The organism is Sphingomonas sp. TX0543, from assembly GCF_048565505.1.
Lineage (GTDB): Bacteria > Pseudomonadota > Alphaproteobacteria > Sphingomonadales > Sphingomonadaceae > Sphingomonas.
In genome coordinates, this window is sequence record NZ_JBLZUS010000002.1 from 1,201,048 (window position 1) to 1,430,599 (window position 229,552).

Annotated in this window: 212 protein-coding genes, 2 tRNA genes, 2 pseudogenes and 1 riboswitch (2 of these 217 running past the window's edge); of the genes and pseudogenes, 125 read left to right on the forward strand and 91 right to left on the reverse strand. The window is 65.6% G+C overall.

Annotation, left to right across the window (positions count from 1 at the left end; translation table 11 throughout):
* From ACM61V_RS06405 to ACM61V_RS06425, 5 genes are all read right to left on the reverse strand, one after another.
* Positions 1–266: the beginning of a universal stress protein gene (locus tag ACM61V_RS06405; protein WP_137787238.1), read on the reverse strand. The gene continues 535 nt to the left of window position 1, outside the view; 266 of the gene's 801 nt are visible here — the first part of the coding sequence; its start codon is at positions 264–266; its stop codon lies beyond the left edge, outside the window.
* A gap of 356 nt (positions 267–622) precedes the next feature.
* Entirely contained in the window at positions 623–1,825 is a 1,203-nt protein-coding gene (locus tag ACM61V_RS06410; RefSeq protein ID WP_137787237.1) for a GIY-YIG nuclease family protein, read from the reverse strand.
* Positions 1,818–3,902, reverse strand: coding sequence for a DEAD/DEAH box helicase (locus ACM61V_RS06415; protein ID WP_137787236.1), 2,085 nt, complete (start codon positions 3,900–3,902; stop codon positions 1,818–1,820). Before ACM61V_RS06415 ends, ACM61V_RS06410 begins: the two co-directional genes overlap by 8 nt.
* 100 nt (positions 3,903–4,002) lie before the next feature.
* Entirely contained in the window at positions 4,003–4,755 is a 753-nt protein-coding gene (locus ACM61V_RS06420; protein WP_419713897.1) for a DUF3800 domain-containing protein, read from the reverse strand.
* Positions 4,755–7,583 carry a class I SAM-dependent DNA methyltransferase gene (locus ACM61V_RS06425; protein ID WP_137787233.1) on the reverse strand — a complete coding sequence of 943 codons (2,829 nt, stop codon included), beginning with the start codon at positions 7,581–7,583 and terminating at the stop codon, positions 4,755–4,757. The genes ACM61V_RS06420 and ACM61V_RS06425 overlap by 1 nt, the downstream gene beginning before the upstream one ends.
* A gap of 241 nt (positions 7,584–7,824) precedes the next feature.
* Here ACM61V_RS06425 and ACM61V_RS06430 point away from each other — a divergent pair, with 241 nt between their 5' ends.
* The 11 genes from ACM61V_RS06430 (at position 7,825) to ACM61V_RS06480 (ending at position 15,980) form a co-directional block, all read left to right on the forward strand.
* Positions 7,825–8,142, forward strand: a complete 318-nt coding sequence (locus tag ACM61V_RS06430) for a hypothetical protein (RefSeq protein WP_137787232.1) — start codon at positions 7,825–7,827, stop codon at positions 8,140–8,142.
* Positions 8,133–8,206, forward strand: a tRNA-Gly gene (locus ACM61V_RS06435). The genes ACM61V_RS06430 and ACM61V_RS06435 overlap by 10 nt, the downstream gene beginning before the upstream one ends.
* Positions 8,207–8,574: 368 nt before the next feature.
* Positions 8,575–9,006 carry a DUF983 domain-containing protein gene (locus ACM61V_RS06440; protein ID WP_137787231.1) on the forward strand — a complete coding sequence of 144 codons (432 nt, stop codon included), beginning with the start codon at positions 8,575–8,577 and terminating at the stop codon, positions 9,004–9,006.
* Positions 9,007–9,059: 53 nt separating this feature from the next.
* Positions 9,060–10,445, forward strand: coding sequence for a PLP-dependent aminotransferase family protein (locus ACM61V_RS06445; RefSeq protein ID WP_137787230.1), 1,386 nt, complete (start codon positions 9,060–9,062; stop codon positions 10,443–10,445).
* Positions 10,442–10,681, forward strand: a complete 240-nt coding sequence (locus tag ACM61V_RS06450; RefSeq protein ID WP_137787229.1) for a hypothetical protein — start codon at positions 10,442–10,444, stop codon at positions 10,679–10,681. Before ACM61V_RS06445 ends, ACM61V_RS06450 begins: the two co-directional genes overlap by 4 nt.
* Before the next feature lie 9 nt (positions 10,682–10,690).
* On the forward strand, positions 10,691–12,091 hold the full coding sequence (locus ACM61V_RS06455) for a cytochrome ubiquinol oxidase subunit I (protein ID WP_137787228.1): 1,401 nt from the start codon (positions 10,691–10,693) through the stop codon (positions 12,089–12,091).
* On the forward strand, positions 12,088–13,095 hold the full coding sequence (gene cydB, locus ACM61V_RS06460; protein ID WP_171007602.1) for a cytochrome d ubiquinol oxidase subunit II: 1,008 nt from the start codon (positions 12,088–12,090) through the stop codon (positions 13,093–13,095). The genes ACM61V_RS06455 and cydB overlap by 4 nt, the downstream gene beginning before the upstream one ends.
* Positions 13,095–13,217: a DUF2474 domain-containing protein gene (locus ACM61V_RS06465; RefSeq protein ID WP_137787227.1), complete on the forward strand. Its 123-nt coding sequence runs from the start codon at positions 13,095–13,097 to the stop codon at positions 13,215–13,217. Before cydB ends, ACM61V_RS06465 begins: the two co-directional genes overlap by 1 nt.
* A 72-nt stretch (positions 13,218–13,289) precedes the next feature.
* The gene (locus ACM61V_RS06470) at positions 13,290–14,225 is read left to right on the forward strand and encodes a carbon-nitrogen hydrolase family protein (protein WP_137787226.1); all 936 of its coding nucleotides are present in this window, start codon (positions 13,290–13,292) and stop codon (positions 14,223–14,225) included.
* A gap of 478 nt (positions 14,226–14,703) precedes the next feature.
* Entirely contained in the window at positions 14,704–15,339 is a 636-nt protein-coding gene (locus ACM61V_RS06475) for a class I SAM-dependent methyltransferase (RefSeq protein ID WP_249341588.1), read from the forward strand.
* A complete protein-coding gene (locus ACM61V_RS06480) occupies positions 15,336–15,980 on the forward strand; it encodes a hypothetical protein (protein ID WP_249341587.1) in 645 nt (214 codons plus the stop codon). The genes ACM61V_RS06475 and ACM61V_RS06480 overlap by 4 nt, the downstream gene beginning before the upstream one ends.
* Positions 15,981–15,988: 8 nt before the next feature.
* On the opposite strand, the gene ACM61V_RS06485 is transcribed toward ACM61V_RS06480, so the two are convergent.
* On the reverse strand, positions 15,989–17,647 hold the full coding sequence (locus tag ACM61V_RS06485; RefSeq protein WP_249341586.1) for an aminotransferase class III-fold pyridoxal phosphate-dependent enzyme: 1,659 nt from the start codon (positions 17,645–17,647) through the stop codon (positions 15,989–15,991).
* Positions 17,648–17,682: 35 nt separating this feature from the next.
* On the opposite strand from ACM61V_RS06485, the gene asd reads away from it, so the two are divergent.
* Positions 17,683–18,546 carry an archaetidylserine decarboxylase gene (asd, locus tag ACM61V_RS06490; RefSeq protein WP_137787223.1) on the forward strand — a complete coding sequence of 288 codons (864 nt, stop codon included), beginning with the start codon at positions 17,683–17,685 and terminating at the stop codon, positions 18,544–18,546.
* Positions 18,547–18,685: 139 nt separating this feature from the next.
* Positions 18,686–21,010: a TonB-dependent receptor gene (locus ACM61V_RS06495; protein WP_137787222.1), complete on the forward strand. Its 2,325-nt coding sequence runs from the start codon at positions 18,686–18,688 to the stop codon at positions 21,008–21,010.
* Between the two features lie 138 nt (positions 21,011–21,148).
* Here ACM61V_RS06495 and ACM61V_RS06500 read toward each other — a convergent pair whose 3' ends face one another.
* The 13 genes from ACM61V_RS06500 to ACM61V_RS06560 all read right to left on the reverse strand — a co-directional run bounded on the left by ACM61V_RS06500 (position 21,149) and on the right by ACM61V_RS06560 (position 33,608).
* Positions 21,149–21,895 carry a gamma-glutamyl-gamma-aminobutyrate hydrolase family protein gene (locus ACM61V_RS06500; RefSeq protein WP_249341585.1) on the reverse strand — a complete coding sequence of 249 codons (747 nt, stop codon included), beginning with the start codon at positions 21,893–21,895 and terminating at the stop codon, positions 21,149–21,151.
* On the reverse strand, positions 21,895–22,821 hold the full coding sequence (gene epsC, locus ACM61V_RS06505; protein WP_249341584.1) for a serine O-acetyltransferase EpsC: 927 nt from the start codon (positions 22,819–22,821) through the stop codon (positions 21,895–21,897). The genes ACM61V_RS06500 and epsC overlap by 1 nt, the downstream gene beginning before the upstream one ends.
* 135 nt (positions 22,822–22,956) lie before the next feature.
* Positions 22,957–23,982, reverse strand: a complete 1,026-nt coding sequence (gene queA, locus ACM61V_RS06510) for a tRNA preQ1(34) S-adenosylmethionine ribosyltransferase-isomerase QueA (protein ID WP_137787221.1) — start codon at positions 23,980–23,982, stop codon at positions 22,957–22,959.
* A 26-nt stretch (positions 23,983–24,008) separates the two neighbouring features.
* The gene (locus tag ACM61V_RS06515) at positions 24,009–24,722 is read right to left on the reverse strand and encodes a peptidylprolyl isomerase (RefSeq protein WP_137787220.1); all 714 of its coding nucleotides are present in this window, start codon (positions 24,720–24,722) and stop codon (positions 24,009–24,011) included.
* An 87-nt stretch (positions 24,723–24,809) separates the two neighbouring features.
* On the reverse strand, positions 24,810–25,316 hold the full coding sequence (coaD, locus tag ACM61V_RS06520; RefSeq protein ID WP_137787219.1) for a pantetheine-phosphate adenylyltransferase: 507 nt from the start codon (positions 25,314–25,316) through the stop codon (positions 24,810–24,812).
* A gap of 4 nt (positions 25,317–25,320) precedes the next feature.
* Positions 25,321–26,217: a polyprenyl synthetase family protein gene (locus ACM61V_RS06525; protein WP_137787218.1), complete on the reverse strand. Its 897-nt coding sequence runs from the start codon at positions 26,215–26,217 to the stop codon at positions 25,321–25,323.
* Positions 26,214–26,465, reverse strand: coding sequence for an exodeoxyribonuclease VII small subunit (locus ACM61V_RS06530; RefSeq protein WP_137787217.1), 252 nt, complete (start codon positions 26,463–26,465; stop codon positions 26,214–26,216). The genes ACM61V_RS06525 and ACM61V_RS06530 overlap by 4 nt, the downstream gene beginning before the upstream one ends.
* A gap of 85 nt (positions 26,466–26,550) precedes the next feature.
* Positions 26,551–26,748 carry a hypothetical protein gene (locus tag ACM61V_RS06535; RefSeq protein ID WP_137787216.1) on the reverse strand — a complete coding sequence of 66 codons (198 nt, stop codon included), beginning with the start codon at positions 26,746–26,748 and terminating at the stop codon, positions 26,551–26,553.
* Between the two features lie 39 nt (positions 26,749–26,787).
* Positions 26,788–28,464 (reverse strand): diguanylate cyclase, encoded by a 1,677-nt coding sequence (locus ACM61V_RS06540; RefSeq protein ID WP_137787215.1) that lies wholly within the window; start codon positions 28,462–28,464, stop codon positions 26,788–26,790.
* Between the two features lie 55 nt (positions 28,465–28,519).
* Positions 28,520–29,518, reverse strand: a complete 999-nt coding sequence (locus ACM61V_RS06545; protein ID WP_137787214.1) for a GGDEF domain-containing protein — start codon at positions 29,516–29,518, stop codon at positions 28,520–28,522.
* An 82-nt stretch (positions 29,519–29,600) separates the two neighbouring features.
* On the reverse strand, positions 29,601–30,803 hold the full coding sequence (locus ACM61V_RS06550) for a hypothetical protein (RefSeq protein ID WP_249341581.1): 1,203 nt from the start codon (positions 30,801–30,803) through the stop codon (positions 29,601–29,603).
* 164 nt (positions 30,804–30,967) lie between these two features.
* Positions 30,968–33,283, reverse strand: coding sequence for an ATP-dependent Clp protease ATP-binding subunit ClpA (gene clpA, locus ACM61V_RS06555; RefSeq protein WP_137787213.1), 2,316 nt, complete (start codon positions 33,281–33,283; stop codon positions 30,968–30,970).
* A 127-nt stretch (positions 33,284–33,410) separates the two neighbouring features.
* Positions 33,411–33,608, reverse strand: coding sequence for a DUF1192 domain-containing protein (locus ACM61V_RS06560; RefSeq protein ID WP_137787212.1), 198 nt, complete (start codon positions 33,606–33,608; stop codon positions 33,411–33,413).
* Positions 33,609–33,678: 70 nt separating this feature from the next.
* Between ACM61V_RS06560 and ACM61V_RS06565 the strand changes: the two genes are divergently transcribed.
* Positions 33,679–34,680: an NAD(P)H-quinone oxidoreductase gene (locus tag ACM61V_RS06565; protein WP_171007600.1), complete on the forward strand. Its 1,002-nt coding sequence runs from the start codon at positions 33,679–33,681 to the stop codon at positions 34,678–34,680.
* A 14-nt stretch (positions 34,681–34,694) separates the two neighbouring features.
* Here the strand turns inward: ACM61V_RS06565 and ACM61V_RS06570 are convergent, their stop codons facing one another.
* Positions 34,695–36,299 carry a DUF6311 domain-containing protein gene (locus ACM61V_RS06570; RefSeq protein ID WP_137787211.1) on the reverse strand — a complete coding sequence of 535 codons (1,605 nt, stop codon included), beginning with the start codon at positions 36,297–36,299 and terminating at the stop codon, positions 34,695–34,697.
* A gap of 144 nt (positions 36,300–36,443) precedes the next feature.
* On the opposite strand from ACM61V_RS06570, the gene ACM61V_RS06575 reads away from it, so the two are divergent.
* The 7 genes from ACM61V_RS06575 (at position 36,444) to ACM61V_RS06605 (ending at position 43,807) form a co-directional block, all read left to right on the forward strand.
* A complete protein-coding gene (locus ACM61V_RS06575) occupies positions 36,444–37,325 on the forward strand; it encodes a UDP-2,3-diacylglucosamine diphosphatase (protein ID WP_137787210.1) in 882 nt (293 codons plus the stop codon).
* A gap of 1 nt (position 37,326) precedes the next feature.
* Positions 37,327–38,343, forward strand: a complete 1,017-nt coding sequence (locus tag ACM61V_RS06580; protein WP_137787209.1) for a glycosyltransferase family 4 protein — start codon at positions 37,327–37,329, stop codon at positions 38,341–38,343.
* Positions 38,344–38,439: 96 nt separating this feature from the next.
* Positions 38,440–39,120 (forward strand): DUF1013 domain-containing protein, encoded by a 681-nt coding sequence (locus ACM61V_RS06585; protein WP_137787208.1) that lies wholly within the window; start codon positions 38,440–38,442, stop codon positions 39,118–39,120.
* Positions 39,121–39,460: 340 nt separating this feature from the next.
* Positions 39,461–40,570 (forward strand): MBL fold metallo-hydrolase, encoded by a 1,110-nt coding sequence (locus ACM61V_RS06590; RefSeq protein ID WP_349290324.1) that lies wholly within the window; start codon positions 39,461–39,463, stop codon positions 40,568–40,570.
* A gap of 74 nt (positions 40,571–40,644) precedes the next feature.
* Positions 40,645–41,526 (forward strand): dienelactone hydrolase family protein, encoded by an 882-nt coding sequence (locus tag ACM61V_RS06595; RefSeq protein ID WP_137787207.1) that lies wholly within the window; start codon positions 40,645–40,647, stop codon positions 41,524–41,526.
* A 135-nt stretch (positions 41,527–41,661) separates the two neighbouring features.
* A complete protein-coding gene (locus ACM61V_RS06600; protein ID WP_137787206.1) occupies positions 41,662–42,786 on the forward strand; it encodes a DUF47 family protein in 1,125 nt (374 codons plus the stop codon).
* Positions 42,787–42,793: 7 nt separating this feature from the next.
* Positions 42,794–43,807, forward strand: coding sequence for an inorganic phosphate transporter (locus ACM61V_RS06605; RefSeq protein ID WP_137787205.1), 1,014 nt, complete (start codon positions 42,794–42,796; stop codon positions 43,805–43,807).
* 26 nt (positions 43,808–43,833) lie between these two features.
* Here the strand turns inward: ACM61V_RS06605 and ACM61V_RS06610 are convergent, their stop codons facing one another.
* The 3 genes from ACM61V_RS06610 to ACM61V_RS06620 all read right to left on the reverse strand — a co-directional run bounded on the left by ACM61V_RS06610 (position 43,834) and on the right by ACM61V_RS06620 (position 47,347).
* Positions 43,834–45,702, reverse strand: coding sequence for a hypothetical protein (locus ACM61V_RS06610; RefSeq protein WP_419713898.1), 1,869 nt, complete (start codon positions 45,700–45,702; stop codon positions 43,834–43,836).
* 227 nt (positions 45,703–45,929) lie between these two features.
* Positions 45,930–46,487 (reverse strand): TonB-dependent receptor plug domain-containing protein, encoded by a 558-nt coding sequence (locus ACM61V_RS06615; RefSeq protein WP_419713899.1) that lies wholly within the window; start codon positions 46,485–46,487, stop codon positions 45,930–45,932.
* A 50-nt stretch (positions 46,488–46,537) separates the two neighbouring features.
* A complete protein-coding gene (locus tag ACM61V_RS06620) occupies positions 46,538–47,347 on the reverse strand; it encodes an EF-hand domain-containing protein (protein WP_171007599.1) in 810 nt (269 codons plus the stop codon).
* Between the two features lie 158 nt (positions 47,348–47,505).
* On the opposite strand from ACM61V_RS06620, the gene ACM61V_RS06625 reads away from it, so the two are divergent.
* Both ACM61V_RS06625 and ACM61V_RS06630 read left to right on the forward strand, forming a co-directional pair.
* Complete coding sequence (locus ACM61V_RS06625; RefSeq protein WP_137787202.1) at positions 47,506–48,543, forward strand: quinone-dependent dihydroorotate dehydrogenase; 1,038 nt, start codon at positions 47,506–47,508, stop codon at positions 48,541–48,543.
* Between the two features lie 84 nt (positions 48,544–48,627).
* The gene (locus tag ACM61V_RS06630; RefSeq protein ID WP_419713900.1) at positions 48,628–49,131 is read left to right on the forward strand and encodes a DUF1993 domain-containing protein; all 504 of its coding nucleotides are present in this window, start codon (positions 48,628–48,630) and stop codon (positions 49,129–49,131) included.
* A gap of 59 nt (positions 49,132–49,190) precedes the next feature.
* Here the strand turns inward: ACM61V_RS06630 and ACM61V_RS06635 are convergent, their stop codons facing one another.
* A complete protein-coding gene (locus ACM61V_RS06635) occupies positions 49,191–50,300 on the reverse strand; it encodes a CaiB/BaiF CoA transferase family protein (RefSeq protein ID WP_137787200.1) in 1,110 nt (369 codons plus the stop codon).
* A gap of 124 nt (positions 50,301–50,424) precedes the next feature.
* Here ACM61V_RS06635 and ACM61V_RS06640 point away from each other — a divergent pair, with 124 nt between their 5' ends.
* Positions 50,425–51,138, forward strand: coding sequence for a DUF4163 domain-containing protein (locus ACM61V_RS06640; RefSeq protein ID WP_249341579.1), 714 nt, complete (start codon positions 50,425–50,427; stop codon positions 51,136–51,138).
* Positions 51,139–51,181: 43 nt separating this feature from the next.
* Positions 51,182–52,570, forward strand: coding sequence for a hypothetical protein (locus tag ACM61V_RS06645; protein ID WP_249341578.1), 1,389 nt, complete (start codon positions 51,182–51,184; stop codon positions 52,568–52,570).
* A gap of 88 nt (positions 52,571–52,658) precedes the next feature.
* Here ACM61V_RS06645 and nusG read toward each other — a convergent pair whose 3' ends face one another.
* Positions 52,659–53,195, reverse strand: coding sequence for a transcription termination/antitermination protein NusG (gene nusG, locus ACM61V_RS06650; protein ID WP_137787199.1), 537 nt, complete (start codon positions 53,193–53,195; stop codon positions 52,659–52,661).
* A gap of 20 nt (positions 53,196–53,215) precedes the next feature.
* Positions 53,216–53,413: a preprotein translocase subunit SecE gene (gene secE / locus ACM61V_RS06655; RefSeq protein ID WP_137787198.1), complete on the reverse strand. Its 198-nt coding sequence runs from the start codon at positions 53,411–53,413 to the stop codon at positions 53,216–53,218.
* A gap of 209 nt (positions 53,414–53,622) precedes the next feature.
* On the opposite strand from secE, the gene ACM61V_RS06660 reads away from it, so the two are divergent.
* The 10 genes and pseudogenes from ACM61V_RS06660 (at position 53,623) to ACM61V_RS06705 (ending at position 66,896) form a co-directional block, all read left to right on the forward strand.
* A complete protein-coding gene (locus ACM61V_RS06660; protein WP_137787197.1) occupies positions 53,623–55,212 on the forward strand; it encodes a tetratricopeptide repeat-containing sulfotransferase family protein in 1,590 nt (529 codons plus the stop codon).
* Positions 55,209–56,498 (forward strand): NRAMP family divalent metal transporter, encoded by a 1,290-nt coding sequence (locus ACM61V_RS06665; protein ID WP_137787196.1) that lies wholly within the window; start codon positions 55,209–55,211, stop codon positions 56,496–56,498. Before ACM61V_RS06660 ends, ACM61V_RS06665 begins: the two co-directional genes overlap by 4 nt.
* Before the next feature lie 135 nt (positions 56,499–56,633).
* The gene (locus ACM61V_RS06670; protein ID WP_349290323.1) at positions 56,634–59,228 is read left to right on the forward strand and encodes a TonB-dependent receptor; all 2,595 of its coding nucleotides are present in this window, start codon (positions 56,634–56,636) and stop codon (positions 59,226–59,228) included.
* 182 nt (positions 59,229–59,410) lie between these two features.
* Positions 59,411–60,657, forward strand: a pseudogene (locus tag ACM61V_RS06675) (putative DNA modification/repair radical SAM protein).
* A gap of 10 nt (positions 60,658–60,667) precedes the next feature.
* The gene (locus ACM61V_RS06680; RefSeq protein WP_137787195.1) at positions 60,668–62,068 is read left to right on the forward strand and encodes a UdgX family uracil-DNA binding protein; all 1,401 of its coding nucleotides are present in this window, start codon (positions 60,668–60,670) and stop codon (positions 62,066–62,068) included.
* A gap of 163 nt (positions 62,069–62,231) precedes the next feature.
* Positions 62,232–63,362: a DUF2252 family protein gene (locus ACM61V_RS06685; protein ID WP_419713901.1), complete on the forward strand. Its 1,131-nt coding sequence runs from the start codon at positions 62,232–62,234 to the stop codon at positions 63,360–63,362.
* Positions 63,363–63,449: 87 nt separating this feature from the next.
* Complete coding sequence (locus ACM61V_RS06690) at positions 63,450–63,947, forward strand: pyridoxamine 5'-phosphate oxidase family protein (RefSeq protein WP_137787193.1); 498 nt, start codon at positions 63,450–63,452, stop codon at positions 63,945–63,947.
* Positions 63,948–64,158: 211 nt separating this feature from the next.
* The gene (locus tag ACM61V_RS06695) at positions 64,159–64,293 is read left to right on the forward strand and encodes a hypothetical protein (protein ID WP_283214570.1); all 135 of its coding nucleotides are present in this window, start codon (positions 64,159–64,161) and stop codon (positions 64,291–64,293) included.
* A complete protein-coding gene (locus ACM61V_RS06700) occupies positions 64,277–65,287 on the forward strand; it encodes a ligase-associated DNA damage response exonuclease (RefSeq protein ID WP_137787192.1) in 1,011 nt (336 codons plus the stop codon). The genes ACM61V_RS06695 and ACM61V_RS06700 overlap by 17 nt, the downstream gene beginning before the upstream one ends.
* Before the next feature lies 1 nt (position 65,288).
* Positions 65,289–66,896: a cisplatin damage response ATP-dependent DNA ligase gene (locus tag ACM61V_RS06705; RefSeq protein ID WP_137787191.1), complete on the forward strand. Its 1,608-nt coding sequence runs from the start codon at positions 65,289–65,291 to the stop codon at positions 66,894–66,896.
* Between the two features lie 192 nt (positions 66,897–67,088).
* Here ACM61V_RS06705 and ACM61V_RS06710 read toward each other — a convergent pair.
* The 3 genes from ACM61V_RS06710 to ACM61V_RS06720 form a co-directional block, all read right to left on the reverse strand.
* Positions 67,089–67,165, reverse strand: a tRNA-Trp gene (locus tag ACM61V_RS06710).
* An 88-nt stretch (positions 67,166–67,253) separates the two neighbouring features.
* The gene (locus ACM61V_RS06715) at positions 67,254–69,614 is read right to left on the reverse strand and encodes a putative bifunctional diguanylate cyclase/phosphodiesterase (protein ID WP_249341577.1); all 2,361 of its coding nucleotides are present in this window, start codon (positions 69,612–69,614) and stop codon (positions 67,254–67,256) included.
* 60 nt (positions 69,615–69,674) lie between these two features.
* Positions 69,675–71,402 carry a fatty acyl-AMP ligase gene (locus ACM61V_RS06720; RefSeq protein ID WP_171007598.1) on the reverse strand — a complete coding sequence of 576 codons (1,728 nt, stop codon included), beginning with the start codon at positions 71,400–71,402 and terminating at the stop codon, positions 69,675–69,677.
* Positions 71,403–71,506: 104 nt separating this feature from the next.
* On the opposite strand from ACM61V_RS06720, the gene ACM61V_RS06725 reads away from it, so the two are divergent.
* The 5 genes and pseudogenes from ACM61V_RS06725 to ACM61V_RS06745 form a co-directional block, all read left to right on the forward strand.
* Complete coding sequence (locus tag ACM61V_RS06725; RefSeq protein ID WP_137787188.1) at positions 71,507–72,037, forward strand: regulatory protein RecX; 531 nt, start codon at positions 71,507–71,509, stop codon at positions 72,035–72,037.
* A gap of 80 nt (positions 72,038–72,117) precedes the next feature.
* Entirely contained in the window at positions 72,118–72,690 is a 573-nt protein-coding gene (locus ACM61V_RS06730) for a cold-shock protein (RefSeq protein ID WP_249341576.1), read from the forward strand.
* 1 nt (position 72,691) lies between these two features.
* Entirely contained in the window at positions 72,692–73,192 is a 501-nt protein-coding gene (locus ACM61V_RS06735) for a DUF192 domain-containing protein (RefSeq protein WP_137787187.1), read from the forward strand.
* Between the two features lie 62 nt (positions 73,193–73,254).
* Positions 73,255–73,647: an NADH:ubiquinone oxidoreductase subunit NDUFA12 gene (locus ACM61V_RS06740; protein ID WP_137787186.1), complete on the forward strand. Its 393-nt coding sequence runs from the start codon at positions 73,255–73,257 to the stop codon at positions 73,645–73,647.
* Positions 73,648–73,919: 272 nt separating this feature from the next.
* A pseudogene (locus ACM61V_RS06745) lies at positions 73,920–74,087 on the forward strand (DUF2155 domain-containing protein); the annotation flags it as partial.
* Between the two features lie 35 nt (positions 74,088–74,122).
* Here ACM61V_RS06745 and aat read toward each other — a convergent pair.
* The 4 genes from aat to ACM61V_RS06765 all read right to left on the reverse strand — a co-directional run bounded on the left by aat (position 74,123) and on the right by ACM61V_RS06765 (position 76,635).
* On the reverse strand, positions 74,123–74,860 hold the full coding sequence (aat, locus tag ACM61V_RS06750) for a leucyl/phenylalanyl-tRNA--protein transferase (RefSeq protein WP_137787185.1): 738 nt from the start codon (positions 74,858–74,860) through the stop codon (positions 74,123–74,125).
* Positions 74,857–75,567 carry a ParA family protein gene (locus tag ACM61V_RS06755; RefSeq protein ID WP_137787253.1) on the reverse strand — a complete coding sequence of 237 codons (711 nt, stop codon included), beginning with the start codon at positions 75,565–75,567 and terminating at the stop codon, positions 74,857–74,859. The genes aat and ACM61V_RS06755 overlap by 4 nt, the downstream gene beginning before the upstream one ends.
* Before the next feature lie 105 nt (positions 75,568–75,672).
* On the reverse strand, positions 75,673–76,059 hold the full coding sequence (locus ACM61V_RS06760; protein WP_137787184.1) for a hypothetical protein: 387 nt from the start codon (positions 76,057–76,059) through the stop codon (positions 75,673–75,675).
* Between the two features lie 87 nt (positions 76,060–76,146).
* The gene (locus tag ACM61V_RS06765; RefSeq protein ID WP_137787183.1) at positions 76,147–76,635 is read right to left on the reverse strand and encodes a DNA-deoxyinosine glycosylase; all 489 of its coding nucleotides are present in this window, start codon (positions 76,633–76,635) and stop codon (positions 76,147–76,149) included.
* A gap of 109 nt (positions 76,636–76,744) precedes the next feature.
* On the opposite strand from ACM61V_RS06765, the gene ACM61V_RS06770 reads away from it, so the two are divergent.
* From ACM61V_RS06770 to ACM61V_RS06875, 22 genes are all read left to right on the forward strand, one after another.
* Positions 76,745–77,728 carry a cysteine synthase A gene (locus ACM61V_RS06770; protein WP_137787182.1) on the forward strand — a complete coding sequence of 328 codons (984 nt, stop codon included), beginning with the start codon at positions 76,745–76,747 and terminating at the stop codon, positions 77,726–77,728.
* Positions 77,729–77,771: 43 nt separating this feature from the next.
* Positions 77,772–78,059: a hypothetical protein gene (locus ACM61V_RS06775; RefSeq protein WP_137787181.1), complete on the forward strand. Its 288-nt coding sequence runs from the start codon at positions 77,772–77,774 to the stop codon at positions 78,057–78,059.
* A 326-nt stretch (positions 78,060–78,385) separates the two neighbouring features.
* Positions 78,386–78,886 (forward strand): division/cell wall cluster transcriptional repressor MraZ, encoded by a 501-nt coding sequence (locus ACM61V_RS06780; RefSeq protein WP_137787180.1) that lies wholly within the window; start codon positions 78,386–78,388, stop codon positions 78,884–78,886.
* Complete coding sequence (gene rsmH, locus ACM61V_RS06785; protein WP_249341575.1) at positions 78,883–79,842, forward strand: 16S rRNA (cytosine(1402)-N(4))-methyltransferase RsmH; 960 nt, start codon at positions 78,883–78,885, stop codon at positions 79,840–79,842. Before ACM61V_RS06780 ends, rsmH begins: the two co-directional genes overlap by 4 nt.
* 2 nt (positions 79,843–79,844) lie before the next feature.
* Entirely contained in the window at positions 79,845–80,483 is a 639-nt protein-coding gene (locus ACM61V_RS06790; protein ID WP_137787179.1) for a hypothetical protein, read from the forward strand.
* The gene (locus ACM61V_RS06795) at positions 80,480–82,201 is read left to right on the forward strand and encodes a peptidoglycan D,D-transpeptidase FtsI family protein (RefSeq protein ID WP_137787178.1); all 1,722 of its coding nucleotides are present in this window, start codon (positions 80,480–80,482) and stop codon (positions 82,199–82,201) included. The genes ACM61V_RS06790 and ACM61V_RS06795 overlap by 4 nt, the downstream gene beginning before the upstream one ends.
* Positions 82,198–83,610, forward strand: a complete 1,413-nt coding sequence (locus tag ACM61V_RS06800; RefSeq protein ID WP_137787177.1) for a UDP-N-acetylmuramoyl-L-alanyl-D-glutamate--2,6-diaminopimelate ligase — start codon at positions 82,198–82,200, stop codon at positions 83,608–83,610. The genes ACM61V_RS06795 and ACM61V_RS06800 overlap by 4 nt, the downstream gene beginning before the upstream one ends.
* Entirely contained in the window at positions 83,607–83,738 is a 132-nt protein-coding gene (locus ACM61V_RS06805; RefSeq protein WP_283214569.1) for a hypothetical protein, read from the forward strand. Before ACM61V_RS06800 ends, ACM61V_RS06805 begins: the two co-directional genes overlap by 4 nt.
* Positions 83,739–83,765: 27 nt before the next feature.
* Positions 83,766–85,133 carry a UDP-N-acetylmuramoyl-tripeptide--D-alanyl-D-alanine ligase gene (locus ACM61V_RS06810; protein ID WP_137787176.1) on the forward strand — a complete coding sequence of 456 codons (1,368 nt, stop codon included), beginning with the start codon at positions 83,766–83,768 and terminating at the stop codon, positions 85,131–85,133.
* Complete coding sequence (gene mraY, locus ACM61V_RS06815; RefSeq protein ID WP_137787175.1) at positions 85,133–86,203, forward strand: phospho-N-acetylmuramoyl-pentapeptide-transferase; 1,071 nt, start codon at positions 85,133–85,135, stop codon at positions 86,201–86,203. The genes ACM61V_RS06810 and mraY overlap by 1 nt, the downstream gene beginning before the upstream one ends.
* Positions 86,200–87,483, forward strand: a complete 1,284-nt coding sequence (gene murD, locus ACM61V_RS06820; protein ID WP_137787174.1) for a UDP-N-acetylmuramoyl-L-alanine--D-glutamate ligase — start codon at positions 86,200–86,202, stop codon at positions 87,481–87,483. The genes mraY and murD overlap by 4 nt, the downstream gene beginning before the upstream one ends.
* Positions 87,480–88,712 (forward strand): FtsW/RodA/SpoVE family cell cycle protein, encoded by a 1,233-nt coding sequence (locus ACM61V_RS06825; protein ID WP_137787173.1) that lies wholly within the window; start codon positions 87,480–87,482, stop codon positions 88,710–88,712. Before murD ends, ACM61V_RS06825 begins: the two co-directional genes overlap by 4 nt.
* Positions 88,709–89,854 (forward strand): undecaprenyldiphospho-muramoylpentapeptide beta-N-acetylglucosaminyltransferase, encoded by a 1,146-nt coding sequence (gene murG / locus ACM61V_RS06830; protein WP_419713902.1) that lies wholly within the window; start codon positions 88,709–88,711, stop codon positions 89,852–89,854. Before ACM61V_RS06825 ends, murG begins: the two co-directional genes overlap by 4 nt.
* Positions 89,851–91,266: a UDP-N-acetylmuramate--L-alanine ligase gene (gene murC, locus ACM61V_RS06835; RefSeq protein WP_137787171.1), complete on the forward strand. Its 1,416-nt coding sequence runs from the start codon at positions 89,851–89,853 to the stop codon at positions 91,264–91,266. The genes murG and murC overlap by 4 nt, the downstream gene beginning before the upstream one ends.
* Positions 91,263–91,463, forward strand: coding sequence for a hypothetical protein (locus ACM61V_RS06840; protein ID WP_249341574.1), 201 nt, complete (start codon positions 91,263–91,265; stop codon positions 91,461–91,463). Before murC ends, ACM61V_RS06840 begins: the two co-directional genes overlap by 4 nt.
* A gap of 47 nt (positions 91,464–91,510) precedes the next feature.
* Positions 91,511–92,413, forward strand: coding sequence for a UDP-N-acetylmuramate dehydrogenase (gene murB / locus ACM61V_RS06845; protein ID WP_249341591.1), 903 nt, complete (start codon positions 91,511–91,513; stop codon positions 92,411–92,413).
* Between the two features lie 87 nt (positions 92,414–92,500).
* Positions 92,501–93,418, forward strand: coding sequence for a D-alanine--D-alanine ligase (locus tag ACM61V_RS06850; RefSeq protein ID WP_137787251.1), 918 nt, complete (start codon positions 92,501–92,503; stop codon positions 93,416–93,418).
* Complete coding sequence (locus ACM61V_RS06855) at positions 93,415–94,353, forward strand: cell division protein FtsQ/DivIB (RefSeq protein WP_137787168.1); 939 nt, start codon at positions 93,415–93,417, stop codon at positions 94,351–94,353. Before ACM61V_RS06850 ends, ACM61V_RS06855 begins: the two co-directional genes overlap by 4 nt.
* Positions 94,354–94,370: 17 nt before the next feature.
* A complete protein-coding gene (ftsA, locus tag ACM61V_RS06860; protein WP_137787167.1) occupies positions 94,371–95,633 on the forward strand; it encodes a cell division protein FtsA in 1,263 nt (420 codons plus the stop codon).
* A gap of 106 nt (positions 95,634–95,739) precedes the next feature.
* Positions 95,740–97,221, forward strand: a complete 1,482-nt coding sequence (ftsZ, locus tag ACM61V_RS06865; RefSeq protein WP_137787166.1) for a cell division protein FtsZ — start codon at positions 95,740–95,742, stop codon at positions 97,219–97,221.
* Between the two features lie 226 nt (positions 97,222–97,447).
* Positions 97,448–99,379, forward strand: a complete 1,932-nt coding sequence (locus tag ACM61V_RS06870; protein ID WP_137787165.1) for an SPOR domain-containing protein — start codon at positions 97,448–97,450, stop codon at positions 99,377–99,379.
* Positions 99,376–100,545 carry a deoxyguanosinetriphosphate triphosphohydrolase gene (locus ACM61V_RS06875; RefSeq protein ID WP_137787164.1) on the forward strand — a complete coding sequence of 390 codons (1,170 nt, stop codon included), beginning with the start codon at positions 99,376–99,378 and terminating at the stop codon, positions 100,543–100,545. The genes ACM61V_RS06870 and ACM61V_RS06875 overlap by 4 nt, the downstream gene beginning before the upstream one ends.
* Here the strand turns inward: ACM61V_RS06875 and ACM61V_RS06880 are convergent.
* Positions 100,542–100,865 carry a DUF3147 family protein gene (locus ACM61V_RS06880; protein ID WP_137787163.1) on the reverse strand — a complete coding sequence of 108 codons (324 nt, stop codon included), beginning with the start codon at positions 100,863–100,865 and terminating at the stop codon, positions 100,542–100,544. The two genes, ACM61V_RS06875 and ACM61V_RS06880, sit on opposite strands and share 4 nt — an antisense overlap.
* Before the next feature lie 3 nt (positions 100,866–100,868).
* Entirely contained in the window at positions 100,869–101,723 is an 855-nt protein-coding gene (locus tag ACM61V_RS06885; RefSeq protein ID WP_137787162.1) for an ABC transporter permease, read from the reverse strand.
* A gap of 62 nt (positions 101,724–101,785) precedes the next feature.
* Here ACM61V_RS06885 and ACM61V_RS06890 point away from each other — a divergent pair, with 62 nt between their 5' ends.
* The 10 genes from ACM61V_RS06890 (at position 101,786) to queE (ending at position 111,951) form a co-directional block, all read left to right on the forward strand.
* Entirely contained in the window at positions 101,786–102,487 is a 702-nt protein-coding gene (locus ACM61V_RS06890; RefSeq protein ID WP_137787161.1) for a GcrA family cell cycle regulator, read from the forward strand.
* Positions 102,488–102,619: 132 nt separating this feature from the next.
* Positions 102,620–103,051 (forward strand): TadE/TadG family type IV pilus assembly protein, encoded by a 432-nt coding sequence (locus ACM61V_RS06895; RefSeq protein WP_137787160.1) that lies wholly within the window; start codon positions 102,620–102,622, stop codon positions 103,049–103,051.
* Positions 103,048–104,700: a pilus assembly protein TadG-related protein gene (locus ACM61V_RS06900; RefSeq protein ID WP_137787159.1), complete on the forward strand. Its 1,653-nt coding sequence runs from the start codon at positions 103,048–103,050 to the stop codon at positions 104,698–104,700. Before ACM61V_RS06895 ends, ACM61V_RS06900 begins: the two co-directional genes overlap by 4 nt.
* A 39-nt stretch (positions 104,701–104,739) precedes the next feature.
* Positions 104,740–106,719, forward strand: a complete 1,980-nt coding sequence (parE, locus tag ACM61V_RS06905; RefSeq protein WP_419713903.1) for a DNA topoisomerase IV subunit B — start codon at positions 104,740–104,742, stop codon at positions 106,717–106,719.
* Positions 106,720–106,804: 85 nt separating this feature from the next.
* Positions 106,805–107,995: an aspartate aminotransferase family protein gene (locus ACM61V_RS06910; RefSeq protein ID WP_137787157.1), complete on the forward strand. Its 1,191-nt coding sequence runs from the start codon at positions 106,805–106,807 to the stop codon at positions 107,993–107,995.
* Positions 107,996–108,056: 61 nt separating this feature from the next.
* Entirely contained in the window at positions 108,057–108,980 is a 924-nt protein-coding gene (gene argF, locus ACM61V_RS06915) for an ornithine carbamoyltransferase (RefSeq protein WP_137787156.1), read from the forward strand.
* A gap of 114 nt (positions 108,981–109,094) precedes the next feature.
* Positions 109,095–110,003: an Hsp33 family molecular chaperone HslO gene (locus ACM61V_RS06920; protein ID WP_137787155.1), complete on the forward strand. Its 909-nt coding sequence runs from the start codon at positions 109,095–109,097 to the stop codon at positions 110,001–110,003.
* A gap of 48 nt (positions 110,004–110,051) precedes the next feature.
* Positions 110,052–110,450, forward strand: coding sequence for a hypothetical protein (locus ACM61V_RS06925; protein ID WP_137787154.1), 399 nt, complete (start codon positions 110,052–110,054; stop codon positions 110,448–110,450).
* 170 nt (positions 110,451–110,620) lie between these two features.
* Complete coding sequence (gene queC, locus ACM61V_RS06930) at positions 110,621–111,319, forward strand: 7-cyano-7-deazaguanine synthase QueC (RefSeq protein ID WP_137787153.1); 699 nt, start codon at positions 110,621–110,623, stop codon at positions 111,317–111,319.
* Entirely contained in the window at positions 111,319–111,951 is a 633-nt protein-coding gene (queE, locus tag ACM61V_RS06935) for a 7-carboxy-7-deazaguanine synthase (RefSeq protein WP_137787152.1), read from the forward strand. Before queC ends, queE begins: the two co-directional genes overlap by 1 nt.
* 6 nt (positions 111,952–111,957) lie before the next feature.
* Here queE and ACM61V_RS06940 read toward each other — a convergent pair whose 3' ends face one another.
* The 3 genes from ACM61V_RS06940 to lipB form a co-directional block, all read right to left on the reverse strand.
* On the reverse strand, positions 111,958–112,647 hold the full coding sequence (locus tag ACM61V_RS06940; protein WP_137787151.1) for a hypothetical protein: 690 nt from the start codon (positions 112,645–112,647) through the stop codon (positions 111,958–111,960).
* Between the two features lie 205 nt (positions 112,648–112,852).
* Positions 112,853–113,101 (reverse strand): hypothetical protein, encoded by a 249-nt coding sequence (locus tag ACM61V_RS06945; RefSeq protein ID WP_137787150.1) that lies wholly within the window; start codon positions 113,099–113,101, stop codon positions 112,853–112,855.
* Positions 113,102–113,189: 88 nt separating this feature from the next.
* The gene (lipB, locus tag ACM61V_RS06950) at positions 113,190–113,891 is read right to left on the reverse strand and encodes a lipoyl(octanoyl) transferase LipB (protein ID WP_249341573.1); all 702 of its coding nucleotides are present in this window, start codon (positions 113,889–113,891) and stop codon (positions 113,190–113,192) included.
* A gap of 46 nt (positions 113,892–113,937) precedes the next feature.
* Between lipB and ACM61V_RS06955 the strand changes: the two genes are divergently transcribed.
* Both ACM61V_RS06955 and ACM61V_RS06960 read left to right on the forward strand, forming a co-directional pair.
* On the forward strand, positions 113,938–114,756 hold the full coding sequence (locus ACM61V_RS06955) for a hypothetical protein (protein ID WP_171007594.1): 819 nt from the start codon (positions 113,938–113,940) through the stop codon (positions 114,754–114,756).
* Positions 114,753–115,499 (forward strand): hypothetical protein, encoded by a 747-nt coding sequence (locus tag ACM61V_RS06960; protein WP_137787148.1) that lies wholly within the window; start codon positions 114,753–114,755, stop codon positions 115,497–115,499. Before ACM61V_RS06955 ends, ACM61V_RS06960 begins: the two co-directional genes overlap by 4 nt.
* Here ACM61V_RS06960 and ACM61V_RS06965 read toward each other — a convergent pair.
* Positions 115,469–116,062, reverse strand: coding sequence for a GNAT family N-acetyltransferase (locus tag ACM61V_RS06965; protein WP_137787147.1), 594 nt, complete (start codon positions 116,060–116,062; stop codon positions 115,469–115,471). The genes ACM61V_RS06960 and ACM61V_RS06965 overlap by 31 nt on opposite strands.
* A gap of 5 nt (positions 116,063–116,067) precedes the next feature.
* On the reverse strand, positions 116,068–116,910 hold the full coding sequence (hemF, locus tag ACM61V_RS06970) for an oxygen-dependent coproporphyrinogen oxidase (RefSeq protein WP_137787249.1): 843 nt from the start codon (positions 116,908–116,910) through the stop codon (positions 116,068–116,070).
* 96 nt (positions 116,911–117,006) lie between these two features.
* Here hemF and ACM61V_RS06975 point away from each other — a divergent pair, with 96 nt between their 5' ends.
* Both ACM61V_RS06975 and ACM61V_RS06980 read left to right on the forward strand, forming a co-directional pair.
* Positions 117,007–117,345 (forward strand): hypothetical protein, encoded by a 339-nt coding sequence (locus ACM61V_RS06975; protein WP_137787146.1) that lies wholly within the window; start codon positions 117,007–117,009, stop codon positions 117,343–117,345.
* Positions 117,346–117,434: 89 nt separating this feature from the next.
* Positions 117,435–118,829: an amino acid permease gene (locus tag ACM61V_RS06980; RefSeq protein WP_137787145.1), complete on the forward strand. Its 1,395-nt coding sequence runs from the start codon at positions 117,435–117,437 to the stop codon at positions 118,827–118,829.
* A 68-nt stretch (positions 118,830–118,897) separates the two neighbouring features.
* On the opposite strand, the gene ACM61V_RS06985 is transcribed toward ACM61V_RS06980, so the two are convergent.
* The 3 genes from ACM61V_RS06985 to ACM61V_RS06995 all read right to left on the reverse strand — a co-directional run bounded on the left by ACM61V_RS06985 (position 118,898) and on the right by ACM61V_RS06995 (position 124,674).
* Positions 118,898–120,196 (reverse strand): NF038122 family metalloprotease, encoded by a 1,299-nt coding sequence (locus ACM61V_RS06985; protein WP_137787144.1) that lies wholly within the window; start codon positions 120,194–120,196, stop codon positions 118,898–118,900.
* Positions 120,197–120,432: 236 nt separating this feature from the next.
* Positions 120,433–123,120: an aconitate hydratase AcnA gene (acnA, locus tag ACM61V_RS06990; protein ID WP_137787143.1), complete on the reverse strand. Its 2,688-nt coding sequence runs from the start codon at positions 123,118–123,120 to the stop codon at positions 120,433–120,435.
* A 231-nt stretch (positions 123,121–123,351) separates the two neighbouring features.
* A complete protein-coding gene (locus tag ACM61V_RS06995) occupies positions 123,352–124,674 on the reverse strand; it encodes an MFS transporter (protein ID WP_137787142.1) in 1,323 nt (440 codons plus the stop codon).
* A 115-nt stretch (positions 124,675–124,789) separates the two neighbouring features.
* On the opposite strand from ACM61V_RS06995, the gene cyoA reads away from it, so the two are divergent.
* The 8 genes from cyoA (at position 124,790) to ACM61V_RS07035 (ending at position 132,223) form a co-directional block, all read left to right on the forward strand.
* A complete protein-coding gene (gene cyoA / locus ACM61V_RS07000) occupies positions 124,790–125,833 on the forward strand; it encodes a ubiquinol oxidase subunit II (RefSeq protein ID WP_137787141.1) in 1,044 nt (347 codons plus the stop codon).
* A 4-nt stretch (positions 125,834–125,837) separates the two neighbouring features.
* Positions 125,838–127,844 (forward strand): cytochrome o ubiquinol oxidase subunit I, encoded by a 2,007-nt coding sequence (cyoB, locus tag ACM61V_RS07005; RefSeq protein ID WP_137787140.1) that lies wholly within the window; start codon positions 125,838–125,840, stop codon positions 127,842–127,844.
* A gap of 3 nt (positions 127,845–127,847) precedes the next feature.
* Positions 127,848–128,480 carry a cytochrome o ubiquinol oxidase subunit III gene (cyoC, locus tag ACM61V_RS07010; RefSeq protein ID WP_137787139.1) on the forward strand — a complete coding sequence of 211 codons (633 nt, stop codon included), beginning with the start codon at positions 127,848–127,850 and terminating at the stop codon, positions 128,478–128,480.
* Positions 128,477–128,878: a cytochrome o ubiquinol oxidase subunit IV gene (cyoD, locus tag ACM61V_RS07015; protein WP_137787138.1), complete on the forward strand. Its 402-nt coding sequence runs from the start codon at positions 128,477–128,479 to the stop codon at positions 128,876–128,878. The genes cyoC and cyoD overlap by 4 nt, the downstream gene beginning before the upstream one ends.
* A 64-nt stretch (positions 128,879–128,942) precedes the next feature.
* The gene (locus ACM61V_RS07020; RefSeq protein ID WP_137787137.1) at positions 128,943–129,611 is read left to right on the forward strand and encodes an SURF1 family protein; all 669 of its coding nucleotides are present in this window, start codon (positions 128,943–128,945) and stop codon (positions 129,609–129,611) included.
* A complete protein-coding gene (locus ACM61V_RS07025; RefSeq protein ID WP_349290322.1) occupies positions 129,608–130,891 on the forward strand; it encodes an ATP-binding protein in 1,284 nt (427 codons plus the stop codon). The genes ACM61V_RS07020 and ACM61V_RS07025 overlap by 4 nt, the downstream gene beginning before the upstream one ends.
* A complete protein-coding gene (locus tag ACM61V_RS07030) occupies positions 130,888–131,418 on the forward strand; it encodes a response regulator transcription factor (RefSeq protein ID WP_137787136.1) in 531 nt (176 codons plus the stop codon). Before ACM61V_RS07025 ends, ACM61V_RS07030 begins: the two co-directional genes overlap by 4 nt.
* Positions 131,419–131,548: 130 nt before the next feature.
* Complete coding sequence (locus ACM61V_RS07035) at positions 131,549–132,223, forward strand: OmpW/AlkL family protein (RefSeq protein ID WP_137787135.1); 675 nt, start codon at positions 131,549–131,551, stop codon at positions 132,221–132,223.
* A 42-nt stretch (positions 132,224–132,265) separates the two neighbouring features.
* On the opposite strand, the gene ACM61V_RS07040 is transcribed toward ACM61V_RS07035, so the two are convergent.
* The 4 genes from ACM61V_RS07040 to ACM61V_RS07055 all read right to left on the reverse strand — a co-directional run bounded on the left by ACM61V_RS07040 (position 132,266) and on the right by ACM61V_RS07055 (position 135,533).
* Entirely contained in the window at positions 132,266–133,450 is a 1,185-nt protein-coding gene (locus ACM61V_RS07040; RefSeq protein ID WP_137787134.1) for an acyl-CoA dehydrogenase, read from the reverse strand.
* 122 nt (positions 133,451–133,572) lie between these two features.
* Positions 133,573–134,091, reverse strand: a complete 519-nt coding sequence (locus ACM61V_RS07045; protein WP_137787133.1) for an FxDxF family PEP-CTERM protein — start codon at positions 134,089–134,091, stop codon at positions 133,573–133,575.
* 105 nt (positions 134,092–134,196) lie between these two features.
* Positions 134,197–134,544 carry a DUF6285 domain-containing protein gene (locus ACM61V_RS07050; protein ID WP_137787132.1) on the reverse strand — a complete coding sequence of 116 codons (348 nt, stop codon included), beginning with the start codon at positions 134,542–134,544 and terminating at the stop codon, positions 134,197–134,199.
* A complete protein-coding gene (locus ACM61V_RS07055) occupies positions 134,541–135,533 on the reverse strand; it encodes a phosphotransferase family protein (protein WP_137787131.1) in 993 nt (330 codons plus the stop codon). Before ACM61V_RS07055 ends, ACM61V_RS07050 begins: the two co-directional genes overlap by 4 nt.
* Positions 135,534–135,599: 66 nt before the next feature.
* On the opposite strand from ACM61V_RS07055, the gene ACM61V_RS07060 reads away from it, so the two are divergent.
* Complete coding sequence (locus ACM61V_RS07060) at positions 135,600–136,973, forward strand: acyl-CoA dehydrogenase family protein (protein WP_137787130.1); 1,374 nt, start codon at positions 135,600–135,602, stop codon at positions 136,971–136,973.
* A 114-nt stretch (positions 136,974–137,087) separates the two neighbouring features.
* Positions 137,088–138,086, forward strand: coding sequence for an NAD(P)H-dependent flavin oxidoreductase (locus tag ACM61V_RS07065; RefSeq protein WP_137787129.1), 999 nt, complete (start codon positions 137,088–137,090; stop codon positions 138,084–138,086).
* A gap of 35 nt (positions 138,087–138,121) precedes the next feature.
* Here ACM61V_RS07065 and ACM61V_RS07070 read toward each other — a convergent pair whose 3' ends face one another.
* The gene (locus ACM61V_RS07070) at positions 138,122–138,571 is read right to left on the reverse strand and encodes a tRNA (cytidine(34)-2'-O)-methyltransferase (protein ID WP_137787128.1); all 450 of its coding nucleotides are present in this window, start codon (positions 138,569–138,571) and stop codon (positions 138,122–138,124) included.
* Positions 138,572–138,777: 206 nt separating this feature from the next.
* On the opposite strand from ACM61V_RS07070, the gene petA reads away from it, so the two are divergent.
* The 5 genes from petA to ACM61V_RS07095 all read left to right on the forward strand — a co-directional run bounded on the left by petA (position 138,778) and on the right by ACM61V_RS07095 (position 142,787).
* Positions 138,778–139,362: a ubiquinol-cytochrome c reductase iron-sulfur subunit gene (gene petA, locus ACM61V_RS07075; RefSeq protein ID WP_137787127.1), complete on the forward strand. Its 585-nt coding sequence runs from the start codon at positions 138,778–138,780 to the stop codon at positions 139,360–139,362.
* Positions 139,363–139,373: 11 nt separating this feature from the next.
* Positions 139,374–140,663, forward strand: coding sequence for a cytochrome b (locus tag ACM61V_RS07080; protein WP_137787126.1), 1,290 nt, complete (start codon positions 139,374–139,376; stop codon positions 140,661–140,663).
* 24 nt (positions 140,664–140,687) lie between these two features.
* Positions 140,688–141,530 (forward strand): cytochrome c1, encoded by an 843-nt coding sequence (locus ACM61V_RS07085; protein ID WP_137787125.1) that lies wholly within the window; start codon positions 140,688–140,690, stop codon positions 141,528–141,530.
* Between the two features lie 126 nt (positions 141,531–141,656).
* Positions 141,657–142,193, forward strand: a complete 537-nt coding sequence (locus tag ACM61V_RS07090) for an adenine phosphoribosyltransferase (RefSeq protein WP_419713904.1) — start codon at positions 141,657–141,659, stop codon at positions 142,191–142,193.
* A gap of 213 nt (positions 142,194–142,406) precedes the next feature.
* Positions 142,407–142,787, forward strand: a complete 381-nt coding sequence (locus ACM61V_RS07095) for a hypothetical protein (RefSeq protein WP_419714251.1) — start codon at positions 142,407–142,409, stop codon at positions 142,785–142,787.
* A gap of 91 nt (positions 142,788–142,878) precedes the next feature.
* Here the strand turns inward: ACM61V_RS07095 and ACM61V_RS07100 are convergent, their stop codons facing one another.
* From ACM61V_RS07100 to ACM61V_RS07135, 8 genes are all read right to left on the reverse strand, one after another.
* Positions 142,879–143,328: a MaoC family dehydratase gene (locus ACM61V_RS07100; RefSeq protein ID WP_137787122.1), complete on the reverse strand. Its 450-nt coding sequence runs from the start codon at positions 143,326–143,328 to the stop codon at positions 142,879–142,881.
* 14 nt (positions 143,329–143,342) lie between these two features.
* A complete protein-coding gene (locus ACM61V_RS07105; RefSeq protein ID WP_137787121.1) occupies positions 143,343–144,644 on the reverse strand; it encodes an ectonucleotide pyrophosphatase/phosphodiesterase in 1,302 nt (433 codons plus the stop codon).
* A gap of 122 nt (positions 144,645–144,766) precedes the next feature.
* A complete protein-coding gene (gene ychF, locus ACM61V_RS07110) occupies positions 144,767–145,867 on the reverse strand; it encodes a redox-regulated ATPase YchF (protein ID WP_137787120.1) in 1,101 nt (366 codons plus the stop codon).
* Between the two features lie 73 nt (positions 145,868–145,940).
* Positions 145,941–147,584 carry a hypothetical protein gene (locus ACM61V_RS07115; protein ID WP_137787119.1) on the reverse strand — a complete coding sequence of 548 codons (1,644 nt, stop codon included), beginning with the start codon at positions 147,582–147,584 and terminating at the stop codon, positions 145,941–145,943.
* A gap of 107 nt (positions 147,585–147,691) precedes the next feature.
* Positions 147,692–148,273 (reverse strand): TIGR02466 family protein, encoded by a 582-nt coding sequence (locus tag ACM61V_RS07120; RefSeq protein ID WP_137787118.1) that lies wholly within the window; start codon positions 148,271–148,273, stop codon positions 147,692–147,694.
* Positions 148,274–148,276: 3 nt separating this feature from the next.
* Positions 148,277–148,846: an aminoacyl-tRNA hydrolase gene (pth, locus tag ACM61V_RS07125; RefSeq protein WP_137787117.1), complete on the reverse strand. Its 570-nt coding sequence runs from the start codon at positions 148,844–148,846 to the stop codon at positions 148,277–148,279.
* 84 nt (positions 148,847–148,930) lie between these two features.
* A complete protein-coding gene (locus ACM61V_RS07130; protein ID WP_137787116.1) occupies positions 148,931–149,557 on the reverse strand; it encodes a 50S ribosomal protein L25/general stress protein Ctc in 627 nt (208 codons plus the stop codon).
* A gap of 112 nt (positions 149,558–149,669) precedes the next feature.
* Complete coding sequence (locus ACM61V_RS07135) at positions 149,670–150,566, reverse strand: TraB/GumN family protein (protein ID WP_249341572.1); 897 nt, start codon at positions 150,564–150,566, stop codon at positions 149,670–149,672.
* An 84-nt stretch (positions 150,567–150,650) separates the two neighbouring features.
* Here ACM61V_RS07135 and ACM61V_RS07140 point away from each other — a divergent pair, with 84 nt between their 5' ends.
* The 5 genes from ACM61V_RS07140 (at position 150,651) to ACM61V_RS07160 (ending at position 157,492) form a co-directional block, all read left to right on the forward strand.
* Positions 150,651–151,562 (forward strand): glycine--tRNA ligase subunit alpha, encoded by a 912-nt coding sequence (locus ACM61V_RS07140; RefSeq protein WP_249341571.1) that lies wholly within the window; start codon positions 150,651–150,653, stop codon positions 151,560–151,562.
* The gene (glyS, locus tag ACM61V_RS07145; protein WP_419713905.1) at positions 151,559–153,640 is read left to right on the forward strand and encodes a glycine--tRNA ligase subunit beta; all 2,082 of its coding nucleotides are present in this window, start codon (positions 151,559–151,561) and stop codon (positions 153,638–153,640) included. The genes ACM61V_RS07140 and glyS overlap by 4 nt, the downstream gene beginning before the upstream one ends.
* Before the next feature lie 75 nt (positions 153,641–153,715).
* On the forward strand, positions 153,716–156,388 hold the full coding sequence (ppdK, locus tag ACM61V_RS07150) for a pyruvate, phosphate dikinase (protein ID WP_137787112.1): 2,673 nt from the start codon (positions 153,716–153,718) through the stop codon (positions 156,386–156,388).
* 10 nt (positions 156,389–156,398) lie between these two features.
* Positions 156,399–156,968, forward strand: a complete 570-nt coding sequence (locus ACM61V_RS07155; RefSeq protein ID WP_137787111.1) for a DUF1214 domain-containing protein — start codon at positions 156,399–156,401, stop codon at positions 156,966–156,968.
* The gene (locus ACM61V_RS07160) at positions 156,965–157,492 is read left to right on the forward strand and encodes a DUF1254 domain-containing protein (protein WP_171007596.1); all 528 of its coding nucleotides are present in this window, start codon (positions 156,965–156,967) and stop codon (positions 157,490–157,492) included. Before ACM61V_RS07155 ends, ACM61V_RS07160 begins: the two co-directional genes overlap by 4 nt.
* A gap of 1 nt (position 157,493) precedes the next feature.
* Here the strand turns inward: ACM61V_RS07160 and ACM61V_RS07165 are convergent, their stop codons facing one another.
* Positions 157,494–158,384, reverse strand: coding sequence for a prephenate dehydratase (locus ACM61V_RS07165; RefSeq protein WP_137787109.1), 891 nt, complete (start codon positions 158,382–158,384; stop codon positions 157,494–157,496).
* Positions 158,385–158,494: 110 nt separating this feature from the next.
* Between ACM61V_RS07165 and ACM61V_RS07170 the strand changes: the two genes are divergently transcribed.
* On the forward strand, positions 158,495–159,139 hold the full coding sequence (locus tag ACM61V_RS07170) for a c-type cytochrome (RefSeq protein WP_137787247.1): 645 nt from the start codon (positions 158,495–158,497) through the stop codon (positions 159,137–159,139).
* 111 nt (positions 159,140–159,250) lie between these two features.
* Here ACM61V_RS07170 and ACM61V_RS07175 read toward each other — a convergent pair whose 3' ends face one another.
* On the reverse strand, positions 159,251–160,120 hold the full coding sequence (locus tag ACM61V_RS07175) for an LOG family protein (protein WP_137787108.1): 870 nt from the start codon (positions 160,118–160,120) through the stop codon (positions 159,251–159,253).
* Positions 160,121–160,129: 9 nt separating this feature from the next.
* Positions 160,130–160,747: an extensin family protein gene (locus ACM61V_RS07180; RefSeq protein ID WP_137787246.1), complete on the reverse strand. Its 618-nt coding sequence runs from the start codon at positions 160,745–160,747 to the stop codon at positions 160,130–160,132.
* A 229-nt stretch (positions 160,748–160,976) separates the two neighbouring features.
* Here ACM61V_RS07180 and ACM61V_RS07185 point away from each other — a divergent pair, with 229 nt between their 5' ends.
* The 4 genes from ACM61V_RS07185 (at position 160,977) to ACM61V_RS07200 (ending at position 166,403) form a co-directional block, all read left to right on the forward strand.
* The gene (locus ACM61V_RS07185) at positions 160,977–162,140 is read left to right on the forward strand and encodes a phosphoserine transaminase (protein WP_137787107.1); all 1,164 of its coding nucleotides are present in this window, start codon (positions 160,977–160,979) and stop codon (positions 162,138–162,140) included.
* A gap of 97 nt (positions 162,141–162,237) precedes the next feature.
* Positions 162,238–163,815: a phosphoglycerate dehydrogenase gene (gene serA / locus ACM61V_RS07190; RefSeq protein ID WP_137787106.1), complete on the forward strand. Its 1,578-nt coding sequence runs from the start codon at positions 162,238–162,240 to the stop codon at positions 163,813–163,815.
* 95 nt (positions 163,816–163,910) lie between these two features.
* Positions 163,911–165,005, forward strand: a complete 1,095-nt coding sequence (locus ACM61V_RS07195; RefSeq protein ID WP_137787105.1) for an ATP phosphoribosyltransferase regulatory subunit — start codon at positions 163,911–163,913, stop codon at positions 165,003–165,005.
* 108 nt (positions 165,006–165,113) lie between these two features.
* The gene (locus ACM61V_RS07200) at positions 165,114–166,403 is read left to right on the forward strand and encodes an adenylosuccinate synthase (protein WP_137787104.1); all 1,290 of its coding nucleotides are present in this window, start codon (positions 165,114–165,116) and stop codon (positions 166,401–166,403) included.
* 66 nt (positions 166,404–166,469) lie between these two features.
* Here the strand turns inward: ACM61V_RS07200 and ACM61V_RS07205 are convergent, their stop codons facing one another.
* From ACM61V_RS07205 to purD, 8 genes are all read right to left on the reverse strand, one after another.
* A complete protein-coding gene (locus ACM61V_RS07205) occupies positions 166,470–166,760 on the reverse strand; it encodes a hypothetical protein (RefSeq protein WP_171007595.1) in 291 nt (96 codons plus the stop codon).
* Positions 166,761–166,976: 216 nt separating this feature from the next.
* Positions 166,977–168,047 (reverse strand): chorismate synthase, encoded by a 1,071-nt coding sequence (gene aroC, locus ACM61V_RS07210; protein ID WP_419713906.1) that lies wholly within the window; start codon positions 168,045–168,047, stop codon positions 166,977–166,979.
* On the reverse strand, positions 168,044–168,568 hold the full coding sequence (locus ACM61V_RS07215; RefSeq protein ID WP_137787102.1) for a GNAT family N-acetyltransferase: 525 nt from the start codon (positions 168,566–168,568) through the stop codon (positions 168,044–168,046). Before ACM61V_RS07215 ends, aroC begins: the two co-directional genes overlap by 4 nt.
* A 3-nt stretch (positions 168,569–168,571) precedes the next feature.
* Positions 168,572–169,375 (reverse strand): enoyl-ACP reductase FabI, encoded by an 804-nt coding sequence (fabI, locus tag ACM61V_RS07220; protein WP_137787101.1) that lies wholly within the window; start codon positions 169,373–169,375, stop codon positions 168,572–168,574.
* The gene (locus tag ACM61V_RS07225) at positions 169,372–170,340 is read right to left on the reverse strand and encodes a YihY/virulence factor BrkB family protein (RefSeq protein ID WP_419713907.1); all 969 of its coding nucleotides are present in this window, start codon (positions 170,338–170,340) and stop codon (positions 169,372–169,374) included. Before ACM61V_RS07225 ends, fabI begins: the two co-directional genes overlap by 4 nt.
* Positions 170,341–170,370: 30 nt before the next feature.
* Positions 170,371–171,312: a DnaJ C-terminal domain-containing protein gene (locus ACM61V_RS07230; RefSeq protein WP_137787099.1), complete on the reverse strand. Its 942-nt coding sequence runs from the start codon at positions 171,310–171,312 to the stop codon at positions 170,371–170,373.
* Between the two features lie 64 nt (positions 171,313–171,376).
* Entirely contained in the window at positions 171,377–172,069 is a 693-nt protein-coding gene (locus ACM61V_RS07235) for a hypothetical protein (RefSeq protein WP_419713908.1), read from the reverse strand.
* Between the two features lie 68 nt (positions 172,070–172,137).
* On the reverse strand, positions 172,138–173,388 hold the full coding sequence (purD, locus tag ACM61V_RS07240) for a phosphoribosylamine--glycine ligase (RefSeq protein WP_419713909.1): 1,251 nt from the start codon (positions 173,386–173,388) through the stop codon (positions 172,138–172,140).
* Here purD and xseA point away from each other — a divergent pair, their 5' ends adjacent.
* The 7 genes from xseA (at position 173,389) to ACM61V_RS07275 (ending at position 179,221) form a co-directional block, all read left to right on the forward strand.
* Entirely contained in the window at positions 173,389–174,753 is a 1,365-nt protein-coding gene (gene xseA, locus ACM61V_RS07245) for an exodeoxyribonuclease VII large subunit (RefSeq protein WP_137788413.1), read from the forward strand. It abuts the gene before it with no gap.
* Between the two features lie 13 nt (positions 174,754–174,766).
* A complete protein-coding gene (locus tag ACM61V_RS07250; RefSeq protein ID WP_137788418.1) occupies positions 174,767–174,967 on the forward strand; it encodes a DUF2093 domain-containing protein in 201 nt (66 codons plus the stop codon).
* Positions 174,964–175,872, forward strand: coding sequence for a M23 family metallopeptidase (locus ACM61V_RS07255; protein ID WP_249341746.1), 909 nt, complete (start codon positions 174,964–174,966; stop codon positions 175,870–175,872). The genes ACM61V_RS07250 and ACM61V_RS07255 overlap by 4 nt, the downstream gene beginning before the upstream one ends.
* A 115-nt stretch (positions 175,873–175,987) precedes the next feature.
* Complete coding sequence (locus tag ACM61V_RS07260) at positions 175,988–176,599, forward strand: TIGR02466 family protein (RefSeq protein ID WP_137788412.1); 612 nt, start codon at positions 175,988–175,990, stop codon at positions 176,597–176,599.
* Entirely contained in the window at positions 176,596–177,243 is a 648-nt protein-coding gene (locus ACM61V_RS07265; RefSeq protein ID WP_137788411.1) for a hypothetical protein, read from the forward strand. The genes ACM61V_RS07260 and ACM61V_RS07265 overlap by 4 nt, the downstream gene beginning before the upstream one ends.
* Complete coding sequence (locus ACM61V_RS07270; RefSeq protein ID WP_249341745.1) at positions 177,240–177,959, forward strand: 2OG-Fe(II) oxygenase family protein; 720 nt, start codon at positions 177,240–177,242, stop codon at positions 177,957–177,959. The genes ACM61V_RS07265 and ACM61V_RS07270 overlap by 4 nt, the downstream gene beginning before the upstream one ends.
* A complete protein-coding gene (locus ACM61V_RS07275; protein ID WP_137788410.1) occupies positions 177,956–179,221 on the forward strand; it encodes an aspartyl/asparaginyl beta-hydroxylase domain-containing protein in 1,266 nt (421 codons plus the stop codon). Before ACM61V_RS07270 ends, ACM61V_RS07275 begins: the two co-directional genes overlap by 4 nt.
* A gap of 11 nt (positions 179,222–179,232) precedes the next feature.
* Here the strand turns inward: ACM61V_RS07275 and ACM61V_RS07280 are convergent, their stop codons facing one another.
* Positions 179,233–179,742: a hypothetical protein gene (locus ACM61V_RS07280; RefSeq protein WP_137788409.1), complete on the reverse strand. Its 510-nt coding sequence runs from the start codon at positions 179,740–179,742 to the stop codon at positions 179,233–179,235.
* Between ACM61V_RS07280 and ACM61V_RS07285 the strand changes: the two genes are divergently transcribed.
* On the forward strand, positions 179,702–182,989 hold the full coding sequence (locus ACM61V_RS07285; RefSeq protein WP_419713910.1) for a TonB-dependent receptor domain-containing protein: 3,288 nt from the start codon (positions 179,702–179,704) through the stop codon (positions 182,987–182,989). The genes ACM61V_RS07280 and ACM61V_RS07285 overlap by 41 nt on opposite strands.
* A 108-nt stretch (positions 182,990–183,097) precedes the next feature.
* On the opposite strand, the gene clpB is transcribed toward ACM61V_RS07285, so the two are convergent.
* Positions 183,098–185,680 carry an ATP-dependent chaperone ClpB gene (gene clpB, locus ACM61V_RS07290; RefSeq protein WP_137788408.1) on the reverse strand — a complete coding sequence of 861 codons (2,583 nt, stop codon included), beginning with the start codon at positions 185,678–185,680 and terminating at the stop codon, positions 183,098–183,100.
* Between the two features lie 128 nt (positions 185,681–185,808).
* On the opposite strand from clpB, the gene ACM61V_RS07295 reads away from it, so the two are divergent.
* Positions 185,809–186,582: a class II aldolase/adducin family protein gene (locus ACM61V_RS07295; RefSeq protein ID WP_137788407.1), complete on the forward strand. Its 774-nt coding sequence runs from the start codon at positions 185,809–185,811 to the stop codon at positions 186,580–186,582.
* A gap of 11 nt (positions 186,583–186,593) precedes the next feature.
* On the opposite strand, the gene ACM61V_RS07300 is transcribed toward ACM61V_RS07295, so the two are convergent.
* From ACM61V_RS07300 to rimP, 12 genes are all read right to left on the reverse strand, one after another.
* Positions 186,594–187,439: an enoyl-CoA hydratase-related protein gene (locus ACM61V_RS07300; RefSeq protein WP_137788406.1), complete on the reverse strand. Its 846-nt coding sequence runs from the start codon at positions 187,437–187,439 to the stop codon at positions 186,594–186,596.
* A 142-nt stretch (positions 187,440–187,581) separates the two neighbouring features.
* A complete protein-coding gene (gene pnp, locus ACM61V_RS07305) occupies positions 187,582–189,912 on the reverse strand; it encodes a polyribonucleotide nucleotidyltransferase (protein ID WP_137788405.1) in 2,331 nt (776 codons plus the stop codon).
* Positions 189,913–190,064: 152 nt separating this feature from the next.
* Entirely contained in the window at positions 190,065–190,334 is a 270-nt protein-coding gene (rpsO, locus tag ACM61V_RS07310) for a 30S ribosomal protein S15 (protein WP_137788404.1), read from the reverse strand.
* Positions 190,335–190,358: 24 nt separating this feature from the next.
* Complete coding sequence (gene truB, locus ACM61V_RS07315) at positions 190,359–191,249, reverse strand: tRNA pseudouridine(55) synthase TruB (protein WP_137788403.1); 891 nt, start codon at positions 191,247–191,249, stop codon at positions 190,359–190,361.
* Positions 191,246–191,938: a site-2 protease family protein gene (locus tag ACM61V_RS07320; protein WP_137788402.1), complete on the reverse strand. Its 693-nt coding sequence runs from the start codon at positions 191,936–191,938 to the stop codon at positions 191,246–191,248. Before ACM61V_RS07320 ends, truB begins: the two co-directional genes overlap by 4 nt.
* 9 nt (positions 191,939–191,947) lie before the next feature.
* Positions 191,948–192,541: a thymidine kinase gene (locus ACM61V_RS07325; protein WP_137788401.1), complete on the reverse strand. Its 594-nt coding sequence runs from the start codon at positions 192,539–192,541 to the stop codon at positions 191,948–191,950.
* Positions 192,542–192,567: 26 nt separating this feature from the next.
* Positions 192,568–192,954: a 30S ribosome-binding factor RbfA gene (rbfA, locus tag ACM61V_RS07330; RefSeq protein ID WP_419713911.1), complete on the reverse strand. Its 387-nt coding sequence runs from the start codon at positions 192,952–192,954 to the stop codon at positions 192,568–192,570.
* A gap of 39 nt (positions 192,955–192,993) precedes the next feature.
* On the reverse strand, positions 192,994–195,750 hold the full coding sequence (gene infB / locus ACM61V_RS07335) for a translation initiation factor IF-2 (RefSeq protein WP_419713912.1): 2,757 nt from the start codon (positions 195,748–195,750) through the stop codon (positions 192,994–192,996).
* Positions 195,747–196,478 (reverse strand): DUF448 domain-containing protein, encoded by a 732-nt coding sequence (locus ACM61V_RS07340; RefSeq protein ID WP_137787416.1) that lies wholly within the window; start codon positions 196,476–196,478, stop codon positions 195,747–195,749. The genes infB and ACM61V_RS07340 overlap by 4 nt, the downstream gene beginning before the upstream one ends.
* Positions 196,459–196,680, reverse strand: a complete 222-nt coding sequence (locus ACM61V_RS07345) for a tautomerase family protein (RefSeq protein WP_137787415.1) — start codon at positions 196,678–196,680, stop codon at positions 196,459–196,461. The genes ACM61V_RS07340 and ACM61V_RS07345 overlap by 20 nt, the downstream gene beginning before the upstream one ends.
* The gene (gene nusA / locus ACM61V_RS07350; RefSeq protein ID WP_137787414.1) at positions 196,680–198,290 is read right to left on the reverse strand and encodes a transcription termination factor NusA; all 1,611 of its coding nucleotides are present in this window, start codon (positions 198,288–198,290) and stop codon (positions 196,680–196,682) included. Before nusA ends, ACM61V_RS07345 begins: the two co-directional genes overlap by 1 nt.
* On the reverse strand, positions 198,290–198,823 hold the full coding sequence (gene rimP / locus ACM61V_RS07355) for a ribosome maturation protein RimP (RefSeq protein ID WP_137787413.1): 534 nt from the start codon (positions 198,821–198,823) through the stop codon (positions 198,290–198,292). The genes nusA and rimP overlap by 1 nt, the downstream gene beginning before the upstream one ends.
* A gap of 170 nt (positions 198,824–198,993) precedes the next feature.
* On the opposite strand from rimP, the gene ACM61V_RS07360 reads away from it, so the two are divergent.
* The 9 genes from ACM61V_RS07360 (at position 198,994) to ACM61V_RS07400 (ending at position 208,815) form a co-directional block, all read left to right on the forward strand.
* Positions 198,994–200,229: a PQQ-dependent sugar dehydrogenase gene (locus ACM61V_RS07360; protein WP_137787412.1), complete on the forward strand. Its 1,236-nt coding sequence runs from the start codon at positions 198,994–198,996 to the stop codon at positions 200,227–200,229.
* A 79-nt stretch (positions 200,230–200,308) separates the two neighbouring features.
* Positions 200,309–200,419, forward strand: a riboswitch (glycine riboswitch).
* Positions 200,420–200,602: 183 nt separating this feature from the next.
* A complete protein-coding gene (gcvT, locus tag ACM61V_RS07365; RefSeq protein WP_137787411.1) occupies positions 200,603–201,745 on the forward strand; it encodes a glycine cleavage system aminomethyltransferase GcvT in 1,143 nt (380 codons plus the stop codon).
* 1 nt (position 201,746) lies between these two features.
* On the forward strand, positions 201,747–202,118 hold the full coding sequence (gene gcvH / locus ACM61V_RS07370; protein WP_137787410.1) for a glycine cleavage system protein GcvH: 372 nt from the start codon (positions 201,747–201,749) through the stop codon (positions 202,116–202,118).
* Between the two features lie 8 nt (positions 202,119–202,126).
* Positions 202,127–202,894 (forward strand): class I SAM-dependent methyltransferase, encoded by a 768-nt coding sequence (locus tag ACM61V_RS07375; RefSeq protein WP_137787409.1) that lies wholly within the window; start codon positions 202,127–202,129, stop codon positions 202,892–202,894.
* Complete coding sequence (gene gcvPA / locus ACM61V_RS07380) at positions 202,894–204,252, forward strand: aminomethyl-transferring glycine dehydrogenase subunit GcvPA (protein ID WP_137787408.1); 1,359 nt, start codon at positions 202,894–202,896, stop codon at positions 204,250–204,252. Before ACM61V_RS07375 ends, gcvPA begins: the two co-directional genes overlap by 1 nt.
* Positions 204,249–205,826, forward strand: coding sequence for an aminomethyl-transferring glycine dehydrogenase subunit GcvPB (gcvPB, locus tag ACM61V_RS07385; RefSeq protein ID WP_137787407.1), 1,578 nt, complete (start codon positions 204,249–204,251; stop codon positions 205,824–205,826). Before gcvPA ends, gcvPB begins: the two co-directional genes overlap by 4 nt.
* 97 nt (positions 205,827–205,923) lie before the next feature.
* The gene (locus ACM61V_RS07390; RefSeq protein ID WP_137787406.1) at positions 205,924–206,859 is read left to right on the forward strand and encodes an NAD(P)H-dependent flavin oxidoreductase; all 936 of its coding nucleotides are present in this window, start codon (positions 205,924–205,926) and stop codon (positions 206,857–206,859) included.
* The gene (locus ACM61V_RS07395; protein ID WP_212742203.1) at positions 206,859–207,647 is read left to right on the forward strand and encodes an enoyl-CoA hydratase/isomerase family protein; all 789 of its coding nucleotides are present in this window, start codon (positions 206,859–206,861) and stop codon (positions 207,645–207,647) included. Before ACM61V_RS07390 ends, ACM61V_RS07395 begins: the two co-directional genes overlap by 1 nt.
* A 52-nt stretch (positions 207,648–207,699) precedes the next feature.
* Entirely contained in the window at positions 207,700–208,815 is a 1,116-nt protein-coding gene (locus ACM61V_RS07400; protein ID WP_137787404.1) for a dipeptidase, read from the forward strand.
* Positions 208,816–208,825: 10 nt separating this feature from the next.
* Here the strand turns inward: ACM61V_RS07400 and ACM61V_RS07405 are convergent, their stop codons facing one another.
* Positions 208,826–210,868, reverse strand: a complete 2,043-nt coding sequence (locus tag ACM61V_RS07405) for an NAD(+) synthase (RefSeq protein WP_137787403.1) — start codon at positions 210,866–210,868, stop codon at positions 208,826–208,828.
* A gap of 78 nt (positions 210,869–210,946) precedes the next feature.
* Between ACM61V_RS07405 and ACM61V_RS07410 the strand changes: the two genes are divergently transcribed.
* Positions 210,947–213,853 (forward strand): hybrid sensor histidine kinase/response regulator, encoded by a 2,907-nt coding sequence (locus tag ACM61V_RS07410; protein WP_137787402.1) that lies wholly within the window; start codon positions 210,947–210,949, stop codon positions 213,851–213,853.
* 15 nt (positions 213,854–213,868) lie between these two features.
* Here the strand turns inward: ACM61V_RS07410 and ACM61V_RS07415 are convergent, their stop codons facing one another.
* The gene (locus ACM61V_RS07415; RefSeq protein ID WP_137787401.1) at positions 213,869–215,527 is read right to left on the reverse strand and encodes an alkaline phosphatase family protein; all 1,659 of its coding nucleotides are present in this window, start codon (positions 215,525–215,527) and stop codon (positions 213,869–213,871) included.
* Positions 215,528–215,577: 50 nt separating this feature from the next.
* Here ACM61V_RS07415 and ACM61V_RS07420 point away from each other — a divergent pair, with 50 nt between their 5' ends.
* A complete protein-coding gene (locus tag ACM61V_RS07420; protein WP_137787400.1) occupies positions 215,578–217,596 on the forward strand; it encodes a protein-disulfide reductase DsbD family protein in 2,019 nt (672 codons plus the stop codon).
* Positions 217,597–217,605: 9 nt separating this feature from the next.
* Here the strand turns inward: ACM61V_RS07420 and ACM61V_RS07425 are convergent, their stop codons facing one another.
* Both ACM61V_RS07425 and ACM61V_RS07430 read right to left on the reverse strand, forming a co-directional pair.
* Positions 217,606–218,355 (reverse strand): arginyltransferase, encoded by a 750-nt coding sequence (locus ACM61V_RS07425; protein ID WP_137787399.1) that lies wholly within the window; start codon positions 218,353–218,355, stop codon positions 217,606–217,608.
* A 135-nt stretch (positions 218,356–218,490) separates the two neighbouring features.
* Complete coding sequence (locus ACM61V_RS07430; protein ID WP_419713913.1) at positions 218,491–219,732, reverse strand: threonine ammonia-lyase; 1,242 nt, start codon at positions 219,730–219,732, stop codon at positions 218,491–218,493.
* Positions 219,733–219,827: 95 nt separating this feature from the next.
* Between ACM61V_RS07430 and ACM61V_RS07435 the strand changes: the two genes are divergently transcribed.
* Genes ACM61V_RS07435 through ACM61V_RS07445 form a run of 3 tightly spaced genes read left to right on the forward strand, consistent with a single transcriptional unit; the run spans position 219,828 to position 223,495 of the window.
* A complete protein-coding gene (locus ACM61V_RS07435; protein WP_419713914.1) occupies positions 219,828–220,667 on the forward strand; it encodes an NAD(P)-dependent oxidoreductase in 840 nt (279 codons plus the stop codon).
* Positions 220,664–222,334: an amidohydrolase gene (locus tag ACM61V_RS07440; RefSeq protein WP_137787396.1), complete on the forward strand. Its 1,671-nt coding sequence runs from the start codon at positions 220,664–220,666 to the stop codon at positions 222,332–222,334. Before ACM61V_RS07435 ends, ACM61V_RS07440 begins: the two co-directional genes overlap by 4 nt.
* 42 nt (positions 222,335–222,376) lie before the next feature.
* Entirely contained in the window at positions 222,377–223,495 is a 1,119-nt protein-coding gene (locus ACM61V_RS07445; RefSeq protein ID WP_137787395.1) for an acyltransferase family protein, read from the forward strand.
* A 157-nt stretch (positions 223,496–223,652) separates the two neighbouring features.
* Here the strand turns inward: ACM61V_RS07445 and ACM61V_RS07450 are convergent, their stop codons facing one another.
* The 5 genes from ACM61V_RS07450 to aguB all read right to left on the reverse strand — a co-directional run bounded on the left by ACM61V_RS07450 (position 223,653) and on the right by aguB (position 227,804).
* The gene (locus tag ACM61V_RS07450; RefSeq protein WP_137787394.1) at positions 223,653–224,234 is read right to left on the reverse strand and encodes a TetR/AcrR family transcriptional regulator; all 582 of its coding nucleotides are present in this window, start codon (positions 224,232–224,234) and stop codon (positions 223,653–223,655) included.
* Positions 224,231–224,695 carry a DUF1348 family protein gene (locus ACM61V_RS07455; RefSeq protein ID WP_137787393.1) on the reverse strand — a complete coding sequence of 155 codons (465 nt, stop codon included), beginning with the start codon at positions 224,693–224,695 and terminating at the stop codon, positions 224,231–224,233. Before ACM61V_RS07455 ends, ACM61V_RS07450 begins: the two co-directional genes overlap by 4 nt.
* A gap of 317 nt (positions 224,696–225,012) precedes the next feature.
* Positions 225,013–225,708, reverse strand: a complete 696-nt coding sequence (gene ctrA, locus ACM61V_RS07460) for a response regulator transcription factor CtrA (RefSeq protein ID WP_137787392.1) — start codon at positions 225,706–225,708, stop codon at positions 225,013–225,015.
* 152 nt (positions 225,709–225,860) lie between these two features.
* Positions 225,861–226,901: an AI-2E family transporter gene (locus ACM61V_RS07465; RefSeq protein WP_137787391.1), complete on the reverse strand. Its 1,041-nt coding sequence runs from the start codon at positions 226,899–226,901 to the stop codon at positions 225,861–225,863.
* A gap of 54 nt (positions 226,902–226,955) precedes the next feature.
* A complete protein-coding gene (gene aguB, locus ACM61V_RS07470; RefSeq protein WP_137787390.1) occupies positions 226,956–227,804 on the reverse strand; it encodes an N-carbamoylputrescine amidase in 849 nt (282 codons plus the stop codon).
* A gap of 127 nt (positions 227,805–227,931) precedes the next feature.
* Here aguB and ACM61V_RS07475 point away from each other — a divergent pair, with 127 nt between their 5' ends.
* Complete coding sequence (locus tag ACM61V_RS07475; RefSeq protein WP_419713915.1) at positions 227,932–228,732, forward strand: hypothetical protein; 801 nt, start codon at positions 227,932–227,934, stop codon at positions 228,730–228,732.
* Positions 228,733–228,788: 56 nt separating this feature from the next.
* Here the strand turns inward: ACM61V_RS07475 and ACM61V_RS07480 are convergent, their stop codons facing one another.
* Positions 228,789–229,552 carry the 3' portion of an agmatine deiminase family protein gene (locus ACM61V_RS07480; RefSeq protein ID WP_137787389.1) on the reverse strand. Its footprint extends 202 nt past the window's final position, so only the last 764 of its 966 coding nucleotides appear in the window; the start codon falls outside the window, past its right edge; it ends in the stop codon at positions 228,789–228,791.

Below are 229,552 nucleotides of genomic sequence, written 5' to 3' on the forward strand. Positions count from 1 at the left end.
TAGCCCAGCGCCTCCACCCAGTTCCAGCTCACCCCCTCCGCCTTCAGGCGCGGCTCGAGCCGGCTCCGGTTGGCCGCCTCCTGCGCCCGTTCGGCCTCCACCAGCACTGCCACGCCTTCGCCGCCCGCCGGGCCGACGACGACGGGCATCGGCATGGCGTCAAGACAATCAAGGTGTCCGTCGAGTGCGCGGGTCAGATCGAGCGCGGCCTGAAAGCGCGCCTCCTGCCCCGCGTCGTCATGGACCAGCAACAGAATGTTCTTCATCACGTGTCTCCCTAGCGAAGCAGGGCGGCGCGGCCTGCCTGGTCGCGCGCGCCGTGATGACCGTGATATCGGCGCGCCGGGCGCGAGGCGCATTGCGCGGTATCAAACCGCGGCTTGATGCGGATCAAAACGCGGGATGGGTTTGGGCAAATTGGCCCCGCGCTGTCGGTTATGACGAAAGCGACGCTCGATCAGCGCGTGGGGGGTGTAGCTCAATGGCTGAGCGGAAGCTTCCCAGGAAGGGGCGAAAAACTGCCGTTTCTGCTGTAAACCGGCTTAGATCTCACGCGGTGAAATCAAGAACCTGGCAAGGGGCCTGCAAGCCGATTTTGGCACCCCTAGATCGGCCAGCTGCATCATTTCGCCGGGATTAGAGCGACGGACTGGGGATCATAGATCATCCCCGCCAACGTCCCGTCCGCGATGCGCGCGACGATCTCGTCGATGATCGGCAGCGGCACAAGGAACCATTCGCGCGGGCGCACCGGCTTGCCGAACCGGTCGGGGATTTCGGCTTCGAACCGGACCTTGTTCAGCACGCGATGAATAAGCGCCTCAAGGCGGGTGCGGTGAACGTCATAGAGCTTGTACGTCGCCACGACATCGACCTCGGCGAGCAGATAGGTCGCGTCATCCGCAGCACCGGCGACCCGAGCCTCGACCGATCCGCCGGTGATGCCGATCTTGTGGATCAGATCACGATGTGCGGCGATCGTCGAGTGGGTCGAGCGGCTGCGCAGGACGTAGAGCGTGCCGGTTGGCAGCATTTCGGGCTCCGCCTCGGCCGGCGCTGCCGCGTCGAATAGCGGCCCGACGGTCGGTTCGGTGATGCGGCGGCCGCCCTCGTCCTTGTAGAGTGCGCGCTGAAGCGAGCGGAGCAGCAGGTCGCTCTCGGTGCCGTTGGAATAGACGACGCGCAGGCGAGCGTCTGTCTCTCCATTGGGCGCCTCGATCGGCTCGCCCATACTCGCGACATAGGCGACCTGCCCGCCGACGATGAAGAACTCGCCCTGCTTGATGTCGGCCTTCGACATGCCGAGGTCACGCACGAACGGCCGGGTCGTCCGGACGCCTGCCTCAAGATCCGCCTGCACGTGATCGAACAGCGGCTTGAAGGTCGCGAAGTTCTCGCAGCGCTTGGCGCTGGCGACCTCCTCGGCGGCCTTCCGGTCGGCGTTCGAACGGACGTTACGAAGTTGAGTTATGTCGTTCGTCGCTTGGTCGATACCTAACTCGGCCAGCAGCGCGGTGTCGTCCAGATCGTCGATTGCGTCGGTATCGGTCGCGCCGTCCAATAGCCCGTGCGCGTCCACGGCCGCCAGCAACTCGCGGCAGTCCGCCTGCGCGCGGAGCCGGTCGAGGCGCACGGCATAGAGCCGCTCGAAGATATCGCGGCCCTCGCCATGTTGTGGGATACGCCCGTGTTCGTCACGGAAGCGGACGATATCCTCGAACCCGGCGATGATCCGTTCCTCGCGCGGCGTGCGGGCACGGACCTTCTTGGGCGTGAGGTCGACGCCGAGTTCGGCAAGGATATCGTCGTCGGTCATGTCAGCCATTGGCCGCAGCCCCCGCGGCCTGGGCTTTCGCGCGGAAGCGGGCGAAGGCGGCGACGCCCTCCGCCAGCTGGCGCTCCCACGGATCCTGCGACGTGGCCTCGGGCGCGCGGCCGCGTTCGCGCTTCCACTGGACCGCGCGGATCGCGAAGGCACGAGCCTCGTCCTCGGTCAGCGTGGTCTTGCGTGCCGAGATCGCCGCCTGCACCTGGCGCAGCGTGCCCTCGTTCATCGCCTTGGCGAGGATCGCACAGGCGGCCTCGAACGGGTTGATCCGGTCGATCAGGTCGATGTCGAGCTCGCGCACGTTCATGAACTTGCGCACGCCATCGACGAACGAGGTGTTTGCCTTCAGCTCGCCTGTACCGTCGTCGGTCGCTGTCTCGGTGACGATCTTCGCCGCCTGCTGGGTGATGTTGAGCGCGGCGATCGCGTGCTGCCGGATCGCCTCCTGGTCGGTTTCGCTGAGGTCGGGATAGCGGTCGCGGACGATCTTGCCCATTCGGACCTGGGTCAGTTCCTCCGGGACCACCTCGGGGTCGAACAGGCCGCGTTCGATCGCCTGCTTGTCCTGGATGAAGCTGGTGATGACCTCGTTGATGTCCTCGGCGCAGATGCGCCTGCCCTCGGTCGAGCTGGGCAGCAGCAGGTCCTTCAACTCGAAGTGGAACTGGCCGCGCTCCTCGTTGAAGCCGACATTGGTGCGGCCTTCCTGATAACCATCGGGACCATAGTCGAAGCCCGGCTTCTCCCCGGCGTCCTTCGGCGTGAACTCGAAGCGCGGGGCCAGCACCTGCTCCATCAGCAGGCTGGCGGCGATCGCCTTCAGCGTGTCGTTGACCGCCTCGGCCACCACGTCATCGGCGGCGGCGGGTTCGGCGATCAGGTTGGTGAAGCGCGCGACCGTCTTGCCCGGCGCGTCGCGAGTGGCGCGGCCGATGATCTGGATGATCTCGGTCAGGCTGGAGCGGTAACCGACGGTCAGGGCGTGTTCGCACCAGATCCAGTCGAACCCTTCCTTCGCCATGCCCAGCGCGATGATGACGTCGACATGGTCGCGGTCGCTGCGCGCCTCCGGGCTTTTCAAGGCCGCCGCCACGCGGTCGCGCTTGGCGGGATCGTCGTCGACCAGATCGGCGACCCTGATCGTCGCGCCCGCCGCCGTTTCGATCAGGTGGAAGCCGGTTTGCGCATCGGTGCCCTTCCACGTGCCGAGATGATCCATGATCTCCTCGACCTCGCGATGCTTGTCCTTGGTGCTCTCGCGGCTGTTGACGCTGGGGATATGAACGATCGTCTTGACGGCCGGATCGAGCAACGTGTTGATCTTGTCGACATAGCGCCCGGTGTAGAAGCTGTACGCGATGTCGAGCGTCTTCAGGTAGCGATAGCCATTGAGCTGCTCGTAATAGGTATAGGTGACGGTGGTGAACTTGGCCTCGTCCTCCGCCGACAGCACCGCGACCGCATCGCCGCGGAAATAGCTGCCGGTCATCGCGACCAGATGGGCCTTGTCGCGCGCGATCAGCTGGCCCAGCTGCGCGCCCAGCCGGTTCTCCGGGTTGGCCGAGACGTGGTGGAACTCGTCCACCGCGATCAGCCGGCCGTCGAACGCCGCGATCCCCAGTTCGTCGATCGCGAAGCGGAAGGTGGCGTGGGTGCAGACCAGCACCGTGTCATCGCTGGCCAGGAATTCGCCGACCGCCTTCACTTTCGACCTGGCCACCTTCACGTCGTCGGCGCCGGGCGTGTTGCACAGGTTCCAGTGCGGCTTCACCGTCCAGTCGGCCCAGAAGCCGTGCGCCGACAGCGGCTCGTCGGCGAAGCTGCCGCCGATCGAGCGCTCCGGCACGACGATAATCGCCTGTTTCACGCCCTGGTTGTGCAGCTTGTCGAGCGCGACGAACATCAGCGCGCGGGACTTGCCGGAGGCGGGCGGCGACTTGATCAGCAGATACTGTTCGCCCCGATGCGCATAGGCGCGTGCCTGCATCGGCCGCATGCCGAGCTCGTTGGCGCTGGACGAGGCGCCGGTCTGGCCGGTGACGAGGCGGACGGCGGGGATGGTGTTGCTGGTCATGAGATGCGTCTACCGTTGAATTGCACGGCCGACACGCCTATATCGCACTCGCGCCGTGACTGCGTCGTTCTGCAGGATTGAGGGCAACCTCGACACGGCGTCACCCCCCTCTCTTCGGAAAATCGATCAGGCCATAGCCTTGGATCTGCCCAGCTTCGGATTTGCGGAGCGTGGTCTCTATCTGCGCGAGGAAACGGTTGTCGGCCGATTTCCGGCTACGCAATACCGCCCCCGCCACCATGTCCGCAAACTGCACGCCCACGCTGAGGTGTGAGGGGGCGATGAACAGGCCCTCCACCAGATTTTTGTAATTGGAGTGGGCGTCGTGATGCCCCTCGGGCAATCGGGCATGGAGTTCCTGGAGGCGACGATCATCGTCGGGGCCGCGGTGATCGCAGACGATGATCCCGTTGATTGGCTGGCCTGCAATCCGAGTGATGTCCTGCAGATAATATTGGAAACGCTCGGTCATCGACTTGTACGCATACCAGTAGAGGTCATCAGGCCCGGTGATGTAGGGGAGCCGGTACGCTGCCTCGCTATCCACGATCACCGCCATCGTCTTGATCGACTTGTACTTGCGGATGATGGCGAACAGCCGGCTGCGCAGGGTTTCCTTGTGCGCACCGTCGAGATGGCTAATCGAATGCGCCTTTTTATGATGTGGAGCGAAGAAGCGCCATTTGATCTCCCCCCCCACACCAAAATCCCGCTTGGCTAGATCGAGATCCGCCTTCACCTGATGCCAAAACCGATCCGGGATGATAATGCCGCCAAGCACGAACAAGGGCGATCCCGCGACCTTATCGACCGGGGGCGGTGTGCCGGACTCATCGATGAACAGCATTTGCATCAGTTAGCGGCTTTCTTGCCCTTCTTCGGTTTCGGCTGGTTCGCCGTCATCTTCGTGTAGAGGTCGAACAGCTTTTCCAGCCGTTCGGTATCGTTGCGGAAGCGGCGGCCGATATAGATGCGCTCCAGCACCTCGTCATTTTCGTCATGCGCGCGACGCAGGTCGTCCGGCATCGCCTCGGGATCGTAGAGATCGGCGATGGTCGCGGGGAAATGCGCCTCGCGCGCGAGCAGGATGTTCTCGGCGGTGCGGGTGAGGTCGGCCTTGTCCTGTTCAGTGAGTTTCGGGACGGGGAAGGTGTTCCAGCCGAGGGTGTTGGAGTAGGAGAAATCGGTGCGCATGCGGACACAAACAGTGCCTATCCACACCCAATGTAAGCGAGAGGCGATTAGGGCCATGTTCCAAAGTGGTGCGTCAAACAGGCCGAAATTTTTATTTGATATGATCGCACCGTGGCCCAATAGGTCACACGGAAGGTATGGTCGATTTTCTGAAGAAACGCCAGGCACGGCAATAGTTCTGTATGTTGCAGCGCCTGCTCGCTGCACAAATCGATGAGGGGCCGAAGCGAATTTTCGTGTGGATTCGGCTTTACTTAACGCCCGCTCGCGCGACACGCTGTCCAACCGATCGCGTATAGCATCAATCGAAGCTGCCTCATCTGCTTCCCAGTCCTCAATCCACAAGCAATAACGCGCGGCACCGTCGATGAGTTCTTGCGATCCTATGTACGGCCGAACAAAGCGCTTGCCCGCTTTCGGGAGCCGCTCGACTTCGTCACGATCCAAGATGAGGTTGCCCCCATCTCGGGGCATGTTCCCAAAGACCATATTCTGAAGGCCGGAGATCGAGCTTGATTCACCAACGACTATGGCTGTCTGATTAGGAACGAGGAAGCAGCCAATCTTGGCAACATATCGAACCTGTGATCCGTCAAATAGGCGGCAATCGGCGGTCCAGTGTGAAGCCATGCCTATGACAACGACAGTAACCCCAGCGTTGTTAGCTGCAAGATTTTGCCACTTAAAGGACTGATGTGCGAAGGATATTGCAATTCCACTGGCGAACAGCGGTGCCCACATATCTCCCGCTTGCTGCCCTTGCACAACGCTATTCGTAGCCACGAACGCAGCCTGTGCGCGCCGATCTACCAGCAAATAAGCCTGCGCTTTTGCAAACCATCCTGTGACATAGTCAGTGGTTTTCGCGAGCTGCGGATAAGATGACCAGGCAGCGGCCAAATCACTCTTCTGCTGCTCATCCTGCCACTTGCTACCTTTATATGGCGGGTTTCCGCAGATGTACGTCTCCACCTCTGCTGCATCGACAAGCCCGTTACTGGCCAGCAACAACCGCCCTGTTGGCCCGCCGAGGTCATGCTCTTCCGCCAGCGTTGCCGCCACCGGCAAACAAACCTCCAGCCAATCCAACCGCAACGCATTCCCAACCGTAATCTGCCCCGTCTTGTGCAGCGGCAGCACCATCGCGCGCGCTTCCTGCTGACTAAGGTACAGGCAGTCCGCCTGGAACTCGGCGATCAGCAGCGCGAGGCGGGCGATCTCGGCGGCGAAGCCCTTGATCTCGATGCCGTAGAAGTTGCTCAGGGGGATGACGCTGCGCCGCTCGTCCAGCTTCAGGCTGGCCTCGCCGCCCAGCCGCTCGACGATCACCGCCTCGATCGCGCGCATCTCCTTGTACGCGATGACCAAGAAATTGCCCGATCCGCAGGCAGGGTCGAACACGCGGATGTTCGCCAGCCGCCGCCGCAGGTTGCGCAGCTTCTGGCGGCTGTCACCCGCCGCGTCCAGCTGCTCGCGCAAGCCGTCGAGGAACAGCGGGTTCAGCACCTTCAGGATGTTGGGCACGCTGGTATAGTGCATGCCCAGCTCGCCGCGCTCGCCATCGTCGGCGACCGCCTGGATCATCGATCCGAAGATGTCCGGGTTGATCTCCTTCCAGTCCAGCTCGCCGGCGCGCAACAGATAGGCGCGAGCGGTACGGCTGAAGCGCGGGCAGTCGGTCGCGCCGGTGAACAGGCCGCCGTTCACATAGGGAAAGACGTCGGCATAGGGCCGGATGCCCGCCGCGCGGCGATAGCGATCGTCGAGATTGCCCTCATGCGTGACCGGCGTGTCCATCGCGCGGAACAGCTCGGTCAGCACCTCGTGCGTGTTGCCCCATTGCTCGTCGCCGCTGCCGTGCCCGGCATGGCTCATCTGGGTGATGGTGGCGGTGAACTGGTTCTCGCGGAAGATGCCGGTATCCTCGGCGAAGAAGCAGAAGATCAGCCGCGCCATGAACTGGTTCAGCTCGTGGCGACGCTCCTCGGTCGCCCAGTCCGGATTGTCCTTCAGCAGCTCGACATACAGCTTGTTGAGCCGCCCGGTCGCCTTGACGTCGATGGGGTTGTTCTTGATCTCCTTGACCGTCGAGATGCCCGCCAGCGGCAGGAACGTCGCGAAGTGGCGCGGCAGATCGGCATAGGCACAGGCGATGACGTCGCCGCCGACCAGATCCTCGGCCTCCACCGTCTCGCCATCGGTGGCGAGGATGAACTTGGCCTTGGCGCTGGCGGTCTTGGGGCTGGCGCGCAAGGTGGCGAGCGTCGCGCCGACCTGCCCCGCGGGCGCGATGCCGATATGGATGTTGTTGCGCTGCAGGACGCCGCCGACATCGGACTGGTTGGTGCCGTTCTTCGTCGCGCGCAGGCGGTCGACGGTCGCCTTCCTGGCGCCGAACGCGGTGATGAACTGGAACGGGAATTCGGCGGCGTCAAACGGCTCTTGGACCAGGTCGGATACGGCTTCTTCGATTTCGACGGCGTTCATCAGGTGCGACGGGTCCGGTGCTGCATGACCCGTATCGGCGGGCCTTCGATCATCAGATCAAGGATAGGCAATCTGTGGCCCACTGTCATGGGCCTACCTCTCGCGGTTCGGAATAATGGCGCATTTTCAGGCCCTCGTTTGGCGCGGCGCCGGCTCGCGCCAAGCGTCCGTATGGCTTTCGGCGGCTTCATTCACCGGTCGGATTCGATCTACGGTGACACGCCGGCCGATCGCATCCGGCATGTTCCTCGCGCTCGTTGAGCCCGGCAGTTACCATGGGGGGCATGCTCCCCGCATCCGTAACAAGGACCGTCGCGATATTCGCGGCACCTTCACCACGCGACGGATGACCACGAGCGACCCGATCGACGAGGAGATCGCCGACATCATGGGCTGGTCGCCCGGCGAGGTCCGGCGGATCCGGACGATCTACGTTGACGACCAAGCCGGGAATGTGGCACTCGGCCGTCGGATCGCACGCGGGTCGGTAAACCGGGATTGTAGGCCGGAGCCCCGCGAGCGGTCAGATCAGCGCCAAGTCGTTGATATGCGGGTGTAGCTCAATGGTAGAGCAGAAGCTTCCCAAGCTTACGACGAGGGTTCGATTCCCTTCACCCGCTCCACCTTTGCGGTAAGTGCCTCCGGCGGCGCGCGCAGTGTTGCGCGTGCGACGATGCCGGCGGGACGGCGCTCGACTTTTCGACTCAGGCATCGACGCCGGCAGCGCGGTTCGCGGAGCGGACTTTGCGTCGTCGGCAATGGCTTGACCCGCGCGGATGGGGTTACCGCGCAATCGAACATCCGCATATCCGGCGTGACACCGGGGGGCGCCATCGCGGCGACCTGCGCGCAGCGGCGATGTCCTGGCGGTCTGGAAGATCCCTTCAGATGGAGCGGGGCCAGGAACGAAATTCTTGATCGTGCCGCAGAGACCTCTCGACATTCCATGCATATCATCCTATGTATGCCATACATAACCCGGACATAAACGATGGCATCGCAGCTCTTCTCGGAAACGTTCAGGCGGATCATCAGGCTCGGCTGGAATGGCCTGTGCCCCCGCTGTGAGCAGGGCCGAATGTTCCGGTCGTGGCTCAAGGTGGTCGATCGCTGCGAGCATTGCGGCCTGAATTACCGGTTTGCTGCCCCCGACGATGGCCCGGCATTCTTCTCGCTTTGCATCGTGGCGTTTCCGCTCGCGTTCCTCATCGTATGGATCGAGGTGCATTTCGAGCCGCCCTGGTGGGTGCACCTGTTCACGTCGGTGCCGGTCATGGTCGCGGGCTGTCTGCTCCCGCTCCGGCCGATCAAGGGCTGGCTCGTGGCGTCCCAATACATCAACCGTGCCCAGGAACATGGCACTCGCGGGCTGTGGAATCAGCTGCAGGGCCATGACAAGAATGCCGATACCTTCGATAGCTGATGTGGCATGCCGTGTCCGACAATCGGTTGCCGGTCGCTAGCCAAGGAGATCCGATGCAACAGTGGAAGCCCGACATCGCGGGGGCGGAAGGGCCCAAGTATCTCGCCATCGCCGCCGCGCTCACGCGCGACATCGACGCGGGCGTGCTGCAAGCGGGCGCGCGCCTCCCGACGCAACGTGTGCTGGCAAAGGCATTGGGCGTCGATCTGACCACCGTCACGCGGGCGTTCGGGGAGGCGCATCGGCTGGGACTGGTCGAGGGCGACGGGCGGCGCGGCAGCTTCGTGCGGGCTCCGCGATCCGACGCACCCGCGATCATCTATTCGGAACCGGCCGATGTCGGCATGAACGCACCGCCCGAGGCGCCCGGCGGCCAGCTCGCCGCCGCGTTCCGCCGCTCGGCCGAACGTCTGCTCGGCGGAGATCACGGCCCGGCTCCGTTCCAGTATCAGCCGAGCGGAGGGCTGACGCTCGCGCGCGAGGCGGGCGTAAAGGTGCTTTCCCGGCGCGGCATCCCATGTAGCGACGACACCGTCATTGTCGCGGCAGGGGGGCAGCATGCGCTGCACGCGGTCGTGAGCGCCGCTCTGCAACCCGGAGACGCCGTGGCACTCGGTAGCTATGCCTATCCGGGCATGCTGGCGCTGGCGCGACGCTACGGGTTGAAGCTCGTGCCCGTCGCGGCCGACGAGCATGGTCTTGATCCCGACGCGCTGAACGCCGCCTGCCATGTCAGCCCGATCAGGGCCGTCTATGTCGTGCCGACCAACGACAATCCCACGACCACGACGATGGACGTGGAACGGCGCCATGCCATCGCTCGTGTCGCCCGCGCGCACGACCTGGCCCTCATCGAGGACGATGCTTACGGCCTTCTGCGCGAGCAGCCGCTGGAGCCGCTGGCGGCGATCGCGCCCGAACTGACCTGGCACATCTCCAGCGTGTCCAAGATCCTGTCGCCCGGCTTGCGGGTCGCCTGGCTCGCCGCGCCGGACATCGGCAAGGCATGGCGCCTGGCAGCGGATTTATACGAGACGGCGGTCATGGCCCCTCCGCTCAATGCCGCAATTGTCGCCGATTGGGTCGCCAGCGACAGGTTCGCCGCCCTGACCGGCGCGGTCCGCGAGGAGGCGCTCGCGCGGCAGGGCATCGCCACGGAAGAGCTTCGCCCGGGCAGCTTCCGGGCCCAGCCGGAGGGTTATCACCTCTGGGTGCCGCTCGATCCAGGAATGTCTTCGGGCGACATTGCGGGTGCGCTGCGGTCGCGGGGGCTTTCCGTCGTGCCGTCAGACAGTTTCGCGGTGCAGCGTGGCGACGCGGCCCCCGCGCTGCGCGTGTCGATCGGCGGGATGATCTCTCGCGAAGACCTGCGGCGCGGGTTGGGGTTTCTCGCGGCGCTGATCGCGCCGGACGCGGTGCATAAGGTGACGCTCGTGTGAGCCGGATCGACGCCTTCATCGCCTGCCGGGCGGTCGTTGCGCCGGAAGCGGCGCCCCGGCGGCTCGCCGTGCCGGTCATGGATCCTGCGCCGAAGTCCCGTGCGATCCGGATGACCCCCGGCGCGATCGACCTGCACCCCGTCCGCCATGACGCGCTCCGCCGCGATATGCCCGCCCGCCGCTTCTGCGGCATCCCCCAAACGCTCGCCGCCCAGGCGGTTTTCCACGACCGATAGGACTATGCCATGGGAGATCAAGCGCTCCTCCTCGCCCGCATGCAGTTCGCGTTCACCGTTTCCTTCCACTTCATCTTTCCGGCCTTCTCGATCGGGCTGGCGAGCTTCCTGATGGTGCTGGAGGGCCTGTGGCTGCGGACCGGGCGCGGTGTCTACGCCAACCTCTACCGTTACTGGCTCAAGATTTTTGCGGTGGCGTTCGGGATGGGCGTCGTGTCCGGGATCGTCATGTCGTACCAGTTCGGCACCAACTGGTCGGTCTTCTCCGACAAGGCCGGGCCGGTGATCGGCCCGTTGATGGCGTACGAAGTGCTGACAGCCTTCTTCCTCGAGGCCGGCTTCCTCGGCGTAATGCTGTTCGGCATCAACAAGGTGGGGCGCGGGCTCCACTTCTTCTCGACGTGCATGGTCGCGCTCGGCACCTTCATCTCGGCCACCTGGATCGTCAGCACCAACAGCTGGATGCAGACGCCTGCCGGCTTCGCGATCAACGCGCAGGGACAGTTCGTGCCGGCAGGCTCGTGGCTGCCGATAATCTTCAACCCGAGCTTCCCGTACCGGCTGACCCATGTGGTGCTCGCGGCCTATCTCACCACCTCGCTGGTGGTAGGGGCGGTGGGCGCGTTCCACCTCCTGCGCGATCGAGCAAATCCGGGCGCGCGCAAGATGTTCTCGATGGCGATGTGGATGGTGACGATCGCAGCACCGCTGCAGATCCTCGCTGGCGACGCCCACGGGCTGAATACCCTGGAACACCAGACGCCAAAGGTGCTGGCGATGGAAGGCGATTTCGATCGCAGCCCGGCCGGTGCGCCGCTGATCCTGTTCGGTATCCCGAGCCAGGCCGAGGGCCGCATCAAATACAAGGTGGAGGTGCCGAAACTCGGCTCACTCATCCTCAAGCACGATCTGAACGCCCCGCTGCCGGGCCTGTCGGATTATCCGCGTAGCCTCTGGCCGCCGGTGCCGATCGTGTTCTGGTCCTTCCGGGTGATGGTCGCACTCGGCATGGCCATGCTCGGGCTGGGGTTGTTCAGCCTTACGGCGCGCGCGCGGGGGAGGCTCTACGATTGGCAGTGGCTGCATCGTGCCGCGATACTGCTCGGCCCGGCTGGCTTCGTTGCGGTGATCGCGGGCTGGGTGACAACGGAGGTCGGCCGGCAGCCCTTCACCGTCTATGGTCATCTTCTCACCGCTCAGTCGCATTCGCCGCTGCGGGCGGAAGCTGTGGCGACGTCGCTGCTGACCTTCGTCATCGTTTACTTCATCGTGTTCGGCGCCGGCACCTACTATCTCCTCCGCCTGATGGCGAATCCGCCCGAAGCGCATGAGAGCGAACCGGCTCCGATTCCTCAGCGCGCGAGCGGCATCACGCCCGCTCCCGCGCTCGCCACGAAGGACGCGCGATGATCTACAACGCCGATCTCACGACGGTCTGGGCGGTCATCATCGCCGCCGCCATTTTCGCCTACGTCGTCATGGACGGCTTCGATCTCGGCATCGGCATACTCTTCCCCACGCTTGCCGTCGGAGACGAGCGAGATCAGGCGATGAACTCGATCGCTCCGGTATGGGACGGAAACGAGACCTGGCTGGTGCTGGGCGGCGGGGGGCTGATGGCGGCATTTCCACTGGCCTATGCGGTGATCCTCCCGGCGACCTACCCGCTCGTTATCGCCATGCTGCTCGGCCTCGTGTTCCGCGGCGTTGCGTTCGAGTATCGCTGGCGCGATCCGCGGCACCGCGCCTTCTGGGACTTGGCTTTCTCCATCGGTTCGGTTGTGGCGACGTTGGCGCAGGGCATCATGCTCGGCGCTGTCCTGCAGGGCATCAAGGTTTCCGGGCGTGCCTATGCCGGCGGCCTTCTCGACTGGCTCTCGCCCTTCAGCCTGTTGACCGGGGCGGCGCTGCTGATCGGATACGCCCTGCTGGGCGCGACATGGCTGGTGGGCAAGTGCCACGGTTCGGCGCAGGAGCATGCGCGCCGCATGGCACTACGCTTCGCCATCGGCATGCTGACGGCGATGGCGGCGGTCAGCCTTGCCACGCCGTTCCTGTCGATCGACTATTACCAGCGATGGTTCGCGATGCCCGGGGTGCTGTTCACCGCACAGGTGCCGCTCGCAACGATCGTGTGTGGCTTTCTGCTGTTCTGGAGCCTTCGTCGCGGTCGCGAGCGCCTGCCCTTCATCGTCAGCCTGGGCTTGTTCGCGTTGGGCTTCATCGGCCTGGGGATCAGCATGTTCCCCTATATCGTCCCCCGCGCACTCACGATCTGGGACGCGGCCGCGCCCGAGAAGAGCCAGATCTTCATGCTGGTCGGCGTCGTATTCATTCTGCCGCTGATCGTCGCCTACACCGGCTGGGCCTATTACGTGTTCCGCGGCAAAAGCGGCAAGGACGGCTACCATTGATGGCGAACCCCGCCCCCGGCCCCCTGTGGCGTCGCCTAGGCTGGATGCTGGCCATCTGGCTGGCGAGCGTCCTCTCGTTGGGCGCGGTCGCCGGCGTCATCCGCTGGTGGCTGCATCACTGACCGGGCCCGCCCACGCATCCGCGCCAACCCCCGAGGCTTCTCCGGTCAGGGGCCGCCGAGTAGAAGGTTTTCATGAACAAGGTCACTGTCGCCGCCCTCCAGATCGGGTCCGATTACGCGGGCAAAGCCGCCACCCTCCGCAACATCCTCGCGTTCGAGGAGCGCATCGCCGCGGCGGGCGCGCAGCTGGTCGTGATGCCGGAAGCGTTGCTGGGCGGCTATCCCAAGGGCGAGCAGTTCGGCACGCGGCTCGGCTTCCGGATGCCGGAGGGGCGGGAGGCCTTCGCGCGCTATTACGATAATGCGGTCGACATCGATGGCCCGGAGCTGGCCGAACTGGCTGGTCTGAGCGCGCGAACCGGCGCCACGCTGGTCCTGGGCGTGATCGAGCGTGCGGGTTCATCGCTGTTCTGCACCGCCGTCTTCATCACGGCGGAGGGCGGCATCGTCGCAAAGCACCGCAAGCTGATGCCCACCGGCACCGAACGGCTGATCTGGTCTCAGGGCGACGGCTCGACCATGCCGGTGGTGGAAACCCCGGCGGGAAAGCTCGGGGCGGCGATCTGCTGGGAGAACCACATGCCGCTGTTCCGCACCGCAATGTATGCCAAGGGCGTCGAAATCTGGTGTGCGCCCACGGTGGACGAACGTGACATATGGCTCATCTCAATGCGTCACATCGCGCACGAGGGCCGCTGCTTTGTCATCAGCGCGTGCCAGGTCCAGCCATCGCCCGCCGATCTCGGCACGGCCGTCGAGCACTGGGACGCGGATCGGCCCCTGATCGGCGGCGGCAGCATGATCGTGGGTCCGCTGGGCGAGGTGCTGGCAGGCCCGTTCGAGCGCGAGACCGGGCTCGTCACCGCTGCGATCGATACCGCCGAGCTGATCCGCGCCCGCTATGATTTCGACGTCGTGGGCCACTACTCACGCCCGGATGTGTTCAGCCTCCACGTCGATGAACGAGCGCGCAGGGGAACAGTATTTGGCGGACCCTTGAGCGATTAAGCCTGCCCGGAAACGGCCCCCCCCCCGATCACGGAGAAACGGAAAAGCCGCAAGCGTCCATATTTGCTTCGGGCGGCATGGCATCTTGCCGGATCGCAACAGTCTCCGGGCGGGGAAGCTCATCCTGTCACATGGTCCATGCGCCCTCTGTCGCGATGGAAACCCGATTCCCGTCGAGATCGCGCCACCAGCTTCGGCGAGTTGCGGATCGAGGGTGATCGGGCCGATCGCGGGGCCACAGCGCGGCGACCCCGGCGATGGCGGCGTCGCGCCGGGCGCGTTGCCGGGCGGTCGTGGGCGCGCGATCGCTGGTCCCGCCCGCGACCTGCATCCGGTCGACGGTTCGCGGAACTGGGGAGTGCGCATGATGAAACCGTGCGCGCTGTCTTGGTGCTGCAATAGTTGCTTAGCATAAGCGTGGTGGAACCGGGGCCCGGGGCGGTCCCGACCAGGGGTATGCCGCAATATGACCGCTGTAATGACCACCGACGGCGTAGCGACCGCCTACGATCGCTGGGCGCCATTCTACGATCTCGTTTTCGGCGCCGTTTTTCGACAGGGGCGCCTCGCCGCGATCCGGGCGGCGGAGCATGTCGGCGCGCGCATCCTCGAGGTGGGCGTCGGCACCGGCATCTCGCTGCCGCACTATGGCGCCGGAAGCCGGATCACCGGCATCGACATTTCAGAGGACATGCTGGCGAAGGCGCGCGACCGCGTGGAGCGGTACGGCCTGCGCAATATCGAGGCGATCCGGGTCGGCGATGCCGAGGCGCTCGATATCGCCACCGCATCCTATGACGCGGTGGTGGCGCAATATGTCGTCAGCGCGGTGCCCAATCCGATGCACGCGCTGGACGAGTTCGCGCGGGTCTGCCGCCCGGGCGGCGAGATCATCATCACCACGCGGGTGAGCGCGGAGGATGGCATGCGGGGCGCGATCGAGAAGGGCCTGATGCCGATCACCAGCCGGCTCGGCTTCCGCACGCAATTCCCCTTCAGCCTCTACACGGACTGGATCGCGACGCGCCGCGATGTCGAACTGATCGAAAACCGGCCGATCCCGCCGTTCGGTCATTTTTCGCTGGTGCGGATCGCCAAACGGGAGGTTGCATGATGCCGAATATCCGCAAGCTGCGTTTCGAGGACGAACAGGGCAACGCCGGTTTCCGCGCGCAACTCGCCGAGCAGCGCTGGGACGATCATCGCTTCTATCACCACAGCCTGGTCAACCAGAGCCTGCACTTCGTTTCCGCCTGCACCTTCATGGTCGCCTATGCCATGCTGTTCGTTGATGCGGCGCTGGCCAGCCTGCTTGCCTGGGGCGTGGCGATGACGAGCCGGCAGGCGGGCCATTTCTTTTTCGAGCCGAAAGGCTTCGATCACGAGAACGGCGTGAGCCACGATTACAAGGAAGAGGTGAAGATCGGCTATAATCTCGCCCGCAAATGGGTGTTGATGACAAGCTGGCTGGCGATCCCGGTCGTGCTGTGGCTCCAGCCGTCACTGTTCGGCCTGCTGGCGACGCCGGAAAGCTTCATCGGCTTCCTGCGGCATGTCGGCTTTGGCTGGCTGTTCCTGGGCATCGGCGCGATCGTGCTGCGCGTTCTTCAGCTCTGGGTGCAGCGTGATCTGGAAACGGGCCTCGTATGGGCAACGAAGATCGTCACCGATCCTTTCAGTGACTTCCGGCTGTATCGCTCGGCACCGAAGCGTTTGCTGAAGGGCGAGCGCGGAGACCCGCACGCGGCCGCGTGAGCCATCGCTCAGCCGGCCGCGCGCCCGAGCCTCCTGGCGATCGTTTCCCGCAGCACCGCGCGCCGCAGCTCCCTGTCGGTCGCCTCGGGACCGTCCCACCAGCCATCGCCGCGCATCGCGAGCCCTGCGCGGACGACGCGCTGCACGATCTCTTCGAACAGCGCGTCGTCGATGTCGAAACTGAAGATGAGCCGCCCCGTGCCGACCCAGCTGAGCGCCAGCCCTTCGGCGCGGAGATAATATTGCAGCATCCAGTTGTAACGCGACGGCCGCGTGTAGAACATTGTCCAGATGCTGGAGAGATGAGCGACGCGCACCGGCAGGCCGGCGAAGGCGAGCGCCTCGTTCATCCTTGCCGCCCGGGCATCCCAGCGTTCGTCCAGCCCGTCGTAGAGCGCCACGATCTCCGGCGTTTCCATGCGCCGCAGAAAGGCGTTCATCGCGCTCATCACATAGGGATGCGCGTTGAACGTGCCGCGCGCGAAGCAGATGTCGACCGGGCGATCGTCGCGCCAGCGCTTCATCAGATCGGCGCGCCCGGTGAGCACCCCGACCGGCAGCCCCCCGCCGAGCGATTTGCCCCAGGTTATCATGTCCGGCTGGATCCCGAGGCGTCGCGCGAAGCTGCCGGGGGCAAGCCGGAAGCCGAGGAACACCTCGTCGAGGATCAGCACGATGCCGTTCTCGCGGCACACCGCCGCGAGCCGGCGCAGCCACGCGGCATAGGCATCGAGGTCGGTGCCCGCGCGGCGGCTGGAATCGATCAGTTGCCCGTCCGATGGCGCGGCGGCATTCGGGTGCAGCGCCTGCAACGGATTGACCAGCACACAGGCGATGTCGCGCCGCCGCGCCAGCACGCGCAGCGACTGTTCGGAGAGGTCGGCCAGCGTGAGCGTGCGATCGGCGGGGACGGGGTTGCCGATCCCCGGCTGAACCTCGCCCCACCAGCCGTGATAGGCGCCGGCGAACCGCACCAGGCGGGGCCGTCGCGTGTGATAGCGCGCCAGCCGCACCGCCTGCATCACCGCCTCGGTGCCGGACATGTGGAAGGATACCTCCTCCAGCCCCGACAGCGCGCGCAGCCGCGCGACATTGTCGGCGACCACCGGGTGATAGGAGCCGAGCACCGCGCCGAGGGGTTCGGCCAGCGCCAGCGCCTCGCGCATCATCGCCTTGTATGCATCGTTGCCGAGCAGGTTGACGCCATAGGAGCCGGTCAGATCGATCAGGCGGTTGCCATCCAGATCGATCAGCCACGGCCCCTCCGACCGCGCAAGGAATGCGCCGGATCCCAGGCTGCGCCGCACGCGCTCGCTGAACTGGAACGGTACGCGATAACGGCCGGTGAACTGGAGGTCGGAGAGGCCCTCGCGCGCCGTCGCGGTCAGCGCCAGCGTCTGGCGGAAGCGATCCGCATACAGGATCGCCAGGCGATCGAACGACGCGCGGCGCCGCGCGCCCACCTGTTCATCGGCGCCGTCCGCCGTGAAGAAACGCTGATCGCCATAGCTGTAGAACGGTATCTGCCCGGCGATGCGCTTCGCCATCCGCACATGGCCGCCGAGCGAGCGATGTTTGGCGCGCGACAGCGCCAGTCGCGCGCGCGCCTTCGGGGCGACAAATGCTCCGGCAGCGGTCGCGCCGAGCAACGCAGCGATGAACTTCACCATAAGGCCACACAGCGCAACGAGGTGACGCGGTAATGACAATGCGCGAAAAGCTGCTCGGGGTGCTGTTGCAGGAAGACCTCAATTTCCTGCTGACCAATCGCATTCCGCGCCGGTTCGCGACGCGGCTGGTGGCGCGGATCGCGCGGATCGAACATCCGGTCGTGGCACGACCGGCGCTGGCGGCGTGGCGCTTTTTCGCGAACGTCGATCTCAGCGATGCCGAGACGCAGCGCTTCCGTTCGCTGCGCGAGGGCTTCATCCGACGGCTGAAGGATGGCGCGCGCGCGCCCGATCCCGATCCGGCCGCGATCGTCAGCCCATGCGACGCGATCGTCGGCGCGCACGGGCGGATCGAGGACGACCGGCTGTTCCAGATCAAGGGCTATCCCTATCGCCTCGGCGAACTCGTCCCCGATCCAGCGCTCGTGGACAGCTATCGCGACGGATCGTTCGTCACGCTGCGGCTGACGGCCGGCATGTACCATCGCTTCCACGCGCCATGCGACATGACGGTGGAGGGCGTGACGCACCTTTCGGGCGATTGCTGGAACGTGAACCCGATCGCGCTCAAGCGGGTGGAGCGACTGTTCTGCCGGAACGAACGCGCGGTGATCGAGGGGCGGCTCCCGAATGGCGTGCCTATCCTGCTGGTGCCGGTGGCCGCCATTCTGGTCGCGAGCATCCGGCTGCCGTTTCTGGGCGATGGCGAGGCGCTCCGGGATCGGACGGGCGCCCGAATCCCCTGTACGAAGCGCTTCGCCAGGGGCGCGGAAATGGGCTGGTTCGAGCACGGCTCAACGATCGTGCTGTTCTTGCCACCCGGCATCCCGCTGGCGGCTATCGGAGAAGGCGATCCGATCCGCGCCGGGCAGCGACTGGCGCTGTTGCCAGGCTGAGTGTTGACCGATCGGCGCTGTCTCAGAACCGTCTCCGTTCTGACACCGTTATGAAAGCATATTGTCGCCGGATTGCAAGGATCGCCCGCTAGGCCGCCCGTCAAGACGGGGCCAGTTGTCCCCGCAAAAGGGGACATTCATGACGCGCAAGTCCGTGATCGCAACGCTGTTGCTCGCCTCCGTCGCATGGCCGTCGCTCGCCGCGGCCGAAGCGCCCGCCGATGCAACGGCCGCGGTTGCCGCCGCCGACACGTCGGCCAGCGACGATATCGTGGTGATCGGGCGCGGCGAGACGCGCCAGGTGCAGGAAATCAGCACGCGCGATTTCGATCTGATCGTGCCGGCGACCAGCCCGCTGAAGGCGATCAGCAAGCTGCCCGGCGTCAATTTCCAGTCGGCGGACGCGTTCGGCAACTACGAATGGTCGGAGCGTGTCTCGATCCGCGGCTTCAACCAGAACCAGCTCGGCTTCACGCTGGACGGCATCCCGCTGGGCGACGGCAGCTATGGCAACACCAACGGCCTGCACATCAGCCGCGCGATCAGCTCGGAAAACATCGCCACGGTCCGTGTCGCGCAGGGCTCCGGCGCGATCGGAACGCAGGCGACCAACAACCTCGGCGGCACGATCGAATTCATCTCCTCCGATCCGAAGCACGAATTCGGCGCCACGCTCAACGGCACCTATGGCAGCAACAACACCTGGCATGGTTTCTTCCGGCTCGACACCGGCGACCTGGGCGAGAACGGGCCGAGTGCGTATGTTTCCTACGGCCATTTCACCACCGACAAGTGGAAGGGATACGGCGTACAGCGGCAGAATCAGGTCAATGCAAAGGCGGTCGCGCCGCTCGGTGACAGCGGGCTTCGGCTGGTCGGCACCTTTGACTTCTCGGATCGGCGCGAGAACGACTATCAGGATATGTCGCTCGATATGATCCGGCGGCTGGGATATCGCTGGGACAATATCTCGAACAATTATCCGCTGGCGATCCTGGTATCGCAGGTAGGGGCGAACACCGGCTATACCGGGGTGACGCCGACCAATCCGGCGGCGGGCACGACCTATCCCGCGCCCTTCGCCAACCCCGACGACGCTTATTACGACGCCGCCGGTCTGCGGCAGGATTATCTCGCCTCGGTCGGGATCGAAACCGCCAAGGATGCGAAGATCCACGGCGAGCTGCGCGCTTATTATCATGACAATCACGGGCGCGGGATCTGGTTCACCCCCTATGTCGCCTCGCCCTCGGGCGTGCCGATGTCGGTGCGGACCACGGAATACGACATCCGCCGAAAGGGCATTTTCGGATCGCTCGGCACGTCGCTGGGCGGGTTCGGCGACATAACCGTCGGTGGCTGGTATGAACGGAACGATTTCCGGCAGGCGCGCCGCTTCTACGGGCTGGACAGCCTGACCGTGGCGACGCGCAACAGCCTCGATTTCCCGACGATGCCGTTCTTCACGCAATGGGATTATCGCTACCAGACGGATACGTTCCAATATTACGTCAGTGACAAGCTCACGTTCGGCGACCTTACCGTTGATCTGGGGTGGAAGGGCTATGACGTACGCGTCACGGCCACGCCGCTGACCGCCGGCTCGCTCGCCTCCGGCAAGATCAAGACGACCGACTGGTTCCAGCCGCGCGCGGGCCTCACCTATCGTCTCGGCGCCAACGCGGAACTGTTCGGTGGCTTCAGCCAGGTGACGCGCGCGTTCACCGGCTCCGCCACCAGCGGCCCGTTCGCGACGACACAGGCCGGTTTCAACGCGCTGGGCAATCTCAAGCCGGAACAGTCCGACACATATGAGGCGGGCGCGCGTTTCCGCAGCGGCATCTTTACCGGATCGATCGCGGGCTATTACGTCGATTTCCGCAACCGCCTGCTCGCCTATGCGGTCGGCTCGGGCATCCAGGGCAATCCGCCGGTGTTGCAGAACGTCGGCGGGGTGCGCTCCTACGGGATCGAGGCGACCGGCCAGATCAAGCTGCCCGACGGGTTCGGCGCGTTTGGCTCTTACGCGTACAACGACTCGCGTTATCGCGATAACGTCTATGTGATCGACGCGGTGACGCAGCAGAAGGTTTTGCTGGGCGGTGTCGCGATCAAGGACAAGACGGTGGTGGATGCGCCGCGCCATATCGCCTCGGGCGAAATCACCTATGACAGCGACATGTTCTTCGGCCGCATCGGCGCGAATTACATGAGCAAGCGCTATTTCACCTACAGCAACGACCAGTCCGTGCCGGGACGTGTCTTGTTCGACGCCTCCGTCGGGGTGCGCCTCGCCATCGCCGGCGATCGCAAGGTGGAACTGCAGCTTTCAGGCACCAACCTGCTCGACAAGCAGTATATCGCGACGATCGGCTCGAACGGCTTTGGCCAGAAGGGCGACAACCAGACGCTGCTGATCGGCGCGCCGCGGCAGGTGTTTGTCTCGCTCAAGACGGGCTTCTGACGCGACCGGACAGGTCAATCCGGCGCGTTACCGCTTTCGGTTCAAGGAAACGGTGACGCGCCACTTTCAACCCCGCTGGCGCGTCGCATCAGGCGAGCGTGCGCGATTTCAGCCTTCGACACCGTTGGCACGCGGCCGCTAGTGGCGAACGCTGACGGTGGCGCGTAGCGATTCGCCGAGCAGAGCGAAAAACGCCTGGCTGGCGGTGCAACGCGCGACATCCCACTCAGGATGCCATTGCACCGCGAGCAGATCCGCGCCGCAATCGGGCGCGCGGATCGCCTCGATCAGCCCGTCGTCGCACGACACCGCCTCGATCGCCAGCCCCCCGCCGAGGCGCGCGATTCCCTGCTGATGGACCGAATTGACGTTCAGCCTTTGGCACCCTGCCGCCTGAGCCAGAACGCCGCCATCGACAAGATCGACCGCATGGCGATGCTCGAACAGGCTGGCATATTCCTCGTCCCACGACCCGCGATGATGCCGGCCGGCATGGGCCGGCGGGGCGAGCGTGCCGCCGAACAGCACGTTGATTTCCTGCAGGCCCCGACAGATGCCATAGACCGGCTTGCGGCGATCGATCATGCGCCCCGCGAGCTCAAGCGCCACCGCATCGCGTTCCGCGTCGATCACCCCGGAGTCGCCGTTCTCTTCTCCGCCGTAGCGCGCCGGGGAGACATGCGAGCGGGCACCCGTCAGGAGAAGGCCGTCAAGGACTCCGGCCACCGCCTGCGCATCGACGGCGTTGCTTACAGCAGGCACCAGCAGAACCGTCGCGCCGCATAAATGCGTCACCGGCGCGATGAAGCGCGTCGCAACTGATTGAACGGGGCGTCCCGACACTTCGTTGCCGCACATGATGCCCAGCACAGGTCGCCGGCCCATCATGCCGACTCAAGCTCGTGCCGTAATGTTATGCCGGCGCTGGTGGGCAGCCGGCGGGCCTCGGGCTGCACGATCACGCTGTCTGCCGGCACATCGGTCAAGAGCCACACATTGCCGCCGATGACCGACCGCGCGCCGATCGAAATGCGTCCCAGGATCGTTGCCCCGGCATAGATCACCACGTCGTCCTCCACCACCGGATGGCGGGCGAGCGCGGTGCCCGTCCGCCGATCCGTCGCGCCGAGCGGGCTGCGCGCGCCCAGCGTGACATGCTGATAAAGCCGCACGCGATCACCGATGATCGCGGTCTCGCCGATGACGACGCCGGTGCCGTGATCGATGAAGAACTGGCGGCCGATCGTTGCGCCGGGGTGAATATCGATCCCGGTCCGTTCATTGGCCAGTTCTGAAATCAGTCGCGCGACGATCGGCGCGCCCAGTATGTGCAGTTGGTGGGCAAGCCGGTGGTGCAGGCCCGCGATCGCGCCGGGGTAGCATAACAGGATTTCGTCCACGCTCCGCGCGGCGGGATCGGCCAGAAACGCCGCTTCCACATCGCCATCCACCAATGCGCGAACCTCGCCTAACGCAGCGCCGAACAGCCGGACGATCGTGATTGCTTGATCCGCCGGGAAATCCGCACGCGCCTCTTTCTGCCAATAGCCCAGCTCGGCGGCGATCTCTCGCTCCAGCTCGGCGAAGGCCGCGATCAGTTTCGCGGCGACGAAGCCGTCCTCCTCGTCGCCCGCCACGCCCCGAAAACGGCCCAGCCGGCGCGGATACAGCGCGGCGGCCAGCATATCGACGATCGTCGCGATGGCATTGCGGGACGGGAAACTCGCGACGTCCAGCGCCTCGTCCTGCCGCGCGCGCCACGTATCGCGGGCGATGCGCAGCGCCGCTACCGTATCCGCCAACACGGTCACCGTGTTAGCGCTCCGCCGATTCCGAAAAGGTCGAATACCATGCGCGCCTCCAAGACGCACATCATATCCCACTGCATAGATCGGATATGGAATAAATGCTATCCGGGCGGCAAGCCGGGCTTGTCGAGCCCTTTGCTAGGGCAGCAGCAGCGAAGCGTCGCCATAGGAATAGAAACGATAGCCATTCGCGATCGCGTGCGCATATGCTGCCTGCATCCGATCCAGCCCCATCAGCGCCGATACCAGCATGAATAATGTCGATCGGGGCAGGTGGAAGTTGGTGACAAGCCCGTCGACCCCCCGGAAACGATAGCCCGGGGTGATAAAGATTGCGGTATCCCCCTCGAAGGGATGCACCAGGCCGGTTTCATCGGTGGCGCTTTCGATCAGCCGAAGTGGCGTCGTGCCAACGGAAATGATGCGCCCGCCCGCTGCGCGGGTGGCGTTCAGTCGATCGGCAGTGGGAGGGTCGATGCGCCCCCATTCGGCGTGCATCACATGATCCCTGGTATCCTCGGCCTTCACCGGCAGGAACGTGCCCGCGCCAACATGCAGCGTCAGTGTAGTATGGCCGATCCCGGCTGCCTCCAGCGCGGCGATAAGGGCGGGAGTGAAATGCAGCGCAGCGGTCGGCGCGGCGACGGCGCCCGCCTCGCGCGCAAACATCGTCTGGTAATCCTCGGCATCGCGCGCGTCGGTGGGCCGTTTGGCGGCGATATAGGGGGGCAGGGGCATCCGCCCGGCGCGCTCCAGCAACAGCTCGATCGGCTCTTCGCCCGCGAAATCGAGTGCGATGCTGCCGTCCGCCCCGCGCTCGGCGGCGATCGCGCTCACCCCGGCGCCGAAATCGATCGTATCGCCGTCGCGCACGCGCTTCGCGTTGCGCACGAAAGCGCGCCAGCGGCGCGGTCCCTCGCGTTTGTGCAGCGTCGCGCCGATCCGCGCGGCGCCGCGCGTACCCTCCAGTTGCGCGGGGATCACCCGCGTATCGTTGAATACGAGCAGATCGCCGGCGCGCAGTTCACCCGGAAGATCCGCAACCGTGCGATCGTGCAGCCCGTCGCTGCGCGCAACGAGCATCCGCGCCGCCTCACGCGGAACGGCGGGGCGGAGCGCGATGCGTTCCGGCGGCAGCGTGAAATCGAACAGATCGACATCCATCGGCGTGTGTCCCCGGTGCGCGGGGCTTACTGCTTCCTGGGCTTCGCAGTCGTCTGGGGAGCCTTGCTCGCGCCGGGCAGCGTGACTGGCCCGAGTATCGCGCCGGCGTTCACCTGTGTCGGCGCGGCGGCCTGATAGGCGGGCGGATTGTCGCTCGCGATATAGGCGTGAACGACGCGCGTCGGGTTCGCGGGCGGCTCGCCGCGCTCGATCGCGTCGACATATTGCATGCCGTCAATCACCCGGCCGAAAACCGTGTATTTCCGGTCGAGCGACAGCTTCGGCTGGAAGATGATATAGAATTGGCTGTTGGCGCTGTCTTCAGATTGCGACCGCGCCGCGGCGACTGCGCCGCGCACGTGCGGCAGGAAATTGAACTCCGCCTTCAGGTCCGGCAGCGAGGAGCCGCCGGTGCCGTCGCCTTTCGGATCGCCGCCCTGCGCCATGAAGCCGTCAATCACGCGGTGAAACGCGAGGCCATCATAGAAATGCTGGCGAGTCAGCGTCTTGATCCGCTCCACCGTCTGCGGTGCGGCATCCGGACGCAGCGCGATCGTCACGCGGCCGCCATCCGAAAGATCGAGAAGCCACTGATTGGTCTTGTCGTCCAGCGCCGGCGGCGTCGCGCGTACGGCGATCGTCTGGGCCTCAACGACCGTGTCCTTCTTTTCCTTCTTCTTGGCGAGGGCCGGCGTTGCCGTCAGCGCGCCAATGATCGCAACCACACAGAAGAAACGCATCAATCCGACTTTCCAGCTTTGCTTCCGCGCGCCCACGCGCAGGCATCGCGCCCTAAAGCATAGCGCGGCTTGCGCCAAACTGAACCTTCACACACCGCGCCGGCCAAGCACCTGCACCCGCCCCATCACTTCCTCGCGCACGTGCGGCGTCACGAACTTCCCGATCTCACCGCCGAAGATCGCGATTTCCTTCACCAGGCGCGACGCGATCGGTTGCAACGCGACATCGGCCATCAGGAAAACCGTCTCGATCCGATCATTGATCTGCTGGTTCATGCCGGCCATCTGATATTCGTACTCGAAATCAGCCACTGCGCGCAGCCCGCGTACGATCACGCCTGCGCCCTCGCGCTCGGCAAAATCCATGAGCAGCGAATCGAAGCTCACCACACGAATATCGGCCTCGATCGTCGCCACCTCGCGCTCGACGATCGCCATTCGCTCCGGCAGCGAGAACATCGGGGATTTGGACGGATTGGTCGTCACGCCGATTACCAGCCGGTCCACCAGCTTGGCGCCGCGACGGATGATGTCCATATGGCCGAGCGTGATCGGATCGAATGTGCCGGGATAAACGCCGATACGGGTGCTCATAGCTTCAATGATCCCTTTCCAGCACGTAGCGCGCGATGTCGCGCAGCAAATCCGCCTCGCGCCCATAATGCCTGAGATGGGCGAGCGCCTGGTCGATCAGCAGCCGGCATCGCTCACGCGCCGGCTCGATGCCGAGCAGCGACACGAAGGTCTCCTTGCCCGCCCCGGCATCCTTGCGCAGCTTCTTGCCGACGGTCGCCTCGTCGCCCTCGACGTCGATCAGGTCATCGACGATCTGAAAGGCAAGCCCGACATCGCGCGCATAGCCGCGCAACCCGATGCGACCTTCCGGCGCGACGCGACCGAGGATCGCCCCGGCCTCCACCGCGCAGGAAATGAGTGCGCCGGTCTTCATCGCCTGCAAGCGACCGACGGTAGCCAGATCGAAGCTGGAGCGTTCCGCCTCAAGGTCCATCGCCTGGCCGCCCGCCATACCGGCCGGTCCGGCCGCGCGGGCAAATTCCAGCATCAATTCGGCGCGGACGAACGGGTCGGGATGCGTGGCAGGCTCTGCCAGTATCTCGAAGGCGAGCGCGTGGAGCGAGTCGCCAGCCAGAATGGCCATTGCTTCGTCAAACGCCTTGTGGACGGTCGGCTTGCCACGCCGCATGTCGTCATCGTCCATCGCGGGCAGATCATCGTGGATCAGCGAATAGACGTGGATCGCCTCGATCGCAGTGCCGATGCGTGCGATCTGATCGCGGTCGCAACCGAATATCTGGCCGGTGGCGAGAACCAGCAAGGGCCGCAGCCGCTTGCCGCCACCGATCGCTGCGTGGCGCATCGCGCGATAAAGGTCTGCGCGGGCATCGTCGGGAACGGTCAGCAGCAGATCGAAGCGCGCGTCGATCTCGTGCGCGGTTTCGGTCAGTGCCGCCTGAAGCGCGGGGGAGGGGTTCATCCGGCGTCAAACGGCGTGGTGCTGACGCGCCCTTCCGCATCCAGACGGATAGCCTCGATCCTCGTCTGTGCCGCATCGAGCCGCTCGGCGCAGCGGGCGCGCAGTGCGCTACCGCGCTCGTAAAGATCGATCGCCTCCGCCAGCGGCGTTTCGCCGGATTCCAGCTTGTGAACGATCGCTTCAAGTTCGCGCAGCGCTGCCTCGAACGTCATGGTCGTTATTGCATTCTCGTCGGGTACGGAAGCCATGGGCGGGCTATGCGGCAGGCGTTGGCCGGGGGTCAAGGTTGCTGGTGATCGCGATGTATCCGGCACGCGGATACTGTGCGGTCTTTCAGCGGCCGCCCTGCAACCGCACGAGAACCGACAACCCGAACATGCCCAGTTCGACCGTCGCCTGAGCAGCCGAGGGCGCGGTAATCGCCGAATCACCCTGGGGGAAGCTCAACGCAAGAAGCGGCCGCCGCTCGCCTAGCGCGGCAATGAGCAGCGCGGCGGCGATGAACAAGGCGGCGCGACGACGGCGTTCCATACCCTTGTATTGCTCTATTTGCAGGCGCGTGAAAAGGGCTCAGGCGGCGAATGCAGACGGAGCGTGACGCACGCGATCGCGGCCAGCCGCCTTTGCAGCGAACAGCGCCTGATCGGCGCGCCGATAGAGCGCCTTCCATCCGGCCTCGTCGTTGATCGGGCCGGCGCTGGTGCCAAGCGAGATCGTCACGGCCATATCGAACGGCATCCGTTCCTCGCGAACGCGGGTGAGCACCTCGTTCGCCAGGTCGTGGCCGTAATCCGGCATCAGCATCGCGAACTCCTCGCCGCCAAGCCGGGCGATCAGCGTGTCGGGCGGCGCAGCGGCGCGCAGCGCCCGGGCGATTATCCGCAAAACCTCGTCGCCGCCGTCATGGCCAAGCGTTTCGTTCACTGCCTTGAAGTGATCGATGTCCGCCAGCACAAGCAGATGCGGCAGATCGCGGCCGATCGCCGCATGCAGGAAGCCGCGCCGATTGAGCAGGCCGGTCAGCGGATCGGCGTCAGCGAGCAGGCGCGCGGCAATGGCCCGTTCGCGCGCCTCATCCCGTTCCGCCGCGATCAGGCGAAAGCGATACGCGATCGCCACGCTGGAGATCAGCGCCTCCAGCGCCATCGCCATGATCGTCGAATTGTCGAGCAGGAAGTGCCACCCAAACAGATGGAAATTCTGCGCCACGCGCACCCCGGCAAATACCACCGGCGCCGCCCAGGAAATGGAAAACAGCCAAAGATAGTTGCTGCGCGTCCGCCACGCGTTCCACAGGATGAATGGCACCAGCGCGATGAGCAGCAGGAAAGTGCTGGCGTAGATTCCGTCGAACAGGCGAATGTGCCAGGGCGCGAGCAGAATGACGCCGAACGGCGCAGCTAGCAGCGCAGCGGTAACGATCGATGCGGCGCGAGCGAGCCAACCCTGAAAGACTTCGCGTTCGAAGAAGCTTCGCGCGAAGGCCAGCGCGCTGGCGGCGGATGCTGCCAGCAGAATATAGTTGATGCGAAGCCGGTCGTTGTTTTCGAACGCCGGAAATACCCATGCCACGGCGCCTGAAGATGTGAAGGTGTAGAGCAGCAGGCCCGCCACCATCGCGCAATAGGCGAGCTGGAACTGGTGCCGCAGCGCAGCCCACAGCGCGAGATTATAAACCAGCAGCGCGAGGCAAAGCCCGGCGAAAGCGCCGTAGAGGGTGCCCAGGATCAGGTCCGATCGTGCGCTGTCTTTCACCGTCGCGAGCGCCGGACTTACCACGATACCGCGCAGATTGGCCGAGCCACGAACGTGCCACAGCATGCGCGTGACAGGAGCAGCACGCGGCGGAATCGCCATTTCAAAGATCGCCCCCAGCCGAAGCGCCCGCGAGGCTGCGTGGCCATCCATGTGCCGGGTAAGGATCACGCCATCGGCGTATAAAATGTGCAGGGTCGCTTCGTCCTGCCAGACGCTTGACGTGCGGACATAGGCGGCACGGCTCGAAAGCGGGCCGGAGCGCACCCAATAGTTGCCGGAGCCGAACGATGTCTGCGCCTTCGTGCAGTCGTATCGGTCTGTTGCGCGTAGCATGGTGGCCGCCACGTCTCCGGGGCGCGCCGGCGCCACGCAAACGGCGATCGGCGTCCCGACAACGCCGCTCTGCGCCGCAGCGGGAATAGCCGCGCACAGCGTGAGCAAGGTGAGGAGCGACCCGAATATTGCCCTTAAAGCCGTGGAACCCGACATACGGCTTACCGTAGTGTGCGCATCCGAAGATATCGTAAATGCCGCTAAACTGTGTCTAAGCGCCGGCGCCCTCATCGGTGACGACGCAATCACGCCCGCGATTCTTCGCCTGATATAGGAGAGCATCGGCGCGCTCCATCGCACTGTCGATGTGCTGTTTGTCGGCCGGCAGCGCCGTCAGCCCGGCGGAGAAGGTGATTCGGCCCAGCGGCTCGTCCGTTTCGCGCAGACGGAAATGGCGCTCACCCAGCGCGCGCCGCGCATCGTCCACCGTTTCCTGCGCCGTCGCGATGTCGCTGCGAATGACGAGCAGGAACTCCTCGCCGCCCCAGCGCCCGACGAAATTTTCGCCAAGAGACTCCAGCAGGCTCGACGCGACCGTGCGAAGGACGCGATCGCCGACGGCATGGCCATAGCGATCGTTATAGGATTTGAAGCGGTCGATATCGCACATCGCGATCACATGCGGATCGTTATTGCCGCAGGTGCGCGCAAGGTGGGTCTCGATCCCGCGCCGGTTGGGCAGACCCGTGAGCGCATCACGCTCCGCGTCGCCGACCGCGATCTCCAGCTTGCTGCGCAGTTGCTCAACCTGTTCTGTCGTAGCGGCAAGCTCGCGCTCGGAGCGCTGCGACTGCGCGAGGGTTGCGATCAGTAACTCGCGCAGCGTCGGCAGATCGGCGACGGCAAAATCGCCCAGCGTGAAGGCAAGTTCACGGTTGAATTCACCCGTGGTGGCCTGCGCCGCTGCAGCGAGATCGGCGAGGCGCAGCGTCTGGTGGCGCAGCGCGTCAGGCCCCACCTCGGCGCCGCCCTCGGCCGAGACCTCCACCTGGCTCATCGCGCTTGTCACGAAACGTGAATACAGCTCGTCCGCCTGCTGCTGGGAAATGCGCACGCGTCCGTCGATGATTTCCCGAACGGCTGCATTCAGCGCCGGAAGCGTTCCTCCAAGAAAGAAGAAGCCCAGCGCATAGTTGCGCGGCGTGGGCGCAAGGAACTGCTCCTGTAGAAACGAAACAGCGCGCTCGCTAAGGGCCCTGGTAGCTTTCATGCCGGCTATTTAACGGATGATAGTTAACAGATCGGTGACGGTTCTGCCGAAATGGAGCGATCGTGGTATCGCGCCCGTAATTTCAGCAGGTCTTGCCGCCAAGCATCCCGCCAAGCATCGCGCCCAGCCCAGGCTTACAGCGCTTCTTGTTCGGCTGGCCGGGCTGGCTATCTTGCTCGCTTCTTCCTTCCATTGCGCCGCCCATGGCGGACATGCCGGGCATAAGCATCGTCATCGAACGGTATCGCACCTTCGCTGTCCAGTCCGGGTGCCATGGTGCCCGCGGATCGGCCGGGCGAGGCGGATAGGCGAAATTCTGTTCGGGGCCATACGCATAGAGGAAGCTCATCAGCATTCCGCCCGATGCTTCCTTCACCTGTTGCGGGATCGCGCAACTCGTCTGCGAGGGCGGCATCACGATCTTCTGACCGATCAGCCGGGAAACGGTAGCGGGGGAAAGCCAGTCCGAGAGGCCCCCGCCGAATTCCCTGGCGCCGGCGGAGGTCCACCACACCATGTCGGCATTGTCCTGCCCCATGGATTTTCCGCCCATCGCCCAGGCGTAATAGCCGGTCGCGCCGGCGATCGAGCCCCAGCTAACCGTGGTCGCACCGCCGGGCAGCGGGGTGGAGCGCGCCGCGAGCGCCGGCATGAAATCCTGCGTCAGCGCGAATTTGATCTCTGGCGCGTAATTGCCGGCGATACGGTGATCGCCGAGGATCGACCCAACGCGGTCGCCCGACTTGCGATCCTTCGCATTGGGCCAGTCACCATAGGTTCGGCTGTTGCCAGGCAGCGGGCCGCGTTCGTTCGGCACGGACGCGCTGAACAGGCCGGGCGGGAACTGCCCCGGCGCCACTTTGGCGAAATCGATCACCACTGGCTGGCCCGGCCCCGCCTGCGCCCCGCAGCCCCAGAAAATCAGCAGCCGTCCCTTCGGACGCCGGAATTCGCCCGGCGTTTCGTCGCCGGTTGTCCGCTCGGGTGAGACGAGCCTCACGGATGCGCCGAGATTGGCGGCCGGCGGCATGAAATGATCCACGACCGGCGCGCCGCCATCCGCCGCAAGCGTGGAACCGAGGCGCAAGCGGAGGCTATGCCGCGTGGAGCTGCCCCCGCGTCCCATCATCGCCGCCATCGGGTTGCCCATCATCCCGCCATCGGTGGAAACGTCCATCACGTAGCGCGCCTTGGGCGCGGTGGCGGACTGCGCCTCGCCGCCCTGATGAACCGCAAGCGCCGCGATACATGCAGCGCTCCCCGCAATGGCCAATATCCCCCGCATCGCACCGTTCCCCTGTCGCCGCGTTGTCCGGCATTTTCATCGCGGGGGGCGTGACGAGATAGGATAAAAGCGACATGGCGGGAAATGATGCGCAGCCGAAATAAGCAAACGGGGCGGAAAGCATCGCCTTCCGCCCCGCAGGATCCATTTCGTTACTAAGCGTATCAGGCCTTTACCTTCTCCTTTGGGCCACCCTTCTTGCGCGGCTTCTTAGGTGCGGCCGCGACGATCTCGAACGACAGCGCATTGTCCTTGAGCTTGACGGTCACCTCGCCGCCGTGGACGAGTTTGCCGAACAGCAATTCCTCTGCGAGTGGCTGCTTGATCTTCTCCTGGATCAGACGACTCATCGGCCGCGCGCCATAGAGCTTGTCGTAGCCCTTGTCGGTCAGCCACTGGCGCGCCTCATCGCTCAGCTTGATGTGCACGTCGCGATCGGCGAGCTGCAGTTCGAGCTGGAGAATGAACTTGTCCACCACCCGCGCGACCACGTCCGTCGGGAGATAGCTGAACGGCACGATCGCATCGAGCCGGTTGCGGAATTCCGGCGTGAACATGCGTTGCACTGCCTGCTCATCCTCGCCCTCGCGGGTGAGATTGCCGAAACCGACCGTCTCGCGCGCCATGTCGCTCGCGCCTGCATTCGTCGTCATGATGAGGATGATATTGCGGAAATCGACCGTCTTGCCGTGGTGATCGGTGAGCTTGCCGTTGTCCATCACCTGCAACAGGATGTTGTACAGATCCGGATGAGCCTTCTCGATCTCGTCGAGCAGCAGCACGCAATGCGGGTTTTGATCGACCGCGTCGGTCAGCAGGCCGCCCTGATCGTAACCGACATAGCCCGGGGGCGCGCCGATCAGACGGCTGACCGAGTGACGCTCCATATATTCGGACATGTCAAAACGCTGGAGCGGTATGCCCATGATCGAGGCGAGCTGCTTCGCCACCTCCGTCTTGCCGACGCCGGTGGGGCCGGTGAACAAATAGCAGCCGATCGGCTTTTCCGGATCGCGCAGGCCGGCGCGGGAAAGCTTGATCGCCGACGACAGGTTCTCGATCGCCCTGTTCTGGCCGAACACGACACGCTTCAGATCGGTGTCGAGCGTCTCCAGCACCTTCTTGTCGTCGCTGCTCACCGTTTTCGGCGGGATGCGCGCCATCGTGGCGATGACCGCCTCGATCTCCCTGGGAGTGATCGTCTTCTTGCGCTTCGACGGCGCCACCAGCATCTGCATGGCGCCGACCTCGTCGATCACGTCGATCGCCTTGTCGGGCAGCTTGCGATCATTGATGTAGCGCGCCGACAGCTCCACCGCCGACTTGATCGCGTCGGGCGTGTATTTGACGCTGTGATGGCTCTCGAACGCGGAGCGCAGCCCGGCGAGGATCTTGATCGTATCCTCGATCGTCGGCTCGTTGACGTCGATCTTCTGGAACCGGCGCAGCAGCGCGCGATCCTTTTCGAAATGGTTGCGGAATTCCTTGTAGGTCGTGGAGCCGATGCAGCGGATCGTGCCGCCGGACAGCGCCGGCTTGAGCAGATTGGACGCATCCATCGCCCCGCCGCTGGTCGCGCCGGCGCCGATGACGGTGTGGATCTCGTCGATGAAAAGCACCGCGTCGGGCAGCTTCTCCAGCTCGTTCACGACCTGCTTCAGCCGCTCCTCGAAATCGCCGCGATAGCGGGTGCCGGCGAGCAGCGCGCCCATGTCGAGCGAATAGATCACGGCCGGCTTCAGCACGTCGGGCACGTCGCCCTCCACGATCTTGCGCGCCAGCCCTTCCGCGATGGCCGTCTTGCCGACGCCGGGATCGCCCACGTAGAGCGGGTTGTTCTTGCTGCGGCGGCACAGGATCTGCACCGTGCGATCCACTTCCGGCCCGCGCCCGATCAGCGGATCGACCTTGCCGTTGCGCGCCTTTTCATTGAGATCGACGGTGAACTGCTTGAGTGCGCTTTCGCCCTTCTGCTTCGGGTCCGCCTTTTCCTTCTTCTCTTCCTCCACGCCCTTGGGCGGCGTGGCTTCGTTCGCGGCGGCGCCCTTGCCGACGCCGTGGCTGATGAAGCTTACCGCATCGAGCCGGCTCATATCCTGCTGCTGGAGGAAATAGACCGCGTAGCTCTCGCGCTCGGAGAACAGCGCCACCAGCACGTTCGCGCCGGTCACTTCGTCGCGGCCCGAGGACTGAACGTGCAGGATCGCGCGCTGGACGACGCGCTGGAAGCCGCTGGTGGGCGAGGGGTCGGTCGCGTTTTCCACCTTGAGCGCGCCCAGCTCGGTGTCGAGATAATGCGCCACGGTGGTCTTGAGTTCGCCAAGATCGACGCCGCACGCCGACATCACCTGGCTGGCGTGCTCGTCGTCGATCAGCGCGAGCAGCAGATGCTCGAGCGTCGCATATTCGTGGCGGCGGGAGGATGCGGCCTCAAGCGCCTTGTGCAGGGTGGTTTCCAGTGCGCTGGCAAAGGATGGCATTACGATACTCCTGACAGGCCGCGAGACATGCGCGGCCCCTTTTCCACTATGTCGGAAGTGAAGGGCCCCGCATCAAGCGCTGGGGCTTCCGCACCGGGAGCATTGAGCCGACCCAGTGCGCCAGCGTTCACTTTCTGAATAACGCGTCGGCGCTTGCGCGATGGTTAACGGCGTATTCGATTTTCCGCCGGCAGCGCGCGATCTCGCCATCCAGCGCGGCGACGCGCGCTTCCAGCTCGGCTACCGACAGGCGATCGAGATCCTCGCGCAGCAGCGCGTTCAACGGATCATCGGGCCGCGGGCCGAGGATGTCATCCAGATCCATGCACCAAGCGTTGACCGGCGCCGGAGCGAAGTCAATAAGCGGCGCGAGATTTGGGGTAAGGGCGCAATCGATGACCGCGATTCCGACGACGATGCTGGCGATCGATCCCGACGCGCCCGGCGGGCCGGAGGTGCTGGTGCCGGTCGGGCGGCCGGTGCCGAGCCCCGGCGCGGGCGAGGTGCTGATCCGAGTCGCCGCCGCAGGCGTGAACCGGCCGGACGTGGTGCAGCGGATGGGCGCCTATCCGCCACCGCCGGGCGCACCCTCGATCCTGGGGCTGGAGCTTTCCGGCACGGTGGTGGCCACCGGCGCGGGCGCGGACGAGGCGCTGCTGGGCCGGAAGGTCTGCGCGCTGATCGGGGGCGGGGCCTATGCCGAATATGCCGTCGCGCCGGCCGGCACCTGCCTGCCGGTGCCCGAGGTCGTGACGATGATCGAGGCGGCGGCGATCCCGGAAACCTTGTTCACCGTGTGGACCAACCTGTTCGAGCGCGCCTTCGCGGTGGAGGGCGATACCGTGCTGGTGCATGGCGGCACCAGCGGGATCGGTACGATGGCGATCGCACTCGCCAATATCTTCGGGCTGGAGATCATCGTGACTGCCGGCTCCGATGAAAAGGTGGCGGCGGCGCGGAAGCTCGGCGCGGATCACGCGATCAACTATCGCACCGAGGATTTCGTCGAGCGCGTGAGGGAAATCACCGACGGCAAGGGCGTCGCGGCGGTGCTCGACATGGTCGGCGGCGATTACGTGCCGCGCAACCTGAAGTGCCTGGGCGAGGATGGCCGCCACGTATCGATCGCGGTGCAGGGCGGGGCGAGCGCGACGATCCCGATCTTCGACATCATGCGCCGCCGCCTGACACTGACGGGATCGACGCTGCGCCCGCGCGATACCGGCTTCAAGTCGCTGGTGGCGGAAGAGCTGCAGCGCATCGTGTGGCCGCATGTCGAGGCGGGGCGGTTGCGCCCGGTGATCGATCGCACCTATCCGCTGGCCGAAGCGGCGGCGGCGCATCGCCGGATGGAGGCGGGCGACCATGTCGGGAAGATCGTGCTGACGATGGGGTGAGCGGCGATCGATGCTCAGCGCGTCATCCGCTGCGGCACGATCACCGTGACGCCGTCGAGGTGCAGGGTGCGCGCCCGCGCCTGCGCCGGGATGCGGGTCGGCCCGGTCAACACGTAAAGGCGGTCGGGCGCGAGGCGTCCTGCGTAAAAGTCCGCTGATTCCGCCGCCAGTCGTGCTTCGGTCGCGGGGGATTTGCGCGCGGCATAGACCAATCGCATCGGTCTGCCGTGATCGATCGCGCGCCACGCGACCTCCTGAAACAGCGCGAGATCCGCCTCGGCGCGCGCGGGCACGAACGTGATGTCCTGCGCCGCCGCGATCGCGCGGCCCCAGCGTGGATCGATCGTGCGCGCGTACGTCACCCGTCGCGCCGCCTCGGCGCTCGTCGATCGCGCCGCCGCGGCGATCCCGGCGGTGTCCGCCACCTGGATCGCGAGCGCCGCGCCCAGCACCAATGGCGCGCGGCCATGCGGAATACGGAAGGCGAGCAGCACCAGCGCGAATATCAGCGTATAGGTCGCCGGCCAGAACAACCTTCCCGACGCGCGAACGAGGTCGAGAGCGGGCGCGAAAACGGTCGGCAAGGCGAAACGCGCAACCGGCGACCCGGCGAAATCGGGGAAATTGCTGATCGCGACGAGCGTGAGCACCGCCAATGCCGGCAGCAGCCAGCCGAGGCGGCGCGGAACGCCGTCAACGCCGTATTTTATCGCAGCGACCGTCCCGACCGGGATGAGCAGCAATATCCCGAGGCCGAGATACTGGAATCCTTCCAGCCCGCGCCCCTCGCGTTGCGGGATTGCGGGTAGCAACGTCCCATATCCCGGGTTCGCCGGATTCCACAGCGCGTCGAGCGGCATCGCGAAATAGCCGTAGGTGCCGGTCGGAGCGAAGCGGCCCCCCGCGCCAAGCCAGAATTCGACCAGCGCCAGCATGGCCAGCGTGAGGACGGCGCCCGATGCAATCGCGAGCCGCTCGGTCGGCGCCCGCGCCTGCCAGCAGATCATCATCATCGCGCTGGCCCAGACGGCGGCGACCATCACCAGCAGGTAGCTATGGACCAGCGCGGCGACCGCTAGCAGAAGTGCCCAATGCGCCAGGGAGCGTGTGCGGCGGGGGTCTGTAAACAGCCACAGCGCCCACAGGATCAGCCAATGCGCGAAGAGATTGGCATGGATATACCGGTTCATCAGCGTGGGCGTCGCGGCAAGGAGCGCCACGCCGCACCACAGGCTGATCGCATCGGGCGCGTGCCGCCGCAGCAACAGCCATGCGAACAGGATCTGCAGGAACGCGCAAAGCAGCAGCCACGGCCCGACCAGTTGCGTATCGGCGGGCAGCAATGCCGCCAGCGGCTTTGCCGCAAGGGTGACGAGCGGGTTCGAATCCGTGAACAATATTGGCACCCCGTCGGGGGCGTTGAGTATGCCGGTGCGCCCGCTCCATCGCGCGGCGGGATCATGCAGATAGGCATGCGTGCCGAGTGCGTTTTCGCCATTGTCGCTTCCCCGGATCAGCCAGCCGACATTGCCGATCTCGAGCGTCGCGGGGTCGAACAACGCCAGGAACAGCGCGATCGGCAGCAGGAGCAGCGGCAATCGGGCGGCGAGCGCGGACATTGCCCGTCCCTAGGGCCGGATGGTTAATATCGGCCAAATCGCTGTCGGCCATCACGTGAAAGATCGAGTTTTCTTCAAACGGTAACGGCGGCGTGACGTGGGCGTAACACGCGGCGGGCATGGAAGCGGCAGGGAGGGCCGCCCATGCCGACGACCGTTCTACCGATCGCTGCGACAGCCGGCGATGTTGCCGATTTCACCGACTTCGCCAACAGCCATCCGCATCAGCCCGAGCGCGCCGAAACGGCGCGGCGGCGTTATCGCACGATCTGGATCAGCGATATCCATCTGGGCACCCGCGGCTGCAACGCCCAGATGCTGATCGATTTCCTGGATCATGTGGACAGCCAGACGATGTATCTGGTCGGTGACATCATCGACGGCTGGCAGCTTCGCAAGCGCTTCTTCTGGCCGGCCGCGCACAATGATGTGATCTGGCGGCTGATGAAACGCGCGCGGCGCGGCACGCGGATGATCTACATCCCCGGCAACCACGACGAGATGTTCCGTCAGTTCGCCGGCCTCGATTTCGGCGGCATCCAGATACGGCGCAAGGCGATCCACGAAACCGCCGACGGACGCCGCCTGCTGGTGCTGCATGGCGACGAGTTCGACGCGATCACGCTGTCGCACCGCTGGCTCGCTCATGTCGGTGACGCGGCATACAACGTGCTGATGACGCTCAACCGCTGGGTGAGCGCGGTCCGTCGCCGGTTCGGCATGCCGTATTGGTCGCTCAGCAAGCACGCCAAGGCGAAGGTGAAGAACGCGGTCGCGTTCATATCCCGCTTCGAGGAGATCGTGGCAGAGGCGGCGGGCAGCCGCGGCGTGGATGGCGTGGTGTGCGGCCATATCCACACCGCCGAGATGCGCGAGATCGCCGGGATCGCCTATTACAACGACGGCGACTGGGTGGAGGGCTGCACGGCGCTGGTCGAGCATTTCGACGGGCGGATGGAGGTGATCCACTGGGCCGACGAGATCGCCGCCCGCGCCTGCGACACCGTCGTCGCGCTGGCGGCCTGAGATGCGGATCGCGATCGTCACGGACGCCTGGGCGCCGCAGGTCAACGGCGTGGTCCGCTCGCTGGAGGCCGTGACCGGCGAACTGCGCGCGATGGGGCACCAGGTGCTGGTGATCGCGCCGGATACGTTCCGGTCGCTGCCATGCCCGACCTATCCCGAAATCCGCCTCGCGCTGGCGGGCGTGCGCGCGGTGGGCGACCGGATCGCGGCATTCGCGGCGGAAGCGGTGCATATCGCGACCGAAGGGCCGCTGGGCGTCGCCGCGCGGCGCTGGTGCGTGGCGCGCGGCCGCCCGTTCACCACCGCCTATCACACGCAATTCCCGGATTATGTGGCGGCGCGCACGGGCATGAATCCCGAATGGGTGTGGCGCTATATCCGCTGGTTCCACGCGCCGGCGCACGGCATCCTGGCCTCCACCCCGACGATCGAGGCGACGCTGGCGGCGCATGGGCTGCCGCATGCACGCCGGTGGGGGCGCGGTGTCGCCGCCGAGTTTCATGCGGACGGCGCGCTCGATGCGGCGATCGCCGCGCTGCCGCGCCCGATCATGCTGTATGTCGGGCGGGTCGCGGTGGAAAAGAACATCGCCGCGCTCCTCTCGCTCGATCGCCCGGGCAGCAAGATCGTCGTCGGCGACGGCCCGGCGCGCGCCGAGCTGGAGGCGCGGTTTCCGGAAGCGCATTTCCTCGGCGGCCGCTTCGGCGAGGCGCTGGGCGCGGCCTATCGCTCAGCGGACGTGCTGGTGTTTCCCAGCCGCACCGACACGTTTGGGCTGGTGATGATCGAGGCGCTGGCGTGCGGCACGCCTGTCGCCGCCTATCCGGTGACCGGGCCAATCGACGTGCTGACGCCGGAAAGCGGCGCGATGGACGAGGATCTGTCCGCCGCCGTCGATCGCGCGCTGCTGCTCGATCCGCGGCGCTGCGCGGAATTCGGCGCGCGGCACACGTGGCGGGCGAGCGCGGAACAGTTTCTGGCCGCGCTCGCGCCGGTCCCGGTCGCTTACGCCGCCTGACGGCTTGCCCTAATGAGCGGGGCGCACTAAGTCGTCTGGCGTGCACGGCCGCTCCGGTAAGGGGCGGCCCTATTTGTTTCCGACGGAGTTCTAGCCGTGGCCCAGCCGCTCATGCCTCATGCGACCGCCTCCTGGCTGGTCGACAATACCTCGCTCAGTTTCGAGCAGATCGCCGATTTCTGCGGTCTTCACATCCTGGAGGTCCAGGCGATCGCCGACGATACCGCCCAGACGAAGCTCACCGGCCGCGATCCGGTACGCGCGCACGAGCTGACGGTGGACGAGATCGAGAAGGGGCAGGCCAACCCCGATTATCGCCTTCAGATGATCAAGGGCCCCGAGCAGGTCCGCCGTACCAAGGGCCCGCGCTATACGCCGGTTTCCAAGCGTCAGGACAAGCCGGACGGCATCGCCTGGATCATCCGCAACCACCCGGAAATCAGCGACGGCACGATCTCCACGCTGATCGGCACGACCCGCACGACGATCGCCGCGATACGCGAGCGTAGCCATTGGAACATCGCCAATATCACCCCGAAGGATCCAGTGACGCTGGGCCTCACCTCGCAGCGCGAACTGGACGCCGCGGTGGCCAAGGCGGCCAAGGCGTCCGGTGTCGAGCAGGCGCCGACCGACCACCGGCTCGAGGGCGATCGCGAGGCGCTGATCGAGCAGCTTCGCGCCGAGCGCCTCCAGGCCGCGCGCGATGCCGCCTCGGCGGGTGAGGACGCGGCGACCCCCGGCGACGGCGGCTTCGTGGACCCGTTCCGCCGCTGAGCCGATAGGGTACGGCGGATGGATCGATCGCGCGGCGCCCTGCGTCGTCGCGGTCGGCGGGGATCGATCCGAAATGAACCGGGATTGATTGGCGCCACCCCCGTCGCTTCTGGCACTCCGCCGTCGCGGAGGGCTTATGGTCACATTGTTTCGGCGGCTCGGTGGCTGGCTGCGCAACAAGCGATCGTCGCGCACGGATTGCGAGGATTGCGGGGCAACATTGTCGCGCGACGAAGTGCAGGTATGCGGTCGCTGCCTATGGGATGCGCGGCAATGGTAGTCGCGATCCTTGCAGGCGTTGCGGGAAATTAAGCCGATCGCTTGAGAAAAGCGCCCGGTGGTGGCACCCTCGTTCGCGATGGCAACACATTTCCAGCGCACCCTAATCGGCGACGAGGGGCTGACTCCGACCAGCCACGCCGGCCTCACCTTCCCTTTTGGCGAGCGCGGGCCGCAGCCGGGCGAACTCCTGACGCTGGCAGACGGGATCCGCTGGTGGCGAGTGCCGATGAGCGGGCCGCTCAAACACGTCAACGGCCTGATCCTCGATGACGGCGCGGGCGAGGCGCTCGCGGTCGATACCGGCACCGCCTCGCCGCGCTCGACCGAGGCGTGGAACGCGATCCTTGGCGGCCCGCTGGAAGGCACGCGGATCAGCCGCGTGCTGGGCACGCATATGCATCCGGATCATATCGGGCTTGCCGGCTGGCTTTCGCGCCGCTTCGAGGATGCGCCGCTGGTGATGACGCGCACCGAGTGGCTCATGGCGCGGATGCTGGCTGCCGACGCGCGGCCCGAAGTGCCGCCCGAGCAGCTCGATTTCTGGCGGGGCGCGGGGTGGGACGAGGCGCAGATCGCGCGCGGCGCCGGCGTCGGCTGGTCCAATTTCGCGAAGATGATTTCGCGGCTGCCGATCACCTATACCCGCATCCGCGACGGCGAGGTGATGCGGATCGGCGGGGCGGACTGGCATGTCGTCACCGGGAGCGGTCACAGCCCGGAACATGCCTGTCTGATCGATTATGACCGCCGCATCCTGATCGCGGGCGATCAGGTGTTGCCCAAGATCAGCTCGAACGTCTCGATCCACGTCAGCCAGAGCAACGAGGATCCGCTCGGCGACTGGCTGGAGTCGATCGCCAGATTCCGCCAGTTGCCCGATGACCTCTTGGTGCTGCCCGGCCACGGCGACCCGTTCTACGGCCTTCACGCCCGCCTCGATGCGCTGGATCGCGAACATCGTGACCGGCTCGACGCGCTGGTCGAACTGATGACGAACGCGCCGATTTCCGCCGTCGATTGTTTTTCCACGCTGTTCCGCCGGCCGATCGGGCCGGATGTGATCGGCATGGCGACAGGCGAGGCGCTCGCCCATCTGCGGCGGCTTGAGGTCGAGGGGCGGGCCGTGCGCGAGGTGACGGACGGCGTCTGGCGGTTCCGCCGCACGTGACGCGACACCAGGCTTCCCCCGCGGCGATTGCGGGCTATGATCGCGGCACGCCGGGGGGCGAACACGAGGTTCACATGACCGATCCGTCGCTGCGCGACCGTGCCGTCCGCGTCTATGACGCTTTCACCCACGACCATCGCGACCGGCGGACGTTGCTGCGCGAGATGACCGCGCTCGCCGGATCGGTCGCGCTGGCCGAAGGGCTGATCGCGGCGATCGGCGCATCGCCCGCCCGCGCGTCGATCACCGCGCCGGGAGACGCGCGCCTGCTGACCCAGACAGTGAGCTCAACTGTCGCTGGCAAACCGGCGACCGTCTATCTCGCGCGGCCGAAGGCGGGCGGACGAAAGCTTGGCACGGTGATGGTCATCCACGAGAATCGCGGCCTCAACGACCATATCCGCGATGTGGCGCGGCGCGTCGCCCTGGCAGGGTTTCGTGCCGTCGCACCCGATTTCCTCGCGCCATGGGGCGGCACGCCGGCGGATGAGGACAAGGCGCGCGACATGATCGCCAAGGCCGATTATGACGTGATCGTCGCGCAGGGGCTGGCGATCCTCGCCGATGCGAAGCGCGGCGCTGGCACGAGCGGCAAGGTCGGCATGGTCGGTTTCTGCTGGGGCGGGGCGTTGGTGGATCGGCTCGCGGTGGCGGCCGGCGCGGCAATCGATGCCGGGGTCGCATATTACGGCCCTGCGCCCGCGCCCGAACAGGCGGTGAAGGTCGGGGCGCCGCTGATGCTCCACTACGCCGGCAAGGATGCGCGTGTCGCACAGACCGGGGAGCCGTGGGTCGCTGCGCTCAAGGCCGCGGGCAAGAAGGTCGAGGCGTTCACCTATCCCGGCGTCGATCACGCCTTCAACAACGACACGTCGGCCGAACGCTATGACAAGCCCGCCGCTGAACTCGCCTGGGGGCGGACGATCGCGTTTCTGCACAAATATCTCGACGGTTGAGACCGCGCCGGGGCGAGCGGTCCGCGATGAATACCCCGTTTCATCACCGCACGCCCACCGAGGTGGTGAAGTTACGATGACATTCCGGCCGGCACCGGATAATGGGCGGCTCGAATCAGCCAGAAGAGACAGGTCATTCGCCAGATCGCCGCGCTGCCCTATCGTATCGAAGGATCGTCGCGGGACAGCGAAGTCAAGGTTCTGCTTGTCACCTCGCGCGGGACGGGGCGCTGGGTCGTGCCCAAGGGCAATATAGCCTCCGGCGCCTCGCTTCACGCGGCGGCGGCGAAAGAGGCGGAAGAAGAGGCGGGGGTCGCGGGCGCGCTGTGCCCGGTGCCGCTCGGCGCCTATCGCTATCGCAAACGTCGCGCGAGCGGCGCCTCGCTGATGGTGGACGTGGATCTTTTCCCGCTGGCGGTGACGCGCGAACTGTCGACCTGGAAGGAACAGGCGGAGCGCGATCGCCGCTGGTTCACGCTCTCCGATGCGGCGCATGCGGTCGATGAGCCTGACCTGCGCGAACTGATCCGGTCCTTCGCCCCGTCGCAGTTCGAGGTGGCGGTGCGGCGGCGACCGTCCTTCATCGGCCAACAACCCATTTCCGGAGTTCGTTCAATGTTCGCCTGGTTCCAGCGTCTGCTGCCCAAGACCGGCAATTTCTTCGAGTTGTTCGAGGCGCATGCCGCAACGGTATTGGCCGGGGCGGAGGCCACCGCGCGCCTGCTGGAAGGAGGACCGGAATCGCGCGAGCATATCCGCGAGATCATCGAGCGCGAGCACGATGCCGACCAGATCACCCGCGAGGTGCTGACAACCGTCCGTACCACCTTCCTGACGCCGTTCGACCGTGCCGCGATCACCGCGCTGATCGGCGCGCTGGATGACACGATCGACGAGATGCAGGCCGCCGCGAACGCGATCGACCTCTACAAGGTATCGGAATTCGCCCCGGAGATGCGCGACATGGCCGGCATCATCCTGGATGCCGCGCGCGTTGCCGCCGAGGCGATGCCGCTGCTGCGCGACGTCTCCCGCAACGGGAAGCGCCTGCACGAGTTGACCGAGCGGCTGGTGCGGATCGAGGGCCATGCCGACGAAATCCATGCGGCCGGGCTCAAGCGCTCGCTGGAAGCATATGGCGCCAGCGACACGCTGCGCTTCGTGGTGGAGCGCGAACTCTACAAGCATCTGGAGCGGATCGTGGATGCGTTCGAGGATGTCGCCGACGAGATCGACGGCATCGTGATCGATCACGCCTGATCCGACGATGCACCAACTCGCCTTTCCGCTGCTCGTCGGGCTGATCCTGGTCGCGCTCGCGTTCGATTATCTCAACGGCCTTCACGATGCCGCCAATTCGATCGCCACGGTGGTGGCGACGCGGCTGCTGTCGCCGGTGAAGGCAGTGGTGTTCGCCGCCTTCTTCAATTTCGCCGCCTATTTTCTCACCATCGCCTTCCCCAGCCTCCACGCCGTCGCCGAGACGATCGGCAAGGGGCTGGTGGACAAGGATATCGTGACGCCGGCGGTCATCTTCGGTGCGCTCGGCGGGGCGATGTCATGGAACGTCATCACGTGGCTGCGCGGCATCCCCTCCTCATCGAGCCACGCGCTGGTCGGCGGCCTGATCGGCGCCGGCGTGGCGCATGGCGGGATGGCGGCGGTGAAATGGGCCGGGCTCAACAAGACCCTGCTCGCGATCGTCCTGTCTCCGTTGCTCGGGATGATGCTGGCAATGCTCATCATGCTGGTCAGCAGCTGGGCGCTGCATCGCGCGACGACATTCCAGGCCGAGCGATCGTTTCGCGTGCTGCATCTGATCTCGTCCGCCACCTATTCGCTGAGCCACGGGCTCAACGATGCGCAGAAGACGATGGGGGTCATCACCGTGCTGCTCTATTCGACCGGCTATCTCACCGGCCCGTTCGAAGTGCCGCACTGGGTGGCCGTGAGCTGCTATATTGCGATCGCGCTGGGCACGGTGACGGGCGGGTGGAAGATCATCGAGACGATGGGCTCGCGTATCACCAAGCTGTCGCAGCATCAGGGGTTCAGCGCGTCGCTCGCTGGGTCGATCGTGCTTTTCGGTGCCTCCATGCTTGGTATTCCGGTTTCGACGACGCACACCATCACCGGCGCCATCGTCGGCGCGGGGACGGCGCGGCGGGCATCCTCCGTGCGGTGGGGGGTGGCGAGCAACGTCGTGGTGGCATGGATCATCACCATCCCCGCATCCGCCGCGATCGGCGCACTATTCTATCTGGTGACGCGGATTTTCTGATGTGATGGGGTGGCGGCCCGCCGCCGTCAGAACATCTTCCGCAGCGACAGGCTGATCGTGCGGCCCAGCGGATCGAGATAACCCGGCTGATAGGCGAGCGGCGTCGCCCCTGTCGCATCCGTCACCCGCTGGCGGCTGTTGAAGATATTGTCGATGCCCAGCGACACCCGCAGCCCGCGTGCCCAGCTTTCATGCGGGACGCGGTTCTGGATATTCGCGAACAGCCGCAGGTTGAATGTCGCCAGCGACGAGAAGCGCAGATCGCCGATCGCCGGGGTGGCGGATGTTCTGGTGGTCGCCGCGCCCTTGAAGTTGCCGCTCAGCCGCAGCCCGATGCCATTATCCACAACGCCGGCGTTGAACGAGATCTGATGGCGGGGCTGCGTGATCGCACCGATCGTATCGCCCGCGAGCAGATCGAGCGGCTGGGTGCCGTCACGCAGGATCAGCGTGTCGCGGATCGACCATGTATGCCAGATCGACAGCTGTAGCCGCGCCTCGTTGCCGCCGCCGCCGCGGAAGCCGCCGCGCCCGCCGCCGAACCCGCCACGGCCACCCGGACCGCCGAAACCGCCAGGCCCATTGGGCGGCCCGAAGCCCCCGGGCGGTGGCCCACCTGGCGGCGGCCCTGCGTCTTCAGGTGGAGGCGGCGGCGGCGGGTTGCCCGCGTCGCCATTGGGGCGTTGCCCGTTGACCACCACATCGTTCGCCGCATCCGGCGGCGGCGGCGGCGCACCGTCCGCGCCGGGCTGGGGCGGCGGCCCGCCTTCGGTGCCCGGCCGCGCGAACTGACCGCCCCCCTCGCCGCGCTGGCGATTGCGGAACGCGGCCCAACCACCGGGTGGCGGGGCAGGGCGGGTGGCCGCGCGCAGCACCTTCGAGAAGACGATGCCCCAGCGCAATTGCTCCTTGTCCTCGCGCGCGAAATTCAGCGGCCGCGCATCGATGGTTTCCAGGTCGCCGGTCTCGGGATCGCGGAAGAAGCGATCCGGGAAGGCGCTCTGCGCGACCAGGCTTGCGCCGCTGAGGCTGCCGATCGGGTTGTTCACCCGGCTGCTGAGGTAATTGGCGTTGATCGTCAGATCGAGCTTCGACACCGGCTTCAGCGAGAAGCCAAGCTTGAACACGTGCCGGTCGTCGGCCTTCAGATCGGGATTGCCGCCGGTGATCTGCGATACCTGCACCGTCTGCCCGGTGGTGAAATCGAAAATGCGGACATTGGGAGTGATGAGCAACGGGCCGCGAAGCTGCTGCAGCGTGGGAGCGACGCGATCCTCGTTGACCGAAGCGATCACGGTGATCCCGGTGCGCGGCGTCCAGTTCAGCCCATAGCCGAATGTGCCGAGCGTGCCGTAATCCGAAAGCTGGTTCACCGCGCCGTTGACGTTTGCCGTAAGCGTGCCGATCGCGCTGCCGAAGCCGGTCTTGGTGCTCGTGATCGGGATGTCGAAGCTTAGCTGCGCATTGCCGGTCGATCGGGTGACCGCGTTGGCCATCGCAGCGCTCCCCAGCCGATCCGTGGTGGACGTGAGCTGGCTCGCGTTGCCGCCGATCTGGAACGAGGTGCGCACCTTGCCGCCCGGCAACGAGAACAGCGGGCCGGAGGCAAGCAGGGAAGCGCCCGCCGTGTTGCTGATCGCCACGGCATGCTGATCGCGCACGAAAGGATTCTGGAAACGGTCATTGTCGCTGCGCGTATCGCTGTGATCGTACGTGCCGGTGAAAGACAGCTTCCAGCTCGTCGACAGATCGTAGTTCAGCGTGACGCCCGCGTGCGCGGTGAAACTGTCGCTGTCCTGCCGAAGCGCGGCGATCTCGTTCGGATCGAGCGCGCCCGATAGCGGCGCGCCGCCTGTCAGCCCGCGGCTCGTCTGATAGCCGGCGGTGCCGTTCAAGGACGCGGTGAGCTTGGGCGAGATCTGATAGGCGTAGGTGCCGTTGACCGAATAATCCCGCGTCGATGGCTGGAGCGTGCGATACGCCGGATCGCTGGCGAAGGGGTTGGCCGGATCGCTCGCGGCCGGATCGGGGATGATGCCGCGCTGGCTTTCGAGCAGCGAGGCGCTGGTCTTGGCACGCGCGGTGACGTTGACGCGCTGGCTGTCGTGGATGCGGGTGATGCCTAACTCGCCGTTGGTATTGCCGCCGCCGCCATCGGTCGCCGCGCCCCCCCCGCGCTCACGGTATGCGCGCGGAAGCGCCGGCGCAGGATGATGTTCACCACCTTCTGCGTCGCGCTGTAGCCGTATTTCAGCGCCACCTCTTCCGGCAGGATATCGACGCGCGCAATCGTCTCGGTCGGCAGATCGCCGATCTCGTTGATGCCGGAGATGCGCTTGCCGTTGACCAGCACCACCGGGCCGCTGCTCCCGCGCCCCTGGATGCTGCTGGTCTGGTCCGAAATCTGATCGAGCAGATCGCTGACCGAATCGACCCCGTAAGCGGCGATATCGGCGGGGGTCAGCCGGTTCTCCGCCGGAATGTCGCCGACCACCGAGCCGGGCAGGGCCTGGCCGGTCACGACGATATCTTCCTGCTGCGTCGCATCGGTTTCGGCCGCGGGGGCGCTTGGCTGCCTCGCCTCCTGCGCCGTTGCGGCGGGTGCGTAGGTGAGCGCGCAAAGCACGAGGGCGATCGAGGAATGCAACGAACGGCGAGAGGCAAAAGATGAGGTGGACATGATTTCCCGGTGATGACCCAGCCAAGATGAATGCAGGCTTGTTGCGTGGGTTAGTTCGTTTCTCGGCCCGGCGGCGGAGCGCGGTCCTCGTCGCGGTCATCCTGCTGTTGCGGCGGCCGGTGGAACGGATGATCGCCGCGCGGGCCGCCGTATCCGCCGCGCACGTGGGTGTCGATGGCGGGAAGCTCGCTTTCGGTAATGAAGCCATCGCCGTTGCGATCGAGCAGGATGAAGCGCTGATCGGCCGCCTGCATGAATTCGCCAGGATCGATCCCGCGATTGAAATTGGTGTCCGCCGCCGTCACCGGCTCGGGCAGCGACAGGTAGCTCCAGCGTGCGGCGCCTTGCCGGTCCTCGCGCGCGGGCCGGGGCGCGGTCCCGCCGGATGCTTCCCCGCCCTCGCCGCCGAATCCACCGCCGCGGCGCCCGCCACCGCCACCGCGACCGCCGCCATGGCCGCCTCCGCTGCGCCCGCCCGCAGGGGCCGTGCCACGCGCAGCGCCGGCGTCGCGCACGCGGATTTCCGGCACCATTCGGGTTTCGTAGATATCGATTTCGTCGGGATCGATCTCGCCATCGGCGTTGCGATCCAGCACCTTGAAGAAGCGCATCGCATCGGCGCGGAATTCGGCGCGATCGATCCGCCCGTCGTGATTGGCGTCGGCCGCGTCGAACCACGCCTTTTCGGGGTGCGCGACCCGGAATGGTTCGCCCATCGGGCTGATGAAAAGATAGTGCGGCTGGCCATCTCCGTTCGGGCGGTGATGGCCGGGGCCACCGTCGTGGCGGGGAGGCGGCGGGCGATCGGTGGCGCAGGCGCCAAGCATCAACGTCGCGGTCAGAATCGAAATGCGGAACATGCGGCACCCCCGGTTGCTGTCGTCCGCGCTTGTCAGGGGCGATCGTCTCGGCGGTATTGCAGCGCTGCAATGATTGTCGTGGCGGTGCAATGCACGGCCCTTGCGCCCCGGCGAGCGAGCGCGGATAGCGCGCGGCACATTCATCCGCCGGAGCGCCCGTGCCGACCGCCTACGACCTGATCCGCCCCGCGATCTTCCGCCTCGATCCGGAGAGGGCGCACAGCCTGACGATCGCCGCGCTGCGCCTGATGCCGCGTCGCGCCTTGCCGGCCGCCGATCCGGCGCTGGCGGTGGAGGTGGCGGGGCTGCGCTTTCCCAATCCGCTCGGGATGGCAGCGGGGTTCGACAAGGATGCGCAGGTGGCGGACGCGCTGCTAGGGCTTGGTTTCGGCTTCGCGGAAGTCGGCACGATCACCCCGCTGCCCCAGCCCGGCAACCCGCGCCCGCGCCTGTTCCGGCTGGCCGAGGATCGCGCCGTCATCAACCGTTTCGGCTTCAACAGCGCGGGCGGCGAGGCGGCGGCGCAGCGGCTTGCGGCACGGGCCGGCCGGGCCGGGATCGTCGGCGTGAACATCGGCGCAAACAAGGATTCGGCCGATCGCATCGCCGACTATGTCACGATGGCGCAGCTGATGACGCCTTACGCGAGCTATCTCACGCTCAACATTTCCAGCCCGAATACGCCGGGCTTGCGCGCGTTGCAGGATGTCGGCGCGCTGCACGATCTGCTCGATCGCGTGCTCGCGGTGGTGGCGGGCGCGGTGCCCGTATTCCTGAAGGTGGCGCCCGACCTCCAGCCCGCCGATGTGGACGCGATCGCCCGCGCCGCGCTCGACCGGCGGCTCGGCGCGCTGATGGTGAGCAACACGACGATCACGCGTCCGCCGCTGCGCTCGGCCAATGCCGGGGAGGCGGGCGGTCTTTCCGGCGCGCCGCTGCGCCTGCTGGCGTTGCAACGGCTGCGTGATTTCCGCACGGCGACCGGGGCGGCACTGCCCTTGGTGGCGATCGGCGGCATCGCCACGGCGGATCACGCGTGGGAGAGCCTCCGCGCTGGCGCGAGCCTCGTCCAGCTTTATAGCGCGATGGTTTACGAGGGGCCGGGGATTGCGCGGCGGATCGTGCGCGGGCTGCGCGAGCGGATGCGGCGTGAGGGGGTGAAGTCGATCGCGGAAGTGACCGCCGCCGAGTTTTGATTGCGGGTCGACCGCGATCAGGAATAGACTGGCATCGTCACCCGGAAAGTCAGATGTAAATCAATGTCTTACGCGCGCTTCGCATTGACAACCTTTGCAAATATGCTGGGTACGCTTGATCACCTTCTCGGCAAGGCGCAGCAGGCCGGGCTGACGGACGACGTGCTCTCCGTGAAACTATCCGACGATATGTTTCCGCTCGAGCTGCAGTTCCGTGTCGCGCTCAATCAGATATTGCTGGCGATTGCGCAGGTCGGCGGCGAGGCGATCCCGCTCGAAGAAACGCCATATCGGTCGTTCGCTGAAATTCGCGAACGGATCGCGGCGGTCCTGTCGCACATCGATCGATCCGACCCGGGCGGATGGGCGGATCCCGACGCGATCGTGGACCTCACATTGCCCAATGGCGTGCGTTTCGCGATGTCGGCGGAAGATGACATTCGCGACTGGATCATGCCGAACTTCTATTTCCATGTGACGATGGTCTATGCGCTCTTTCGCCAGGCGGGGCTTTCGATCGGCAAGATGGACTATTTGCCGCATATGGCACGGCACATCGTTACGGAGGCGCGCCAGAACGCCACGTGAGGTTCGAGCGCGGCGTGGCCATGCCTCGGCTCAGGCGCTCCACCGTGCTCGTGCCCTCATTACCCCGCCCGGCGCGGTGAGGCCTTTCCCGCGACCATCCGTTCGCCATCGATCACGATCGGCCCCGCCACGCCCGGCACGCCATCGAGCGCCAGGCGCATCCCGCGCGCGATTACCTGCGGGTCGGCGAACACCTCGTCGACGTTGTTGATCGGCCCTGCCGGCACGCCCGCCGCCTCCAGCGCCTCGGCGAGCGCCGCTTTGTTCCAGTCGAGGATGGTGCGCGTCAGGATCGGGATCAGCGCATCGCGGTTTGCCAGCCGCGCCGGGTTGGTGGCGAAGCGCGGGTCATCCGCCAGCGGGAGGCCCAGCACGGAGCACAGTTTGGCGAACTGACCGTCATTGCCCACCGCGACGATCAACTCGCCATCCGCGCAGGCGAACGCCTGATAGGGGGTGAGGTTGGCATGGCCGTTGCCCATGCGGTGCGGCACCTTGCCGCTCGCCATCCAGTTGAGTGCCTGATTGGCGAGCACGGCCACCTGCGTATCGAGCAGCGCCATGTCGATATGCGCGCCATCGCCGCTCACGTCGCGGCGGCGCAGCGCGGCAAGGATCGCCACCGCCGAATAGACGCCGGTGAAGATGTCGGCATAGGCGATACCGGTCTTCTGCGGCGGACCATCCGGTTCGCCCGTGAGCGACATGATGCCGCCGATCCCCTGGATGATGAAATCATAACCGGCGCGATGCGCGTAGGGCCCCGTCTGGCCGAAGCCAGTGATCGAGCAGACGATCAGGCGCGGGTTGGCCGCGCGCAGCGTCGCGGCGTCCAGCCCGTATTTGGCGAGGCCGCCGACCTTGTAGTTCTCGATCACCACATCCGCGCCGGCGATCAGCCGCTTCACCGCCGCCTGACCCTCCGGCGTCGCGATGTCGATCGCCACGCCGGTCTTGCCGCGATTGGTGGAGTGATAATAAGCCGCGTCCAGCGATTTGCCCTCGGCATCGTGCAGGAACGGCGGCCCCCAGTGGCGCGTATCGTCGCCCGCGCCGGGGCGTTCCACCTTGGTCACGTCCGCGCCGAGATCGGCCAGCAGCTGGCCGCACCACGGCCCGGCGAGGATGCGCGCAAGCTCCACGACGCGAATGCCTTCCAGCGGCTTCATGCACCTACCTCCACCTGACTTTCCTCGCTGCCTAAGCGCGATACGGCTTGCTTTCCAGCCCGCAGGCGGAACAATCGCCATGGGCCGCGCGTCTCGCGGAGCGGCAATGGCGGGAGGAGAGCCGATGCGGATTCTGATGAGTGCGGCGATCGTGCTGACGGTGGCGACGGGCGCGGTGGCGCAGCAGCGCGCCGCCACGCAGGACTATAAATTCACCTACAGCTATCCCGCCGAAGCCGCCCGCATTCCGGCGCTGCGCGGCTGGCTGGAGGCGGACAAGGCGAAGCTGCGCGCAAGCATCGCTACCGACGCCGCGGAGGGGCGGCGCGCGGCGCGCAAGGGGGGCTATCCATTCAACGCCTATGAAGCACAGAAAACGTGGAAAGTGGTGACGGACACCCCGCGCTTCCTGAGCCTGTCCGGCGATGTCTACAGCTTTACCGGCGGCGCGCATGGCAATCCGGGATCGCTGACGCTGGTGTGGGACAAGAGCGCTGGCCGCCCCCTGGACCCCAAGGCGATATTCTTATCCTCGGCGGCGCTGCAGGCGGCGGTCTCCCAGCCCTATTGCGCGAAGCTGGATGCCGAGCGCACCGCGCGACGCGGCGCGCGCCCGGCGGGTGACGATATGTTCAGCCAGTGCCCCAAGGTCGGCGACCTGACCGTTCTGCTTGGATCGTCGAACCGCAAGCGGATCGATCGCATCGGCCTCATCGCGGATCCCTATGTCGCCGGGCCTTATGCAGAGGGCGCGTATGAGGTGACCCTGCCTGTGACCCCGGCGGTGCTGCGCGCGGTGAAGCCGGCCTATCGCGCCGCCTTCTCGATCGGGCGATAGGCGGGCAGTTTCCATTTCGCGCGCGGCGACCTACGCCTGGCGTATGGAGCGTGATTCCCCGCCGTCTGCCCTTCCCGCGATCGCGCGGGCATTGCTTCCGCTGACGATCGGGTGCGTGGGATCGCTCGCCTATTGGGCCGGCCTCGTCACATGGGATTCGCTGCGGCAATACGATCAGGCGCTGAGCGGCGAATTCGACGATTGGCACCCGCCGGCGATGGAATGGGTGTGGCGGCAGCTGTTGCCGCTCGCGCATGGCCCCGCGCCGATGCTGGCGCTGCAGCTAGGGCTGTATGCGCTTGGTTTCGTCCTGCTGATCGTCGCTACGGTGCGTGCGGGGCGGGGCAGGCGGGCGCTGGCGATCGGGTGCGTTGCGTTGCTGCCGCTGTCGGCCGCGCTGATGGCGACGATCATCAAGGACAGCCTGATGGCGGGGGCCTTGTTGTCCGCCGTCGGGCTGTGCGCGCTGGCAGACCAGCGCGCGCGCGGGCAGCGAGCGCTGCGAGTGGCGGCGTTCCTGCTGCTGCTGTTCGCCTCCATGCTCCGCTTCAACGCGGTGTTCGCCACGCTGCCGCTGGCCTTGTGGACGCTGCCGCCGGCGTGGCGGCAGCGGCCGTGGCGGCTGGTGGCGGGCGGCGCGGTGATGCTCGCGCTGCTGGCGGGGGCCATGCCGCTGGCGAATCGGCTAACCGGCGCCAAGCCGAGCGGCGTGGAACTGTCACTCATCATCTTCGATCTCGGCGGGATAACGCGCTTTTCCGGCGAGGATCAGTTCCCCCCGCTTGGCATGGCGGATGCCGTGGCGGTGAACCGGCGCTGCTATAATCCCGTCAAGTGGGACAGCTATGCCTGGTGGGTCGATACGCCATGCCCGATCGGTTTCGAGCGGGTGCGCGGCGCCTTCGCGCGCCAGCATATCGAGCCGCATATGTTCTGGCTGGCCGCGATCCTGCGTCATCCGTTCGCCTATGCCGAACACCGCCTGGCGCACTGGAATATCGAGACGCGGCTGCTGGCGCACGATTCGGTCGATCGCCCGGTGCAGGTGGTCGCGCCACCGAACGAGTGGGGTTTCGCGGTGAGGCCGAACGCGATCGTCCGTGCCGTGGACTGGCTTGCGTGCCGAAGCGGGGAAACGCCGCTCGGCTGGCCCTGCGTGTGGATCGCGCTGCTCATCGGGCTGCTGTGGGCGGGCGCCACCGGCTTTGCCGCGCGGGTGCTGGCGTGGTCCGGGTTGCTTTACGCGCTCGGCTATGCGCCGCTCGGCGTGGCGGCGGAACTGCGCTATTACCTCTGGACGACGATCGCGGCCGCGCTCGCGCTGGTGCTGGGGACGGCGGGGTGGGGCGCGGTGCGCGGCAAATGGGCACGACTGGCCGGGCCGCCGGTTATCGTGGCGGCGGCAGCGACCGGGTTTCGCTTGCTTAGTTGATAGCCAGACAAAACGCAGACGTGCCGGCGACGCGACGCGCTGGCCGGCGTTTCGCGGATAGCCCTGCTACCCGCGTGCCGCCCGCGGGTTACTTGCTGCGCTCGACCTGCTCGAAATCCAGCTCGACTGGCGTGGCGCGGCCGAAGATCGAAACGGAGACCTTGACCTTCGACTTGTCGAAATCGAGTTCCTCGACGGTGCCGTTGAAGCTCGCGAACGGGCCATCGAGCACTTTCACGGAATCGCCGATCTCGTAATCGACCTTCACCTGATGCTTGGGCGCGGCGGCGGCCTCGTCCTTCGAATTCAGCATCCGGGCGGCTTCGGCATCACTGATCGCCTGCGGCTTGCCGGAGGAGCCGAGAAAGCCCGTCACGCGCGGCGTATTCTTGACCAGATGATAGACGTCGTCGTTCATCGCCAGCTTGGCGAGGACGTAGCCGGGCATGAACTTGCGCTCGACCGCCACCTTCTTGCCGCGGCGCGCCTCGGTGACGGTTTCGGTCGGCACCTCGATCTGCTCGACGAGTTGCGAAAGGCCGAGCCGCTCCGCCTCGGTGATGATCGTATCGCGGACCTTGCCCTCGAAACCGGAATAAGCGTGGATGATGTACCAGCGCGCCATGTGCGTGAAACCCTGTCCCTTTACTTTGCGAGGTGCAACAGGCCCTTCACGACCTGATCGAAGACCGTATCAACGCCGAGAAAGAACAGCGCGAGGATCGTCGTCATGATCAGCACCATCACCGCGGTCATCACGGTTTCGCGCCGTGACGGCCAGACGACCTTGCGGGTTTCAGCCTGAACCTGACGGATGAATTCGATCGGGGACGTCTTCGCCACTGTAGCGCCTTCGCAAACGTGCCGAGCGAGGCATAGGCCCGCCACCGCTTCCCTGTCATCAGGGAAACGGTGAAGCCCGTCCTCGCTGTCGGATGGGCTGTGGAAATAGCGGCGGCGGCGCGCGAAGGCAAGGGGTGCGGGCCGAGCGAGCGGCGGGTGGCGCTCAAGCAGCTTGCGTCGGCGTGCGCTTCGCATCATCGTCGCGCTCGATGGCGACCGTTGCAGCCAATTCCTATCCGCCGATTTTGCTCGATGCCGCGCTGGCGCTGCACGATGGGCATCTTCATATCGCCGAGCCGCTGCTCAAGCGATATCTGAAGGACGATCCGTTCGATGCGCGCGCGATTCGGATGCTGGCGGAGCTGGCGGGGCGGATCGGGCGCAATCGGGATGCGGAGAGCCTGCTGCGTCGCGCGCTGGAACTGGCGCCGGCTTTCACCGCGGCGCGCGCCAATCTCGCGCTGGTGCTCTATCGCCAGAACCGCGCGCCCGAGGCGCTGATCGAGCTGGACGAACTGCTTGCGACCGAGCCGGAGCATATCGGCCACGCCAATCTGAAAGCCGCTGCGCTGGGGCGGCTCGGCGGGTTCGAGGAGGCGATCGCGCTGTACGAGCGCGTCCTCGCCGCCGCGCCGCAACAGCCGAAGGTGTGGATGAGCTATGGCCACATGCTCAAAACACTCGGGCGTCAGCGCGATGGCGTCGCTGCATATCGTCGCGCAATCGACCTGCAGCCCGCGCTGGGCGAGGCGTGGTGGAGCCTCGCCAATCTCAAGACCGTCCGCTTCAGCGATGCGGACATTGCCGCGATGACGCAGGCCCGGCAGCAAGACGGGCTGGATATCGAGGATGCCTTCCACCTCGATTTTGCGCTCGGCAAGGCGCTGGAGGATCGCGGCGAGGCCGATCGCGCGTTCGCGCATTATGCGGCCGGCAACGCCGCGCGTCGGGCGCAGCTCGGCTATGATTCCGCGGCGATCACCAGGATGGTGGATGCGCTGTCGACGATGCTTACGCCTGATTTCTTTGCGGCACGCGCAGGCTGGGGTTGCGCCTCGCCCGAGCCGATCTTCGTTCTCGGCATGCCGCGCGCCGGATCGACGCTGATCGAGCAGATATTGTCGAGCCACAGCGAAGTGGAGGGGACGACCGAACTGCCCGATATGCCGGCGATGGCGCGCTGCGTGGCGGATTATCCGCGCGGGCTCGCCACTCTCACGCGCGAGCAGGCGCACACGCTCGGCGAGGAATATCTGCGGCGTGCATCGGTGCAGCGACGGACCGGGCGGCCATTCTTCATCGACAAGCTGCCGAACAACTGGCTGCATGTGCCGTTGATCCGGTTGATCCTGCCCAATGCGCGGATCATCGACGCGCGCCGTGATCCGCTCGCCTGCTGCTTTTCCAATTTCAAACAGCATTTCGCGCGCGGGCAGGGGTTCAGCTACGGGCTGGAGGACATGGGGCGTTATTATCGCGATTATGTCCGCCTGATGGCGCGGATGGACGCGGCTCAACCGGGCGCGGTTCAGCGCGTGATCCACGAGCAATTGGTCGATGCGCCGGTGGCCGGCATCAAGGCGCTGCTCGACGCGCTCGGCCTGTCGTTCGAGCCGGCGTGCCTGTCGTTTCACGAAACCGAGCGGGCGGTGCGCACCGCCAGTTCGGAACAGGTGCGCCAGCCGATTTTCCGGGGCGGTGACAAGGCGTGGCAGCCGTTCGCCACGCATCTCGGGCAGCTGGAGGCCGCATTGGGCGACGTGATCGATCTATACCCCAGCGTCCCCAGCTTCGCGTGACGGCCGAAGCGGGCCCGCCAGCCGAGACACGGCCCGCGCGGCGCGGCCTGCTGGCGCCGCTTCGGCGGCTTGGCCCCGGGCTGATAACCGGGGTGGCGGACGACGACCCCAGCGGCATCGCGACCTACTCGCAGGCCGGCGCGCAATATGGCTTCGACATGCTGTGGACGATGCCGCTCGCCTATCCGCTCATGTCGGCGGTGCAGGTGATGTGCGCGCGGCTCGGCCGGGTGACGGGCAGGGGCCTTTCGGCGAACATCAAGCGCGCATTCTCGCCGGCGTTGCTGCGGGCGCTGGTGGCGTTGCTGTTGATCGCAAACGTGCTCAACATCGCGGCGGACGTGGCCGCGATGGGCGAGGCCGCGGAACTGGTGACGGGCGTCGCGCGGCACGTGATGACGGTGGTGTTCGTGCTCGTCACGCTGGGGCTGCAGATATTCGTGCCCTATCACCGCTACGTCAAATTCCTGAAATGGCTGACGATATCGCTACTTGCCTATGCGGCGGTGCTGTTCACCGTCCATGTACCCTGGGGTGAGGTGCTGGCGCATACGGTGTGGCCGCGCTTCAAGCTGAACGGCGATGCGGCGACGCTGGTGGTGGGCGTGTTCGGCACCACGATCAGCCCGTATCTGTTCTTCTGGCAGGCATCCGAGGAGGTGGAGGATCTGCGCGATGCGCCCGCACTGATCGACGCACCGGCTGAAGCGGCGGCGGAGCTTTCCCGCATATCGTGGGATACGTGGACCGGGATGGGATACTCCAATATCACCGCCTATTTCATCATCCTGGCGACGGCGGTGACGCTCCACGCCAGCGGGGTGACGACGATCGAGACGGCGGCGCAGGCGGCCAGCGCGCTGCGGCCGATCGCCGGGGACTTCGCGTTTCTGCTGTTCGCGATCGGCATCCTGGGTGTCGGCCTGATCGGCGTGCCGGTGCTGGCCGGATCGGCCGCCTATGCCATGGCGGAGGCGATGGGCTGGAAGACCGGGCTGGAGCGCAAGGCGGCGGATGCGCGCGGCTTCTATGCGGTGATCGCGATCAGCGTGCTGGCGGCGCTGATGATCCAGTATTCCCCGATCAACCCGATGCGCGCCTTGTTCTGGAGCGCGGTTATCAACGGGGTGGTGGCAGTGCCGCTGATGATCGTGCTGCTGCTGCTCGTCTCGCGCCGCAGCGTGATGGGCGATTTCGTCGCGCCGCGCCCGATCCGCTGGCTCGGCTGGGCGGCGACGGCGCTGATGGGCGGGGCGGCGGTGGTGATGATCGCCGCAATGCTGTGAGGCGCGGCGTCGTTTCGGCGTCGTTGTAAATCTGCCACGCTCTCCCGGCATTGTCGCGCGTGCGGAAACTCCCCGATTGACCCGAACGCAAAGCAGCAACAGTCTGGCAACAAATTAGTCATCGAGGGGCAACAGGTGGCAAGTTTCAAGAACCGCGTGCTGGTTTCGCTGCTGGTTTCGACCGGCCTGTCCGTTCCGGCCATGGCGCAGACAACCGATCCAGCCCCCGCCCGCCCTGCCTCTAACGACGCGATGAGCGACATCATCGTCACCGCGCAGAAGCGTGACGAGAATATCCAGACGGTGCCGATCTCGATCCAGGCGCTGTCGACGCGCAAGCTCGATCAGCTCAACATCTCGAACTTCAACGAATATACCCAGCTTCTCCCCTCGGTCGCGTTCCAGACCTCGCAGCCCGGCGTGACGACCGTGTACATGCGCGGCGTCGCATCGGGCGGCGACGGCAACCATTCCGGCTCGTTGCCATCGGTCGGCAGCTATCTCGACGAGCAGCCCGTCACGACGATCGGGGGCACGCTCGATATCCATATCTACGATGTCGCCCGCATCGAGAGCCTCTCCGGGCCGCAGGGTACGCTCTACGGCGCGTCGAGCGAGGCCGGCACGATCCGCATCATCACAAACAAGCCGGACACGGCCGGCTTCTACGGCCGTGTCGATGGCGAGGTGAACACCGTCAACAATGGCGGGATCGGCGGCAAGCTGGAGGGGATGATAAACGCCCCGTTCTCGGAGAACGTCGCCCTGCGCGTGGTCGGCTTCTATCAGAAGGACGCCGGCTATATCGACAATGTGGCCGGCACGCGCACCTTCTGCGGGCCGTCGACGGAAGCCAATCCGTGCGGGCCGGGCGGCATCAGCGTCAACAACAACGCCTTCGTGAAGAAGAACTATAACGATACCGAGACATGGGGCGGACGCGCGGCGCTGAAGGTCGATCTGGACAACAACTGGACGGTTACGCCGACGGTTCTCTATCAGGAGCAGCGCAGCCACGGCAGCTATGGCTATGATCCGTCGGTCGGCGACCTTCAGGTCCAGCATTTCTTCCCGGAATATCGTCGCGACCGCTTCATCCAGGGGGCGCTGACGATCGAGGGCAAGCTCGGCAACTGGGACGTCACCTATGCCGGTGCCTACCTCGACCGGCGGGACACGCAGTCGAGCGATTATACCGACTACGCCGAGGCCTATGATTCGCTCTATCAATCGCAGGGCGGCCTCGCGAATTACTTCGCGTACAAGGATGCCCTTGGCAATACGATCGATCCGCGCCAGCGCGTGATCGGCACCGATCATTTCAAGAAGACCAGCCAGGAAATCCGTGTCGCCTCACCAAGCACGGAGCGCTTCCGGCTGGTCGCAGGGGCTTTCTACCAGCGCCAGTCGAACCTGATTCATCAGGATTACCGGGTCGAAGGCCTCGCGCCTGATCTCTCGGTCAACGGCTTCCCGGGCACGTTATGGCTCACCCAGCAACATCGCGTGGACAAGGATTATGCGATGTTCGGGGAGGCAAGCTTCGACATCCTGCCCAAGCTAACCGCGACCGCCGGCGCGCGCGCGTTTATCTATGATAACTCGCTGATCGGTTTCTTTGGCTTCGGTCGCAATCCGGGCGCGGGGGACAGCGGCGTTCCATATACCGCATCTCCTTATAACGGCTCAGAAAGTTCCAAAACCGGCGTTGTTTCCTGCTATCTCACCAATGGCCAGACGCTCGGCCAGATGGTCAATGGCGATAACCCGCAAACGCCGGCGCCCTTCCTTCCCCCGGCGGTCGCCGGAGGGCCATGCACCAATCTCGCCGCCGTTTCCGGCACCGGCCTCATCCCGAAGCGAACCCAGGGGCAGGGCGTAACGTACAAATTCAACCTGACGTGGAAGCCGAGCGATCAGCTGATGCTCTACGCCACCTGGTCGCGCGGGTTCCGCCCCGGCGGCATTAACCGGCGCACCGACGTGAGCGACTATCGGCCGGACTTCCTCACCAATTACGAGCTGGGCTGGAAGACGACGCTGCTCGATGGCCGGCTGCGGATAAACGGTGCGGTCTATCAGCAGGACTGGGATAGCTTCCAGTTTGCGTTCCTGGGCGCGAACAGCTTCACCGTGATCCAGAATGGCCCGAACGCGCGCATTCGCGGCATCGAGATGGATGCAAACATCAACGCCGGTCCGCTCGCGCTGACGGTGGCCGGCGCCTACACCGATGCCAAGACGCGGCAGAACCTGTGCCTGCAAGCCGATCCGACATTCCAGTGCACCGGCACCCTCGACAGCGGCAATCCTAATATCGTATCCGCCCCAGCGGGCACTCGCCTGCCGATCACGCCGCAGTTCAAGATCAACGGCACGGCACGCTATACGGCGGCGGTTGGCACCGCATCGAAGGTCTATGTGCAGGCGCTGGTGGCATACCAAAGCTCCGCGTCGTCCGATGTCCGCACGGCTGTTTACGAAACGGGCACCAACGCGATCGTCAATCCGGCGGCACTGCTCGGGCGGCTCCAAGCCTATACCACCGGCAATCTCGCAGTCGGCGCCGAGATCGGCAGCAATTACACGATCGAATTATTTGCAACGAACCTGTGGGACGAGCGCGGCCAGATTTCCCGGTTCCTGGAATGCGGATCCTGTTATCAGCGCCCATATATCGTCCCGATCACACCGCGCACGATCGGCATCCGCGCGGGCGCGAAGTTCTAGGGGAGGAACCTGCCGCGCCTAGCCGCGCGGAGGTTTCAGGGGGAGGACGGGGTGGAGACGCCCCGTCCTTTTCCGTTGCGCTGCTATGCGATCGGATCGGGCGGGATCCGCTGCATCATGATCCGCGAACGGACCATCTCACGAATGATGACAGACGCGCGAAAAGAACATATAACGAACATATGAGTAAACTCGATACGCGTCAGAAACTAGCCATCTCGCTGATGCGGCGAAATACGATGCATAATGCGCATCGTCCGGTTCGGTGAAACGCACCTCGCGCGACGGCAAGGGGCTGGGCTCCACCGATCAGGGCATGGGCATCTGTCACAGCTATGCGCCCGACGGTCGCTGTATTTCCCTGTTAAAGATTTTGCTGACCAACAGCTGCGTTTTCGACTGCCATTATTGCATCAATCGCAAGAGCTCGAATGTCAGGCGCGCAAGGTTCACCACCAAGGAAGTGGTCGACCTGACGCTGTCCTTTTACCGGCGTAACTACATCGAGGGATTGTTCCTCTCCTCCGGGATCATACAATCGCCCGATTATACGATGGAGCAGATCGTCGAGGTGGCGCGCTCGTTGCGCGAGGATCATCAGTTTCGCGGCTATATCCATCTCAAGACGATCCCGGACGCCGATCCGGCATTGATCCATCGCGCCGGGCTTCATGCCGATCGCATATCGATCAATGTCGAGTTGCCGACCGATGCCGGATTGCGGCGCCTCGCCCCCGAAAAGCAGACGGCCCAGATCGAAGGCGCGATGGATGGCATGAAGCGTGATATCATTGATACTGGCGATGCCAGGCGACGATATCGGCACGCGCCGCGCTTTGCTCCGGCAGGGCAGTCGACACAGATGATTGTCGGCGCCGATGCGGCTACCGACCGCGATATCGTAACGCGCGCCGCCGGCCTCTACGACCGGTTCGCGCTAAAGCGTGTTTATTATTCGGCCTTTTCTCCCATCCCGGATGCCAGCGCAGTTCTACCGCTGAAGCGACCCCCGCTTGAGCGAGAGCATCGTCTCTATCAGTCCGACTGGCTGATGCGATTCTATGGATTTGGCCCGGGTGAAGTGGCCGCTGCCGCCGATGATGTCACAGGCATGATGCCGCTGGACATCGATCCCAAACTAGCCTGGGCACTGAAGTTTCGCGGAACCTTTCCGGTCGACGTGAATGGTGCGCCGCGTAATCTGTTACTGCGCGTGCCGGGGCTTGGAGCGCGGACCGTCGACCGGATTCTGACTGCGCGACGCTGGCGCCGACTTGGGCTTGCGGATATCGCGCGGCTGAAAGTGCCGATGGCGAAGGTGCGGCCGTTCCTGATCGCAAGCGACTGGCGGCCGGTGATGCTTTCGGATCGGGAAGATATAACGACGCTGGTGAAGCCTGCCCCGCGGCAGATGGAATTGTTCGGGTGAGATCACCGACATGCACCGCGTGACACTTACAAGCGAGGATGATTTTGATGGCTGGCGCGAAGCCGTGCGCAAGCTGGTCGCCGCGGACGTGCCGCCCGAACAGGTCGTGTGGGTAGTCGGCTCCGAAACCGGCGAGTTGTTTGGCGAGGAAAACGTGGTTTCGGCCGCCGAGCCGGTCAAACTGTCCGTGCCGCGTGCATTCATGGATCTTGCCCGCTTTGCCATCCTGAATGGCGATCGCGAGCGGTTCGCATTGCTCCATGCATTGTTGTGGCGGCTAGCGCGAAAGTCGATCGGCATCGGGGACCGAACCGATCCTTTGATCGGGCGGATCGAGGGTCTGGCCACCGCGGTGAGGCGAGATATCCACAAGATGCGCGCGTTTCTCCGTTTTCGCGAGGTGGAGGATCATGGCGGCGTTCGCCATGTCGCCTGGCATGAGCCGGAGCACCATATCGTTCGGGCAAATGCTGCCTTTTTCGTCGATCGATTCGCGGCGATGCGCTGGTCGATCCTTACCCCACGGCTGTCCATCCACTGGGATGGCACGAGGCTTTTCGAAGGTCCGGCCGCGCGGCGCGCCGATGCGCCCAGCGCCGATCAGGCCGAGGAGATGTGGAAAACCTATTATGCCTCAATCTTCAATCCGGCGCGGGTGAAGATCGGTGCGATGCTAAACGAAATGCCGCGCAAATACTGGAAGAACATGCCCGAAACCGCTCTGATCCCTGAGTTGATCGCCGGCGCGCAGGCGCGGGAGGCGACGATGGTGACGAACGCGCGGAGCAAGCCGGTGGCCGATCCGGCGGCTACCTGGGCAAAACTGCGTGACGAGGCGGCCGATTGCCGCCGATGTGATCTGCACCGATGCGCGAGCCGGACGGTTTTCGGCGAGGGGCCGTCGGACGCGGCGATGATGTTCGTCGGCGAGCAGCCCGGCGATCAGGAGGATCTGGCGGGCCGGCCGTTTGTCGGCCCCGCCGGTCAGATATTCGATCGCGCCCTTGCGGAGAGCGGTATCGATCGCACCGCCGCTTATGTGACCAACGCTGTGAAGCATTTCAAATTCGAATTGCGCGGGAAGCGACGGATTCACGAACGGCCCAATGCTGGAGAGATTGCCGCATGCCGCTGGTGGATCGAGCAGGAACTGGCGCTGGTTCGCCCACGCATCACCGTCGCGCTGGGGGCGACGGCAGCGCGATCGCTGTTCGGCACCGCAGTGACGGTGAGCAGCGCGCGCGGGGCGTTGCGTCAGCTGCCCGATGGCGGCGCTGCGGTCGTCACCGTGCACCCCAGCTTCCTGCTGCGCTTGCCCGACGAAGCGCGCCGGATCGAGGAATATGACAAATTCGTCGCTGATCTGCGGAACGCAGCGTGCGCAATGAAAGCGCTACCGGCTTCAACGTGACGAATTTGTAACGGAACCAGCACGACCAGGCCGGGCTTTGTCCGTCGATCGGTGCATAGGGGATGCTTGAACAAATGATCGTCATAAATCCGCGCTGGCGGCAGCGTTGAGCGTATCGCCGAACGAGCGCGCCGCTGTTCTCGAGCGCACTCGCGCGTTAAAGATGGCGCGTTCCGTGCACGCGTATGTGCGTGGGAACACGGCACAATTCTATCGCTGGTTGGAAGAATCGACCGTTGCGAAGCTGATCCCGGCAGGTCCGCCGATCTGGATTTGCGGAGATTGCCACCTCGGCAATCTCGGGCCGCTCGCGGATGCTGACGGCCGCGTCGATATCCAGATCCGTGATCTCGATCAGACGGTAATCGGCAATCCTGCCCATGATCTGATCCGTCTTGGCCTGTCATTGCAGACGGCAGCGCGCAGCTCGGATCTGCCCGGCGTCACCACCGCGCAGATGATCGAGGCGATGATAAGGGGTTACACGCGGGCGCTCGCCAAAGACGCCGGGGCCGATCCGATGGAGCCGGACGTGGTCCGCTCGGTCCGCCGCGAGGCGATCGGGCGCGGCTGGCACCGCCTCGCCAAAGAGCGGCTCAAGGACATCGAACCGGAAATTCCGCTGGGCAAACGCTTCTGGGAGCTGACTGATCGGGAGCGGGACGCGATCACGGCACTATTCGAGCAGCCGGCAATTGTGGATCGGGCGCTTGAGCTCGCCAATCTCGGCAAAGGCACGATTCGCGTTGTCGACGCGGCATATTGGCGAAAAGGGTGCAGCTCGCTGGGCAAGCTGCGCTACGCCGTGCTGCTTGGGGTTTCCCGCAAGCGCAGCAGGCGAGAACGGTTCGCCCTGGTTGATATCAAGGAAGCAGTGCCGGCCGTTGTTCCCACAGCGGCCGAATCCGAGATGCCAGGCGATGCCGCTGAGCGGGTGGTTGCTGGCGCCAAAGCGCTGGCGCCCAATCTGGGCGAGCGGATGATCCCTGCGCGGTTGATGTCAAGGCCGGTTGTGATGCGCCAGTTGGCGCCGCAGGATCTGAAGATCGAGGTCGAACAATTCTCGCGTAAGGAAGCGATCGCCGCGGCCGAATATCTGGCCTATATCGTGGGCCTGGCCCATTCACGGCAATTATCCCCGTCGCAGCGGCGCCTGTGGCGGAACAAGTTGATTCACCAGGCGCATGAGAGGCTCGCCGCGCCATCATGGTTATGGCGCAGCGTGATGGTGCTCGCGAGTGAGCACGAAGCCGGATACCTCGATCACTGCCGAAGGTTTGCGCTGACCGCTTGAGCGCACGACTAAAAACTTCGCTACATTCGGCAATGAACCAACGCCCTCGTTCCTCGTTCTTCGGATTAACCGAGAGGAGCAGAGTGCATGACTGATACCCAAAACGACGCGAAGAAGTTGAAGAGCGATCTGTGGAAGAAGCTGTCGGAAAGCCCGTTCCTGATGGTCGGCCAGGCGGATGGCAGTACGCATAGCGAGCCGCTGACGGCGCAGCTCGACGAGGATCAGGTGGACACGTTGTTCTTCTTCATCGGGCGCGACAATCGCGTTGCAGACGGCGGCGCGTTGATGCTCCAGTTCGTGTCAAAGGGGCACGATTTCTTCGCCTGCCTGCACGGCAATGCCAGGGTGGATAACGACCGGGCCCAGATTGACAAGCTGTGGAACAAGCAGGTTGAGGCATGGTTTCCGGGCGGCAAGGATGATGCGAACCTCGCGTTGTTGCGTGTGGACATCGACAATGCGGAATTGTGGGAAACCGATTTGTCCATCGCGGGCAAGGTGAAGATGCTGTTCGGCGGCACGATCCGATCGGACGAGGAAGGGCACCACGCGAAGGTCAATACGACCGCAGAATCCGCTTGATAATCATTGTTGAAACCCGGCCACGTGCGGGTGAAAGCGTTATGAGCGGTGAGATAAAGAAGGCGGCTCGCTACAGCGAGCCGCCTTTTAGTTTCTGTGGATTGGGTCCGCTGCCTGAACCACAGACATCACGAAGAGTTCCCTTTGGCGAACAATCGACTGCGCGTGCGGGGACCGGCCAATGGGCTGGTTGACGAAAAAGCGACAGACAATGACGCGCGCGACGTTTTCTTCGCGTGCGCGCTCAGCACTTAACTACGACAAGATCGAAAAGCTGATGCGGCTGCCAGCGGTGTTTTTAAGCCGCACCATGCCGCCAGAGCCTGCCGGTGCCGCGCGTGCGTAACGGTAGCTGGGTCAGGCCCGGCGAGGCGGGGTTGTACGTCGCGCCTGCGGATTGCTGGATCGATCCGGGCATGCCCGTAGCGCGGGCGCTTGTGACTCACGGACATGGCGATCATGCGCGCGGCGGCCATGCGCGCGTTTTCGCCACCCCGGAAACGCTGGCCATCATGGCGCTGCGTTATGGCGAGGCGGGTAAATCGGTGCCGGTGCCTTACGGCGAGACCGTGGAGTTGCCCGGCGGTGTGACGGCGACGTTCGTGCCGGCGGGCCACGTGCTTGGATCCGCGCAGATATTGCTGCAATGTGCGGGTGAAAGGATCGTTATCACCGGCGATTACAAGCGCCGGGCCGACCCAACCTGCGCACCATTCGTGCCGGTGCCGTGCGATGTGCTGGTCACCGAGGCGACGTTTGGTCTGCCGGTGTTCCTCCACCCGCCGATCGAGCGGGAGATCGCCCATCTGCTCGAAGCGCGTGCGCTCAATCCGGAGCGCTGCATCCTCATCGGCGCTTATGCGCTCGGCAAGGCGCAGCGCGTTATCGCCGAGCTGCGTCGCGCCGCGTATCACGATACGATCTACCTTCATGGCGCGATGGCGCAGATGTGCGCGCTTTATGAGGAACATGGCGTGGCGTTGGGGCCGCTGGCACTGGTGATGGATACGCCCAGAGAGGCGATGAAAGGCAGGATGGTGCTGTGCCCGCCTGGCGCGTTAAACGATCGCTGGGCCCGACGACTGCCCGAGCCAATGACGGCGATGGCATCCGGCTGGATGCGCGTGCGGCAACGCGCGCGGCAGCGCAATGTCGAGCTGCCGCTGGTGATCTCCGACCATGCCGACTGGAACGAATTGACGCAGACAATCGCGGAGGTGGATCCGGCGGAAACCTGGATCACGCACGGCAGGGAAGATGGGCTGCTGCGCTGGTGCGAGCTTCATCAGCGATCGGCGCGCGCGCTTTCGGTAGTCGGCCTATATGACGAGGAGGATTAATTTGGAGGCGTTCGCGGCCTTGCTCGACGCGCTCACCTATACGCGCTCGCGCAACGGAAAGCTGGCGCTGATCGCCGCTTATCTGCGCGAGACACCCGATCCCGATCGAGGCTGGGCACTGGCTGCGCTTACCAACGAATTGGAATTTCCCGCCGTAAAATCAGGTATAGTGCGCCAGCTAGTTGCGGAACGCGTCGATCCCATATTGTTCGGCCTGTCGCGCGATTATGTGGGCGATACGGCCGAAACCGTCAGTCTGCTTTGGCCGGAACCGACTGAGCATCCGCTGCCGCCCACCCTTAGCGAGGCGGTGGAACTGTTGCGCGCGATGACGCGCGCGACAGTGCGGCACGATTTGCCCGCGCTGCTCGATCGGCTCGATGCGAACGGGCGTTATGCGTTGCTCAAGCTCGCAACCGGCGCGATGCGTAACGGCGTTTCGGCGCGGCTGGCAAAAGTCGCATTCGCGCAAGCGTTTGACGTGGCGGTCGCGGACGTGGAAGAATATTGGCACGGGCAGCGCGCGCCCTATGCCGAATTGTTCGATTGGGCGGCCGGTAGTGGGCCGCCGCCTGTCACTGCCGGCGCGCCGCTGTTCCGACCATTCATGCTCGCCAACCCGCTCGGCGAAACGGTCGTCGATCTCGAACAATATGTGGTCGAATGGAAATGGGACGGTATTCGGGTGCAGATCGTGCACGGTACGGAAACCCGCATATACTCGCGTTCCGGCGACGATATCACGCAGAGTTTCCCTGAACTGCTCGGCTTACTGACGGAGCCGGTCGTTCTCGACGGCGAATTGCTGGTGCGTGGTGTTTTCCAAGGCGGCGAGCAGGGTGGTGCGGCCAGCTTCAACGCCTTGCAGCAGCGACTCAATCGCAAGGCCGTCTCGCGTAAGATGCTGGAACAATTCACCGCTTTCGTTCGCCTGTTCGACGTTTTGCTGGTGGGTGAAGAGGATCTGCGGCCGTTGTCGTGGGACAAGCGACGCATGAGGCTCGAGCGACTCGCAGCAGGACTTGATCCGATGCGATTCGATCTGAGCGCGATCGTACCCGCCACCTCGATCGAAGCGCTCGGCGCGATCCGAGATGGCGCGCGCGACCAGGCAATCGAGGGCGTGATGCTCAAGCGCCGCGACAGCCCGTACGTTGCCGGTCGCCCGACCGGCCTGTGGTATAAATGGAAACGCAACCCGCTGCTGGTCGATTGCGTGCTCATGTACGCACAGCGCGGCAATGGGCGGCGATCCTCCTATTATTCCGACTACACATTTGGTTGCTGGAACGGCGATCCCGAGGCAGGCGCTGAACTGTTGCCCGTCGGCAAATCCTATTCCGGCTTTACCGATGCCGAGCTGAAATGGCTCGACCACCATGTCCGAACGCACACCGTGAACCGTTTCGGGCCGGTCCGGGAGCTCGACCGCTCGCTGGTGCTGGAAATTGCGTTCGATTCGATCCACGAGAGCAGACGGCACAAGTCCGGGCTCGCAATGCGCTTCCCGCGCATCAATCGTATTCGCGCTGACAAGCCGGTGCGCGAAGCTGACCGGATTGAAACGCTACGGGGCCTTGTCGCACCCGAGGAGCGGATAGCCGTCTGACGTGCTGCTGATCCGTGCGATACGATTGCCCGAACGATGACCGCTCAAGTTGCCGTGGCTATGTTTCGCGATCGCTAAATAGCCGTGGCCAGCTACAAATGACGCCCTGCTTGTGCGCGGTTAGAAGGCAAGCGGGAATGTTCCCACGGGCGCGATCCCGGCAACGCCATGTTCTCGGCGATAAAGTGAAAGTGGCAGGGGAGCTCGGATTCGAACCGAGGGCCTTCGGTTTTGGAGACCGACGCTCTAACCAGCTGAGCTACACCCCTACGTGGGATCGCCCCTAACGCGACGCGGCGGCGGCGGCAATAGGGGAGACGTCGTTAGGCGAACCAGGGCCGGTGCTCCCGGATTGTCTTAAGCCGCAACGTAGGCGTCGGGGCGATGGCGCCTGGCAAGCGCGCGTGCCTCCTCCACGGGCAGTGGGCGTCCGAAATAGAAGCCCTGGATCTTGGAGCAGCCGAGTTCCCGAATCATGTTGAGTTCGGCCTCGGTTTCCACGCCCTCGGCGGTCGTTGCCATGCCAAGGCTGCGGGCGAGCGCGACCACCGCGCAGATGATTGCGAGCGCCTCCGGCACACCGCGTGACGCGCCTTGCACGAAGCTGCGATCGATCTTGATCGAGGAGAAACGAGTCCGGCTGAGATAACCAAGCGAGGAATAACCAGTGCCGAAATCGTCAAGGCTGAGCCGGACGCCCATATCGAGAATGCGCTCGAGCACCTTCACCGCGCCGGTGCCTTCGCGCATGAAGACGCTCTCGGTCACTTCCAGCTCGAGCCGGCTGGGCGCGATCCCCGATGTTGAAAGCGCCTGGGCGACGACAGTGACGAAATTGGGATTGTGCAATTGCTCCGGAGAGACGTTGACAGCGACGCGCACGTCGTCCGGCCAGCGCGCGGCCTCGGCGCATGCGGTGCGGACGACCCATTCGCCGATCGGACCGATCAGCCGGGCTTCCTCGGCGAGCGGTACGAACTTGGCTGGGCTGACGATGCCGAATTCCGGGCTATGCCAGCGCAACAGCGCCTCGAAGCCAGTGAGATGACCACTCGTGGCTTCCACAACTGGCTGATACTGGAGATGTAGCTCGCCGCGATCGAGGGCGTTGCGCAGCGCGATCTCCAGCACGCGGCGCTCCTCCGCATTGACGTGAAGTTGCGGATCGTAGGTGTGGAACGATCCGCCGCCGGCATCTTTGGAGCGGTAGAGCGCGAGGTCTGCCGAGCGGATCAGGTTTTCCGCTGTTCGTCCATCGCGTGGAGAAGTGGCGACACCCACAGACGCGCCTATCCACAAGGTGTGCTGATCCACCTCATAGGGGCGCGAGAGCGTTTCGATGATCGTATGCGCGAGTCGTTCGACCCGCTCGGTGTCGGTCGCGTCGCGCACTACCACGGCGAATTCATCGCCGCCGAGCCTGCCGACCGTCTCGTTGTCCGTGACAAGTTGCGCCAGCCGTTCCGATACGCGGCCGAGCAACCGGTCTCCGATAGGGTGGCCGAGCGTATCGTTGACCGCCTTGAAGCGATCGAGGTCGATCATCATGAAGGCACAGCGCGAACCCCATTTCTCCGCGTCGGCCAACGCCCGGCTCAGCGCCTCGTTCACCAGAAGGCGATTGGGCAGGCCAGTCAGCGCGTCATATCGGGCCATGCGGCTGATCTTGTCGGCGGTGGTGCGTTGCTCGGTCACGTCGGAGCCGACGCCGCGGAAACCGACGAAATCGCCGCGGTCATCGTAGCGCGGGCTGGCGGCGATTTCCCACCAGCGCTGGCTTCCTTCAACGGTTACCGGCAAGACGAGATCGCGGAAGCTTTCGCGGTTCTTGAGCTTTTCCGCCAGTTGGCGAAGCGCCGGTGAAAAATTGCCCGAGTCCCAAGACGGGCCGGCGAGCGCCTTGAGAAGCGGCATCCCCTCGATTGCGCTGGGGGTAAGGCCAAGGGCTACCGCGAAACGCGACGAGCCCTTGATGATGCGACGCTGGGCATCGGTTTCCCATAGCCAGTCTGCGCCGCTATCCTCGAATTCGCGCAGCAGCAGGCTGACGGTTTCGTCTCGATCGGTAAGCGTGAGTTCCGAACCGCGCAGCAGCACCAGCGCCTGCGCGCGCGAAACACATCCTACGATCAGGATCGCGGCGAACAATAGCGATCCCGCCGCGGCAATATAGATATGGCTGAAGACGAACGTGGCGGCGACGGCCAGCGCGACCCCGCCGATGAAGCCCAGCCCCGCCAGAACCAGCGGCGCGAGCGCGATCGCGGCCGCTGACATCAGAATCGACAGCACCATCCACAGCGCCAGTGCGGCCTCCGAATCGCCGTGTCGCCCGAACAGCAGTACGGGAACGCTCCACACCACCGCGAGCGCCACGCCTTCGATACCGGTTCGCCTGAGATCGGCGACGGACGCGAGCGCATCGGACTGCGGGCTCGTCTGCAGGCGCCGGATGGCGACGAAGGCGGAAACGAGCGCAACCGCGGCGCCCCATATTCCGAGCCAGGAATGCGGCACATCCCGGGCGAACAGCATCACCACCACAGCCGCGCCGACGACGTTCACGCCCAGCATGAACAATGCGAGTTGACGACCGGCGTGAAGCGTCGCGCCGCGGATGCGCGCCCATGCGGCGGCATCGTCCCCCTCGGAAAGACCGAGCAGCGGCCCGATCGGAACCTTCGAATGACGAACGGCGGGGGGCTGGTTGGTACTCACACCCCGCCGCATACGCCAACAGGGTTGACTAATCGTTTCCGCCCGGCTCCGCCGACAGCGTCAGGCGGCGATGGCGTAAGGCTTGATCTCGCCCGATAGATACAGGTTGCGTGCCTTCGCCCGACTGAGCTTGCCTGAGCTTGTGCGCGGGAGCGTGCGCGGGGGGATAAGCTCGACGACGCAATTCATGCCTGTCACGGCGCGAACCCGATCGCGAATTTCATCGCGCAGGCGGGTGCGCTCGATATCGTCGGACGTGCGGCATTGCACGAGCACCGCCGGAGTCTCCTCGCCGCCCGGCGTGGTGATGGCGAAGGCGGCGATGTCTCCCTGCTTGAAGCCGGGAAGCTGCTCGACCGCCCATTCGATATCCTGCGGCCAGTGATTGCGGCCGTTGACGATGATCATGTCCTTGGCGCGGCCGACGATGTAGACGTAGCCGTCCGACAGATAACCCATATCGCCCGTATCGAGCCATCCATCCTTCATACAGGCGGCGGTGGCATCGTCGTCTCGGAAATAGCCGACCATCACCGATGGACCGGTGCACCAGAGCTTGCCGATCGCGCGCTCGGGCAGTGGCGTTCCGTCCTCCTCGCGGATCTCGACGGTCATGTCGCGCACCGGCTTGCCGCAATTGACGATCGCGCGATACCGCTGCGGGCGATCCTCGCCGGCTTTGACGCCGGAAAGCTGCGTTTCCTCGACCAGTTCGACGCGAATGCCCTCGCCCGGCGGCATGATCGATACGGCCAGAGTTGCCTCCGCCAGGCCATAGCTGGGCAGGAATGCGCTGGCCTTGAAGCCGGCATCGGCAAAGGCATCGACGAAGCCCTGCATCACGTCCGGCCGGATCATGTCCGCGCCATTGCCCGCAAGCCGCCAGCGTGACAGATCGAAGCGATCCGAAGCGCGCGTCTGGCTGGAAATGCGGCGCGAGCAAATATCGTAGCCGAACGTAGGGGAATAGCTGATCGAGGTGCCGCCGTTGCGGCTTATCATGTCCAGCCAGGCGAGCGGCCGGCGCGCGAAATCCTCGGTCTTGAGATAATCGGTCGATACCTGATTTGCGATTGGCGACAGGAAGCAGCCAACCAGCCCCATATCGTGATACCACGGCAACCACGAAATGCAGCGATCACTGTCAACCAGTCGCATGCCATGGGAATGTGCGGCAAGATTGTTGAGCAGCGCGTGATGCGTGATCGCCACCCCATGCGGGAAACGGGTCGAGCCGCTGGAATATTGGAGATAGGCGATATCCCCGCCCTGTGCGGACGGAAGCGCGACGGGCACCGGCTCGGCCGCGAGCAGCTCGGACCAATCGACGCCGCGTACGTCGCGCGCTTCCGCCGCGGCGCCGGCCATCGCCGCCAGCTCCGGCGGGAAAATCAGCATCTTTGGATCGCAGCTCGAAAGCTGGACACTAAGCTGATCGATATAGGATTCCTTGCCGCCGAACGAGGTGGGCAGCGGCAGCGGCACCGGCCAGGCGCCGGCGTAGACCGCGCCGAAAAACAGCGCGGCGAATTCGGCCCCGGTTTCGGCAACCAGCGCGACGCGATCGCCCGGCGCAATCCCGTCGGCGATCAGCCGCCATGCCGCCGCCTGCGCGTCTTTGCGCAGTTCAGCGAACGAATAGGCGCGGGTCAGCGCGCCGCGCGCATCGTGGAAATTCAGCCCGCGCGTTCCCTGCGCCGCGTAATCAAGCGCCTCGCCCAGCGTTGCGAAATCCGCGAAGCGGCGCGGCAGCGCATCCTGCGTGGGAGTGGGATCGAGGGTAGTCATTCCGTCCATAAACCTTTCGCGCGCCCCGGCGGGTCGCAAGCTTGCTCCATGGCAGCATTTGCGCGCCCCGCGCGTTTAAATTCGTTCGTCAGTGTGGCAACAACATGGCCGTGCCTCGCCAACCACGTTCTCCGCGTCCCCTGAACGCCGCTGCGCTCGATCAACTGGCACTGAGATATGTCGAGCGTTTCGCGACGACGCGGGGGAAACTAGCCGATTATCTGCGCCGCAAAATTCGTGAGCGCGGCTGGGAAGGCGCGCCAGTTGAGCCTGCTAACGTGGCCGATCGCATGGCGGCACTGGGCTATGTCGATGATCGCGCCTTTGCCGAGATGCGCGCCGCAGTGCTGGCGCGACGCGGCTACGGCGATCGCCGCGTCGCGCAGGCATTGCGGGCGGCGCACGTGGAGGAGGCGGATGCGGCAGTCGCGCTGGAGCCAATAGCGGAGCGCCCGCTGGATGCCGCGCTGGCGTTCGCGCGCCGGCGGCGGTTCGGCCCCTGGGCGCAGGTCGCGCCCGACGATCGGCAGCGCGAGCGCCAGATCGGGGCGATGGTGCGTGCCGGTCACGCGCCGTCGCTGGCGCGGCGGATCGTTGTCTCGCCGCCCGGTGTGCCATTTGAGAGCGATGAATGATAGGAAGCTAATGGTTTCGCTGTTGTGCGCGACGACAACCATGCTAGCGTCCTGAGACACCCGGGGGGGAATTCGTAAACGTGCATAGCGAAATATCTCGCGATGCGGATGACCGCGAACGGCAAGCCGGTGCGGCCGATGCGAAGGGCGTCCACGTCGTCGGCACGCTCAAATGGTTCGACGTGACGCGCGGTTTCGGTTTTCTCGTGCCCGATTCGGGCGATTTCGGCGATATCCTGATCCATTTCAGCGTGCTCCAGTCGCTTGGCCGGCGCAGCCTGCCCGAACGATCGCGAGTGGAGGCGATCGCGGTGAAGCGCGAGCGTGGCTTTCAGGCGGTGGAGATCCTGTCGATCGACACCTCGCAGGCGGTGGAGCATGGCCCGGTGCGCGATCCCGCGCGGATCGATCCGATCGCTCTCATCGATGATGCCGGCGAATGGGAGCCGGTGCTGGTGAAGTGGTTCAACCGCCTGAAAGGCTATGGTTTCCTCGTGCGACCGGGCGGGGAGCAGGATATATTTGTGCATATGGAAACGCTGCGCCGCGCTGCGATCCACGATGTCGAGCCGGATCAGCCACTCCGCGCCCGCGTTGTCGAGGGGCGCAAAGGGCCGCTTGCGGTGGTGGTGGACGTCGTCTCGGAGGAATAAGATGTTTCGTATCCTTGCCGTCGCGATGATCGCTCTGCTTGCGCCGGGCTGTTCGCCTGGCAGTGCCGGCGCGGCGGGCGAAGGAAACGCAGCTGGTGCGGTCGATGCGGACGGCGTTAGGCAGGTCGCGCTGACTATCGCCGGGCCGAAGGGCGCGCATGGATTCCGGGTCGAGGTCGCTGCCACGGCAGCGCAGCAGGAGCGAGGCCTGATGTTCCGCACCGATATTCCCAAGGACGGCGGCATGCTGTTCGCGCCTTATCCGCCGGATGGCGGCGCGCCGAAGATCGCGAACTTCTGGATGAAGAACACGCCCAGCTCGCTCGACATATTGTTCATCCGGCCCGATCATACGATCGCCCGGATCGCCGAGAATACCGTTCCCTTCTCCGAGACGCCGATCCCGTCCGGGGAGCCAGTCGTGGCGGTGCTGGAGCTCAACGGCGGGCGCGCTGGCGAACTCGGCATCGACGAGGGCGACAAGGTGACATGGGGCCGATGAGCAGCGAGCGGGCGGGCGCGACGGCTGTTGAAGCGCGCGGCCTTCGGGGGTAAGCGCGGGACATGGGCATCAATCTGAACCCGTTCACCTGGTGGAACGGCGCGACCATCGGCACTTGGTTTGGCCTTCGCGGCAAGGCGCGGGCGGGCGAGGATTCGCTCGGCAACGTTTATTATGAGGGCGGTATAGATACCGGCGGCCGGCCACGCCGTTGGGTGATCTACCAGGGCGCGAATGACGCCAGCCGCGTCCCGCCCGAATGGTTCAGCTGGCTGCACCATCAGGTTGACCAGGTGCCAGATCGCGCGCTGCCGGCGCCGCGCCGGTGGGAGAAGCCGCCAGTGCCGAACATGACGGGGACCGCACTCGCCTACCGCCCGCCGGGCGCGCTGGAAAAAGGCGGCATGCGCGCTGCGGCGACCGGCGATTACGAGGCATGGAGCCCCGAGGCGTGAGACGCGCGCTGGCGGCGGGCGCGCTCGTCGCCGGGATCGTCGGCATTGGCCTTTGGCAAGGGCGGCACTGGCTGGCCGATGCGGCGCCAGCGCCGAAACCCGTCGCGCCCGCCGCCTCACAAACGGTGCCTGCGCCGCGCGCCGCTCCCGACGGGGTGACTGCGATTGAGGGCAGCGACCAGGCGAGTGATGCCGGAACCACCCCGATGGCAGAGCGCGTTGCGGTGGTCGGTATCCTCAACAAGCGCAATGGCGTCAGCCGGGAATTGACGATGAAGCCGGGACAGGCGCTGCGTGTCGGCGACACGATAGTGCGCCTGCGCGCCTGCGAGCGGACCGCGCCGTGGGAGCAGGAGCAGCTAACCGGCGCGTTTGTCCAGGTGGACGTGAAGGGCGTGGACAAGCTGTGGCGGCGTGTGTTTTCTGGCTGGCTCTACAAAGAGCGCCCGGCGCTCAACGTCGTGCAGCATCCAGTTTATGATGTCTGGACCAAGAGCTGCACGATGTCTTTCCCCGCAAACGGGGCTGATACCGATGTCATCGCGGCCTCCACCGCGAAGAAGTCGGCGGCAGCTGCGTCGCCCGACGATTCTAGCGACGGCACCGATGACGCGCCGGTCGCTGAAACCAATCCGGCGAGCGCATCGCCCAATAACACCATGTAGTCCGAGCGATCGATCTCCACCGCACCAAGCGAGGCGAGGTGTTCGGTCATGAACTGGCAGTCGAGCAGGGTGAAGCCACCCGCGCGCAATCGCGCCACCAGCGCCGCGAGGGCGATCTTCGAGGCGTCGGTCACGCGGCTCACCATGCTCTCGCCAAAAAAGGCGCGGCCGAGCGCGAGACCGTAGAGGCCGCCGACAAGTCGATCCTCATCCCAGCATTCGATCGAATGGGCGTGGCCGCTTTCGTGCAGCTTCAGGAACGCCTGTTCGATGGATTGATTGATCCAGGTTTCCGGCCGATCGCTCGCCATCTCCGCGCATAACTGAATGATCGCAGGGAAGGCGCGGTCGACCGTCACGCGCAGCCGATCCGCCAGCAGCGTCTTGCGCAGTGAGCGGGAGAGGTGGAAGCGATCGAGCGGTATCACGGCGCGGCGGCGCGGCTCAACCCAGTAGACGCCTGGCGCGTCGCGCCCGTCGGCCATCGGAAACACGCCGACCGAATAGGCGCCGAGCACGATTGCTGGATCCAGCGGCTCGAATTTCATGAAGCGAGACGTCGCTCGATCCTTTGCCAGACCTCCTGAAACGACTTCGCCGCCGCTGACTGCGGCGCCACATCGCCCACGGCACGATGAGTGGCGGACGATGCCTCCACTGCACTCGCCATGGGGATGACCGGCCAGTCCGGCTGCGCAGCGACCGCGTCGAGATGCATTCGGCGTCGGCGATCGACCATCACGTGTACGGGAAGCGTCGGTGTGCGGCCGCCGAGATGCCGCTCAATCTCTTCATAGGCGCGCTGCGCGAGCGGGGAGGGAACGACGGGGATGACGATCAGGTCGGCGGCGCGCGTCACCTGCTCCGCAGTCTCGGTGAGGCCGGGCGGGCAATCGAGGATCACGCGATCATAATCGCCCAGCCCGGCAATCAATTTGCTCAGCCGCTTCTTCTTGTCCATCTCGCGCAGGAGGTGGTCCAGTTCGCGCAGCGAGGCGTCGGCCGGGAGCAGGTCAAGTCGTTCGTTATCAGTGGGGCGGATCAGCTTGCGCGGATCGACATCACGCGAAAACGCCGCCTGTGCGCGATCATGCTTCGATTCGCGGCCTAGTATCCAGCTCGCCGCTGCCTGTGGATCAAGGTCCCACAGCAAGGTGCGTCGTGCGGATCGTGTCGCCGCGCACCAGGCAAGATTTACCGCGAGGGTCGTTTTCCCGACCCCGCCCTTCAGGCTATAAACCGCGATTGTCGCCATGTACGGAAGGTGGCGCGCTACGGCGCGCATGGCAAGCCACAGCACCAACTAAAATGGCCGGCGCACTTGGTGCACCGGCCCGATGATTGTGAAATTGCTGGCCCGTCAGGCCTTGCAGGTAAGCTCGCCCTTGCCCGGCTGGGTCAGCGTGATGTGCGTGGTGTCGCCCGTCAGCTTCCAGCCGCCATCGGCGACAAGCGTATCGCCGGCCTTCTCGGCCTTCAGCGTGGTGGGGGTCCCGTCTTTCTTGGACTTCACGAACACCTGCTTGTCGCCTTGGAAGAAGGTGACATAGACGAGGCTGTTGTCCTTGCAACGGAACGTCTTTTCCGCCTTGATCGCCGGTGGCAGCTCGACAGTGCCCTTGTTGGCAAGCTCGGCAGCCATCGGATCGGGGTTGATATCGAGCACTTCCGGCTTTTCAGGCTTGGAATTGCAAGCGGAAAGCACGGTCAGCGCGAGGGCGGCAGGGAGGAGAAGGGGGCTCTTCATAGCAGCGCGACGCCATACCCCCGGCCACGCCTCCGTCAAGGGCGGTATGCAATTTTATATCCTCTGCGGGCCACCTGTCGCGTGCGATCAGGCGATAAATGCGACGAGCGCATCCCATGCAGGCTGTTTTGCCGCGATCCCGATCGTGTGCAGCGCGCTTGACGAGGGCAGTGCCACCATTGCCAGCTCGTACCCGGTGAGCAGCGGCTTGCCGATACGCAAGGCCGTGGCGCCGTTGAACGCGACCGCCCGAAGTTCGGCAAGCGAGCCGACCAGCGCGGGCAGATCATTGGCGGCATAATCGCGGATCGCGCTATCGTTACTTCCCGAGCGCCGGGCCGAAGCGACGACATCCCACAAGCCGATCCGCGCCTCCAGCAGCGCGGCCAGGCGTGGCTCATACCCTAGCCCGCCGAGGTTTACGCCGATTGCGTGGCCCAGCAACGACCAGAACTGGTTCCGGGGATGGGCGTAATACTGGCCTTCGGCAAGGCTGCGTTCGCCCGGCAGGCTACCCAGAATGAGAAGCCGGGTGCGGCCGTCTGCCATGGGCGCGAAGGAGGATTTGCGACTCATGATCGTTGCCTGGGCGTAATGGGCGACGACACCGGTATCAATCGCGCTTTCGTTGATTAAAGGCCAAGCGTGGTTGTCGCGCCCGGCAAGCGGGGGCATCTAGAGCGGCATGCATACGGCCTCTGACACTCTCGCGCTTATCGGCAACACTCCGCTCGTCCGGCTCAAGGGGCCGAGCGAGGAGACGGGGTGCGATATCTATGCCAAATGCGAGTTCGCCAACCCCGGTGCCAGTATAAAGGATCGCGCGGCGCTCTTCATCGTCGAAGACGCCGAGGCGCGGGGACAATTGGAGCCGGGGGGCACGATCGTCGAGGGTACGGCGGGCAATACCGGGATCGGCCTTGCGCTCGTCGCCAATGCCAAGGGCTATCGCGCGATCATCGTAATGCCTGACACGCAGTCAAAGGAGAAGATGGATACGCTCCGCGCGCTAGGTGCTGAGTTGGTGACTGTGCCCGCAGCGGCCTATTCCAGCCAGTACCATTTCGTGCACACCTCGCGCCGTATCGCCGAGGAAACGCCTGGGGCGATCTGGGCCAATCAGTTTGACAATATCGCGAACCGCAAAGCGCATATTGCTGGCACGGCGGAGGAAATCTGGGCGCAGATGGACGGACGCGTCGACGGCTTCACCTGCGCGGTCGGGACCGGGGGGACGCTCGCCGGAGTGGCGATGGGGCTCAAGGCGAAGGATGAACGTGTGACGATCGCGCTCAGCGATCCGCACGGCGCCGCACTGTACGAATATTATGCCTGCGGAGAACTGAGAGCGGAGGGCAGCTCGGTCGCCGAAGGGATCGGACAGGGGCGGATCACCGCCAATCTCGAAGGTGCGCCGATCGATACGCAATATCGCATCGGGGATCAGGAGGGGCTCGACTGGGTCGAACGGCTATTGCGCGAGGAAGGGCTTTGCCTGGGTCTCTCATCAGGCATCAACGTTGCCGGCGCGGTGCGGTTGGCGCGCGATCTGGGGCCGGGAAAGCGCATCGCAACGATATTGTGCGATACGGGTTTCCGTTACCTGTCAACGCTCTACAATCCCGAATGGCTTGCTGCGAAGGGATTGGAACGGCGGCATAAAGTGTAAGAATTCGACATCGGTGAGATATAGCGTTATTCTCGCGCGACGGATGACTACCGAAACACCCACATCGAGCCAGACGGCACAGCGCCTGCGGGTTGGCCTTGTCGGCCTCGCTGCGGTGGTGCTGCTCATCGGCATAGCCAGCGCTATATTCAGCGCCGCCAGCCGCGAGCGGCCTGTCGCGACTGCCGACGCGCCTAAGCCGGAAGCGATCGCAAATATGACGCTCGCTAATGGCAGTGTGCCCGCCACCGCGCCAAATGAACCGCTTGCGGAGCTAGGCGTCGCGCCCGCCACCGCAAATGGCACGGCTCCGGCCGCGCCGAGACGCTGAATCTCCGCATGAGCACCATGGATCCACGGGGAAATTCGGGGATGTGGCAGTGATTCCCCGTCTCACCCCCGTTTACAGGCGAGCGTTGAGGGGAACGAAAACGGAACTCGCGCGGTCCCACCCGTCCGCAAGCGGGAAAAAGCCGCCAGCCTAGTTTCATTTCCCCGATTTTCCCCACATTTCCCTTCCCATCCCCGAATGGCGCTGGTATCTATCAGCGCTAGCAGAGGGGCGGACTCGCTGTTTTTTGTCTTCGCGATTGCCGGGGCGGCCGGAGGGGCTGTTTTCCGGGCCGGAGAGGCGCGTCCGTCGCAGGCGAGGTGGGCGTGGCTGACAGGGTGGACTATCAGGGAAAGGGGATCGCGCTTGTCGATGACAAGTCTCGCGTCGCCATTCCTAATACTCTACGCGCCATGCTCGCGAAGAACTCGCCCCGTGAAGACGGGAAGGATGGCGGCACGGTCATCGTGGCGCCCCACCCCGAGCATCGCTGCCTGATCGCCTATGACCCGCGCTTTGTCCCGTTCTGGAAAGAGCGGCTGGAGATGCTCGACGCCGCCCAGTTCGAGAAATCCGGTCGTACCGATTATAATATCCTCGATCGCGCCGGCGGTGCCGAGCCGTTGCCGTTCGATGGCAGCGGCCGTTTCATCATGCCGGCGTTCGAGCGAAAATATGCGCGGATTGGCAACGCCGCGTTCTTCCACGGCTCGTTCGACTGGATCACCATCTGGAGCCCGCAGATATTGATCGAGACGCCGGGTATCGATCCCTTCCTCAAGGAATACGTTGAGTTCACCTGCGAGGAAAAGGGGTATGCGCTGTGATCGCGCGCGTGGAACCCCATGTTCCAGTGCTGCTCGACGAAGTGCTCGCCGCGCTGACCCCCCGGCGTGGCGAGACCGTCGTGGATGGTACGTTCGGCGCCGGCGGTTACACTCGTGCGCTGCTGGCAACCGGCGCGCGCGTCTTCGCGTTCGATCGCGACCCCGACGCGATCCGTGACGGCGCGCCGCTGGTGGCGGCGCATGACAATCTCATCCTGGTCCCGGCAGAGTTTTCGGCAATGGCCGGCGAGCTGGAGGCGCGGGATGCCGTGCCCGTCGATGGCGTGGTGCTGGATATCGGCGTGTCTTCAATGCAACTCGATCAGCCGGAGCGGGGCTTTTCGTTCCAGGGCGACGGGCCGCTCGACATGCGGATGTCCAAGGCCGGTCCGTCGGCGGCGGATTTCCTGAACACTGCCGACGAAACGCTGATTGCCGACGTGCTGTGGCGCTACGGCGAGGAGCCGCGCTCGCGCCGGGTGGCAAAGGCGATCGTCGCGGCGCGCCCGCTTACTACGACAGGCCAACTGGCGCAGGTAGTGCGCCGCGCGCTGGGGCATCGACCGCACGACAAGAAGGATCCGGCGACACGCGCTTTCCAGGCGATCCGCATCCATGTGAATCGCGAACTGGAGGAGTTGGCGCAGGGCCTCGCGGCCGCCGAGCGCGTGCTTGCGCCGGGCGGTCGGCTCGCGGTTGTCACCTTTCACAGCCTGGAGGACCGGCTGGTGAAACGATTTCTGCGCGAGCGGAGCGGGTCGATGCCTGCCGGGTCGCGTCATCGCCCCGATGCGCGTGAGGCGCGCGAGCCGAGTTTCGATCCAGCGGCCAAGGCGGTGCGCCCGAGTGCTGCCGAGGTTGCGCGTAATCCGAGGGCGCGTTCGGCGACGCTGCGCACCGCGGTGCGCACCGGTGCGGCGGCCTGGGTCGGCGGCGTTGAGTTAGTGGAGGCGTGATGATGGCGGCGACGTATCGGTTGAAAGGTTTGGGCTGGTTCGGCGGCGTGGTGATCGTGTCGCTGGGCTTTTATCTTATCTCGCTTCAGGTCGCAGCCGAGCGCAAGCGGCTGGAGCAGCTTAACGGGCGCATCGGCTTGGCGCAGCGCGATATCCGTGCGCTCGAAACGGAGTTCGATGTTCGATCGAACCTGACGCAGCTCGAGCGCTGGAATGGCGACACACTGGCGCTGGCATCGCCCACCGCCGGGCAGTTTGTGCGCGATGAAGGGCAACTCGCTTCGATCAGCTTCGATCGCGGCGCGCCGATGCTAGCGCAGCAGCAGGGCGCGATTCGTACTGCCGCGCTGGTGGTGCCATCGCTGCCCTCGCCCGCCCGCGTCGCGCCAACTCCGGTGATCGACGAAGCGCCTGCGATCGCGCGGCCTGCAGCGCTGGTGAAGGTTGCGGTGCATCCTGCTGTTTCGAGCGCGCCGAAGCTCACGGCGGCGGTGGTGTTGCGCACGGCGGTCGCGGAACCGGCCCCGGCTGCGTCCCGGAAGGGCAGGGCGGTCGCGATGCTCGACAAGTCGCTGCTCAGTGACACGACGCTCGGTGATTTGGCTAGCGGAGCCCGCGTCGAGGCACGGCGGTTGCGTTGACTACCCTGGTCGCGCGCCCTGCCCGATCGATAAAGGCCACCGAGCAGCGCCATGTGCTGCTTGCGACGCAGCACATGCGTCTGATGATGCTGATGCTGCTGTTTGCCGCCGCAGTGACGGTGGTGGCCGCGCGGCTCTCGTGGCTGGCGATCGAGGGTAGGCCAGCGCGCGCCTCGATTCTCGGCGCCGCGCCGCGTGGCGATATCATCGATCGCAACGGCGAACCGCTTGCGCGCACGATCGACGCCTGGGCAATTGGCGTCCATCCCGATCGTCTATTGGGCGATCGCGGCGCGATCGCGCAGCGGCTGGCCGATCTGATGCCCGATACCGGCGATCAGCCGTGGTTCTATGCGCAACTTACGAAGAAAGTGTCGTTCACGTACCTGAACCGGCGCGCCAGCCCAGCCTTGGTTGAGGCGATAAACGCCATCGGCGAGCCGGGAATAGTGTTCGAGCGGCAGACCCAGCGGCTCTATCCACAATCGACGCTTGCTGCGCATGCGCTCGGCTACCTTTCCACCGACGGCAGGGGGATGGGCGGGATGGAGCGCGCGCTGGAGGCGCGGCTCATCGATCCGGCACAGAGCGGCGCCCCGGTGGCGCTGTCGATCGACAGTCGCGTGCAGGCCGCGATGGAAAGCGAACTCGGCCGCGCGATGGGCGAGATGCAGGCGAAAGGCGCAGCCGGCATCGTCATGGACGTGCACACCGGGGAAGTGATCGCGATGGTCTCGCTGCCGCTTTTCAATCCGAACCGTGTCGGCATGGCGGGCACCGAGGAACTGCGCAACAACGTGACGCAATCGGTGTATGAACTCGGCTCAACGTTCAAGCCGATCGCGATGGCGGCCGCGATCGATTATGGCGTGGTCACCGACATGAGCCGCCGTTTCGACGCGACGGTGCCGCTCAAGGTCGGCGGATTCACGATCCATGATGATCGCGGGCACGAACAGAAGCGCTGGCTCAACATCCCCGAAACGCTGATCTACTCCTCAAACATCGCCACCGCGCGGATCGCCGACATGGTCGGCGCGGCGCGGATGCAGGATATGTTCCGCAAGCTGGGCTTCGATCGCAAGCCGGATGTTGAACTGGTCGAGAAGGCGCGGCCGCTTTGGCCTGGTTTCTGGGCGCGCACAACCGTGATGACGACTGCTTACGGTCACGGTATCGCGGTTACGCCGCTGCACCTTGCGACTGCTTACGCCGCGATGGTCAACGGCGGAATCTGGCACCCGGCTACCCTGCTCAAGATCCCGCAAGGGGCCGAGCCGAAGGGCCGCCGCGTGCTTCAGCAATCGACCAGCGATCGGATGCGCCAGCTCCTGCGGCTTGTCGTGCTCGACGGCACCGGTCGTAAGGGCGAGGCGCCGGGCTATCGCATCGGCGGCAAAACCGGTACGGCCGAGGTCGCGCAACGCGGCGGTTATGCCAAGAACGCGAACGTCTCCACCTTCGCCTCCGCCTTTCCGATGGATGCGCCACGTTACGTGGTGATCGCGATGATGGACTCGCCAAAGCGCGTACAGGCGAATTCCTTCCAGACCACGGCGGCCTACACCGTCGCGCCGGTGGTAAGCAGGGTGGTCAGCCGCACCGGGGCGCTGCTTGGCGTGATCCCGGACGATCGCCACGATATCGATCTAAGCGATCTCAACCCGCTGCTGTGGAAAGCGCCGGGGAAGAAGGAAGACAAGGGAATCGCCGAATGAGGCTCTGCCAGCTCACCGGCGGAACCGAGGCCACACAGGTGACCGGCTTTGCGATCGATCACCGCAAGGTCGCGCCGGGCACGATATTCGGTGCGTTCGAAGGCCAGCGCGTCAACGGAGAGGATTACATCCCCGCCGCGATTGCCGCCGGTGCGATCGCGGTCGTCGCCCGGCCGGAGGCGATTGTGGCTGGCGCGGTGCATATCGCCGCCGCCAACCCGCGCCAGACCTTCGCCGAGCTGGCCGCGAGATTCTTTGCCCCGTTCCCGGAAATCGCCGTCGCGGTGACCGGGACCAACGGCAAGACCTCCACCGTGGAGATGACGCGGCAATTGTGGCGGATGGCCGGGCACCATGCGGCCTCGATCGGCACGCTCGGCGTCTCCACCGCCGACGACCGCGTGACGACCGGCCTCACTACACCCGACGTGGTGACGTTCCTTTCCAACGTCGGCGGTCTGGCGCGCGAGGGTGTGACGCATCTCGCGTTCGAGGCGTCCAGCCACGGGCTGAGCCAGTATCGTACCGAGGGCGTGCCGGTGATGGCGGCCGCCTTCACCAACCTGAGCCGCGACCACCTCGACTACCACGGCGATATGGCGGCCTATTTCACCGCCAAACTGAGGCTGTTCTCGGAAGTGCTGGGTGATGATGGCACGATGGTGGTGTGGGTCGACGATCCGCAATCGGAGCGCGTGGTGGATCTCGCCCATGCGCGCCGTACCAAGCTGATTACCGTTGGAGAACATGGCGATACATTGCGGCTCGTGTCACGCGACACGACGCTGTTGGGGCAGGGACTCGTCATCGCCGCCGACGGACGTGAGCATAATGTGACGCTGCCGCTGATCGGCGCCTATCAGGCCGCCAACGCGCTAATCGCCGCCGGGCTGGTGATCGCGGCAGGGGGCGATGTCGCTGCGACGATCGCCAATCTCGCGCGGCTCCAGCCGGTGCGTGGGCGGCTGGAGCGCGCCGTCATCACCGCCTCGGGCGCGCCGGTATATGTCGATTACGCGCATACGCCTGATGCGCTGGAGGCGGCGATCGCCGCGCTGCGTCCGCACGTAACGGGGCGGCTGATCCTGGTCTTTGGCGCAGGCGGCGATCGCGATCGCGGCAAGCGGGAACCGATGGGGCAGATTGCCGCCGCGCAGTCGGACGTGGTGATCGTCGCGGATGATAATCCGCGCAGCGAGGATGCCGCTTCAATCCGCGCCGAGATACTGAAAGGTGCACCGGACGCGATCGAGATTGGCGATCGCCGGGCGGCAATCGCCCATGCCGTCGGTATGGCTGGCGGCGATGACATCGTGTTGATCGCTGGCAAGGGGCACGAGCAAGGCCAGATCGTCGGTGATCTCGTCCTGCCGTTCGACGACGTCACTGTAGCAAGGGAGGTAGCGTGAAAAGGAAGATCAATGTTCCCGCCCGTCCGTTCGCCCACGCCGATGGCGAGAAGCGACCGCGCGAGCGACGCAAGCTCGGCGTGCGATATGAACTGGTCAGCGGCGATGCAGTCAGTGGGCTGCGTTGACTCGGCCATCCCTGTTATAGGCCTGTGATGAGCCTCTGGACCTCCGCAGAAATCGCGGCCGCAACCAGCGGAACCGCGTCCGGCGACTTTGCGGTTAATGGTGTCGCCTTCGACAGCCGGGAGATTGGCGCGGGCGATCTGTTCGTTGCGATGAAAGGCGAGGAAACGGATGGCCACCGCTTTCTGGATAGTGCATTCGCGCGTGGCGCGGCGGGTGCGCTGGTATCGGAAGCAAGCGCGCACCCTTGTGTTCGCATCGCGGACAGCTTTGCTGCGCTGGAGGATCTGGGCCGTGCCGCCCGCGCTCGGATCGACGGCAAGGTCATCGGCGTAACCGGATCGGTCGGCAAGACATCCACCAAGGAGGCGCTGTTCGCCGCGCTCGATCGCGGCGCGCCGGGTGTGGTGCACCGTTCGGTCAAGAGCTACAACAACCACACCGGCGTGCCGCTCAGCCTGGCAAGGATGCCGCGCGGGACGCGCTTCGGCGTGTTCGAGATGGGAATGAATCACGCTGGTGAACTGGCGCATCTGACCACGCTCGTCCGCCCGCACATCGCGATTGTAACCGCAATCGCACCCGCGCACACCGAGTTCTTCGCGGACGAAAGCGCGATCGCCGACGCCAAGGGCGAGATCTTTCGCGGGCTGGAGCCCGGCGGCATCGCGATCGTCCCGCATGACAGTCCGCATCGCAAGCGGCTGATCGACGCCGCATCGCCATATGCGGCGCGGATCGTGACATTCGGGCTAGACAAGGCGGCGGACGTTCACCCGATCGAGACCATGCGACTAGATATCGGCACGTTCGTGACCGCGAAAGTGGGCGAGCGCGAATTGAGCTTCACCGTATCGCAGCCCGGGCAGCATTGGGTTTCGAATGCGCTGGCGGTGGTCGCCGCGGTCGATGCGGCGGGTGGGGACCTTGGGCTGGCTGGACTTGCGCTTGGCGAACTTGGCGGGCTGACTGGGCGCGGTGATCGCTTTGCGGCGCGGGTGGCGGATGGCGAGGTGCTGGTGATCGACGAAAGCTACAACGCCAATCCCGCCTCGATGGCGGCCACACTGGAGGTGCTGTCGAACGAATCCGGGCGGCACGTCGCAGTTCTTGGCGAAATGAGAGAATTGGGCGCCGGCAGTGATGCCTATCATGCCGCGCTCGCCGGGCCGATACTGGCCGCGCGCGTTCAAGCGGCGCTGCTCGTCGGTGAAAAGATGGCTGCGTTGGCGCAGGCTCTTGAGGGGAAGGTCGATTTCGTCCATGTGCCCGATGCCGCGAGCGCGCTTGATCGCCTGAAACAGGTGATCGCGCCGGGCGACGTGGTGCTCGTAAAGGGATCGAACGGAGTCGGGCTGTCGCGGATCGTCGCGGCTCTCGCCGGGGGCGTTGCATAGTGCTGTATCTGATCGCGGAGAGCCTCGGCTTCCCGAGTGTCCTCAATCTGATCCGCTACCTGTCGTTCCGCACCGGCGGTGCGATCGCGACCGCCTTGTTCATCGGCCTCATCATCGGGCCTAAGTTCATCGGCTGGCTGCGCGTGCGCCAGGGGAAGGGCCAGCCGATCCGCGCGGACGGGCCGCAGACGCATCTCGCCAAGCGCGGCACGCCAACGATGGGCGGGCTGATGATCCTGACGAGCCTAAGCCTCGCGATCCTGATCTGGATGGACCTGCGCAATCCGTTCGTGTGGGCGAGCCTGTTCGTCACGCTGGGATTTGGCGCGATCGGCTTCATGGACGATTACGACAAGGTCACGAAGGCGACCACCGCCGGAATCCCTGGCCGGGTGCGCCTGTTGCTCGAGTTCGTGATCGCTGGCGTGGCGGCGTGGATCATCAGCCAGGAGAATGGCACCGGCCTTTTTCTGCCATTCACCAACCGTTACTATCTCGAACTGGGCTATCTCTACCCGTTATTCGCCGCCTTCACGATCGTCTCGTTCGGCAATGCTGTGAATCTGACGGACGGGCTGGATGGCTTGGCGACGATGCCGGTCATCATTGCGGCAGTGGCGTTCATGATAATCGTCTACCTCGTCGGGAACGTGAAGTTCGCGGATTATCTCGGGCTGCCGCATGTGCCGCGCGCGGGCGATCTGGCGATCTTCTGCGGGGCAATGGTCGGCGCGGGGCTTGCCTTCTTGTGGTACAACGCCCCGCCGGCGGCGGTATTCATGGGCGATACCGGAAGCCTTGCACTGGGAGGCGCGCTCGGAACTATCGCCGTCATCGCGCATCACGAGATCGTGCTGGGAATCATCGGCGGTCTGTTCGTGGTCGAGGCGCTCTCGGTTATCATCCAGGTCGCGGTTTACAAGCGCACTGGCAAGCGGGTGTTCCGCATGGCGCCCATCCACCACCATTTCGAGCAGCTCGGCTGGAGTGAGCCGACTGTTGTTATTCGCTTCTGGATAATAGCACTCGTGCTGGCACTCGCCGGCCTTTCCACGCTGAAGCTGAGGTGATCGTCTCCCCGCTCTGGCGCGGCAGACGCTACGCGGTGCTCGGGCTGGCGCGATCCGGCGCGGCGGCGGCGCGCGCGCTGATCGCGGGCGGCGCGACCGTGGTGGCATGGGACAGCGATGCCGCGCGGCGCGAGGGCATTCAAGGCGCGCAGATCGCCGACCTCGACACGATCGACCTCGCAGGCTTCGACGCATTGCTCGTCTCCCCCGGCGTGCCGCTCAACACGCACCCGCTGGCAGCGAAAGCGCGCGCCGCAGGCGTGGCGATCACGGGCGACATCGAGCTCTTCGCCGAGGCGCGCCCCGCACTGCCCGCGCACAAGGTGGTCGGCATCACCGGCACCAACGGCAAATCCACCACGACCGCCCTCGTCACGCACATCCTGAAGGCCGCAGGGATGCCCGCCCTGATGGGCGGCAATATCGGGCTACCGATCCTGGCGCAGGCGCCGCTGCCGGCCGGGGGCGTCTATGTACTGGAGCTGTCGAGCTACCAGATCGACCTGACACGCAGCCTCGATTGCGACGTGGCGGTGCTGCTCAACATCACGCCGGACCATCTCGATCGCTACGACGGGTTCGATGGCTATGTTGCGTCCAAGGCGCGGCTGTTCGCGATGCAGGCGCCGGAGCATGAGGCGGTGATCGGGATCGGCGACGCGCCATCCGCCACGATCGCCCGATCACTTTCGGCGCGCGCCGAGCATCTGACGAAGATCGCGCCCGGCGTGTGCCTCGACCAGACGCGCTGGCCGAGCCTGCAAGGTCCGCACAACGCCCAGAACGCGCTCGCCGCGATCGCGGTCGCGAGGGCGCTCGACGTGAGCGAAGCTGATATCGATCGCGGGCTTGAGACATTCGCGGGCCTGCCGCATCGCATGGAAAAGGTGCGGGAGGTCGCCGGTGTCGCCTATGTCGATGACAGCAAGGCGACCAACCCGGAAAGCACCGCGCCCGCGCTCGGCGCGTTTCCGCGCGTTCACTGGATCGTCGGCGGCCGGGCGAAGGGCGACGATCTGGACGCGTGCCGCCCCTATTTCGATCACGTCGTGCGAGCCTATACGATCGGCGAGGCGGGGCCGCGCTTCGCGGCGATCCTGCAGGACGAGATGGCGGTGGAGGAGGCGGGAACGCTCGCGGCCGCCGTGTCCAGCGCCGCAAGCCGCGCAGCGCCGGGCGATACCGTGCTGCTGTCGCCGGCGGCGGCGTCCTTCGATCAGTTCCGCGATTACGAGCATCGCGGCGAGGCATTTCGCGACGCGGTGGGGGCGCTGGCATGAGCGAAGAAAAGGTCGAGATCGTCAGCGACGCGGGGCTGCGCGCGCGCCTGAAGGGGCGGGGCGGGCGTGGTGATCGTTCGCCGCTCGGCACCTGGTTCTGGGATACCGATCGGGTGCTGCTGGTGCTCACGCTGGGCCTGATCGCGATCGGGCTGATCGCGGTCGCCGCCGCCAGCCCGGCCAGCGCGGTGCGCTATTCCGGCGAGCATCTGAAATTCCCGCCGCTTTATTATTTCTGGCGGCAGTTGATGTGGGTGGCCGTTTCGCTGCCGGTGCTGTTCATCACCTCGATGCTGCCGGTGAATACCGCGCGGCGGCTGGCGGTGGTCGGTTTCTGCGTGTTCGGCGTGCTCCTCGCGCTCACCCCGGTGGTGGGCGTGACGGTGAACGGTGCGCGTCGCTGGATCGGCTTCGGGCTGGCGCAGTTCCAGCCGTCGGAGTTCCTCAAGCCATGCTTCATCGTCACCGTCGCGTGGCTGCTCTCGCTGCGCGCACGTGACGAATCGCTGCCGGTGACGACGATCACCTTCGTGATGACGGGGCTGGTGGCGGCGATGTTGATGATGCAGCCCGATCTGGGGCAGACGATCATCTTCTGCTCGGTATGGCTGGCGCTGCTGATGATCGCCGGGACGCCATGGCGCGTGATCGCATCGTTCGTGGCGATGGCGCCGGCGGCGCTGATCGCAGCCTATGTGTTCTATGGCACGGCGCGCACCCGTATCGACGCCTTCCTGTTCCCCGATGCGGAAGGGGCTGGCGCGAGCGACCATTTCCAGACCAATGCGGCGCACGCCACGCTAACCGCCGGCGGCTGGACGGGGACCGGGCCAGGTGGCGGCCGCGTGAAATTCGGGCTTCCCGAAGCGCATACGGACTATATCTTCTCGGTCATCGGAGAGGAGTTCGGGTTGATTGCGTGCATGGTGATCGCGGTTATGTTTCTGGCGATCGTGGTGCGCGTCTTCGTCAAGCTGCTCGACGAACAGGATAATTTCAAATTGCTCGCGGCCGGTGGGCTTGCCACGCAGTTCGGCGCGCAGGCGCTGGTCTCGATGGCGGTCAATACCGGCCTCGCGCCGTCCAAGGGCATGACGTTGCCGTTCATCAGCTATGGCGGCTCATCGATGATCGCGCTGTCGATCGGGATGGGCCTGCTTCTCACCTTCACCCGCCGCAATCCTTTCCTGCTGCGCAGCCCCTATGTCACCCGCTGGGGGGCGCTGTGACGCGCCCGCGGCATTTCGTGCTCGCCGCCGGGGGAACGGGCGGCCACATGATCCCCGCCGCCGCGCTGGCGGAGGAGCTGATCCGGCGCGGGCATCGCGTGGCGCTGGTTTCGGACGAGCGCGGCGTGCGCTTTCCCGGCCTGTTCGACGGCGTGCAGACGCATGTGCTTCCGGCCGGGCGGCTGAGCGGCGGCCCGCTCGGCTGGGCAAAGGCGGCGCGCGAGATGTGGCGCGGCCGGGCGATGGCGCGGGAGCTTTACCGTACCTTTCAGCCGGCGGCGGTGATCGGCTTCGGCGGCTACCCCGCCTTCCCCGCGCTGGCGGCGGCCTTTGCCGACAAGATCCCCACCGCGATCCATGAGCAGAACGCCGTGCTCGGCCGCGTCAACCGGCTGGTCGCGCGGCGGATGGATGCGATCGCCACGTCCTATGCCGATACCGAGCGGCTCAAGCCGGCTCATCAGATGAAGGCGAATTGCGTCGGCAATCCGGTGCGCGACAGCGTGATCGCGTTGCGCGCCAAGCCCTATCCGCTGCTGGAGGAAGACGGCATATTCCGTGTGCTGGTCACCGGCGGATCGCAGGGTGCGAGCGTGCTCAGCAAGGTGGTGCCGGATGGGCTCGCGATGCTGCCCGTCGCCTTCCGTCGCCGCTTGCAGGTGACGCATCAGGCGCGGATCGAGGATATCGATGCCGCGCGCGCCAAATATGCCGAGCTGGATATCGCCGCCGATCTCGCGACCTATCTGCCCGATCTGCCCGAGCATCTGGGCTGGGCGCATGTGGTGATCGCACGCGCGGGCGCCTCGACCATCGCCGAACTGACGGTGGCGGGGCGGCCCGCGATCCTCGTTCCGCTGCCCACCGCCACCGACGACCACCAGACCGCCAACGCGCGGGAGATCACGCGTGCCGGCGGGGCGCGGACGATCCCGCAAAGCCAGTTCACGCCATCCGAACTGGCCAAGCAGATGCAGAAGCTCGGCCTCGATCCCGAGGGGCTGGAGAATGCCGCTGCCCGCGCCCGCGCCTGCGGCCGGCCCGATGCGGCGCGCGATCTCGCGGATCTGGTGGAAAGCCTGGATGCGCCGCGTTCGGCGCTGCCGGTCGGCCCGGTGATCCAGAAGGAAGCGTTTGCGTGAAGGGCGTCCCCACCAACATCGGCACGATCCATTTCGTCGGCATCGGCGGGATCGGCATGTCCGGCATCGCCGAGGTGATGCACAACCTGGGCTACAGGGTGCAGGGGTCGGACGTGGCGGAAGGCTATGTCGTCGAGGGGTTGCGCGCGCGCGGCATTCCGGTCTCGATCGGCCACAAGGCGGACAATCTGGGCGAGGCGGCGGTGGTCGTCGCTTCCACCGCGATCAAGCGCGGGAACCCGGAGGTGGAGGCCGCGCTCGAACGGCGCGTGCCGGTGGTGCGCCGCGCCGAGATGCTGGCCGAACTGATGCGCCTCAAGTCCACCGTGGCGGTGGCGGGGACGCATGGGAAGACGACGACCACCTCGATGGTCGCCGCGCTGCTCGATGCGGGCGGGGTGGATCCCACGGTCATCAACGGCGGCATCATCAACAGCTACGGCAGCAACGCCCGGCTGGGCGACAGCGACTGGATGGTCGTGGAGGCGGACGAGAGCGACGGCAGCTTCCTGCGGCTGGACGGCACGATCGCTGTCGTGACGAACATCGATCCCGAGCATCTCGATCACTACGGCGATTTCGAGCGCGCCAAGGAAGCCTATGTCGAGTTCGTCGAGAACGTACCCTTCTATGGCGCGGCGCTGCTCTGCCTGGATCACCCGGAGGTGCAGGCGCTGATCCCGCGGGTGCGCGACCGGCGGATCGTGACGTACGGTTTCGCGGCATCCGCCGATGTGCGCGGCGTGAACGTGACGCCCTATCCCGGCGGCAACCGCTTCGAGGCGATCATCCGCGCGCGCGATGGCGCGACGCGATCGATCGAGCATATCGACCTGCCGATGCCGGGCCGCCACAATGTGCAGAACGCGCTCGCGGCGATCGGCGTCGCGCTGGAGCTGGGCATCGACGATGCGACGATCCAGAAAGGCTTCGAGAAGTTTGGCGGGGTCAAGCGGCGCTTTACCAAGGTGGGCGAGGTCAGCGCGGAGGGTGGCATCGCGACCATCATCGATGATTACGGCCATCACCCGGTAGAGATACGCGCGGTGCTGTCGGCGGCGCGGGAAAGCGCGCAGGGCCGCGTGATCGCGGTCGTGCAGCCGCATCGCTATTCGCGGCTCGGCAACCTGATGGATGATTTCCAAAGCGCGTTCAACGATGCGGACATGGTTTACGTCACGCCCGTCTATGCGGCGGGCGAAACGCCCGTGGAAGGCGTCGATGCCGAGGCTTTGGTGGAGGGGCTGAAGCGGCGCGGCCATCGCGCGGCGGCGACCGTCGCGGATGCCGACACGCTCGCAACCACGCTCGCCGCAGTCGTGCGGGGTGGCGATCAGGTGGTGTGCCTTGGCGCGGGCGACATCACGAAATGGGCCGCGGGCCTGGCGGCGGCGATCGGAGCGAAGCGATGACCGACTGGCTTTCCCAATCGCTGAAGTTCCAGCAGCAGATGCTCGATGCGCAGCAACGCGTGCTCGATGTGGGCAGCCAGATGCAGGCTGCGAGCAAAGCGGTTCTTGACGCGCAACAGGCGGCAAAGCGCGCGGCGGACGCGAATCTCGCGGCGTATCAGGCATGGTTGCGTCTGTGGGGAATGGGGCCGTGGTGACGACGGTGCCACTGATCGAGCGCAGACCGGGCGCGCTCGATGTGACGCTGGCCGCCGGCTCGTTCAGCGTCAGCGACCCTGACGGGCGGCTGAGCCCGGGTGCATCGCTTGCGCCGCTCACATGGTTCAAGACCGGAGGGCCCGCGGAGCTGCTGTTCGAACCGGCTTCGGTCGCGGGGCTTTCAGCCTTCGTCGCGGATCTGCCCGGCTGGGTGCCGATCATGACGCTTGGGCTGGGATCAAACATGATCGTGCGCGATGGTGGCGTGCCCGGGGTGGTCATTCGGCTGGGCAAGCCGTTCGCCAAGGTCGAGCGGCTCGACGCTACTACGATCCGTTGTGGCGGGGGCGCGAGCGGCATATTGGTTTCATCGACTGCGCGCGATGCGGGGATCGCGGGAATAGAATTCCTCCGCTCGATCCCCGGCACGGTCGGCGGCTTCGTGCGGATGAACGGCGGGGCATATGGTCGCGAGACGGCCGACGTGCTGGTCGAATGCGAGGTGGTGCTGCGTTCCGGTGAACGCCGCGTGCTCGCAACCGCAGACCTGGGCTACAGCTATCGCCATTCCGAGCTGCCGGACGGGGCCGTCGTGGTCAGCGCGACGTTTCGGGGCGAACCGGGCGATCCGCTCGCGATCCAGGCGGAGATGGATCGAATCGCCGCCTCCCGCGAGGCCTCGCAGCCGCTGCGTTCCAGGACGGGCGGATCGACGTTCAAGAACCCGCCTGGCGAGAAGGCGTGGGCGCTGATCGACGCAGCTGGCTGTCGCGGGCTGCGCATCGGTGACGCGCAGGTGAGCGAGAAGCATACCAATTTCCTCCTCAATCTAGGCAGCGCCACCAGTGCCCAGATCGAAGCTCTGGGCGAGGAAGTGCGTGTCCGCGTGCAAGCGGCGAGCGGGGTGGCGCTCGAATGGGAAATCGAGCGCATCGGGGTGGCGAAGTGATGTATGCCCGGTTCGCCCCGAAGGTTTCGTTCGTGTCGCAAGGAGTAGCGCGTGCCTGATCGTCGTCCTCTTCACATCGCGGTGCTGATGGGCGGCTGGTCGGCGGAGCGCGAGGTCTCGCTTTCATCGGGGGCGGGGATCGCCGACGCGCTCGAGGCGCTCGGCCATCGCGTCACGCGGATCGACATGGCGCGCGACGTGGCGGCGCGGCTGGCGGCCGCGAAGCCGGATGTGGTGTTCAACGCGCTGCACGGCTCCCCCGGCGAGGACGGCACGGTGCAGGGACTGATGGACCTGCTTGGCCTGACCTACACCCATTCGGGCCTCGCGACGTCGGTGATCGCGATCGACAAGGTGCTGACCAAGAACCAGCTCGTTCCCCACGGCATTCCGATGCCGGGCGGGCGGATCGTGCGATCCGCGGAGCTGTTCGCGGGCGACCCGCTGGCGCGCCCGTACGTGCTGAAGCCGGTCAACGAAGGATCGTCAGTGGGGATCGCGATCGTCACGGAAAACGGCAATTACGGCGTGCCGATCGGTCGCGACGTGGAGGGGCCGTGGCAGCGGTTCGACGAACTGCTCGCGGAACCCTATGTACGGGGGCGCGAACTTACGACGGCGGTGCTGGGCGGCCCAGATGGCCCGCGCGCGCTGGGCGTCACCGAGCTGCGACCCAAGAGCGGCTTCTACGATTACGATGCCAAATACACCGAGGGGATGACCGATCATCTCTTCCCGGCGCCAATCCCCGACGAGATCACCGAGGCGTGCATGTCGATCGCGCTGCAGGCGCACCGGCTGCTCGGCTGCAAGGGGTGCAGCCGGGCGGACTTCCGCTGGGATGACGAGCGCGGCGTCGACGGCCTGTTCCTGCTCGAGGTGAACACCCAGCCGGGGATGACGCCGCTCAGCCTTGTTCCAGAACAGGCGCGTCACACCGGCATGAGCTATCCCGAGCTGGTGCAGGCGATCGTCGACGAAGCGCTGCGGGAGGCTGGCGCATGAGCCGACAGTCCGTTTCCGTCCGCCGCTCGCCGCCGCGCCGCCCCGGCGCGCCGAAGCGCCGCAAGGCATCGATCGGGGATCGCCTGATCGCCAAGCTGCCCGTGAGCCACGATACGTTGCGCCGTGTGGTGACGTGGACCTTCCTTGGTATCGGCGGCGCGATCGCGGTGACGGCGGCGAGCTGGCTGGGCGTGCCGGGGATGATCGGCGACGCGGTGGCCGAAGGTGCCGGGCGCGCGGGGCTGCGCGTGGAACAGGTCGACATCACCGGGCAGAAGCGCATGGATCGCGAGACGATCTATGCCATCGCGCTGGAAAACCAGTCGGCGGACCGCCCGTTGCTGGCGGTCGATCTGCAGGCGGTGCGCAAGCGGCTGCTGGCCTATGGCTGGATCGCGGATGCCTATGTATCGCGGCGTTTCCCCGACCGGTTGCTGATCCACGTGGTTGAGCGCGAGCCGGCGGCGATCTGGCAGAACGAAGGGCAGCTTACGCTGATCGACGCGACCGGCACCTTGCTCGATCCGATCGATGCGGGCCACATGCCGGCCGGCCTGCCGCTGGTGATCGGCCCTGGCGCGGCGCAACAGGAGGCGGGGTATCAGAGGCTGCTTGCCGCCGCCCCGGCGCTTCGCCCACGCGTGAAGGCGGCGACGTGGGTGGGCAATCGCCGCTGGGATCTGACGTTCGACACCGGCGAGACGCTTCTTCTGCCGCAGGAGGGCGCCGATCGCGCGCTGGTGAAATTTGCCGAGATGGAGGGCGCCCGCCCGTTGCTCGGCAAGGGATGGGTACGCTTCGACATGCGCGATCCGACCAAAATGGTCGCGCGCAAGCCGGGGCCTGAAAGCAATCGCGCGGATGCCGACAAGGGGGAAAATGGCGGCACCACCACGACCACCGAAACGCGCGTCGCGCGTGTCGGCGACGTCTGACCAAGGGGGAATGGCATATGGCGAAGGCAGCACCTGACGGCCTGATAACCGCGCTGGATATCGGCACCTCCAAGGTGTCGGCGATGATCGCGCAGAAAGGCGACGGCGGCGAACTTATCGTGCTGGGCACGGGCCAGCGCGAATCGAAAGGCGTGAAACGCGGCTATATCGCCGACATGGCCGCGACCGAAGTGGCGGTGCGCGAGGCGGTCGAGCAGGCGGAGCGGATCGCGGGGATCAATATCGAGAACGTCTGGGCCGGCTTTTCCGCCGGCGGGCTCGTCTCCGACGAGGCGTTCATCGAATCCGAGCTGAACGGCCATCGCATCGAACAGTCCGATATCGATGCCCTGTTGCAGGAGGGCCGGCAATCGATCGATCCGCAGGGCCGGATGGTGCTTCATGCGCAGCCGGCGCTGTACACGATCGACGGGCTGGAAGGCGTCAAGAAGCCGCTTGGCCTCCATGCCGACCGGCTCGGCGTGCATATCCATGTGATCGCGGCCGATGGCTCGCCGGTGCGCAACCTCGATCTGTGCGTTCGCTCGGCGCATCTGGAGGTCAAGTCGATCATCGCCTCGCCGGTCGCCACCGGCTTCGCATGTCTGTCCCAGGAGGAGCGCGATCTGGGTGTCGCGCTGGTGGAAATCGGCGCGGGCATTACGAATGTTTCGCTGTTCGCGGGCGAGATGCTGGTCGGGCTGAAATCCATCCCGATCGGATCGGCGGACATCACGGACGATATCGCCTCCGCCTTCGGCACCACGCGGGGGCAGGCCGAGCGGATGAAATGCTTCCACGGCTCCGCCAACGCCTCCCCGCGCGACAATCACGAGATGATAACGATCCGCACACCGGCGCATGAAGAGGACGGCGAGGGCCTGCAGATAACCAAGGCGGCGCTGATCGCGGTGATCCGTACACGGCTGGAGCAGTTGGTCGGCGAGGTGCAGGCGGCGCTCAAGGAGCTGAAGTTCGAGGGGCCGATCAACCGCCAGGTAGTGCTGACCGGCGGAGGCGCGGAGCTTAAGGGCATCGCCGATTATGCACAGCAGGTGCTGGGTCGTTCCGTGCGCATCGGCCGACCGCGCGGATTGACCGGATTGCCCGAGGCGCATTCCGGGCCGGGATTCGCGGCACTGGCGGGGCTGGCCTTTTTCGCGGCGAACGATCCGATCGATCTGCGTGGGCTGGCGCCGCAACAGCAGCAGCAGGTTTACCGGCCAAAGGGGATCAGCGCGCTCAAGCGCCTCTTCCAGACGGTGAAGGCCAATTATTAGGTGCTGCACGATGGTTTTCGGCTGGTGTGGCCGGGCGCTATGTTGCAGGAAGGTTAATCGACACGTCCGGTGAGGGGAACAGCCGGACAGGCGGAGTAAGTAGGCGATGGGAATCGAATTCATCACCCCGGAAACGGATGAGCTGACCCCGCGCATTGCGGTGATCGGCGTGGGCGGCGCGGGCGGCAACGCGATCGCGAACATGATGCGTGCCGACGTCCAGGGGGTGGACTTCCTGGTCGCCAATACCGACGCGCAGGCGCTGAAGCAGTCGACGGCGCCGGAGAAGATCCAGCTCGGCGCGAAGATCACGCAGGGCCTGGGCGCGGGCAGCCGGCCGGAGATCGGCCGGGCCGCCGCCGAAGAGACGATCGAGGATCTCACCAAGCGCCTCGAGGGCGCACACATGTGCTTCATCGCCGCCGGCATGGGTGGCGGCACTGGCACCGGCGCGGCGCCCGTCATCGCCAAGGCGGCGCGCGACATGGGCATCCTGACGGTGGGCGTGGTGACCAAGCCGTTCGCGTTCGAGGGCAATCGCCGTTCCAAGTCCGCGGAGAGCGGGATCGAGGAACTGCAGAAATATGTCGATACGCTGATCGTCATCCCGAACCAGAACCTGTTCCTGATCGCCAACGCCAACACCACCTTCAAGCAGGCCTTTGAAATGGCCGACGAGGTGCTCCAGCAGGGCGTGCGCGGTATCACCGACCTGATGGTGATGCCGGGCCTCATCAACCTCGATTTCGCCGACGTTCGCTCGGTGATGCAGGAAATGGGCAAGGCGATGATGGGCACCGGCGAGGCCGAGGGCGACGACCGGGCGCTCGTCGCTGCGCAGAAGGCGATCGCCAACCCGCTGCTCGACGGCGTGTCGATGCAGGGCGCAAAGGGGGTCATCATCTCGATCACCGGCGGCGAAGACATGCGCCTGCTGGAAGTGGACGAGGCGGCAAACCACATCCGCGAGCTGGTCGATCCCGACGCGAACATCATCTGGGGTTCTGCCTTCAATCCAGAACTGGAGGGCAAGATCCGGGTTTCCGTCGTGGCGACCGGCATCGAGGCGGAGCCGCGCGCCGATGCGCCTGTGGCGGAACCTGCCCGTGCGTTCAGCTTCTCCGCTCCGCGTCGCGCCGATCCTGCGCCCGCGCCCACCGCTGCTGCCGCGTCGTCGGCTCCGGATGTCGCTCCTGCGGCGGAACAGGTGGCCGCGGATCCGATCGCGCAGCAACCGGAAATCGAGCTGACCGATGCGATCGCGCCGCCCGAACCAGCGGCGCCGGCGGAGGAGGAGTTGCTGCTCGGCTCCGAAACCATCGTGCCCGAATCCCCGGCTGCGCCGGCGGAGGAGGCCGCCCCCAAGGTGTTTGATGACGAGGCGCCCGCGCCGGCCGGACGCCGCCGTTGGCTGTCCTCCGGTGCCGAAGCCGGCGAGGAAGCCGCGCCCGCGCCGCGCGTGAAGCTGGGCGGCACCCTCTTCGAGCGCATGCAGAATGCCTCGCGCGGTACACAGCGCGGCGACGAGGGCGGCGAAAAGGACGCGCTTGATATCCCGCGTTTCCTGCATCGCCAGAACAACCAGTGATCGAGCCTGCCGGTGCGGAGTTTCCGCGCCGGCACTCGGGCCTGACGGGTGGATCGGGATTCGCCGCTCCCTGACCCCGGATCGGCGCGAGACAGTTACAGACGAGGCGGCGTGGTGCCATATCGGCGCAGGGCGATTGCGAAGGGCGGGGTAAGCTGTTCCTGCCGAGCATGCCTCGTTAGTCGGGTCGGCATTCCGCCGGCCGATAAGAGATAGTTCATACGCGATGAATCGCACGTTTTCCCTTGGGCTGCTGCTGCTCGCATCGGTTGCGGCGATTCCGGCCGCCGGCGCGGCGCAGACCGTTCAGCCATTGCCGCAGGGCGGCTCCGATGCCGATCAGCTTGCGGCTGCGATGCGCACCGTCGGTGCGAATCCGCGAGACCTGGGTGCCTTGATCAACGCGGGCGAGCTCTCGCTCCGGCTCGGGGACGCCAGCGGCGCTGCGGCGCTGTTCAAGCGCGCCGATGAGATCGACCCGATGAATGGCCGCGTGAAGGCAGGTATGGCGCGCATCCTGGTGCAGCAGGAGCGCCCGGGAGAAGCATTGCGCTATTTCGATCAGGCGGCGGGCTACGGCCTTGATCCACGCAGTTTCGCGGGGGATCGCGGTCTTGCCTATGACCTGATCGGCGAGCAGGAGCGCGCGCAGCGCGATTATCGCCTGGTCCTGAAGGGCGGCGTGCAGGAAGAGGTGCAGCGGCGTTACGCGCTATCGCTCGCGATCTCGGGGCGGCAGGAAGAAGCGCTGAAGCAGATCGATCCATTATTGCGGGGCGGTGATCGTGGCGCATGGCGCGCACGCGCATTCATCCTCGCCATGGGCGGCGATGTCCCGGGGGCGGAGAAGATCGCCACCACGATGATGCCGTCGGGAATGGCCGGAGGGCTGGCGCCGTTCTTCCAACGGCTGCCGACACTCGCGCCGGTCGACAAGGCGTTTGCGGTCCATTTCGGCGAAGTGCGCGCCGGCGCCGCGCGGCTCGCCGACGCGCGGCTGGCGCCCTCGCTTCCGCCGCTGGGGCCAGACGATAGCGCCCCCGTTCGTATCGTGGCCGCGCCGCCGCCACCGACATTCGCGCCGTCGAAACAACCGGCGCGTGATCGCCGCCGCGGCAAGGCGGCTGCGCCGGTCGTGGCGGCAGCCACTCCCGCTCCCGCTTCGCAACAGACCGCCGAAAGCACCTTGCCGGCGCCACCGCGCTTTCCCGGCAACGGCGTGGTCTTTGCCGCTCCGCGGGAAGTCACGCAAAAGCTGCCGCCGCGCGCGCCGGTGCAGATCGCGCGAGCCACCCCGGCGCCGCAGCCGCCACCCGTCGCTGAAACAGTCAGCGTCCCGGCCTCCCTGCCACCGCCGGTTGCTGCGCCGCTGCGTTCAGCCCCGACCCGCGCCGTCGCGTCCACCAAGCCGGTCCCGCCGAAGATGAGCGAGGATTCGATCCTCGCGAAAATCATCGCGGGCATTTCGGTGCCCGAATCAGAACTGGCCGCGGCGGAGCCGCCTGCCCCGCGCGTGCGGCGTGAAGCGGCCCCGGCCCCGGCCCCGGCCGTCGAAGTCGCCGCGCAGGATCGGAAGGCATCGGCGAAAAACGTGGCGGGGATGGAAGTCGCCAGCGCTCCGACGAGATCGACGCGAGGACGCAGGCGGGACGCCGCCAGGGCGGAGGAGGTCGACGCCGGTGCAGACGCCGCAATCGTCAATTCCCGGCGCGGCCGTGGCAAGGCAGCCGCAAAAGCGGAGGAGCAACTTGCCGCCGCCGATGACGCGAAGCCGAAGAAGCTGACGGCCGCGCAGAAGCGGGCCGAGGAGGCGAAGAAGCTCGCCGCCGCGAAGAAAGCAGAAGAAGCCCGCGCTGCGGCCGAAGAACGCAAGGCGGAGAAGAAACAGCCGGCGCGTATCTGGGTGCAGGTGGCGGGCGGCGCCAACGAAAGCGATCTGCCCAAGGCATGGTCCGCGGTGAAGGGCAAAAGCGCGACGCTCGGCGGGAAGGCCGCTTATACAACGAAGCTGCGGGCCACCAACCGCGTCGTCACAGGGCCATTCAAGACCGAGGCGGAGGCGCGCGCGATGGTGAACAAGCTCGCGAAGGAAGGTGTGTCGGCTTTCACCTTCACCAGTAGTGCCGGCCAGAAAATGACCAAGATCGAGGGCAAGTGAGCGCAGCGCTCGCGCCGTGGGCGTCCGATCCTGCGGCGGGACGCGGCCGGCTGCATCAGGAGGGAACCGGCGCGCCACGCGGGCCACGGGACGACTATCAGCGCGATCGCGACCGTATCGTGCACTCGATCGCCTTTCGCCGGTTGCGCCACAAGACGCAGGTTTTCATCGCACCCGATGGCGATCATTTCCGCGTCCGGCTGACGCATAGCCTGGAGGTCGCGCAGATCGGGCGGACGATCGCGCGGGCGATGGGCCTGAATGAAGACCTTACCGAGGCGGTGTGCCTTGCGCACGACATAGGCCACCCACCCTTTGGCCACGCGGGGGAGGACGCGCTGAAGGCGGCGACGATCGCGGCGGGCGGATTCGATCACAATGGCCACGCGCTGCGCACGCTGATGCGGATCGAACGCTCCTATCCGCGCTTCGACGGCCTTAACCTGACCTGGGAAACGCTGGAGGGACTGGCCAAGCACAACGGCCCGGTTCGTCATCCCGGCTGGGCACTGGCGGAAGCGGATGCGGACGCGCTGCTGGAACTTGAAACCTGGCCAAGTCTGGAGGCGCAGATCGCGGCGATCGCGGACGATATCGCCTACGATAATCACGATATCGACGATGGCCTGCGGGCGGGGCTGTTGACGCCCGAGCAGTTGCAGGAGGTGCCGCTCGTCGCGCGCGGATGGGCGGCGGCCCGCACGCGGTTCCCGGATATCTCGGATCGTCGCCTGTCGCGCGAGCTGGTGCGGCAACAGATCGGGACGATGGTGCTCGATCTGATCGGTGAGACACGCCGCCGGATCGCCGAGGCTGGCGTGCGCGATGTGACGGACGTGCGCGCGGCCGGACGGGCGCTAGTGGCCTTTTCGGATGCGATGCGCGTGGAGGAACGTGATCTGAAGCGGTTCATGTACGCGAACCTCTATCACCACGAGCGTCAGCTGGAGGCGGCGGCGGCGGCGCGAGACGTGGTTGCGGGGTTGTTCGCGACGTTCCACGAGAAGCCCGCGCTGCTGCCGGAAGAATGGCGCGCGGACCTGCCAGCGGGGGAGCCTGCGCTCAGTCGTCACATCGCCGATTATATCGCCGGGATGACCGATCGGTTCGCGATCAGGGAGTATGAACGGGTGATCGGCCCGGCGAAAATGCCGGAGGGATTCTAGCTCAAAGCGACAGGCGCGAAGCGCGGGCCAAGCCAGATCGTGAGCGCGTACAGGGCAATCGTAAGGAAGCAACCGGCGACCAGCGCCGGGATCAGCAGGAACATCGGGAGCGAGGGGAGGACATACCAGAATGTCGCTCCGGCATGGGCGGCCATATTCTCGGCGTCGGGCTTGTCGTGCCACAGCCAGATCATACCAAGCAGCGATACAAGCGGCAGCGACGCGATCAGCGCGCCAAAGCCCGGGTAACGCTTTGCCATGGTGGAAGCGATCGCAATCAACACGCCCGAGACGACAGCCTTCAGCGCCAGACAAGGCATCGGTCAGTTCTTCAGTTTCCACCCGCTACGCAGCAGCATGTAACACAGCGCGCCCAGCACCACGTCGATCGCGAGGATAACGATGCTGCCGATCAGCACTGGCGAATCGGCGGTACCCAGAAAGCCGTACCTGAAGCCCGAGATGATATAGAAGAACGGGTTCGCATGGCTGAACGCACGGAAAGCGGGCGCGAGGCGATCAACCGAATAGAAAGTGCCGGACAGCAACGATAGCGGCGCGATCACGAAATTGGTGACGGCGGCGGCGTGATCGAACTTCTCCGCCCAGATCGAGGTCAGCACACCCAGGAGCGACAGGAACGCAGCGCCGAGGAAACCGAACCACAGCACCGCGATCGGGTGCACCGGTGTTACGTGGACACCCGGATACAGCGCCATCGCCAGCCAGCAGATCGTACCGACCAGGAACGCCCGCGTCATCGCGCCGCCGACGAGCGCGGCGAGCAGCTCTGCGCTGGACAACGGCGGCTGGAGATAATCGACGATCGTGCCCTGAATCTTGCCCACCAGCAGCGAGAAGCTCGCGTTGGCGAACGCGGGCCCCATCATGCCCTGGCTGATGATAAGCCCCGGCGCGATGAAATCGGCGAAAGCGACATCGATATTCCCGACGTGCACCGGCCGCTTGGCACCCGTGGCGATCGTGAAAACGATGAGAAACAACAATGTCGTGGCGGCCGGCGCCCACACAGTCTGGAGCTGCACCTTGAAGAAACGGCGCACCTCCTTCACATAGAGGGTCTTGAGGCCGCCCCAGTTGATGTTCCGGATCACCGGGACACCGGGGGCGTTTCTGATTGCCGAGGGAATTTGGCCGATTGGGGGATGGCTGCTCATTATGCCTGCGGGTAAACCCTGCGGCGAGCGCCTGCAACCCGGCCGCCAGCGAAGGAAGAAAGATGTCCTGGACCGAGGAGCGTATCCACACGCTCAAGACCATGTGGGAAGGCGGCCAGACCGCAAGCCAGATCGCCGAGGCGCTGGGCGGGGTGAGCCGCAATGCCGTGATCGGGAAGGCGCATCGCCTGGGGCTGCAGTCGCGCCCTTCCCCGGTCGTGGCCAAGGAGGCAGTCGCCAAGGCCGAAGCGAAGGTCGAAGCGATGGCGGAGACAAAGCCGCCGGCTCCCGCCGCACCTCCCCCGCCGCCAACGCCGATCGCGACGGCGCCATCCCAGCCGCCGGCATCCACGGTGGTGACGCATGTGTCGGAGCCGAAGCCGATCACGATCACCACCGATCTAACACCGCGCCAGCCGCTTGAGGGGCAGCCGGTGCTGCGCTCGGTCGGCCCTGGCGGCTTCGTCCGTCAGTCGCCCGGCGAACAGCAGCCGCCGATCACGCCTGCCCCGCCGCGCCGCCTAGTTCCCGCCCGCCCATCGCCGGAGATCGCGGGCAAGACTTCGCTGCTCGATCTCAGCGACAAGGTGTGCAAATGGCCGCTCGGTCATCCCGGCGAGCCGGATTTCCATTTCTGTGGCGACAAGGTGAATCCCGGTTTCCCTTATTGTGTCGCGCATTGCGGCCACGCCTATCAGGCGCAATTGCCGCGTCGCGATCGGCGCGCGCCCCCGATCCCGTTCGGCGGCCCGCGCGTGCGCTGATTTTACGCGGAATCGCGCCATAACGGTGCGATTCCGCGATCTTGCGGCCTACATCCACATCTGTGCTTTGCGTAATCGCGCGCGAAGCGTCGCGAGCGATCGGTAAATCCGAGCGTTCTACGCTGCGCCACCATGAAGCTGGACCAGCGCCGTATCCTTCGCCCGTTCCTGCCCGATTCGCGGGGCGCGGCGATCGTTGAATTCGCGCTGCTCGCCCCGGTGTTGATTGCGATCCTGCTGGGGATCCTCGGTTACGGCCAATATTTTCTGCTCGCCCACAGCGCGCAGCAACTCGCCAACGATTCGGCCCGCGCCACCATTGCCGGCATGAACGCGGCGGAGCGGGCCACGCTCGCCAATGCCACAATGGCACGTGAACTGGCGCGTCTGCCAGAAATCCGCCCCGGCACCGCCTCGCTCAGCGTCGATGAGGCGCCGCCGATGGTGACGGTGCGGGTGCGGGTCGACGCATCGGGTATCGCCCTGTTCGGCGTGAAGCTGCTCCCGATGCCCGATCCGCTGATCGAGCGCAGCGCGGTGATCCAGCAGGGCGGAGTGTTGTGAACCGGCTGGCGGCGGATCGACGCGGCGGTGCCGGGATGCTCGTCGCAGCGGCGATGCCGGTGCTGATCGGCCTTGCGGCCTTTGCCGTCGATGTCGGGGCGATACAGCTCGATGCGCGGCGGCTTCAGGGGATGGCGGATGCGGCTGCGCTTGCGGCGGCGTCAGGCGATCCAGGCAATGGGCAGAATGTGGCGGAGATGTCTGTCGCCGCGGCGCGCTTTCCCCGCCCGGTCATCACGCGTGTCACGGGGGGCAATTATCGCCCCGATCCTGCGCTGGCGCCCGGCGCGCGCTTCACGCCCAGCAGCGCGAGCGGCGGTGCCGACGCGGTACGGGTCGAGCTGGAATCTACCTCCCCAACCTTCCTTGCCGCGATCTTCGGCCGGCAAAGCGTGACAATCGGCCGCGGGGCGACCGCTGCGCGGCAGCGTTACGCGGGCTTTTCGATCGGCTCGCGGCTGGCGAGCCTCGATGGCGGCTTGCTGAACGCCTATCTGTCCGCGCTGACGGGCAGCAACGTTTCGTTGTCGGTCATGGACTATCGCGCGCTGGCGGGCGCGGATGTCGATCTGTTGCGGTATCTGCCGCTGCTGCGCACCACGGCGGGGTTGCAGGCCGCGACCTTCGGCGATGTCCTCAAAAGCAACGTTTCCACGCCGCAGGCGCTGGACGCACTTGCCTCGGCACTCTCCGCCGACGGGCAACCGCAGGCGTCCAACGCGATAAGGCGCCTGCTCAATATCAACGGCAGCCGTTCGATCTCGCTCGCCGCGCTGATCGATGCGGGGCCGCTGGCGTCGCAGAGCGAGGGCGGCACTGGCGTCGTCAAAGCCGATGCGCTGGCACTGGCGACCGCGTTGTTGCAGCTCGGTTCACCGCAGCGGCAGGTGTCGCTCGATCTTGGCGCCAGCGTGCCAGGCCTTGCCTCCACCCGCGTCTCGCTGGCGATCGGAGAGCGCGAGGCGCAGTCGCCGTGGATATCGATCACCGACAAGGGGACGCCGATCATCCGCACGGCGCAGGCCCGGCTCTATGTCCGCAGCCGCGTGGCGCCGGCCGCGCTGGCGGGATTGCCGGGGCTGATTTCGATCGACCTGCCGGTCTTCGTCGAACTGGCGGGAGCGCAGGCACGCCTCAACGCGATCAATTGCGCCAGCGAAGCCTCCCGCAGTGTCACGCTGGAGGCGAAGACCGATCTCGTCCGCGCGACGATCGGCACTGTCGATGAAACCCGCATGGGCGATTTCAGCACGGCGCTGACCCCGAGCCCGGCGCGGCTGGTTGATACGTTGCTGGTCGACGTGATCGGCAGCAGCACTATCTCGCTTGGCGCGGCGGAGCCTTGGCAGAAAGCGACGTTCGACTGGGCCGCGATCCAGGCAGGGACGCGCAAGACGATCCGCGCCACCGCGCCGGTGGATGGGCTGGCGACATCTCTCGCCAGCCAGGCGTCGTTGAAGGTCGAGCTGATCGGCCTGCCAATTCCGATCGATCCGCTGCTCCGCTCGGTCGGCGGATTGCTCCAGCTTGTGTCACCTGCGCTCGATACCCTGCTGATGACGACGACGGGAATGCTGGGCGTCGGGATCGGCGAGGCCGACCTTCGCGCGACCGGCATGCGATGCGGCGTGGCCGTGCTCGTCGGGTAAGGGATTTGCGGGGGCGGCGCGCCCCGATATAGCCGTGCCATGTCCGATCTGTTCGCGCCGCCCTCCGCCGCCCCGACCAATAATTATGACGCTTCATCGATCGAGGTGCTGGAGGGGCTGGAGCCGGTGCGGCGTCGCCCCGGCATGTATATCGGCGGCACGGATGAGCGTGCGCTTCACCATCTCGCCGCCGAGGTGCTCGACAATGCGATGGACGAGGCTGTCGCCGGCCATGCTACGCGGATCGAGGTGACGCTGGCGGCCGGCAACCGGCTGACCGTGGTCGATAACGGACGCGGCATCCCGGTCGATCCGCACCCGAAGTTTCCCGACAAGAGCGCGCTGGAAGTGATCCTCTCCACGCTGCATTCCGGCGGCAAGTTCACCGGCAAGGCCTATGCGACGTCCGGCGGTCTGCACGGCGTGGGCGTCTCGGTCGTCAATGCTCTTTCGTCGGACACGGTGGTGGAAGTGGCGCGCGACCGGCAGCTATATCGCCAGCGTTTCGCGCGCGGGCAGACACTGGGCCCGCTGGAGAATGCCGGCGCGGCACCCAATCGGCGCGGCACGTCCGTCACCTTTACGCCTGACGAGGAAATTTTCGGGGGCGAGCTGCATTTCAAGCCGGCGCGGCTCTATCGCCTCGCCCGCTCCAAGGCGTATCTGTTCGCCGGCGTCGAAATACGCTGGAAGTGCGCCCCCGAGCTGATCTCCGACGATACGCCGGCGGAGGCGGTGTTCCAGTTTCCGGGCGGGCTTGCCGATCACCTGCGCGAACAGATCGACGGCCGCGAATGTGCGACCGCCGATTTCTTCGCCGGCATGCAGGAATTTCCCGGCGAACAGGGGCGCGTCGAATGGGCGGTTGCGTGGCCCTTATGGTCGGATGGCAGCTATAGCTGGTACTGCAACACGATCCCGACACCCGACGGGGGCACGCATGAGCAGGGGCTGCGCCAGGCGCTGGTCCGCGGGCTGCGCGCGTTCGGCGATCTGGTGGGCAACAAGCGCGCCAAGGATCTGAACGCGGACGACGTGATGGTCGGCTCGGAACTGATGCTTTCCGTGTTCATCCGCGAGCCGCAGTTCCAGTCGCAGACGAAGGACAGGCTGACCTCGCCGGAGGCGGCAGGGCTGGTCGAGAAGGCGGTTCGCGACCATTTCGATCATTACCTCAGCCACAATATGGATCGCGGCAAGGCGCTGCTTTCCTATGTGCTGGAACGGATGGACGATCGCCTGCGCCGCAAGCAGGAGCGCGAGGTGAAGCGCAAGACGGCCACTTCCGGCCGCAAGCTGCGCCTGCCCGGCAAGCTCACGGACTGTTCCGCCGACAGCCCGGAGGGAACCGAGCTGTTCATCGTGGAAGGCGACTCGGCCGGCGGCTCCGCCAAGCAGGCGCGCGATCGCAAGACGCAGGCGATCCTGCCGATCCGGGGCAAGATCCTCAACGTCGCCTCCGCCACCTCGGCCAAGATCGTCGCCAATCAGGAGATCGCGGACCTGATCCAGGCGCTTGGCTGCGGCACGCGCAAGGATTGCCAGGCGGAGAGCCTGCGCTACGAACGCATCGTCATCATGACCGACGCCGACGTGGACGGCGCGCATATCGCGACGCTGTTGATGACGTTCTTCTTCCAGGAGATGCCGGATATCGTGCGGCGCGGGCACCTCTATCTCGCGCAGCCGCCGCTTTATCGGCTCACCGCCGGCAGCAAGTCGCTCTACGCCCGCGACGACGCGCACCGTGCCGAGATCGAGGCGGGGCCGTTCAGGGGCAAGAAGGTCGAGGTCGCCCGCTTCAAGGGCCTCGGCGAGATGAACCCGGCCCAGCTTCGCGAAACCACGATGGATCCCAGGACCCGGGGCATGATCCGCATCACCCTGCCGCAGGAATATGAGGAACGCGCTGGCGTGAAGGATCTGGTTGATCGGTTGATGGGCACAAACCCGGCGCACCGCTTCGCTTTCATCCAGGAGAACGCCGCGCGGATCGACGAGGAAGCGATCGACGCGTGATGTTGACGCTCGGCCCAAGCCGCCGGTATTAGCGTGATCCGGGCGACCGCTTTGGTCGCCCTTGCTCTTTTTCAGGAGATGCCCCGTGACCATCACCGCACTGATGCCCGTCTACCCGCGTTGCGGAGTGCGGCCGGTGCGAGGCGAGGGCGCGTATCTCTATGGCGAGCGAGGCGAGAAGTACCTCGATTTCGCCAGCGGCATCGCGGTCAACTGCCTCGGCCACGGCCATCCCAGGCTCGTGAAGGCGATCGCGGATCAGGCCGCGACGCTGATGCACGTCAGCAATCTTTACGGCAGCCCGCAGGGCGAGCATTTCGCGCAGCGGCTGATCGACGCGACATTCGCCGACACGGTGTTTTTCACCAATTCGGGCGCCGAGGCGGTGGAATGCGCGATCAAGACGGCGCGGCGCTACCATTTCGCCAACGGCCATCCCGAGCGGCATGATCTCATCACCTTCGACACCGCCTTCCACGGGCGGACGCTCGGCACGATCTCCGCCACAAATCAGCCGAAGATGCGCGATGGGTTCGAGCCGCTGCTGCCAGGCTTCAAATATGCGAAATTCAATGAGCTCGCCGGCGCGCTCGCGCTGATTGATGAGCATACGGCGGGCTTTCTGGTCGAGCCGATTCAGGGCGAGGGCGGTATCCGGCCGGCCAGCGAAGAGTTTCTCCAGGGTCTGCGCAAGGCATGCGACGAGCATGGCCTGTTGCTGGTGCTGGACGAGGTGCAGGCTGGCTATGGCCGGACCGGCAAGCTCTTTGCGCACGAGCTTTACGGCATCACCCCGGATATCATGGCGGTGGCGAAGGGCATCGGCGGCGGCTTCCCGCTCGGGGCGTGCCTCGCTACGGAAGAGGCCGCGAAGGGCATGGTGATCGGCACCCACGGCTCGACCTATGGCGGCAACCCGCTCGCGATGGCGGCGGGCGAGGCCGTGCTGGACGTGCTGCTGGAGGACGGCTTTCTCGATAATGTGGCCAAGACGGGCAATCGCCTGCGCCAGGCGCTGGAGCAGTTGATCCCCAACCACGACCACCTGTTCGACAGCGTACGCGGTCATGGGCTGATGCTCGGCCTCAAGCTCAAGAGCGACAGCCGGGCGTTTGTTGCGCACGCGCGCGATAATCATGGCCTGCTGCTGGTTTCGGCCGGCGACAACGTCGTGCGTATCCTGCCGCCGCTCAATATCGACGAGAGCCATATCGCGGAATGTGTCGAGCGGCTGAGCGAAGCGGCGCGAGCGTACACGCCCGTCAACGACGATTGATGACCCGCCGCCCGCGCCGATCCGGTCGGCGCGGGCGGCCGATCTCCGGGGGGAGATTTCCATGAGTGTCCGTCATTTCCTCAACCTAAGCGATGCGGGCGCCGACGGAGTCGCGGCGATCCTTGCTGATGCGATCGATCGGAAGGCCGCGCGCGTCGGCCTGCCAAAGGGCGCGCCGGATGCCGATGCACCGCTCGCCGGCCGCGTGCTCGCGATGGTGTTCGAGAAGAATTCCACCCGCACCCGCTTCAGCTTCGACATGGCGGTCCGCCAGCTCGGGGGAACCTCTATCGTCGCCGATGCCGGCACGATGCAGATCGGGCGCGGCGAGACCATCGCGGATACAGCGCGCGTGTTATCCGGGTATGTGGACGCGATCATGATCCGCACCGACGATCATGCCAAGATCGAGGAGATGGCGGCGCATGCCAGCGTGCCGGTCATCAACGGCCTTACCGATGCGTCCCACCCCTGCCAGATCGTTGCCGATCTCCAGACTATCCTAGAGCATGGCAAGGCGCTGCCCGGCTTGAAGGTGGCATGGCTGGGAGACGGCAACAACGTGCTCGCCTCGCTCATGGAAGCGGCCGGACTGCTGCATTTCGATGTGATCGCTGCCTGCCCGCAGGGGTTCATGCCAAGTGACGGCGATGTCGCACTCGGCAAGGGCCGCGCGCGCGTGGTGGCCAGTCCAGCGGAAGCGGCGGCAGGGGCGGATGTGATCGTCACCGATACCTGGGTGTCGATGGGGCAGGCGCATGCCGATACAAAGCTTCGCGCGATGGCCCCCTATCAGGTGGATGCCGGGCTGATGGCCAAGGCAAAGCCCGATGCCGTGTTCATGCACTGTCTGCCCGCGCATCGCGGCGAAGAAGTGACGGCCGATGTTATCGATGGCCCGCAATCGCTGATCTGGAACGAGGCGGAGAACCGGCTTCACGCGCAGAAGGCGATCCTGCGCTGGTGCTTCGGCCAGATCGGTTGATCGCCGGCCGATCGTCCCCACTTATGCTCTCGATCCGGTGAGCGCCGGCTGACGACAGACAGGGATTGCCTCGCGGCGCGAGGCCTCCGCCACGGGCGGGGTGAGGGATATATGATGGCAGACCTTCCCGGGCGTGATCTCGATCGCGCGCTTGGCTTCACGATTCCGGAATTCAACGCGCGCGGACGCGTGCTGCGGCTCGGGCCGGTAATGGATGAGATCCTTTCCGCCCATGCCTACCCGCCCGCGATCGAAGGCCTGCTCGCCGAGGCGCTCGTCATCGCGGCGCTGATCGGCTCGACGCTGAAGGATGACGCGGGTCAACTCACGCTTCAGGCGCAGACCCGGAACGGCGTGGTGCGGCTGCTGGTGGTCGATTATCGCGATGGTGAGCTGCGAGGCTATGTCGATTACGATGCGGAGCGGCTCGCCGAAGGGCCGGCCGAGCCGACGCTGTTCGCGCTATTCGGGCAGGGATATCTGGCGATCACCTTCGATCTCGCCACCACGGGCGAACGCTATCAGGGCATCGTCCCGCTCGACGGCGCGTCACTGGCGGAGGTGGCGGAGCAATATTTCATCCAGTCGGAGCAGATCCCCAGCCTGTTGCGTGTCGGCGTGCGCCGCCGCGACGGCCAGATCGTCGGCGGCGGCCTTTTCCTCCAGCATCTTCCGCCGGGCGAAGTGGGACGCGAGCGGCTGCACGTAAGTCACGACCATCCGGAGTGGGAGCATGTCGCCACGCTCGGTGCAACGATGGGTGTCGATGAGCTTGTCGATGTCGCGGTGCCGCTCGAAACGCTGATCTGGCGATTGTTCAACGAGGCGCGCGAAGTGCGTGTGCTTGGCGACACCCGGCTGACACGCGGCTGCCGCTGCAATCCGGAGCATATCCGCTCGGTCATCTCGAAGTTTCCGCCGGAGGAGCAGCGCGAGATGGCGGACGCGAATGGCGTGATCTCGGTCGATTGCAATTTCTGCTCGACCGTTTTCCCGGTTCGGATAGAGACATCAGCGGCGTGAGCGGCAGGATGGGCTTGATTTGCGGTGAATCGTGATATGATTACGGTCGTGAAAAGAGTCGCATCATTCCGTCTGGCCGCCATACTGGTCGCCGCTGTAGCCACTGGCGCGATCGCGCAGGAGGCGCGGATGGTCGCGCTCGGCGGGGTCGAGCGCGGGGCATGGTCGCTGCATGAGATCGGCAATGCCAACGCGCAGCGCGAAATCTGCGTCCGCGATCCCCGAATGCTCCTGCAACTGGTGCACGGCCCGGCGCAATGTCAGCAATTCGTCATCGAAGATCAGCCTAATCGCGTTACGGTTCAATATCGTTGTCCCGGACAGGGATATGGCCGCACCACGATCAAGGTGGAGGACCGCCATCTGATCCGTTTGCAGACGCAGGGGTTGATGAAAGGCGCACCGTTCGACTTCGATTACGAGGCACGGCACATCGGCAGATGCTGACCGCCGCGTTATCGGCGCGTTAACGTAATGGGCGTAATCGGGACGAGTGCTTTTTCTTGGGCACGCTTTCTCCCTGATCCGGCCGGAACCGGTCGATCAACTTTCGGGTCGCCTTCGGGCGGCCCTTTTTCTTGCGCCGCGCGCGGTGAGAGCCTAGCTGGTGTCAGCTTATGACAAGCCAATCTCCGCTTGCGGTCGTCCTTGTTTCGGGCGGCCTTGATTCGATGGTTTCCGCCGCCCTCGCGGCTGAAGCAGGGTTTCGCGTGCTCGCGCTCTCGGTCGATTATAACCAGCGCCACCAGGTAGAGTTGGCGGCTGCCCGCCGCATCGCGCGACTGCTGGGGGCAGAGCGCCATGTCGTGCTGCCGCTCGATCTGCGCGCGTTCGGCGGATCGGCGCTTACCGACGATATCGCGGTGCCCAAGGATGGCGTGGGCGAGGGGATACCGATCACTTATGTGCCCGCGCGCAACACGATCTTCCTGAGCCTCGCTCTCGGCTGGGCCGAGGCGAGCGGCGCGCGAGACATCTATGTCGGGGTCAACGCGCTCGATTATTCCGGCTATCCCGATTGCCGCCCCGAATTCATCGCCGGATTCGAGACTCTGGCCGAACTGGCGACCAAGGCGGGCGTCGAAGGCGCACCCTTCCGCATCCTTGCCCCGCTCCAGATGATGACCAAGGCCGATATCGTGCGCGAAGGCGCGCGTTTGGGGCTGGATATGGGTGTCAGCTGGTCATGCTACGATCCCGCGCCTGGTGGCCTGCACTGCGGGCTGTGCGATAGCTGCCGCTTGCGGCACAAGGGGTTCGAGGACGCCGGGGTGCTCGATCCGACAACATATGCGGTGAGCCCGCCGGCGCCGTGATGAGCTACGCGGTCAAGGAAATGTTCCTGACGCTCCAGGGCGAGGGCGTACAGGCCGGGCGGCGCGCGGTGTTTGTGCGGTTTGCCGGGTGCAATCTCTGGTCAGGCCGCGAGGAGGATCGCGCGACTGCGATCTGCCGCTTCTGCGACACCGATTTCGTCGGCATGGACGGGCTGGGTGGCGGCCGCTTTCCCGATGCCGCCGCACTGGCGAGCGCGGTCGTGGCGATGTGGGACGGCGATACCGCCGAGCGCTTCGTGGTGTTAACCGGCGGGGAGCCGATGCTTCAGGTGGACGACGCCATCGTCGCTGCGCTGCACGCCGAAGGATTTTTCATAGCGATCGAGAGCAACGGAACTCTTCCCGTGCACCCCGGCATCGACTGGGTGTGCATCAGTCCCAAAGCTGGCAGCGAGACGGTGCAGCGGTCAGGGGACGAGTTGAAGTTGGTCTGGCCCCAACCCGGCAGCGATATCGAAGCGATCGAGCAATGGGATTTCACCCATTTCCTGCTTCAACCGATGGACGATCCCGCCGCCGAGACAAATCGCGATGCGGCGGTGGCGCTGGTCATGCAGCGGCCGCGCTGGCGCCTGACGCTGCAGACGCACAAGCTGCTCGGGCTACGCTGACGACCGTCAGCGCTGCGCCACGCCAACACCGGCGGGCGGGAAATTCTGCGCGCCGCATTTCTTGACCTGCCAGTCGCCGTTCTTCCAGCAGATATCGTCGAGACGCGGCAGTGTGGTCTGCGGATAAATGAAGCGCGGGAAACGCTGTTCACCCCATGGCTTGAGGCTATTGCGAAGCAAGCGAATGCGCTGCAGCGCGACCGTGCCGAAACCGCCGCGCGGCGCGAATACCACCTCGCGACCCACGTCGTTGGCGGACATGCAGAAATTATATTGTGCGGCGACGGTGGTGAAGCTGGAATAGGTACGCGTGCCGAACTGATCCAGCGCGTTTTGCGCTGCTTTCGGTGCCTTGTTCATACGCGCGAAATATTTGCTGAGCGTATCCCAGGATTGCTTCAGCTCGGTCTTGTGATCCACCAGCATCGCATTGTAGTTGCTCACCGCCGTCAGCGTTGGTTCGAACTGGCATTGCAATGCCGCGACGTTGAGCGCTGCGCGCACGTTCCAGATCACGGCAGCTTTCTGTTCTTCGAGCGTGGCGCCCGGCAGGTCCGGCCCGAGACCCGGCTCGTTACCGACAACCGCAGTACCCGAAAGATCCTTGGACTGCATGAAGAATTGAGCCGCAGCGGGTGTACCGGCGAATAACGCACCTGCCCCCAGGCCTGCTATAACGATACGCCCCAACGCCATTTCAACTTCTCCCACGCGACGCGCGGGATTCTAGGGCTTTCGTGCGGTTAACCCAAGGGTATTCATCACGTTCGTGACTCAGCCCGCCGCATTGCGCTTGTAAGCGTGGAAAGCGTCACACCCGCCGGGCGTTGCGAAGTAATGAAAAAGGGGTCGCCCGTTTCCCGGACGACCCCTTTTTCGCAATGTGATTGCCGTGCGGCGATCAGTTCGCGTTGGCGGGCATCGCTGCGTTCGCGTCCATCGCGCCCGCATCGTTCGCCATCATGCCCGAATTCATCGAGCTGTCGACCGCCGTCATGTTGTCAGTCGTCGTGTCCATGCCTTCGGTGGCGTTCATGTCGGTGATGGTGGTGTTCTCGGTGGTAGTCTCGGTCTTCGAGCCGCAAGCCGAAACGGCCAGAGCCGCCGCCGCAATGGCCGTACCGGTCAGGATCTTGGAAATAGCACGCATGTAGAGCTCCCTAGACAGTAGATTTGGACGCCGTATGGCCATTTAATCCCCAAATCGCAGGGGACATTAATCGCATCGGCCTATGCTCTCAAGCCTCGTTTTCGCGAGCGTCCGATAGAGTTTCGAGGAATTGGCTGCGCGTGAACGCAAGAGCGGCGTCGAAAGTTGCAAGATCATGCGGCGCGCCCAGCGCTTTTGTACTCGTCACAGCATATTCGGCGAGACCGCACGGCACGATTCCGCCGAAATGCCCGAGATCGGGCGAGAGATTCACCGAAAAACCGTGGAACGTCACCCAGCGCCGTACCCGCACGCCGATCGCACCGATTTTTGCTTCACGCCCGTCGCGATCGATCGTCCAGATGCCGATCCGCCCGGGCGCGCGGAACCCGGCTATGCCCAGCTCTGCCAGTGCTGCGATCACCCAGCCTTCGAGCGCGTGGACGAAAAGCCGGACATCGCGTCCGCGCGGGGCAAGGTCGAGCATCAGATAGCCGACGCGCTGCCCCGGCCCGTGATAGGTGTAACGCCCACCGCGCCCGGCGTTCACCACCGGAAAGCGCGGATCGATCAGTTCGGCAGGGTCCGCGCTGGTGCCGGCAGTATAGACCGGCGGATGTTCAAGCAGCCAGATCAGCTCGCGATCGTCATGCGCCGCGATCCGCGCAGCGCGCGCTTCCATCTCGGCAAGCGAGGCGGCATAATCGGTCAGGCCGGGCGATATGCGCCATTCGATATCGGCATCATTGGTCACGGCGGTGCAGATGCGGTCGATACGTTCGATTGGCAAGCGGGGGCGCGATAGGCTAGGTCTTTCGCCGCTGACAGGAGGCCCTATGATACGGATTGGCACGGTTTGGGATCGGACGACCGAGGTGATCGCCGGCCGCGCCGGATTGCTCGCGTGGCTTGCTGGAGTTTTCCTGTTCGCCCCCGGCATGCTGCAGGCGGTGTTGCGCGTCTTTGCCATGACCACCCCCGGTGCGAGTTTCAAGCTGTTGGCGGGGCTGGTCGGGCTGGCGGTTGCGGTGCTCGCCTTGTGGGGAACGCTGGCGATGACCGCGATGGCCAGCGATCCAGCGGTCGGTCGGCATGACGCGATCGCGATCGGGCGACGCCGTCTGCCGGCGGCGATCGCGGTGCTGCTGGTGGTGATGGTGGTGACGTTCGTCGTTGTGCTTGCGCCGGTGGCGTACGTGGTCGCGGGCAGCATCGATATGGCGCAACTGGAACAAGGGATGCCGATGCCGGCATTGGACGGTGCGCGTGTCGCCGCGCTTACGCCGGCGCTGTTCGTGCTTTCGCTGGTGGCATTGTGGGCCGGGGCCCGGCTGTTGCCGCTGTTCGCGGTCGTCACCAACGAGCGTCGCGGGCTGGGCGCATTCGCACGCAGCTTCGCGCTGACACGTGGCAGCACGATGAAGCTGATCGGGCTGATGCTGCTATACGCGATCGTGGCGATTGTGCTGCTTACCGCCGTGACCTGGGTGCTGGGCAGCGTGGCGCAGCTGATCTTCGGCGATGAAGGGCAGGTGTGGACTATCCTGCTGCTCGCGACCGCGACCGGGATCGTCACCGCCGGCCTCGGCGTGTTGCAGACAACCTTCAGTGCGCAATTCTATCTCGCCGCGCGCGAACGTCTCGACCACGCATGATGCTCACCCTTGGCCGCGTCCTGGCAGACGCGTGGGCGATCCTGCGTCGCGAGGGCGATCTGGTGCTGCGTGTCGCTGGTCCGTTCATCTTCTTGCCCGCGTTTGCGGTGCAGCTGCTCGTGGCGTCTCCGCTCGCGCTGCCGCAGACGCCGCGCGATCAGCCGGCGATGCAGGCATGGCTGGAGCAGCTTTCGTTATGGGGGCAGGCGAACGCTGGCTGGTATCTGCTCGCCGATCTGGTCGGCATTTATGGCGTCGCGGTGCTGGCGATCCTGCTGGTCCACCCGGCGCGGCCGGATGTGAAGACCGCGCTGGTGACGGCTGCGCGTCGTTTCGGGCGGTTTCTGCTGGCCGATCTGCTGGTGTCGATCCCGATCGGGTTGGGGCTGTGGCTGTTCGTGCTGCCGGGGCTCTACATGCAGGCGCGCCTGATCGCGACGGTCCCTGCGCTGATCGTCGAAGCGCCAGTGGGGGCGGCGCGAGCGGTTGGGCGCAGCTGGCGGCTGACGGGGGGCAATTGGTGGGGCGTGCTGGCAGCGATCGTTACGCTGTTCCTCGCGCAATATCTCGTGCTGGCGCCGTTGATCGGGGCGGACGAGGTGTTGCGCTCCCCCGGCCGGCAGAATCCGATCATCCTTGCGCTTGCCGATGCCGGCATGGCCTTGGCCGCCTCCGCTTATCACATCGGCATTCTGGCGATCGGGCTCGCGGTCTATCGCCGGCTGGCAAGCAGGGGGATGTGAGGTGCGACGTCATCTGGCAATAGCCCGAGAACGCGTGGATCGGGAAAGGTTTCCACCGTCCGCCTGACTGGGAGGAACCCCTGCGCCCGATAGAAATTAAGCGCAGAAGGATGATCGAGCGTGCAGGTGTGGACCCAGACGCGCGATACGTTCGCCCGCCACGCGCGCGTCAGCGCTTCCGCCATCAGCCAGCGTCCGTGACCCTGCCCGGCAAGCTCCGGGACCAGCCCGAAATAGGATAGCTCACACGTGCCGGCGTGGCGGTGATCGAGTTCGAGCATCCCCACCTCGATCCCGGTGCGATCGATCGCGGCGAACACCGAAATGCCCGGATCGTGAACGATGCCCGCGAGCGTCGCATCCTCCATCGTGAGGCGGGAATACCAGAGCCACGGCCCGCCGACCCGGCGGAACAGCGCACGGTACTTGTCCAGATCGGGCCGGTCCCACTGGATAAGGCGCAGCGGCGTCGGCGGTGTCGGGCGCAGCGGGGGGCGGCGCGTCATCTCCAGCGTCGTCACGACGGTCGCGAGCTGGTCGTTCGGCACCGGCGTCAGGCCCATCGCGATCAGCTCCAGGTGGCGAGCGGGGGAAGGCTCATCAGGATCGCATCGATATTGCCGCCAGTCTTGAGCCCGAAGAGCGTGCCGCGGTCGTACACGAGGTTGAATTCCGCGTAACGGCCGCGCCATTCGCGCTGCGCCGCCACGTCGGCATCCTCGTATGGCTGGTGCATCCGACGCCGCACGATACGTGGGAACACCGCGAGAAAGGCGCGGCCAACATCCTGCGTGAACATGAAATCGCGCGCGAAATCTCCCTCGAGATGATCGTAGAAGATGCCGCCGACGCCGCGATGCACCTTGCGATGCGGAATGTAGAAATAATCGTCCGCCCATTTGCTGAAGCGCGGATAGTGGCCGGTATCATGCGCGTCGCATGCCGCTTTCAGCGTGGCGTGGAAATCGGCGGTGTCCTCTTCCACGGGAAGCGGCGGGTTGAGATCCGCGCCGCCGCCGAACCAGCGCTTCGTTGTCACCAGGAAACGCGTGTTCATGTGCACGGCGGGAACATGCGGGTTCGCCATGTGTGCAACCAGGCTGATCCCGGTCGCGAAAAAGCGCGGATCGTCATCAGCGCCATGGATCGTCTTGCCGAACTCGCCTTCGAATGTGCCGCCGACGGTGGAGACGTTGACGCCCACCTTCTCGAATACGCGCCCCTTCATCACGCCGCGCACGCCGCCGCCGCCTGGCGCGCCGGACGGGTCGGCACGCTCCCAAGCGATATAATCGAATGCGGCATCCGATCCGGCCTCGCGCTCGATCGCCTCGAACTCGGCGCAGATCAGGTCGCGCAATTGCTCGAACCAGGCGCGGGCGGCGGATTGCTGATCATCAAGCGGCTGCATCGTGGCGGCGGTAAGCAACGGTTGCCGGGCTGGCAACACCTGCGACGAATTGCGTTGCACCTGCCTGGTGCCGGGTGCATCGTTGGGGCCGCGATGATGATCCTGCTGCTTATGCTCGAAGGAACCGCCGACAGCGCGATGACGCATTATCACGCGCTTACCGCGGCAGAGAAACGCTGCGTCATGGATGCTTCCCGTACCGATGTAACGGTATGCGGCCTGCGCGGTGCCGATCGCTTCCGCGTGCCGTTCATCGCGCGCGAGCCGGGCGACCCCGCGATTCAGGACGTGCCGCAGGAACGCGGCCGGCTGATCGCCCGGCGCTCGCCGCTGGAGGATCTCAGCCCCTTTCTCGTCGGCGGCGGGATGGTCGGCGTGCATTTTACCACCCGCAGCGGGCTAGGGGTAGGCGAGGCGCGCAAGCCGGCGCCCTGAAGAGGAATACGGCGGTCGCTGCGCGTTTGCGCCAATCGTAGCATCTGTTACTTGCCACTCCTTGGGGTTTCGCCACGGAAGGGGAGTGGATGTCCAGCCTGTTACGCCGCAAGACGATTATCGAGCAGCCGCCAGAACGTGCACTGGCCCGCACCCTCTCGTGGCCGCATCTCGTCGCGCTGGGTGTCGGCGCAATCGTCGGCACCGGCATTCTCACGTTGATTGGCGTAGGCGCGGATCGCGCCGGGCCGGCCGTGATCCTGTCGTTTGTCATCGCGGGCGCGATCTGCGCCTGCGCAGCGCTGGCCTATGCCGAGATGGCGACGATGATCCCGGCTTCGGGAAGCGCCTATACCTATAGCTACGCGGTGCTGGGGGAGATCATCGCCTGGGTGATCGGCTGGTCGCTGATCCTCGAATATTCGCTTGTCGTCTCTACCGTTGCGGTCGGCTGGTCGGGCTATGCGACACCGTTGCTGACGCCATTTGGGTTTCCCGTCGCGCTGGCGAACGGCCCGGCGCTCGGCGGAATCGTCAACCTGCCGGCGGTGTTCATCATCGCGGTCGTTGCCGGGCTGCTGATGATCGGCACCCGCGAGAGCGCGACGCTCAACGCGGCACTGGTGGTGGTGAAGATGATCGCGCTGGCGGTGTTCGTCGCGATCGCGCTGCCGCATTTCAACGCCGCCAACCTCGAGCCGTTCATGCCGTTCGGCTTCGCCAAGCATGTAACAGACGCTGGCGCCGAGCGCGGGGTGATGGCGGCGGCGGCAATCATCTTCTTCGCCTTCTACGGCTTCGATGCGATCTCCACGGCGGCAGAGGAAACCCGCAATCCCGGACGCGATCTGGCGATCGGCATCGTCGGATCGATGGTGGCGTGCATCGCGATCTACATGCTGGTCGCGGTGGCGGCGGTCGGCGCGCTCTCGTTCACCCGCTTCGCCGACAGCCCGGAGCCACTGGCGCTGATCCTGCGCGAGATCGGAAAGCCGGGCTTCGCGACATTCCTTGCGGTAAGCGCGGTGGTGGCGCTGCCAACGGTGCTGCTGGGGTTTTTGTTTGGGCAGAGTCGTATCTTCTTTGTGATGGCGCGCGACGGGTTGCTGCCGGAAGCATTGGCGAAGGTGTCGCGTCGCGGCGCGCCGGTGCGGATCACCGCGCTGACGGCGGTGCTGGTGGCGATCATCGCCGGGCTGATGCCACTGGATGCGATCGCGGCGCTGGCCAATGCCGGCACGCTCGCCGCCTTTGTGGCCGTCTGCGTTTGCATGCTGGTGATGCGCCATCGCGCGCCGGATGCGCCGCGCACGTTTCGTACGCCGCTCGCGCCGGTCGTCGGTACGATCGGCGTCCTTGGCTGCATCTATCTGTTCTTCAGCCTTCCGCACCGCACGCAGGAGTATTTCCTGATGTGGAACGTGGTCGGCCTTATCGTCTATTTCGCCTACGGCCGTCGCCGCGCTAACGCCGGGATCGCCTGAACCGGGGCAAGAAAAAGGGCGGTCCGTCAAAAGACGGGCCGCCCCATTTCTGTTAGCGACGTCTTTGCTCAGGCAGCGAAGCGTACGCTCGTCTTGCGATTGCGGGTGCGCATCGCGCCACCGATAAAACCGAAGCCGAGGATCATCATCGCCCAGCTCGACGGCTCGGGCACGCTGGCGAGGCCAAGCAGGCCGAAGATGTCCGAAGAGGTGAATTCATATCCCTTGTTCTTCAGGATATCGAAGTTCAGGTTGTAACCGATCGCATCGAACGCGGCGAGATCGTTCGAGGTGACGATGCCAAGCTGGCAATAGCCCGATGTCGGATCCATGATGCCCACCTGCGCCGGCGACGGTACGAAGCAGTTGTTCTGGTCGAAATAGCCCGTGCCTTCCTTCCAGTGAGATGCCTGGTTGCCATCACCGTTGTAGCGGCCGGTTGCGAATTGCGAATAGGTGCCGTCGCCATTGAACGGGTTCACCCCGTCGATCGTGAACATCGCGCCGCGATTCGGATCGAGCTGGATGTAACGCTCGCCGGTCGCCGGATCGAATCCAGACGCGCCACCATTCGAGGAACGGCGGAACAGATCGAGGATCGACAGCACGGATTCGTCATCCCAGGTGATGCCGGGGATGCTCGCGCCGGGACCGGCGCCGCCGTAGACGTCGTAGTAATCGGCGCCGCTGACGAAGCCGAGCGCATGGCCCAGTTCATGCGCTGCGACCGCAGTGAAATCCTCGGTGCCGTTCGAGATGCCGTCCGTCGGATTGAAATCGAACGCGAAGTTCGAGTTGAACGTGATTTGCGCGTCAACCGCCGACTGGCCGATATTGTAGCCCAACGCCTTGAGATTGGCGCCGTTCGCATAGAGGTAGCGATTGTTGTAGCTATCGTTATTGTCGAAGACGCTGCCAGTCGTGATGTTCAGCCCCTCGCCGGTCAGCGAGCCGTCCAGGGCAGGTGCGCGGCGATAGCCGACGCCGCCGTTGGCGGTCAGCGGGACAAGGCTGGCTACCGCCGACGCATCGAGCGCGGTGGCGGAATTCGCGGCCAGGCGGTTGTAGACCGACGATGCGCGCACGTCATAGCGCGTGCTTGCGGCCTGACCGATCACGTTCGGATCGGCCAGCGACGCGAACGAGATGTTGATGTTGATCGTCTGCATGTTGTTGGCGCCGCTAAGCGTCTGATTCCAGTAATTAGCGGCCTTGCGGAACGCGTATAGCGCTTCAGCCCCATTCGGTGCGCTGGTGAACGTGGCGTCCGGGTGCAGCACGATATTGATCGCTTCCGCCGGCGTGCCTGCGACGGCGATCCCGGTTAGCGCGGACGCGACAAGTAGTGCGTTTTTCAACGTCTTCATTTGCTTCCCCTCGTCATTCTATCCGGCAGGTCCCCGCCCGCCGCATATGATTAATACTTCGTTAATTTTACGAGCCCGTCAATTCGTTTTGCGTCGCAATAAGCATCGTTTCAAAATGGGACATAAGTTGTTGCGACTTCGCAATTAATATTGCTGGCGTGATCGGTGCGTACGGAAAGAAAAGGGCGCCGCCGCTTTCGCGGGGCGCCCTCGTCGATGCCGGTACGGGTCGTGGATCAGGCGGCGAGCTTGCGCAGCACGTATTGCAGGATCCCGCCGTTGAGGAAATATTCCAGCTCGTTGACGGTGTCGATGCGACAGCGCGTGGAGAAGGTTTCGCTGCTGCCGTCGGCGCGGGTGACGGTGACTTCGACATCCTGACGCGGACGCAGTCCGGCAACGCTGTGGATGGTGAACGTCTCGGTGCCGTCCAGATTCAGCGACTTGCGGTCAATGCCCTCCGCGAATTGGAGCGGCAGCACACCCATGCCAACGAGGTTCGAGCGGTGGATACGCTCGAAGCTTTCCGCGATCACCGCGCGCACGCCGAGCAGGTTGGTGCCTTTCGCTGCCCAGTCACGCGACGAGCCGGTGCCATATTCCTTGCCGGCGATGACAACCAGCGGCGTGCCGTCAGCCTTGTGCCGCATCGCCGCATCGTAGATCGACATCACCTCGCCATTGTACTGCGACATGCCGCCCTCGACGCCCGGCACCATCTCGTTCTTGATGCGGATATTGGCGAAAGTGCCGCGCACCATCACCTGATCATTTCCGCGCCGCGCGCCATAGCTGTTGAAGTCGGCTTTCGACACCTGCCGCTCCTGCAACCACTTGCCCGCCGGGCTATCCGCCTTGATCGATCCGGCCGGGGAGATGTGATCGGTGGTGATCGAATCTCCCAGAATTGCCAGCGGCTTCGCCTCGATGATGTCGGTAACCGGCTTGGGCGTCATTTCCATCCCGTCGAAATAGGGTGGATTGGCGACATAGGTGGAGCCGGCCCGCCAATTGTAGGTGTCGCTGCCCTCGACTTCGATCGCGCGCCATTTGGCGTCCCCGGCATAGACATTGCCATAACGCGCACGGAACATCGCGTCGTTGATGTTGGCGTTCATCAACGAGTTCACCTCGTCGTTGCTCGGCCAGATATCCTTCAGATAGACGTCGGTGCCGTCCGATCCCTTGCCGATCGGGGTGGTGACCATATCCTCGGTCACGGTGCCCTTGAGCGCATAAGCGACGACCAGCGGCGGCGAGGCGAGGAAGTTTGCGCGCACATCCGGGCTGACGCGGCCCTCGAAGTTGCGATTGCCCGACAACACGCTCGCGGCGACCAGATCGTTGCCGTTGATCGCGGCGGAGATCGGCGCGGCCAGCGGGCCGGAATTGCCGATGCAGGTGGTGCAGCCGTAGCCGACCAGATTGAACCCGATCGCATCGAGATCCTCGGAAAGCCCGGCCTTGTCGAGATAATCGGTGACGACCTGCGATCCCGGCGCGAGCGACGTCTTCACCCACGGCTTCGGCTTCAGCCCCTTCGCGCGGGCCTTGCGCGCGACCAGACCGGCGGCAACCAGCACCGACGGATTGGAGGTGTTGGTGCAGGAGGTGATCGCGGCGATCACCACGTCACCGTCGCCGATATCGTGATCACCGCCCTCGACCGGCACGCGGACCGGGCTTTGCTTGTTGTAGAGCTTGGCCAGGTCGCCGTTGAACACATCATCGACCGAATCGAGCGCCACCTTGTCCTGCGGGCGCTTCGGGCCGGCGAGCGACGGAACGACGGTGGACATGTCCAGTTCGAGCGTGTCGGTGAACAACGGGTCCGCCGCGCCTTCGTCACGCCACATGCCCTGCGCCTTGGCATAGGCTTCGGTAAGCGCGACAGTCTCGTCCGGACGGCCGGTGAGGCGCATATATTCCAGCGTGCGGTCATCGACCGGGAAGAAGCCGCAGGTCGCGCCATATTCCGGGGCCATGTTCGCGATCGTCGCCCGGTCGGCAAGGCTCATCGAGGCGAGGCCGGGGCCGTAGAATTCCACGAAGCGGCCGACCACGCCCTTCGCGCGCAGCATTTGCGTAACGGTGAGCACCAGATCGGTTGCCGTGATGCCTTCGCGCAGCGCGCCGGTAAGCTTGAATCCGACGACCTCGGGAATCAGCATCGATACCGGCTGACCGAGCATCGCCGCTTCCGCCTCGATCCCGCCGACGCCCCAGCCGAGCACGCCCAGCCCGTTTACCATCGTGGTATGGCTGTCGGTGCCGACGAGCGTATCCGGGTAAGCGATCGTCGCGCCGCCCTTCGCGTGGTCCCCGCTTTCCGTGGACGACCACACGGCCTGGCCGATATATTCCAGATTGACCTGATGGCAGATGCCAGTGCCCGGGGGCACGACCTGGAAGTTGTCCAGCGCCTTGGATCCCCACTTTAGGAACTCGTAACGCTCGCCGTTGCGGGCGTATTCAAGATCGACGTTATCGCCGAATGCCTTTGGCGTGCCGAATTCGTCCACCATCACCGAATGATCGATGACGAGATGCACCGGCACCTGCGGATTGATCTTGGCCGCGTCACCGCCCAATTTGGTGATCGCATCGCGCATTGCGGCGAGATCGACCACGCAGGGAACCCCGGTGAAATCCTGCATCAGCACGCGCGCGGGGCGATACTGAATCTCGCGATCGGAGCGGCGCTCCTTCTGCCAGTCGACGATCGCCTGGACGTCCTCCGGCGTTACGGTCACGCCGTCCTCGAAGCGCAGCATGTTCTCCAGCAGCACCTTCATCGAGAAGGGCAGGCGCGAAATATCCCCGAATTTCTCGGCCGCCTTGGCGAGCGAGAAATAATCGTAGGCCTTGCCGCCCACGTCGAGCGTGGAGCGTGCGCCGAGCGTATCGTGGCCGATGGCGGTCATGCTGGTCCTTTCCCAGGGTTCGGCCAGCCTGTGCGCGGCGGGGAGGCGGCGGCCGCGACGGATGCCGGGCCGCCGCGCGAGCGCGCCCGGGCGGGCGTGTGAAGCGACGTAATCGCGACGGCCGATAGCAGCGGGTGCCGCAAGGGGAAAGGGCGATGCGGCACTCGCACGCGATAGTTTTCGTGTCCCGCGGGGAAGGCGCGGATCGGCCTTCCCCTTGAGGCGCCCGCCTCAGTCGAGCCGGCGGGCAAGTTCGGAGTTGAGCGCGAGTGCGACGAGTGTGCCGATCGCGCCGGACAACAAATAGCCGCCGGCGGCGAGCAGGCCGAAATCCTTCGCCAGCACCAGCGCGGCGAACGGCGCGAAACCCGCACCGAACAGCCAGGCGAGATCTGAAGTCAGCGCCGCGCCGGTATAGCGCGCGCGCTTCGGGAAGTTGTTCGTCACCGCGCCGGACGACTGCCCGAACGACAGTCCGAGCAGGATGAAGCCCAGCACCATGAAGGCCGTCTCGCCCAGGCCACCGGCATCCAGCAACTGCGGCGCAAAGCCGGAGAAGGCCGCGATGGCGGCTGCGGTATAGCCCAGCAGCGAGCGTCGCCCGATCCGATCCGCCAGCAGGCCAGAGGCCACGATAGCCACGACGCCGACCGCCGCGCCGACCATCTCGATCAGCAGAAACCGGGTGATGCTCTCTTTCGTAAAAAGTGCGACCCAGGAGAGCGGGAATACCGTGACCATGTGGAACAGCGCGAAACTGGCCAGCGGGGCGAAGGCGCCGATCACGATGTTGCGCCACTGGGCCTTCACCGTTGCGAGCACGGGGGAGGGGGTCAGTTCGCGGCTTTTGAACGATTCGGTATATTGTGGCGTCACGACCATGCGCAGCCGCGCGAACAGTGCCACCACGTTGATAGCGAAGGCGACGAAGAACGGGTATCGCCAGCCCCAGCTCAGGAAGTCATCGAAACCCAGCGTGCCGATGAAGAAGGCGAAGAGGCCGCTGGCCACGATCAGACCGAGCGGCGCGCCTAGCTGTGGCACCATCGCATACCAGCCGCGCTTGTTCGCCGGCGCGTTAAGGGCGAGCAGCGAGGCGAGCCCGTCCCACGCGCCGCCCAGAGCGATGCCCTGCCCGATGCGCAGGATCGCGAGGATGATCGCCGCGCTGATGCCGGCCGATTCGTAGCTGGGCAGAAAGCCGACCGACACGGTCGCGGTGCCGAGCAGGAACAAGGCGATCGTCAGCTTCGTTCCGCGCCCGTGGCGACGGTCGATAACCATGAATATCTGGGTGCCGATCGGCCGCGCGAGAAAGGCGAGCGGAAATAAAGCGAACGAGTATAAGGTGCCCGTCACCCGATCGACGAACGGGAAGATGAGCTGGGGAAAAACCAGCACCGACGCGATCGCGTATACGAAGAAGTCGAAGAATTCCGAGGTACGGCCGATGATGACGCCGATCGCGATCTCTCCAGGGTGGACGGTTTCCCCGGCGTGCTGCGCGCGCGCGTCTCGCTCAAGGGCTCCGGAATTCGCAGTCGCTTCGGCCATGTCTGGTAAACTCTCGAACGAAAATCACGCTCCCTTAGGCTTGCCGTCCGGGGGCGGGGATAGGACAAATTGTCCTATTTCGCAGTTGCACAATCCGATCTAGCCGGGAGCCATCATGCACACAAAGGCTCGAAACTGGAAGTGGCACCGCGCGCTGCTGGCGGCCCCGCTGGCGGCGGGGCTGAGTGGCTGCGACATGGTCGTCATGAACCCATCCGGCGACGTGGCGCGCCAGCAGGCCGATCTGATCCTCTGGTCGACCGGATTGATGCTGCTCATCGTCGTGCCGGTGATGATATTGATCGCGCTGTTCGCCTGGCGCTATCGCGCCTCCAATCCCGACAGTGAATACAAGCCGGATTGGGATCATTCCACCGGGCTGGAACTGGTGATCTGGTCGGCGCCGCTGCTCATCATCATCGCGCTGGGCGCGCTGACGTGGCTCGCGACCCACACGCTCGATCCCTATCGCCCGCTCGACCGGATCGCGCCTGGCCAAAAATTCCATGCCGCCGAGCGGGCGCTGGAAGTGCAGGTCGTGGCGCTCGACTGGAAATGGCTGTTCATCTATCCCGAACAGGGTGTTGCGACGGTGAACGAACTTGTCGTTCCGGTGAACCGCCAGGTGCGATTCCGCCTGACCTCGGCGGGCGTGATGAACACCTTCTACGTGCCCGCGATGGCGGGCATGGTCTATACCATGGCCGGGATGGAGACGAAGCTCCACGCCGTACTCAACAAGCCCGGCGACTTCGCCGGAATGTCCGCCAACTACAGCGGCGCGGGGTTCTCCGGTATGAATTTCCGCACCCATGCGGTGGACGATGCGGCGTTCGCGCGATGGGTGGCCAAGGTGAAGGCGAGCGGCGGGACGACGCTTGACGGCGCGACCTATCTCAAGCTCGAGCAGCCGAGCGAGCGCGCGCCGGTGACCTATTTCGCCAGCGTCCAGCGTGGGCTCTTCGATCGCGCGGTGAACTTGTGCGTCAAGCCCGGCACGCCGTGCATGAGCGAATCGATGCACGCCCATCCCGCGGCCGTTCCGGCGGAGGCGGTCGTGCAGCCGCAACCGGGTGCGCAGCCCGCCGCAGCGCCGCCCGCCAACTCTCGTCAATCTCACCAATCGCACGGTGCGCACGCGCCGGCGACAGGGGCCTGAGGCCATGTCTGACGCCTTGACCAAGTTCATCTTCGGCCGGCTCACGCTGGATGCGATCCCGTATCACGAGCCGATCCTGATCGGCACTTTCGCGATGGTGGCGGTGGGCGGCATCGCGCTGCTCGGCGCGCTCACCTATTTCAAGCTGTGGCGCTATCTGTGGGCGGAGTGGTTCACCACCGTGGATCACAAGCGGATCGGCATCATGTACATGGTGCTGGGGATCGTGATGCTGCTGCGCGGGTTCGCGGATGCGATCATGATGCGGTTACAGCAGGCGATGGCGTTCGGCGGCAGCGAAGGCTATCTCAACGCGCATCACTACGATCAGGTTTTCACCGCGCACGGGGTCATCATGATCTTCTTCGTGGCGATGCCGCTGGTGACCGGGCTGATGAACTATATCGTCCCGCTTCAGATCGGCGCGCGTGACGTGTCGTTCCCGTTCCTCAACAACTTCAGCTTCTGGATGACGACCGCCGGCGCGGCGCTGGTGATGGCCAGCCTGTTCATCGGCGAGTTCGCGCGTACTGGCTGGCTGGCGATGGCGCCGCTTTCAGGGCTGGATTTCTCGCCCGATGTGGGTGTCGATTATTACATCTGGGCCCTGCAGATAGCCGGCGTCGGGACATTGCTGTCCGGCGTCAATCTGATCGCGACGATCGTGAAGATGCGGGCGCCGGGCATGAGCCTCATGAAGATGCCGATCTTCACCTGGTCCGCGCTCGTCACCAACGTGCTGATCGTTGCGGCGTTTCCGGTGCTGACCGCCGTGCTCGCGCTGCTCAGTCTCGACCGCTACGTCGATACGCATTTCTTCACGAACACGCTGGGCGGCAACCCGATGATGTACGTGAACATGATCTGGATCTGGGGCCACCCGGAGGTCTATATTCTCGTGCTGCCGGCTTTCGGCGTGTTCAGCGAAGTCGTCTCGACATTCTCGGGCAAGCGAATCTTCGGCTACACCTCGATGGTCTATGCGCTGATCGTGATCTGTATCCTGTCCTATCTGGTCTGGCTGCATCACTTCTTCACGATGGGATCCGGGGCGACCGTCAACAGCTTCTTCGGGATCACGACGATGATCATCTCGATCCCGACGGGCGCGAAAATCTTCAATTGGCTGTTCACGATGTACAAGGGTCGCATTCGTTACGAACTGCCGATGATGTGGGCGGTCGCCTTCATGCTGACGTTCACGATCGGCGGGATGACCGGCGTGCTGCTCGCCGTGCCGCCAGCGGATTTCGTATTGCACAACTCGCTGTTCCTGATCGCGCACTTCCATAATGTCATCATCGGCGGGGTGGTTTTCGCGATGTTCGCCGGGATCAACTACTGGTGGCCGAAAGCGTTCGGCTTCAAGCTCGATCGCAAATGGGGGCTGGTGAGCTTCTGGAGCTGGGTGATCGGCTTCTGGGTCGCGTTCACGCCGCTCTACGTGCTGGGGCTGATGGGCGTCACCCGGCGGCTGCGCACGTTCGACGATCCGTCGTTCCAGATCTGGTTCATCATCGCCGGGATCGGCGCGGCGATCATCGCGGTGGGCATCGCGGCGTTCCTGATCCAGATCTTCGTCAGCATTCGCCATCGCGAAGCGCTGGCCGACGTGACGGGCGATCCATGGAATGGTCGCTCGCTGGAATGGTCCACCTCATCGCCCCCGCCGGACTATAATTTCGCTTTCACGCCGGTGATCCACGATCTCGACGCCTGGGCGCACATGAAGCAGCAGAAGGCGTTCGCGCCGGAGCAGGGCTGGATGGACATCCACATGCCCAGGAACACCGGCGCCGGCGTGATCCTGGCCGGCCTGTCCGCCGCCGCCGGCTTCGGCATGATCTGGCATATCTGGTGGCTGGCCGGGCTGGGTATGCTGGGGGTGATCGGCTATGCGATCTTCCACAGCTTCAATTACGACCGCGATTACTACATTCCCGCCAGCGAGGTCGCGGCGACCGAAACCGCGCGCCTGCACGTGCTGGCGGCAGCGAAGGCGGGGGCCTGAGTCATGGCGCATACCAACCTGACCGCCGCCGCAGACGGCGCGCCCGTCTATTGGGAAACCGAGCCGCATCATCACGAGAGCGGATCCAGCACGATGCTGGGTTTCTGGCTCTATCTGATGAGCGACTGCCTGATTTTCGCGATGCTGTTCGCGTCTTGGGGCGTTTACGGGCGCAACTTCGCGGGCGGCCCGACCAGCCACGAACTGTTCGACCTGAAGCTGGTGGCATTGAACACCGCGCTGCTCTTGTTTTCGTCGATCACCTACGGCTTCGCCATGATCGCGGCCCATGAGCAGCGAAAGGCAGCGGCGCTGCGCTGGCTGTTGGTCACCTTGCTGTTCGGCCTTGGGTTTCTGGGGATCGAGCTGTTCGAATTCCACCATCTGATCCACGAAGGCGCCGGGCCATCGCGTTCGGCGTTTCTCTCCAGCTTCTTCGCGCTGGTCGGCACACACGGGCTGCACGTCTTCTTCGGCTCGATCTGGCTGGTTGTGCTGATGGTGCAGGTTACACGCAAGGGCCTGATTCCGGCGAACGTGCGGCGGCTGGAATGCCTGTCGATGTTCTGGCACTTCCTCGACGTCGTGTGGATCGGCGTCTTCACCTTCGTCTATCTGCTGGGGTCGATGGCATGAGCGCGCATCATCACGAAGCCGACGAGCATGGCGCGGGCGGCGGCGCGCACGGCACAAGGCGCGACTACGTTACCGGCTTCCTCCTGTCCCTTGTGCTCACGGCCATCCCGTTTGCGCTCGTAATGAGCGGGGCGATCGCGGACAAGACGATCACGGCCGGGATCATCATGGTGTTCGCGGTGGTGCAGATCGTCGTTCACATGATCTACTTCCTCCACATGAACGCGAAGTCGGAGAACGGCTGGACGCTGATGGCGCTGATCTTCACGATCATCATCGTGGTGATCGCGCTGGCGGGCTCGCTGTGGGTGATGATAAACATGAATCACTATATGATGCCGCCGATGCCGACCGAGTCGCATGGCGCGCCGCATTCGATGGACATGAGCGGGATGTGAGAAGGGCGCGGCCCGCAGCATTCTTCCGGCCCGGGTCGCCGTTATCGCGGCGCGGGCGAGCGTCATGAAGTCGCTTCTCGTCCGGCTGCTCACGGTGGCCGCTATCCTCGGCTTTGTCGCGCTCGGCGTGTGGCAGCTCGATCGGCTGCAATGGAAGCTGGCGCTGATCCGGCAGGTGGACGCGAAGCTCGCCGCCGCGCCGGTGCCCGCGCCATCCGCCACTTATCGCGCCACTGCTGCGGATACCTATACCCGCGTCGTCGCGCAGGGTCGCTGGCTACCCGCGCGTGACAGCTATGTTCAGGCGATCACGGTGCTGGGCGCGGGGTACTGGGTGATGACCCCCCTCGAAACGGCCCGCGGCCGAATCCTGGTCAATCGCGGTTTCGTGCCAACGGATATGCGCGGCCATGCCCCGGCCGCGAGCGGCGTTGCACGCGTGACGGGGCTGCTGCGCCTCGATGAGCCAGGCGGCGGCTTCCTTCGCACCAACGATCCGGTTGCCGATCGCTGGTATTCGCGCGACGTTAACGCGATCGCCGCGGCGAAGCGGCTTGGGCCGGTGGCAGGCTGGTTCATCGACGCCGGGCGGAATGGCGAGCGCTGGCCGCGCGGCGGGCTGACCGTCATCGCCTTCCGCAACAGCCATCTAAGCTATGCGCTAACCTGGTTTGCTATGGCCGCGCTGCTCACGGTGCTGGCCGCGCGCGCCTGGCGGAGTGAGGCGCGGTGATCGGCGCCCCACGTCCGGACGAGGCCGCGCGCCGCAATCTTCTTCTGCTGATTTTGCTGCGCTGGCTGGCGGTGGGCGGTCAACTCGCGACGATCCTGTTCGTTGATTTCGGGATGGGCATCCGCCTGCCGCTGGCGCCGATGCTGACAACGCTTGCCGGGCTGGTCGCGCTCAACCTCGCTCAATTCGCGACCTCTCGATTCCTCGTCACCAACGCGGAACTGCTTGGCGCGCTGCTGATCGACGTGACTGCGCTGAGTGTCCAGCTCGCGTTTTCGGGCGGGGCCACCAATCCGTTTGTCACCCTGTTCCTGTTGCAAGTGGTGCTCGGCGCCGTGCTGCTGGAAGTATGGTCGGCGTGGCTGCTCGTCGCGGTGACGAGCGCGGCGTTCGCGCTGCTTGCGGTCGTTAACCGGCCACTGCCGCTGCCGCCCGAATATGCCAGCAGCCTGTCCGCGCCATATCTGGTCGGAAGCTGGTTCAACTTCACGCTCGCCGCGGTGCTCGCGGTGCTGTTCGTGACGCGCGGCTCGCGTAACCTGCGCCATCGCGACGCGCATCTCGCCGCGATGCGCCAGCGCGCGGCCGAACAGGAACAGATCGTGCGCATGGGGTTGCTCGCGAGCGGCGCGGCGCACGAACTCGGCACGCCGCTCTCCACCCTGTCGGTCACACTGGGGGACTGGCGCGAAGAGGCGCAGGCGCGAGGCTTCACGCGCCTGACCGGCGAGATCGCGGACCTCGAGGCGGAAGTCGCGCGGTGCAAGCAGATTCTCGCCGGTATCCTGTTCGCCGCCGGTGAAGTGACGGGGGAAGCGCCCGCGCGCACCACGCTGCGCCGCTTCATCGGCCGGATCGTCGAGGATTGGGGGCGACCGGAACTGGTGAGACTTGACGATTGCCTGTGGCGCGATCCGCCGATCGTCGCTGATCGCGCGCTGGCGCAGGCGCTTGTCAACCTGCTCGATAACGCAGTCGAGGCTGGTGCGGCGCGCATCACGCTTACGCTCGCGCTGGACGAGAATGCGGATCGCGAGGAGGAAATCGTGATCGCGGCGCACGACGACGGGCGCGGTTTCCCTACCGAATTCCTCGACAGCATCGGTCGGCCCTACCAGAGCAGCAAGGATCGGCGCGGCGCTGGACTTGGACTGTTTCTTGCCAGCAATGTGCTGCGAACCCTCGGCGGATCGCTGGCGGCGCGGAACGATGCGCGCGCTGGTGCGGTGGTGACGTTGCGGCTGCCGCTCGCGGCGTTGTCGCTGGAGAAACGGGCATGAACACCGGCCGATTGCTGATCGTGGAGGACGATGTGGTGTTCGCCCGCACGCTGGGGCGCTCGTTCGAGCGACGCGGCTATGCCGTGGAGGTGCTCAACGGCCCGGAGCGGCTGGAGGAAGTGGCGCGCCGCTTTGCCCCCGATCATGCTGTGATCGATCTCAGGCTCGGCGGCGGCGCATCGGGGCTCACATGTGTGCAGGCACTCAGCACGATCGATCCCGCGATGCGGATCGTGGTGCTGACCGGGTTCGCCAGCATCGCCACCGCGGTGGAGGCGATAAAGCTCGGCGCGACCAACTATCTCACCAAGCCCGCCAATACCGATGATATCGAGGCGGCGTTTGCGCGGGTCGAGGGCGATCCGGAAGCCGGAATCACGACGCGCACGACCAGCATCAAGACGCTGGAGTGGGAGCATATTCACCAGACCCTCGTGGATACCGATTTCAACATCTCAGAGGCCGCGCGCCGGCTCGGCCTCCATCGGCGCACGCTCGCCCGGAAACTGGAAAAGCGGCACATCTGACGCTCCCGCGATGACGCATTCCGGGCCAGTTATCACCGTTTGACCCGAGTCAAGCCGCGGCTTGATCGAGCGCAATGCCCTTCCTCCGGCCGCAACGGATAGCGGTATCGGCAAGCAACGGAGGAACAGGATGAAGGGAATGATCGGGGCGGCGCTGGTGGCCGGCATGCTACTCGCAGCACCGGCGATGGCGCAGGATCGGCAGGGGATCGCCGCCGGCGACGTGTTGGTGCGGCTGCGCGCGATCACCGTGATGCCGAACGAGAAGTCGAGTGGAATCACCCCTGCGTTCCCGAACGAGAGGGTCGCGGTGGGCAATGCGGTGATGCCGGAAATCGATCTTACGTATATGGCGACCGACCATATCGGTTTCGAGCTGATCGCTTCGACCACGAAGCACAATGTATCGGGCACTGGCGGCGCGACTGGCGCGATCGGCAAGCTTGCCTCAAGTTGGGTGTTGCCGCCAACGCTGACTGCGCAATATCATTTCGATCCGAAGGGCGCGGTGCGGCCCTATGTCGGCGCGGGGATCAATTATTCTATCTTCTGGAATTCCAGCGCATCGGATGAGTTGCAGGCGGCGGTGGGCACCACGAAGGTGCGCATGAGCGACAGCTTTGGCTGGGCTGCGCAGGTGGGCGTTGACGTGGACATTTCGAGGAAGATGTTCGTCAATCTAGATGTCAAATATATCGATATGCATACGAACGCGCGACTCGATACCACCGCGATCGGGCGGCAGAGCGTACACGCGGACATCAACCCGCTGGTGTTTGGCGCCGGCGTCGGCGTGCGCTTCTGATCCGAAAGGCGCGAAGGCGGCGCTGGCCGGCGCCGCCCTTGTTCAGAACGCCGCGATGCCGCTGATCGCGCGGCCCAGGATCAGCGCATGCACGTCATGCGCACCCTCATAGGTGTTGACCGTTTCGAGGTTCATCAGGTGGCGCATCACCTGATACTCGCCGGAAATGCCGTTTCCGCCATGCATGTCGCGCGCGGCACGGGCGATATCCAGCGCCTTGCCGACATTGTTGCGCTTGACGATCGACACCATTTCCGGGGCGAACCGCCCTTCGTCCATCAGCCGCCCGACGCGTAGCGAGGCTTGCAAGCCCAGCGCGATCTCGGTTTCCATGTCGGCCAGTTTCTTCTGGAAGAGCTGCGTTCCGGCGAGCGGGCGCCCGAACTGATGACGATCAAGGCCGTATTGGCGCGCGGCGTGGAAGCAGAATTCGGCCGCGCCCAGCGCGCCCCATGAAATGCCGTAGCGCGCGCGATTCAGGCAGCCGAACGGGCCCTTCAGCCCCTGAACCTCGGGCAGCAACGCGTCCTCGCCGACCTCCACGTCATCCATCATGATCATGCCGGTGATCGACGCGCGTAGCGATAGCTTGCCTTCGATCTTCGGAGCCGTGAGTCCCTTCATGCCCTTTTCAAGCACGAAGCCGCGAATACCGCCGCCATGCGCATCGGATTTTGCCCAGACCACGAATACATCCGCGATCGGCGCGTTGCTGATCCACGTCTTGCTGCCGGAGATACGATAGCCGTCGGCGGTCTTGACCGCGCGGGTCTTCATCCCGCCCGGATCGGAGCCTGCGTCCGGCTCGGTCAGGCCGAAACAGCCGATCCATTCGCCGCTGGCGAGCCTGGGCAGATATTTGCGCCGCTGCTCTTCCGATCCATAAGCGTTGATCGGATACATCACGAGGCTCGACTGCACGCTCATCATCGAGCGATAGCCCGAATCGATCCGCTCCACCTCACGCGCGATCAGACCATAGGCGACATAGGACGCGCCGACGCCGCCATATTCCTCCGGCACGGTCGGCCCAAGCAGCCCGAGCGCGCCCATCTCGCGGAAGATCGCCGGATCGGTATGCTCGTGCGCGAAGGCATCGATGATGCGCGGTGCGAGCTTTTCCTGAGCATAGGCGCGCGCCGTATCGCGCACCATCCGCTCGTCCTCGCTCAACTGCTCATCGAGCAGAAACGGATCGGACCAATCGAACGCGCCCATCCCGGCCATCATCGTCTCCATCTGTCGTCGCGAGCCACTTCGCGGCAAAGGACGTGAATGTCCAGAGGGCAAGAAAAAGGAGCCGCCCGCGCATGATGCGGACGGCCCGTATTCTCAGTCCGGCTGCGCGATCAGGCGAAGCGGACGGTCGCGGAAGTGCGACGGCGATAGCGCATCGCGCCGGCGACCGCGCCCATGCCCAGGATCATCATCGCCCAGGTCGCCGGTTCCGGCACCGCGCCATTTGCGGTGAAAGTGACGAAGCCGCCGTAATTGGAGAACGCCTGCGCGTTCTTGTAGCCGATCGACAGCGTCTGGAGGCCGGCGACAACCGGCAGGCTGATCGTGCGATTCTCGATGATGCCAGTGCTGTTGATGTCGAAATCGACGCCGTTCAGCGTGACCTTGGTGAAATCGAGGTTGCTGAGCGTGATGCGCAGGCCGACCGACCCGACGAAGCCGAACACATCACCTGCCGTGGGAACGGTGAAGTGATAGACGTCCGTGCCCGAGCCGCGCGGGTGCAGGTTGCCGAATGCGCCGCTGAGCGTGCCGAGAACGGGGACGAGATGAATCGTCGTCGCCGCCGACGCGGGAACCGAGACGAGCGCGGCGGCAGCGGCCGCGGTAGCGAATGCGAGCTTCTTCATGGGTTGGACCTCCTGTTTGACAGGATGGTCTGTGCGTGGCGGCCTGAGATAATAAAAGGTTAAGATCAGTAGGATGGCGTCCCGCCGCGGGACTGATGGGACAGTTCAGTCCAGCTCGTGAGCGTATTTCGGCTGGTCGATCGCGAGCGCGTCGATTGCGCACGCATGCAAGTGGGCGATGAGCCGCTCGTCCTCCGGTGCGATCCGGCCTGTGCGCAGCGCCTCCACCAGCATGCGATCGAGCGCGTCGCGGTCTGTTCCTTCCTGGTCAAGCAGCGCGCCCAGGCGCGTCGCCGCACGTGCATCCGCCGCCGGGCCCAGCGCCATATCGCGCGCGGCAATTTCCAGCGCGTTGCGCGCAACGCGTAGTGTGAACCCGCTCGCGCTGCCATCTAGGGGCAGCCAGCGGGCAACGCCCTCCACGAGCGCCTGTGCGGTGGGATGCGTAATCATGCGGCGCTCCGTTCGATGATGGCGACGATATCCGCCTCGGTTTCCGACAGGCGCCGCCCGATCACGGCGCGTTCCGGGCCGGCGGCGGGGTCGGCGGCCCAGCGCGCGTGCATCAGCGTCGTCATCACCCCCCATTTGAGGCTGCCGACCATCTGCCAGAAATCGACCCGCTCGGGCGAGATCCGGGTGCCCCCGGCGGCTTCGTACCCCGCCAGCAGATCGCCCAGATCCCCGAACCCGCCGACACGGTGCCGCGGCTGCCCGAATCGCCAGCTATTCGTGCATATCCAACCGAGATCCTCCGCCGGATCGCCGATGTGCGCCAGTTCCCAGTCCAGCACGGCGGCAAGACCACGTTCGGGGTCGACCATCAGATTGCCGTTGCGGAAATCGCCGTGCACCAGCGTCAGCTGGGTGCTTTCGGGCACGCGCCGCTCAAGCCAGCGGAAAGCCGCCTCGATCGTTGGGCGGATCAGGCCCGAGGCACGCCATGTCTCCTCATAATTGGTCAGGGTGGTGCGGCTGTCGAGCGCGGCCAGCCCCTCGATCGGCGGGGTCGCGTGGATGCGCGCGAGCGCTGCGCCGCACTGGCGCGCCAGAACCGCACGGGCGGGCGCAAAGGCAGGATCGGTCGCGATCCGCTTACCCAGTGTCTCCCCCGAGATGCGGCGCATGATATAAGCTTCACCAAGCCCGTCTGCCTGGTCGCAGATGTGAACGACTTGCGGCGCGGGCACGCCGTGGGCGATGGCGGCGGCGATCAGCTCCGCCTCGATCCTGAGCGGCGGCTTGTTGCCGGGATGACTTGCCAGCGCCGAGCTGCCGCGCCGCAGGATCAGCGGCTGCGCCGTGCCCGCCGCGTCGGAAACCGAAAAGGCCCAGGTCTCCATGCTCGCGCCGCCGGTGAGCAACGACAGATCGGCGATATGCGCGCCCGGCCCGGCCAGTTTTGCAGCCAGCGCAGTCAATCTTTCGGCAACGTCACCCATTTTTCGCTTGTCGTCCTGCCATCGTCTCGGTCACTAAAACACTAGACTTAGATCGGAGAGGATCAAATGGATTTCGCGCTTCCCCAGGAACTGGTGGACTATCTGGCCGAACTGGACGCGTTCATCGAGGCCGAAATCAAGCCGCTGGAAGAGGCAGATGACAATGTCCGCTTCTTCGATCACCGCCGTGAATGGGCGCGTACCGACTTCGAGAACGGCGGCCTGCCGCGTCACGAGTGGGAGGAGCTGCTGCGTGAGGCGAAGCGCCGCGCCGACAAGGCCGGGCATTTCCGCTTCGCGATGGAGCCGGAGTTTGGCGGGAAGGGCGGCAACAACCTGTGGATGTGTGTGATCCGCGAGTATCTGGCGGCCAAGGGGCTTGGCCTGCACAACGATCTGCAGAACGAGCATTCGATCGTCGCCAACAATCCCTATGCCAAGATGTTCAAGAAATTCGGCACCGATGCGCAGCGGGAGGAATTCATCAAGGGCACGCTGGATGGGACGCGCCGCGTCGCCTTCGGCCTGACCGAGCCGTATCACGGCTCGGATGCAACCCATATGGAGACGCGCGGCGTACCGGAGGTGCGCGATGGCGTGCCGGGCTATCGCATCAACGGTGAAAAGATGTGGATCACCGGCATGCATGTGGCGACGCATTGCGCGCTCTATGTGCGCACCAGCGGCGAGGATGGCGCGGCGCGCGGCATCACCTGTTTCCTCGTGCCAACCGACGACCCCGGTGTTGTCGTCGAGGAATATCTCTGGACGTTCAACATGCCGACCGATCATCCGCGGATGTCGATCAGGGACGTGTGGGTGCCCGAGACGGCGATCTTCGGCGAGAAGGAGAACGGCCTGCCGATCGCGCAGGCATTCGTGCACGAGAATCGCATCCGCCAGGCGGCCTCATCGCTCGGCGCCGCGACTTACTGTATCGAGGAGGCGATCCGCTACGCCCGCCAGCGCAAGCCGTTTGGCGAGGATCTCGCGAAAAACCAGGCGATCCAGTTTCCGCTGGTCGAACTGGCCACGCAGGCCGAGATGCTGCGGTTGCTGATCCGCAAGACCGCGTGGGAGATGGATCAGATGCCGCACCATGAGGTGGAAATCCGCCTTTCGGACAAGGTGAGCATGTGCAACTATTGGGGAAATCGCCTCTGCTGCGAGGCGGCCGACCGTGCGATGCAGGTGCATGGCGGCATCGGCTATTCGCGGCACAAGCCGTTCGAGCACATCTATCGCCATCACCGTCGCTACCGTATCACCGAGGGCGCGGAAGAAATCCAGATGCGCAAGGTCGCCGCGTTCCTGTTCGGCTATCTCGGCCCGCGCCGCGCAGAGTTCAAGGAACTGGGCTGGGAGGATGTTGACTATCGTAGCGAGAGCCAGATCCGTCCGCGGTCCGGCTGGCAGGCGATCGGCGCACCAAATTGGTGATGCGCGCTTGATGGCGAGTGCGCCGCAGGCTGCAAGGGGCTTGCGACCGCTCTGCGATTAAGCGTAACATATGTTACGGCAGCGCCCGCGAAGGGCGGCGATGTGGAGAGGGATATGCTGAAGACGCGGTTCACCGAGGCGTTCGGGGTCGAGTATCCGATCGCGCAGGGCGGGATGCAATGGGTGGGCAAGGCGCAGCTGGTCGCCGCTGTCGCGAACGCCGGCGCGCTCGGCTTCATCACCGCGCTGACCCAGCCGTCGCCCGAGGAACTGGCCAGGGAGATCCAGCGGACCAAGGATCTCACCGACAAGCCGTTCGGGGTGAATCTCACCGTCTTTCCGACGATCAATGCGCCTGATTACAATGCCTATGCGCAGGTCATCATCGATGCCGGGATCAAGATCGTCGAAACCGCCGGCACACCTGCGGTCGCGGAACAATGGGCGATGTTCAAGGCGGCGGGCGTCAAGATCGTGCATAAATGCACCAGCGTTCGCCACGCATTGTCGGCGGAGCGCAAGGGTGTCGATGCGATCTCGATCGATGGCTTCGAATGCGCCGGCCACCCCGGCGAGGATGATATTCCCGGCCTGATCCTGATCCCGGCGGCGGCGAGCAAGCTGAAGATCCCGATGCTGGCGAGCGGCGGCTTCGCGGACGGGCGCGGGCTGGTCGCCGCGCTTGCGCTCGGGGCGGACGGCATCAACATGGGCACGCGCTTCTGCGTGACGCAGGAGGCGCAGATCCACGACAGCTTCAAGCAGAAGATGGTCGAGAATGACGAGCGCGCGACCAACCTCATCTTCCGCACGCTTCACAATACTGCGCGTGTCATGAAGAACGCCGTCTCCGACGAGGTGGTGAAGATCGAGCGCGCGGGCGGGGCGCAGTTCAGCGACATCCAGCATCTCGTCGCCGGCAAGCGCGGGCAGGATGCGATGCAGCACGGCGACACCGATGGCGGCATCTGGTCCGCCGGGATGGTGCAGGGGCTGATCGATGATGTTCCGACGGTCAAGGAGCTGGTCGATCGGATCGTCGCCGAGGCCGAGGAGATCATCGACGGCCGGCTGGCGGCGATGGTCAGCCGCTACGCCGAGGCGGCACAATAATCAGCGGGTGCGAATCGGGCCGGCGGCCGGCGGCGTTATCCCGCCCAGCCGCCGGTCTGGCGCAGCGCCTCGCCCAGCACGATCGCGGCCGATACCGCGACGTTGAGCGAGCGGAATCCCGGCCGCATCGGCACCCGCACCCGCACGTCCGCACGATCATGGACATTGTCGGGTACGCCGGCACCCTCCGAACCGAACAGCAGCACATCCGCTGCGTCGAACCGCACCTCCGGCAGCGGTGTTGCCGCCTTCGTGGTGGCAAGCACGATCCGGGCGCTGGTCTGCGCCAGAAATGCGCTCCAGTCAGCGTGGCGTTTCACTTCGACGGCGGCGGCATAGTCCATGCCCGCCCGCGCCAGCGCGCGATCGCTCCAGGGAAAGCCCATCGGCTCGATCAGATCGACCTCTGCGCCCATGCAAGCGGCGAGCCGCAGGATCGTGCCGACGTTCCCCGCGATATCGGGCTGGTAGAGAGCGATGCGCATGGCCGGGCGATTACCGCGCGACCGTTTCTTGCGGAAGAGCGCGGCGACAAGCTTCGTGTTATTGCATAAAATGCTGTTGGCAGGCGCGGGGGGCGCGGCTATCAGGCCCCGGAACTCCGTGGGGACGGGGGTGAAGAAAGGCGGGCGTGGGGGATTTCGATCCGAAACCGTGCACCCGTCCTGAAGGAAGGGACAAGGGTTAGCGAATGGCGACGGTCGAAGACACGATTCCCCCGGGTGAGAACCCAGCCCCCTACCTCGAGGAAGGCCACGACCCCCGCCGCCGCGACTTCATCAATATCGCCGCGGTAGCCTGGGCGGGTGTCGGCGCGGGCGTGATCGTCCTGCCGCTCATCAACCAGATGAATCCCTCCGCCGACGTGCTTGCGCAGGCGACCACCGAGGTCGATCTTTCCAAGATCGCGCCGGGGCAGGCGATCAAGACGATCTTCCGCAAGCAGCCGCTGTTCGTGCGCAACCTGACGCCGAAGGAAATCGCGGAGGCGGACGCCGTGCCCGTCAGCGCTCTGCGTGATCCGCAGACGCTGGAGCAGCGCACCAAGCCGGGCAAGAAGAACTGGCTCATCACGCTCGGCGTGTGCACCCATCTCGGCTGCGTGCCGCTGGGCGCGGGCGAGGGCGAGAATCGTGGGCCGTTCGGCGGCTATTTCTGCCCGTGCCACGGCTCCGCCTACGACACCGCCGCACGCATCCGCCAGGGACCGGCGCCGCTCAACCTGCACGTTCCCGATTACACCTTCACGTCTGACACGGCCGTAACGGTCGGTTGAGGTAGCGCACGATGAGCTTTCCCTGGGCCAAACATTATGAGCCGAAGCAGCCGCTGATGCGGTGGCTCGACGAGAAGCTGCCGCTGCCGCGCCTCGTCTACAATTCGATCGGCGCCGGCTATCCTGTGCCGCGCAACCTTAATTACTGGTGGAATTTCGGCGTGCTCGCCGGAGTTGCGCTCGTGTGCCAGATCATCACCGGCGTGGTGCTGGCGATGCATTATGCGCCGAACGCCCTCGTCGCTTTCGGCTCGACCGAGCACATCATGCGTGACGTGAACGGCGGCTGGTTCCTGCGTTATGCGCATGCCAACGGCGCCTCGATGTTCCTCGCGGTGGTCTATGTCCACATCGGTCGCGGACTCTATTACGGTTCGTACAAGGCGCCGCGCGAGATGGTGTGGCTGCTCGGCGTCGTCATCTTCCTGCTGATGATGGCGACCGCGTTCATGGGCTATGTGTTGCCATGGGGTCAGATGAGCTTCTGGGGCGCCCAGGTCATCACCGGATTTTTCTCGGCGATACCGGGCGTGGGCGAGACGGTGCGTATCTGGCTGCTGGGCGGATTCGCGCCGGACAACGCTGCGCTCAACCGTTTCTTCTCGCTCCATTATCTCCTGCCGTTCGTGATCGCGGGCGTCATCATCCTGCACATCTGGGCGCTGCACATCCCGGGCTCTAACAACCCGACCGGCGTGGACGTGAAGGGCGAGCAGGATACGGTGCCGTTCCATCCCTATTATACCGCGAAGGACGGCGTCGGCGTCGGCGTGTTCTTCCTGGTTTTCGCGCTGCTGGTGTTCTTCGCGCCGAATCTGCTCGGCCACCCGGACAATTATATCGAGGCGAACCCGCTCTCGACCCCGGCGCACATTGTGCCCGAATGGTACTTCCTGCCGTTCTACGCGATCCTGAAGTCGTTCACCTTCAACTTCCTGTGGATTCCGGCGAAGCTGTGGGGCGTGCTGGCGATGTTCGGCTCGATCCTGCTGCTGTTCTTCCTGCCATGGCTGGATTCGTCGCCGGTGCGCTCGGCCAAGTATCGCCCTACGTATCGCTGGTTTCTGGCAGTGCTGCTCGTAGACGTGCTGGTGCTCGGCTATGTGGGCGGGGCGGAGCCGATCGCGCGCAACGTGATTCTCGGGCAGATCGCGTCGATCTATTACTTCGCGCACTTCCTCATTGTGTTGCCGTGGGTGTCGCGTTCTGAGCGTCCGCGCCCGCTGCCCACCTCAATCACCGCAGCCGTGCTGGGGAAGCACGGGGAAACCGACCACGCCGCACCGGCGCTGGCGCATTGAGCCGAACAGGGGACTGAAAAGACAATGGTTCGTACCATCGCACTCCTGATCGGCGCGGCATTCGTGGCGGCGCTCGGCTTCGCGCTGTTCGGCACGGTAAAGACCGCGATCACCGATCCAGCGCCGGAATCGGCCGAGCATGTGTTCCGCATTCATCCGGAAAGCGCCGGGCTGAAATCGGCCGGCGTGTTCGGCACCTTCGATCGCCAGCAGGTCCAGCGCGGGTTGCAGGTTTACAAGGAAGTCTGCTCCGCATGCCACTCGCTGAAGTATGTTCACTTCCGTGACCTCACCAAGATCGGCTATTCCGACGGGCAGGTTAAGGCGATCGCGCAGGGCTGGGCGATCGAACAGCCGACGATCAACCCCGACACCGGCGAACCCGCCACCCGCAAGAACGTGCCGGCCGATCCGTTCCCGTCGCCGTTCGCCAACGAAATCGCGGCCCGCGCTGCGAACAACAATGCCTTGCCACCCGATCTCTCGCTGATCGCCAAGGCGCGCGAGGATGGGCCGAACTATGTCCATGCGCTGCTGCTCGGCTATCGCGATCAGCCCGCGGAGCTGGTGAAGAAATTCCCTGGATCGGTGACGCCCAAGGGGCTGCATTACAATCCGGTGTTCCCGAACCTGAACATCGCGATGCCGCCGCCGCTCACGCAGGATGGCCAGGTCACCTATGCCGACGGAACCAAGGCGACGAAGGACCAGATGGCGCGCGACGTAGCCGCCTTCCTGAGCTGGACCGCCGAGCCAAATCTCGAATCGCGCCATGGCGCGGGTTTCGCGACGGTCGTGTTCCTGCTGATCTTCGTGTTCCTGGCGTGGGGCGCGTATCAGAACGTGTGGCGCGACATTAAGCATTGAGGATGACCCGTCCCTTCGCGGCGCGGAGGGCGGGCTTGGATGAAGCGGCGGTCGTGGTGCGAACCCCGGCCGCCGTCTCGCGTTAGAAAGCTTATGTGTTGATATGGCGCACACGCTTCGTTGGAGATGCAGGTGAATGACGATCTCAGGGCGCTGATCCGCACGATCCCGAATTTTCCGAAGCCGGGTATCCAGTTCCGTGACATCACCACGCTGTTGCTCTCTCCGACCGGTCTGGCCGCATGTGTTGAGCGGATGGCGGCGGCGACCGATGGCGCGGTCGATCTGGTTGCCGGAATCGAGGCGCGCTGTTTCCTGTTCGCCGCCGCCCTTGCCGTGCCGCTCAAGGCCGGCGTGCTGCTGATCCGCAAGGATGGGAAGCTGCCGGGCGCAACGATCGCGGAAGATTATGCGCTGGAATATGGCCACGATCGCATCGCAATGCATGAGGATGCGCTCGTGCCCGGGCAGCGGGTGCTGCTCGTCGACGATCTGATCGCCACCGGCGGCACCGCACGCGCCGCGATCCGCTTGCTCCGCAAGGCCGGCGCGAACGTCAGCCAAGCGCAATTCCTGATCGACCTGCCGGACCTGGGTGGCGCCGCGGCGCTCGCTGCCGACGGGGTGAAGGTTGATGCGCTGGTTGCATTTCCGGGCCACTAACTGGCTGCTGTGGCGCCGATCCTGAACGGGAGAGAACACTTCAGTTCAGCGCGGCTTCAGCGCGGCGGGAGCAAAACCCGTTCACGCGGATTGAAGCGTGTGAAAAGCTTCATACGCAGTCTGTCATTCGACCGTGAACCGGCGCTGCTTGATAGCGATTCGACCGCGGTTTGGAGAACGAAAATGGATCGGAGCAGGATCGCTTTATTGGCCGTGATCGGCGCCGCTGGCGTCGCTGTGGCCGGCTGTACCGATGGCTACGGATACTCGGGCGTCTCGATGGGGTATGGCGCGCCCTATTATGGCGCGAATTATTATGACGGCTACGGCCCGGGATACTGGGGCTGGTATGGCGACTATTATTACCCCGGCACCGGCGTCTACGTCTACGATCGCGGGCGGCGGCCGTACCGCTGGAATGACGATCAGCGGCGATATTGGCAGGGCCGCGGTGATGGATATTGGCGCGGCCGCACTGGAAACGGCCAGGGGCAAGGCGTGCGACCCAGTCCTCGCCCGAACTGGCACGACTTCCGCGGCGGTCCGCGCGGCGGAAATTCCGGCGGTCGCGGAGGGCGGGGGCCGCGAGGTTAGTTCGGGACCGTACTAAACTCCGCGCCGCTGCCGTTCGCGACTGCGACCTAGTTATGTGACAAGGCGCGCCGCCTTATGGCGGCCGTGCTTGTCATCCTTCCTGACGCGTGCGGATCAGGCCATTCGAGATCATCGTCATTACCGGCTCGTCGTGCTGATTGAACACCGTCATCCGGCTCTTGAAAATGCCCATTTCGGGGCGGCTTTGCGATTGTCGCTTTTCCAGTATTTCGGTTTCGCAGCGCAGCGTGTCGCCGGGATAAACCGGTTTCCGCCAGCGAAGTTCATCCACGCCGGGTGAGCCGAGCCCTGCCTGCTGATGATTCTTGAAGTTCTCCACAATCATCGACATCACCATGGCGCAGGTATGCCAGCCGCTGGCCGAAAGCCGCCCGAAATGCGTCTGCGCGGCGGCCTCGTCGGAAAGGTGAAAGGGCTGGGGATCGTATTTCCCGGCGAACTCGATCACTTCCTCGCGCGTTACCTGATAATTGCCGAAGCTCGCCTTCGTGCCGACTGCGATATCCTCGAAATACTGCATTCGCCGCCCTCTGCTCATCGTTTGTCGAGCACCTCATGGAATGGCGCATCGTTTCCGTCCAGCCCGGCGCCGGCTGGAAGGTGGAGCAGATCGCGCAGCAAGGGGGCAACATCGACGTTGTCGAAAGACGGCAGCTTACGGCCACGGGCGAAGGCCGGGCCATTGGCAATGAACAGCGCGCGCATGTCGGCCTGGTCGTTGTCATAGCCGTGCTCGCCTTTTGAAAAGGCCTCTTTCGGGCCCGTCTTCGCTGTCAGCCAGCCATCGTCGGCAAGGCAGAAGTACGGTGGAACGCGCACGTTTGCGCCGTAATGAAAACGCGCCGGAATATCGCTCTTGCGCCAGCACGTGAGGTGCGCATGCGGCTTGAGGAGCGCGGCTTCCACGGCGCGTTCGCGGCCCGGCACCGGCTCGAAAGTGGCGTAGGGCCCGGCTTCGACGATACGCGCATCGTCCACGCTGATGAGCTTGTCGAGCGCGATCACGCGCTCGCTGGAAGTTGGCGCCATTCCGTGGTCCGAGACGATCACTAGGTTGGCGGGCTGATCTAGCTGCACCAACCCACCGATCAGATCGCCGATCCAGCGATCCACCTCGCCCACCGCCTGGGTCACCTTGTCGCTTGCGGGGCCAAATTGGTGCCCGGCGGTATCCACCGTGTCAAAATAGAGCGTCACGAAGCCGGGGCGCGTCGCGGCGGGGCGACGCAGCCAGTCGATCACTGCCTGCACGCGGTTCTCGCCCGGCATCTGCTGGGTAAACTGCTGCCAGTCATCAGGGCGCATTCCGTTGCGCACCGTGTTTGGCCATTCGCTGTCGCGGGTGCCGCCCCAGGCGACGTTCGCGCCGGGCCAGAACATCGCGGCACTATGGATACCCGCCTTCTGCGCGGTCACCCAGATCGGCTCTGCAACATTCCACCAGAACGGATCGTCCGTCGCCATGGTGAACTTTTCGCCGGGGCGGCCCGGGTCCTCCATGTTGTTGGCGACGATGCCGTGACGATCGGGGCGCAATCCGGTGACGAGCGTCCAGTGATTTGGATATGTCTTGGACGGAAATGACGGGCGCATCGCTGCTGACACCCCTGTCGCGGCCAGACGCGACAGGGTCGGCGTCACCCCGCGATCGAGATAGTCGGGGCGGAAGCCATCGATCGAGATCAGGATAGTGACGGGCGCGCGCTGCGCGACCGCCGCGGCAGCAACGGTGCCACGCGCCGGCTGATTTGCGGGCGGCAAGGCGCGCGGCGTATTGGGATAAGCGCAGCCGGCAAGGGCGGCGAGCGCTGCGAGCACAACGGAGCGACCGATCATGCCATAGCGCTTACGCCCGCCACGTTACGGGCGGAAGGCGCAATTGCCGATGTCGGCGCGGTTTGACGCATTCCGATCAGCCGCCGCCCGATCATGCCAACCGGCAATCGTCCGTGGCAACTTCAGACGTTGAAGCGGAACAGCATCACGTCGCCATCATGGACGACATATTCCTTGCCCTCCTGCCGCAGCTTGCCCGCCTCGCGCGCGCCAGCCTCTCCGCCGAGCGCGACATAATCGTCATAGGCGATCGTTTCGGCGCGAATGAAGCCGCGTTCGAAATCGGTGTGAATCTCGCCGGCCGCGCGCGGCGCCTTCGATCCGGCCGGGACGGTCCAGGCACGAGCCTCCTTTGGCCCTACCGTAAAAAACGTGAGCAGGTGGAGCAGCTTGTAGCCGGCCTGGATCACACGGGCGAGGCCGGTTTCGGCCAAGCCCAACTCGGACAGGAACTCGCCGCGATCCTCCGGTGGCATCGTCGCGATCTCCGCCTCGATCGCGGCGGAAACGACAACGGCCTCCGCGCCCTCAGCTGCGGCCTTATCGAATACGCGCGCGGAATGGGCGTTGCCGGTCGCGGCATTCTCCTCCTCCACGTTGCAGACATAGAGGATCGGCTTTGCGGTGAGCAGTTGCGCCTGCGCGAAGACGCGTTCCTCCTCCACGTCACTCGGCGCAGTCAGGCGCGCGGGCTTGCCCTCGCGCAGCAGCGCGAGCGCCTGACCAAGCACGCTCGCGCCGATCTTCGCTTCCTTGTCGCCGGACTGGCCCTTCTTGATGAGGGCAGGCACGCGCTTTTCGAGGCTTTCCAGGTCCGCCAGCATCAGCTCGGTCTCGACGGTTTCGGCATCGGCGATCGGATCGACCTTGCCCTCGACGTGGGTCACATCGCCGTTTTCAAAACAGCGCAGGACATGGACGATCGCATCCACCTCGCGGATGTTGCCGAGGAACTGGTTGCCGAGCCCCTCGCCCTTCGATGCCCCGCGCACCAGGCCGGCAATATCGACGAAGGCCAGCTGCGTCTCGATGATCTTGGCCGATCCCGCGATTGCCGCCAGTTTAGACAGCCGCTGATCGGGGACGCCGACATTGCCGACATTTGGCTCGATCGTGCAGAACGGATAGTTCGCGGCCTGCGCAGCTGCCGTTTCGGTCAGCGCGTTGAAAAGGGTGGACTTGCCCACGTTGGGCAGGCCCACGATGCCGCAGCGGAAACCCATGTTCGTACCTCAAGATGTGGGAATGCGGGCGGCCCTACAGCGTCCGCCCGCATCGCGCCACCCCGGAGCGCGTTCAGCGGTGGTCGTGTTCCCGCTCCGGGCCGCGTTGCGGTGGTGCTGCCGGGCGTGTCGGGCGCTCCGCCTGCGCCGGTGGACGGGGCGGTTCCGGCGCCCGCGCAACCGGTTGCACACGCGTCTCGGCCGCGCGCAACTGCTGCGCCCGCATTTGCGACTGGGCACGTTGCGCTGTCTCAGCGGCGCGCATCTGCTGTTGCTGCTGCGCGCGCGCCTGCATCTGCTCGGCGCGCGCGGCGTTCGCCTGTTCGCGACGCGCATTGTCCGCAATCCGCGCCTGCTGCTGCTCGACCCGCACAGTCTGCTGTTGCTGTCGGTGCTGCGCCATCTCGGTCATGCGCAAGCGCTGATGGTGGGCCTGCATGTTCCGCTGCTGCTGTTGCTGCTGCCGCTGCGTCATCTCCGTCGCAAGCACGTGATTCTGGTCCGCGCGGATCGATTGTGGCTGACGTCGCGCCTGCAACCGCTGTTGGTTCATCTCGTTCGCCCGTGCCTGTCGCTGTTGCTCCACCCGGGCGGCCAGTTGTTGACGCTGCTGTGTCAACTGGGCGTTCCCGGCCTGCTGCTGGGCAATCATCTGCTGATGCTGTTGCTGCGCCCGCGCCTGCATCTGCTCCTCTCGGGTGCGATTTGCGTCTGCGAGTAGCGCCTGCTCGTTTCGCGCCGCCACGGCATGCTGGCGTTGGGCGATGGCCGCGCCGACCGCTACCGCACCGCCCGCGACTGCGGCTGCGGGCGCGAAACGGCTGGCATCCCGTGCCCACGGTGCCTGCTGCCAATGCGCGGGGATCGCGCGCGGCGGCGGGGCCGCGTGATAGCTGTCGGCCTGCCAATCCGCGAACCGACGGGCGTCGGCCTGTCGGCGGATCTGTTCCGCCTGCCAGTGATTTTGCGCAACGGCGTCCTGCCGAGCGTAGTTCGCCCACGCGGGCTGGCGCATCCGCACATCGCCCCATCGCTGTCGGGTTTCGAACCAGGTCGTTCTTTGGCTCGTCCAGCTTTCCGCGCTGATCGCGATGCGCTGCGCGCGCGATGCACGCCACAGATCGCGCCCGCGCGACAGATAGCGTGAGGCATAGACGAGCTGCGGCCCATAATCCGCCCACGGGACGACCGCGCCATCCGGCGCATAGACAACCGCTAGTTGCCCATCGTCATAACCGTAGGAATAATAAGGATCGCGGACGAAATACGGCTGTTCCGCGCCCGGACGGTAATAATAGGTGCGGTAGCCACCGGAGACCGGTTCGGCGAAGACGACCGAATCGTCATAGCCCTGCCATGCCCATGGCTCCACGCCCTGATAGTCGAAGCCGTAATCGGGAGGCGCATCGCCCAGCGCGTCGTTGAAGCGATACGCTGCGTCGGCATAGGCATATTCGGCGCCGCGCCCGCTATCGCGCACCCGAACGGTGCGGATCGGGCGGGCTTCGGGCAGCGCCGCCGCGCGCGGTGCGGTCGTGATTGGCGTAGCGGGTGCGTCCGTCATCGGCAGTGTCGCGGGGAGGTCTGGAAGCGGGGCCGCGGCGCTCTGGTTGGCGAGCAGCGCCTGGCTGTCGTTCGGCGTACGGTTGCAGCCGGTGAGAGCGAAAGCGAGCAGCGCCGCCGAGGCGCTGAAGCGGGAAAAGCGTGATCCTGCCATCACTAGGTAACTCCATCCATCTCCCGGAACTTCCGTTGCGTAACGCGCAACGGATGAATGGGTTCTGGGCGAGCGGTTCATATGGCAGCAGGCTTGCCCCCATCAGTTCAGCTATAGTTGAAGCTAATGCTGATCCGGTCATCCTTCGCATCGCTCGGCATGACCTCGTGGCGGAGCCAGCTTTCCCACAGAAACACGGCGCCGCGCGCGGGCTGCGCATAGACGAAGGTATCCGGCCGCAGCGGCGCGGCCATCAGCATCGGCAGGCGCGGATCTTCCAGCTTGAGCGCGCCTGCCCCGGCCGGCACCGCGATATAGCAGGTGCCGGAGACGACGCTGTGCGGATGGATGTGCCCGCTATGAGTTGCATGCCGCTTCATGACATTCACCCACAGGCTGTCGAGCCGCAGCCGGCGACCACCGAGATCGAGTTGCAAGTCGCGAGCAAAGGTGGCGACATGCTTGTCGAGCCGCCGCTTGAGCGCAGCGAAGGCGGGATCGCGCCCGGGCAGGTCATCGAGCGAGGCATAGCTGGTGTAGCCGCGATAGCCGTTCGCGCGTGACCAGGCCCGGCCGGCTCCATCCTCCTGCGCCAGGGTGAGCGCGGAATATTCAAGATCTGCTACCAGCGTCTCGTCATCGATCCGGCCTTCGTAGAACAGGGTTGGAAACAGGGTGCGGGTCGACACGGTTCAATCCCCTTGGCGCAGCGCGATATCGTTCATGAAGCGCACGTCGTCGCCCTCCGCCAGCTTCGGCGCCTCCGCCGCAAGTGCGCCGAGCAGGTCGGCCAGCGGATCGATCTCGCTCTTGGCGTAATTGCCGAGCACATATCCGGTTACGCGATCTTTGTGGCCGGGATGGCCGATGCCGATCCGCACGCGGCGGAAATCGGGGCCAAGGTGCTGGTCAACCGAGCGTAGCCCGTTATGCCCCGCCGTGCCGCCACCGTTCTTCACCTTCACCTTGAACGGCGGCAGATCGAGCTCGTCATGAAACACGGTGAGCGCATCCGGCGCGAGCTTGTAGAACCGCAGCGCCTCGCCGACGCTGCGGCCGCTTTCGTTCATGAAGGTCGCTGGTTTGAGCAGAAGGATCCTCTGGCTGCCGAGCCTTCCTTCCTGCACCCAGCCCTGAAATTTCTTCGCCACCGGGCCGAAATCGTGCACTTCTGCGATAGCGTCCAGCGCCATGAAGCCCACATTGTGCCGCTGCATCGCATATTGCGGCCCCGGATTGCCGAGCCCTACCCAAAGCTGCACGCTTCGTCCCCTTTCGAAAATGAAACGGGCGGGGGGACGTCGCCGTCACCCCGCCCGAAACGGCTTACCGGAAAACAAGTCAGATTACTCGGCCTTGTCACCTTCCTCGGCTGCGTCGCCTGCTTCAGCATCGGCCTCGTCCTCGGCCGACTTCAGCGCGGACGGCGCGACGATGGTCGCGATGGTGAAGTCGCGGTCGTCGATCGCGGACTCGGTGCCCTTCGGCAGCGTGATCGCCGAGATGTGGAGAGAATCGCCGACTTCGAGGCCCTTGAGCGAAACCAAGATCTCGCTGGGTATTTCCGCCGCGTCGCACACCAGCTCCAGCTCGTGGCGAACGATATTGAGGACGCCGCCCTTCTTCAGGCCAGGCGATTCCTCCTCGTCCTGGAACACGACCGGCACCGCGACGGTGACCTGAGCGTGCGCCGAGATGCGCAGGAAGTCGACGTGGACCGGACGGTCGGTGACCGGGTGGAAGTGCACGTCCTTCGGCAGCGTGCGCTCGCCGTTGACCATGATGACCGAATTCATGAAGTGCCCGGTGCCGAGCGCCTTCACCAGCGCCTTCTCCTCAAGGTGAATCGAGGCGGGCTTTTTGTTCTGGCCGTAGATCACGGCGGGTACGCGGCCTAGACGACGCAGATCGCGGGAGGCTCCCTTGCCAACCCGATCACGCGTCTCGGCTGCGAGCGTCAGCGTGTCGCTCATTACAGTATCTCCGAAACGATATTTGGTTCGTCTCCCGCCACGCCTCCAGGGATGACCATGACGGGAAGCCGGCGCGCCTAGCGGAAGATGCGCGAAAAGGCAATGGCGCGGCTCAGTAGCGGATTCGCACCGCCTTCAGCTTGTAGCGCAGCAATTGCTCCTGCACGCTGCCCTTGCCCGCCAGATGCCCCGCACCGACCGCGATGAATACGGTGCCCGGGGTGCGCATCCGCTCCGCGATCCACCCCGCCCACTGCTTGTTGCGATTGAGCAGCAACATCTGGGCCACCTCGGGCGAATCGTCCAGCGACGCATTCATGTCCTTGGCCAGTTCGTCGGGCCGGCCGGCCGCCCAGTCGGCGACCATCTTGTCCATATTCTCGCGCGCTTTGGGCAGTTCGTCGATCGTCGACGATAGCAGGTCGATCTGCCCTTTCTGCGAAATCCGGTCGAACACGGATAGCTGCCCCTCGAACGTTTCCAGTCCGATCACCGGCTTGTTCTGCGCCTTTGCCGCTCGCGTCAGAATGCCTTCGGGGCCGTTGGCCGGATCATAGCCGATCTTCTCAAGCGGCAGGATCGACAGGCTGATCGCGGCGAACCAAGGCCGCATCCGATCATATTGAGAGAGGGAAAATCCGTTCTCGGTCAGCGCCTTCGCCAGTGCCTCGCGCTTCCCCGCCGGAAGCTGTTCCGACAGGGTCGGGCCGGTGGGGGCAAATGCTTTCGACAGCACCACTTTCTGCTGTGTCGCCTGATCCGGCTCCACCATCTCCAGCACCAACGTGCCGGACCGGTCGAACGCCTTCTTAACCGCCTGGTCGAACCAGGAGAGGCCCGGTTGCAGCACATGGATCGTGCCGAACAGGTAGATCGTGGTGTCTTTGTCCTTCACCACCCACAAGGCAGGATCGGCATCCTTCGTCGCGACCGGGGCCGGCTGAGCGCAGGCGGGAAGGGCAAAGGCGAGACCGATGGCGACGAACGAAGCGGAAATGGAACGGTACAAGCGGCGACCTCGTGTCAGAGTGGCAGGGGCAGATTTACTCATGCCCTTGCCTGTTGGCGAGCCATCCGTCATTGCCCGCGCGCGATGAACAACAGGTCAACAGAAGCGCCACTGAGCTTCCAGGACATGATCCTGCGCCTCCACCAATATTGGAGCGAGCGTGGCTGCGTGATCCTTCAGCCGTATGACATGCGGATGGGGGCGGGCACGTTCCACCCCGCTACTACGCTGCGTGCGCTGGGGCCGGAAACGTGGAATGCCGCCTTCGTCCAGCCGTGCCGCCGCCCGACCGATGGCCGCTATGGCGAAAATCCCAACCGGCTCCAGCATTATTACCAGTATCAGGTGATCCTGAAACCCAGTCCGCCGGACCTGCAGCAGCTTTATCTCGGCAGCCTCGCCGCGATCGGGGTGGACATGAGCCTGCATGACATCCGCTTCGTCGAGGATGATTGGGAAAGCCCGACGCTGGGGGCCTGGGGCCTCGGCTGGGAAGTGTGGTGCGACGGGATGGAGGTGACGCAGTTCACCTATTTCCAGCAAATGGGCGGCTATGACTGCAAGCCCGTGGCCGGTGAGTTGACCTACGGTCTCGAGCGGCTGGCGATGTATATCCAGAACAAGGACAGCATCTACGACCTCGCGTTCAATAGCGAGGGCGTTACCTATGGCGACGTGTTCCTTGAGAACGAGCGGCAGATGTCGAAATACAATTTCGAGGTCGCCGATACGGAAACGTTGTTCGAGGGTTTCCGCAAGGCTGTGGCCGAATGCGAAAATTGCCTGGCGAACAATATCCCCGTTGCCGCGTATGAGCAGGCGATCGAGGCGAGCCACCTGTTCAATCTGTTGCAGGCGCGCGGCGTGATCTCGGTGGCGGAGCGCCAGGCCTATATCGGCCGGGTCCGCGATCTGACAAAGAATAGCTGCGCGTCGTGGATCGCGGAAAACACGCCCGCATGGCAGGCGAAATACCCCGATTGGAGCGCGGCGTGACCGATTTCCTGCTCGAACTACGCTCGGAGGAAATCCCCGCGCGCATGCAGGCGAAGGCGCGCGAGGATCTGGCCCGGCTGTTTGCCGCCGAGCTGGCGCAATCCGGCATCGCGGCGGCGGAAACAGTGACCTACGCCACGCCGCGCCGCCTCGCGCTGATCCTGCGCGGCCTGCCTGACGCGACCGAGGCGGTGCGCGAGGAAGTCAAAGGTCCGCGCAGTGCAGCGCCGCCGCAGGCGCTGGAAGGCTTCCTGCGCAAGACCGGCCTGACGCGCGAACAGCTTGAAGAGCGGGACGGCGTGTTCTTTGCCGTGACCGAGCGCCCCGGCCGCGCGACCGCCGAGGTGCTGGCCGCTGCGATCCCCGCGGTGATCCGGGCCTTTCCCTGGCCCAAATCGATGCGCTGGGGCGCCACCTCGCGCTCGACCGAAAGCCAGCGCTGGGTGCGCCCGTTGCACGGCATCGTCGCGCTGTTCGGCGGCGGGATCGTCCCCGTTACCGTCGCGGGGGTGGAGAGCGGCGCGGCGACGCTTGGCCATCGCTTCCACCATCCGGGCGCGATCACGATCGGCTCTGCGGCGGATTATGTCGAGAAGCTGCGCGCCGCGCATGTCATCGTCGATCAGGACGAGCGGATGGCGCTGATCCGCGATCGCGCCACTGCGCTGGCGCGCGAGGCCGGGTTTGAGCTGATCGAGGATGAGGGGCTGGTCGCGGAGAATGCCGGGCTCACCGAATGGCCGGTGCCGCTGCTCGGTCGCTTCGACGCCGCGTTCCTTGAGGTGCCGCCGGAGGTGATCCAGCTCACCGCGCGGGTGAACCAGAAATATTTCGTCTGCCGGGATGGCGCGGGCAAGCTCGCCAACGCGTTTGTCTGCACCGCGAACATCGCTGCGACGGATGGCGGCGCCAAGATCGTCGAGGGCAACCGCAAGGTGCTCGCCGCGCGCCTTTCGGATGCGCGCTTCTTCTACCAGACGGATCTCAGGGTGCCGCTGGAGGAGCAGGCGAAGAAGCTGGAGAAGATCGTCTTCCACGAAAAGCTCGGCACCGTCGCCGACAAGGTGGAGCGCGTCGCGAAGCTGGCGGAATGGCTGGCGAGCGAAAAGATCGTCCCGAACTGCGATCCAAAGCTGGCGCGTCGCGCGGCGGAATTATGCAAGGCCGATCTCGTCACCGGCATGGTCGGCGAGTTCCCCGAGTTACAGGGCTTGATGGGCGGATATTACGCCGCCGCACAAGGCGAACCGCGCGAAGTCGCCGAAGCGATCCGCGATCACTACAAGCCGGTCGGGCAGGGCGATGAGGTGCCGACCGCGCCGGTCACGGTGGCGGTGTCGCTGGCGGATAAGCTGGATACGTTGGCGATGTTCTTCTGGGCCAACGAGATGCCGTCGGGGTCTCGTGATCCCTTCGCTTTGCGACGCGCTGTATTAGCGATCGCGAGGCAAATTCAGCAGAATGAACTTCGCCTGCCCCTAACGCGCACGTTTGACCGTGTGATTTCATTCAGCTTCATCGACGAGTTTGATCGATTCGAAGATGATGCGTCACGTGCGTTTATTCCCGTCCTCCTCGGCTTCTTCGCCGACCGCCTCAAGGTCCAGCAACGCGAGGCGGGTGTCCGGCACGACCTGATCGATGCGGTGTTCGCGCTCGGGGGAGAGGACGATCTCGTCCGGCTGCTCGCGCGCGTCCATGCGCTGCAATCGTTCGTCGGCACCGATGACGGCGCGAACCTGCTCGCCGGATACAAGCGCGCGGCGAACATCCTCAAGAAGGAGGGTGTCGAGAGCGCCGAGTGGACGCCACTCGACTATGCGCCCGAGCCCGCCGAGGCGGCGCTGATCGCAGCGCTGGACGCCGCCGAGCCCGCCGCCGCGCGCGCCGTCGCCAACGAGGATTTCGAGGCGGCGATGGCCGCGCTCGCCACGCTCCGCGCGCCAATCGACGCATTCTTCGAGGCGGTCACGGTCAACGATGCCGATCCGGCAAAGCGCGATGCGCGGCTCGCGCTGCTTGCGCGGGTTCGTGCTGCGGTGCACAGCGTGGCCGATTTCTCGCGGATCGAGGGATAATAGTCCCGCGTTCGGCATTATCTGCATTCTCTTCTTTCGCGTTCCCCGGCGAATTCACACACTTAGGGATTGAACATGACGCAATACGTGTATCGGTTCGGCGGCGGTGTTTCGGATGGAGGCAAGGGCGACAAGTTCCTGCTCGGCGGCAAGGGCGCGAACCTGGCCGAAATGGCCTCGATTGGCCTGCCGGTGCCACCGGGTTTCACCATCTCGACCGAGATGTGCACGCGCTATTACGACGATGGCGAGCAATTCCCGGAATCGCTCCGCGCCGAAGTGGCGCAGGGTATCGCGCATATCGAGGGCGCGACGGGCAAGAAATTCGGCGATGCCTCCGCGAGCGGGGCGGGGCCGCTGCTCGTCTCGGTCCGTTCGGGCGCGCGCGTTTCGATGCCGGGCATGATGGATACGGTGCTCAACCTGGGCCTCAATGATGCGACCGTAGAGGGGCTGGCGACGGTTTCCGGCGACGAGCGCTTCGCGTGGGACAGCTATCGCCGCTTCATCCAGATGTATTCGGATGTCGTGCTGGAACTCGATCACGGCGCGTTCGAGGAAGCGCTGGAAATCGCCAAGGAGGACAAGGGCTTCACGCTCGATACCGAGATGTCGGCGGCGGACTGGAAGGCCCTGGTCGCGGAATACAAGGCGCTGGTGGAGAAGGAATGGGGCAAGCCTTTCCCGCAGGATGTGCACGATCAGCTGTGGGGCGCGGTGGGCGCGGTCTTCGGCTCATGGCAATCGGAACGCGCGAAGGTCTATCGCCGGCTCAACGACATTCCGGGTGACTGGGGCACGGCTGTGAACGTGCAGGCGATGGTATTCGGCAACATGGGCGATACGTCGGCGACCGGCGTCGCCTTCACGCGCGATCCGTCGACCGGCGAGAACGCCTATTACGGTGAGTTTCTCATCAACGCGCAGGGCGAGGATGTCGTCGCGGGCATCCGCACCCCGCAATATCTGACGAAGGCTGCGCGCGAGACGGCGGGCGCCAAGGCCGCCTCGATGGAAGAGGCGATGCCGGAGGTTTATGGTGAGCTGGCGGCGGTGTTCGATCGGCTCGAGAACCATTATCGCGACATGCAGGACATCGAATTCACCGTCGAGGCGGGGAAGCTGTGGATGCTCCAGACCCGCTCGGGCAAGCGCACTGCCAAGGCCGCGCTGAAGATCGCGGTGGAGATGGCGGACGCGGGGCTCATCACCCGCGAGGAGGCGATCTTGCGAGTCGATCCGCAGGCGCTCGATCAGCTGCTCCATCCGACGCTGGATCCAGATGCAACGCGCGACGTGCTGACCAAGGGCTTGCCCGCATCGCCGGGCGCGGCCAGCGGCGCTGCCGTGTTCGACGCTGACACGGCCGAGCGCTGGGCCGCGGATGGTCGGGCGACGATCCTGATCCGCACCGAGACCTCGCCGGAGGACATCCACGGCATGCACGCGGCCAAGGGCATTCTCACGGCGCGCGGCGGCATGACGAGCCACGCGGCGGTGGTGGCGCGCGGCATGGGTCGTCCCTGCGTGTCCGGCGCGGGCGCGCTCTCGATCGATGCGAAGGCGAAGGTCGCGCGGATCGGCGCGCGGGAGGTACGCGAGGGCGAGATCGTCACCATCGACGGCACCACCGGCGAAGTGATGGCGGGCGAGGTCGCGACCATCCAGCCGGAGCTGGCCGGTGATTTCGGCACGCTGATGGAATGGGCCGATGCGGTGCGTCGCCTGAAGGTGCGCGCCAATGCGGAAACGCCGCTCGATTGCCGCACCGCGCGCGAATTCGGCGCGGAGGGCGTTGGGCTGTGCCGCACCGAGCATATGTTCTTCGATGCAGCGCGGATCACGGCAGTGCGCCAGATGATCCTCGCCGCCGATGAGGCCGGGCGGCGTGTGGCGCTGGACAAGCTGTTGCCGGAACAGCGCCGGGATTTCGTGGAGATCCTGGAGGTGATGGCCGGCCTGCCGGTGACGATCCGTCTGCTCGATCCGCCGCTGCACGAATTCCTGCCGCATGAGGAAGCGGAGTTCGCGGAGGTCGCGGCGGCTGCCGGTGTGGACGTGGACGTGCTGAAGCGCCGCGCGGCGGAATTGCACGAATTCAACCCGATGCTCGGGCATCGCGGGTGTCGCCTCGGTGTCACCTATCCCGAGATTTACGAGATGCAGGCGCGCGCGATTTTCGAGGCGGCGCTCGATGTCGCGGACAAGTCCGGCGAGGCGCCAATCCCCGAGGTGATGATCCCGCTCGTCGCCACCAAACGCGAACTGGAACTGATGAAGGCCGTTGTTGATCGCACCGCCGAAGCGGTGTTCGCCGAGCGCGGGAAGCGCGTTGACTATCTCGTCGGCACGATGATCGAACTGCCGCGCGCCGCGCTGCGCGCCGCCGAGATTGCCGAGGCTGGCGAGTTCTTCTCCTTCGGCACCAACGATCTCACGCAGACGACGCTCGGCGTCAGCCGGGATGACGCCGCGCGCTTCCTTACATCCTATGTGGAGAAGGGAATCTACGCGAAGGATCCGTTCGTGAGCCTCGACGTGGAGGGCGTGGGCGAACTGGTGCGGATGGCGGCCGAGCGCGGTCGTTCGACGCGGCCGGATATCAAGCTCGGGATTTGCGGCGAGCATGGCGGCGATCCGGCCTCGATCGCCTTTTGCGAGGCGGTGGGTCTGGATTACGTCTCGGCCTCGCCTTATCGTGTGCCGATCGCGCGGCTGGCGGCAGCACAGGCGGCACTGAACAAATAGGAGCGCGCGCGTGAAGCCATGGGCCCGCTATCTGATCCTTGGGGTGGCGGGCGTCGTGGCCGGGTTTGGCAGCGCGATCTACACGGTGCGCGCCGGTGCGCTAGGATCTAACGTAATGATCGGGCCATGGGCGACCGGCGTGGATTTCGGCTCTGCGGATCAAAGCGCGCGCACCCGTGCGGTGGTCGCGCGGCGCGGGCTCCTCGCGTTGCCGGCACGGGAAGCGCGCTATTATTCCTCCGCCACAGACGACGCCGGCCGCCCGCTCGATGGACGCTGCAGCTATCGGATCACGGGCGGCGCGTTACCCGGCCGGTGGTGGAGTCTGACGCTGTACGATGGGGACGGCTATCTTGCGGGAGACGGCCCCTATTCGGTCGAGAGCGCGGCTATCCGAGCTGGCGAGCAAGGGCGCTGGACGATGTTGGTATCGCCTGACCGGCAGGCCGGCCACTGGTTGCCTACTGCTCGTCTCGATCATTTCGAACTCACGCTACGCACCTATTTGCCATCCGATGCCGGCACAACCAGCCCGGCGCGCGATCAATTGCCCAGCATCCGGCGGGAGGCATGCAAATGATCCGGCGGTGGGCCGGGCCGATCGGGTTGGCAGTATTATTGGCGGTCGTGACGTGGTTCGTCACGCTTTCACGCACGCCGGAAACGCTAATGGCGACGGCCGTTTCGCGGTTGGGCAAAGCAGGGATGAACAGCTTTGCGCACTCACCGCTTGCCACCAGCAAGTCGCGAGCAATCGTGCGGCCCAGCCCTGATCTCGCTTATTCTTCCTGCCCGTTCGATCTTTCGAGAGGGGCACTTGTGGTGACGGTCGAGCCAGTCCCGGCGCTCTATTGGTCGCTGTCGGTGTTTCAGGCGAACACCGATGTCGCGTTAGTGCGCAACAACGTCGAGACGCACGGCAGGCCGATCACGGTGGTGGTAGCGCAGGAAGGGCAGGTAGCGCCAGCTGGTGCTGAAGTTGTGCGGGTCAAAGGTGCCCGCGGCGTCGCGTTGATCCGCGTTCTGGTGGACGATCGCGCGCATTTTCCGGCTATCGACGCGGCGCGGCACAGATCGACCTGTCGCGTATTAGCGACAGGCTAGATCAGCCGCGTGTCCGCGCCTGTTTATAGGTGCCCAGCACGCGGACCCATTTTGAGTGAAAGCCTAGTTCCTCCATCGCGCGATCAAACGGCGCATCGCCGGGTCGCCCCTCTACATCCGCGAAGAATTCGGTCGCAGCGAAGCTGCCGGCGCGCTGATAGCTCTCCAGCTTTGTCATGTTGACGCCGTTGGTCGCGAAGCCGCCCATCGCCTTGTAAAGCGCCGCCGGAATGTTCTTCACCTCGAATATGAAGGTTGTTATCCACGGGCCCTCTCCCGCAGACGGGCGGCCGCCCCGTGCAAGCATCACGAAGCGGGTAGTGTTGTGATCAGCGTCTGCGATGTCGTTCGCCAGTAGTTTCAACCCATAGATTTCAGCGGCTGGGGGCGGCGCGAGCGCGGCCGTTTGCGTGTCACCAACCTCCGCTACCATCGCAGCGGCGCCTGCGGTGTCCGGATAGGCGACCGGCTGAATATCGTGCGCCTTCAGCCAGTGGCGGCACTGACCAAGCGCCTGCGGATGGCTCATCGCCTGGCGCACCTCGTCCCGCGTGCCTAAGCCCATCAGAGCGTATCGGATCGCGAGGAAATGCTCGCCAGTGATGACAAGGCCGGATTCGGGCAGCAGAAAATGAATATCGGCCACGCGTCCATGAAGCGAATTTTCGATTGGTATCATCGCTAGCGCGGCGCGCCCGTCCTTTACCGCATCGATCGCATCCTCGAACGAAAAGCATGGCAGCGGCAAACAATCCGGAAACGCTTCCAGCGCGGCGACATGGCTGTTAGCTCCGGGCGCGCCTTGAAACGAAACCGCTCGCTCCGGCTCGGCGGAGGCGGCGGCGACCATCTGTGCGACGATCGGTCTGGCGGGGGCGGCAAAGTTCTCCATGTCGGTATCGGCCGTTAGCCGCGATCGGCGAGCATGCAAAGCGCCGCTTGCGGTACGATCCCGGCTTTCCTATGGGGTTCGGCATAAAGTCTCAGGGGCGGTTTCTGGATATGGACGATCGGAACAACACCATTGCGGGTTGGGTGCTTGCGGCATGTGGCGCGGCGTTGGGGTTGTCGATCGCGGGCGGCATGATTTTCCACTCCGGTCACAGCGAAAAATTCGGCTACCCGGTTGAGGCCGCGGACGATGCCGGTGGCGGCGGCGCGGCGGCGGCTGTGCCGATCGCGTCGCTCCTGCCAAAGGCGGATGCGGCAAAGGGTGCCGAAGTGTTCAAGAAGTGCGCGGCCTGCCACACGATCAATCAGGGCGGTGCAAACGGGGTCGGGCCGAACCTGTACGCTACGCTTGGCGATGAAATCGCGCAGGGCAAGGGCGGTTTCGCCTTCTCCGATGGACTGAAAGCCATCGGCGGCAAGTGGGATTTCGACAAGATGAACGCGTGGCTCACCAGCCCGCGTAAATTTGCCAATGGCACCAAGATGACCTTCGCGGGCCTGTCGAACCCGCAGGATCGCGCCGATGTGATTCTCTATCTCAACCAGCAGGGGTCGAATTTGCCGCTGCCGGCCGCACCGGCCCCTGATGCCAAGCCCGAAGCGAAGGCTGAGGGCGCGACCGCCAATGCGGCCTCTCCTGCAGACGCGTCCGCGAATGGCACGGCGCCTGCCGCTGGGGCAATCGCCAAGAAGTAGGTAGCCGACCGGCATTCTTTCGAATTACGCTGGTCGAGTACTCCAGATATTTGAGCGCGCCGGTAGGTTGGTCACTACCGGCGCGTTTGTTTTGTGTGCCATGATCCAGAGTCAGCCGCCCGACTGTTCCTGATAGAAGCGCTGGACGACAGCCCAGCCCTCGGCCGCGGTTTCGACATAGGAAAAGATCTCCAGGTCGCGCTCGGAAACGACGCCCTCTTCGACCAGCGCGTCGAAATTCACCACTTTCTCCCAGAAGTCGCGGCCGAATAGCAGCACCGGGATCGGCGCGATCTTGCCCGTCTGGATCAGCGTGAGCAGTTCGAACAGCTCATCGAATGTACCGAACCCGCCTGGAAACGCTGCAAGTGCGCGCGCGTGGAGCAGGAAGTGCATCTTCCTGAGCGCGAAATAGTGGAACTGCATGCTGAATGCGGGTGTGACATAAGGGTTAGGGGCCTGTTCATGCGGCAGCACGATATTTAGGCCGATGGAATCGGCATGAACGTCATGCGCGCCGCGATTCGCCGCCTCCATGATCGAGGGACCGCCGCCGGAGCAGACGACGAAATGGCGCTTGCCCTGCTCGTCGCGCGGGAAGTTGCTGGCGAGCCGCGCCAGTTCGCGTGCCATCTCGTAATAATGTGATTTGGCAACGAGTCGCTCGGCGATACGACGACTCTTCTCGTCTTTGGCGGCATCGAGCAGTGCTTGTGCTTTCTCCGGCTCGGGAATCCGCGCCGAGCCATAGAAAACGAAGGTCGAGCCGATATGCGCCTCGTCGATCAGCAATTGCGGTTTCAGCAATTCAAGCTGGAATCGCACCGGGCGCAGATCCTCACGCAACAGGAAATCCATGTCCTGGAATGCGAGGCGATAAGCGGGGTTTTCGGTCTGCGGAGTCGAAATGCCCGTTTTGGCGGTTTCGGCATCCTGTTTCGCGCGCGGGAAGACGCGGCTTGGTACGCGGGTTTCGGTCATCGAAAGTGATTAGCGGCAAAAACCGGCGCGGTCATCCTCCAGATGCAAATGGTCCCGGTGCGCTGTATTGTAATCGGGGGACAACACTGTTCCGAAGCGTTTGCACGCCGATTGGTGCACGACGCGCAGAAAGTACCGCACATTCTGATCGGGCGAGTTCCAGTCGCTGAGCACGGTGATGCGGCGGCCGTCTTTCAACACGAATGCGCTGATATCGATCGCGTTGGCGATTGAATGGCCTGATCGGCGCTTAGTGCCCGCGACATTGCGGCATGAATAACTCCCCATGCTGTCGATTCGCGCGAGCTCGCTACCGAGAATCTGATACGCCGCAGGGCCTACGGCATTGCGCGCCCAGCCCGCATAAGCGCGCGCCTCGCCACAGCGCACTGCGCCGAGATTGGCGGTCGGCACGCCGATATCAAGCAGTTTCACCGTGCCGAGGATCGCGCAACCCGGGCCAAGCTGACGGTCGGGCAGCGGCTGATAATCGACGCCAAGCCTCTGCAAGTCGGCTAGACACTGCCCCGTCTCAAGCGCTGATGGACCCGCAACGGGCTGGCCGCTGCGCGGCGGTGTGGACGGATGCTCGACCCGACCGCAGCCGGCGAGCGCCAGCGCAATCATCGCCGCGCCGTCCGCTCGGCACACGCCTCTTCCCACGCCAACCACACGCACGCATCTGGCGCAGCGCGGATTCAGCGACAAGCGAACGATGACGAAGCGGGTCAGCGACGCGACTATCCGATCGTACGTGGCCAAATCTTCGCGATTGCCAGGGCGGGTGCGCGCCGCTAGAGCCGTCGACGGGCCACGCGGTCCCAACGCCGCGCGTGCTCTCTGTGAGGAGAGTTACATGACTGATACCACGCTCGTTACCGGCGCTCTCATTGCGCCTGTCAAGCCCGCTGCGAAGCCGGCTCGCCCCTATTTCTCTTCCGGTCCGTGCGCCAAGCCTCCCGGCTGGGATGCGGCAAGATTGAACGCCGATGTGCTCGGCCGCTCGCACCGCTCGAAGCTCGGCAAGCAGCGGTTGCAATATTGCATCGACCTTATGCGTGAAATGCTCGCGCTGCCGTACACGCACCGGATCGGTATCGTGCCAGGTTCGGATACCGGCGCCTTCGAGATGGCGATGTGGACGATGCTTGGCGAGCGCGCCGTGACCACGCTGGCCTGGGAAAGCTTCGGTGAAGGTTGGGTCACCGATGCGGTGAAACAGCTGCGCCTCGAGCCGGAGGTGATCCGCGCCGATTACGGTCAGCTTCCGGATCTCGCCCGGGTTGATTGGTCCAGCGACGTGTTGTTCACCTGGAATGGCACGACTAGCGGCGTCCGGGTGCCGGATGGCGAATGGATCGCCGATGATCGGGAGGGCCTTACCTTCGCAGACGCCACCAGCGCGGTGTTTGCCTATGATCTCCCGTGGAACAAGATCGATGTTGCCACCTTCTCCTGGCAGAAGGTGCTGGGCGGGGAGGGCGCGCACGGTGTGCTGATCCTTGGCCCGCGTGCTGTCGAGCGGCTGGAGAACTACACGCCGACATGGCCACTGCCCAAGGTGTTCCGTCTCGTTTCGAAAGGGAAGCTCGCCGAAGGTGTGTTCAAGGGCGAGACGATCAACACCCCATCGATGCTCGCGGTGGAAGATGCGATCTTCGCGCTTGAATGGGCAAAGTCTATCGGAGGTGCAAAGGGCCTGATCGCGCGCTCCGACGCCAATTCTGCCGCGCTCGACAAGATCGTCGGAGCGCGAGACTGGCTCGGCCATCTCGCGGTGGACGAGGATATCCGTTCGCGCACCAGCGTATGCCTCACGGTTGAGGGCGCCGACGAGGCGTTCATCAAGGCCATGGCTGGCCTTCTCGAGAAAGAAGGCGCAGCGTTCGACGTCGCCGGTTACCGCGATGCCCCGGCCGGTCTGCGCATCTGGTGCGGTGCGACCGTCGATACCGCCGATATCGAGGCGCTTGGGCCGTGGCTCGACTGGGCCTATGCGACCGTGAAGGCTTCCAAATAAGACCCACCACCCGGCGGAAGTCGGGTCTTTCTCCGCATCGAGTGTGCTTGCCGCACCCGACCCCGGTCTTTGCCGGGACGACGAAAGTAACAGAAACATGCCCAAGGTACTCATCAGCGACAAAATGGACCCCAAAGCTGCGCAAATCTTCCGCGAGCGCGGTGTGGAAGTAGAGGAGGTGAGTGGGAGGACGGCGGAAGAGCTAATAGCAGTCATCGGGCAGTTTGACGGCCTCGCGATCCGTTCCTCGACCAAGGTGACCAGGGAAATCCTGGACGCCGCGACCAATCTGAAGGTGGTCGGCCGCGCCGGCATCGGCGTCGACAACGTCGACATCCCGGCGGCCAGCGCCAAGGGCGTGGTGGTGATGAACACGCCGTTCGGCAATTCGATCACCACCGCCGAACACGCCATCGCACTGATGTTCGCGCTCGCCCGCCAGTTGCCGGAGGCCGACGCCTCCACCCAGGCGGGCAAATGGGAGAAGAACCGCTTCATGGGCGTCGAGCTGACGAGCAAGACGCTCGGTCTGATCGGCGCCGGCAATATCGGCTCGATCGTCGCGGATCGCGCGCATGGCCTGAAGATGAAGGTGGTCGCCTATGACCCCTTCCTGACGCCGGAGCGCGCGCTTGAGACGGGCATGGAGAAGGTGACGCTGGACGAGCTGCTCGCCCGCGCCGATTTCATCACCCTGCACACCCCGCTGACCGACCAGACCCGCAACATCCTGTCGGCGGAGAACCTCGCCAAGACGAAGAAGGGCGTGCGGATCATCAATTGCGCGCGCGGCGGCCTGATCGACGAGGCGGCGCTGAAGGAGGGGCTGGATTCGGGCCATATCGCGGGCGCCGCGCTCGACGTGTTCGTCACCGAGCCGGCGACCGACAGCCCGTTGTTCGGCACGCCCAATTTCATCTCCACCCCGCATCTGGGCGCATCCACCACCGAGGCGCAGGTGAACGTCGCGATCCAGGTGGCGGAGCAGATGGCCGACTATCTCGTCACCGGCGGCGTCACCAACGCGCTCAACGTGCCGAGCCTCAGCGCCGAGGAAGCGCCGAAGCTGAAGCCCTACATGGCGCTGGCGGAAAAGCTCGGCAGCCTCGTCGGGCAGCTCAGCCACGGCGTGATCCCGCGCATCTCGATCCACACCGAAGGCGCCGCGGCCGAACTCAATCCGAAGCCGATCGTATCGGCGGTGCTCGCCGGCTTCCTGCGCACGCAGACCGATACGGTGAACATGGTCAACGCCCCGTTCCTCGCCCGCGAACGCGGCATCGAGGTGCGCGAGATCCGCACCGAGCGGGAGGGCGATTACCACACGCTGGTGCGCGTTTCGGTCAAGACCGACACGGGCGAGCGATCCGTCGTCGGCACGCTGTTCGGCGATGCGGCGCCGCGCCTCGTGGAACTCTTCGGCATCAAGGTGGAGGCCGATCTGGTCGGCCATATGCTGTATGTCGTGAACGAGGACGCGCCCGGCTTCATCGGGCGCATCGGAACCCTGCTGGGCGAAGCGGGCGTCAACATCGGCACCTTCCACCTCGGCCGGCGTCAGGCGGGGGGCGAGGCGGTGCTGCTGCTATCGGTCGATGACGAAGTGAGTGCCGATCTGCTCGCGAAGGTCCGGGCGCTTCCGGGCGTGCGAACCGCGACCGGGCTGGCGTTCTGACCGCACGATAGAGCGGAGCCTGCCGGGGGCTGTCCTTTCGCGCAAGGAAAGGGCAGGGCTTCCGGCAGGTTCAGCTCGAACGGATACGTTTCCCAATGGCCGCTTTGCTCCCCGAAGGTTTTCGCGATTCGCTGCCGCCGTTCGCCGATGCGGCGGCGCTGGTGGAGGCGCGTGTGTTGGCGGCGGCGGCAAGCCACGGTTACGAGCGGGCCGATCCGCCGCTGGCCGAATTCGCCGAGGGGCTTGGCTCGCGGCTCAAGGACGGCGGGCTGCGCAATGCGGTGCGCTTCGTGGACCCTGTGTCGCAGCGGACGCTTGCGATCCGGCCGGACCTGACGGCGCAGATCGCGCGGATCGCGGCAACGCGCATGGCGCATCACCCGCGCCCGGTGCGGCTGAGTTATGCGGGGCCGGTGCTCAAGCTGCGTGGCGACGCGCTCAATCCCGCGCGCGAGGTGCGCCAGATCGGCGCGGAGCTGATCGGCCTCGATTCGGTTGCCGCCGCGCGTGAGGTGGTGACGGTCGCGGTCGATGCGCTGGAAGCGGCGGGCGCGACCGGCATCTCGATCGATTTCACCCTGCCCGATCTGGTCGATACGATGGCCGGCGCGCTGCCGGTGGCGGACGTGGACGCGCTGCGCGAGCGGCTGGATGCCAAGGACGCCGGCGGCGTCGCGGCGCTGGCGCCCGCCTATCTCCCGCTGATCGCGGCTGCCGGGCCGTTCCCTGACGCGCTGGAGCGGCTGCGCGCGTTCGATACCGCCGGCATCCTCGCCTCGCGGATCGCGGGGCTGGGGGATATTGTCGCCGCGCTGGGCGATCGCGTGCAACTGACGCTGGATCCGACCGAGCGGCACGGCTTCGAATATCAGTCCTGGCTGGGCTTCTCGCTGTTTGTGAACGGCGTGGCGCGTGAGGTGGGGCGCGGGGGCACCTATCGCATCATGCGTGAGGACGGCGCGGAGGAGGCTGCCACCGGCTTCTCGCTCTTCGCCGACGCGCTGGTGGGCACCGCCCCGCCCGAGCGGCGCCGGCTGTTCCTGCCTCATGGCACCGCGGCTGCGGAGGGCGCGGCGATGCGGGCCGCGGGCTGGGTCACGGTCGCGGCGCTCGAGCCCGGCGACACGCCCGAGGCGCAGCTTTGCACGCACATTCTCGACCGTGGCGCGGCGCATCCGCTGGGCGGTTGACGACCACGCCGCGCGCGGCTACCCGCCCGGCGAAAATTCGGAACGTCCGCATGCCGAGTCCTGTCGAAGGGCGCGCGGACATCACCCGGCAGGGGGAGTTCTGTATCCATGGCGAACGTAGCGGTGATCGGCGCCCAATGGGGCGACGAGGGCAAGGGCAAGATCGTCGACTGGCTTGCCGAGCGCGCCGACATGGTGGTGCGATTCCAGGGCGGCCATAATGCCGGGCACACGCTCGTCGTGGGCGACACGACCTACAAGCTGTCGCTGCTTCCCTCCGGCATCGTGCGCGGCACGCCGTCGGTGATCGGCAATGGCGTGGTGCTCGATCCCTGGGCGCTGCGCGACGAGATCGCGCGGCTCGGCGAGCAGGGGGTGCGCGCGACGCCGGAGACGCTGCGCATCGCGGACAATTGCGCGCTGATCCTGCCGTTCCACCGCGATCTCGATGCGCTGCGCGAGGATGCGAGCGGCGCGGGCAAGATCGGCACCACGCGGCGCGGCATCGGCCCGGCCTATGAGGACAAGGTCGGTCGCCGCGCGATCCGCGTGTGCGATCTGGCGCACCTGGACGATCTGGGCGCGCAGCTCGATCGCCTCACCGCGCATCACGACGCGCTGCGGGCGGGCTTCGGCGAGCCGCCGATCGATCGCGAGCGGTTGCTGGGCGAATTGCGCGAGATCGCCGGCTTCGTCCTTCCCTTTGCCAAGCCGGTGTGGCGCGATCTCAACGACGCGCGCGCGGCCGGGCAGCGGATCCTGTTCGAGGGCGCGCAGGGGGTGCTGCTCGATGTCGATCACGGAACCTATCCCTTCGTCACCTCCTCGAACACGATCGCGGGGCAGGCGGCGGGCGGCTCCGGCATCGGGCCGGGCGGGGTCGGCTTCGTGCTCGGGATCGCCAAGGCGTACACCACGCGCGTCGGCTCCGGCCCGTTCCCGACCGAGCTGGAGAACGAAACCGGCGAGCGGCTCGGCACGCGCGGGCGCGAATTCGGCACGGTCACCGGGCGCAAGCGGCGCTGCGGCTGGTTCGACGCGGTGCTGGTGCGCCAGTCGGCGGCTGTCAGCGGCATCACCGGAATCGCGCTGACCAAGCTCGACGTGCTCGATGGATTCGACGAGGTGAAGATCTGCACCGGCTATCGACTGCGCGGTGACATGCTCGATTACTTCCCGTCCCATGCGGCCGACCAGGCGGAGGTCGAGCCGGTGTATGAGACGATCGAAGGCTGGGCCGGCTCCACCGCCGGGGCGCGGAGCTGGGCCGATCTGCCCGCGCAGGCGATCAAATATATCCGCCGTGTCGAGGAGCTGATCCGCTGCCCCGTGGCGCTGGTCTCGACCAGCCCGGAGCGCGAGGACACGATCCTCGTCCGCGATCCGTTCGCTGACTGATCGCGGACGTTGAAAGGCCCGGCGAACCTTCATTCGCCGGGCCTTTCGGGACCATTCGCGTAATCGTTAGCCGCGCGGCGGCGTCGTCGGCGCCGTGGTCGGACCGGCCGGGTCGGTCGCCGGCGGCGGTGCTACCGTCGAGTCAGCCGGCGGCGTGGTCGTGGCCGGCGCGGTCGAGGACGACGGCGTGGTCGTGGTGTCGCTCGGCGCCGCATCCGGTGCGGTTGCCGTATCGTGATGCTTCTTGCCCTTCTTCGCCTTCGCCGAGGTCGTGGGCTGATCGCCCGGCGCCATCTGCGCGACCGCAACAGTCGGGAGGATAAGGGCGCCAGCGGCGATGATGTGAACAAACTTCATGAATTCTTCTCCTGGTCTTCCCCGTTGGCTAACAATATAGGGATAAAACCGGCGCAGTATCGTCGCCCTGCCGCGATACACAAACGCTTCATCCCGGCATTACCGACATGAAATATTATCGAAAAGATGAGCCCTTGCTTGACGAAGACGATCCGATTGTGAATATCTGTTCAGATAAGTGATTCGTTACTTTCGCAACGCGCGATATTGTGTGGCTCAGCCGCACTGCCCGCGATGCAGCAGCGCCTGATCCGCGAGCACCAGCGCCACCATCGCCTCGACCACCGGCACGCCGCGGATACCGACGCAGGGATCGTGCCTGCCCCTGGTCGCGATCTCCGCCGCTTCCCCGCCGCGCGTGATCGTCTCCACCGGCGTCAGGATCGAACTGGTCGGCTTGAACGCCACACGCAGGCGGATCGGCTGGCCGGTCGCGATGCCGCCGGCGATCCCGCCCGCGTGATTGGCGAGGAACGACGGCTTGCCATCGGAGCCCGGCCGCATCGCATCGGCATTCTGCTCGCCGGACAATGCCGCGGCGGCGAAACCGTCGCCGATCTCGAATCCCTTCACCGCGTTGATCGACATGCAGGCGGCGGCCAGCTCGCTGTCGAGCTTGGCGTAGAGCGGTGCGCCCCAGCCCGCCGGAACGCCGCTCGCCTCGCAGGCGACGACCGCGCCGAGCGACGAGCCAGCCTTGCGCGCGGCGTCAACCATCGCCTCCCAGCGCCGCGCCGCGACGGCGTCGGGGCAGAAGAAGGCATTGCGATCGATTTCCGCGTCGTCGAACGCATGGGGATCGATGGCATCACCGCCGATCAATTCCACCCACGCCCGGATGCGTACCTGCGGCACCACAAGCCGCGCCACCGCCCCCGCCGCCACGCGCGCCGCCGTCTCGCGCGCGGAGGATCGGCCGCCGCCGCGATAATCACGGAAGCCGTATTTCGCGTCATAGGCATAATCGGCGTGGCCGGGGCGATAGGCCTGGGCGACTTCTGAATAATCCTTCGAGCGCTGGTCGACATTCTCGATCATCAGGCTGATCGGCGTGCCGGTCGTGCGCCCTTCGAACGTGCCGGACAGGATACGCACGGCATCCGGCTCGCGCCGCTGCGTGGTGAAGCGCGACTGGCCGGGGCGCCGCTTGTCGAGCCACGGCTGTATATCGTCCTGCGACAGCGATATCCCCGGCGGGCATCCATCGACCACCGCGCCCAGCGCCGGGCCATGGCTTTCACCCCAGGTGGTGAAACGGAATATGCGGCCGAAGGTGTTGAAGCTCATCCCGTCCCCAATCTAGCGAAAGCCGGCGCATGGCGCGCCTCTTCGCGCATGCCGCACGGCAGCAGGCCGCCCTGCAGCGGCAGCGCCATGAAATGGCGGCCGGCATAGGGCGAGGCGAAGTTGCGCGCCACCGCCGCATCATAACCGAAGCGCGCGTAATATCCGGGTTCGCCCAGCACGAAGCTGAGGACCACGCCCTCCGCCTCCAGGCGATCGTGGGCGGCGCGCACCAGCGCCTCCGCCACGCCGCGCCGTCGATAGGGCGCCGACACCGCGAGCGGGGCGAGCGCCACGGCCGGCACCGGCTTTCCGCCGACCGTCACCGCCATCCTGCTGAACGCGATCATGCCCGCGAGCACATCCCCAACCTCGTCATGGGCGACCAGCGCCAGCACCATGTCGCCCTCGGCGCACAGATCGCGCACCAGCGTCGCCTCGTCCGGGGCGGGAAAGCTGGCGCGCAGCAACGCGTCGATCGCGGCGACATCGCCGGCGCGGGCCGGGCGGACGGTGATCGTCATCCGTCAGGCCAGCGCGATATCCGGCGCATCCTCCGCCTTCATCCCGATCACGTTGTAACCCGCATCGACATGGTGGATTTCGCCGGTCACGCCGCTCGCGAGATCCGAGAGCATGTAGAGGCCCGCGCCGCCGACATCCTCGATCGTCACGGTGCGGCGCATCGGCGAATTCAGCTCGTTCCACTTCAGGATATAGTTGAAATCGCCGATCCCGCGCGCCGCCAGCGTCTGGATCGGCCCGGCGGAAATGGCATTGATGCGGATGTTTTCCGGCCCGAGATCGACCGCGAGATACTTGACGCTCGTCTCCAGCGCGGACTTCGCGACGCCCATCACGTTATAATGCGGGATGACCTTTTCCGCGCCATAATAAGTGAGCGTCAGGATCGCGCCGCCTTCGGGCATCATCTCACGCGCGCGCTTGGCCACCGCGACCAGCGAATAGGCCGAGATGTTCATCGTCATCAGGAAATTGTCGAGCGAGGTATCGTAATAGCGGCCGCGAAGCTGGGACTTGTCGGAGAAGCCGATCGCATGGACGACGAAATCGATCGTCGGCCATTCCCGCGCCAGCGCCGCAAAGGTCGCGTCGAGCGCGTCCATGTCGCTGACGTCGCAATCGAACAGCCGCGCCACGCCGAGCTGCTCGGCCAGCGGCCGCACGCGCTTCGCCATCGCTTCGCCCTGATAGCTGAATGCGAGTTCGGCGCCCGCCTCGCTCAGCTTCTTCGCAATTCCCCATGCCAGCGACTTGTCGTTCGCCAGGCCCATAATCAGCCCGCGCTTTCCGGCCATCAATCCGCTCACGGTCCCGCCTTTTCCTTCTGTTCCGTCGTGGCGTCCTCTAGCGCCGTTTCCGGCGGTTCCGCCAGTGCCGCGTTGAGATGCGCGCCGAATACGAGGCCGAGGCCGATCAGGTAGAAGAACAATAGCGTCACCACCACGCCCGCGAGGCTGCCGTAGGTGAGGCTGTATCCACCGAGCTGCCCGAGGACGAACGGGAGCACCACCGTCATCCCCGTCCACCACGCCGTCGTGAACAGCGCGCCGGGCCATTTCCGGCTCTTCGTGTAGCGATATTTCGATGGCGTGACGCAATAGAACAGCGCGAACAGCGCGCCGAACATCACCACGCCGGGAATCGCGCGGCTGATCCCGATCCAGCCCGCGACATGCTTCGCCCATGGCAGCAGGTGATAGACGAACTGTTCGGCGGCAGTGAGCAGACCCTGCGCCAACAGCGACAGAAGAGTGAGGATCACGGAAGCAACGATGCCGAGCGACAGGCCGAGCCGCGCGCGCCAGATCGGCTGGGTGCTGACCGTGCCATACGCCTGCCGGAAAATCTCGCGGATCGTCTCGACGAAGCTGCTGACCGTCCACAGGCCGACCAGCGCGCCCAGCCACAGCAGCGATCCGGTGCGCGCGGTCAGCACGTCATGGATCGGCTTGCGGAGCAGATCGGATACGTCGGGCGGCAGGACATGCAGGAAGGAGGCGACCGCCAGCTGGATACGGTCATCACCCCCGAAAACGGACAACACCGCCGCGGTCACGATGAAAAACGGAAACAGCGTCATCAACGCGAGGTAGGCGAGGTTGCCGGCGTGCATGAAACCGACGGTGTACACGCCGATCACGGTGCGCTTGACCACCTCGAAAGCATAACCGCCGGGCGAGAGGCTTGCGAGCTGCAGATCAAAGCGCGCCCGCGCCGTGCCCGCTCGTTCCGCGCGATCCTCTGGCGTCAGCGCATTGGCGACATCGCTCAAGCTTCAATCCCCTCGGCTATATATCGGGAATCAGACGCCCATCGCCTCGCGCGGGTTCCCTCCGCCGTGCCAGCTTTCCACGAATTGCTGAAGCGCCGCATCGCCCGCCGGCACATCCACCATCAGCGTGACGAGCTGATCGCCGCGCCCGCCGCCCTTCCGGTGAAAGCCCTTGCCCTTCAGCCGCAGCACCTTGCCCGAGGTGGATCCGGCGGGAATTGTGAGCATCACCGGCTTTTCCACCGTCGGCACCTTCACCGGGCCGCCCTTCACCGCCTCCACCAGCGTGACGGGCAGGTCGAGCCGGACATCGTCGCCCTCGCGGACGAAAAACCGGTGCGGCACGATTTCTATCGTCACGATCGCATCGCCGGCGCCGCCCTGGCCCGCTTCACCCTTCCCGGAAAGGCGCATCTGCGTGCCGTCCTCGACGCCGGGCGACAGCTTGAGATCGATCGTCTTGCCGTCGCCCAGCGTGATGCGCTGCGGGACGAGTGCGGCGGCATCCACGAACGGCACGCGCAGGCGATAGGCGACGTTGGCGCCCCGGGGGGGAGGCTGACGCCGGCCGAACCCGCTGGCGAACCCGCCGCCGCCGCCGCCGCGCCCGCCGAACAGCCCCTCGAAAATGTCCGACATGTCGACGCCGTCGCCGCCCACATCGAAGCCCTGCGAGCGGAACCCGCCCGCGCCGCCGCCACCGCCGCCGCCGCGCGCACCACCGAAGCCGGCGCCGAACGGGGAAGTGGGGTTGCCATCCGCATCGATCTCGCCGCGATCGAAGCGCGCGCGCTTTTCCTTGTCGGTCAGCAGATCATAGGCGCCGGTCACCTGGCTGAACCGCTCGGCGGCCTTCGGATTATCCTTGTTGCGATCGGGATGGAGCTCTTTCGCGAGCTTGCGATACGCCTTCTTGATGTCCGCTTCGGAAGCGCCGCGCGCGACGCCCAGCGTCGAATATGGATCGGCCATCGATTCCCCGTTGGTGTGTTACGAAGCTATGTGGGGCGGCGCCCCCGCGAAGGCAATGCGGACGCTATAGCCTGCCGAACACCGCCTCGAAACCGGCGCGGTCGCCGGCGGCGAGGAAGCGCGCCTGCTCGATCCAGCGGTCGCGGTTCATGCGCCCGGTGAACGGCCCGAGCCGGGCATCGAGGGCCTCCGCCTCGGCGGTGTCGAGCGCGGCGAGCTGGCCTACCGTCGTGATGCCGAGTGCGGCGAGCCGCTCCGCGAGCTTCGGCCCCAGCCCCTTGAGCTGGGTGATCGGCCCATCGGCGGCGGCGGGGCCATCGGGCGCGGCCGGCGGTTCGGGTGTCGATGCGGCCTCGGTCGCGGGGGCGGCATCGAGCGGCGCTGCGGCGGCGATCGGCACGTCGGCGAGCGGCATGGCATCAAGCGCGGCAGGCTCGTCCGTCGCCCGGTCCGCGATCACGGGCGGCTCCGGCGCGAGCGGCGGGGGCGGTGGCGCCACCGGCACAGGCGGGGGCGGGGGCGGGGGCGGGGGAGGCGCGATCGGAGCCTCGTCAGCGGGCTTTGCCGGCGGATCGACCGCCACGGGCCGGGTTCGCGCGAGCTGACGCTCGCGTTCCGCATTCTGGGCCTCGATCCGTTCGGCGGCGGCGCGCTGGCGTTTCAGGCGCGCACCCCACAGGATGCCGATGACCGTCAGCACCGCGAAAGCGGCGATCAGCGCGAGCGCGACCGTTGTCAGCGTGCCTGTGTCCGTCATTCGGGGGCCCATATCCTGCTCCTCTGCCTTCCCGCTGCCTTAAACCCGTCGTCGCGCCTGTCCAGCGATCACACCGCGCGCCAGCCGATATCGCGGCGGCAGAAGCCGTCCGGGAAATCGATCGCGTCGACGCCACGATAGGCAGCGGCCTGCGCCGCCTTCACATCGGGGCCGGTCGCGGTGACGGCCAGCACCCGTCCGCCGCTGGCGACGATCCGGCCGCCTGCTTCCGCCGTGCCAGCCTGAAACACCGTCGCGCCGGTCGCTTCCGCCGCCGCGATCCCCGCGATCGCGCCGCCGGACCTGGGCGTGCCGGGATAGCCCTGCGCCGCCATCACCACCGTGAGCGCGACATCGCGCGAAAACGCGGGCTCGGGCTGATCGGCGAGCCGCCCTTCGGCGACCGCGAGCAGCAGCGCGACCAGATCGCCTTCGAACCGCGCCATCAGCACCTGGCATTCGGGATCGCCGAAGCGGACGTTATATTCGATCAGCTTCGGCCCATCCGCCGTCAGCATCAGGCCGGCATACAGCACCCCGACATAAGGTGTGCCGGCTTCCGCCAGCGCGTCGATCGTCGGGCGGACGATCTCGCCGAGCGCCTGCTCCTCCAGCGCCGCGGTCAGCACCGCGGCGGGGCTGTATGCGCCCATGCCGCCGGTGTTCGGGCCGGTGTCGCCATCGCCGACGCGCTTGTGATCCTGCGCCGAGCCGAACGAGGCGGTGACGGTGCCGTCGGAAAGGACGAACAGGCTCGCCTCCGGCCCCTCCAGCATCTCCTCGATCACGGCTTCGGCCGGGCCGTCGGCGAAGAGCGCCGCGATCGCGGCTTCCGCCTCGGCGCGGGTCTCGGCGACCGTCACGCCCTTGCCCGCGGCCAGCCCGTCCGCCTTGATAACGCATCGTTCGCCGAAATCGTCGAGCGCGGCGAGCGCGCCGGCCTTGCTCGTGACACGGAAATAGCGCGCGGTCGGGATGCCGACGCGGGCGCACAGATCCTTGGTGAAGCCCTTCGACCCCTCAAGCTGGGCGGCCGCGCGGCCGGGGCCGAACACCGGCACGCCGACCGCGCGGATATTGTCCGCCAGCCCGTCCACCAGCGGCGCTTCCGGCCCGATCACCACCAGCCCGATCAGCTCGCGGCGGCAGAAATCGATCACCGCGCGGTGATCCGACACGTCCAGCCCGACGATCGTCGCATGTTGCGCGATGCCGGGGTTGCCGGGCGCGGCGAACAGGGTATCGAGCGTCGGAGATTGCGCCAGCTTCCATGCCAGCGCATGTTCACGCCCACCCGAGCCGACCAGCAGAATATTCAAATGTCCGATCCCTTCCTTGATCCGCCCGGCCGGCTGGTAGCCGACGTCGACCCCGGCAGCAACGCGCCCGCGTTGTCGGTCGGCGAACTCTCGCAGCGGCTGAAGCGCGTGGTGGAGGGCGAATTCGGCCACGTCCGGCTGCGCGGCGAGATTTCGGGCTACAAGCGCGTCGCCTCGGGCCACGCCTATCTCGCGCTCAAGGACGACGCGGCGGTGATCGACGGCGTTATCTGGAAGGGGCAGGTCGCGAACCTCGCCTTTCGCCCGGAGGACGGGGTGGAGGTGATCGCGGTCGGGCGGCTGACGACCTACCCCGGACGCTCCAAATACCAGATCGTCATCGAGCGGATGGAGCTGGCAGGCGCCGGGGCGCTGATGGCGCTGCTGGAAAAGCGGCGTGCCGCGCTGGCCGCGGAAGGCCTTTTCGACAGCGATCGAAAACGCGCGCTGCCGTTCATGCCGCGGCGCATCGGCGTCGTCACCTCGCCGACCGGCGCGGTGATCCGCGATATCCTCCACCGGCTGGAGGATCGCTGCCCCAGCCACGTGCTCGTCTGGCCGGTGAAGGTGCAGGGCGAGGGCGCCGCCGGCGAGGTCGCGGCGGCGGTGCGCGGTTTCAACGCGCTGCCCGAAGCGCTGCGGCCCGAACTCATCATCGTCGCGCGCGGCGGCGGCTCGATCGAGGATCTGTGGGCGTTCAACGAAGAAGCCGTGGTGCGCGCCGTCGCGGGCTCGGCCATCCCGACGATCTCGGCGGTCGGGCATGAGACCGATACCACCTTGTGCGATTACGCGGCCGATCTGCGCGCGCCCACGCCGACGGCGGCGGCCGAACTGGCGGTGCCGGTGCTGGCGGATATCCGGCTTACGGTGGCGGCCCATGCCCAGCGGGCCGAACGCTGCGCGCGACGCTACATCGAGCGCGGGCGCGAGCGGCTGGCGGCGCAGGCGCGGCTGATGCCGACGCGCGACCGGCTGCTCGGCCCGCAGCGCCAGCGGCTCGACGATGCCGGCGCGCGCGCGGATCGCGCACTGGAGCGCCGCGTCGCGCAGGGGCGCGGGCAACTCGATCGCATCGCCGGCGTGCTGCGGCCGGCGGCGCTTGATCGCCGGCTGGAATCAGCGCGCCAGCGGCTCGCGGATTTCGGACGGCTTCTGGCGGCGGTCGATCCCGATGCGCCGCTCCAGCGCGGCTATGCCCGCGTCACCGCGCGTGGCGGCGCGACGATCGCCACGGCGGCGGCGGCGCGCGCGGCGGGGGCGGTGACGCTCCACTTCCGCGACGACAGGATCGACGCCAAGGTTGAGGGCGCGCGGGCGCGTCCCTATGCTGCGCCTCCGCCCGAACAACCTTCCTTGCTGTGAGTTTCGTGATCCGATGCTGATGTCCAATACCGACCGGCCCGCACGGCTGCACTATCTCGCCAACGGCTTTCGCGTGCTGACGCCGGGCGATCATGTCATATGCGCCGCCTCCGGCGCGCGGATACCGCTGGAGGATCTGCGCTACTGGGATGTCGCCGAACAGCGCGCCTTCGCCTCCGCGACGCTGGCGAGCGAGGCGCTGTCACCGCGATGAAGCGTGCGGCGTGGGTTTCCGCGATGGCGGCGTCGCTGGCCGGGATCGGCGGCTGCGTCCCGCCGCCCGCCACGCCGCCAGCGCCGGCACAGCCGGGTGCCCCCGCCGTCACCGCGCCGCCACCGCTCGCCTATGTACCGCCGCCGGCGACGTTCGCGCTTTCCGGCATCCCCCGGCAGGGCGGCGTCATGCTGGGCACGGCGCCGATCGGCACGACATCGCTGACACTGGACGGCGCGCCCGTAGGGATCGCCGCCGACCGCCGCTTCCTGATCGCGTTCGACCGCGATGCCGCGCCGCGCGCGACGCTGATCGCGACGCTCGCCGATGGGCGGCAGGCGAGGGAGGTGTTCGATGTCGCGCCGGGCGAATGGCGGATCGAGCGGCTCGACAGCGTCGCAAAGACGCCGGTGCCCGACGCCGAGTTCGCCCGCCGCCGCCCGGACGAGCTGGCGCAGATCAGGGCGGCGCGCGAAATCCGCAGCGACGCGCAGGGCTGGCGGCAACATTTCATCTGGCCCGCCAGCGGCCGCATCTCGGGCCTGTTCGGCGCCCAGCGCGTCTATCGGGGCGAGCCGGGCGCGTATCACGGCGGCGTCGATGTCGCGAAGCCCACGGGCGCGCCGGTGGTTGCGCCGGCGGACGGCGTGGTGATCCTGGCGGCGCCATCGCCCTTCACACTTGAGGGCAATTTGCTGATGGTCGATCACGGCATGGGGCTGAACAGCGCGTTTCTGCACCTGTCGAAGATCGAGGTGAAGGCCGGCGATCATGTGCGGCAGGGGCAGGAAATCGGCCTGGTCGGCGCCACGGGAAGGGCGTCTGGCCCGCATCTCCACTGGGCGATGATGTGGCAGGGCAAGCGGATCGACCCGATGCGCGTGGCGGGGGACATGGGGCGATAGCGCCGTTTTCGGCGATTGACCTGACCTGCACTTTGGTCGAATCGTCGATCATCAAGGCTTGCACGGCGAGGCAGCCACAGACTGGAGGACGATTCTGAGCGCGCGCATAGCGTCGATGTTTCCGACGCCTGTTTATACCGTTGCACTTCCCGATGGCCCGGCATTGAGCGCCGCGCTGCGGGATGTTGTGCTGCGCCGCGGCGCCGAGCAGCGTGGCGTCAGCCGCTCCAATGTCGGCGGCTGGCAATCGGAGATCGACATGCTGCGGTGGGGCGGCGAACCGGCCGAGGCACTGGCGCAGATCGTGACGCGTGCCTGCACCCAGATGACGGCGCTGGCCGACGATGCCTCGGCGGCGCCGATATGGCGGCCCGAGATGTGGGCGAATATCAACCGCTCGGGCGATTCCAATCAAAACCATTGGCATCCCGGCTCTTTCCTGTCGTTCGTCTACTATGTGGACGACGGATATGCCGGGTCCGCAGACCCTGCCCTGGGAGGCGAACTGGTTTTCGTTGATCCGCGAATGCCGTTTCTCAGGATGCGCACGCCGCATTTGCGCCACCGCGCGGGAAACGGCTCGGTCGAAGAACAGGAAACCTGGGTCCGGCCGTTCAGCGGGCTGCTGATCGGCTTCCCCTCGTTCCTTGGCCATTCGGTGCGGCCGTATCACGGCACCGGCACGCGCATTTCGATCGCCATCAACATGATCGCGCGCGCCATATGACGGGCACGTCCCTGCACATTCATGCGGAGCCGCTGTTCTCGACGCCGCTGGTGATCGATCGGGTTGCGGACAACGGCGACGCGACGAGGGCAATCGAGGAGACGCTGACGGCGCGTGGGAAGGTCGCCCGTGTCGTCGGCATGCCGGTGCGGATCGACTGGGGGGATGCGTGGCCGGCAGCGCTGGCTCCGGTGATCGATCACGCCCGCACCCTTGCCAGCCGGGCGACCGCCGCGGCGAACGGGCAGGCGGCGCAGGTCGATTGGCGCGTTGCCGCGCAAGGATATGAGATAGCGGCGGCAGAGCATCTCGAACTGGTGCCGGATTACGAAGCCTATTGGCGATATCTCTACATCGTCGACGATGGCTATGGCGGCGGCGCGGACCAAGGGCCTGGCGGCGAGCTGCGCTTCATCGATCCGCGCTTGCCCGCCCCGATGATGGAGGCGGCGCGATTGCGGCTCAAAATAGCGCCGGGGCCACCGCCGATATTCTATGAGCCGGAGGTCGTGCTTCGCCCGGGCAGCGGCAGCGTTCTGATGTTTCCGGGGTGGATGCAGGTCCGTCACACATCATTGACGGCGGCCGCCACGCCGCGCCGGATCATTGTGATTTCGCTGGTCGCGCCGCTGGGGGATGCGTGAGCAATCCGAATGAATTCGCGCTGGGGGCGCACGATGTCGCGGCGCTGGCGCGACGTTATCGCGAGCGGGGCCGGGTGCGAATCCGAAACTTCCTCGCCGATCCGGCGCCGCTTGCCCGGCATCTGGGCGAGCGGATCGATTGGCGTCAGGTGCTCAATGCGGGCGACAAGGTCTATGAGCTGGATGCGGAAACCCGCGCGCAGATGAGCCTCGAGCGAAAGGCCGATCTTGACGCCGCCATCTACGCCGGTGCGACAAGCGGCTTTCAATTTCGCTATGAATCAATCCGTGTTCCTGACGAGCCGGGCGAGCGGGCGGCGCGCGACGATGCCCTCAATCGGTTCGCGGCGTGGCTGTCAGACGGCGAACCGCGAGAGATGCTGCGTACGATAACCGGAACACCGGCGATCGATTTCGCCGACGCCCAGGCAACGCGCTTTTCGGGGGGTGACTTTCTCACCGGCCATGACGATCTGGTGGAAGGCAAGCATCGCCATGCCGCTTATGTCTGCGGCCTGACGCCGCTATGGCGGGTCGAATGGGGAGGGCTGTTGCTGTTTCACGCTTCGGGTGGTGAGGAGTTGCGTGGGCTCGCACCAGAGTTCAACGTGCTGGACGTCTTCGCCGTGCCGGCCGAGCATAGTGTATCGCTTGTGAGCCCGGCCGCCGGGGAGAAGCGCGTTTCGATAACCGGGTGGCTGAGATCGAGATCATGACTGATAGCGCCAATGCCGCCCGGGTCGGGCAGTTGTTCGAACAGGCGGAGCAGGCTGGCCGGGCCGGGCGCGACGCCGAATTCGTGGCGTGCCTGAACAACGTGCTCAAGATCGCGCCCGAGCATCCGCGCGCCCTCAACATGCTTGGCAATCGCCTGCTGTCGTCGGGAGACGCTGCCGGAGCACGGCGGATGTTCGAGCGTGCTGTGGCGCAGGATCGCCAGGCCCCGCCGATCTGGCTCAACCTTGCGTTTGCCGCACGCGCGATGGGCGATTCCGCCACCGAGCTGTCCGCGCTCGATCAGGCGCTCGCGGTCGATCCCTATTTCGTCGTGGCGCTGCTGGAGAAAGCGCAATGGTTTGAACGGCACGGGCGCAAGAGCGACGCCGTTCTGGCCTATCGCGCCCTGATCGACGCAGCGCCCGCTTTCGAGACGCTTCCGCAACGCATCGCGGCTGCCCTGCAGCACGGCAAGGCGCTGGTCGATGCCGAGGACGGCGCGATCGAGGCGGCGATCCGCCGGGAGCTTGCCGGCCGACCGATCACCTCCAGCCGTTTCGATCATGCGCTGGAAGTCCTCGGCGGGCGGCGGCAGATATATCATCCCAAGCCGGCCGGGCTGCATTTCCCCTATCTTCCGCCGGTGCAATATTTCGATCGCGCGCAATTCCCCTGGTTTGAAAAGCTGGAAGCCGGCGCCGACACGATCCGCGAAGAATTACGCGGGCTGCTTGAAGGGTCCGATCCCAACGTGCCCTATGTCAACATCGCGCCCGGCACCCCCGAAAACCAGTGGCGCGAACTCAACCGCTCGCTGAACTGGGGCGCCATCTTCCTGTGGAATGGCGGCGCGGCGGTGCCCGCGATGCTCGATCGCTGCCCGAAGACGGCGAAGCTGCTCGATGAACTGCCGCTGCTCGATATCGCGGGCCGCGGGCCGACCGTGATGTTCTCGACACTCAAGCCGCACACGCGAATTCCGCCCCATCATGGCGTGACCAATATCCGAGCGGTCGTCCACCTTCCGCTGATCGTGCCGCCCGGTTGTCGCTTCCGGGTCGGTTCCGAGACGCGCGAGTGGCGGGAAGGCGAGGCCTGGGCGTTCGACGACACGATCGAGCATGAGGCGTGGAACGACAGCGACGACACGCGTGTCATCATGATCATCGACGTCTGGAATCCGTTTCTCGACGAAGATGAACGCGCGTTGCTGCGGACGACGAACCAGGTGCTCAGCCGACTGGGTGAGCACCTGACCTGAGACGATAGCCGCTATTGGATCCGTATGACGCGCACGGCCCTTGATTTGATCTTCATTATATAGCTGCCCATCGCGCCGCGCTTCACGATCACCTGCTGGCCCGAGCCGGGATATACTTCCTCGTCGTCAACCTGCCGCCAGCGCATGCCGTTATCGAGCGTGAATTCCCACCGGAGCCCGGACTGGCGCGCGCCGGTCAGCTTCGCCGTGATCTCGGGCGGCGCGGCGTTGTCGTCGTCACCGCCGCCGATGAACGGCAGCCTTACGCCACCAAAGCCGAACAAGGCGCGCTTCGCCTCCTTGATCTGGGCCTTGTCCGCCACGACGATGTCGCCGGAACTCTCGGCCTGGACGACCGCCGCGACCTTGCCGTCATAACAGGCGAGGCGCGCGGCATTGTCCGCGATCGCCCGGCAATCGGCAAGATCGCGCAGCACCTTTGCCTGCTGGTGCGCGGCGGCCTGCGCCGATCCCGCGGCCGTGGCCGCACCGATCATCACCGCGATTGCGACAGCCTTCATATCATTCGCCCCGATTGTGCCATCGCTGACTACATGGCGCTTCCGCCCGGTTCAAGCGGATCGCGGCAGGCAACCAATGTGTTGCAGTATTGCGACACCGCGGAAATGTTATGGCGCGCGCCGTCGGTTACGACTTTACAGCCGCGCCATATCAAACGCACATCGGCATCACGCCAATATGTGCGGCATTTGCCGTATCAGTAGCGGCGCTGAATTTCGGGATGTTTCAACAATGAAACAGTCGGAATTCAGCTGTGGACCTCGCCACAAAGGGGAAAATGTTGTGATTAACCGATCGTTCGAAACCGCGCTGCGCTGCGGTGCCGCCTCGCTGGCCATTGGCCTGGCGCTTGGCTCGGCACCCGTGTTCGCGCAAGCCGCGCCGCCCGCAACCGCGATCCCGGCCGCCCAAGAAGATACCGGCGCACCGACGGGAGACATCGTTGTCACCGGTTCGCGCATCGCGCGTCCCGATCTGGACGGCACCAGCCCGGTGTCGGTCGTCAGCTCGCAGGACATCGCGCTGAAGGCCGCTTCGACCAACATTGAAAACGTGCTGAACGACCTGCCGCAGGTTACTGCGACCACGTCGTCCACGTCGAACAACCCCGGCGGCGGTGTCGCCACCGTCAACCTTCGCCGCGTCGGCGCACAGCGCACGCTCGTGCTGGTCGATGGCCGTCGTTACATGTCGTACGACGTCAACCAGATCGTCGACCTCAACACGATCCCGGCGCCGCTGATCAGCCGCGTCGAAGTTCTGACCGGCGGCAGCTCGGCCGTTTACGGTTCGGACGCGATCGCGGGCGTCGTGAACTTCACGCTGAAGCGCGACTTCTCGGGCGTCGAAGCTGGCAGCAGCTACAACGTCACCGAGAAGGGCGATGGCCAGGTCTGGGACGTGTACGGTCTCGTCGGCGCGAACTTCGACGACAATCGCGGCAACGTCACGCTGCTCGTCGACTATACGAAGCGCAAGCCGACTTTCGCCGGCCAGCGCTCGTTCTCGACCAACGCGCTGAACGACAACCAGGACGGCACGCCGCTCTATGCGGCCGGTGGTTCGGGTTCGGTTCCTCAGGGCCGAATTCTCGTTCCTGGCCTGAATGCTGCGCTGAACAACGGCTGCGCCGCCTCCGCCACCGCCTACCAGGTGTTCAATCAGGACGGTTCCAGCAAGTGCTACACCGCGGCTGACGGCTACAACTACAGCCCGGTCAACTATCTGCAGGTTCCGCAAGAGCGCTTCCTCGTGTCGGCCATGGGCCAGTACGAGATCAACGAGCACTTCACGCCGTATTTCGAGGCGCAGTTCTCCAATAACCGCGTGAACGCGCAGCTCGCTGCGACGCCGATCAGCCAGGGTACGCCATTTGGCAACGGTGTGACCGGCCCGCTGACCGTCCAGGTCAACTCGCCGTTCCTGGCAGCGTCGGTGCAGAATGCGCTGCGGACGCTGGATACCAATGGCGACGGCTATGTGACCGTTCCGACGTGGAACTATCGCACGACCGCGCTCGGCCCGCGCGTCAACGAAGACGAGCGTAACGCGTTCCGCGTCGTGGCGGGTATGAAGGGTGAGATCGGCGCTGGCTTCAGCTACGATGGCTACTACATGTATGCCCGCACCAAGAACTCGCAGCGTCAGACCGGCAACGTCGCCATCGACCGCTTCCTGCTCGCGACCAATACCGCGTTCCAGGGACCGGACGGCACGATTTCCGCCTTCCCGATCACGGGCGGCACGGTGGTCTGCGCCAGCGCGGCTGCGCGGGCGGCGGGCTGCGTTCCGGCCAACATCTTCGGCCTCAACAACCTGAGCGCAGCGGCGGCCAGCTACATCGGCATCGGCGCGACCAACCTCGAGACCTACACCACGCAGGTCGCCAACTTCTCCGTGACCAATCCCAACCTGTTCGATCTTGGCGCAGGCGGCGTTGGCGTGGCGTTCGGTGCAGAGTGGCGCAGTGAAGCTGGTGCGGTGACGCCGGATCAGTATCTCGCTTCGGGCAACGTCGCCGGTTTCAATCCGGGGCAGCCGACTTCCGGTTCCTACTCGGTCCGCGAGTTCTTCGGTGAAATTCGTGTTCCGCTGCTGGCCAACACCTTCATCCATCGGCTTGAGCTGAACGGCGCGGCGCGTGCGACCCATTATTCGAACGCTCCGGGCAACGTGTTCACCTGGGCTGGTGGTGCAGAGCTGGCGCCGATCCCGGACATCACGTTCCGTGGTCAGTATCAGCGCGCGATCCGTGGGCCGAGCGTCTATGAATTGTTCCTCGGCAACACGGTCAGCTTCAACGGCAACGCTGACCAGTGCGGCACGGCGGCAGCGGTCACCAATACTCAGCTGAATGCGATCTGCCGCGCGCAGTTTGCAGCGGCTGGCGCACCGGCTACGCTGATCGGCAACGCGGGCATCCAGGACGTAAGCGTCAATCCTCTCACCTTCACCGGCGGCAACGCCAATCTGAAGGAAGAGGTGGCCAACACCTACACGCTGGGCGGTGTGTTCCGTCCGACGTTCCTGCCGCGCTTCTCGCTGACGGTCGATTACTACAACATCAAGATCAAGGGCTACATCGGCGCGGTTCCGACCCAGTCGATCGGCGATCTGTGCTTCAAGAGCTTCAACCAGGCTTATTGCAACCTGATCAGCCGTAACTCGGCCGGCCAGATCGAGACGTTCACCTCGACCAACCAGAACACGGGCGGTCTGAAGACTTCGGGCATCGACGTAACGGCCGGCTACAGCCAGCCGCTGGGTGCGCTGCTCGGTGCCGACGACGCACGGCTTGGGTTCAGCTTCTCCGGCACGCGTCTGCTGGTGAACGATTTCACCCCGGTCGTGGGCGATCCGAAGGTCATTCGTTGCGCCGGTCACTTCGGTGCACAGTGCGGCGTTCCGACGCCGAAGTGGCGCCACACGTTGCGCACCACGCTGGGTCTTGGCCAGATTTCGGCCTCGCTGCAGTGGCGTTACCTCGGCGCGGTTACGGATGACGATCCCACCACGGTCTATGCTTCGGAGCGTTTCAAGGCTCAGAACTACTTCGATCTGACCACCACGTTTGATGCGACCGAAAACTTCCGTCTGAACATCGGCGTCAGCAATCTGTTCAACAAGCAGCCGCCGCTGGCAGCTTCGACGCAGAACGGCGGCAACGGTGAGCAGTCGAACACCTTCCCGACCGTCTACGACGTTCTCGGCCGCAGCTTCTTCGTGAGCGGCAAGCTGAAGTTCTGATCGTAGCCTCAGGGCTGAACTGAAAAAGGGCGGTGGCATCCTTGGGATGCCACCGCCTGTTTTTTTGAGTGGACAGCGACGGGCGCGCGGGCCGTCGGCGGCGCGGCCTTACCCGTCCACCGCCAACGCCAGTTTCCCATCGCCCTCATCGACGCGCACCGTCGCGCCGTCCTTCACATCGCCGCGCAGGATCAGTTCGGCGAGCGGATCCTGCAGATAGCGCTGCACCGCGCGCTTCAACGGGCGGGCGCCATAGACGGGATCATACCCCACGCGGCCGAGCCACACGCGCGCCGCGTCCGTCAGATCCAGCGTGACCTTGCGATCGGCCAGCAGCTTCTGCACGCGCGATACCTGAATATCCACGATCGGCCCCATGTGCGCCTGACCAAGCCGATGGAACAGGATGATCTCATCCAGCCGGTTGAGGAATTCCGGGCGGAAATGCGCGCGGACGACCTCCATGACCTGCGGCTCGACGGTTTCGACATCCTGATCCTCGCCCAGATTGGCGAGATACTGGCTGCCGAGATTGCTGGTCAGGATGATGAGCGTGTTCGAGAAATCGACCGTCCGGCCCTGGCCATCCGTGAGCCGCCCGTCATCCAGCACCTGCAGCAGCACATTGAAGACATCCGCGTGCGCTTTCTCCACCTCGTCGAACAGCACGACCTGATAGGGTCGCCGCCGCACCGCCTCGGTCAGCACGCCGCCCTCTTCGTAACCGACATAGCCCGGCGGCGCACCGATCAGCCGCGAGACGGCGTGCTTCTCCATGAACTCGCTCATGTCGATGCGCACCATGGCGCCGGAATCGTCGAAGAGGAATTCGGCAAGCGCCTTGGTCAGCTCGGTCTTGCCGACACCCGTAGGGCCGAGGAACAGGAACGAGCCGAGCGGCCGGTTGGGATCCTGCAACCCGGCGCGCGCGCGGCGCACCGCGGTGGAGACGGCGCGCACCGCCTCGGCCTGGCCGATCACGCGCTTGCCGATCACCTCCTCCATCCGCAGCAGCTTCTCGCGTTCGCCCTGCAGCATCCGCTCGACCGGCACGCCAGTCCAGCGGCTGACCACGCCGGCGATATCGTCGGCGGTCACTTCCTCGCGCAGCATCGCGCCCTTGCTGGCCCCTTGCGCTTCGTCGAGCTGCTTCTGGAGCTGCGGGATCGTGCCGTACGAAAGCTCGCCCGCGCGCGCGAGATCGCCGTCGCGCTGGGCCTGCTCCAGCGCGATGCGCGCGGCATCGAGCTGTTCCTTCAGCTTCGCCTCCGCGCCGATCTTGTCCTTTTCGGCCTGCCAGCGCGTGGTGAGCTCCGCGGACTGCTGCTCAAGATTGGCGAGTTCGGTTTCCAGATTGGACAGACGGTCCATGGACGCCGCGTCCGTCTCTTTCTTGAGTGCCTCGCGTTCGATCTTGAGCTGGATGATGCGGCGATCGAGCGTCTCGATCTCCTCCGGCTTGGATTCCACCTCCATGCGGATGCGGCTTGCGGCCTCGTCCATCAGGTCGATCGCCTTGTCGGGCAGGAAACGATCGGTGATGTACCGATTGGAGAGCGTCGCCGCCGCGACGATCGCGCCATCGGTGATGCGCACGCCGTGGTGCAGTTCGTAACGGTCCTTCAGCCCGCGCAGGATCGAGATCGTATCCTCCACGGTCGGCTCGCCGACGAATACCGGCTGGAAACGCCGCTGCAACGCCGGATCCTTCTCGACATATTTGCGATATTCGTCGAGCGTCGTCGCGCCGACACAATGCAGCTCGCCACGCGCGAGCGCCGGCTTCAGCAGATTGCCCGCATCCATCGCGCCTTCGGATTTGCCCGCCCCGATCAACTGGTGCATCTCGTCGATGAACAGGACGATATCGCCCTCGGCGGCCTTCACCTCGTCGAGCACGCCCTTCAGCCGCTCCTCGAACTCGCCGCGATATTTCGCGCCGGCGATCAGCGCGCCCATGTCCAGCGCCATCAGCGTACGGTTCTTGAGCGTATCGGGCACGTCGCCATTGGCGATGCGCAGCGCGAGGCCCTCGGCGATCGCGGTCTTGCCGACGCCGGGTTCGCCGATCAGGGCGGGGTTGTTCTTGGTGCGGCGGGCAAGGATCTGGATCGTGCGACGGATTTCCTCGTCGCGGCCGATCACCGGATCGAGCTTACCGTCACGCGCCGCCTGCGTCAGATCGCGGGCGAACTTCTTCAGCGCGTCATAGCGATCCTCGGCGGAGGCGGTGTCCGCGGTGCGGCCGCCGCGAAGCTGGTTGATCGCGGCATTCAGCCCCTCTGGCGTGACCCCCGCGGTCTTCAGCGCCTTTCCGGCCGGCGTGTTGAGCGCGAGCGCGAGCGCGACCAGCAGACGTTCGACCGTGACATAGCTGTCGCCGGATTTCTGCGCGATCTGTTCGGCGGAATCGAGCACGCGCACGGCATCGTTGTTCAGCCCAGGCGAGGTCTGCGCGCCCGAACCGGATACGGCGGGAATCTTCGACAATGCGAGATCGGTTTCGCTCGTTGCGCGCCGCGCGTCGCCGCCGGCGGACTGGATCAGCCCCGCCGCCATGCCCTGCTCGTCCTCCAGCAACGCCTTGAGCAGATGCTCCGCCGTAATCTGCTGATGATTCATGCGGATCGCAACGGTCTGCGCGGACTGGAGGAAGCCTTTTGCGCGGTCAGTAAATTTTTCGAGGTTCATATCGGTCCCCTTGAGATGGGTGCGATGTAATGTGGCATTTATGCCACACAAGAGGGCGCGAGAACGATAGTGGCGATCGATCGCCGATAGCGATACAAGAGTTGCAAATCGAAACAGGAGAGAGAGTCATGGCCACGCTGGCGACCGTCGATAGCAAACCGCAATATGCGCCGGGTGAATGGGAGGCGCGCGTCGATCTGGCGGCGGCCTATCGCCTCGTCGCTCTCTATGGGTGGGACGATCTGATCTTCACGCATCTATCGGCGCGCGTGCCAGGCCCGGAGCATCATTTCCTCATCAATCCATATGACATGATGTTCGAGGAGATCACCGCCTCCAGCCTCGTCAAGATCGACGTGGAGGGCAATCCGGTCGGCCCGACGACGCATCCGGTGAACCCGGCGGGCTTCACGATCCATTCCGCAATCCACATGGCGCGCGAGGATGCCCATGCCGTGATGCATCTGCATACGCCGCATGGCCAGGCGGTGTCGGCGATGGAATTCGGGCTGTTGCCACACACGCAGACCGCGATGATCGCCGGGCACGATGTTGCCTACCACGACTATGAGGGCATCGCGACCGACCTCGAGGAACGCGAGCGGCTGGTTGCCGACATCGGTGACAAGAATGCGATGATCCTGCGCAATCATGGCACGCTGGCCGTGGGCGACAGCGTGGGCGCGTGCTTCCTTCGCCTCTATTTCCTGGAGCGCGCCTGCGAGGCGCAGGTGCTGATGCTGTCGGCAGGGCGCGAGCATCTCAACAACCCGCCGCAGGGCGTGGAGCACAAGGTGGCGCACCAGTCCGCGCCGAAGGGCATGGGCAAGCTGGCCGAGCGGCTGGCGTGGCCCGCGCTGTTGCGCAAGCTCGACCGGATCGACCCGAGTTTCCGCGACTGAGGGCAGGCGGCTCAGCCCGCCCGCCACCACGGGTAGCCGGAGGGCATGTCCTCCGGCACCTGCCCCGGAAAGGCGGGAGCGCGCTTTTCCAGAAAGGCGGCTACGCCCTCGCGCACATCCGGCCCCGCGCCCAGCGCCATCGCGAATGCACCGTCCACCGACAGCGCGCCATCGGGCAGCGGATCGCCCGAGAAGCGCCACAGCATCTGGCGGGTGAGGGCGACCGACACCGGCGCGGTCTGGCCCGCGATCTCCCGCGCGATGGCGCGCGCGCGGTCGAGCAGCGCCTCGCCATCCACCACCTCGCTCACGAGGCCGCCTGCGCGCGCCTCTTCGGCATCGAACAGGTTGCCGGAAAGGCACCAGCGCAGCGCCTGCGGCAAGCCCACGATCTTCGGCAGAAACCACGCGCTCCCCGCCTCGGGCACCAGCCCACGCCGCGCGAAGACGAAGCCGAACCTCGCAGCGCGCGCCGCGATGCGGATGTCGCACGGCAACGTCAGCGTGACGCCTACGCCGACCGCCGGGCCGTTGATGGCCGCGATGGTCGGCTTGGTGGCGTTGAAGAGCGCATCGACGAAGCCGGAGCCCTCACGCGGTTGTCCGCCGGTGCCGAAGTTCGGGCCGCTCGCGCCGAAGCTGTCGGCACCGCCTGATATATCCGCCCCGGCGCAAAAGCCGCGCCCCTCGCCGGTGATGATCGTGGCGCGGATCGCGTGATCCTCGTCGGATCGCCGCAGTGCATCGGTGATCTCCGCACCCATCCGCGCGGTGTAGGCGTTCAGCTTCTCCGGCCGCGCGAGCGTCAATGTCGCGATCGGGCCATCCGTTTCGTAACGGATCTGCTCGTAAGCCATCCTCATCCTCCGGTTTTTGTTTGGAATGAGGCTGGCATTGCATGGCCAGCGAGTCGACCCCTGCGGAACACGCGCGCGCCATGAAAAAGGCCCCGGCATCGCTGCCGGGGCCTCTTCATGTCGCCTTGAGCGGCGCGAACGATCAGTCGCGGTCGCCGGTCAGGAAAGCGGGAGCGAAATCGGGCGCGGGGCCGTCTTCCTTGCCACCTTCGCCGCGCTCGCGGCGCGGGCCACGATCACGGCGCGGGCCGCGATCGCCACCACGGTCGCCGCCGCCATCGCGACGCGGGCCGCGATCGCCGCCGCCATCACGACGCGGGCCACGATCACCGCGATCGCCACCGGCGCGCGGCTCACGCGCCGGGCGGGTGTCTTCCAGCTCGGCGCCGGTTTCCTGATCGACGACACGCATCGACAGGCGAACCTTGCCGCGCGGATCGATCTCCAGCACCTTGACCTTGACCTCCTGGCCCTCGCTCAGGACGTCCGAGACCTTCTCGACGCGCTCGTTGCGGATTTCGGAGACGTGGACGAGGCCGTCCTTGCCGCCCATGAAATTCACGAACGCGCCGAAATCGACGAGATTGACGACCTTGCCGTTGTAGACCTTGCCGACTTCCGCCTCTTCGACGATGCCCTTGATCCAGTTCATCGCCGCCTCGATCTGCGCGCCATCCGACGAGCTGATCTTGATGACGCCCTCGTCGTCGATATCGACCTTGGCGCCGGTGGTGGCGACGATCTCGCGGATCACCTTGCCGCCGGTGCCGATCACGTCGCGGATCTTCGACTTGTCGATCTGCATCGTCTCGATGCGCGGGGCATGAGCGGAAAGCTCGGTGCGGGTTTCGCCCAGCGCCTTGTTCATCTCGCCCAGGATGTGCGCGCGGCCTTCCTTGGCCTGCGACAGCGCGGCCTCGAAGATCTCCCTGGTGATGCCGGCGATCTTGATGTCCATCTGCATCGTGGTGATGCCCTCGGACGTGCCCGCCACCTTGAAATCCATATCGCCGAGATGATCCTCGTCGCCGAGGATGTCACTCAAGATCGCGAAATCCTTGCCCTCCAGGATGAGGCCCATCGCGATGCCCGAAACCGGGCGCTTGATCGGCACGCCGGCGTCCATCAGGGCCAGCGAACCGCCGCACACCGTCGCCATCGAGGAGGAGCCGTTGCTCTCCGTGATGTCGCTGGTGACGCGGATCGTGTACGGGAACTCTTCCTTCGTCGGCAGCACCGGATGCAGCGCGCGCCACGCCAGCTTGCCGTGGCCGACTTCGCGGCGGCCCGGCGCGCCGAAGCGGCCCACTTCGCCGACCGAATAGGGCGGGAAGTTATAGTGCAGCATGAAATGCTGGTAGGAGAGGCCGTTCAGCCCGTCGATCATCTGCTCCGCATCGCGCGTGCCGAGCGTGGTGGTGGCGATCGTCTGCGTCTCGCCGCGCGTGAACAGCGCGGAGCCATGCGCGCGCGGCAGGAAGTGCACTTCCGACGCGATCGGGCGGATCTGCGTGGTCGAGCGACCATCGATGCGGCGGCCGTCCTTCAGGATCGCGGTGCGGACGATATCCGCCTCCAGCTTCTTCACCAGCTTGGCGGCGACGAGCTGCTCCTGCGCGGACTTGTCGGCCATCGCGACCTTCGCCTTGGCGCGCGCATCGCCCAGCGCCGTCTGGCGTGCCTGCTTGTCGGTGAGCTTGTAGGCGGCGGTGATATCCTTGCCGATCAGCTTCTTCAGCTCGGCCTTCACGGCCTTCTGATCGTCGCCGGCGGGAAGCTCCCACGGATCCTTGGCGGCCTTTTCGGCGAGATCGATGATCGCCTCGATCACCTGCTTGCACGCCTTGTGCGCGAACAGCACCGCGCCGAGCATCACTTCCTCCGAAAGCTCCCTGGCTTCGGATTCGACCATCATCACCGCGTCGTGCGTCGCGGCGACCATCAGATCCAGATCGCCTTCAGCGACCTGCGTATCGCTCGGGTTGAGCTGATATTCGCCATCCTTGTAGCCGACGCGCGCCGCGCCGATCGGGCCCATGAACGGGACGCCGGAGATGGTGAGCGCAGCGGAGGCGGCGATCATCGCCAGCAGATCCGGCTCGTTCTCGCCGTCATAGGAGAGCACCTGCGCGATGCAGTTGATCTCGTTGTAGAAGCCCTCCGGGAACAGCGGGCGCACCGGGCGATCGATCAGGCGGCTGACGAGCGTCTCACGCTCCGTCGCGCCCCGCTCGCGCTTGAAGAAGCCGCCCGGGATACGCCCGGCGGACGAGAACTTTTCCTGATAGTGGACGGTGAGCGGGAAGAAATCCTGCCCTTCCTTCACCTTGCGGGCGGCGGTGACGGCGCACAGCACGACCGTTTCGCCGAGCGTCGCGAGCACCGCGCCGTCGGCCTGGCGGGCGACACGGCCCGTCTCGAGCGTCAGGGTCTTTCCGCCCCACTCGATGCTTACCTTCTGGGTATTGAACATTTTATTTCCTTTGGACCGGCCGCCCTATGCGACCGGGGCCTCTTTTGCAGGCTGTCCGGCCTGCGCGGTGTTGGGCGAGATGTCGCCCATGCCCCTCCGCCGAATTGCAGAAGGGCAGATACGAGAAGGGCGCCGCTGGGGCGCCCTTCGTGTTACTTGCGAAGACCAAGCTTCGCGATGAGGGCGAGGTAACGATCCCCGTCCTTCTTGCGGAGATAATCCAGCAGCGAACGACGCTGGTTTACCATCATCAGCAGCCCGCGGCGGGAATGATTGTCCTTCGCGTGGCCCTTGAAGTGCTCAGTCAGGTTGCGGATACGCTCCGTAAGGATCGCGACCTGCACCTCGGGGGAGCCGGTGTCGCCGTCCTGGCGCGCATGCTCCTTGATGACTTCCTGGCGGCGCTCTGCAGTAATCGTCATAAAATTCGGTTCCTCGACATCACATCACAGGTTGAAGCCGCGAACGACGCGAACCTCGCGGTCCGCCACATCCACCAGCGCCACCGGCACATCGGCCAGAAGCGCGAGGCAGAGGCCATCGTCGGCAGCGATCCCGGCCAGAACGCGCCCCTGGCGGAGCGCCCCTGCCTGGTCGGGAGAGAGGGAGAGAGCCGGGATGTCGTCCAGCGCCGCCCTCAATGGCAGGAGAGAGTGTTCAAGCGCGCGGCCATTACCGAGTTCGGTCAATTTGTCCAGCGATATCGCATGGGACAAGCCGAATGGCCCCGCCTTCGTCCGTCTGAGATAGGTGACGTGGCCCAATGTTCCAAGGGCGCGCGCGATATCGCGGGCGAGCGAGCGGATGTAGGTTCCCTTGGATACGTGCGCGGTGAGGGTAATCTCCTCGAGCGCTCCATCGGCCGCGGGGTGGGGCGTGAGCGAGTGGATCGTCACGTCGCGGCTCTTGAGCGTGACCTCCTCGCCGGCACGGGCGAGATCATAGGCGCGCCGGCCGTCCACCTTGAGCGCGGAATAGGCCGGTGGCACCTGCACGATCGGGCCGGTGAAGCGCGCAAGCGCGGCCTCGACCGCGGCACGGGCGGGACGCACCGCGCTGGTCGCGATCACCGGGCCCTCGCTGTCGAGCGTATCGGTTTCCTCGCCGAAGCGGATCGTGAAGTCGTAGCGCTTGTCGCTATCGAGCATCCGCCCGGCGAGCTTCGTCGCCTCGCCCAGCGCGATCGGCAGCACGCCGCTCGCCAGCGGGTCGAGCGTGCCGCCGTGGCCGACTTTCGTCTTGCCATAACCGCCGGCACGCAACGCGCGCTTCACCGCGCTCACCGCCTGTGTCGATCCCAGCCCGAGCGGCTTGTCCAGGATCAGCCAGCCGTTCACGCGAACAGGTTCGCGAAGCGCAGATAGGCGCGGATCAGCGCGTCGGCGGGCGGGCCGACGATGTACTGCATGATGCTGGCGCCGGGGAAAATCATCGGCAGCACGACAAGCAACAGGATCAGCAACGGAAAGCCGAACCGCGCCAGCCGCGCCCATTGATAGGCGAGGGGGCGGGGCAGCACCCCCTCCACCACGTGCCCGCCATCGAACGGCGGTATCGGCAACAGGTTGAACACCGCCAGGAAGATGTTGATGAGCAGGAAGTTTATCAGATTCGCCCAGACGAACCCGGCCACGCTCTGCGGCGCGGCGTTGCCGAGCGCGCTGCCCGAGGCGATACCGATCACGATCGCGGTGACGGCGGCGAGCAGCAGGTTCATCCCCGGCCCGGCCAGCGCGACCGCCACCATTCCCCAGCGCGGATTGCGCAGCCGCGTCGCATCCACCGGCACCGGCTTTGCCCAGCCGAACACCGGCGCCTTGGCGATCGCGAGGATCAGCGGCAGCACGACCGTGCCGATCGGATCGACATGGCGCAGCGGATTGAAGCTCAGCCGCCGCTGTTCATGCGCGGTGGGATCACCCAGCGCGCGCGCCATCAGCCCGTGCGCCACCTCGTGAAACACGATCGCGATCACCAGCGGGATGATCCAGATCGCCGCCGCGTAAAAGATGTTGTTCGGGTTCATGCGCGCGATCTAGTGCGCGTTCGCCGCTTCCGCCAGCGCGGCGCTGAAATGGCGACGGCACAGGGCGATATAGCGATCGTTGCCGCCGATCTCTGTCTGGCGTCCTTCGGCCACCGCACGCCCCTCGCCATCGACGCGCAGGTTCATCGTCGCCTTTCGCCCGCAGGTGCAGACCGACTTGATCTCGATCAGCGCATCCGCCAGCGCCAGCAGGCGCGCCGACCCTTCGAACAGCGCCCCACGGAAATCGGTGCGCAATCCATAAGCGAGAACGGGGATGCCGTGCACGTCGGAAAGATGCGCCAGTTGATCCACCTGCGCGCCGGTGAGGAATTGCGCCTCGTCCACCAGCACGCAGGCGAGCGGCGCATCGGCATGACGCGTGAGCGTGGCGGCGGCGATATCGGTGGCGCGATCGAACATCGTCGCCGGCGCGGCCAGCCCAATGCGTGACGAAATCGTTCCCGCCGCAAAGCGATCATCCACCGCGGCGGTGAACAGCATCGTCGCCATGCCGCGTTCGCGATAGTTGAAATCGGCCTGCAGGAGCGTGGTCGATTTCCCGGCGTTCATGCTGGCGTAGTAAAAATAAAGCTTTGCCATCGCTGCCGCCCTTCGGCTGGTTCGGTTCAGTCCAGATCGCGTGCGACGCCTGGAGCGCGAAGCAATGTATCGATGTGGCTGCCCTCGTCGAAACTCTCGTCGGCGATGAACTTCAGCTTCGCGGCATATTTCATCTTCATGCGCCGCGCGACCTCGCGCTGGAGATAGGCGGTATTGGTGCGCAGCGCCTTGATAACGGCTTCCTCGTCCTTGCCGAACAGCGGCTTCACGAACACCGTGGCATGGCGCAGATCCGGCGACATGCGCACCTCGGTGACCGAGACGAGATGCGTGGCCAGTGTCTCGTCATGCACGTCGCCGCGCTGGAGCACTTCCGACAGGATATGCCGCACCTGTTCGCCCACGCGGAGCGTGCGGACGGATTTTTCTGGATTGTGCTCGGTCTGGCGCATCAGCGTAACCGGCCCCGGCTTTCACCGGGGCCGTCCATGTCAGAGCGTCCGCTCGCGCAATTCGACCTCGAAGGTTTCGAGGAAGTCGCCCGGCTTGATGTCGGTGAAGTTCTGCGTGAACGTCACGCCGCACTCCAGACCGGCGCGAACCTCCGCCACATCGTCCTTGAAACGACGCAGCGAGGCGATCTCGCCGTTGTAGATGATGACATCGTTGCGCGTGATACGCGCCTTGAGCGCCTTGCGGATGATGCCCTCGACGACCAGCAGACCGGCGGCCCTGCCGTGCTTGCCGGCCGAGAAAACCTCGCGGATTTCGGCGCGGCCGACGACCGTTTCGAACGCCTCGGGGCCAAGCTCGCCGATCATGCCGGCGCGGATTTCGTCGATCAGATCATAGATGATGTCGTAATATTTCAACGCCACATGATGCCGCTCGGCGATCTCGCGCGCCTTTGCATTGGGGCGAACGTGGAAGCCGATGATCGGCGCGCCCGACGCGGCCGCCACATTCACGTCGCTCTCCGTGATGCCGCCCACGCCCGAGTGCAGGATGCGCACGCGGATATCGTCGGTCGAAAGCTTGTTCAGGCTGGCGACGATCGCTTCGACCGTGCCCTGCGTATCAGCCTTCACGACCACCGGATATTCGATCGCCTGATTGGCCTTCAGGGCGGAGAACATGCTCTCCAGGCTGGCCGGTGCCGCCGTGGTGCGCTTCTGCGTCAACACGCTCTGGCGATATTCGGCGACCTCGCGCGCCCGCGCCTCGTTTTCGACCACCTGGAGCGGATCGCCCGCAGACGGCGTGCCGGAAATGCCCAGCACCTCGACCGGCATCGACGGCTCGGCCTGCTTGAGCTGACGCCCCTTGTCGTCGACCACCGCGCGAACCTTGCCGCTCTCGGCGCCGACGACGAACACGTCGCCCACCTTCAGCGTGCCGCGCGTGACGAGCACCGTCGCCACCGGGCCGCGGCCCTTGTCCAGCTTCGCTTCCAGCACGGTGCCCTCTGCGGCACGATCCGGATTTGCCTTCAGATCGAGCAGCTCGGCCTGGAGCTGGATCTTCTCGATCAGCTCGTCGAGACCGGTCTTCTTGAGCGCCGAAACCTCGACGTCCTGCACGTCGCCGCCCATCTCCTCGACGACGACCTCATGCTCCAGCAAGCGCTCGCGCACACGCTGGGCATTGGCCTCGTGCTTGTCGATCTTGTTGATCGCCACGATCATCGGCTTGCCGGCGGCCTTGGTGTGATTGATCGCTTCGATCGTCTGCGGCATCAGCCCGTCGTCGGCGGCGACCACCAGCACCACGATATCGGTCACGTCCGCGCCGCGCGCGCGCATCGCGGTGAACGCTTCGTGCCCCGGCGTATCGAGGAAGGTGATCTTGGACTTGTCCTTCAGCGTCACCTGATAGGCGCCGATATGCTGGGTGATGCCCCCGGCCTCGCCCTTCACGACATCGGTGCCGCGCAGCGCATCGAGCAGGCTGGTCTTGCCGTGATCGACATGGCCCATGATCGTCACCACCGGCGGACGCGGCTTCAGATCGGTATCGGCATCCGGCGCGGCATCGGTCACCAGATCGATATCCGAATCCGAAACGCGCACGATATTGTGGCCGAATTCCGTGACGAGAAGCTCGGCGGTGTCCTGATCGATCGTCTGGTTGACGGTGACAGGCATGCCCATCTTGAACAGCGCCTTCACCAGATCCGCGCCCTTTTCGGCCATGCGGTTGGCGAGTTCCTGCACGGTGATCGCGTCCGGCACCTGCACATCGCGATACTGCTTCGCCTGCGGCTCGCGCGAACCGCCGAACTGCGTGCGGCGTTCCTTTTCACGCGCACGCTTCAGCGCCGCGAGGCTGCGCGCACGGGCGCCATCCTCGCTCAGCGCGCGGTTGACCGTGAGCTTGCCGCCACGGCGCTCGTCTCCCTTGCGGTCGCGCTGCTGCGGACGGGCGGGGGGGGCGTTGCGCGGGGTGGCCTGGCCCGATGGCATGCTGCGCTGCTGCGGATTGCCGGCGGAGGGCGCGCTGCTGCTGGCGGCAGCGGCCGGCGCGGCGCTGGCGGCAGGCTTCGCCGCTTCCGGCTTGGGCTTGGGCTGCGGCTTCGGAATTTCGGGGCGCGCCACCGGGCTGAACCGGCGTGGCGCCGGCAGCGACGGATCCCGTCCCAGCTCGAGCACGGGCGGAGCGGGAGGGGCAGGCGGCGGCGCGACAGGCTCGGCCTTCGCCGGCGCCGGCGCGGGCGTGCTGGCGGCTACCGGAGCCGGCGGCGCGGGCGGGGCGGGCGTGGCCGGCGCTGCTGCTTCGGGAACAGGCTTCGGTTCCGGCGCGGGCGTGGGTTCCGGCGCGGGCGCGGCGGCGGACTTTGCCTCGGCCTCGCGCTTTTCCTCCATGCGACGCGCTTCTTCGGCAGCAGCGCGCTGACGCTCTGCCTCCTCTCGGCGGCGCTGATCCTCCAGCGCCTGCATGCGCTGATCGTCAGCCTCGCGCAGCATGCGGGCCTGGCGCTCCTGCGGGGTTTCACCGGCAGGCGCGCGCGGCGGCGCCGGGCGTGGCGGTTCCGGGGCCTGCTGAACGGGGGCGGGGGACTCCGCCGCCGTCTGTTCCGGCGCGGGAACGCCGCCGGGGCCGATCACGCGACGGCGCTTCACTTCGACTACCACCGTGTTCGAACGGCCGTGGCTGAAGCTCTGCTTCACCTTGCCGGTCTCGACCGTGCGCTTCAGCCCCAAAGGCGCGCGCATGCCAAGTTTCGGCTTGTCGTTGTCGGTTTCGCTCACTCAAATTCCTCGTGCGTCGTCACGGCCGGTTGCCCGGATGATCCGGGCGTCGATGCGCCTTGCGAGGCCGTTTCGCAAGGCACGGAAATCAGATCAGGGCCGATAAAATGCAGCCAGCGATCGAGCGCTTCGCCCAATCGCGCGGCCGCCAAGCGGTCGGTAACGCCGATATGTACCACGTTCTCGCGGCCCAGCGCCATCGACAATATGGTGCGTTCCAGCGGCAAGGCCAACCCCTTGAGGTCACTTCCTTCACGATCGGTGCCGACGCGCCACGCCTGCGCGAGCTTTCCGCGCCCGTCGGCAGCGGCATCCGCGGCGTGATACAGCGCGTGCAACTGCCCGCCGCGCGCCGCCGCCTCGATCCGCTCCGATCCGGTCAGCAGCGTACCCGCGCGCGATTCCAGCCCGAGCCGATCGAGCGCGTTACGTTCCAGCGCGGCGGCGACCAGCGCCGGCAAGTCGTCGGGAACGGCGAAATCGCTCGTCTTGAACGCGCGGGCCAGCGCGCCGCGCAGCTTCCCCTTCGGCCCCATCGCGGTTTCGAGGCCGGTGCGATCGACCCCGATCCACGCGCCGCGCCCCGGCGCCTTCGCGCGAACATCCGGCAGCACGCGGCCATCCGGTGCAAGTGCAAGCCGCACGAGTTCTTCCCGCGCGGCCTGCGCACGGCCCAGGATGCAGGTGCGGGTGGGCGGCTCTAGAGCATCATTGCGAGGGTTCCGCATGAGCGTCTCCCTCGGGTTTGCGATCGGCGATCAGGATGCCGGCCGCGCCATAATTCTCGGGTGAGATTTCCTCGATCACGATCTGCACCGCGGCCGGGCTCTTGCCCAGCCGCGCGACGAGCGCGGCGGTGACGTCAGCCACCAGCCCCGCCTTCTGCTCCCTGGACGCGGAGCCCGCCATTCGGATCGACACGAACGGCATCAGGCGTCGCTCGCCTCCGCGGTGTCACCAGCCTGGTCCTCGTCCTCGAACCAGTGCGCCCGCGCCGCCATGATGATCTCGTTGCCCTGCTCGTCGGTAAGGCCATATTCGGCCAGCACGCCGCCCTTGTGCTCGGGGCGCTTGGGCGCGTCCTCGTTGCGACGGCGCGGTTCCTGGCGCTTCTTCTCGACCAGTTCGTCGGTCGCGAGATCGGCGAGATCGTCGAGCGTCTTGATGCCGGCCTTGCCGAGCGTGACCAGCATCGCCTCGGTCATATAGGGCAGCTCGGCCAGCGCGTCTTCGACACCAAGGGCGCGGCGCTCGTCGCGTGCGGCAGCGTCGCGGCGCTCCAACGCTTCCTGCGCGCGGCTCTGCAATTCCTGCGCGAGATCCTCGTCAAAGCCCTCGATGGCGGACAGATCGTCCAGCTCGACATAGGCGACTTCTTCCAGTTCGCTGAAGCCTTCGGCGACGAGCAGCTGAGCCAGCGTCTCGTCCACATCCAGTTCGTTCTGGAACAGTTCGGAGTTGCGGACGAATTCCTGCTGACGCTTCTCGCTCGAGTCGGTTTCGGTGAGAATGTCGATCGCCTTGGCGGTGAGTTGCGAGGCAAGCCGCACGTTCTGGCCGCGCCGGCCGATCGCCAGCGAAAGCTGATCGTCCGGCACCACCACCTCGATGCGATCCTCTTCCTCGTCGATCACCACGCGGCTGACGTTCGCGGGCTGAAGCGCATTGACCACGAAGGTGGCGGTGTCCGGCGACCAGGGAATGATATCGATCTTCTCGCCCTGCATCTCCTGCACGACCGCCTGCACGCGGCTGCCCTTCATGCCGACGCACGCGCCCACCGGATCGATGCTCGAATCATGGCTGATGACGCCGATCTTGGCGCGGCTGCCCGGATCGCGGGCAGCGGCCTTGATCTCGATGATGCCGTCGTAGATTTCCGGCACTTCCTGCGCGAACAGCTTCTTCATGAAATCGGGATGCGCGCGGCTGAGGAAAATCTGCGGCCCGCGATTCTCGCGCACCACCTTGAGGATCAGCGAGCGGATGCGATCGTTGACGCGCACCACCTCGCGCGGGATCTGCGCGTCACGGCGGATGACACCCTCCGCGCGGCCGAGATCGACCACGACATGGCCGAATTCGACGCGCTTGACGACGCCGGTGATGATCTCCCCGGCGCGATCCTTGAACTCCTCATACTGGCGCTCGCGCTCCGCATCGCGGACCTTCTGGAAGATGGTCTGCTTGGCGGCCTGCGCCTGGATGCGGCCGAATTCGATCGGGGGCAGCGGATCGACGAGATAATCGCCGACCACCGCGCCGGGCTGCAGCTTCTGCGCGCCCTTCACATCGACCTGCTTGTAGATGTCGTCGACCAGCTCCACGACCTCGACGACGCGCCACAGGCGCAGATCGCCATTGCTCGGATCGAGCTTCGCGCGGATATCCATTTCCTGGCCGTAGCGGGTGCGGGCGGCGCGCTGGATCGCATCCTCCATCGCCTCGATGACGATCGCCTTGTCGATCATCTTCTCGCTGGCGACGGAATTCGCGATCGCGATCAGCTCCGCGCGGTTGGCGGTCACCCCGGTGGCCATTATTCGGTTTCCTCTGCTTCGATTTCTTCTTCCGCGCCCTCGGCAGAGAGCGGGACGGTTGCCTGAATGAGCTTGTCGGTCAGCACCAGCTTCGCATCGACCACGCCGGCGAACGGCACATGCGCGATGGCGCCGCTCTTCTGCACCACCGCGATCGTCTCGCCCTCGATGCCGGCCAGATCGCCCTTGAACTGCTTCTGGCCATCGATCGGCGCAGCCAGCACGATCCGCACTTCATGCCCCGCCCAATCGGCGAAATCCTTGCGGCGGGTCAGCGGGCGATCGATGCCGGGGGACGATACCTCCAGCCGGTAGGCATCCTCGATCGGATCCTTTTCGTCGAGCATGTCCGAAAGGCGACGCGACAGCGCGGCGCAATCATCGATGGTGAGCTGCCGCGTATCCGGGCGCTCCGCCATCACCTGCAACGTGCGATCGTCGCCCTTGCCGAGCAGCCGCACGCGCACGAGGTCGAAGCCGAGCGCCTGCGCCTCGGGTGCGATCAATCCGGTCAGTGCGGCGAGATCCGCCATCGTTGCTCCACGCGTGGGTTAAGGCCGCCGCGAGGGGTTCCCCGCGACCTCTTCATCTGGCGATGTAGAGAAAGCACGGGCGATATATGCCGAACCTCGCCGCGACGCAAGCTGGCACCGACAGCCGATAGCGGCGTTATGCATGAGAAGCACAATTCCCGGAGATATCGATGATTCGCCGCCAGTTTTTCGTTCTCGCGCTCATGACCGGCAGCGCCTGCGCCGCGCAGCAGCCGGCCGATCGCCAGACTCTCCTGGAAGGCCCGCAGGGGCCGCAGCCGGCGGGGGCGAACAATCCGGTGCCGAGAAATTCCCCGGCCGAGCCGGGAATCAGGAACATCCCGGCGACCACCGGCCGCGCGAATCTGCCGCTGACGCCGCCGCCGTTCACCGTCACGGAGATCGGGCGGTTCGACGAACCGGTGGCGATCGCGCTGCTGGCGGACGGCGCTGCGCTCGTCACCGAAAAGCCGGGCCACCTCAAGCTGCGCGCGGCGGACGGCGGCGTGCGCGATGTGGCCGGGGTGCCGGCGGTGGCCTATGGCGGGCAAGGGGGCCTGCTGGACGTGGCGCTCGCTCCCGATTTCGCGAAGAGCCGCACGATCTACCTAAGCTATGCCGAGGCGCGCCCGAATGGCGGTTCGAGCCTCGCGCTGATGAAGGCGACGCTCGACGGCGCCAGATTGTCGGGCCAGCGCGTGATCTGGCGGGCGGGATCCGACGGGCCGGGCGGCCAGTTCGGCGCCGCGATCACCTTCGCGCCGGACGGCAGGTCGCTGTTCCTGGCATCCGGCGAGCGCCAGCGCTTCACGCCGGCGCAAGACCCGGAACAGGCGCTCGGCAAGGTGCTGCGGCTGACGCTGGACGGCGCGGCGTGGCCGGGCAATCCGCAATACAAGACGGGCGGGGTGCGCGCGCAGACCTGGACGGCCGGGCATCGCAATCCCTACGGCCTGGCCTTCACCGGCGACGGCCGATTGTGGGAAGTGGAGATGGGGCCGAAGGGCGGCGACGAGCTCAACCTGCTGGAGGCAAACCGCAACTATGGCTGGCCGATCGTGTCGAACGGCATCAATTATTCCGGCGCTCCGATCCCGGCGCACCCCTCCAGGCCCGAATTCGCCGCGCCGAAATTATGGTGGACGCCTACGATCTCGCCGGGGGGAATGATCGCCTATTCAGGTGCGCTATTCCCGCAGTACAAAGGATCGCTGCTGATCGCCGGCATGTCTGGCGAGTCGCTTGTCCGCGTCACCTTGAAGGGCGACAAGGCGTATCCGGCCGATCAGTGGAAAATGGGCTTGCGCATCCGTGGGCTGGCACAGGCGCCCGACGGCGCGATCTGGCTGGTCGAAGATGCCGAACGCGGCGGCCAGGGGCGCCTGTTCCGACTGACCGGCAAATGATCGTCTGCGCACCGAAACGCGATTGACTCGTGCGCGCCGCGCGGTCACAGCCTGGGCCATCGTGATCCGGGCAACCGGCAAGGCACACGCGGGAGAGAGCCGCCATCGCCATCCTTCAAGGACGGCGGTGGGGGCCGCCGAAGGAGCAACCGCCCCGGAAACTCTCAGGCAAAAGGACCGCACGGGCCAAACGATACTCTGGAAAGCAGGCATGGCTTTCAGCCGCGCCTCACCGAAGGGGTAACCCCGCGCGCGCAGCCGCGGCGCCGCGCCACCGGGGGAAGCTCTCAGGTTCCCGTGACAGAGGGGGTGAACGGATCGATCGCGGGCGCGTTCCCGCGTCTGTCGCCCTTTCTGCCGGAAGACGCCCCCCATGACCGACCCACGCCCAAGCGACGACGATTTCGAGGAGCCGCAGATCCAGACGCTGCCGCTCGACGCGTGGCACCGCGCCAGGGGCGGCCGGATGGTCGAGTTCGCAGGCTATCACATGCCCGTTCAGTACGAGGGCATCATGGCCGAGCATCTATGGACCCGCGACGCCGCCGGATTGTTCGATGTCAGCCATATGGGCCAGCTGACCTTCACCGGCGCAGGAGTGGTGGCGGCGCTGGAGGCGCTGATGCCCGCCGATATCGCCGGCCTCGCCCTCAATCGTGCGCGTTATTCGCTGCTGCTGACGGAGGCGGGCGGCATCCTCGACGATCTGATGCTGACGCGCCAGGCCGACGACCGGGTGTACATGGTCGTGAACGGCGCGACCAAATATGATGATATCGGGCATATGATCGAGCATCTGCCCGACGAGGTGACGCTCAATCTGATGGACGATCACGCCCTGCTCGCGCTGCAGGGCCCGAAAGCGGTCGATGCGCTGGCGCGCGTCGTTCCAGGCGTGGAGGGCCTGGTATTCATGCAGGCCGCGCCGTTCGAGTGGCAGGGCCACGCGCTGTGGATCAGTCGTTCCGGCTATACCGGCGAGGACGGTTTCGAGATTTCGATCCCAGCCGAAGCCGCGACATCGCTTGCCGACGCGCTCGTCGCGCAGCCGGAGGTGAAGCCGATCGGTCTTGGCGCGCGCGATTCGCTGCGGCTGGAAGCGGGCCTGCCGCTCTATGGCCACGACCTTTCGCCCGAAACGACGCCGGTGATGGCCGATCTCGGCTTCGCGTTGTTCAAGCGGCGCCGCGAAGCGCGCGATTTTCCGGGTGCCGACCGCATCCTGCTGGAGCGTGAGAGCGGGCCAGCCGCGAAGCGCGTCGGCCTGCTTGTGGAGGGCCGCCAGCCGGTGCGCGAGGGGGCGTCCGTGCTCGATGCGGACGGCAGCGATGTCGGCAAGGTCACGTCCGGTGGTTTCGCGCCAACGGTCGGTGCGCCGATCGCGATGGCCTATGTTCCCGCGGCGCTCGCCACGCCCGGTACGCGCGTCCAGCTCACCCAACGCGGCAAGGTCCACAGCGCGACCGTGACGCCGATGCCTTTCGTTCCCCACCGGTATTTTCGAGGAGTGAAATAAGATGAGCCGCTATTTCAGCGAAGACCATGAATGGATCGACGTCGATGGCGAGATCGGCATCGTCGGAATAACCGATTATGCGCAGGGCCAGCTTGGCGACATCGTGTTCGTGGAAGTGCCGGAAGACGGCAAGGAACTGTCCAAAAGCGATGATGCCGCGGTGGTCGAGAGCGTCAAGGCGGCGAGCGACGTCTATTCGCCGGTATCCGGCACGGTGATCGAGGGCAATGCCGCGCTCGCCGACGATCCCTCGCTGGTCAATACGGACCCGGAAGGCGAGGGCTGGTTCTTCAAGATCACCTTGTCGGACCCGTCCGAACTGGACGAGCTGATGAACGAGAGCGCTTACGACGCGTTCGTCGCAAAGCTCTGATCGGCGCAATGGCCGTCTCGCCCGCTTCCGACTGGAACCCGCAGGCCTATGCCGCCAACGCCGCCTTCGTGCCGGCGATGGGGCAGCCCGTTGTGGACCTGCTCGGGCCGCGTGCGGGCGAGCGGATCCTTGATATCGGCTGCGGCGATGGCGTGCTCACCGCCGCGATCGCGCAGGCTGGTGCGGCGGTGGTCGGCGTCGATGCGTCGCCCGCGATGGTCGCGGCAGCGCGCGCGCGCGGGCTCGATGCGCGGGTGATGGATGGCGAGGCGCTGGATTTCACCGACGCGTTCGATGCCGCCTTCTCGAATGCGGTGCTGCACTGGATGCGTGACAGCGGCGCGGTGGCGCGCGGCGTGTTTCGCGCGTTGAAGCCGGGCGCGCGCTTCGTGGGCGAGATGGGCGGCGCGGGCAATTGCGCGACACTGTGGGATGGCATCCATGCCGAGCTGGCAGCGCGGGGCCTGTCGCTGCCCGCCGGGGAACTGCACTGGTATCCGACGGTCGGTGATTTCACCCGCGTCTATGCCGACGCCGGGTTCACCGATATCGCCGCCGAACTGATCCCGCGCCCCACGCCGCTCCCCACCGGCGCCAAGGGCTGGATCGAAACCTTCATGACCGGCCCGTTCAATGCGACCGGCATATCCGCCGCTACCCAAAGCGAGATCGCCCAGGCGATCGACGCGCGTGTCGCCGATCGGCTGCGCGGGCCGGATGGCGGGTGGGTCGCCGATTACGTCCGCTTGCGCTTCACGATGAGAAAGCCACTTTGATGCGTTATCTCCCGCTTACCCAGCCGGATCGCGAGGCGATGCTCGCGGCGATCGGCGTATCCTCGATCGATGACCTGTTCGTCGATGTGCCCGAGCCCGTCCGCCTCGCCGGCCCGGTCCGTGGCCTCCCCGGCCACGCCAGCGAACTGGCGGTCGAGCGCCACATGACGGCGCTGGCGCGGCAGAATTTGTCGGCGGGCGAGGCGCCCTTCTTCCTCGGTTGCGGCGCATATCGCCATCATGTGCCGGCGAGCGTCGATCATCTGATCCAGCGCGGCGAATTCCTCACCGCCTATACGCCCTATCAGCCCGAGATCGCGCAGGGCACGTTGCAGATGCTGTTCGAGTTCCAGACGCAGGTGGCGCGTCTGCTCGGCACCGATGTGGCGAACGCCAGCATGTACGACGGCTCGACCGCGTGCTGGGAGGCGATCGGCATGGCGCGGCGCATCACCAAGCGCGGCAAGGCGATCCTCTCGGGCGGGCTGCATCCACATTATGTGTCGGTAGCCAAGACGATGGCGAAATATACCGGCGATGCGCTCGACGTGTCGGTGCCGGCGCTTACGGCGGAAACCGATCTCGACGCGCTGATCGGAAAGATCGATGCGGACACCTCCTGCGTGGTGGTGCAATATCCCGATATCCTCGGCCGCATCGCCGATCTTGGCGCGCTGGCGGATGCCTGCCACGCCAGAAAGGCGTTGCTGATCGCGGTCGTGACGGAGCCGGTGGCGCTGGGCGCGATCAAATCGCCCGGTGAGATGGACGCCGATATCGTCGTCGGCGAAGGCCAGTCGCTCGGTGTCGGGCTGCAATTCGGCGGCCCTTACGTCGGCCTGTTCGGCTGCAAGGAAAAGTACGTCCGGCAAATGCCGGGGCGGCTGTGCGGCGAGACGGTGGATGCCGACGGGCGGCGCGGCTTTGTGCTCACGCTTTCCACGCGCGAACAGCATATCCGGCGCGAAAAGGCGACCTCGAACATCTGCACCAATTCCGGCCTGTGCGCGCTGGCGTTCTCGATCCACATGACGCTGCTCGGCGAAGCTGGCCTGCGGGCGCTCGCGGCGGCCAATCATGGCGGCGCGGTGGCGGCGGCGGAGCGGTTGCAGCAGGTGCCCGGCGTGCGCCTTGTGAACGAGACGTTCTTCAACGAATTCACCCTCGTTCTGGGCAAGGAGGCGCGGCCGATCGTCCGCGCGCTGGCAGACAGCGGCATCCTTGCCGGCGTATCGCTCGGCCGCCTCTATCCGGGCGAGGCGGCGCTCGCCAACGGGCTGGTCGTCGCCGTTACCGAGACGACGACCATGGAAGATGTCGAGGCGCTGGCGAACGCGCTTGAGGAGGAGCTGGCATGAGCGCGATCAACCAGAGCGGCTGGCGTCCGAGCGCGCCAGCGAAGGGCAATGATGCGCCGCCGACATTCACCGGCAACAAGGCGCTGATGCTGGAAGAGGCGCTGATCTTCGAGATCGGCGATACCAGCACGACCGGCGTGGAGGTGGCGGCGCCCGTCGGCACCACGTCAAAGCTTGGCAGCCTCGCGCGCACAGCGCCGATCGGGCTGCCCGGCTTGTCCGAGCCCGAGACGGTGCGCCATTACACGCGCCTCAGCCGCCAGAATTACGCGATCGACCTTGGGCTGTTTCCGCTCGGCTCGTGCACGATGAAGCATAATCCCCGGCTCAACGAGAAAATGGCGCGGCTGCCGGGGTTCGCGGATGTTCATCCACTCCAGCCTGTCGATACCGTGCAGGGCGCGCTCGGCGTCATCAACGAGCTTGCGGTGTGGCTGATCGAACTGACCGGGATGCATGGCGTGGCCATGTCGCCCAAGGCCGGCGCGCACGGCGAACTTTGCGGAATCCTGTGCATCAAGGCGGCGCTTGAGAAGCGCGGCGAGGGGCATCGCAAGGTGGTGCTGGTGCCGGAGTCGGCACATGGCACCAATCCCGCGACCGCTGCCTTCGCCGGGTTCACGGTGGAGGACATTCCCGCCAACGCCGACGGCCGGATCGATACCGAAGCGCTGAAGGCGCGGCTCGGGCCCGATGTCGCCGCGGTGATGATTACCAACCCCAACACCTGCGGACTGTTCGAGCGTGATCTGAAGACGATCAGCGACGCGGTTCATGCCGCTGGCGGCTATGTCTATTGCGACGGCGCGAACTTCAACGCGATCGTCGGGCGCGTCCGCCCGGGCGACCTGGGCGTGGATGCGATGCATATCAATCTGCACAAGACCTTCTCCACCCCGCATGGCGGCGGCGGCCCCGGCTCCGGCCCGGTCGTATTGTCCGAAGCGCTTAGCCCGTTCGGCCCGCTGCCGTTCACCGAGCGATACGGCGACGGCCATATCACGCTGGTGGAGGAGGAGACGGTCGAGGAGAGGCACCCGGACAGTTTCGGCCGGATGACTGCCTTCCATGGCCAGATGGGCATGTTCACGCGCGCGCTGACCTATATTCTCAGCCACGGAGCGGATGGCTTGCGCCAGGTCGCCGAAGATGCCGTTCTCAACGCCAATTATGTCCTTCGCAGCCTGAGCGACGTGCTCGACGCGCCGTTCGCCGCTTCCGGCCCGTGCATGCACGAGGCGATCTTTTCCGATGCGGGCTTCGCGGAGGGCTATTCCACGATCGACGTCGCGAAGGCGCTGATCGACGAGGGCTTCCATCCGATGACGATGTATTTTCCGCTCGTCGTTCATGGCGCCATGCTGATCGAGCCGACCGAGACGGAGAGCAAGGCAGCGCTCGATCAGTTTATCGGGGCGCTGCGCTCGGTGGCGGAGCGCGCGCGCGCGGGCGATCCCTCGCTGCGCACCGCGCCGCATTTCGCCCCGCGCAGCCGGCTCGACGAAACGCTCGCGGCACGCAAGCCGAAGCTGGTGTGGCAGGAGCCTGTGGCGACGGCAGAGGCCGCCGAATAACATACCCGTGTTTCGGCGCCGGCTCGTTTCGGGCTGGCGCCGCCGTGCGCTTCATGCCAACCCGTTCTTCGAAAACAGGCGGAGAGGAGTGCGCCGCATGGCGGTGAAGACGCGCGTCACGGAGATGTTGGGGATCGAAAAGCCGATCATCCAGGCGGCGATGGGCTGGATCGCCCGCGCCCAGCTTTCCTCGGCAGTTTCGAATGCCGGGGGCATGGGGATCATCGAGACATCCTCGGGCGAGCTTGACGCCGTGCGCGAGGAGATCCTCAAGATGCGCCAGCTTACCGACAAGCCGTTCGGCGTGAACGTGGCTCAGGCATTCGTCCGCGATCCCGATATCATTCGTTTCGTGATCGATCAGGGGGTGAAGTTCGTCACCACCTCGGCCGGGGATCCGATGAAATATACCGCGATGCTCAAGGATGCCGGGCTGACGGTGTTTCACGTCGTCCCCAATCTCGCCGGCGCGCTGCGCGCCGTGGAGGCCGGGGTGGACGGACTGATCGTCGAGGGCGGCGAGGGCGGCGGCTTCAAGAACCCGAAGGACGTATCGACGATGGTCCTCGTGCCGCAGGTGGCGGAAGCCGTGAACGTGCCCGTGGTGGCCGCGGGGGGCATCATGGACGGCAAGACGATGGCGGCGGCCTTCGCGCTCGGCGCGGAGGGCGTGCTGATGGGCACGCGCATCCTCACCGCCTCCGAAAGCCCGGTGCACGAGAACTGGAAGCAGGCGATCGTTCACGCCGACGCGACCGACACCGTATTCCTCAATCGCAAGGGGCCGGGGCCGGCGCTCCGCGCGCTCCGCACCGCGCGCTCGGCCCGGATCGCGGCGGAGGGCTCGGTCAATATCTTCGGTGAGTTCGCAGATACGCGGCGCGTCTATTTCGAGGGCGATCTGGAAGCGGGCATCGCGCTGACCGGGCAGGTCGCTGGCCGGATCCACGATGTGAAGCCGGTCGCGCAGATCCTCGACGAAACGATGCGGGATTATGCAGCAACGGTAACGCACATGGCGGGAGGCTTATGATGGCGGATGTACGATATGAAGTGGCGGACGGCATCGCCACGATCACGCTCGATCGACCCGAGCGGATGAACACCATCTCCGGTCCGATGCTGGACGAACTGACCGCATTGCTGGTACGCGCCAACAGCGATCAGGAGGCGCGCGTCGTGGTGCTGACCGGCACCGGCCGCGCCTTTTGCGCCGGGCTCGATCTCAACGCGGCGTCCAGCGCCGAGGGGATCGGCTCTTCCTCCGCCACGTTCGGCGCGACGATCGACCTGCGCAACACACCGCCCACTGTCTTGTTCGCGATGGACAAGCCGGTGATCTGCGCGCTGAACGGATCGGCGGCGGGCTATGGCATGGACCTCGCACTCGGCTGCGACATCCGTGTGATGGCGGAGGACGCGAAGCTGGCACCGGCCTTCGTGAAGCGTGGCGTGCTGCCGGAATCCGGCGGCACGTGGTTCCTTCCGCGCATGCTCGGTTGGGCGAAGGCGGCGGAAATCGTGTTTACCGGGCGCACGCTCGGCGCGGCGGAATGTCTTGCCGAGGGGCTGGTCAACCGTATCGTGCCGGCCGTCGAGGTGGCCGCCGTTGCGCGTGCGCTGGCGTCGGAGATCGCCGCCAACGCGCCGCTCGCGGTGCAGGCGGCAAAGCGGATGATGCGCATGGGGCTGGACGAGCCGTTCGACACGCATGTCCAGCACGTCTATCTGCAATTGCTGCCGCTGTTTCGCTCCGAGGATTTTCGCGAGGGCATGGCCTCTTTCCTCGAAAAGCGGGCACCTGCGTTCAAGGGGCAGTAGCGCGATCCTGGCACGGCGCGCTATGAACGGGCTTTCACAGCGGGGGCGATAAATGCAGACTTTCGGTCGACGATCGATGCTGGCGGGAATGATGGCATTGCCCGCACTCCGCGCCGCGGCCCGATCACCTGCGGCCGCGCCGTCGCCGGCCGACCGGCTCTACCGCCAGGCGATCGTTCTCAACGGTAATCTTGCCGGCCCGTTCAGCGATACCAAGCCGCTGCCGGCGAGGGACGCAAAAGAGATCAGGCAGTCCGGAATCACCGCGTTCAAGACGACACTGGGCGGCTCGGGATCAAATCGCGCGGATACGATCGAGGAAATCGCGTTCTTCGACGCGGCGATCGCGGCCAACAGGGATCTGTTCGTCAAGGTCCGCGACGTGGGCGATATCGCCGCCGCGAAGCGGGCAGGGCGCGTGGGGATCATCTATTCGTTCGAGGGTGCGAGCATGCTCGAAGGCAAGATCGAGGCGATCGACGCCTTTCGCGCCTCGGGCGTGCTGGTGATGGGGCTCAGCTATAACGTGACCACGCCATTCGCGTCCGGCGTCCTGTCCAGGCAATCGACCGGGCTGACCGAACTTGGGCGGCAGGCGGTGGCGCGCATGAACGCGCAGGGCGTCACAATCGACGTGAGCCACAGCGATGAACCGTCCAGCCTCGCGGCGATCGCCGCCTCTCGCCGGCCGACGCTCGTCACCCATGCGGGGTGCGGGGCGGTGCATCCGCATCCGCGCAACAAGTCCGATGCCCTGATCCGCGCGCTGGCGAACAGTGGCGGTGTGATCGGCATCTACGAACTTTCGTTTATCGCGGGCGGGCGGAAGCAGCAGTCCCTCGACGATTATCTGGCGCACCTGACGCATGCCTTAAAGGTTGCGGGCGAGGACCATGTGGGGATCGGCAGCGACGCGCTGGTGGGCCGTTTCGATACCTCGCCGGCGAACATGAAGATGTGGAACGCGGATATCGCACGCCGCAAGGCATCAGGCGTGGGTGCGCCGGGTGAGGGGCCGCCGCCATTCGTGGAGGGGCTCAATCGCGCTGACAGGATGGAGGTCATCGCCCGCGCGCTGGCCAAGCGCGGCGTGCGCAGCGCCGCGATCGAGAAGATACTCGGTACGAACTTTCAGCGGGTGTTCGCCGAGACATGGACTGCCGGCTGACGCGCGCGCCTCAATCCCACCGTGCCAGCTCCGCGAGCCACGCGGCGGCGGTGCCGTCGCTCGGCGCACGCCAATCGCCACGCGGGCTGAGCGCGCCGCCGGGTGAAACCTTCGGCCCGTTCGGCAATGCCGATCGCTTGAACTGACTGGTGCGGAAGAAGCGGGTGAGGAATTTCTCGAGCCAGCCGCGGATCGTATCGAGATCATAGGCGACCCGCGCCGCCTCCGGCATGCCCTCCGGCCAGCGCCCGGCTTCGGCATCGCGCCAGGCGTGCCATGCGAGGAACAGGATCTTGGACGGCGCAAGGCCATAGCGGATCACGTGATGCGCGAAGAAATCGTTGAGCGAATAGGGGCCGATCCGTGCCTCCGTGCTCTGGATCACGCCATCCGCCCCGGCTGGCACCAGTTCGGGGCTGATCTCGGTTGCGAGGATATCTTCCAGTACCGCATCGGTCGCACGATCATATTGATCGGTCGCGATGCACCAGCGGATCAGAAACTGGATCAGCGTTTTGGGCACGCCGGCGTTAACGCCGTAATGGCTCATCTGGTCACCCACGCCATAGGTGCACCAACCCAGCGCCAGTTCGGAAAGGTCGCCCGTGCCGACGACGATGCCGTCGCGCTGATTGGCGAGACGGAACAGATAATCCGTGCGCAAGCCGGCCTGCACATTCTCGAACGTCACGTCGTAGGCGGGTTCACCGTTGGCGAACGGGTGACGCATGTCTTCCAGCATCCGGCGCGCGGCGGGGCGGATGTCGATCTCCTCCGCCGTCACCCCCAGCGCCTGCATCAGCTTCCACGCATTGGCCTTCGTCGCGTCGCTGGTCGCGAAGCCGGGCATGGTGATGCCCAGGATATCCGCGCGCGGCCGCCCGAGCCGATCGAGCACCTTTGCCGCGACGATCAGCGCATGCGTCGAATCGAGGCCGCCCGAAACGCCGATCACCAGCCGCCTGGCGCCGGTCGCCTCGAACCGCTTCGCGAGCCCCTCCACCTGAATGTTGAAGGCTTCGTAGCAGTCGGCATCCAGCTTGTCGGGGGTATTGGGCACGAACGGGAAGCGCCGGACGGCGCGCCGCAAGCCGATATCGGCAAAATCGGGCTGATGCGCGAAGGGGATGCGGCGGAACCGCGCCTCCGGATGGCCGGCGAGCGCGGCGGCGTCGTTGAATGTGCCGAAGCGGCTGCGTTCCTGTTCCAGCCGCTCGCAATCGACATCGGCGATGCAGAGTTCGGGGCCGCCCCCGAACCGCGTGGATTCCGCAAGCATCTCGCCCAGCTCGTGAATCGTGCCCTGGCCGTCCCACGCGAGATCGGTGGTGCTCTCCCCCGATCCCGCCGCCGAAAAGACATAGGCACAGGTTGCGCGCGCCGATTGCGCCGCCGACAGCATAGCCCGCTCGCGCGCCTTGCCGATCGTGACGTTCGATGCGGAAAGGTTACAGCACACCAGCGCGCCCGCCAGCGCGCCCAGCGTGGAGGGCGGCGTCGGCGCCCAATAATCCTCGCAGATCTCGGCATGGAAGACGAATTGCGGCAGATCGCTCGCGGCGAAGATCAGGTCGGTGCCGAACGGCACCTCCTCATCGCCGACTGAGATCGTCAGCCCGGTGAGCCCTGCGCCGCTGGCGAACCAGCGCTTTTCGTAATATTCGCGGTAATTGGGCAGAAACGTCTTGGGCACGACGCCCAGCACGCGCCCGCGCGCGATTGCGACCGCGCAATTGTACAGCCGCCCGTTCCTCGCCAGCGCCGCGCCCACCAGCAGCACCGGGCGCAGATCGCGAGTCGCCCCGGTAACCTTGGCGATCGCGTCGAGAGTGGCCGCCTGTTGCGCCGTCTGCAAATGCAGGTCGTCGATTGCATAGGAGGTGAGATTTAGTTCCGGGAACACCACCAGGTCGACTGCCGCATCATGCGCCTCGCGGGCGAGCAATATCGTCGCTTCGGCATTGGCGGCAGCATCGCCGACAGAGGCGCGTGGGGTGGCCGCCGCGACACGCAGCAGGCGATGGGCGTGGATTGAACGGAACGCTGGCTTCATCCGTTACGCGGATAACGTGCTTTGCACCGGTATGCCATCGTTCCGGCTTTGCGGGGCGAACTGAAAGATATAGTAATAATGGTGATGGACGGCCCGGCCAACAACGTGCGTGAGGTTGCGCGCCAGTTCGCCGGTGGCGGGGCGCTGGGCGCGCTGATACTGGCGAAGGATTGGTCGGATTCGCCGCTGGGGCCGATCGATCAGTGGCCGTCCGCGCTGGTCAACGCCGTCAGCCTGATACTTCCCGCCGCTTCCGAGATCGTGCTGTTCTGGGGGGCGGAGCATGTCGCGCTCTACAACGACGCCTATGCCCCGACGATCGGGGACAAGCACCCGGGCGCGCTTGGCCGTCGGGCGCGCGAAACCTGGGGTGAGCTTTGGGATGATCTGGCGCCGCTGCTCGATCATGTGCGCACCACCGGCGAAACCTTTAATGCGCGCAACCGCCCTTTCCATACCGATCGCGCGGGGTTCGACGAGGAAGTGTTCTTCGACGTTTCCTATTCCGCGATCCGGCTGGACGATGGCGCGATCGGCGGGGTGATGTGCATCGTCTCGGAGACGACCGAGCGCGTGCGGGCGGAACGAACCCTGACTGACGAGAAGCAGCGCTTGTCACAGTTGTTCGAGGATGCGCCGGGCTTCATCGTCGTGCTGCGCGGCCCGGATCACGTGATCGAGCACGCCAATCAGGCCTTTCGCGAACTGATCGGGGAGCGGCCCGGCGGGATCATCGGCCGTGCAGCGCACGAGGTGCTGCCGGAGATCGAGCAGCAAGGATATTGGCGTCTGCTCAACGCGGTACGGACCGCGGGCAAGCCGCATCGCGAGAACGGCGCGACCGCGTTGCTCCGGCGACACCCCGATACCGAGCCGGAAACCCGCCATCTCGATTTTCTCTTTCATCCCATCAGGGATGCGACCGGCGCGGTCAGCGGCATATTCGTGCAGGGCGCCGATGTCACCGACCGGTACAGTGCCGAACGCGCGCTGGCCTTGAGCCGCGAATCGCTGGAACTGGCGACGGAGGCGGCCGAGATCGGCATATGGGATATTCACGTGCGATCCCGTCGCGGCATATGGTCAGATCGGGCGAAGGCGATGTATGGGTTGCCGCCCGATCGTGAACTGACGCTCGATCAATATTATGCGCTGCTTCACCCGGAGGATATCGGGATGGTGCGCACCAGTCTGGCGGCGGCGGTCGATCCGGCACGCCGCGCACCGATCGATATCGAGTTTCGCGCGATACGTGCCGACAATGGCGAGACGCGCTGGTTCGCGGCGACAGGGCGCGGCATTTTCGAGAACGACGAGTGTGTCCGCGCGGCGGGGACGGTGATCGACATCTCCCGTCGTCGTCACGAGCGCGAGGCGTTGCGCGAGAGCGAGACACGGTTCCGCGACCTTTCGGATTCGCTGCCGGCATTGATCTGGCAGACAAACGAACAGGGCGAGATCATCTTCGCGAACCAGTTCTTCGAAACCTTCCTGGGCGTGGCGCCCGCTGAGGTTATCCGGGAGGGCTGGACCCGGTTGTACCTGCCGGAGGATCGCAAGGCGCTCGGGATCGTTCGCGCGCGGGTGCATGAATCGCGCGCACCGATGGGCGGCGATCTGCGGCTGATGGGGCCGAACGGCGAGCCACGCTGGGTGCATGCCGAAGCCAGGCCGCGCATCATCGACGGCGTGTATCGCGGGTTCATCTGCTGCGCGGTCGACGTGAGCGAGGCGCATCTCGCGGGGGAGGCGTCCGAGCGCCGGGTGGCCGAACGCACCCGCGAACTGTTCAAGGAAATCGCCGAGCGCGAGCGGGTCGAGGCGACGCTTCACCAGATGCAGCGGCTGGAGGCGGTGGGTCAGCTCACCTCTGGCGTCGCGCATGATTTCAACAATCTGCTCACCGTCGTGCTCGGCAATGTTGCGATGCTGGAGCGCACGCTTGGCGAGGCAGGCGACGCGCGCACCCGCCAGCGGCTGGAGCATGTGAGGATGGCGGCCGAACGCGGCGCCGCGCTGACGGCGCAGTTGCTCGCCTTCTCGCGCCGCCAGCGGCTGGAGGCCAAGGCAGTCGAACTCAATGCGTCGATAGTCGGGATGCGCCCGTTGATGGAAAGCACGCTCGGTCGCGCGATCACGATCGACGCGCGGCTGGCGCCCGATTTGTGGCAGGCTTTCGTCGATCCCACGCAATTCGAGCTGGTGGTGCTCAATCTTGCCATCAACGCCCGCGATGCGATGGGCGCCGCCGGCGGCAAACTCGGCGTCACCACCGCGAATGTCACATTGGGTGAGCCTGTGTCACCCGATGCGCCGCGCGCTGGCGACTATGTGATGGTGTCGGTCGCCGATACGGGCGAGGGAATGACCGAAGCGGTGCGCGCGCGGGTGTTCGAGCCGTTCTTCACCACCAAGGAAGTGGGCAAGGGCTCGGGGCTCGGGCTGGCGCAGGTCTACGGCTTCGTCAAACAGTCGGGCGGCGGGATCAATATCGAGACGGCCCCCGGGAAGGGGACGACTGTCACCGTGTACCTGCCACGCGCGATGACGGATCATCATCCGCAGGCGACCGAATCGCTGACGACTGGCGAAGTCTCTATCGCCGGCCGCACTGTGCTGGTGCTCGACGACGACGATCATGTCCGCGCGGTGACGGCGCAGGAATTGCGCGACGCCGGCGCAGTCGTGATCGAGGCGGCGGATGGCATGCGCGCGCTGAGCGTGGTGGAGCGGGACATCGCGCTCGACGGCGCCGTGGTCGATTTCGCGATGCCCGGCATGAACGGCGCGGAATTCGCCGCCCAGGCGCGCGGGCTGCGGCCGGGCCTGCCGGTGCTGTTCGTCACCGGCTATGCCGATCTGCGCGCGCTGGCCCATGTCGGTGACGATGCGGTGATCCAGAAGCCCTTTGCCGCCGGGGCGATATCCCGGCGACTTGGCGAGCTGATTTCCGGCGCGTGGTTCAACGGGATAAAACCGCGCTGACCAGCCCTGCCAGCCTCAGCGCGGGCACGTCGAGGCGGCGGTAGCATCCAGATCGAGGCAGCGCCCGTCGAGGCCGCTCACCGGCAGGCCGATGGTGGCGGCAAGCGTCGGTGCGATGTCCACCGTTTCTACCGACAGCGGTTGTTCGAACCCGGCAATCCCCTTGCGCCAGAAAAGGATCGGCACCCGCCGGTCATAATCCCACGGGCTGCCGTGCGTCTCGACGTAGCCCGGCCCCGGCACGGGGATCGGGGTGACGCGGGGCTTGAACAACAGCAGGAAATCGCCCGAGCGCTCGGGATCGTAGGAGGCGCGCGCGCGCTCCGCCAGCGTCCAGTTTTCCGGCGGGCCCTTTGGCATCGGGGTGGCGGCGATCTGCTCGCGGGTGAGCGCGGCGGCGACCTGAGGCATTGCGGCGTACCGTTTCACGGCCGCGGCGATAACGGCTGCACGCTTTCCTGCCGGCACGTCGCTGGATACGTAAACGTCGCCTTCGCCGCCGATCAGCACCGGGCCGGCGATCCCGAGTTCCTTGCCAATCGCCGCGCCGACCAGCTTGGGCGCGGCTGCCGGATCGAGGCGCGTCTCCATCGGCATGGCGTGCTGCGCCTGGCGCTCGGTCAGGTCATGCGCGCCGTGATCGGCGGTCAGCACCACCTCGTAATCGATACCCAGACCATCGAGGGCATCGAAGAAATTCTCCAGCGACAGATCCAGCTCGTTCATCTGGATGCACATCTCGCTGCCCTGCGTGCCATTGGCATGCCCGATATAGTCCGTCGCGGAAAGGCCGACGATCAGCAGATCGGGCGTACCGCCAGTGCCGAGCTTCATATCCTTGGCAAGCCCAAAGGCCATGCCGAGCACGGCGCTGTCGATCGCGGGGGAGGCACGGAAAGCCTTGGCGTCGCCCGCCGCGCGCTCGAACCGGCCGGTGCCGAGCGTCTGCCCGCCGACCTGGATCGGGCGCGAGATGGCCGCGCACCACCCCGGCAGCGGAAGCGGGCCCTGCGGGCTGGCGATCAGCCCCGCCACGGCAGCGCGCGCGCGCGCGATCGTCGGCGGCACGGCGCGACCGGCATAGGAAACGAAATCCTTCCCGTCCCAGAACCACAGCTCGTCCACCTTGTGACCGCCCATCATGATCGCCGCGCGATCCTTGCCCGCGACGGAGACGACGCGCGTGGCGGGATTGGCAGCCTTCATCATCTCGCCCAGCGTCGGCACCTTCAGATGGAGGTCCGCGGCGGTGTAGCTGTTGTGATCGGTGCCGGGGACGCGCTCGTCCTCGGCGCAATAGACCGTCTTGTCGGCGCGGCCGATCTTCTGGTCGATCCAGTTATTGGCGATGATCCCGGTATGCGCCGGGCGCATCCCCGTCAGGATCGTCGAGTGGCCCGGGCACGTCTCGGTGGCGGCATGGCTCTGATAACCGGCCGGAAAGACCACTCCCTGCAACAGGCGCGCGAATCCGCCGGTGAAGTGGTTGCGATATTGGGCGAACAGATCGGCCGAAAACTGATCGACCGAGATCGCGACGATCAGCTTGGGCGCGGCGCGCGGGCCGGCTGCATCGGCCGCAACCGCGGCGGCGGGCGCGGCCCGCTGCGCGAATGCCGGCGTGGTAAGGGCGGCGGCGATCAGGGCGGCGGTGGCGGCGATCCGCAGTTTCATCTTCGGTCCTTGGTGCAAAGCGGTGGCGGGCACGGTATGTCCGCGCCATGATGGCGAGGCAAGCATGGTTCCGGCGCATAGTGGCGCTTCTGGTCGGGTTGATGACAATGGTCGCGCAGCCCGCTGCAGCCGACCAGCATGTCGCGATGCGGCTGGTCGCGGAAACGCCGCGCCCGGCAGCTGGCGGCACCGTGACGCTGGCGTTCGATGCCGTGCCGGCGCCGGGCTGGCATGCTTACTGGCAGAATCCCGGCGACGCGGGCGTGGGAACGAGGCTCGCCTGGACGCTGCCTTCCGGCGCGCGTGCGGGGGAACTGCGTTATCCGGTGCCGCAACGGCTGCTGATCGCGGGGCTGATGAACTATGTGTTCGAGCGCCCCTTCGCCATGCTCGTCGATGTTCAGATACCTGCGGGTCTCGCGCCGGGCACGCCCCTGCCGATCAGCGTGAAGGCGGATTACCTCGTCTGCACCGCCGATCTGTGCGTGCCGGAAACGCAGACGCTTCAGACCGCGCTTATTGTGGGCGACGGCGCGGCCGATCCGGCGTTGCGGGCCAGATTCGATGCGTGGCGGCGCGCCCTGCCGCAGCCGCTCGGCGCGAGCGCGACCTGGCAAGCGGCCGCAGGCGTATTCAGGCTGGGCGTGCCGTTTCCCGCCGCTGCTCCGATAAGGGATGCCTATTTCTATCCGCTCGCGGGCGGCGCGGTGGACTATGCCGCGCCGCAAAAGATCGCGCGTGACGGCGACCGGCTCGTGGTTGAAGCGAAATTGGCGGCGGTGCCGGCCAGCGGCAGGATTGCCGGCGTGCTGGCGACGGGCGAGGGACGCGGGCTGGCGATCCTCGCGAATCCTGGCGTCGTCGCGCCTGCCGATGCGGCCGGCGGCGTGTGGGGAAGCGCGCTGCTGGCATTTGCCGGCGCGGTGCTGGGCGGCCTGCTGCTCAATATCATGCCGTGCGTCTTTCCGATCCTGAGCCTGAAGGCGCTTGGCCTGGCGCGGGCGGGCGAAACGGAGGCTATCGCGCGGCGTGAATCGCTTGCCTATGCGGCGGGCGTGATCCTCGTGTGCCTCGCGCTGGGCGGCGGGTTGCTCGCGTTGCGCGCCGGTGGATCGGCCGTCGGCTGGGCGTTTCAGCTGCAGGATCCGCGCGTGATCGGGGTGTTGCTGCTGCTCGTGGCCGGCCTCGCGCTCAACCTTGCCGGATTGTTCGAACTCCCCACGCCGCGATTCGCCGGCAAATCCGGGACCACCGGGGCATTTGCCACCGGCGCACTGGCAGCGTTCGTCGCGACACCATGTAGCGGCCCGTTCATGGGCGCGGCGCTTGGCGCGGCGCTCGTGCTGCCCACGGCTGCCGCGCTGATGGTTTTCGCGGGGCTGGGCTTCGGCATCGCATTGCCGTTCCTGCTGATCGGCTTCGTCCCGGCGTTTCGGCGTCGCCTGCCGAAGCCGGGGCCGTGGATGGTGCGGCTGCGTCATATCCTGTCGATTCCGATGTTCCTCACCGCGGCGGCGCTGGGCTGGGTGCTGTGGCGGCAGGCGGGCGGCATTGGCCTGGTGCTCGCCGCGATCGCGCTGATCCTGCTGGCGCTTGGCCTGTGGTGGACCGGCTGGATGCAGGGGCAGGGCAGGGAGCGGGCGTGGTGGCCGGGGCTGACGGCGATACCGGCGGCGCTGATGGCGATGGCGCTGCTCCATCCGGGCGCGGCGCGGCCGGCAACCACGATCGCCGGTGCCGAGCGGTTCAGCGAGGCGCGCCTGGCAGCTTTGCGCGCGGAAGGGCGGCCTGTGTTCGCCTATTTCACTGCCGACTGGTGCCTGACCTGCAAGGTCAACGAAAAGACCTCGATCGAAACCGAAAGGGTCGCGCGTGCTTTCAGCAAGGGGAAGGTTGCGGTGCTGGTTGGCGACTGGACCGATGGCGACCCCGCGCTCGGCCGCTTTATCGAGGCGAACAATCGCGCCGGCGTGCCGCTCTATCTGTGGTACGCACCCGGCGCACGAGAGCCGCGCTTGTTGCCGCAGTTGCTGACGCCGGACATGCTCACCGGTCTGGCCGGCACGTGAAGCGGGCGATCAGATGACCGCGTCGTGCTCGGCCAGCAGCGCCCAGCCGCGCGGGCCGAGGATTTCGAGCGGGCGATAGCGCGTCTTGTATTCCATCCGCGACGATCCCTTCACCCAATAACCGAGGTAGACATAGGGCAGCCCTGCGGCGCGCGCGCGCAGGATGTGATCGAGGATGATGAGATTGCCCAGCCCCGGCCGGTCCTCGCGATCGGCAGCGAAGAAGCTGTAGATCATCGATAGCCCGTCGGCCTGTCGATCGGTGAGGCATGCGCCGATCAGCTTGCCCTGCGCGCCGTTCACCGAAGGCTCGCGATATTCGACGATCACCGAATTGACCGGCGATTGCTCGATCATGTCGGCGTAATCCGTTTCGTCCATGCCCGCCATCCCGCCGCCGGGATGACGCGAGGAGAGGTAGCGGCGCAGGAGCTGAAACTGCTCGTCGGTCGCCCACGGGCGGCACGCCGTCACCTCCAGATCGGCGTGGCGGCGGATCAGCTTGCGCTGAGTGGCGTTGGCCTCGAATTCATGCGTCACCACGCGCACGGAAACGCACGCCGTGCACCCCGCGCACGACGGGCGATAGGCAACCGACTGGCTCCGCCTGAAACCGATCCGGCCGAGCGCGTCGTTGAGTTCGCTCGCATGTGGGCCGGAAAGCTCGGTGAACACCTTCCGCTCCTGCCGCCCCGGCAGATAGGGGCACGGCGCGGGACTGGTCACGAAAAAGCGCGGAAAGCGAAATGGCGCCGTCACCGACGTAATCCTTGCGAGCGGCGCGATGATTCACGCCGCATCGACAGGATATGAATCCTTGGCGCAAATGTGAAAAGCCCGTTAACCACGAATAGGAGGTTAACCCGCTCCCGCCGATCGTTCCAGAGGCCAGATTCAGGCGGGCTCGACCTGGCTTACCTCATAGCCGCCCTCGCGCAGCGCGCCCACCAGCCGATCGAGATGCGCGCGATCACGCGCCTCGCATTCGATCTCTGCGATCAGCCCCTTCGCCGGAAGCGAGGTGAACACGCGCTGGTGATACACCTCGATGATGTTGACGCGCTGCTCGTCGAATATCTTCGCGACGTTATAGAGCGAGCCGGGCTGGTCCTGCAGTCGAATGCGCAGCCGCGCGAGGCGGCCGGACCGCGCCAGATCGCGCAGCAGCACGTTGGCGAGCAATCGCGTGTCGATATTGCCGCCGCACAGCACGACGCCGACCGTCTTGCCCCTGAAGCGATCGCCATGCTCCATCAGCGCGGCGAGGCCGGCGGCGCCCGCGCCCTCCACCACCGTCTTCTCGATCTGGAGCAGAAGGCTGACTGCCTGTTCGAGGCTTCGTTCGGAAACCAGCACGATCTCGCCCACCAGCGCCGCCACGATCCGCGCGGTGAGGCCGCCCGGTTCCTTCACCGCGATGCCCTCCGCCAGCGTGTCGCCCGCGCATGGCAGATTGGTGTGGTTGAGGCGATTGTACATCGACGGGAAAAGCTCGGCCTGCACGCCGATCACCTCGATCGGGCGGCCCGCCGCAGCCGCGACGGTCGCCATGCCCGAAATGAGGCCGCCGCCCCCGATCGGCGTGACGAAGGTGTCGATCTGCGGAACGTCTTCAAGCATTTCCAGCGCGACCGTGCCCTGGCCCGCGATAACGCGCGGATCGTCGAACGGATGGATGAAGGTGTAGCCGTCGCGCGCCTCGAGCGTGCGCGCGTGGGCATAAGCCGCGTCGAAGGTTTCGCCTTCGAGCACGACCGTCGCGCCGTGGCCCTGCGTCTGCGTCACCTTAACGATCGGCGTGGTCGTGGGCATCACGATCGTGGCCGGCACGCCGAGCCGGTTCGCGTGATAGGCGAGGCCCTGCGCATGGTTGCCTGCGGACGCCGCGATCACGCCGCGCGCTTTCGCCTCGTCGGAAAGCTGGAGCAAGGTGTTGAGCGCGCCGCGCTCCTTGTAGGCGGCCGTGAACTGCAGGTTCTCGAACTTGAGATAGACGCGCGCGCCGGTGAGCTGCGACAGCGTCTTGCTGATAAGGGTCGGCGTCCGCACGATCGAGTCGCGAATCCGCATGTGCGCCGCGCGCACGTCGTCGATGGAGACGGGAAGGGATTCGTCGTTCGTCGCGGCGGTGGCCAACATAACCTCCTGTTCGCGCCGCAACTGGGGCGGCGGCGAGGGAAGCCGCCTAGACCATCTGGCGCGCCGTGGAAACTACGCCTAATCGACGGGCTATGAAGATCGCATTCATTGGCACTGGCGTCATGGGCGCCCCGATGGCCGGGCACCTCGCCCGCGCCGGACATGACGTAACCGTCTATAACCGCACCCGCGCCAAGGCTGAGGCGACGGGGCTGCGCGTCGCGGACACGCCAGCGCTTGCGGCGGCGGGGGCGGATGCTGTCGTCACCTGCGTCGGGAACGACCTCGATCTGGAGCAGGTCACGCTGGGCGCCGACGGCGCATTCGCGGCGATGCGGGCGGATGCGGTGTTCATCGATCACACCACGGTTTCCGCGGATATTGCGCGGCGGCTCGCCTCGGCGCGCGGGCTGAGCGTGGATGCGCCGGTTTCCGGCGGTCAGGCTGGTGCGGAGAAGGGCCAGCTTTCGATCATGTGCGGCGGCAGCGACGCCGCGATGGCGAAGGCGCGGGCGGTGATGGAGCCTTATGCCGCGCGCATCGTCCATGTCGGTTCGGCCGGCGCGGGGCAGCAGACCAAGATGGTCAACCAGATCTGCATCGCCGGCGTGTTGCAGGGGCTGAGCGAGGCATTGCGGTTCGCCCAGGCGAGCGATCTCGATCTCGACAAGGTGTTCGAGGCGGTGTCCGGCGGGGCGGCGCAGAGCTGGCAGATGGTCAATCGCTGGGGCACGATGGCGAAGGGTGAATTCGATTTCGGCTTCGCGATCGACTGGATGCGCAAGGATCTGGGCCTCGCGCTGGACGAAGCGAAGCGGAACGGCGCGATGCTGCCGGCGGCGGCGCTGGTCGATCAATTCTATGCCGAGGTGCAGAAGCTGGGCGGCGGGCGACAGGATACCAGCGCGCTCGTGCGGAGGCTGCCGCGGTGAGGGCCGCGCTGCTCGCGGCCGTCGCCATTCTTTTTCCATTGCCCGCCCTGGCGGACGCGCTGATCGACAATGTGCAGGGCATCACGCTCGATCGCGACGGCAAGGTCGTCCGCTTCAAGTCGATCGTCATGGACAGGGACGGTAAGGTCGTTCGCCTCGTCGCAATGAACGAGCCGCCGCACAAGCCGACGAAGAAGGATCCCGGCCCGCGCTATGACTGGCGCGCCGATCTGAAGGGCAAAGTGCTGCTGCCGGGCTTCATAGATGCGCATGGCCATGTCGAGAGCCTCGGATTCGCGGCACTGTCGCTCGATCTGTCGGACACGACAACGCTCGATCAAGCGAAGGCCAAGATCGCGGCCTATATCGCGGCCAACCCGGATCGGAAGTGGATCGTCGGGCGCGGCTGGAATCAGGAGAAATGGGGGCTGGGCCGTTTCCCCACGGCGGCCGATCTGGACGCGGTTGCCAATGGCCGCGCGGTCTGGCTGGAGCGGGCGGACGGCCATGCCGGCTGGGCCAATAGCGTGGCCATGCGCGAGGCGGCCGTCACCGTCGCCACGCCCACGCCCACGGGCGGGCGGATCGAAAAAGGCGCAAATGGCCAGCCGACCGGCGTGTTCGTCGATGCCGCCACCAAGATTATCGAAAAGGTTCTGCCGCAGCCGTTGCCCAAGGAGCGAGACGCGGCCTTCCTGGCGGCGCAGCAGGTGCTGCTCGGCTATGGCGTCACGGCGATCGCGGATATGGGAACGACGCTCGACGACTGGCTCAGCTTCCGCCGTATGGCCGATATCGGCGCATTGCGTGTTCGGGTGATGAGCTATGCGATGGGCGTGGAAACGGCGAGCCGGGTCGGTGGCAAGGGACCGACGCCGTGGCTTTACGGCGATCGGCTGCGGATGGGCGGAGTGAAACTCTACGCCGATGGCGCGCTCGGCTCGCGCGGGGCGTGGCTGAAGGCGCCTTATGCTGATGCACCGGGGGAGCGCGGACTTGGCTTCAACAGCGACACGCAACTCCAGAACCAGATGAGCCGAGCGGCGATGGATGGCTTCCAGGTGGCCGTCCACGCGATCGGCGATCGCGCCAACCAGCAGGTGCTGGACGCGATCCAGTCGCTCTCGGATACTTACACGGGCGATCGCCGCTGGCGTGTCGAACATGCCCAGGTTGTGGATCCCGCCGATCTCCCGCGCTTTGGTCGATACAGCACGATCGCCTCGATGCAGCCCGTCCACCAGACGAGCGACCGGACAATGGCCGAGGCGCGTCTCGGCCCGCAGCGGCTGGCGGGGGCCTATGCGTGGAAATCGATGCTGGCGAACGGGTCGAAGCTCGCCTTTGGCTCCGATACGCCGGTGGAGCGGCCCGATCCCTGGGCGGGCTGGGCCGCGGCCTTCACCCGGCAGGACGCGAATGGCCAGCCCTATGGCGGCTGGCGGCCGGAGGAGGCGGTGACGCGCGAACAGGCGTGGTGGGCCTATACCGGCGGTGCGGCATATGCCGGATTCGCCGAGAGCAAGTTCGGGATACTCGCCCCCGGTCAGCGCGCCGATTTCATCATCGTCGATCGGGATCCGCTCAACGCCAGCCCCGCCGACCTGCGCAAGACGGTGGTTGAGCAGACCTGGATCGGGGGCGAGAAGGTGTGGGAACGCAAATAGCCTTCATCATCTTCTAACCCGGCTCGTCCATTGTCGGCGGCGATGGAACGGGAGCGCCTGCAAGCGATACAGATATTGCGCGGCATCGCGGCGATGGGCGTCGTCGTGCATCACATATTCATGACGATGCGCGATCACCCGGGGCTGGTCAGGGCCGGGTATTTCCCGCAGCTTCCGGGGCTTGCCAATTTTGGCGCGACCGGCGTCGATCTGTTCTTCATCATCAGCGGCTTCATCATGGCGGATGTCGTCAGTCGGCGCACGCATGCGGGGGCAGGGCGCTTTCTCGCAGATCGCGCGATCCGCATCCTGCCGATGTTCTGGCTGGCGAGTGCTGTCTATATCGGCTGGATGCTCTGGCGCGGCGCGAGCTTTCCGCCCGGCGCCTATATCAACTCGGTGCTGCCGGTGACGTGGGATGCGGATGGCGGTTATCGCTTTCCCGCGCTCTATGCTGGCTGGACGCTCGCGTTCGAGCTGGCATTCTACGCCCTGGCGGCGATCATCATCGCCGTGCGCCCAACTCGTCCTGATCGCGTTTTGCTGCTCTCGCTTGCTTTGCTGGCGATCGCCGGCAGCTTTTCGGCTTTTCATGCGCGCGCGCCGATCGTGTTCAATCCCATCATGGGGGAATTCGCGCTGGGCTTGCTCGTATGGATGAGCTGGCGCGACAGGTGGCGCTGGATATCGCGCAATTCACTCACCGTCGGCGCGATGCTGCTGCTCCTGCTGATCGTGACCCCGTGGTCGATCACGATTTCGGTCCACCCCGAGGGCGTGGTTTCAGGAACGGCCAGCTCCAGCCGGCTGCTCTTCCTGGGCGTGCCGTATGCGCTGATCGTCGCAGGGGCTGTGCGATGCGGAGAGGCGTACGGGCGGCTACCCAGGTTTTTCGAGCGCGCGGGCAACGCTTCCTATTCGCTCTATCTGGTTCACCCGATCGTGCTGGAGGTCGCGCGTGCGACGCTACCGGACGATGCGCGAGCGAACCCGGAAATGCTCGCGGTCGCTCTGCTCATCATATCAATCGTGGTGAGCCTTCGCGTCTATGTGCTCATAGAGCGGCCGATGCTCGGCACGCTGAAGCGGCTCAGAACAGGTATTGAGCGAACGCTGGACAGGCGATATCGGAACGATGTGATCTGTGAGCCGCGAGCGTGAAACGCAGCGAGCGAGTGATGTGGAAGCGGGCAGCCTGACCGAGCGCCGATGGCAGTGGTTTCGGTAGCGACGCAGCACCTATCCCGAAAACGATCTGAGTGCGGGGAAAAGTGATCAACGCTTCCCTGCAAAGGCCATTTCCAGCGCCCGCCCCCGCTCAGCCGTTGCGGTCCAGCGCCCCGAGCAGAGACGTTCTGAGCCGCCCGACGATCCGCTGAAAGGTCGCCTCGTCACCAAGCGCCCGCGACAGGACAATGGCGCCCTGGATGCCGGAAACGGCCTCTTCGGCGAGTTCCAATGCCGGCGCGGGTGGCACACCCCCTCGTTCAAGGCAAAGCGCCAGGGCGGCAATCCAGCGGGCGAAATACTGCTTCACTGCTGCCGCGAATGCATCGCCGGCAGAATTGAGGCCGAGACTGCCGACGATGCATACGCGCCTTCCCGACAGGAAGTACGTCGTCACATCGTCTATCATGGCCGTAACGGCCGCACGCGGCTCCGAGACATGCTCCAGCGGCGTGAAGATCGCAGCGGTGAACCAGCGTTCTATGTCCTTGAGCACCGCCTCCATCATCTCCTGCTTCCCGCCGGGGAAGAAGTTGTAGAGACTGCCTTTGCCAAGACCTGTCGCCGCCGAGAGCACGGCGAGGCTTGCCCCCGCGAAGCCGTGTTCGCGGAATGCTTCGGCCAATGCGGGCAACGCGCTCTGGCGATCGGTCAGGACGCGTTTGGCGCTCACAAGCCCAGATCGCTCAGCGACGGATGGTCATCCGGACGGCGACCGAGCGGCCAGCGAAACTTTCGCTGCGCTTCCGTGATCGGCATCTCGTTGATGCTCGCATGGCGGTTGGACATCAGACCGTCCTCCGCGAAAAGCCAGTTCTCGTTCCCGTAAGCGCGAAACCATTGTCCGCCATCGTCACGATATTCATACGCATAGCGCACCGCGATGCGATTGCCCGTGAAGGCCCAGAGCTCCTTGATGAGCCGGTATTCGTGCTCCTTGTTCCATTTCCGGGTGAGAAATGCCTGGGCCTCATCCCGGCCGGTCGCGAATTCCACCCGGTTACGCCAGCGGGTATCGAGCGTGTACGCGAGCGCTACCTTGGCCGCATCGCGCGTGTTCCACCCGTCTTCCGCCAGGTGAACCTTTTCGACCGCAGTTTCATGAGTGAATGGTGGAAACGGAGGACGAGACATCGTTTTTCCCTTCGGCGTGCGATCGGTCGTGAGCGATCGCGAGAGGTGATTGACCTTTCGGTACACAGTTGTCCCGAATGGTACAACATGTTTCTGCCAGCCCGCCGGTGGAAAATGACGATCGACGATTGTGTGATCGCACCGCGTGGATGGTCGCGCTCCTGGCGCGCCGGTGTCCGCAATGGTGCCAGATAATGGCGGCGAAAGCCGGCAAATCGCAATCTGACATACCAGCCGCCAACTACCGACCGGACAAGAAAACGGCCGCGACACCCCCCGATGTCGCGGCCGTCTACCGGTAACGAAGCGTGGTCAGGTCAGGCGACCTGCACGGCCTCTTCCGGTTCGCGCAGGACGTAACCGCGGCCCCACACGGTTTCGATGTAATTCTCGCCGTCGCATGCGAGGCTCAGCTTCTTGCGGAGCTTGCAGATGAACACGTCGATGATCTTCAGCTCGGGCTCGTCCATGCCGCCATAGAGATGATTGAGGAACATCTCCTTCGTCAGCGTCGTGCCCTTGCGGAGCGAGAGCAGCTCCAGCATCGCATATTCCTTGCCGGTCAGATGCACGCGTGCGCCATCGACCTCGACAGTCTTGGCATCGAGGTTGACGGCAAGCTTCCCCGTCTTGATGACCGATTGCGAATGCCCCTTCGAGCGGCGCACCACCGCATGAATGCGGGCGATCAGCTCCTCGCGGTGGAATGGCTTGGTGACGTAATCGTCGGCGCCGAAGCCGAACGAGCGCACCTTGGAATCCATTTCGTTGATGCCGGAAAGGATCAGCACCGGCGTCGTGACGCGGGCGACGCGCAGCCGCTTCAACACGTCATAGCCATGCATGTCGGGCAGGTTCAGATCCAGCAGGATGATGTCGTAATCGTATAGCTTGCCGAGGTCCAAACCCTCTTCACCCAGGTCCGTCGCATAGACGTTGAACCCCTCCGTGGTGAGCATGAGTTCGATCGCCCTCGCGGTCGTCGGCTCGTCCTCGATCAGCAACACCCGCATCTGATTTCCCCGTTCGACACCGCGTTACGGTCCCTCCCAGGCCCGAACGCGACAGAATGATTAACCAAATACTTTCTGAAGGCAAAAGGTTAATTTCGACTTAAGCGAGGGTTTCCCGCGAGTCGCAGGGCCTGTGAGGCGATTCGGGCCATTCAGCGCGTGCCGAACGGCATATCCTCCCCAAGGGTTTCTCGCAGGTAAAGACTGCGGACCAAAGTGAAGATGACGACGAGGAGCGCAGCGGAAAAGAACAGGCCGAAGATGCCGAATACCGCGCCGATCGCGAGGATCGCGAACAGGGTTACCGCCGGCGGGATCGCGATCACCCGGCTGGTAACGAATGGCGTGATGAGATTGGTCTGCACCAGCCGGACCGCCGCGAACACCGCGAATGTCCACAGCAGCGCATGCGGCCCCTGCGTCGCGGCGAGGCCGAGGGCGGGAAGCATCGCCGCAACCGGGCCGACATAGGGGATGAATTCCGAAAGGCCGGTCAGCAGGCCCAGCGCGGCGGCGGAGGGCACGCCCACGGCCCAGAGCCCGAGCCCGACGAGAACGCCCATCGTGGTCATCTGAATCAGCTGCGCGCGCAGCCACAGCCGCAGCGTGGAGGCGACATCGACGAGCGCGTCGTCGATCGCCTTGCGCTTCGATGGTGGCATGAGCAGCAGCAGTCCGCGCTCGTACACCCCCGGATCGACCGCGAAGAATATCGATCCTACCAGCACCAGAAGGGCGTTGAGAAATATCTCGCCGACACCCTGTGCGAGCCCGCCGATATCCTGCGCGATCCGGCTGCCCGCATAGGCGGCACGCACGGCATCGGCGATCTTCGCCCCGACCGGCGTCTGCGCCATATAGCCGCCGAGCTGGTCGATCATCAGCGGCAGCCGCGCGACGAACAGATTGACCTGCTCGCGAAACGCTACGGCAAAAAGCCAGCCGAGAAACGCGATCAGCGCCAGTATCGTCAAGACCGCCATGCCCAGCGCGACCCTGGCGGGCATCCGCACCCGCTCGCGATAGATTTCCGCTATCGCGTGGATCACGATCGCGCCCAGCACCGAACCGAAGGCGAGGATCAGCAGGTTTGCCGCGACGTAAAGCGCGGCGAGCACGCCTAATATGAGCGCGGTGATGAACAGGCGCCGGATGAAGCGGGCGTCGGCGTCGTCAGGGCGAAGGCGGGTCATCGCGGCAGAGCGTGGCAGAAAAACCCACGCTGCGACAGCATGTTCGGCGCGCGATCAGATATCGTGCACGAGGCGCCCGTACAGTTCCGGCCGGCGATCGCGGAAGAAGCCGAAAGCGGCGCGGTGACGTTTGACGCGATCGATATCCAGGGTCGCGGTGATGACGCCCTCCTCGTTGCGATCCAGTTCCGCCAGAATGTCGCCGCGCTCATCGCAGATGAAGCTGGTGCCGTAGAACGTCTGGCCGTGCTCGGTTCCGACGCGGTTGGCGGCGATCACCGGCACCACGTTAGACACCGCGTGGCCGATCATCGCGCGTCGCCACAATCGCGCGGTGTCCAGTCCCGCGTCATGCGGCTCGTTGCCGATCGCGGTGGGGTAGAACAGCACCTCCGCCCCCATCAGCATCAGCGCGCGCGCCGTTTCAGGATACCATTGATCCCAGCAGATGCCGATGCCGAGCTTCACCGCCGGGCCGTCCCACACCTTGAATCCCGTATTGCCGGGGCGGAAATAGAATTTCTCCTCATAGCCCGGACCATCGGGAATATGGCTCTTGCGATAGACGCCGGCGACCTTTCCGTCCGGGTTGACCATTGCGAGGCTGTTATAATGATGCGGGCCGTCCGCCTCGAAAAAGCTTGTCGGAATCCAGACTTTCAGTTCGGATGCGAGCGCCTGCATCGCCAGCACCGCGCGATGCTCCGCGGTGGGCCGGGCGTTGGCGAACAATCCCTCATCCTCGACGCGGCAGAAATACTCGCCCTCGAACAATTCCGGCGGCAGGATCACCTGCGCGCCCCGCGCAGCCGCCTCACGGACGAGGCGCGAGACGTTGGCGATGTTTCGCTCCAGATCATCGGAGAAAGCGAGTTGCAGCGCGGCGACGGTGATATCGGTCATGCGGGCGCATGTAGGCGATGCGCGGCGATGATCCAATGGTCGCGGATCGGTGGGGAGGGCGCCGGCTGCGATTGCGGACATGCCGATAAGGCTTCATTGAGAGCCAGTCGCTGTCGCGGAGGCACGGATGAGTAAAGCGGGCGGCAAGGTTCCCGCCGTGACCTTCACCTTCTGGATCATCAAAATCCTCGCCACCACCCTGGGAGAAACCGGTGGCGATGCGGTGAGCATGACATGGCTGGGGGAAACCACGCCGGCCGGGGCCAGCAGCGGCGTGAATGGCTATCTTGTCGGCACCGCGATATTCGGCGTCGTGCTGATCGCACTGATCTGGCTTCAGGTCAGCGCACGCCGCTTCAACCCCTGGTTGTATTGGGCCACAATCATCGCCTCCACGACGGCAGGAACCACGCTCGCCGATTTTTCGACCCGATCCATCGGCCTGGGCTACCCGGGCGGCTCGCTCCTGTTGGCCAGTTTGGTCCTCCTGTCGCTGTTTTGCTGGCATCGCACGTTCGGGGGCGTGGATATCAACCGTATCGAAACCAGGGGCGCAGAGATATTTTATTGGATCACGATCACCTTTTCACAAACTCTGGGCACGGCGCTGGGTGATTGGGTTTCGGATGGTGCGCTTGGGTATGCCGGTGCCGCATTGATATTTGCTGGCGTGCTGTCGGTTCTCGCCGTGTTCTATTATTTCACAAGCATCTCGCGCGTCCTGCTCTTCTGGATGGCGTTCATTGGTACGCGGCCTCTCGGCGCGACCGTGGTTGATTTTCTCGACAAGCCAGTAGCGAAGGGCGGCCTCGATCTTAGCAGGCCGCTCGCGACAGCCGTTCTTGCCGGCGCGATCCTGTTGCTCATCCTGCTTGCTCCGCAGCGAGCGGGCGCACATCCCGGAGCCGCTGGAGAAGCGCGACCTTGACGCCCGCTTTCGCTCAGAAGCGCCCCCGTCTGTCCTCCACAACCCCTGGCGTTCGATCACCCCGGTATCTGCTGGCTGATGCAATGGAAGCTGCCGCCGCCCGTGAGGATCGCATCCGCGCGCAGCCCGATGACCTTGTGGTCAGGAAACAGCGCCTGGAATTCGCGCACCGCAACGTCGTCGTCGGGTGCGCCGTAGATGGGCACCACGACGCTGGCATTGCCGATGTAGAAATTCATGTAGCTGGCCGGCACTATCTCGTCATCGCGCATCACGCGGCCGGGGGAGGGCACGGGCACGACGCTAACGCCGAATGCGCGCGCGCGATCAGCGGCGAGCTGATAGACCTGCCAGTTGGGATCATTGTCGGCGGCGACCGGGATCGCCAGTCGGCCTTCGCCGATGAAGCGCGCGAGATTGTCGACATGGCCATCGGTATGATCGTTGAGCAGGCCGTCGCCCAGCCACAGCACGCGATCGAAGCCGAGATCGCGTTCCAGCCGTTCGGCGATTTCCGCCTTTCCGATCAGGCCGTTGCGATTGGGGTTTAGCAGGCATTGTTCGGTGGTGACGACAAGCCCGGTGCCGTCACCGTCGATCGCGCCACCCTCCAGCACCCAGTCGCACGGCACGATGCGCTTGTTGCGCCGCCGCGCGAGGCGCGCCCCGATATCGTCATCGCCGGGCAGATCGTATTTCCCGCCCCAGCCGTTGAACGCGAAATCGCGCGCGGTGCCATCGCCGGTGATGATCGCGGCGGTATCGCGCAGCCAGATGTCCCCGAACGGCTCGACCACCACGTCGGCGAACGGGGCCAGCT

Excerpts from the sequence above, each read along its gene's own strand:
- ACM61V_RS06410 (WP_137787237.1), bottom strand. The coding sequence starts at position 1,825 with ATGGCTGACATGACCGACGACGATATCCTTGCCGAACTCGGCGTCGAC.
- ACM61V_RS06415 (WP_137787236.1), bottom strand. The coding sequence starts at position 3,902 with ATGACCAGCAACACCATCCCCGCCGTCCGCCTCGTCACCGGCCAGACC.
- ACM61V_RS06420 (WP_419713897.1), bottom strand. The coding sequence starts at position 4,755 with ATGCAAATGCTGTTCATCGATGAGTCCGGCACACCGCCCCCGGTCGAT.
- ACM61V_RS06425 (WP_137787233.1), bottom strand. The coding sequence starts at position 7,583 with ATGAACGCCGTCGAAATCGAAGAAGCCGTATCCGACCTGGTCCAAGAG.
- ACM61V_RS06430 (WP_137787232.1), top strand. The coding sequence starts at position 7,825 with ATGTTCCTCGCGCTCGTTGAGCCCGGCAGTTACCATGGGGGGCATGCT.
- ACM61V_RS06440 (WP_137787231.1), top strand. The coding sequence starts at position 8,575 with ATGGCATCGCAGCTCTTCTCGGAAACGTTCAGGCGGATCATCAGGCTC.
- ACM61V_RS06445 (WP_137787230.1), top strand. The coding sequence starts at position 9,060 with ATGCAACAGTGGAAGCCCGACATCGCGGGGGCGGAAGGGCCCAAGTAT.
- ACM61V_RS06455 (WP_137787228.1), top strand. The coding sequence starts at position 10,691 with ATGGGAGATCAAGCGCTCCTCCTCGCCCGCATGCAGTTCGCGTTCACC.
- cydB (WP_171007602.1), top strand. The coding sequence starts at position 12,088 with ATGATCTACAACGCCGATCTCACGACGGTCTGGGCGGTCATCATCGCC.
- ACM61V_RS06465 (WP_137787227.1), top strand. The coding sequence starts at position 13,095 with ATGGCGAACCCCGCCCCCGGCCCCCTGTGGCGTCGCCTAGGCTGGATG.
- ACM61V_RS06470 (WP_137787226.1), top strand. The coding sequence starts at position 13,290 with ATGAACAAGGTCACTGTCGCCGCCCTCCAGATCGGGTCCGATTACGCG.
- ACM61V_RS06475 (WP_249341588.1), top strand. The coding sequence starts at position 14,704 with ATGACCACCGACGGCGTAGCGACCGCCTACGATCGCTGGGCGCCATTC.
- ACM61V_RS06480 (WP_249341587.1), top strand. The coding sequence starts at position 15,336 with ATGATGCCGAATATCCGCAAGCTGCGTTTCGAGGACGAACAGGGCAAC.
- asd (WP_137787223.1), top strand. The coding sequence starts at position 17,683 with ATGACAATGCGCGAAAAGCTGCTCGGGGTGCTGTTGCAGGAAGACCTC.
- ACM61V_RS06495 (WP_137787222.1), top strand. The coding sequence starts at position 18,686 with ATGACGCGCAAGTCCGTGATCGCAACGCTGTTGCTCGCCTCCGTCGCA.
- ACM61V_RS06500 (WP_249341585.1), bottom strand. The coding sequence starts at position 21,895 with ATGGGCCGGCGACCTGTGCTGGGCATCATGTGCGGCAACGAAGTGTCG.
- queA (WP_137787221.1), bottom strand. The coding sequence starts at position 23,982 with ATGGATGTCGATCTGTTCGATTTCACGCTGCCGCCGGAACGCATCGCG.
- ACM61V_RS06515 (WP_137787220.1), bottom strand. The coding sequence starts at position 24,722 with ATGCGTTTCTTCTGTGTGGTTGCGATCATTGGCGCGCTGACGGCAACG.
- coaD (WP_137787219.1), bottom strand. The coding sequence starts at position 25,316 with ATGAGCACCCGTATCGGCGTTTATCCCGGCACATTCGATCCGATCACG.
- ACM61V_RS06525 (WP_137787218.1), bottom strand. The coding sequence starts at position 26,217 with ATGAACCCCTCCCCCGCGCTTCAGGCGGCACTGACCGAAACCGCGCAC.
- ACM61V_RS06530 (WP_137787217.1), bottom strand. The coding sequence starts at position 26,465 with ATGGCTTCCGTACCCGACGAGAATGCAATAACGACCATGACGTTCGAG.
- ACM61V_RS06535 (WP_137787216.1), bottom strand. The coding sequence starts at position 26,748 with ATGGAACGCCGTCGTCGCGCCGCCTTGTTCATCGCCGCCGCGCTGCTC.
- ACM61V_RS06540 (WP_137787215.1), bottom strand. The coding sequence starts at position 28,464 with ATGTCGGGTTCCACGGCTTTAAGGGCAATATTCGGGTCGCTCCTCACC.
- ACM61V_RS06545 (WP_137787214.1), bottom strand. The coding sequence starts at position 29,518 with ATGAAAGCTACCAGGGCCCTTAGCGAGCGCGCTGTTTCGTTTCTACAG.
- ACM61V_RS06550 (WP_249341581.1), bottom strand. The coding sequence starts at position 30,803 with ATGCGGGGGATATTGGCCATTGCGGGGAGCGCTGCATGTATCGCGGCG.
- clpA (WP_137787213.1), bottom strand. The coding sequence starts at position 33,283 with ATGCCATCCTTTGCCAGCGCACTGGAAACCACCCTGCACAAGGCGCTT.
- ACM61V_RS06560 (WP_137787212.1), bottom strand. The coding sequence starts at position 33,608 with ATGGATCTGGATGACATCCTCGGCCCGCGGCCCGATGATCCGTTGAAC.
- ACM61V_RS06565 (WP_171007600.1), top strand. The coding sequence starts at position 33,679 with ATGACCGCGATTCCGACGACGATGCTGGCGATCGATCCCGACGCGCCC.
- ACM61V_RS06570 (WP_137787211.1), bottom strand. The coding sequence starts at position 36,299 with ATGTCCGCGCTCGCCGCCCGATTGCCGCTGCTCCTGCTGCCGATCGCG.
- ACM61V_RS06575 (WP_137787210.1), top strand. The coding sequence starts at position 36,444 with ATGCCGACGACCGTTCTACCGATCGCTGCGACAGCCGGCGATGTTGCC.
- ACM61V_RS06580 (WP_137787209.1), top strand. The coding sequence starts at position 37,327 with ATGCGGATCGCGATCGTCACGGACGCCTGGGCGCCGCAGGTCAACGGC.
- ACM61V_RS06595 (WP_137787207.1), top strand. The coding sequence starts at position 40,645 with ATGACCGATCCGTCGCTGCGCGACCGTGCCGTCCGCGTCTATGACGCT.
- ACM61V_RS06605 (WP_137787205.1), top strand. The coding sequence starts at position 42,794 with ATGCACCAACTCGCCTTTCCGCTGCTCGTCGGGCTGATCCTGGTCGCG.
- ACM61V_RS06615 (WP_419713899.1), bottom strand. The coding sequence starts at position 46,487 with ATGTCCACCTCATCTTTTGCCTCTCGCCGTTCGTTGCATTCCTCGATC.
- ACM61V_RS06620 (WP_171007599.1), bottom strand. The coding sequence starts at position 47,347 with ATGTTCCGCATTTCGATTCTGACCGCGACGTTGATGCTTGGCGCCTGC.
- ACM61V_RS06635 (WP_137787200.1), bottom strand. The coding sequence starts at position 50,300 with ATGAAGCCGCTGGAAGGCATTCGCGTCGTGGAGCTTGCGCGCATCCTC.
- ACM61V_RS06640 (WP_249341579.1), top strand. The coding sequence starts at position 50,425 with ATGCGGATTCTGATGAGTGCGGCGATCGTGCTGACGGTGGCGACGGGC.
- ACM61V_RS06645 (WP_249341578.1), top strand. The coding sequence starts at position 51,182 with ATGGAGCGTGATTCCCCGCCGTCTGCCCTTCCCGCGATCGCGCGGGCA.
- nusG (WP_137787199.1), bottom strand. The coding sequence starts at position 53,195 with ATGGCGCGCTGGTACATCATCCACGCTTATTCCGGTTTCGAGGGCAAG.
- ACM61V_RS06660 (WP_137787197.1), top strand. The coding sequence starts at position 53,623 with ATGGCGACCGTTGCAGCCAATTCCTATCCGCCGATTTTGCTCGATGCC.
- ACM61V_RS06680 (WP_137787195.1), top strand. The coding sequence starts at position 60,668 with ATGCACCGCGTGACACTTACAAGCGAGGATGATTTTGATGGCTGGCGC.
- ACM61V_RS06685 (WP_419713901.1), top strand. The coding sequence starts at position 62,232 with ATGGCGCGTTCCGTGCACGCGTATGTGCGTGGGAACACGGCACAATTC.
- ACM61V_RS06690 (WP_137787193.1), top strand. The coding sequence starts at position 63,450 with ATGACTGATACCCAAAACGACGCGAAGAAGTTGAAGAGCGATCTGTGG.
- ACM61V_RS06695 (WP_283214570.1), top strand. The coding sequence starts at position 64,159 with ATGACGCGCGCGACGTTTTCTTCGCGTGCGCGCTCAGCACTTAACTAC.
- ACM61V_RS06720 (WP_171007598.1), bottom strand. The coding sequence starts at position 71,402 with ATGACTACCCTCGATCCCACTCCCACGCAGGATGCGCTGCCGCGCCGC.
- ACM61V_RS06725 (WP_137787188.1), top strand. The coding sequence starts at position 71,507 with ATGGCCGTGCCTCGCCAACCACGTTCTCCGCGTCCCCTGAACGCCGCT.
- ACM61V_RS06735 (WP_137787187.1), top strand. The coding sequence starts at position 72,692 with ATGTTTCGTATCCTTGCCGTCGCGATGATCGCTCTGCTTGCGCCGGGC.
- ACM61V_RS06740 (WP_137787186.1), top strand. The coding sequence starts at position 73,255 with ATGGGCATCAATCTGAACCCGTTCACCTGGTGGAACGGCGCGACCATC.
- aat (WP_137787185.1), bottom strand. The coding sequence starts at position 74,860 with ATGAAATTCGAGCCGCTGGATCCAGCAATCGTGCTCGGCGCCTATTCG.
- ACM61V_RS06755 (WP_137787253.1), bottom strand. The coding sequence starts at position 75,567 with ATGGCGACAATCGCGGTTTATAGCCTGAAGGGCGGGGTCGGGAAAACG.
- ACM61V_RS06760 (WP_137787184.1), bottom strand. The coding sequence starts at position 76,059 with ATGAAGAGCCCCCTTCTCCTCCCTGCCGCCCTCGCGCTGACCGTGCTT.
- ACM61V_RS06765 (WP_137787183.1), bottom strand. The coding sequence starts at position 76,635 with ATGAGTCGCAAATCCTCCTTCGCGCCCATGGCAGACGGCCGCACCCGG.
- ACM61V_RS06770 (WP_137787182.1), top strand. The coding sequence starts at position 76,745 with ATGCATACGGCCTCTGACACTCTCGCGCTTATCGGCAACACTCCGCTC.
- ACM61V_RS06775 (WP_137787181.1), top strand. The coding sequence starts at position 77,772 with ATGACTACCGAAACACCCACATCGAGCCAGACGGCACAGCGCCTGCGG.
- ACM61V_RS06790 (WP_137787179.1), top strand. The coding sequence starts at position 79,845 with ATGGCGGCGACGTATCGGTTGAAAGGTTTGGGCTGGTTCGGCGGCGTG.
- ACM61V_RS06800 (WP_137787177.1), top strand. The coding sequence starts at position 82,198 with ATGAGGCTCTGCCAGCTCACCGGCGGAACCGAGGCCACACAGGTGACC.
- ACM61V_RS06810 (WP_137787176.1), top strand. The coding sequence starts at position 83,766 with ATGAGCCTCTGGACCTCCGCAGAAATCGCGGCCGCAACCAGCGGAACC.
- ACM61V_RS06825 (WP_137787173.1), top strand. The coding sequence starts at position 87,480 with ATGAGCGAAGAAAAGGTCGAGATCGTCAGCGACGCGGGGCTGCGCGCG.
- ACM61V_RS06840 (WP_249341574.1), top strand. The coding sequence starts at position 91,263 with ATGACCGACTGGCTTTCCCAATCGCTGAAGTTCCAGCAGCAGATGCTC.
- ACM61V_RS06850 (WP_137787251.1), top strand. The coding sequence starts at position 92,501 with ATGGGCGGCTGGTCGGCGGAGCGCGAGGTCTCGCTTTCATCGGGGGCG.
- ACM61V_RS06855 (WP_137787168.1), top strand. The coding sequence starts at position 93,415 with ATGAGCCGACAGTCCGTTTCCGTCCGCCGCTCGCCGCCGCGCCGCCCC.
- ftsA (WP_137787167.1), top strand. The coding sequence starts at position 94,371 with ATGGCGAAGGCAGCACCTGACGGCCTGATAACCGCGCTGGATATCGGC.
- ftsZ (WP_137787166.1), top strand. The coding sequence starts at position 95,740 with ATGGGAATCGAATTCATCACCCCGGAAACGGATGAGCTGACCCCGCGC.
- ACM61V_RS06870 (WP_137787165.1), top strand. The coding sequence starts at position 97,448 with ATGAATCGCACGTTTTCCCTTGGGCTGCTGCTGCTCGCATCGGTTGCG.
- ACM61V_RS06880 (WP_137787163.1), bottom strand. The coding sequence starts at position 100,865 with ATGCCTTGTCTGGCGCTGAAGGCTGTCGTCTCGGGCGTGTTGATTGCG.
- ACM61V_RS06885 (WP_137787162.1), bottom strand. The coding sequence starts at position 101,723 with ATGAGCAGCCATCCCCCAATCGGCCAAATTCCCTCGGCAATCAGAAAC.
- ACM61V_RS06890 (WP_137787161.1), top strand. The coding sequence starts at position 101,786 with ATGTCCTGGACCGAGGAGCGTATCCACACGCTCAAGACCATGTGGGAA.
- ACM61V_RS06895 (WP_137787160.1), top strand. The coding sequence starts at position 102,620 with ATGAAGCTGGACCAGCGCCGTATCCTTCGCCCGTTCCTGCCCGATTCG.
- parE (WP_419713903.1), top strand. The coding sequence starts at position 104,740 with ATGTCCGATCTGTTCGCGCCGCCCTCCGCCGCCCCGACCAATAATTAT.
- argF (WP_137787156.1), top strand. The coding sequence starts at position 108,057 with ATGAGTGTCCGTCATTTCCTCAACCTAAGCGATGCGGGCGCCGACGGA.
- ACM61V_RS06920 (WP_137787155.1), top strand. The coding sequence starts at position 109,095 with ATGGCAGACCTTCCCGGGCGTGATCTCGATCGCGCGCTTGGCTTCACG.
- queC (WP_137787153.1), top strand. The coding sequence starts at position 110,621 with ATGACAAGCCAATCTCCGCTTGCGGTCGTCCTTGTTTCGGGCGGCCTT.
- queE (WP_137787152.1), top strand. The coding sequence starts at position 111,319 with ATGAGCTACGCGGTCAAGGAAATGTTCCTGACGCTCCAGGGCGAGGGC.
- ACM61V_RS06940 (WP_137787151.1), bottom strand. The coding sequence starts at position 112,647 with ATGGCGTTGGGGCGTATCGTTATAGCAGGCCTGGGGGCAGGTGCGTTA.
- ACM61V_RS06945 (WP_137787150.1), bottom strand. The coding sequence starts at position 113,101 with ATGCGTGCTATTTCCAAGATCCTGACCGGTACGGCCATTGCGGCGGCG.
- ACM61V_RS06955 (WP_171007594.1), top strand. The coding sequence starts at position 113,938 with ATGATACGGATTGGCACGGTTTGGGATCGGACGACCGAGGTGATCGCC.
- ACM61V_RS06960 (WP_137787148.1), top strand. The coding sequence starts at position 114,753 with ATGATGCTCACCCTTGGCCGCGTCCTGGCAGACGCGTGGGCGATCCTG.
- ACM61V_RS06965 (WP_137787147.1), bottom strand. The coding sequence starts at position 116,062 with ATGGGCCTGACGCCGGTGCCGAACGACCAGCTCGCGACCGTCGTGACG.
- hemF (WP_137787249.1), bottom strand. The coding sequence starts at position 116,910 with ATGCAGCCGCTTGATGATCAGCAATCCGCCGCCCGCGCCTGGTTCGAG.
- ACM61V_RS06975 (WP_137787146.1), top strand. The coding sequence starts at position 117,007 with ATGATCCTGCTGCTTATGCTCGAAGGAACCGCCGACAGCGCGATGACG.
- ACM61V_RS06980 (WP_137787145.1), top strand. The coding sequence starts at position 117,435 with ATGTCCAGCCTGTTACGCCGCAAGACGATTATCGAGCAGCCGCCAGAA.
- ACM61V_RS06985 (WP_137787144.1), bottom strand. The coding sequence starts at position 120,196 with ATGAAGACGTTGAAAAACGCACTACTTGTCGCGTCCGCGCTAACCGGG.
- acnA (WP_137787143.1), bottom strand. The coding sequence starts at position 123,120 with ATGACCGCCATCGGCCACGATACGCTCGGCGCACGCTCCACGCTCGAC.
- ACM61V_RS06995 (WP_137787142.1), bottom strand. The coding sequence starts at position 124,674 with ATGGCCGAAGCGACTGCGAATTCCGGAGCCCTTGAGCGAGACGCGCGC.
- cyoA (WP_137787141.1), top strand. The coding sequence starts at position 124,790 with ATGCACACAAAGGCTCGAAACTGGAAGTGGCACCGCGCGCTGCTGGCG.
- cyoB (WP_137787140.1), top strand. The coding sequence starts at position 125,838 with ATGTCTGACGCCTTGACCAAGTTCATCTTCGGCCGGCTCACGCTGGAT.
- cyoC (WP_137787139.1), top strand. The coding sequence starts at position 127,848 with ATGGCGCATACCAACCTGACCGCCGCCGCAGACGGCGCGCCCGTCTAT.
- cyoD (WP_137787138.1), top strand. The coding sequence starts at position 128,477 with ATGAGCGCGCATCATCACGAAGCCGACGAGCATGGCGCGGGCGGCGGC.
- ACM61V_RS07020 (WP_137787137.1), top strand. The coding sequence starts at position 128,943 with ATGAAGTCGCTTCTCGTCCGGCTGCTCACGGTGGCCGCTATCCTCGGC.
- ACM61V_RS07030 (WP_137787136.1), top strand. The coding sequence starts at position 130,888 with ATGAACACCGGCCGATTGCTGATCGTGGAGGACGATGTGGTGTTCGCC.
- ACM61V_RS07035 (WP_137787135.1), top strand. The coding sequence starts at position 131,549 with ATGAAGGGAATGATCGGGGCGGCGCTGGTGGCCGGCATGCTACTCGCA.
- ACM61V_RS07040 (WP_137787134.1), bottom strand. The coding sequence starts at position 133,450 with ATGGCCGGGATGGGCGCGTTCGATTGGTCCGATCCGTTTCTGCTCGAT.
- ACM61V_RS07045 (WP_137787133.1), bottom strand. The coding sequence starts at position 134,091 with ATGAAGAAGCTCGCATTCGCTACCGCGGCCGCTGCCGCCGCGCTCGTC.
- ACM61V_RS07050 (WP_137787132.1), bottom strand. The coding sequence starts at position 134,544 with ATGATTACGCATCCCACCGCACAGGCGCTCGTGGAGGGCGTTGCCCGC.
- ACM61V_RS07055 (WP_137787131.1), bottom strand. The coding sequence starts at position 135,533 with ATGGGTGACGTTGCCGAAAGATTGACTGCGCTGGCTGCAAAACTGGCC.
- ACM61V_RS07060 (WP_137787130.1), top strand. The coding sequence starts at position 135,600 with ATGGATTTCGCGCTTCCCCAGGAACTGGTGGACTATCTGGCCGAACTG.
- ACM61V_RS07065 (WP_137787129.1), top strand. The coding sequence starts at position 137,088 with ATGCTGAAGACGCGGTTCACCGAGGCGTTCGGGGTCGAGTATCCGATC.
- ACM61V_RS07070 (WP_137787128.1), bottom strand. The coding sequence starts at position 138,571 with ATGCGCATCGCTCTCTACCAGCCCGATATCGCGGGGAACGTCGGCACG.
- petA (WP_137787127.1), top strand. The coding sequence starts at position 138,778 with ATGGCGACGGTCGAAGACACGATTCCCCCGGGTGAGAACCCAGCCCCC.
- ACM61V_RS07080 (WP_137787126.1), top strand. The coding sequence starts at position 139,374 with ATGAGCTTTCCCTGGGCCAAACATTATGAGCCGAAGCAGCCGCTGATG.
- ACM61V_RS07085 (WP_137787125.1), top strand. The coding sequence starts at position 140,688 with ATGGTTCGTACCATCGCACTCCTGATCGGCGCGGCATTCGTGGCGGCG.
- ACM61V_RS07090 (WP_419713904.1), top strand. The coding sequence starts at position 141,657 with ATGCAGGTGAATGACGATCTCAGGGCGCTGATCCGCACGATCCCGAAT.
- ACM61V_RS07100 (WP_137787122.1), bottom strand. The coding sequence starts at position 143,328 with ATGCAGTATTTCGAGGATATCGCAGTCGGCACGAAGGCGAGCTTCGGC.
- ACM61V_RS07105 (WP_137787121.1), bottom strand. The coding sequence starts at position 144,644 with ATGATCGGTCGCTCCGTTGTGCTCGCAGCGCTCGCCGCCCTTGCCGGC.
- ychF (WP_137787120.1), bottom strand. The coding sequence starts at position 145,867 with ATGGGTTTCCGCTGCGGCATCGTGGGCCTGCCCAACGTGGGCAAGTCC.
- ACM61V_RS07115 (WP_137787119.1), bottom strand. The coding sequence starts at position 147,584 with ATGGCAGGATCACGCTTTTCCCGCTTCAGCGCCTCGGCGGCGCTGCTC.
- ACM61V_RS07130 (WP_137787116.1), bottom strand. The coding sequence starts at position 149,557 with ATGAGCGACACGCTGACGCTCGCAGCCGAGACGCGTGATCGGGTTGGC.
- ACM61V_RS07140 (WP_249341571.1), top strand. The coding sequence starts at position 150,651 with ATGAACAACAGGTCAACAGAAGCGCCACTGAGCTTCCAGGACATGATC.
- ppdK (WP_137787112.1), top strand. The coding sequence starts at position 153,716 with ATGACGCAATACGTGTATCGGTTCGGCGGCGGTGTTTCGGATGGAGGC.
- ACM61V_RS07160 (WP_171007596.1), top strand. The coding sequence starts at position 156,965 with ATGATCCGGCGGTGGGCCGGGCCGATCGGGTTGGCAGTATTATTGGCG.
- ACM61V_RS07165 (WP_137787109.1), bottom strand. The coding sequence starts at position 158,384 with ATGGAGAACTTTGCCGCCCCCGCCAGACCGATCGTCGCACAGATGGTC.
- ACM61V_RS07170 (WP_137787247.1), top strand. The coding sequence starts at position 158,495 with ATGGACGATCGGAACAACACCATTGCGGGTTGGGTGCTTGCGGCATGT.
- ACM61V_RS07175 (WP_137787108.1), bottom strand. The coding sequence starts at position 160,120 with ATGACCGAAACCCGCGTACCAAGCCGCGTCTTCCCGCGCGCGAAACAG.
- ACM61V_RS07180 (WP_137787246.1), bottom strand. The coding sequence starts at position 160,747 with ATGATTGCGCTGGCGCTCGCCGGCTGCGGTCGGGTCGAGCATCCGTCC.
- ACM61V_RS07185 (WP_137787107.1), top strand. The coding sequence starts at position 160,977 with ATGACTGATACCACGCTCGTTACCGGCGCTCTCATTGCGCCTGTCAAG.
- serA (WP_137787106.1), top strand. The coding sequence starts at position 162,238 with ATGCCCAAGGTACTCATCAGCGACAAAATGGACCCCAAAGCTGCGCAA.
- ACM61V_RS07195 (WP_137787105.1), top strand. The coding sequence starts at position 163,911 with ATGGCCGCTTTGCTCCCCGAAGGTTTTCGCGATTCGCTGCCGCCGTTC.
- ACM61V_RS07200 (WP_137787104.1), top strand. The coding sequence starts at position 165,114 with ATGGCGAACGTAGCGGTGATCGGCGCCCAATGGGGCGACGAGGGCAAG.
- ACM61V_RS07205 (WP_171007595.1), bottom strand. The coding sequence starts at position 166,760 with ATGAAGTTTGTTCACATCATCGCCGCTGGCGCCCTTATCCTCCCGACT.
- aroC (WP_419713906.1), bottom strand. The coding sequence starts at position 168,047 with ATGAGCTTCAACACCTTCGGCCGCATATTCCGTTTCACCACCTGGGGT.
- ACM61V_RS07215 (WP_137787102.1), bottom strand. The coding sequence starts at position 168,568 with ATGACGATCACCGTCCGCCCGGCCCGCGCCGGCGATGTCGCCGCGATC.
- ACM61V_RS07230 (WP_137787099.1), bottom strand. The coding sequence starts at position 171,312 with ATGGCCGATCCATATTCGACGCTGGGCGTCGCGCGCGGCGCTTCCGAA.
- ACM61V_RS07235 (WP_419713908.1), bottom strand. The coding sequence starts at position 172,069 with ATGACGGACACAGGCACGCTGACAACGGTCGCGCTCGCGCTGATCGCC.
- xseA (WP_137788413.1), top strand. The coding sequence starts at position 173,389 with ATGTCCGATCCCTTCCTTGATCCGCCCGGCCGGCTGGTAGCCGACGTC.
- ACM61V_RS07250 (WP_137788418.1), top strand. The coding sequence starts at position 174,767 with ATGCTGATGTCCAATACCGACCGGCCCGCACGGCTGCACTATCTCGCC.
- ACM61V_RS07255 (WP_249341746.1), top strand. The coding sequence starts at position 174,964 with ATGAAGCGTGCGGCGTGGGTTTCCGCGATGGCGGCGTCGCTGGCCGGG.
- ACM61V_RS07260 (WP_137788412.1), top strand. The coding sequence starts at position 175,988 with ATGTTTCCGACGCCTGTTTATACCGTTGCACTTCCCGATGGCCCGGCA.
- ACM61V_RS07265 (WP_137788411.1), top strand. The coding sequence starts at position 176,596 with ATGACGGGCACGTCCCTGCACATTCATGCGGAGCCGCTGTTCTCGACG.
- ACM61V_RS07275 (WP_137788410.1), top strand. The coding sequence starts at position 177,956 with ATGACTGATAGCGCCAATGCCGCCCGGGTCGGGCAGTTGTTCGAACAG.
- ACM61V_RS07280 (WP_137788409.1), bottom strand. The coding sequence starts at position 179,742 with ATGAAGGCTGTCGCAATCGCGGTGATGATCGGTGCGGCCACGGCCGCG.
- clpB (WP_137788408.1), bottom strand. The coding sequence starts at position 185,680 with ATGAACCTCGAAAAATTTACTGACCGCGCAAAAGGCTTCCTCCAGTCC.
- ACM61V_RS07295 (WP_137788407.1), top strand. The coding sequence starts at position 185,809 with ATGGCCACGCTGGCGACCGTCGATAGCAAACCGCAATATGCGCCGGGT.
- ACM61V_RS07300 (WP_137788406.1), bottom strand. The coding sequence starts at position 187,439 with ATGGCTTACGAGCAGATCCGTTACGAAACGGATGGCCCGATCGCGACA.
- pnp (WP_137788405.1), bottom strand. The coding sequence starts at position 189,912 with ATGTTCAATACCCAGAAGGTAAGCATCGAGTGGGGCGGAAAGACCCTG.
- rpsO (WP_137788404.1), bottom strand. The coding sequence starts at position 190,334 with ATGACGATTACTGCAGAGCGCCGCCAGGAAGTCATCAAGGAGCATGCG.
- ACM61V_RS07320 (WP_137788402.1), bottom strand. The coding sequence starts at position 191,938 with ATGAACCCGAACAACATCTTTTACGCGGCGGCGATCTGGATCATCCCG.
- ACM61V_RS07325 (WP_137788401.1), bottom strand. The coding sequence starts at position 192,541 with ATGGCAAAGCTTTATTTTTACTACGCCAGCATGAACGCCGGGAAATCG.
- rbfA (WP_419713911.1), bottom strand. The coding sequence starts at position 192,954 with ATGCGCCAGACCGAGCACAATCCAGAAAAATCCGTCCGCACGCTCCGC.
- ACM61V_RS07340 (WP_137787416.1), bottom strand. The coding sequence starts at position 196,478 with ATGCGGAACCCTCGCAATGATGCTCTAGAGCCGCCCACCCGCACCTGC.
- ACM61V_RS07345 (WP_137787415.1), bottom strand. The coding sequence starts at position 196,680 with ATGCCGTTCGTGTCGATCCGAATGGCGGGCTCCGCGTCCAGGGAGCAG.
- nusA (WP_137787414.1), bottom strand. The coding sequence starts at position 198,290 with ATGGCCACCGGGGTGACCGCCAACCGCGCGGAGCTGATCGCGATCGCG.
- rimP (WP_137787413.1), bottom strand. The coding sequence starts at position 198,823 with ATGGCGGATCTCGCCGCACTGACCGGATTGATCGCACCCGAGGCGCAG.
- ACM61V_RS07360 (WP_137787412.1), top strand. The coding sequence starts at position 198,994 with ATGATTCGCCGCCAGTTTTTCGTTCTCGCGCTCATGACCGGCAGCGCC.
- gcvT (WP_137787411.1), top strand. The coding sequence starts at position 200,603 with ATGACCGACCCACGCCCAAGCGACGACGATTTCGAGGAGCCGCAGATC.
- gcvH (WP_137787410.1), top strand. The coding sequence starts at position 201,747 with ATGAGCCGCTATTTCAGCGAAGACCATGAATGGATCGACGTCGATGGC.
- ACM61V_RS07375 (WP_137787409.1), top strand. The coding sequence starts at position 202,127 with ATGGCCGTCTCGCCCGCTTCCGACTGGAACCCGCAGGCCTATGCCGCC.
- gcvPA (WP_137787408.1), top strand. The coding sequence starts at position 202,894 with ATGCGTTATCTCCCGCTTACCCAGCCGGATCGCGAGGCGATGCTCGCG.
- gcvPB (WP_137787407.1), top strand. The coding sequence starts at position 204,249 with ATGAGCGCGATCAACCAGAGCGGCTGGCGTCCGAGCGCGCCAGCGAAG.
- ACM61V_RS07390 (WP_137787406.1), top strand. The coding sequence starts at position 205,924 with ATGGCGGTGAAGACGCGCGTCACGGAGATGTTGGGGATCGAAAAGCCG.
- ACM61V_RS07395 (WP_212742203.1), top strand. The coding sequence starts at position 206,859 with ATGGCGGATGTACGATATGAAGTGGCGGACGGCATCGCCACGATCACG.
- ACM61V_RS07400 (WP_137787404.1), top strand. The coding sequence starts at position 207,700 with ATGCAGACTTTCGGTCGACGATCGATGCTGGCGGGAATGATGGCATTG.
- ACM61V_RS07405 (WP_137787403.1), bottom strand. The coding sequence starts at position 210,868 with ATGAAGCCAGCGTTCCGTTCAATCCACGCCCATCGCCTGCTGCGTGTC.
- ACM61V_RS07410 (WP_137787402.1), top strand. The coding sequence starts at position 210,947 with ATGGTGATGGACGGCCCGGCCAACAACGTGCGTGAGGTTGCGCGCCAG.
- ACM61V_RS07415 (WP_137787401.1), bottom strand. The coding sequence starts at position 215,527 with ATGAAACTGCGGATCGCCGCCACCGCCGCCCTGATCGCCGCCGCCCTT.
- ACM61V_RS07420 (WP_137787400.1), top strand. The coding sequence starts at position 215,578 with ATGGCGAGGCAAGCATGGTTCCGGCGCATAGTGGCGCTTCTGGTCGGG.
- ACM61V_RS07435 (WP_419713914.1), top strand. The coding sequence starts at position 219,828 with ATGAAGATCGCATTCATTGGCACTGGCGTCATGGGCGCCCCGATGGCC.
- ACM61V_RS07445 (WP_137787395.1), top strand. The coding sequence starts at position 222,377 with ATGGAACGGGAGCGCCTGCAAGCGATACAGATATTGCGCGGCATCGCG.
- ACM61V_RS07455 (WP_137787393.1), bottom strand. The coding sequence starts at position 224,695 with ATGTCTCGTCCTCCGTTTCCACCATTCACTCATGAAACTGCGGTCGAA.
- ctrA (WP_137787392.1), bottom strand. The coding sequence starts at position 225,708 with ATGCGGGTGTTGCTGATCGAGGACGAGCCGACGACCGCGAGGGCGATC.
- ACM61V_RS07465 (WP_137787391.1), bottom strand. The coding sequence starts at position 226,901 with ATGACCCGCCTTCGCCCTGACGACGCCGACGCCCGCTTCATCCGGCGC.
- aguB (WP_137787390.1), bottom strand. The coding sequence starts at position 227,804 with ATGACCGATATCACCGTCGCCGCGCTGCAACTCGCTTTCTCCGATGAT.
- ACM61V_RS07475 (WP_419713915.1), top strand. The coding sequence starts at position 227,932 with ATGAGTAAAGCGGGCGGCAAGGTTCCCGCCGTGACCTTCACCTTCTGG.